This is a genomic window from Paenibacillus sp. PvP094, assembly GCF_040546835.1.
GTDB classification, from domain to species: Bacteria; Bacillota; Bacilli; order Paenibacillales; family Paenibacillaceae; genus Paenibacillus; species Paenibacillus illinoisensis.
Window position 1 is genome coordinate 6,232,691 of the sequence record NZ_JBEPOM010000001.1, and the last position, 230,686, is coordinate 6,463,376.

At 47.5% G+C, this 230,686-nt stretch carries 194 protein-coding genes and 1 pseudogene (2 of these 195 cut by a window edge); 29 read left to right on the plus strand and 166 right to left on the minus strand.

Annotated elements, in window-relative coordinates; translation table 11 throughout:
* The 52 genes from ABIC22_RS28120 to ABIC22_RS28375 form a co-directional block, all read right to left on the minus strand.
* Positions 1 to 831: the 5' portion of a 1-deoxy-D-xylulose-5-phosphate reductoisomerase gene (locus tag ABIC22_RS28120; protein ID WP_127536240.1), read on the minus strand. It extends 309 nt beyond the left edge of the window; only the first 831 of its 1,140 coding nucleotides appear in the window; the start codon lies at positions 829 to 831; its stop codon lies beyond the left edge, outside the window.
* A gap of 77 nt (positions 832 to 908) precedes the next feature.
* Positions 909 to 1,703 (minus strand): phosphatidate cytidylyltransferase, encoded by a 795-nt coding sequence (locus ABIC22_RS28125; RefSeq protein WP_095287798.1) that lies wholly within the window; start codon positions 1,701 to 1,703, stop codon positions 909 to 911.
* Positions 1,704 to 1,719: 16 nt separating this feature from the next.
* Positions 1,720 to 2,487 carry an undecaprenyl pyrophosphate synthase gene (locus ABIC22_RS28130; protein ID WP_095358604.1) on the minus strand — a complete coding sequence of 256 codons (768 nt, stop codon included), beginning with the start codon at positions 2,485 to 2,487 and terminating at the stop codon, positions 1,720 to 1,722.
* An 89-nt stretch (positions 2,488 to 2,576) separates the two neighbouring features.
* Positions 2,577 to 3,131, minus strand: coding sequence for a ribosome recycling factor (frr, locus tag ABIC22_RS28135; RefSeq protein ID WP_095287800.1), 555 nt, complete (start codon positions 3,129 to 3,131; stop codon positions 2,577 to 2,579).
* Positions 3,131 to 3,859, minus strand: a complete 729-nt coding sequence (pyrH, locus tag ABIC22_RS28140; protein ID WP_095287801.1) for a UMP kinase — start codon at positions 3,857 to 3,859, stop codon at positions 3,131 to 3,133. The genes frr and pyrH overlap by 1 nt, the downstream gene beginning before the upstream one ends.
* A 229-nt stretch (positions 3,860 to 4,088) precedes the next feature.
* Positions 4,089 to 4,739 carry a translation elongation factor Ts gene (gene tsf / locus ABIC22_RS28145; protein ID WP_095287802.1) on the minus strand — a complete coding sequence of 217 codons (651 nt, stop codon included), beginning with the start codon at positions 4,737 to 4,739 and terminating at the stop codon, positions 4,089 to 4,091.
* Positions 4,740 to 4,859: 120 nt separating this feature from the next.
* Entirely contained in the window at positions 4,860 to 5,558 is a 699-nt protein-coding gene (rpsB, locus tag ABIC22_RS28150; RefSeq protein ID WP_047842496.1) for a 30S ribosomal protein S2, read from the minus strand.
* Positions 5,559 to 5,830: 272 nt separating this feature from the next.
* A complete protein-coding gene (locus ABIC22_RS28155) occupies positions 5,831 to 6,466 on the minus strand; it encodes a peptidase (RefSeq protein WP_354485387.1) in 636 nt (211 codons plus the stop codon).
* A 3-nt stretch (positions 6,467 to 6,469) separates the two neighbouring features.
* The gene (locus tag ABIC22_RS28160) at positions 6,470 to 7,039 is read right to left on the minus strand and encodes a DUF6115 domain-containing protein (RefSeq protein ID WP_354485389.1); all 570 of its coding nucleotides are present in this window, start codon (positions 7,037 to 7,039) and stop codon (positions 6,470 to 6,472) included.
* A gap of 66 nt (positions 7,040 to 7,105) precedes the next feature.
* On the minus strand, positions 7,106 to 7,420 hold the full coding sequence (locus ABIC22_RS28165) for a hypothetical protein (protein WP_127536244.1): 315 nt from the start codon (positions 7,418 to 7,420) through the stop codon (positions 7,106 to 7,108).
* Positions 7,421 to 7,471: 51 nt separating this feature from the next.
* On the minus strand, positions 7,472 to 8,881 hold the full coding sequence (locus ABIC22_RS28170; RefSeq protein ID WP_354485391.1) for a flagellar assembly protein A: 1,410 nt from the start codon (positions 8,879 to 8,881) through the stop codon (positions 7,472 to 7,474).
* A 60-nt stretch (positions 8,882 to 8,941) separates the two neighbouring features.
* Positions 8,942 to 9,730: a FliA/WhiG family RNA polymerase sigma factor gene (locus ABIC22_RS28175; protein ID WP_095287807.1), complete on the minus strand. Its 789-nt coding sequence runs from the start codon at positions 9,728 to 9,730 to the stop codon at positions 8,942 to 8,944.
* Positions 9,731 to 9,745: 15 nt separating this feature from the next.
* Positions 9,746 to 10,189: a hypothetical protein gene (locus ABIC22_RS28180; protein ID WP_127536246.1), complete on the minus strand. Its 444-nt coding sequence runs from the start codon at positions 10,187 to 10,189 to the stop codon at positions 9,746 to 9,748.
* Between the two features lie 4 nt (positions 10,190 to 10,193).
* A complete protein-coding gene (locus ABIC22_RS28185) occupies positions 10,194 to 10,691 on the minus strand; it encodes a chemotaxis protein CheD (protein WP_095287809.1) in 498 nt (165 codons plus the stop codon).
* The gene (locus tag ABIC22_RS28190) at positions 10,684 to 11,304 is read right to left on the minus strand and encodes a chemotaxis protein CheC (RefSeq protein ID WP_095287977.1); all 621 of its coding nucleotides are present in this window, start codon (positions 11,302 to 11,304) and stop codon (positions 10,684 to 10,686) included. The genes ABIC22_RS28185 and ABIC22_RS28190 overlap by 8 nt, the downstream gene beginning before the upstream one ends.
* Before the next feature lie 9 nt (positions 11,305 to 11,313).
* On the minus strand, positions 11,314 to 11,772 hold the full coding sequence (locus tag ABIC22_RS28195) for a chemotaxis protein CheW (RefSeq protein WP_127536247.1): 459 nt from the start codon (positions 11,770 to 11,772) through the stop codon (positions 11,314 to 11,316).
* Between the two features lie 37 nt (positions 11,773 to 11,809).
* The gene (locus tag ABIC22_RS28200; protein WP_354485394.1) at positions 11,810 to 13,876 is read right to left on the minus strand and encodes a chemotaxis protein CheW; all 2,067 of its coding nucleotides are present in this window, start codon (positions 13,874 to 13,876) and stop codon (positions 11,810 to 11,812) included.
* A 33-nt stretch (positions 13,877 to 13,909) separates the two neighbouring features.
* On the minus strand, positions 13,910 to 15,322 hold the full coding sequence (locus ABIC22_RS28205) for a protein-glutamate methylesterase/protein-glutamine glutaminase (RefSeq protein WP_127536249.1): 1,413 nt from the start codon (positions 15,320 to 15,322) through the stop codon (positions 13,910 to 13,912).
* A gap of 33 nt (positions 15,323 to 15,355) precedes the next feature.
* On the minus strand, positions 15,356 to 16,243 hold the full coding sequence (locus ABIC22_RS28210; RefSeq protein WP_127536250.1) for a MinD/ParA family protein: 888 nt from the start codon (positions 16,241 to 16,243) through the stop codon (positions 15,356 to 15,358).
* On the minus strand, positions 16,240 to 17,595 hold the full coding sequence (gene flhF, locus ABIC22_RS28215) for a flagellar biosynthesis GTPase FlhF (RefSeq protein ID WP_354485397.1): 1,356 nt from the start codon (positions 17,593 to 17,595) through the stop codon (positions 16,240 to 16,242). The genes ABIC22_RS28210 and flhF overlap by 4 nt, the downstream gene beginning before the upstream one ends.
* Entirely contained in the window at positions 17,592 to 19,625 is a 2,034-nt protein-coding gene (flhA, locus tag ABIC22_RS28220) for a flagellar biosynthesis protein FlhA (protein WP_193721920.1), read from the minus strand. Before flhA ends, flhF begins: the two co-directional genes overlap by 4 nt.
* A 24-nt stretch (positions 19,626 to 19,649) precedes the next feature.
* Entirely contained in the window at positions 19,650 to 20,732 is a 1,083-nt protein-coding gene (gene flhB / locus ABIC22_RS28225; RefSeq protein ID WP_127536253.1) for a flagellar biosynthesis protein FlhB, read from the minus strand.
* 23 nt (positions 20,733 to 20,755) lie between these two features.
* Positions 20,756 to 21,544, minus strand: a complete 789-nt coding sequence (gene fliR, locus ABIC22_RS28230; protein ID WP_127536254.1) for a flagellar biosynthetic protein FliR — start codon at positions 21,542 to 21,544, stop codon at positions 20,756 to 20,758.
* A gap of 10 nt (positions 21,545 to 21,554) precedes the next feature.
* Positions 21,555 to 21,824 carry a flagellar biosynthesis protein FliQ gene (gene fliQ, locus ABIC22_RS28235; protein ID WP_095358617.1) on the minus strand — a complete coding sequence of 90 codons (270 nt, stop codon included), beginning with the start codon at positions 21,822 to 21,824 and terminating at the stop codon, positions 21,555 to 21,557.
* 25 nt (positions 21,825 to 21,849) lie between these two features.
* A complete protein-coding gene (gene fliP / locus ABIC22_RS28240) occupies positions 21,850 to 22,605 on the minus strand; it encodes a flagellar type III secretion system pore protein FliP (protein WP_095358618.1) in 756 nt (251 codons plus the stop codon).
* Positions 22,602 to 23,138: a flagellar biosynthetic protein FliO gene (locus ABIC22_RS28245; protein ID WP_246058098.1), complete on the minus strand. Its 537-nt coding sequence runs from the start codon at positions 23,136 to 23,138 to the stop codon at positions 22,602 to 22,604. The genes fliP and ABIC22_RS28245 overlap by 4 nt, the downstream gene beginning before the upstream one ends.
* A gap of 11 nt (positions 23,139 to 23,149) precedes the next feature.
* Complete coding sequence (locus tag ABIC22_RS28250; RefSeq protein ID WP_095287820.1) at positions 23,150 to 23,515, minus strand: response regulator; 366 nt, start codon at positions 23,513 to 23,515, stop codon at positions 23,150 to 23,152.
* Positions 23,516 to 23,543: 28 nt separating this feature from the next.
* Complete coding sequence (gene fliY / locus ABIC22_RS28255) at positions 23,544 to 24,797, minus strand: flagellar motor switch phosphatase FliY (protein ID WP_354485403.1); 1,254 nt, start codon at positions 24,795 to 24,797, stop codon at positions 23,544 to 23,546.
* On the minus strand, positions 24,787 to 25,785 hold the full coding sequence (gene fliM, locus ABIC22_RS28260; RefSeq protein ID WP_095287822.1) for a flagellar motor switch protein FliM: 999 nt from the start codon (positions 25,783 to 25,785) through the stop codon (positions 24,787 to 24,789). Before fliM ends, fliY begins: the two co-directional genes overlap by 11 nt.
* A gap of 39 nt (positions 25,786 to 25,824) precedes the next feature.
* A complete protein-coding gene (locus ABIC22_RS28265; RefSeq protein ID WP_127536257.1) occupies positions 25,825 to 26,286 on the minus strand; it encodes a flagellar basal body-associated FliL family protein in 462 nt (153 codons plus the stop codon).
* A complete protein-coding gene (locus tag ABIC22_RS28270; protein ID WP_024630220.1) occupies positions 26,286 to 26,507 on the minus strand; it encodes a flagellar FlbD family protein in 222 nt (73 codons plus the stop codon). The genes ABIC22_RS28265 and ABIC22_RS28270 overlap by 1 nt, the downstream gene beginning before the upstream one ends.
* 68 nt (positions 26,508 to 26,575) lie before the next feature.
* Positions 26,576 to 27,391, minus strand: coding sequence for a flagellar basal body rod protein FlgG (gene flgG, locus ABIC22_RS28275; protein ID WP_095358621.1), 816 nt, complete (start codon positions 27,389 to 27,391; stop codon positions 26,576 to 26,578).
* Positions 27,392 to 27,472: 81 nt separating this feature from the next.
* The gene (locus ABIC22_RS28280) at positions 27,473 to 27,856 is read right to left on the minus strand and encodes a TIGR02530 family flagellar biosynthesis protein (RefSeq protein WP_127536258.1); all 384 of its coding nucleotides are present in this window, start codon (positions 27,854 to 27,856) and stop codon (positions 27,473 to 27,475) included.
* Positions 27,853 to 28,395, minus strand: a complete 543-nt coding sequence (locus tag ABIC22_RS28285) for a flagellar hook capping FlgD N-terminal domain-containing protein (RefSeq protein ID WP_127536259.1) — start codon at positions 28,393 to 28,395, stop codon at positions 27,853 to 27,855. The genes ABIC22_RS28280 and ABIC22_RS28285 overlap by 4 nt, the downstream gene beginning before the upstream one ends.
* 20 nt (positions 28,396 to 28,415) lie before the next feature.
* A complete protein-coding gene (locus tag ABIC22_RS28290) occupies positions 28,416 to 29,786 on the minus strand; it encodes a flagellar hook-length control protein FliK (protein WP_354485407.1) in 1,371 nt (456 codons plus the stop codon).
* Between the two features lie 35 nt (positions 29,787 to 29,821).
* Entirely contained in the window at positions 29,822 to 30,760 is a 939-nt protein-coding gene (locus tag ABIC22_RS28295; RefSeq protein WP_127536261.1) for a MotE family protein, read from the minus strand.
* Positions 30,761 to 30,804: 44 nt separating this feature from the next.
* Positions 30,805 to 31,257, minus strand: a complete 453-nt coding sequence (gene fliJ / locus ABIC22_RS28300; RefSeq protein WP_127536262.1) for a flagellar export protein FliJ — start codon at positions 31,255 to 31,257, stop codon at positions 30,805 to 30,807.
* Between the two features lie 11 nt (positions 31,258 to 31,268).
* On the minus strand, positions 31,269 to 32,588 hold the full coding sequence (gene fliI, locus ABIC22_RS28305; RefSeq protein WP_095287830.1) for a flagellar protein export ATPase FliI: 1,320 nt from the start codon (positions 32,586 to 32,588) through the stop codon (positions 31,269 to 31,271).
* Positions 32,575 to 33,429 (minus strand): FliH/SctL family protein, encoded by an 855-nt coding sequence (locus tag ABIC22_RS28310; RefSeq protein ID WP_354485409.1) that lies wholly within the window; start codon positions 33,427 to 33,429, stop codon positions 32,575 to 32,577. The genes fliI and ABIC22_RS28310 overlap by 14 nt, the downstream gene beginning before the upstream one ends.
* On the minus strand, positions 33,422 to 34,438 hold the full coding sequence (gene fliG, locus ABIC22_RS28315; RefSeq protein ID WP_095287832.1) for a flagellar motor switch protein FliG: 1,017 nt from the start codon (positions 34,436 to 34,438) through the stop codon (positions 33,422 to 33,424). The genes ABIC22_RS28310 and fliG overlap by 8 nt, the downstream gene beginning before the upstream one ends.
* Before the next feature lie 11 nt (positions 34,439 to 34,449).
* Entirely contained in the window at positions 34,450 to 36,033 is a 1,584-nt protein-coding gene (gene fliF, locus ABIC22_RS28320) for a flagellar basal-body MS-ring/collar protein FliF (protein WP_127536265.1), read from the minus strand.
* Positions 36,034 to 36,180: 147 nt separating this feature from the next.
* Positions 36,181 to 36,492 (minus strand): flagellar hook-basal body complex protein FliE, encoded by a 312-nt coding sequence (gene fliE, locus ABIC22_RS28325; RefSeq protein ID WP_127536266.1) that lies wholly within the window; start codon positions 36,490 to 36,492, stop codon positions 36,181 to 36,183.
* Positions 36,493 to 36,549: 57 nt separating this feature from the next.
* Positions 36,550 to 36,999 carry a flagellar basal body rod protein FlgC gene (flgC, locus tag ABIC22_RS28330; RefSeq protein WP_127536267.1) on the minus strand — a complete coding sequence of 150 codons (450 nt, stop codon included), beginning with the start codon at positions 36,997 to 36,999 and terminating at the stop codon, positions 36,550 to 36,552.
* Between the two features lie 5 nt (positions 37,000 to 37,004).
* Positions 37,005 to 37,412 (minus strand): flagellar basal body rod protein FlgB, encoded by a 408-nt coding sequence (gene flgB, locus ABIC22_RS28335; protein ID WP_127536268.1) that lies wholly within the window; start codon positions 37,410 to 37,412, stop codon positions 37,005 to 37,007.
* Between the two features lie 986 nt (positions 37,413 to 38,398).
* Positions 38,399 to 39,799 carry an ATP-dependent protease ATPase subunit HslU gene (gene hslU, locus ABIC22_RS28340; protein WP_095287837.1) on the minus strand — a complete coding sequence of 467 codons (1,401 nt, stop codon included), beginning with the start codon at positions 39,797 to 39,799 and terminating at the stop codon, positions 38,399 to 38,401.
* A 129-nt stretch (positions 39,800 to 39,928) separates the two neighbouring features.
* Positions 39,929 to 40,471: an ATP-dependent protease subunit HslV gene (hslV, locus tag ABIC22_RS28345; RefSeq protein WP_095287838.1), complete on the minus strand. Its 543-nt coding sequence runs from the start codon at positions 40,469 to 40,471 to the stop codon at positions 39,929 to 39,931.
* Between the two features lie 27 nt (positions 40,472 to 40,498).
* Positions 40,499 to 41,842: an FADH(2)-oxidizing methylenetetrahydrofolate--tRNA-(uracil(54)-C(5))-methyltransferase TrmFO gene (gene trmFO / locus ABIC22_RS28350; protein WP_371859911.1), complete on the minus strand. Its 1,344-nt coding sequence runs from the start codon at positions 41,840 to 41,842 to the stop codon at positions 40,499 to 40,501.
* A gap of 15 nt (positions 41,843 to 41,857) precedes the next feature.
* The gene (gene topA / locus ABIC22_RS28355; RefSeq protein WP_154893594.1) at positions 41,858 to 43,957 is read right to left on the minus strand and encodes a type I DNA topoisomerase; all 2,100 of its coding nucleotides are present in this window, start codon (positions 43,955 to 43,957) and stop codon (positions 41,858 to 41,860) included.
* 111 nt (positions 43,958 to 44,068) lie between these two features.
* The gene (gene dprA / locus ABIC22_RS28360; RefSeq protein WP_354485414.1) at positions 44,069 to 45,199 is read right to left on the minus strand and encodes a DNA-processing protein DprA; all 1,131 of its coding nucleotides are present in this window, start codon (positions 45,197 to 45,199) and stop codon (positions 44,069 to 44,071) included.
* A 243-nt stretch (positions 45,200 to 45,442) separates the two neighbouring features.
* Positions 45,443 to 46,372 carry a succinate--CoA ligase subunit alpha gene (gene sucD / locus ABIC22_RS28365; RefSeq protein ID WP_095287842.1) on the minus strand — a complete coding sequence of 310 codons (930 nt, stop codon included), beginning with the start codon at positions 46,370 to 46,372 and terminating at the stop codon, positions 45,443 to 45,445.
* A gap of 183 nt (positions 46,373 to 46,555) precedes the next feature.
* Positions 46,556 to 47,716 carry an ADP-forming succinate--CoA ligase subunit beta gene (gene sucC, locus ABIC22_RS28370; protein ID WP_095287843.1) on the minus strand — a complete coding sequence of 387 codons (1,161 nt, stop codon included), beginning with the start codon at positions 47,714 to 47,716 and terminating at the stop codon, positions 46,556 to 46,558.
* 259 nt (positions 47,717 to 47,975) lie between these two features.
* Positions 47,976 to 48,431, minus strand: a complete 456-nt coding sequence (locus ABIC22_RS28375) for a MarR family winged helix-turn-helix transcriptional regulator (RefSeq protein WP_095287844.1) — start codon at positions 48,429 to 48,431, stop codon at positions 47,976 to 47,978.
* Between the two features lie 228 nt (positions 48,432 to 48,659).
* Here ABIC22_RS28375 and ABIC22_RS28380 point away from each other — a divergent pair, with 228 nt between their 5' ends.
* Positions 48,660 to 49,088 carry an organic hydroperoxide resistance protein gene (locus ABIC22_RS28380; RefSeq protein ID WP_095287845.1) on the plus strand — a complete coding sequence of 143 codons (429 nt, stop codon included), beginning with the start codon at positions 48,660 to 48,662 and terminating at the stop codon, positions 49,086 to 49,088.
* Between the two features lie 275 nt (positions 49,089 to 49,363).
* On the plus strand, positions 49,364 to 50,968 hold the full coding sequence (locus ABIC22_RS28385) for a YifB family Mg chelatase-like AAA ATPase (protein WP_354485417.1): 1,605 nt from the start codon (positions 49,364 to 49,366) through the stop codon (positions 50,966 to 50,968).
* 146 nt (positions 50,969 to 51,114) lie between these two features.
* On the opposite strand, the gene ABIC22_RS28390 is transcribed toward ABIC22_RS28385, so the two are convergent.
* From ABIC22_RS28390 to rplS, 8 genes are all read right to left on the minus strand, one after another.
* On the minus strand, positions 51,115 to 51,672 hold the full coding sequence (locus ABIC22_RS28390) for a nitroreductase family protein (RefSeq protein WP_127536272.1): 558 nt from the start codon (positions 51,670 to 51,672) through the stop codon (positions 51,115 to 51,117).
* 259 nt (positions 51,673 to 51,931) lie between these two features.
* The gene (locus ABIC22_RS28395) at positions 51,932 to 52,339 is read right to left on the minus strand and encodes a YraN family protein (protein ID WP_354485420.1); all 408 of its coding nucleotides are present in this window, start codon (positions 52,337 to 52,339) and stop codon (positions 51,932 to 51,934) included.
* Positions 52,333 to 52,641, minus strand: coding sequence for an EscU/YscU/HrcU family type III secretion system export apparatus switch protein (locus ABIC22_RS28400; RefSeq protein WP_127536274.1), 309 nt, complete (start codon positions 52,639 to 52,641; stop codon positions 52,333 to 52,335). Before ABIC22_RS28400 ends, ABIC22_RS28395 begins: the two co-directional genes overlap by 7 nt.
* On the minus strand, positions 52,638 to 54,692 hold the full coding sequence (locus tag ABIC22_RS28405) for a DNA ligase (protein WP_354485422.1): 2,055 nt from the start codon (positions 54,690 to 54,692) through the stop codon (positions 52,638 to 52,640). The genes ABIC22_RS28400 and ABIC22_RS28405 overlap by 4 nt, the downstream gene beginning before the upstream one ends.
* Before the next feature lie 30 nt (positions 54,693 to 54,722).
* Complete coding sequence (locus ABIC22_RS28410) at positions 54,723 to 55,421, minus strand: ribonuclease HII (RefSeq protein ID WP_483312569.1); 699 nt, start codon at positions 55,419 to 55,421, stop codon at positions 54,723 to 54,725.
* Positions 55,422 to 55,968: 547 nt separating this feature from the next.
* A complete protein-coding gene (ylqF, locus tag ABIC22_RS28415; protein ID WP_095287850.1) occupies positions 55,969 to 56,832 on the minus strand; it encodes a ribosome biogenesis GTPase YlqF in 864 nt (287 codons plus the stop codon).
* A 162-nt stretch (positions 56,833 to 56,994) separates the two neighbouring features.
* On the minus strand, positions 56,995 to 57,612 hold the full coding sequence (gene lepB / locus ABIC22_RS28420) for a signal peptidase I (protein WP_095358707.1): 618 nt from the start codon (positions 57,610 to 57,612) through the stop codon (positions 56,995 to 56,997).
* 299 nt (positions 57,613 to 57,911) lie between these two features.
* Positions 57,912 to 58,253 carry a 50S ribosomal protein L19 gene (rplS, locus tag ABIC22_RS28425; RefSeq protein WP_018883527.1) on the minus strand — a complete coding sequence of 114 codons (342 nt, stop codon included), beginning with the start codon at positions 58,251 to 58,253 and terminating at the stop codon, positions 57,912 to 57,914.
* A 307-nt stretch (positions 58,254 to 58,560) separates the two neighbouring features.
* Here rplS and ABIC22_RS28430 point away from each other — a divergent pair, with 307 nt between their 5' ends.
* Positions 58,561 to 59,526: a polysaccharide deacetylase family protein gene (locus ABIC22_RS28430; RefSeq protein ID WP_354485425.1), complete on the plus strand. Its 966-nt coding sequence runs from the start codon at positions 58,561 to 58,563 to the stop codon at positions 59,524 to 59,526.
* A gap of 3 nt (positions 59,527 to 59,529) precedes the next feature.
* On the opposite strand, the gene ABIC22_RS28435 is transcribed toward ABIC22_RS28430, so the two are convergent.
* The 21 genes from ABIC22_RS28435 to ABIC22_RS28535 form a co-directional block, all read right to left on the minus strand.
* Complete coding sequence (locus tag ABIC22_RS28435) at positions 59,530 to 60,777, minus strand: hypothetical protein (RefSeq protein ID WP_354485428.1); 1,248 nt, start codon at positions 60,775 to 60,777, stop codon at positions 59,530 to 59,532.
* Between the two features lie 160 nt (positions 60,778 to 60,937).
* On the minus strand, positions 60,938 to 61,303 hold the full coding sequence (locus ABIC22_RS28440; RefSeq protein ID WP_354485431.1) for a VOC family protein: 366 nt from the start codon (positions 61,301 to 61,303) through the stop codon (positions 60,938 to 60,940).
* Positions 61,304 to 61,529: 226 nt separating this feature from the next.
* Entirely contained in the window at positions 61,530 to 62,303 is a 774-nt protein-coding gene (gene trmD, locus ABIC22_RS28445) for a tRNA (guanosine(37)-N1)-methyltransferase TrmD (protein WP_354485433.1), read from the minus strand.
* A gap of 1 nt (position 62,304) precedes the next feature.
* The gene (gene rimM, locus ABIC22_RS28450; RefSeq protein ID WP_127536282.1) at positions 62,305 to 62,817 is read right to left on the minus strand and encodes a ribosome maturation factor RimM; all 513 of its coding nucleotides are present in this window, start codon (positions 62,815 to 62,817) and stop codon (positions 62,305 to 62,307) included.
* A gap of 248 nt (positions 62,818 to 63,065) precedes the next feature.
* Positions 63,066 to 63,296 (minus strand): KH domain-containing protein, encoded by a 231-nt coding sequence (locus ABIC22_RS28455; RefSeq protein ID WP_024630185.1) that lies wholly within the window; start codon positions 63,294 to 63,296, stop codon positions 63,066 to 63,068.
* A gap of 23 nt (positions 63,297 to 63,319) precedes the next feature.
* A complete protein-coding gene (rpsP, locus tag ABIC22_RS28460; RefSeq protein ID WP_024630184.1) occupies positions 63,320 to 63,592 on the minus strand; it encodes a 30S ribosomal protein S16 in 273 nt (90 codons plus the stop codon).
* A gap of 54 nt (positions 63,593 to 63,646) precedes the next feature.
* The gene (gene ffh / locus ABIC22_RS28465) at positions 63,647 to 65,023 is read right to left on the minus strand and encodes a signal recognition particle protein (protein WP_024630183.1); all 1,377 of its coding nucleotides are present in this window, start codon (positions 65,021 to 65,023) and stop codon (positions 63,647 to 63,649) included.
* A gap of 60 nt (positions 65,024 to 65,083) precedes the next feature.
* On the minus strand, positions 65,084 to 65,434 hold the full coding sequence (locus ABIC22_RS28470; protein WP_354485436.1) for a putative DNA-binding protein: 351 nt from the start codon (positions 65,432 to 65,434) through the stop codon (positions 65,084 to 65,086).
* 262 nt (positions 65,435 to 65,696) lie between these two features.
* A complete protein-coding gene (trhA, locus tag ABIC22_RS28475) occupies positions 65,697 to 66,344 on the minus strand; it encodes a PAQR family membrane homeostasis protein TrhA (protein ID WP_064639088.1) in 648 nt (215 codons plus the stop codon).
* 144 nt (positions 66,345 to 66,488) lie between these two features.
* Positions 66,489 to 67,502: a signal recognition particle-docking protein FtsY gene (ftsY, locus tag ABIC22_RS28480; protein WP_095287858.1), complete on the minus strand. Its 1,014-nt coding sequence runs from the start codon at positions 67,500 to 67,502 to the stop codon at positions 66,489 to 66,491.
* Positions 67,503 to 67,580: 78 nt separating this feature from the next.
* Positions 67,581 to 71,156 carry a chromosome segregation protein SMC gene (gene smc / locus ABIC22_RS28485; protein WP_354485439.1) on the minus strand — a complete coding sequence of 1,192 codons (3,576 nt, stop codon included), beginning with the start codon at positions 71,154 to 71,156 and terminating at the stop codon, positions 67,581 to 67,583.
* Between the two features lie 196 nt (positions 71,157 to 71,352).
* Entirely contained in the window at positions 71,353 to 72,051 is a 699-nt protein-coding gene (rnc, locus tag ABIC22_RS28490) for a ribonuclease III (RefSeq protein ID WP_095287860.1), read from the minus strand.
* A 13-nt stretch (positions 72,052 to 72,064) separates the two neighbouring features.
* Entirely contained in the window at positions 72,065 to 73,303 is a 1,239-nt protein-coding gene (gene fabF / locus ABIC22_RS28495) for a beta-ketoacyl-ACP synthase II (RefSeq protein WP_095287861.1), read from the minus strand.
* Between the two features lie 178 nt (positions 73,304 to 73,481).
* Positions 73,482 to 73,715, minus strand: a complete 234-nt coding sequence (gene acpP / locus ABIC22_RS28500) for an acyl carrier protein (protein WP_024630176.1) — start codon at positions 73,713 to 73,715, stop codon at positions 73,482 to 73,484.
* Between the two features lie 152 nt (positions 73,716 to 73,867).
* Positions 73,868 to 74,617 (minus strand): 3-oxoacyl-[acyl-carrier-protein] reductase, encoded by a 750-nt coding sequence (gene fabG, locus ABIC22_RS28505; protein WP_354485443.1) that lies wholly within the window; start codon positions 74,615 to 74,617, stop codon positions 73,868 to 73,870.
* 37 nt (positions 74,618 to 74,654) lie between these two features.
* The gene (fabD, locus tag ABIC22_RS28510) at positions 74,655 to 75,587 is read right to left on the minus strand and encodes an ACP S-malonyltransferase (RefSeq protein ID WP_354485444.1); all 933 of its coding nucleotides are present in this window, start codon (positions 75,585 to 75,587) and stop codon (positions 74,655 to 74,657) included.
* A 27-nt stretch (positions 75,588 to 75,614) separates the two neighbouring features.
* Positions 75,615 to 76,604, minus strand: a complete 990-nt coding sequence (locus ABIC22_RS28515; RefSeq protein WP_095358718.1) for a beta-ketoacyl-ACP synthase III — start codon at positions 76,602 to 76,604, stop codon at positions 75,615 to 75,617.
* An 8-nt stretch (positions 76,605 to 76,612) separates the two neighbouring features.
* The gene (gene plsX, locus ABIC22_RS28520; RefSeq protein WP_154893609.1) at positions 76,613 to 77,608 is read right to left on the minus strand and encodes a phosphate acyltransferase PlsX; all 996 of its coding nucleotides are present in this window, start codon (positions 77,606 to 77,608) and stop codon (positions 76,613 to 76,615) included.
* Complete coding sequence (gene fapR, locus ABIC22_RS28525; RefSeq protein ID WP_221192561.1) at positions 77,605 to 78,153, minus strand: transcription factor FapR; 549 nt, start codon at positions 78,151 to 78,153, stop codon at positions 77,605 to 77,607. Before fapR ends, plsX begins: the two co-directional genes overlap by 4 nt.
* Before the next feature lie 416 nt (positions 78,154 to 78,569).
* A complete protein-coding gene (rpmF, locus tag ABIC22_RS28530) occupies positions 78,570 to 78,743 on the minus strand; it encodes a 50S ribosomal protein L32 (protein WP_090923906.1) in 174 nt (57 codons plus the stop codon).
* 63 nt (positions 78,744 to 78,806) lie between these two features.
* The gene (locus tag ABIC22_RS28535) at positions 78,807 to 79,313 is read right to left on the minus strand and encodes a YceD family protein (RefSeq protein ID WP_127536290.1); all 507 of its coding nucleotides are present in this window, start codon (positions 79,311 to 79,313) and stop codon (positions 78,807 to 78,809) included.
* Between the two features lie 454 nt (positions 79,314 to 79,767).
* Between ABIC22_RS28535 and hmpA the strand changes: the two genes are divergently transcribed.
* Both hmpA and ABIC22_RS28545 read left to right on the plus strand, forming a co-directional pair.
* The gene (gene hmpA, locus ABIC22_RS28540) at positions 79,768 to 81,006 is read left to right on the plus strand and encodes an NO-inducible flavohemoprotein (protein WP_354485448.1); all 1,239 of its coding nucleotides are present in this window, start codon (positions 79,768 to 79,770) and stop codon (positions 81,004 to 81,006) included.
* A gap of 256 nt (positions 81,007 to 81,262) precedes the next feature.
* On the plus strand, positions 81,263 to 82,495 hold the full coding sequence (locus ABIC22_RS28545; protein WP_354486132.1) for a nucleotidyltransferase: 1,233 nt from the start codon (positions 81,263 to 81,265) through the stop codon (positions 82,493 to 82,495).
* A gap of 160 nt (positions 82,496 to 82,655) precedes the next feature.
* On the opposite strand, the gene ABIC22_RS28550 is transcribed toward ABIC22_RS28545, so the two are convergent.
* Positions 82,656 to 83,696 carry a SepM family pheromone-processing serine protease gene (locus tag ABIC22_RS28550; RefSeq protein WP_127536293.1) on the minus strand — a complete coding sequence of 347 codons (1,041 nt, stop codon included), beginning with the start codon at positions 83,694 to 83,696 and terminating at the stop codon, positions 82,656 to 82,658.
* A gap of 205 nt (positions 83,697 to 83,901) precedes the next feature.
* Here ABIC22_RS28550 and ABIC22_RS28555 point away from each other — a divergent pair, with 205 nt between their 5' ends.
* Positions 83,902 to 85,152 (plus strand): nucleoside recognition domain-containing protein, encoded by a 1,251-nt coding sequence (locus tag ABIC22_RS28555; RefSeq protein WP_354485450.1) that lies wholly within the window; start codon positions 83,902 to 83,904, stop codon positions 85,150 to 85,152.
* Here ABIC22_RS28555 and coaD read toward each other — a convergent pair.
* The 14 genes from coaD to ABIC22_RS28625 form a co-directional block, all read right to left on the minus strand.
* Positions 85,130 to 85,636 (minus strand): pantetheine-phosphate adenylyltransferase, encoded by a 507-nt coding sequence (gene coaD, locus ABIC22_RS28560; RefSeq protein WP_110822714.1) that lies wholly within the window; start codon positions 85,634 to 85,636, stop codon positions 85,130 to 85,132. The genes ABIC22_RS28555 and coaD overlap by 23 nt on opposite strands.
* Position 85,637: 1 nt before the next feature.
* Positions 85,638 to 86,246, minus strand: a complete 609-nt coding sequence (gene rsmD, locus ABIC22_RS28565) for a 16S rRNA (guanine(966)-N(2))-methyltransferase RsmD (protein ID WP_095287869.1) — start codon at positions 86,244 to 86,246, stop codon at positions 85,638 to 85,640.
* A gap of 415 nt (positions 86,247 to 86,661) precedes the next feature.
* On the minus strand, positions 86,662 to 86,970 hold the full coding sequence (locus ABIC22_RS28570) for a hypothetical protein (protein ID WP_127536296.1): 309 nt from the start codon (positions 86,968 to 86,970) through the stop codon (positions 86,662 to 86,664).
* A gap of 111 nt (positions 86,971 to 87,081) precedes the next feature.
* Complete coding sequence (locus ABIC22_RS28575; RefSeq protein WP_127536297.1) at positions 87,082 to 87,387, minus strand: hypothetical protein; 306 nt, start codon at positions 87,385 to 87,387, stop codon at positions 87,082 to 87,084.
* A gap of 156 nt (positions 87,388 to 87,543) precedes the next feature.
* Positions 87,544 to 90,591 (minus strand): beta-galactosidase, LacZ type, encoded by a 3,048-nt coding sequence (lacZ, locus tag ABIC22_RS28580; protein ID WP_354485453.1) that lies wholly within the window; start codon positions 90,589 to 90,591, stop codon positions 87,544 to 87,546.
* A gap of 163 nt (positions 90,592 to 90,754) precedes the next feature.
* Positions 90,755 to 91,585, minus strand: coding sequence for a carbohydrate ABC transporter permease (locus tag ABIC22_RS28585; protein WP_127536299.1), 831 nt, complete (start codon positions 91,583 to 91,585; stop codon positions 90,755 to 90,757).
* Positions 91,578 to 92,465: a carbohydrate ABC transporter permease gene (locus ABIC22_RS28590; protein WP_095287984.1), complete on the minus strand. Its 888-nt coding sequence runs from the start codon at positions 92,463 to 92,465 to the stop codon at positions 91,578 to 91,580. The genes ABIC22_RS28585 and ABIC22_RS28590 overlap by 8 nt, the downstream gene beginning before the upstream one ends.
* 146 nt (positions 92,466 to 92,611) lie before the next feature.
* On the minus strand, positions 92,612 to 93,895 hold the full coding sequence (locus ABIC22_RS28595; protein ID WP_483312607.1) for an ABC transporter substrate-binding protein: 1,284 nt from the start codon (positions 93,893 to 93,895) through the stop codon (positions 92,612 to 92,614).
* A 365-nt stretch (positions 93,896 to 94,260) separates the two neighbouring features.
* On the minus strand, positions 94,261 to 96,033 hold the full coding sequence (locus ABIC22_RS28600) for a sensor histidine kinase (protein ID WP_354485456.1): 1,773 nt from the start codon (positions 96,031 to 96,033) through the stop codon (positions 94,261 to 94,263).
* Between the two features lie 18 nt (positions 96,034 to 96,051).
* A complete protein-coding gene (locus ABIC22_RS28605; protein ID WP_354485459.1) occupies positions 96,052 to 97,581 on the minus strand; it encodes a response regulator transcription factor in 1,530 nt (509 codons plus the stop codon).
* A gap of 352 nt (positions 97,582 to 97,933) precedes the next feature.
* The gene (locus tag ABIC22_RS28610; RefSeq protein WP_354485461.1) at positions 97,934 to 98,824 is read right to left on the minus strand and encodes an SMP-30/gluconolactonase/LRE family protein; all 891 of its coding nucleotides are present in this window, start codon (positions 98,822 to 98,824) and stop codon (positions 97,934 to 97,936) included.
* 14 nt (positions 98,825 to 98,838) lie between these two features.
* The gene (locus tag ABIC22_RS28615; protein WP_127536304.1) at positions 98,839 to 99,501 is read right to left on the minus strand and encodes an SGNH/GDSL hydrolase family protein; all 663 of its coding nucleotides are present in this window, start codon (positions 99,499 to 99,501) and stop codon (positions 98,839 to 98,841) included.
* 48 nt (positions 99,502 to 99,549) lie between these two features.
* Positions 99,550 to 100,341, minus strand: a complete 792-nt coding sequence (locus tag ABIC22_RS28620) for an alpha/beta hydrolase (protein ID WP_174818658.1) — start codon at positions 100,339 to 100,341, stop codon at positions 99,550 to 99,552.
* A gap of 196 nt (positions 100,342 to 100,537) precedes the next feature.
* Positions 100,538 to 101,374 carry an AraC family transcriptional regulator gene (locus ABIC22_RS28625; RefSeq protein ID WP_127536305.1) on the minus strand — a complete coding sequence of 279 codons (837 nt, stop codon included), beginning with the start codon at positions 101,372 to 101,374 and terminating at the stop codon, positions 100,538 to 100,540.
* A gap of 149 nt (positions 101,375 to 101,523) precedes the next feature.
* Here ABIC22_RS28625 and ABIC22_RS28630 point away from each other — a divergent pair, with 149 nt between their 5' ends.
* From ABIC22_RS28630 to ABIC22_RS28640, 3 genes are all read left to right on the plus strand, one after another.
* A complete protein-coding gene (locus ABIC22_RS28630; protein WP_354485464.1) occupies positions 101,524 to 103,551 on the plus strand; it encodes a beta-galactosidase in 2,028 nt (675 codons plus the stop codon).
* A gap of 444 nt (positions 103,552 to 103,995) precedes the next feature.
* The gene (locus tag ABIC22_RS28635) at positions 103,996 to 104,967 is read left to right on the plus strand and encodes a helix-turn-helix transcriptional regulator (RefSeq protein ID WP_354485466.1); all 972 of its coding nucleotides are present in this window, start codon (positions 103,996 to 103,998) and stop codon (positions 104,965 to 104,967) included.
* 17 nt (positions 104,968 to 104,984) lie between these two features.
* Positions 104,985 to 105,665 (plus strand): AlkZ-related protein, encoded by a 681-nt coding sequence (locus ABIC22_RS28640; RefSeq protein WP_354485469.1) that lies wholly within the window; start codon positions 104,985 to 104,987, stop codon positions 105,663 to 105,665.
* 171 nt (positions 105,666 to 105,836) lie between these two features.
* Here the strand turns inward: ABIC22_RS28640 and ABIC22_RS28645 are convergent, their stop codons facing one another.
* Both ABIC22_RS28645 and ABIC22_RS28650 read right to left on the minus strand, forming a co-directional pair.
* On the minus strand, positions 105,837 to 107,351 hold the full coding sequence (locus ABIC22_RS28645; protein WP_354485472.1) for a UxaA family hydrolase: 1,515 nt from the start codon (positions 107,349 to 107,351) through the stop codon (positions 105,837 to 105,839).
* Positions 107,348 to 108,865, minus strand: a complete 1,518-nt coding sequence (locus tag ABIC22_RS28650; RefSeq protein ID WP_354485474.1) for a tagaturonate reductase — start codon at positions 108,863 to 108,865, stop codon at positions 107,348 to 107,350. The genes ABIC22_RS28645 and ABIC22_RS28650 overlap by 4 nt, the downstream gene beginning before the upstream one ends.
* Before the next feature lie 192 nt (positions 108,866 to 109,057).
* Here ABIC22_RS28650 and ABIC22_RS28655 point away from each other — a divergent pair, with 192 nt between their 5' ends.
* From ABIC22_RS28655 to ABIC22_RS28665, 3 genes are all read left to right on the plus strand, one after another.
* A complete protein-coding gene (locus ABIC22_RS28655; protein WP_154893625.1) occupies positions 109,058 to 109,927 on the plus strand; it encodes an AraC family transcriptional regulator in 870 nt (289 codons plus the stop codon).
* 107 nt (positions 109,928 to 110,034) lie between these two features.
* Entirely contained in the window at positions 110,035 to 112,008 is a 1,974-nt protein-coding gene (locus tag ABIC22_RS28660; protein ID WP_354485478.1) for a GTP-binding protein, read from the plus strand.
* A 17-nt stretch (positions 112,009 to 112,025) separates the two neighbouring features.
* Positions 112,026 to 112,703: a tetratricopeptide repeat protein gene (locus tag ABIC22_RS28665; RefSeq protein ID WP_154893627.1), complete on the plus strand. Its 678-nt coding sequence runs from the start codon at positions 112,026 to 112,028 to the stop codon at positions 112,701 to 112,703.
* A 136-nt stretch (positions 112,704 to 112,839) separates the two neighbouring features.
* On the opposite strand, the gene ABIC22_RS28670 is transcribed toward ABIC22_RS28665, so the two are convergent.
* The 13 genes from ABIC22_RS28670 to rpiA form a co-directional block, all read right to left on the minus strand.
* Positions 112,840 to 113,895, minus strand: coding sequence for a phosphotransferase (locus tag ABIC22_RS28670; RefSeq protein ID WP_354485480.1), 1,056 nt, complete (start codon positions 113,893 to 113,895; stop codon positions 112,840 to 112,842).
* Between the two features lie 144 nt (positions 113,896 to 114,039).
* Complete coding sequence (locus tag ABIC22_RS28675) at positions 114,040 to 114,666, minus strand: GDSL-type esterase/lipase family protein (protein ID WP_095358742.1); 627 nt, start codon at positions 114,664 to 114,666, stop codon at positions 114,040 to 114,042.
* 184 nt (positions 114,667 to 114,850) lie between these two features.
* Positions 114,851 to 118,018 carry an MMPL family transporter gene (locus tag ABIC22_RS28680; RefSeq protein ID WP_354485482.1) on the minus strand — a complete coding sequence of 1,056 codons (3,168 nt, stop codon included), beginning with the start codon at positions 118,016 to 118,018 and terminating at the stop codon, positions 114,851 to 114,853.
* Positions 118,015 to 118,473 (minus strand): MarR family winged helix-turn-helix transcriptional regulator, encoded by a 459-nt coding sequence (locus ABIC22_RS28685; protein ID WP_127536322.1) that lies wholly within the window; start codon positions 118,471 to 118,473, stop codon positions 118,015 to 118,017. Before ABIC22_RS28685 ends, ABIC22_RS28680 begins: the two co-directional genes overlap by 4 nt.
* Positions 118,474 to 118,703: 230 nt before the next feature.
* Positions 118,704 to 119,141, minus strand: coding sequence for a GNAT family N-acetyltransferase (locus ABIC22_RS28690; RefSeq protein WP_127536324.1), 438 nt, complete (start codon positions 119,139 to 119,141; stop codon positions 118,704 to 118,706).
* A gap of 65 nt (positions 119,142 to 119,206) precedes the next feature.
* Positions 119,207 to 120,193 carry an N-acetylglucosamine kinase gene (locus tag ABIC22_RS28695; protein ID WP_354485486.1) on the minus strand — a complete coding sequence of 329 codons (987 nt, stop codon included), beginning with the start codon at positions 120,191 to 120,193 and terminating at the stop codon, positions 119,207 to 119,209.
* A gap of 105 nt (positions 120,194 to 120,298) precedes the next feature.
* Positions 120,299 to 121,012 carry a class I SAM-dependent methyltransferase gene (locus ABIC22_RS28700; RefSeq protein ID WP_354485488.1) on the minus strand — a complete coding sequence of 238 codons (714 nt, stop codon included), beginning with the start codon at positions 121,010 to 121,012 and terminating at the stop codon, positions 120,299 to 120,301.
* 21 nt (positions 121,013 to 121,033) lie between these two features.
* The gene (locus ABIC22_RS28705) at positions 121,034 to 121,384 is read right to left on the minus strand and encodes a hypothetical protein (RefSeq protein ID WP_354485491.1); all 351 of its coding nucleotides are present in this window, start codon (positions 121,382 to 121,384) and stop codon (positions 121,034 to 121,036) included.
* Positions 121,385 to 121,438: 54 nt separating this feature from the next.
* Complete coding sequence (locus ABIC22_RS28710; RefSeq protein WP_354485494.1) at positions 121,439 to 122,392, minus strand: alpha/beta hydrolase; 954 nt, start codon at positions 122,390 to 122,392, stop codon at positions 121,439 to 121,441.
* Positions 122,393 to 122,523: 131 nt separating this feature from the next.
* Positions 122,524 to 124,230 carry a hybrid sensor histidine kinase/response regulator gene (locus ABIC22_RS28715; RefSeq protein WP_354485496.1) on the minus strand — a complete coding sequence of 569 codons (1,707 nt, stop codon included), beginning with the start codon at positions 124,228 to 124,230 and terminating at the stop codon, positions 122,524 to 122,526.
* A 14-nt stretch (positions 124,231 to 124,244) separates the two neighbouring features.
* The gene (locus ABIC22_RS28720; RefSeq protein WP_354485498.1) at positions 124,245 to 125,333 is read right to left on the minus strand and encodes a cobalamin B12-binding domain-containing protein; all 1,089 of its coding nucleotides are present in this window, start codon (positions 125,331 to 125,333) and stop codon (positions 124,245 to 124,247) included.
* Between the two features lie 240 nt (positions 125,334 to 125,573).
* Positions 125,574 to 126,035 (minus strand): MarR family winged helix-turn-helix transcriptional regulator, encoded by a 462-nt coding sequence (locus tag ABIC22_RS28725; RefSeq protein WP_127536334.1) that lies wholly within the window; start codon positions 126,033 to 126,035, stop codon positions 125,574 to 125,576.
* Between the two features lie 145 nt (positions 126,036 to 126,180).
* Complete coding sequence (gene rpiA, locus ABIC22_RS28730; RefSeq protein ID WP_095358753.1) at positions 126,181 to 126,852, minus strand: ribose-5-phosphate isomerase RpiA; 672 nt, start codon at positions 126,850 to 126,852, stop codon at positions 126,181 to 126,183.
* Positions 126,853 to 127,518: 666 nt separating this feature from the next.
* Here rpiA and ABIC22_RS28735 point away from each other — a divergent pair.
* Together ABIC22_RS28735 and ABIC22_RS28740 are read left to right on the plus strand one after the other, a co-directional pair.
* Positions 127,519 to 129,261: a methyl-accepting chemotaxis protein gene (locus ABIC22_RS28735; protein ID WP_354486137.1), complete on the plus strand. Its 1,743-nt coding sequence runs from the start codon at positions 127,519 to 127,521 to the stop codon at positions 129,259 to 129,261.
* 42 nt (positions 129,262 to 129,303) lie between these two features.
* Positions 129,304 to 133,017, plus strand: coding sequence for a non-ribosomal peptide synthetase family protein (locus ABIC22_RS28740; protein ID WP_354485500.1), 3,714 nt, complete (start codon positions 129,304 to 129,306; stop codon positions 133,015 to 133,017).
* A gap of 71 nt (positions 133,018 to 133,088) precedes the next feature.
* Here ABIC22_RS28740 and ABIC22_RS28745 read toward each other — a convergent pair whose 3' ends face one another.
* The 3 genes from ABIC22_RS28745 to fucU all read right to left on the minus strand — a co-directional run bounded on the left by ABIC22_RS28745 (position 133,089) and on the right by fucU (position 134,946).
* Positions 133,089 to 133,709 (minus strand): conjugal transfer protein TraX, encoded by a 621-nt coding sequence (locus ABIC22_RS28745; protein WP_261779898.1) that lies wholly within the window; start codon positions 133,707 to 133,709, stop codon positions 133,089 to 133,091.
* A 57-nt stretch (positions 133,710 to 133,766) separates the two neighbouring features.
* On the minus strand, positions 133,767 to 134,234 hold the full coding sequence (locus ABIC22_RS28750) for a GNAT family N-acetyltransferase (RefSeq protein WP_354485502.1): 468 nt from the start codon (positions 134,232 to 134,234) through the stop codon (positions 133,767 to 133,769).
* A 238-nt stretch (positions 134,235 to 134,472) separates the two neighbouring features.
* Complete coding sequence (fucU, locus tag ABIC22_RS28755; protein WP_354485504.1) at positions 134,473 to 134,946, minus strand: L-fucose mutarotase; 474 nt, start codon at positions 134,944 to 134,946, stop codon at positions 134,473 to 134,475.
* A 248-nt stretch (positions 134,947 to 135,194) separates the two neighbouring features.
* On the opposite strand from fucU, the gene ABIC22_RS28760 reads away from it, so the two are divergent.
* Together ABIC22_RS28760 and ABIC22_RS28765 are read left to right on the plus strand one after the other, a co-directional pair.
* Positions 135,195 to 135,617, plus strand: coding sequence for a MarR family winged helix-turn-helix transcriptional regulator (locus tag ABIC22_RS28760; RefSeq protein ID WP_127536340.1), 423 nt, complete (start codon positions 135,195 to 135,197; stop codon positions 135,615 to 135,617).
* Positions 135,618 to 135,650: 33 nt separating this feature from the next.
* Entirely contained in the window at positions 135,651 to 136,949 is a 1,299-nt protein-coding gene (locus ABIC22_RS28765) for an MFS transporter (RefSeq protein WP_127536341.1), read from the plus strand.
* A gap of 94 nt (positions 136,950 to 137,043) precedes the next feature.
* On the opposite strand, the gene bcbE is transcribed toward ABIC22_RS28765, so the two are convergent.
* The 4 genes from bcbE to yicI all read right to left on the minus strand — a co-directional run bounded on the left by bcbE (position 137,044) and on the right by yicI (position 144,958).
* Positions 137,044 to 138,342 carry a bacillibactin exporter BcbE gene (gene bcbE / locus ABIC22_RS28770; protein WP_354485507.1) on the minus strand — a complete coding sequence of 433 codons (1,299 nt, stop codon included), beginning with the start codon at positions 138,340 to 138,342 and terminating at the stop codon, positions 137,044 to 137,046.
* Between the two features lie 191 nt (positions 138,343 to 138,533).
* Positions 138,534 to 141,461, minus strand: a complete 2,928-nt coding sequence (locus ABIC22_RS28775) for a glycoside hydrolase family 3 C-terminal domain-containing protein (RefSeq protein ID WP_354485509.1) — start codon at positions 141,459 to 141,461, stop codon at positions 138,534 to 138,536.
* Positions 141,462 to 141,476: 15 nt separating this feature from the next.
* The gene (locus ABIC22_RS28780; protein ID WP_354485511.1) at positions 141,477 to 142,502 is read right to left on the minus strand and encodes a phosphotransferase family protein; all 1,026 of its coding nucleotides are present in this window, start codon (positions 142,500 to 142,502) and stop codon (positions 141,477 to 141,479) included.
* A 137-nt stretch (positions 142,503 to 142,639) separates the two neighbouring features.
* Entirely contained in the window at positions 142,640 to 144,958 is a 2,319-nt protein-coding gene (gene yicI / locus ABIC22_RS28785) for an alpha-xylosidase (RefSeq protein ID WP_354485513.1), read from the minus strand.
* A gap of 174 nt (positions 144,959 to 145,132) precedes the next feature.
* On the opposite strand from yicI, the gene ABIC22_RS28790 reads away from it, so the two are divergent.
* Positions 145,133 to 146,047 (plus strand): helix-turn-helix domain-containing protein, encoded by a 915-nt coding sequence (locus ABIC22_RS28790; RefSeq protein WP_127536348.1) that lies wholly within the window; start codon positions 145,133 to 145,135, stop codon positions 146,045 to 146,047.
* A gap of 79 nt (positions 146,048 to 146,126) precedes the next feature.
* Here ABIC22_RS28790 and ABIC22_RS28795 read toward each other — a convergent pair whose 3' ends face one another.
* The 20 genes from ABIC22_RS28795 to ABIC22_RS28890 form a co-directional block, all read right to left on the minus strand.
* A complete protein-coding gene (locus ABIC22_RS28795) occupies positions 146,127 to 147,044 on the minus strand; it encodes a hypothetical protein (protein WP_127536350.1) in 918 nt (305 codons plus the stop codon).
* A 435-nt stretch (positions 147,045 to 147,479) separates the two neighbouring features.
* The gene (locus ABIC22_RS28800) at positions 147,480 to 149,336 is read right to left on the minus strand and encodes an adenine deaminase (RefSeq protein WP_354485516.1); all 1,857 of its coding nucleotides are present in this window, start codon (positions 149,334 to 149,336) and stop codon (positions 147,480 to 147,482) included.
* A 278-nt stretch (positions 149,337 to 149,614) separates the two neighbouring features.
* A complete protein-coding gene (helD, locus tag ABIC22_RS28805) occupies positions 149,615 to 151,990 on the minus strand; it encodes an RNA polymerase recycling motor HelD (RefSeq protein ID WP_354485518.1) in 2,376 nt (791 codons plus the stop codon).
* Between the two features lie 290 nt (positions 151,991 to 152,280).
* Positions 152,281 to 152,742, minus strand: coding sequence for a pyridoxamine 5'-phosphate oxidase family protein (locus tag ABIC22_RS28810; RefSeq protein ID WP_354485520.1), 462 nt, complete (start codon positions 152,740 to 152,742; stop codon positions 152,281 to 152,283).
* Positions 152,743 to 152,874: 132 nt separating this feature from the next.
* The gene (locus tag ABIC22_RS28815) at positions 152,875 to 153,939 is read right to left on the minus strand and encodes an FUSC family protein (protein ID WP_127536356.1); all 1,065 of its coding nucleotides are present in this window, start codon (positions 153,937 to 153,939) and stop codon (positions 152,875 to 152,877) included.
* Positions 153,940 to 154,301: 362 nt separating this feature from the next.
* The gene (locus ABIC22_RS28820; RefSeq protein WP_354485522.1) at positions 154,302 to 155,015 is read right to left on the minus strand and encodes an HD domain-containing protein; all 714 of its coding nucleotides are present in this window, start codon (positions 155,013 to 155,015) and stop codon (positions 154,302 to 154,304) included.
* Positions 155,016 to 155,017: 2 nt separating this feature from the next.
* A complete protein-coding gene (locus ABIC22_RS28825) occupies positions 155,018 to 156,457 on the minus strand; it encodes an NAD-dependent malic enzyme (RefSeq protein WP_354485524.1) in 1,440 nt (479 codons plus the stop codon).
* Positions 156,458 to 156,633: 176 nt separating this feature from the next.
* A complete protein-coding gene (locus ABIC22_RS28830; RefSeq protein ID WP_354485526.1) occupies positions 156,634 to 158,706 on the minus strand; it encodes a beta-galactosidase in 2,073 nt (690 codons plus the stop codon).
* Between the two features lie 36 nt (positions 158,707 to 158,742).
* Entirely contained in the window at positions 158,743 to 159,855 is a 1,113-nt protein-coding gene (locus tag ABIC22_RS28835; protein WP_246058082.1) for a glycoside hydrolase family 53 protein, read from the minus strand.
* A 38-nt stretch (positions 159,856 to 159,893) separates the two neighbouring features.
* The gene (locus ABIC22_RS28840; protein ID WP_062321957.1) at positions 159,894 to 160,772 is read right to left on the minus strand and encodes a carbohydrate ABC transporter permease; all 879 of its coding nucleotides are present in this window, start codon (positions 160,770 to 160,772) and stop codon (positions 159,894 to 159,896) included.
* A gap of 29 nt (positions 160,773 to 160,801) precedes the next feature.
* Positions 160,802 to 161,692, minus strand: a complete 891-nt coding sequence (locus tag ABIC22_RS28845) for an ABC transporter permease (RefSeq protein ID WP_354485529.1) — start codon at positions 161,690 to 161,692, stop codon at positions 160,802 to 160,804.
* Positions 161,693 to 161,939: 247 nt separating this feature from the next.
* Entirely contained in the window at positions 161,940 to 163,622 is a 1,683-nt protein-coding gene (locus ABIC22_RS28850; protein ID WP_354485531.1) for an extracellular solute-binding protein, read from the minus strand.
* A 128-nt stretch (positions 163,623 to 163,750) separates the two neighbouring features.
* A complete protein-coding gene (locus tag ABIC22_RS28855; protein WP_354485533.1) occupies positions 163,751 to 165,373 on the minus strand; it encodes a response regulator in 1,623 nt (540 codons plus the stop codon).
* Positions 165,374 to 165,439: 66 nt separating this feature from the next.
* Positions 165,440 to 167,206, minus strand: a complete 1,767-nt coding sequence (locus ABIC22_RS28860; protein ID WP_354485535.1) for a sensor histidine kinase — start codon at positions 167,204 to 167,206, stop codon at positions 165,440 to 165,442.
* A 306-nt stretch (positions 167,207 to 167,512) separates the two neighbouring features.
* A complete protein-coding gene (locus ABIC22_RS28865; protein ID WP_354485537.1) occupies positions 167,513 to 168,211 on the minus strand; it encodes a hypothetical protein in 699 nt (232 codons plus the stop codon).
* A 131-nt stretch (positions 168,212 to 168,342) separates the two neighbouring features.
* Entirely contained in the window at positions 168,343 to 169,866 is a 1,524-nt protein-coding gene (locus ABIC22_RS28870; protein WP_354485538.1) for an ABC transporter substrate-binding protein, read from the minus strand.
* Between the two features lie 151 nt (positions 169,867 to 170,017).
* Complete coding sequence (locus ABIC22_RS28875) at positions 170,018 to 170,926, minus strand: carbohydrate ABC transporter permease (protein WP_127536375.1); 909 nt, start codon at positions 170,924 to 170,926, stop codon at positions 170,018 to 170,020.
* Between the two features lie 18 nt (positions 170,927 to 170,944).
* Complete coding sequence (locus ABIC22_RS28880; RefSeq protein ID WP_354485540.1) at positions 170,945 to 171,931, minus strand: ABC transporter permease; 987 nt, start codon at positions 171,929 to 171,931, stop codon at positions 170,945 to 170,947.
* 197 nt (positions 171,932 to 172,128) lie between these two features.
* Positions 172,129 to 173,742, minus strand: coding sequence for a response regulator transcription factor (locus ABIC22_RS28885; protein ID WP_127536376.1), 1,614 nt, complete (start codon positions 173,740 to 173,742; stop codon positions 172,129 to 172,131).
* 4 nt (positions 173,743 to 173,746) lie between these two features.
* Positions 173,747 to 175,543: a sensor histidine kinase gene (locus ABIC22_RS28890; protein WP_354485542.1), complete on the minus strand. Its 1,797-nt coding sequence runs from the start codon at positions 175,541 to 175,543 to the stop codon at positions 173,747 to 173,749.
* Between the two features lie 400 nt (positions 175,544 to 175,943).
* Between ABIC22_RS28890 and ABIC22_RS30160 the strand changes: the two genes are divergently transcribed.
* On the plus strand, positions 175,944 to 176,117 hold the full coding sequence (locus ABIC22_RS30160) for a hypothetical protein (RefSeq protein WP_483312570.1): 174 nt from the start codon (positions 175,944 to 175,946) through the stop codon (positions 176,115 to 176,117).
* A complete protein-coding gene (locus tag ABIC22_RS28895) occupies positions 176,098 to 177,384 on the plus strand; it encodes a hypothetical protein (protein ID WP_483312571.1) in 1,287 nt (428 codons plus the stop codon). The genes ABIC22_RS30160 and ABIC22_RS28895 overlap by 20 nt, the downstream gene beginning before the upstream one ends.
* 14 nt (positions 177,385 to 177,398) lie before the next feature.
* Here ABIC22_RS28895 and ABIC22_RS28900 read toward each other — a convergent pair whose 3' ends face one another.
* From ABIC22_RS28900 to ABIC22_RS28910, 3 genes are all read right to left on the minus strand, one after another.
* Positions 177,399 to 177,965, minus strand: coding sequence for a DUF4269 domain-containing protein (locus tag ABIC22_RS28900; RefSeq protein ID WP_164764161.1), 567 nt, complete (start codon positions 177,963 to 177,965; stop codon positions 177,399 to 177,401).
* 49 nt (positions 177,966 to 178,014) lie between these two features.
* Positions 178,015 to 178,221, minus strand: a complete 207-nt coding sequence (locus tag ABIC22_RS28905; protein WP_095287993.1) for a YwbE family protein — start codon at positions 178,219 to 178,221, stop codon at positions 178,015 to 178,017.
* A gap of 128 nt (positions 178,222 to 178,349) precedes the next feature.
* On the minus strand, positions 178,350 to 178,814 hold the full coding sequence (locus ABIC22_RS28910) for a hypothetical protein (protein WP_354485544.1): 465 nt from the start codon (positions 178,812 to 178,814) through the stop codon (positions 178,350 to 178,352).
* 159 nt (positions 178,815 to 178,973) lie between these two features.
* On the opposite strand from ABIC22_RS28910, the gene ABIC22_RS28915 reads away from it, so the two are divergent.
* A complete protein-coding gene (locus ABIC22_RS28915) occupies positions 178,974 to 179,609 on the plus strand; it encodes an efflux RND transporter periplasmic adaptor subunit (RefSeq protein ID WP_095287931.1) in 636 nt (211 codons plus the stop codon).
* A gap of 9 nt (positions 179,610 to 179,618) precedes the next feature.
* Positions 179,619 to 181,160 carry a DHA2 family efflux MFS transporter permease subunit gene (locus ABIC22_RS28920; RefSeq protein WP_127536384.1) on the plus strand — a complete coding sequence of 514 codons (1,542 nt, stop codon included), beginning with the start codon at positions 179,619 to 179,621 and terminating at the stop codon, positions 181,158 to 181,160.
* A gap of 77 nt (positions 181,161 to 181,237) precedes the next feature.
* On the opposite strand, the gene ABIC22_RS28925 is transcribed toward ABIC22_RS28920, so the two are convergent.
* The 3 genes from ABIC22_RS28925 to ABIC22_RS28935 all read right to left on the minus strand — a co-directional run bounded on the left by ABIC22_RS28925 (position 181,238) and on the right by ABIC22_RS28935 (position 185,150).
* Entirely contained in the window at positions 181,238 to 182,002 is a 765-nt protein-coding gene (locus tag ABIC22_RS28925; RefSeq protein ID WP_354485547.1) for a polysaccharide deacetylase family protein, read from the minus strand.
* A gap of 67 nt (positions 182,003 to 182,069) precedes the next feature.
* On the minus strand, positions 182,070 to 183,008 hold the full coding sequence (locus ABIC22_RS28930; RefSeq protein ID WP_354485549.1) for an aldo/keto reductase: 939 nt from the start codon (positions 183,006 to 183,008) through the stop codon (positions 182,070 to 182,072).
* A 117-nt stretch (positions 183,009 to 183,125) separates the two neighbouring features.
* Positions 183,126 to 185,150 (minus strand): Na+/H+ antiporter, encoded by a 2,025-nt coding sequence (locus ABIC22_RS28935; RefSeq protein ID WP_354485551.1) that lies wholly within the window; start codon positions 185,148 to 185,150, stop codon positions 183,126 to 183,128.
* A gap of 210 nt (positions 185,151 to 185,360) precedes the next feature.
* Here ABIC22_RS28935 and ABIC22_RS28940 point away from each other — a divergent pair, with 210 nt between their 5' ends.
* Positions 185,361 to 185,660 carry a hypothetical protein gene (locus tag ABIC22_RS28940; RefSeq protein WP_095287936.1) on the plus strand — a complete coding sequence of 100 codons (300 nt, stop codon included), beginning with the start codon at positions 185,361 to 185,363 and terminating at the stop codon, positions 185,658 to 185,660.
* Positions 185,661 to 185,747: 87 nt separating this feature from the next.
* On the opposite strand, the gene ABIC22_RS28945 is transcribed toward ABIC22_RS28940, so the two are convergent.
* Positions 185,748 to 186,230 carry a MarR family winged helix-turn-helix transcriptional regulator gene (locus ABIC22_RS28945; protein WP_095358788.1) on the minus strand — a complete coding sequence of 161 codons (483 nt, stop codon included), beginning with the start codon at positions 186,228 to 186,230 and terminating at the stop codon, positions 185,748 to 185,750.
* Between the two features lie 188 nt (positions 186,231 to 186,418).
* On the opposite strand from ABIC22_RS28945, the gene ABIC22_RS28950 reads away from it, so the two are divergent.
* Both ABIC22_RS28950 and ABIC22_RS28955 read left to right on the plus strand, forming a co-directional pair.
* Positions 186,419 to 186,943 (plus strand): NAD(P)H-dependent oxidoreductase, encoded by a 525-nt coding sequence (locus ABIC22_RS28950; protein WP_127536391.1) that lies wholly within the window; start codon positions 186,419 to 186,421, stop codon positions 186,941 to 186,943.
* Between the two features lie 243 nt (positions 186,944 to 187,186).
* A complete protein-coding gene (locus ABIC22_RS28955) occupies positions 187,187 to 188,326 on the plus strand; it encodes an FAD-dependent monooxygenase (RefSeq protein ID WP_354485554.1) in 1,140 nt (379 codons plus the stop codon).
* Between the two features lie 65 nt (positions 188,327 to 188,391).
* Here ABIC22_RS28955 and ABIC22_RS28960 read toward each other — a convergent pair whose 3' ends face one another.
* The 9 genes from ABIC22_RS28960 to ABIC22_RS29000 form a co-directional block, all read right to left on the minus strand.
* Positions 188,392 to 190,968, minus strand: coding sequence for a beta-mannosidase (locus tag ABIC22_RS28960; protein ID WP_354486139.1), 2,577 nt, complete (start codon positions 190,966 to 190,968; stop codon positions 188,392 to 188,394).
* Between the two features lie 85 nt (positions 190,969 to 191,053).
* On the minus strand, positions 191,054 to 192,640 hold the full coding sequence (locus tag ABIC22_RS28965) for a helix-turn-helix domain-containing protein (RefSeq protein ID WP_354485556.1): 1,587 nt from the start codon (positions 192,638 to 192,640) through the stop codon (positions 191,054 to 191,056).
* Positions 192,637 to 193,095, minus strand: coding sequence for a sensor histidine kinase (locus tag ABIC22_RS28970; protein WP_354485558.1), 459 nt, complete (start codon positions 193,093 to 193,095; stop codon positions 192,637 to 192,639). Before ABIC22_RS28970 ends, ABIC22_RS28965 begins: the two co-directional genes overlap by 4 nt.
* The gene (locus ABIC22_RS28975; RefSeq protein ID WP_354485560.1) at positions 193,034 to 194,389 is read right to left on the minus strand and encodes a sensor histidine kinase; all 1,356 of its coding nucleotides are present in this window, start codon (positions 194,387 to 194,389) and stop codon (positions 193,034 to 193,036) included. Before ABIC22_RS28975 ends, ABIC22_RS28970 begins: the two co-directional genes overlap by 62 nt.
* Before the next feature lie 29 nt (positions 194,390 to 194,418).
* A complete protein-coding gene (locus ABIC22_RS28980) occupies positions 194,419 to 195,294 on the minus strand; it encodes a carbohydrate ABC transporter permease (RefSeq protein ID WP_483312572.1) in 876 nt (291 codons plus the stop codon).
* Between the two features lie 18 nt (positions 195,295 to 195,312).
* Positions 195,313 to 196,191, minus strand: a complete 879-nt coding sequence (locus ABIC22_RS28985; RefSeq protein WP_095287994.1) for a carbohydrate ABC transporter permease — start codon at positions 196,189 to 196,191, stop codon at positions 195,313 to 195,315.
* A gap of 171 nt (positions 196,192 to 196,362) precedes the next feature.
* Positions 196,363 to 197,676, minus strand: a complete 1,314-nt coding sequence (locus ABIC22_RS28990) for an extracellular solute-binding protein (RefSeq protein ID WP_127536401.1) — start codon at positions 197,674 to 197,676, stop codon at positions 196,363 to 196,365.
* Positions 197,677 to 197,883: 207 nt separating this feature from the next.
* Positions 197,884 to 199,968, minus strand: a complete 2,085-nt coding sequence (locus ABIC22_RS28995) for an acyltransferase family protein (RefSeq protein ID WP_354485563.1) — start codon at positions 199,966 to 199,968, stop codon at positions 197,884 to 197,886.
* A gap of 591 nt (positions 199,969 to 200,559) precedes the next feature.
* Positions 200,560 to 203,196, minus strand: a complete 2,637-nt coding sequence (locus ABIC22_RS29000; RefSeq protein WP_354485565.1) for an adenosylcobalamin-dependent ribonucleoside-diphosphate reductase — start codon at positions 203,194 to 203,196, stop codon at positions 200,560 to 200,562.
* A 334-nt stretch (positions 203,197 to 203,530) separates the two neighbouring features.
* Between ABIC22_RS29000 and ABIC22_RS29005 the strand changes: the two genes are divergently transcribed.
* The 3 genes from ABIC22_RS29005 to ABIC22_RS29015 all read left to right on the plus strand — a co-directional run bounded on the left by ABIC22_RS29005 (position 203,531) and on the right by ABIC22_RS29015 (position 207,783).
* Complete coding sequence (locus ABIC22_RS29005; protein WP_354485567.1) at positions 203,531 to 205,291, plus strand: DEAD/DEAH box helicase; 1,761 nt, start codon at positions 203,531 to 203,533, stop codon at positions 205,289 to 205,291.
* A gap of 2 nt (positions 205,292 to 205,293) precedes the next feature.
* Positions 205,294 to 206,544 carry a YqhG family protein gene (locus tag ABIC22_RS29010; RefSeq protein WP_354485569.1) on the plus strand — a complete coding sequence of 417 codons (1,251 nt, stop codon included), beginning with the start codon at positions 205,294 to 205,296 and terminating at the stop codon, positions 206,542 to 206,544.
* Between the two features lie 180 nt (positions 206,545 to 206,724).
* A complete protein-coding gene (locus ABIC22_RS29015) occupies positions 206,725 to 207,783 on the plus strand; it encodes a hypothetical protein (protein ID WP_354485571.1) in 1,059 nt (352 codons plus the stop codon).
* Between the two features lie 100 nt (positions 207,784 to 207,883).
* On the opposite strand, the gene ABIC22_RS29020 is transcribed toward ABIC22_RS29015, so the two are convergent.
* On the minus strand, positions 207,884 to 208,108 hold the full coding sequence (locus ABIC22_RS29020) for a YqzE family protein (RefSeq protein ID WP_127536409.1): 225 nt from the start codon (positions 208,106 to 208,108) through the stop codon (positions 207,884 to 207,886).
* Positions 208,109 to 208,329: 221 nt separating this feature from the next.
* Here ABIC22_RS29020 and ABIC22_RS29025 point away from each other — a divergent pair, with 221 nt between their 5' ends.
* Positions 208,330 to 209,091 (plus strand): N-acetylmuramoyl-L-alanine amidase, encoded by a 762-nt coding sequence (locus ABIC22_RS29025; RefSeq protein WP_354485573.1) that lies wholly within the window; start codon positions 208,330 to 208,332, stop codon positions 209,089 to 209,091.
* Here ABIC22_RS29025 and ABIC22_RS29030 read toward each other — a convergent pair.
* The 4 genes from ABIC22_RS29030 to ABIC22_RS29045 all read right to left on the minus strand — a co-directional run bounded on the left by ABIC22_RS29030 (position 209,066) and on the right by ABIC22_RS29045 (position 213,706).
* On the minus strand, positions 209,066 to 209,953 hold the full coding sequence (locus ABIC22_RS29030; protein ID WP_354485575.1) for a divergent polysaccharide deacetylase family protein: 888 nt from the start codon (positions 209,951 to 209,953) through the stop codon (positions 209,066 to 209,068). The genes ABIC22_RS29025 and ABIC22_RS29030 overlap by 26 nt on opposite strands.
* A gap of 141 nt (positions 209,954 to 210,094) precedes the next feature.
* Positions 210,095 to 211,705, minus strand: coding sequence for an extracellular solute-binding protein (locus ABIC22_RS29035; RefSeq protein WP_354485577.1), 1,611 nt, complete (start codon positions 211,703 to 211,705; stop codon positions 210,095 to 210,097).
* Between the two features lie 129 nt (positions 211,706 to 211,834).
* Entirely contained in the window at positions 211,835 to 212,728 is an 894-nt protein-coding gene (locus tag ABIC22_RS29040; protein ID WP_371859912.1) for a carbohydrate ABC transporter permease, read from the minus strand.
* 21 nt (positions 212,729 to 212,749) lie between these two features.
* On the minus strand, positions 212,750 to 213,706 hold the full coding sequence (locus ABIC22_RS29045) for an ABC transporter permease (RefSeq protein ID WP_095358806.1): 957 nt from the start codon (positions 213,704 to 213,706) through the stop codon (positions 212,750 to 212,752).
* A gap of 223 nt (positions 213,707 to 213,929) precedes the next feature.
* Here ABIC22_RS29045 and ABIC22_RS29050 point away from each other — a divergent pair, with 223 nt between their 5' ends.
* Positions 213,930 to 215,687, plus strand: coding sequence for a cache domain-containing sensor histidine kinase (locus tag ABIC22_RS29050; protein WP_354485580.1), 1,758 nt, complete (start codon positions 213,930 to 213,932; stop codon positions 215,685 to 215,687).
* A gap of 78 nt (positions 215,688 to 215,765) precedes the next feature.
* Here ABIC22_RS29050 and ABIC22_RS29055 read toward each other — a convergent pair whose 3' ends face one another.
* From ABIC22_RS29055 to ABIC22_RS29085, 7 genes and pseudogenes are all read right to left on the minus strand, one after another.
* Entirely contained in the window at positions 215,766 to 219,545 is a 3,780-nt protein-coding gene (locus tag ABIC22_RS29055) for an S-layer homology domain-containing protein (protein ID WP_354485582.1), read from the minus strand.
* 257 nt (positions 219,546 to 219,802) lie between these two features.
* Positions 219,803 to 221,344, minus strand: coding sequence for a response regulator (locus ABIC22_RS29060; protein ID WP_354485584.1), 1,542 nt, complete (start codon positions 221,342 to 221,344; stop codon positions 219,803 to 219,805).
* A 96-nt stretch (positions 221,345 to 221,440) separates the two neighbouring features.
* Complete coding sequence (locus ABIC22_RS29065; RefSeq protein ID WP_354485586.1) at positions 221,441 to 223,771, minus strand: glycoside hydrolase family 95 protein; 2,331 nt, start codon at positions 223,769 to 223,771, stop codon at positions 221,441 to 221,443.
* A 111-nt stretch (positions 223,772 to 223,882) separates the two neighbouring features.
* On the minus strand, positions 223,883 to 225,937 hold the full coding sequence (locus tag ABIC22_RS29070; RefSeq protein ID WP_354485588.1) for an alpha-galactosidase: 2,055 nt from the start codon (positions 225,935 to 225,937) through the stop codon (positions 223,883 to 223,885).
* A gap of 147 nt (positions 225,938 to 226,084) precedes the next feature.
* On the minus strand, positions 226,085 to 228,469 hold the full coding sequence (locus ABIC22_RS29075) for a glycoside hydrolase family 95 protein (protein ID WP_354485590.1): 2,385 nt from the start codon (positions 228,467 to 228,469) through the stop codon (positions 226,085 to 226,087).
* Positions 228,466 to 230,250 (minus strand): alpha-1,3-galactosidase-related protein, encoded by a 1,785-nt coding sequence (locus ABIC22_RS29080; RefSeq protein WP_354485592.1) that lies wholly within the window; start codon positions 230,248 to 230,250, stop codon positions 228,466 to 228,468. Before ABIC22_RS29080 ends, ABIC22_RS29075 begins: the two co-directional genes overlap by 4 nt.
* Before the next feature lie 78 nt (positions 230,251 to 230,328).
* A pseudogene (locus ABIC22_RS29085) lies at positions 230,329 to 230,686 on the minus strand (extracellular solute-binding protein); it runs 1,290 nt beyond the window's last position.

Genomic DNA, 230,686 nt, shown 5'->3' on the forward strand with positions numbered 1-230,686 from the left:
CAGCCGATCCGGATAAGTTAACGCGTACTGAATCGGAACACGCATGTCCGGATTGCCAAGTTGAGCAATGATGCTCGTATCCTCAAATTCAACATAGGAATGTATGATACTCTCTGGGTGAAGCAGCACGTCAATCTGGTCATAGGTCAACCCGAACAGCCAATGAGCCTCTATCACTTCCAAGCCTTTATTCACCATCGTTGCGGAATCAATCGTGATTTTGGAGCCCATCGACCAATTGGGATGCTTCAGGGCATCTTCAACCGTAACATCCCGCAGCTGTTCACGTGAGAAATCGCGGAAAGAGCCCCCTGAGGCCGTAAGGGTAATTCCTGCGACCCGGTTACGGTTTTCTCCGTTCAAACATTGAAATATCGCAGAGTGCTCACTATCGATCGGCAGCAGAGAGACACCTTTTTCCACAGCTCGCGCTGTCACAATATGTCCTGCCGTCACCAGTGTTTCCTTATTGGCAAGACCTATTTGTTTGCCTGCTTCAATGGCAGCCAGTGTTGATTCGAGCCCTACGCTCCCCATAACAGCTGTCACCACAGTATCTGCGTCTGTCCCGGCTGCTACTTCCACCAAGCCCTCTTTTCCATAGAAGAGCTGCGTTCCCGCAGGTAAGTGCGGGGCGACCGTATCAGCCAATTCTTTGGTACCTACCGATACCTTTTTTGGCCGATAGCGATTGGCTTGTTTGATTAAAAGTTCAGTATTCCCTCCGGCAGCCAGGCCCTCCACCTGAAAAAGCTCAGGATGCATGTCAACGACATCCAATGTTTGAGTTCCAATCGAACCGGTGGATCCGAGAATTGCTATTTTCTTCATGCTGCACCTCATCTTTATTTATCCATTGCGTGCATAATTTCGAATCCATTTGTTATACACGTCTTATGTTCAAAACATTAGTAAGGCAGAAGCATTAGTATATGTACAAATGGAAACACAACAATCCAGCTGTCACACCGATCCAGAATACCTCCATGCCCCGGAAGAAGGTTGCCGGAATCCTTAATATTGTACACACGTTTGTAAGCGGATTGGATTAAGTCTCCCATTTGGCCGACTACAGCACATGCGAGCCCAATCAATATTGCTCTCTGCCAAGATAACAAGCCATCCGATAACATCGCAAACACAACAGATGTTACAACGGCAATCACAATACCGCCCAACGCGCCCTCCACCGTTTTGTTAGGACTTATTGATGGCCATAATTTGTTTTTCCCCATAAGCTTACCAACAAAGTAGGCACCAGCGTCACTGGCCCAGATCGAGCCTAATAATAGGAACGTCCAAAAGAGCCCGTGATGAAGATGTCTGGACTCAGCAATATAATAAAAACCGATGCCTATATACAGCACACCCAAAAAGAGCATGGCTATTGTATTCACAGGAATCCTGTTCTTGGTTATCACCGAGGCCGTCATTAAAACAAGCATAACCAGCCAACTGATCTGGAACAGCGTCAGCGGTCTGCCTTCCCACACCATTTCCCATGGAAAGACAAGCGCAAAAACACCTGCATATCCAATCAGGGCTACACCTGAAAAAGGTTGTACCCCCGTCATTTTCACAAATTCATAATAACCGATGAGAGCCATAAGCAGTACCAGGCCATGATACCAAGGTCCGCCCAGCATGCAAAAACCCAAAAACAACACACCTGCTACTATCCCTGTCGTTAATCGCTGTTTCAACGGCTTCATCCTCCATCTATTTCAAACCGCCGTAACGCCTTGTTCTGCGCTGATATTCGGCTACTGCTTCAAGCAAGTGCTGTTTGCCAAATTCGGGCCAGTATATATCCGTAAACCATAGCTCGCTATATGCAAGCTGCCAAAGCATAAAATTACTGAGCCTTAATTCTCCACTTGTCCGGATTAACAGATCCGGATCAGGCATATCCACAGTCAACATATGTTTGTCTATGAGCTCAGGTGTAATGTCTTCTGCCGAGAGTTCCCCCGACTGGACCTGCAGTGCAATCTGCTTCACACAGTCCGTCATTTCTCGACGACTTCCATAATTCATTGCAAAGTTCAATACAAGCCCCGTATTGTGTTCCGTGAGACGAATTGCTTCACGTAGGGCATTAACGGTATGTGAAGGTAACTTCTCTTCCTGCCCCATCATGCGTATGCGGACATTCTTTTCTATAAGTTCATCTAACTCAATCGCCAGAAATTCTTGTGGAAGTCTCATTAGAAAATCCACTTCTTCTTTTGGACGTGTCCAGTTTTCTGTCGAAAAAGCATACATCGTCAGATATTTGATGCCCAGTTCATCCGCCGCGATGGTTGCACGTTTCACTGCCTTCATGCCATTCTGATGCCCAGCTATGCGTGGCAGACCCAGACGTTTGGCCCATCGACCATTCCCGTCCATAATAATGGCAACGTGCTGCGGGATATTATCCTCGGATATAGTCAGCGTTTCCTGCTTTTCAGCCCCATTCCACCACGACCGAACCCGTTTGATCATTCCTGTTCCTCCAAAATCCCTGAAGTTTCTTCACCTGAAGACTAGAAAAAGAGACAAAACCCCACCGTATTGGAGGGGCTGCGCTTGTCTTACACTTCCATAATTTCTTTTTCTTTGGCAGCGAGTACCTTATCGACTTCAGCAATAAACTTGTCGGTCGATTTTTGGATATCGTCCTGATGTCTCCGGGACTCGTCCTCGGAAATCTCTGACTTCTCCATTTTTTTAATATCATCATTCGCATCACGACGAATGTTACGAATCGCAACTTTTCCTTCTTCGCCGAACTTTTTCGTCAGTTTTACGAGTTCTGTTCTGCGCTCCTCTGTAAGTGGAGGAATGGACAAACGAATCATATTACCATCGTTGGCCGGTGTTAATCCCAGATCCGACTTCATGATCGCACGTTCGATTTCACCCATAGAAGATTTGTCCCATGGCTGAATCATCAGCGTACGGGAATCTGGTGTGCTAATATTCGCGAGTTGATTAAGTGGTGTCATTGCTCCATAGTACTCTACCTGAACCCGGTCCAGAAGAGCCGGAGTTGCACGTCCTGCACGCAAAGTGGCAAGATCACGACGTAACGCTTGAATTGCTTTATCCATACGTTCTTCGGCATGTTTTTTAACCGCTTCTGGCATTAATCTACACTCCCTTTAACGATTGTTCCGATGCGTTCACCCAGAACTACACGTTTGATGTTACCTTGTTCTGTAATGGCAAATACAATCAACGGAATGTTGTTGTCCATGCAGAGCGAGGACGCCGTCGAATCCATTACACCAAGATTTTTGTTAAGTACATCGAGGTAAGTCAATTGCTCATATTTCTCAGCTGTACTATCCTTGAACGGATCGGCCGAGTATACGCCATCAACTTTGTTTTTAGCCATCAAGATGACTTCTGCTTCGATCTCCGCTGCGCGCAGTGCTGCTGTTGTATCCGTGGAGAAGAACGGGTTACCTGTACCTGCTGCAAAAATAACGACACGGCCTTTCTCCAGATGACGAATAGCTCTGCGACGGATATATGGCTCTGCAATTTGCTGCATGGCAATTGAAGTCTGTACACGTGTAGGCACTTCAATCTGTTCCAATGCATCTTGCAGTGCTAGCGAGTTCATTACTGTAGCTAACATTCCCATATAGTCGGCTGTTGCTCGATCGATGCCGTTTTCGCTGCCGGCGATTCCGCGCCAGATGTTTCCGCCACCACATACGATGGCAACCTGCACACCAAGTTCAACAACTTCTTTTACCTGCTGAGCAATCGACGAGATCGTCTCTGCATCAATACCATAGCCGTTTTGACCGGAAAGGGACTCCCCACTAACCTTTAAGACAACGCGTTTGAATACTGGCTGTTCCAATTGTTCACCCTCCACTTTAAACTTGAGCACCTTCGGTGTTCAATCAACAAAACTTCTCGCGCATGGCCTCCTGCTTAAAAAGAAAGGAACACGACTGTGTTCCACTCTTTTAGAAAAACGATTAACCGGTTAGGCACTGTTTTCCTGAGATATAAGGGAGCTCTGCTTCGAAGTTTTATCATTCTTATATCTTCGAAAACCAATTTCTGCTTGCCGGTATAAAACCGTCTTATTTGTTCACTTGGGACATAACTTCTTCTACGAAGTTATCTACTTTTTTCTCCAAACCTTCACCCAGTTCGTAACGAACGAAACGACGGATGGAGATGTTCTCACCGATTTGGCTGATTTTTTCATTCAGCAATTGGGAGATTGTTTTGTCTGGATCTTTAACGAAAGTTTGTTCCATCAGGCAGTACTCTTCGTAGTATTTACCGATACGGCCTTCAACCATTTTCTCAACGATTTTTTCTGGTTTGCCTTCGTTCAGCGCTTGAGCTTTCAAGATTTCTTTTTCTTTTTCCAGCTCTTCTGCAGGAACTTCTTCACGAGTTACGAATTTCGGACTAGCTGCAGCGATTTGCATAGCGATGTCTTTAACGAAATCTTTGAATTGGTCTGTTTTACCTACGAAGTCAGTTTCGCAGTTAACTTCTACCAGGACACCGATACGGCCACCAGCGTGGATATAAGATTCTACAGTACCTTCAGTAGCTGCACGTCCTGCTTTGTTTGCAGCTGCGGAAAGACCTTTTTCACGCAGAATTTCAGCCGCTTTTGTGATATCACCATTTGCTTCTTCCAGTGCTTTTTTGCAATCGAGCATACCAGCGCCCGTTTTTTCACGAAGTTCTTTTACTGCACTCGCGTTAACTGCCATTATTAATTCCCTCCAAAATAAGTATTGTACGTACACGTACACTCTAAAAAAAGGGCAGTGAGAGGTTATCCACCTACCAACCACCCTTTTCATTTAGTTCATTCGTTATGTTCGAATCTATTAAGCGGAAGTTTCTTCGCCTTGGTTAGCTTCGATCACGGCATCAGCCATTTTACCTGTCAACAGCTTAACAGCGCGGATTGCATCGTCGTTACCTGGGATAACATAATCGATTTCGTCCGGATCGCAGTTTGTATCAACGATACCTACAATTGGGATACCCAATTTGCGAGCTTCAGCAACAGCGATACGCTCTTTGCGTGGATCGATGATGAACAGGGCGCTTGGCAGGCCTTTCATATTTTTAATACCGCCGAGGAATTTCTCCAGACGATCTTTTTCTTTGCGAAGCAAGATAACTTCTTTTTTAGGCAATACAGCGAATGTGCCGTCTTCTTCCCAAGCTTCCAGTTGTTTCAAACGATCAATACGTTTTTGAATCGTTTGGAAGTTAGTCAGAGTGCCGCCCAACCAACGTTGGTTAATGTAGAATTGACCAGCGCGTTCAGCTTCTTCTTTAACAGAATCTTGAGCTTGTTTCTTAGTACCCACGAAAAGAATTGTACCATTCTCTCCTGCGATTCCTTTAACGAAGTTGTAAGCCTCTTCGACTTTTTTCACCGTTTTTTGCAAATCGATGATGTAAATTCCGTTTCTTTCAGTGAAGATATAACGATCCATTTTTGGGTTCCAACGACGAGTTTGGTGACCGAAGTGTACCCCAGCTTCGAGAAGCTGCTTCATGGAGATTACTGCCATCTTCACACACCTCCTAATATGGTTTTTATTGTGTCCTCCGCCGGCATCATTTTTCGCCAAGACTCTCCATCAGGAAAGCACCCTCAACAAAATTAGCACATGCGTGTGTTTTAACACCGTTATCTAATATAGCATAACTGCTTGGCTGATGCAACAGTCTTTGAAAGCAAAAATACCTAGTCGCACAACGTTTTTATGTTATGTGGAATCTCCGACTATAATTATTGCCCAATTAGACTATAAAATAAAAGAACCGTCTTGCCTGAGTGTACTCAGCTTGACGGTTCTTGAGTAATTTTGGCGATGATGGATTCGAAGCTTTCCCCTTTTTCAAGTGCGTACGTTCCCACCTGAATCTTGGTGTTGATTCGCTCTGCCTTTCCCGCCTTAATGAAGGCCTGGGCATCCTCTACTATGCCAGCTTTCTCGAGATTTCCAGCGACAATCGCCAAACTGTTACCAGAACGCACTCTAAATGTGACTGTTGCCTTTTGAGGCGTATTCGGTGACGATGGCTCTGCTGCTTTTGGCTCGCTCACATTATTCGGACTCTCATTGCCACTTGAAGCTGGCTGCTGAGGCTCCGTGGGAGCTGCCGGATCACTAGTATCCTCTGCTTTCTTCGGAGCAGCAGCCGTTTCCCCCTGCATTTCACTGCTCTCCTGCTTTTTCTTTTGTACCCATTCGGCTTCCGTATATAGTTCGTCCTCTGTACCGACAAGCTTCAAATCCATGCTTTTGGCAACCAACTCCAGCTCTTCCTTCGTCAGATTGGCTGCAGTTGCAGCCGGATCCGTTTCCAAACTGCTGTCAGATAGGGCGTTTTGTCCCACTGTGGCAAGCTGAAGCAGCACTGCTCCAATGATCATGCCCGTTCCAATTCCAATCCATAGGGAGCGCTTGTCCATCTCTTAGCCTTCCTCCCGTTCTGCCAGCTGAAGAATCAGCTGTACTTCTCCACGTTGTATGCCGGTCTGTTTTGCGATCGCATCCACTGATTTGCCTTCATCATACAAATGAAACACTTCTGAATACCGATCTTTGATTGACTCTCGCTCATTGACAGGCTCTTGGCCACTTTGTGTTGGCTCAGTTTCTGAAATCTGCTTTGTGGCGTCATCTCTCATACTGGCCACAAGAGCCTGAGCCTGCAGCGCATTGAATTCATCCTTTGAAATATCTGAAACATGATGGGTTTCGGACTCTTTGCTTTTTTCAAGTTCATTGAGACGCTTCTGCAATTCTTCAAGCTGCATTTGCATGCGTTGATCTGCAGCTGCCGCCTCTCCCTTCATTTCAGCAACACGCTGAATAAGGGCATCATTATCGCTTTCGATCTCAGCCATATAATGTTCAAGTGTGGATTCCATCTCTTGCACTAATTGTTGGCTAGGTTCTGGCGTCTTATTTTTCTTGGGCATGATGAATGCATATGCAATGGCACAGGCACCTAATATGACAATAATAACCCATGGTGACAAATTGGTTCCTCTCCTTTGGATATCGCCTTCAAAGCTCAAGTCTTCATTTTTGTAATACGGAAAGGGTTACAATGACAGATCCACATGTTTTCCTTTGTACGGATGCTCCGCAGGTTTGACTTGCTCTGACATCTGGATCGTCTCCTGCTCCCGGGAACCCCCTTCGTGCTCTCCATTACTAGATTGACCGTCTCGTACACCTGTATGTGTTGTTTCTTCCATCGCTTCACTGCGCTGTCTTGCCTCTTCTGCTTCCTTGGCCGTTTGCACTGCCAGTAAATTCTGGTCCGTGACCGGCCGCTGCTGATATTCGCTCTGATACCGACCGGCTTCACTTGTTCGTGGTACTGCAATCTGCAACTCTACTGCCTTAAAACTCATACGCTCACCTCACGGTTTCGAATGGTTTTCTACCTGTGCCTGATGCTGTACTTAAACGAATGGAGTCATCGTAATGTCCCCGTCATGATAATAAAATGAAATTCTACTCACAGGATCTTTAATAAATTTGGTGTATCTGCCGATAACTATCTTAGAGCCTCCGTAAATCATCTTGAGAATATCCACCCGGGCTCTGCTCGTATCTTCCAATACTTTTTCAATTTCGAATATACGTGACTTGGTTTCCTCATTAAGACGAAGTGCCGATTTTTGTGTAGCCGTAAGCTTAACTCGCATAGCCATTTTGTCAGGACTCAGTTGTCCAGCAGCAGCTAATTGGTCCAGCAGTACCAATGCTTTTTTCGTTTTGTCTAATGAATCCATCTGTTCCCTGAGCACTTTACGCAATTCACTCAGTTCGTTACGCAGTTTGGGTAGAACACCAACTTCAATCGAAGTTACTGTCGACATGCTGTTCCCCACAATTCGTGCTGAAACGTTCTCACCGGCTTGAATGGATCCACCAACAATAAGGCCTTTGGTGCCGGCACAGATCACGCTCCTGCCTGCACGGATATTGGAATGCATAATGCTTTGAGAGACGAGAACATCTTCACCTGCATCTACGTTACCTTCCTGAATAAAGGTGCATTTGACATTGTGACCCGCCTGAACAAGCCCTTTGTTATATCCGATAATACCACCAGTGATCTCAACAGAGCCCCCTGCTTCTAGCTCTGCGCCTTCGACACCGCCGACTACGCGAATGTCACCCGCAGCTTTTATTTTAAAACCAGTCAGTACATTGCCGCGTATGACCACCGTACCTACAAAATCAATATTACCGATATTGTAGTCTACATCGCCATTTATTTCGTATACCGGGAATACATTCAGTTTGTTCCCTTCCGTTTTGGTCACGAGTCCATCCAAAGCGGCATACATTGCAGATCCATCCGGATTAATAACAACATTTTTCCCCACTTTGAATCGTGCGTCTTTCCCTGGTCGAAAAGGAATTTGCTCACCAGTAACGGCCTGGCCTACTGAGCCATCCACTGGAGGAATGCGCTCGGCAATGATTTGACCTGATTTTACATTATTCAACCGAGTTACTTCTTTGTAATCCACCTTGCCATCTTCCGCTTCCAGAGGCCGCCGTTCACTCGCATCGTCCATGCCAACCAATACCTTGATGTACCCGTCTGTTCCAGGAACAGCCGCGATGCCTTCGGCGATCTTCAACTGCGTATTCATATAAGTTTCAGGTTGATTCACAAACACGAGCAGTGCCTCACGCAGCACACCATACTTAATGCCCTGACCCGCAATAAACTGTTCCAGGTCATCCAGCGTGCAGGTGAAACCTTCTTCCTGCTTGGAAAACTCAAGGTAGGCCGTACTTTTATCTTCCGATAAAACAACGCTAAGGCATTGTTCCAAAGCAATTCGCTGTGTCAATGCAGTTCTTCCTCCTTTTAGACTTTCCACTCCCCGAAATCCGTGTAATCAAGCTTTCTATTAATCTTTGCGCATTAACAGATCCTTCTGTTTTTCGAGCGTTCCACGGAGTCTCAAAATGGCTTTGGAATGCAGCTGAGATATACGCGATGGTGAAAGAGACATCACTTCAGCGATTTCACTAAGCGATAAGTCTTCATAATACAAGAGGGAAACTACCGTTCTCTCTTTAACTGTCAGCTTATCGAGTCCCTGAACCAAAGCATCCTTCAGATAAAACTCGTTCACTTTGTAATCTGGATTTTTGGCCTTTTCATCGACCATTAAAGAAAGACGAGTCTCTGACTCTTCTTCCCGAATCGGGTCTTCAAGAGAGCACAGTGACATTACCGCCACTTCCTGGAGCATATGTTGGAAGTCCTTAGTCGACACGTCAAGATACTGACTCATTTCTTCATCGCTTACTGACCGTAGATAGGTTTGCTCCAGCTGCTGATATGCATCTTCGATTCGTTTAGCCTTTTCTCGCACTGAACGGGGAACCCAGTCTCCTTGACGCAAACCATCCAGGATCGCTCCACGAACTCGCCATGAGGCGTACGTCTCAAATTGAAGGCCTCGTTCATAGTCGAATTTCTCAAGAGCATCGATTAGTCCCATGACGCCATTGCTCTCCAGATCATCTTTTGGGACATTTTTGGGTAATCCGACAGCCAAACGACCGGATACATAATTCACAATGTGAAGATATTTTTCAATTAAAGCTTTTTTGGCTTCAAGATCTCCGTGTTCTTTCCACTTTTCCCACAGATCAGCATGGTTCAAATGTGAAGCTTTACGCTCGTCCAATTGCTTTCACCCTCCTTATTTGTCTGTCAGGTGACGAACGGCCTGCGCCATTTCTTCCGGATCCTTGGTCCGGACCAGTTTAGGCGGATCCAAAGGGGCGAAACCCGTTGGAGCTTTCGTCTCGGATGGCGGAATCTCTTCCCCAGAGGAGGCGTTCTGTCCATTCTTGAGCAAGTCGTTTAGCTCTTGTCCATCGTCTTCGAGTTTAATGTCAACCTGCGAACCTCTCATTTCTGGACCAATTTGGGGATCATAATCGAAACCCTTACTTCCTGCGGACGGGGTCAGCAGCAACCCCAGCCCCCAGCGCAAACCAAAAGCAAGGGCGTACCAGGCTACGAATCCGATTAACCCGCGAATTAAACTGGTCATCAACAAATTGCTGCTGTATGCTACAAAAAAAGTCAGAATAAATCCGACTATGCCTGCTCCAAGATTAATGCGGTAGTTTCCTATCATAGTTTTATAATTCCTTTACACCCATTTGTACACTTCTAATATTTAAAATCCCTGTTTCACAGTCCATTTCAATGGTCCGGCCATAATTTCCACCAGTGTCTTCAGCAAGAAGAGGAATATTAAGCTTTTGCAACCATTCCCGGCAAGATTCCGCATTCCTCGGCCCAATACGCATGGTATCTCCAGCTCCTGAAAAAGCAAACATCTGAGCACCACCTGCCATTTTGGACACGATACGTGAACGAGATGCGCCGAGTTTTAACATCTTTTCTAATAACTCAGGCAACGCCGTATCGGCATATTTAGCTGTGTTCAATTTTCCTTCTCTTGCAATCTCTGAAGAAGGAAGCATCACATGCGCCATTCCAGCCAGCTTCAAATGCGGATCATACATCGTTAACCCCACACAAGAACCAAGCCCTGTCGTGCGGATTATGCCAGGAAGGTGAGCAATGTTCAAATCCGCCATACCGACTTTAACGACGCTTTTTTCTTCAATCATGATCCAGAGGCACCCCTAAAGATTCAAATATCTTGGCAAATGACAATGGATCGGGAATCAGGAAAAATTGACCTTCCACCTGATCTTCTCCTTCGAAGAACGATGTGTCAATCAAAAGTGCATCGTCTCCCATTTCGCCAAATTGCAGCAGCCCATAGCTGAGTATTGCCCCTGCCATGTCAATGGCAAGTCCGGGAACCGTTGGATACATCGACAGTTTGGTGAAATCTGCAAGTGATGAAAGATATGATCCAGCCAGAATATTACCGATTTCCGATAACGCAGACTGTTCCATATCCGTAAACATGAGGCCCTCTTTCAGATCAAAACCAGCAAGCCGGTTCAGCAGCATTTTGGCGGCTTCCGGGGTCATCATGAAGAACAGATTACCTGGCGCCTCGCCTTCAACACGTAAAAAGACAGTCACCACGATTCGTTCGTCCCCGCCCACTTTTTCAGCTACTTCTTCAAAAGGGAGCATCTGTACTGTCGGCACGCCCATGTCAATCGGTCTATTTAGAAGTTGAGACAACGCCGTTGCGGCGTTGCCTGCTCCAATGTTACCGACCTCTTTGAGCACATCCATTTGGAATCCCTCAAATCGGTTGAACATCTCCACGTGTTAGCCCTCGACACTTTCCAGCTGTACAACTTCGCTTTTATTCAATACTTCATGCAGATTAAGCATGATCAACAAACGCTCATTTTCCAATTTAGCCACTCCGCGCAGATATCTTGCTTTGACTCCACCCACCACTTCCGGCGGACTGTCAATTGCACTGCTCTTAATGTCAATTACGTCATTGGCTGCATCAACGATGAATCCAACCTGCATGTCACCTACAGCTACAATGACAATTCGAGTTTGATCCGTATATTCTGTTTCTGGTAGAGAGAAACGACCACGCAAGTCGATAACAGGGATAACAACCCCGCGAAGATTAATAACCCCTTTTACGAAGGAAAATGTCTTAGGGACACGAGTAATCGGCATCATGCGTTCAATCGTCTGAACTTTATCAACCTCAATACCGTATTCTTCAGATCCTAGTTTAAAGACGATGACTTTCAATTCTTCCATGAATAAAACCTCCCTAATAAGTGTAAGGCTTAGTTGCTTATTTGATAAATGCGTTAGGATCAACGATGAGAGCTACTTGTCCATCTCCCAGGATGGTTGCTCCGGAGATTCCTTCAATGGAAGGAAGATAGGTTCCCATTGATTTGAGAACAATCTCGCTCTGTCCGATAAACTCTTCCACGGAAACCGCTGCTAGACGATCTCCTTTGCGGATGACGACGATTTCTGTTTCCGACTCATCCTCATCATTGAAATCAGGTACGCCAAACACTTCGTTTAACGACAAGTACGGAATGAGGGATTCACGGAACGTAATCATTTTATTACCATGAATATTACGAACTTGTTCACGCTGCACAATGGCCGTCTCCACGATGGAGGACAACGGAATCGCATATTTCTCGGAACCAACTCGTACAAGCATTGCAGCGATAATTGACAACGTCAATGGCAGTTGAACCGAGAAATTAGTGCCTTTGCCTGGTGTGGAATGAATGGTTACATTACCGCCAAGCGAAGTGATTTTGGATTTTACAACGTCCAAACCTACTCCGCGACCAGAGATATCCGAGATTTTGTCAGCTGTACTGAAACCAGGAGCGAATAAAAGCTGATTAACTTCATCGTCGCTCATCTTCGCACCCTGTTCTTCCGTCACGACACCGCGTTTAATGGCTGTTTGTAAAAGCTTCTCACGATAAATTCCTTTGCCGTCATCTTCAATCTCAATGAAAACATGGTTGCCACTGTGGAAAGCTCGAAGGTTAACTGTGCCCATTTCCGGTTTTCCGGCAGCAACACGTTCTGCGATTGATTCGACACCGTGGTCCACAGCGTTACGCAGCAAATGCACCAATGGGTCACCGATCTCGTCAATGACAGTACGATCCAATTCCGTTTCAGCACCGGTAATGACCAGGTCAATCTTTTTATCCAAGGTTTTGGCTAGGTCACGAATCATTCGTGGGAACCGGTTAAATACGGTATCTACAGGTACCATGCGCAGCTTGAGAACGATATTTTGCAGGTCTGAGCTGACTCTGCTGAGATGAGCCACAGTATCGGATAGATCATTATTACCCGTTTCACTTGCCAATTGCTCCAGACGCGACCGATCAATCAGCAATTCGCTGAATAAATTCATCAGTACATCCAATCGCTCAATATCCACTCGGATCGTACGCGAAGGTGCGGCTGCCTGTTTAGTTGGTGCAGCAGGTTTGGCTGCTGGTTTTTCTTCTGTTTTGACCGCAGTTGCGATCTCTTGTGATACAGCTGTTGCTATGGCGACTGTTTCAGCTTCAACTGCTGCTGCAGCCTGATTGGTCATCTGCTGAAGAGTTTCTTGATCCAGCTGAATGACTTTGGCACTTTCTATCTCTGAAATGCTTAAAATGCTTTTTTCCAGTTCCTGCGCTTCTTTGGTTGTTATGTAATACAACGAGAAACTGCGCTCAAACTTCTCCTGCTCAATATCCTGAACCGTAGGGAAAGACTTCACAACTTCACCCGAACGCTCCAAGAGATCAAAGACCATGTAGGCACGTACACCTTTCAGCTGGCTATCCTCACTAACAAGCACATCAATGTAGAAAACTCGATGCCCTTCCGCGATAGACTGGTCCAGAACAGAATATTGGAATTCGTCCAGATCAACAGCCGATGAAATGGTTTCTACCGGCTTAGCCGTTGTTGTAGCAGCTGGAGTTTCACCACCTGTCCATTCACCACTTTCAATAGCTTGAAGGGAAGCGACAATTGCGGAAACATCGGCTTTACCTTCTCCACCACTGGTAATATCCTGAACCATGGATTCAAGCGCGTCCAAACTCTTAAACAGAGTATCAAAAATATAGTCCTGCATTTTCAATTTCTCATTACGCACAAGATCTAACACATTCTCCATTTTGTGTGTCAATGATGCCAAATCCTCAAAGCCCATTGTTGCGGCCATACCTTTCAAAGTATGAGCAGAGCGGAAAATGACTTGGACTATACCCAGATCCTCCGGATTGCCTTCGAGTTGAAGCATGTTGTCGTTAAGGGATTGCAGATGATCATTAGACTCATCAATAAACATGGATAAGTATTGGTTCATGTCCATTGTGAGGCACCTCCTCCATGAGTTACACTCCGTTTATTTCACTGCTTGAACAAGTTTTGGGGCGATCTCCTGCAAAGGCAGAAGATGACGTACGCATTGCAGCTCTACAGCAGAACGCGGCATTCCATACACCACACAGGTCTCTTCATTTTCCGCAAAGGTAGACGTTACACCCGCTTCATACAGCTTTTTCATCATTCTCGCTCCATCACTGCCCATACCGGTCAGCAAAACCAAATGCCGCTGAAGCGACGTAAAAGGCAACAAGGACTCAAACATCGTATCCACTGAAGGCCGATGGCCATTCACCGGATGTTGCTCCGTAAGCTTCAGAATATACTTTCCATCGGTTGCTTTACTTACGACGATGTGATATCCACCAGGAGCGATATAAGCAGAACCTTTCTTGAGAACCATACCTTCTTCAGCCTCAACGACATGCAGCGGACTGAAGGTATTCAGCCGTTGTGCCAGAGACCTTGTAAAGTTTGGCGGCATGTGCTGCACTATGATGACAGGTGCAGGCAAATCAGCAGGCAGTTCCTCAAGCAAAGTTTTAAGGGCCCTTGGACCTCCCGTAGAGCAGCCAATTGCGACAATTTTGTTGAATGCACTATCAGTCCCCGTTACTGCTTTTGGTAATGGTTGATTTGAGGATGCAGCCGTTTGCTCCATTGCCGACCGTATTGGCTCAACATTCCGCAACTCCTTCGGAGTATGAAGGGGCTTAATAGGTTTAGGCAACTTAGCGTCTCTTGTATCAGGAACACGATCTGGGCTCTTTGGAGCTTCCAGTTTTTTGTCTGGCCGCTCTTTTTTCTGATCCGCCAGCGGCATGTTTCGCTGCAGCACTTTGGACTGGGGTCGCTCACTTGGTTCACTGTTTGGCCTTGTAACTGGCTGAACAGGATCAATCCTTTTGTGAGCGGGTTCTCTGCGAACTTGTGCAGGAGCATCACGCTGTACTCGCTGAGATTGACGCAAGAGATGTTCCTGAATCTCTTTCGTCTGTTTCAAGGATTCCTCACGCTCTGCTTTTCGCTTGATTTCGTTCATGGCCGCCCGCATCCGCTCGACGAGGGCCTTGCCTACCTGAGCAATATCTTGATCATGTGAAATGGAAGGCTTGCGTATAAAATCAAAGGCTCCTGCCTCAAGCGCCATGATGGTTTCCTTCATACCTTGTTCATTGATACCTGATAGCATAATTACAGGCACCGATGACTTCTGCATGATCGACTTCAGTGCATCCAGCCCGTTCATCTCAGGCATTTCTACATCCATCGTAATTACATCAGGCTTTAAATCCACTGCTTTTTCAATTGCTTCCTTGCCGGTTGAAGCCGTTGCCGCAACTTTGAATTCCGGGTCAGCTTCAATTAAATCCGTGACAATTTTGCGCATAAAAGCGGAATCATCGACAACCAATACTTGATACACCGCCATGTTTTGTCCACCTCTGTTTCCTTTATTCAAGAATCATGTTGTCTTCCTAAGCCACTTTTTCATAAATCCCCTGATTCCTGTCAAGGTTCCGGCTTCGTTAACCCCAGGTTCAGCCAAATAGCGAAGGGCGAGTCGCTGTATGTCTCTGGAAGCCTTTGAATGGGGATAAGCCAAGCTGTAGGGCACTTGTCTCTTCACCGCTTTAACAACATTCGGATCTTCTGAAACATACCCAAGCAGGGGGATATCCGTTTGCAAAAACCGCTTGGCTACTCCTGCTATTTTGTCCGCCACCTGTTCCGACTCCTGTTCATTTTCAACACGGTTAACGATCATCCGAAAAGGTGTAGCATTTTCCTGACCATGCATCACTTTAACCAGTGCATATGCATCTGTTATGGACGTGGGTTCAGGTGTGGTTATAATCATACATTCGTCAGCTGCACCAATAAACTTCATATTCTCGCGGGAGAGCCCCGCTCCAGTATCAAATATGACATAGTCCATTTCCTGCGCAACCATTTCCACTTGCTCTGCAAAAAATTCCAAATCACGGTCCGACAACGAAAATAACTCTTTCATGCCAGATCCACCGGCAATGTAAGGTAGTCCATTCGCACCAAGCTGAATGATTTCCTGTATGGACTTCTGCCGATACAATAAATGATACAGATTATAGGGAGATGAAGTCCCCATAAGGACATCAATATTAGCCATACCGATATCTGCGTCAAATACGAGTACCTTCCTGCCCAACGTTTGCAGCGCAAGGGCAAAGTTCAACGTGAAATTGGATTTCCCTACCCCACCTTTGCCGCTAGCAATCGTTAAGATTTTCGAGGAGCGGCCACTGCGCTGGGTTTTGTCCAATCCGCTCGGTGCTGACACCAAACTTCGAAGAGAGGCTGCCTGGTCCTTCATTTTGCGAGTTCTCCCAGCAATTGTTTAGTCAATGAAGCCGGATCTGGTTTGAGCAAGTCATCCGGAACATTCTGTCCATTGGTCACATAGGCAAGTTTCAACGGGAAGTGATGCAGCAGATTAATCATTGGACCACAAGTGCCCGTTTCGTCCATCTTGGTGAAAATGATTTTATCCAACCCGTACTTGCTGAAATGTTCGGTAATTTCAAACATGTCCGCGCTTTTGGAAGTCATGCTCATGACGAGAAAGGTTTCACTGTTCTCTACTGGTGCAAGCAGGCTTTGCAACTCAGAAACGAGCAATTCGTTTCTATAATTTCTTCCTGCAGTATCCATGAAGATCAGGTCACAATCCTGCAAACGAGATATAGCTCGTTGTGTATCTCCTGGAGACTGTACAACCTCAAGTGGAACATTCAAAATGGAAGCGTACGTTCTAAGTTGTTCTACTGCTGATATACGGTACGTATCCGATGTAATGAATCCCACTTTCCGATGATGCTTAAACATCTGCTCAGCCGCCAGTTTGGCAATGGTTGTTGTTTTCCCCACACCTGTAGGTCCAGCCACATAAACAATACGAGTGCCAGGCAATATCCCCGCATCGATACGTTCCTCCAGAAACGTTAAAATCTGTTTCTGAACGGTTTGAACAATCTCATTTTCGTCCAGCTCTTTAGCATTCAACTGCGTCTGAACCGTTTCAAACCATGACTCAAAAACTTCCGTCCGCACCTCTTGATTACTCAGCCGCTCTTTAAGAAAAAGAAACGCTTCAGGTACAGGGTCAGCCAATTCATTCTGTCTAGATAATTGAGTCATCATCTTTTTGAGTTCTTTCAGTTCAGACATCAGTTCTTGTTGGCCCTGTTTGTTTGGTTCCTGCACGGAAGGAGACGATGAACCCGAAAAATCCGCCCCTTCCGGTCGCGGTTTATAATCCGTGCTTGACTCAAATTTACCGCGCCCTCTATCTGAATCAATGTTCATCGATTCAGCATGAGCAGCGGTTTCCTTACGTTTTTCATCGGCGTATTGCTCAACAACCTGAGCAGCAGATTCCGATTCACTCGCTTCGTTCACAAATGAACGGGCCGTCTGCCTGTACGCTTCAGGAACATACGAACGAGGCACTGACGCAACTTGATTCTGTATCTGCTTCTTGGCTTCTTTTTTATCTTCCTCTTCAACCGCAGCTACAACTTCAATTCTCTTTTTGCGAAACATTCCCATCATTCCGCCCACCTTAATTTCTTTGGTGGACAGAATGACAGCGTTACTCCCCAGGTCTTTCCGAATTTGAAGCATAGCTTCGGGCATGGTCTCAACAATATATTGTTTTACTCTCATAAGTTCACCACTCCGACACTTTGGATTTCAACATTCGGTTCCAACTCACTATAGGAAAGCACCGGTATGTCCTGCATGGTACGTTCAATGACTTGACGCAGGTACATACGAATGGTTGGAGAAGTTAATACGACAGGTTGTTGACCTGATTGGATTAATCGATTGACCTGCTCGGTCAATTTTTGATACACACTTTGTGTAGACGCAGGATCCAGTGCAAGGTAACTTCCTTGATCGGATTGTTGTACACTTTCAGCAATTTTCTTTTCCAATCCAGGCCCAACGGTAATCACTCTAAGTGTTTCCCCTTTTTGGGAGAACTGTTGGGTAATTTGACGGGAAAGCGATTGTCTTACGTACTCTGTCAGAACATCAGGGTCTTTGGTATACGTCCCATAGTCAGCCAGTGTCTCGAAAATTGTGACCATATCCCGGATGGAAATTTTCTCACGCAGAAGTTTTGCCAGCACTTTCTGTACATCCCCAATGCCCAAAATTGATGGAATCAGTTCATCGACAAGTGCAGCATAGTTCTCTCTGAGATTGTCCACAAGCGCCTTCGTCTCTTGTCGGCCGAGAAGTTCATGTGCGTGTTTCTTAATCAGTTCCGTCAGATGGGTAGCCACCACGGATGGCGGATCCACAACGGTGTAACCAGCAAGCTCAGCTCGGTCTTTGGTCACTTCGTCGATCCATAGAGCTGGAAGGCCAAAAGCCGGTTCCGTAGTTTCAATTCCTGTCACAGATTCTTCTTCGTACCCCGGGCTCATAGCCAGATAATGATTAAGCAGCAATTCACCGCCACCCACCACATTACCCTTGATCTTAATGACATACTCATTAGGTCTCAATTGAATATTGTCTCGAATCCGAATAACTGGGACAACAAGCCCTAATTCAAGCGCACATTGCCTACGTATCATAATAATCCGATCCAGTAGATCTCCGCCCTGCTGGTTATCGGCCAGAGGAATCAAACCGTAACCAAACTCGAACTCGATTGGATCAACCTGAAGCAAGTTAATTACACTTTCAGGACTTCTAACCTCTTCGATCTGTTGTTCCTCCTCCATCTGTTCTTCTGCCTCTTGTTTGGATTTCAGCGTATTTTGCATTCTCCATGCGGCAAAAGCCAGTATACCTGCCAAAGGTATGGTCGTAATGGCGTGAATTGGAGTGAAGAAACCAAGCATTGCTATTACAAAAGCTACAATATATATGAGCGTCGGGTATGTAAACAACTGCCCCGTAATATCATCTGCCAAGTTACCTTCGGATGACGCTCTAGTGACGATAAGACCCGCTGCTGTAGAAATCAGAAGTGCAGGAATCTGACTGACCAATCCATCCCCGATTGTTAATACAGAATAGGTGGACAACGCATCTGCAAACGAGAGACCATGTACGGTCATACCGATAATAAATCCACCAATGAGATTGATCAGCAAGATGATAATACTCGCGATCGCGTCTCCTTTTACGAATTTACTCGCACCGTCCATTGCACCGTAGAAGTCAGCCTCTCTCTCAATTTTGGAACGTCGCTCACGGGCCTGTTGTTCATTGATCAAGCCTGCATTTAAGTCCGCATCAATACTCATCTGTTTACCAGGCATCGCATCGAGTGTAAACCGTGCTGCAACTTCAGCTACACGTTCCGAACCCTTGGTGATAACGATAAACTGAACAACGACCAGTATGAGGAAGACGATGAAACCAATAGCAATTTGACCGCCTGCGATCCAGCTACCAAAGGTAGCTACGACAGACCCGGCGTCTCCTTCTCCAAGGATCAGCTTTGTTGTTGAAATATTTAATGCTAGGCGAAACAGTGTAGTAATCAACAATAATGCCGGAAAGATGGAGAATTGCAACGCTTCCTTGCTGTTCATCGCTACGAGCAATATCATTAATGCAAGTGAAATGTTGACAACAAGCAGCATGTCCAACAACCAGGTTGGGATCGGGAGAATCATCATCAACACAATGCCAATGATACCCGCAAGGACAGCAATATCTTTTGTTTTCAATGAATGTACGGCCTCCGATCCCTTTTATTTCGTTCTGCCCTTTAATTTATATACATAAGCCAGCACTTCGGCTACCGCTTGAAACAAATCAGCCGGTATGGCGTCGCCAATCTCGGCCCTCTGGAACAATGCCCGTGCCAGCGGCTTGTTTTCCATTGTAATGACACCGTGCTCTTTGGCAATCTCCCTGATGCGCAAGGCGACGTAATCCTGACCTTTGGCAATAATCTGAGGTGCTTCCATCTCAGACCCTTCATACTTCAGCGCTACGGCGAAGTGCGTCGGGTTTGTGATAATCACATCTGCATTTGGAACCTCCTGCATCATGCGCTGTACAGCCATGCGACGCTGACGTTCCCTGATTTTACCCTTGATCAGCGGGTCACCTTCCATTTTTTTGTACTCGTCCTTGATGTCCTGTTTGGACATCCGAATGTTTTTCTCGTAATCATATTTCTGATACATATAGTCGAACACTGCGAGTACCATTAAGGCCACAGCAATTTTGACACCCAGATTGAGGGTGATTGAAGCCGAAAAATGTAATATGGCATCCAAAGAAAAATGAGAAAGTGAAGCAATATCCGATTGATAACTTGTAATCGTACTGTAGACTAGATAACCGATAATCGACATTTTCAAAATGGATTTTGCAAACTCTACTAATGAACGGAGTGAGAAAATGTTTTTGAAACCTTTGATTGGATCAAGCTTCTCAAGCTTTGGCTTCAATCCTTCTCCCACAAGTAGAAAACCAACCTGCATATAATTGACGATCAAGGCAACCACCGCCGCACCTATCAGTACGGGTGCTAGCAGCAGCATAACTTCAATGCCATAGCGCATCATAAGCGCCATTACATTTTCGCCGGTAATCTCCAAGCTCAGCCGATTTATAAAGATATCTGTAAATAACCGAACAATGCGTTCTTTGTAAAAATCACTGAAAACCATCATGATTAAAAAGGTGAACAGGAGAATGGATGCTCCAGAGATCTCCATACTTTTAACAACCTGTCCCTTTTTGCGGGTATCCTGCCTTTTTTTCGGGGTGGCTTTCTCCGTCTTCTCCCCTGCGAATAACTGAAGGTCAAGTTGAAATTTCATTTAAATCCTGTCCTCCGTTTCCTTTAGCCCGGCCTCTGTCCAATCGTTCCAAGCAACTTTTCCATAGATCTAAACATCGCTTCGAACAATTGGCTAAATACAAAGGCGAAGCTCGGAACCATCAAAAGCAATATGGCGATTCCCACCAGGACCTTTAACGGCATACCGACAGCAAACACATTGAATTGAGGAGCAGTTTTAGCCAAGAAACCCAATCCCACATCCGTCAAAAACAAAGCCACTACAATGGGTGCCGACATTTGGAAGGCAAGCATAAAGGCCTCACCTAACGTACGAACGAGAAACTCAGCAATACTACCGTCAGCCAATCGTATGAAAAAGGCATTGGATAAAGGTATCCAGCGATAGCTGTACACAATGGCGTCCAGAAGGTAGTGGTGTCCATTCATCGTCAGGAAAAGCAGCATAGCAAAAGCATATTTGAAATTACCTGTCAGCGGTGCAGAAGCACCCGTCATCGGATCAAATACATTCGCCATACCAAAGCCAATCTGAAGATCAATGAATGTTCCCGCCGTCTGCACGGCTGTCATGATCAGATAGGCTACGAAACCTAGCAGCAATCCTATTAATATCTCCCGGATAATCAACAGAATGTAACTCAGATCGGTAGGCACTTCCTGATTCATGCCATAAACTACATAAACCGTTAATGTTACAAATGCCGAAAGACCAACCTTAATGGAATTCGGCACATTTCGAGCTGAGAATACTGGAGCAGTTACAAAAAATGATGCAATTCGACAAAACATAAGCAGAGCGACAGGAAAACTTTGCAACAATGTCTCCATGTGCGAAAGCCTACCCTATATATCTGTATAAATTATCGAGAATGTTATACGTGAAATCTACCAAAATATTCAAGATCCAAGGTCCGAATAAGAGCACTGCCAGAAGAACGGCAATAATTTTCGGTACAAAGGCTAATGTCTGCTCCTGAATTTGGGTCGTTGCTTGAAATACACTGATAATGAGACCCACAACTAGAGCAAGTATAAGCATGGGTGCGCTAGCCAGCAGCGACGTATATACTGCTTTCCCGGCCAGACCTATAACAAATTCTGAAGTCATGACCGTCCTCCTTCAACTTTCCTGCTCATGTGTTAAAGCTCAGCAACAGTGACTTCACTACAAGATACCAACCGTCCACAAGGACAAATAGCAATATCTTAAAAGGTAATGAGATCATGACCGGTGGTAGCATCATCATCCCCATAGCCATGAGTGTACTTGCAACCACAATGTCTATGACTAGAAACGGAATGAAAATCATGAATCCCATCTGGAATGCTGTCTTTAATTCACTGATTGCATACGCTGGCACCATGACAGTGATCGGTATATCTTGATATGTTTCTGGTTTTTCGGTCTGATTATATTTCATAAAAAGCAGTAAATCTTTCTCCCTTGTGTGGGAGAACATAAATTTCTTAATGGGATCTTGTGCCTTTTCAAGCGCTTCCGTTTGCGTAATGTCTCCTTTGAGATAAGGCTGAAGAGCTACCTGATTAATGGAAGACAGCGTCGGTGACATGATAAACAGTGTCAGGAAGAGCGCTAAACCGACAAGCACCTGATTGGGTGGCATTTGTTGTGTCCCCAAGGATGTCCGTATAAAACCGAGAACGATAACAATTCGGGTGAAGCTGGTCATTAATACCAGTATTGCAGGCGCTATACTTAACACCGTAATTAACAGTATTATGGACAGAGAACTCGTACTTGGTGTTCCTCCATCTCCGCTTCCGATTTGGATATCGATGTTCGGTATCGGTTCGGCAAAGGCAACCGTCACAGATGCCAGGCTGATAAGCCCCATCAAACAACATGCTAGCCAAATCTTTTTCTTCATGAATCCCTCGACCGATCTGTAGTATTGTCTTCTTCCAGGAGCTTGTCCATCTTTTCTTTTCGGTTAGGCATCTGCCGTAGCTTCGACTCGAATAGCTCGTGAAAAGAGGCTGTATCCTCAAGTTCCATTTCCCTTGGTGGTTCTTGCTTACGGAAGCGGGATGCCAACTTGTTGATTAATGGTGAAAGGCTTCCCTGTTGTGAAGAAGCTTCTCTCTCAAATGAATCAACAATTCTCTGTGCCTCTTCCAAATCTGAAATTTTGTCTAGCAATTGTATATTTTCGCCAACACCGACCAGATAAACATTGCCACCAATTTCTATGATCTGAAGTGACTTGTTCGGCCCCAGCCCCACACCACCCAAAATGCGGACTGTGCCACTTCGGAACCACTGCTGATTCCGTTTGTTCAAAAAGCGGAGCAGGTAGACGATAAGGACCAAGATGACGGCCAGGACGACAATCACCCATACAAGCTGAAAATAATAGTTGGTCCCAATGTCAGCTCCTCCAGGAGTATCACCCTGCGCCATCATCATGTGTCTTAAACTCCCAGCGTTTTGCTGATCGCTTCGATGACCCGGTCAGACTGGAATGGCTTAACGATGAAATCTTTGGCACCAGCCTGAATCGCATCAATTACCATCGCTTGTTGTCCCATAGCTGAACACATAATGACTTTAGCGTTCGCATCGATTTTTTTGATTTCTTTCAGTGCTGCAATACCATCCATCTCAGGCATGGTAATATCCATCGTGATCAGATCAGGACGAAGTTCCTTAAATTTCTCAATTGCTTGTGCTCCATCCTGAGCCTCGCCAACGACCTCATATCCGTTTTTGGACAAAATGTCCCGGATCATCATTCTCATAAACGCAGCGTCGTCCACGACTAAAATTCGGTTTGCCATCTTGATTCAAGTCCTCCCTAAATTGTGCTTATTGTAATTTCTGAATTCGGTCCCATTGGCTTACGATATCTATAACACGAACACCAAAGTTTTCATCGATAACGACGACTTCTCCCTTAGCGATCAGTTTGTTATTGACCAAAATATCGACAGGTTCGCCGGCCAGTTTATCCAGCTCGACAATTGAACCTTGTGAGAGTTCCAATATATCCTTAATTTGCTTCTGGGTCCTTCCTAATTCTACGGTGACTTTAAGGGGAATGTCCATCAATAAATTCAAATTATTTTCGTCCACCTGACCGTAAGCCCCATTTTGCAAATTGGCGAACTGGACGGGTTGTACATTCACATTCCTGTTTGGCATACCGCCGTAGTGTTGTGGTGCACCATACGGTTGCTGTGGTGGCATCCCGTAAGGCTGTTGTGGCGGCATTCCTTGCGGCATACCCATTGGTGCCTGTCCATAACCATTATAGTCTGGAGCAGGCTGTTGAGGCGCCTGTGGAGGCATTTGCTGTTGAACCGGTGGTTGCTCCGGCGCCACAGGTGGAGCTGCCGCCGCTGGTGTTGTCACAGGTGCATTAGCCGTTGATTCTTGTGCTCCGCCGATCAACATATCCACCATGTGTTTGGCGAAATCAACAGGCAAAAGCTGCATCAGATTGGAGTCAATCAGATCACCAATCAGGAGGCGAAACGATACTTGAATCAACGTTTCGTCATGCGGCAGACTGCTTACACCCTCGCCACTCTCCATATTGAGAATATCAATGCCTGGCGGAGAGATATTCACAAATCGGTTGAAAATCGTAGACATAGAGGTTGCTGATGAACCCATCATTTGGTTCATTGCTTCCTGTACTGCACTAATATGGATCTCATTCAGCTCTTCATCCGCAGGATTGCCTTCGCCTCCAAGCATCAGATCAGCAATTACTTGTGCATCGCGCTTTTTGATAACTAGTGAATTGATCCCTTCAAATCCATCTACATAATTGACATGTACTGCAACATGTGGCTTGGGAAACGCTTCTTCGAATTGCGAACGGCTGATAATGGATACCTTCGGTGTTGTAATATCTACTTTTAATCCTAATAGCGTGGACAGTGCTGTCGCTGCGCTACCAAACGTAATATTACCGATCTCCCCCAATGCATCTTGTTCCAGCTCAGTCAGAAAATCATCAACTGTTTTTTCAGCAGGTTCCGTGCTACCCATTGATTCGGATTGCCGGAGCAAAGCATCGATTTCTTCCTGGGACAAATAATCCTTACTCGTCAAATTCTTCAACTCCTTCGGTGACAATCTTATCTATTTGTACAGCCACACGGTCTTTTATCGTTCCCGGACTGCCCATATACTTCAACCTGTCGCCCACTTTGATGGATAATCCCTCATCAACCGGTTTGTTCAACGTAATGACATCGCCGACCGAAAGACCAAGGAATTCCGAGATCGAAATTCTGGATTCACCCAGTTCTGCAACAACTGGCAATTTGGCTTTGTTCACACGTTCTCTAAGGGCATCGTATTCTTCCGGCGCTCTTGTTTTCTTCTCTGAAACAAACCACTGATGTGTCGACAGCCTTGACATAATAGGTTCAAGAACGACATGCGGGATACACAAATTGATCATGCCCGTAGTGTCACCGATTTTGGTGCTCAGCGAGATCAAGGCAATCGTTTCGTTGGGTGATACGATCTGCATAAACTGTGGATTCGTCTCCAGTGCTTCCATTCTCGGCGATATGTCGAGCACTGTTTTCCAAGCTTCCTGCAAACTTTCGAACGCTCGGCTAAAGATCCGCTCCATAATTGTCGTTTCTATTTCAGTCATTGAAGCTATTTTAGTCGGCGCACTTCCCGTACCACCCAGCAATCGATCCAACATCGCATAACCAACATTGGGGTGGACCTCCAGCACCATTCGTCCTTGCAACGGTTCTGCTTCAAATATGTTTAATATCGTCATTTTAGGGATTGAACGAATAAATTCATCATAAGGCAACTGTTCGACCTGAACGACGTTAATTTGAACGAATGTCCGTAATTGGGCTGAAAAATAAGTGGTGAGAAAGCGTGCAAAGTTCTCGTGAATTCGAGTCAAACTTCGGATGTGATCTTTGGAAAAGCGAACCGCCCGTTTAAAATCATACGATCTAATTTTTTTCTGAGTTTCTTCCTTTTTTAATTCCTCGGCATCCATCTCACCTGAGGAAAGTGCTGCTAATAGGGCATCAATCTCATTTTGTGATAATACATCCACCATGTTCTCACCCCCTTACCGTTTTACAGCGTGCTCTGTTCATTACATTGATGCCATCAAAAAATAAGTAAAGTTCGTGCTGCTCAGCTTCGGTTCAGGCAATGCTTCATTGATCAGTTTCGTCAGTTTTTCATTAAACTGAGAACGTCCCTTGGCTGTTTTTAACTCTTCTGGCTGTGCATCCGCAAAAGTCTGAACAATAATTGGTTTTACGGTAATTTCTTTAATTTTCTCGAAATCTTCTTTTGCTGTAGCGTCAGCCATTTTAAAAGCCAGGTTGACTTGTACAATGTGATTGGTGTCTGCCAAATTGGTTTTGATGTCGGTAATCTCGGAAGTAACCTCGACAATTTCATCGGCAGTCATCTTTTTGACTTCAGCAGCCGAAGCTACGTCTGTTTCAGCTTTGTTACCCGTCTGTCCTTGCATAAATACAAACACAACCACCACAATGAGTGTTATGGCAAGCAAAATCGTTGCCAGCCAGGGCATCATCTTTTTCATCAGGATTCCTCCGTTTGCTGCACTTTGATAGTGGCTGCCTGAACCCCGATTTCACGGTTGTAATCTTTGATTTTGGAAATGACTTCATCTGCCTTTTCAAGGACAATCAGTCTCTTACCAGTTACCAGAGTAATATACGTATCCGGCGTTTCTTCTACAATCTCTACCATCAGCGCATTTAACCACATGGGAGAACCATTTAACCGCGTTACCGAAATCATGCTAAGCCCCCTCTCGATCAATGTGGAGGAGCGAGCTCCTCCACGCATTAAAACTTTCTAATCAGCTATTAACGTTTCAGGTTAACAACTTCCTGAAGCACTTCATCGGATGTTGTGATGATCCGTGAGTTCGCCTGGAAACCACGTTGAGCGACAATCATCTCTGTAAACTCACCCGTCAAATCCACATTGGACATTTCCAGTTGGCCTGCAATAACCGCGCCTGTTCCAAATTCGGTGCTGTTCGCTGTTACAATTTCGAATTCGCCATCAGCATTGGCATTTGCAGTAATGCGGTACAAGTTACCACCGATCTTTTCCAGACCTTCCGGGTTGGTTACTTTACCGATCCCCAGTTGTGCACCAGCTTCAGTTGTACCATCATCCATCGTTTGGTTGATGATTCCATCTTGACCAATGGTGAACGAAACTACGGTATCATCCAGAGTGATTGGCTCGCCACCACTATCCACAACGAACAAACCGTCTGAAGTTACAAGGTTACGGTTAGCATCCACATGGAAATCTCCTGCACGAGTCAAGAAAGGAACTTCTTGCTCTCCGCCAAGTGTTACCAGGAAGAAACCATCACCGTTAAGACGCAAGTCGGTTGGATTGTTCGTGGTCATTGGACTTCCCGCTAGATGCAGCGTATCAATCGAACCAACGGATACACCTAATCCGATTTGTTTTGCATTTACACCACCGTTTTCATCTCCTGGCGCTGTTACTCCCGCCGTTGTTTGGCTCATAATATCTTTGAACATAACCCGACTTCCTTTGAAGCCAACGGTGTTTACGTTTGCGATATTATTACCAATGACATCTAGTTTGGTTTGAAAACCCCGCATCCCGGAAACGCCAGAGTACATCGATTTCAACATGATTATAAATCCTCCCAGCCTTAATTTGGTTACCGCATCAGTCGGTCAGCGGTGTTCCGGCTCCCGAGAAGGGCCAGCCGGTTAAGATATGATTACTGCACTATCGATTTGTGTAAACACGTTATCCTTCATGCTTTCGCTATCCATAGCTGTGACTACAGTACGATTCTTGACATTGACGATAAAAGCCATATCCTGCATCAGGATCAGAGATTCTTTAGCACCTTTGGCCGCAGCCTTGTCCAGTGCCGTTCCAATCTGCTGCATCTGCTCACTTTTCAGCTCAATTCCACGCTGTTCCAATCTTTTGGCTGCATGGTTGCTTAGCTTAAGGAGATTATCCTCTAGCACTTGGGCAAAAGGTCTTTCTGGAGTGATTGCTGCTTCACTCTGTTTAGTGCGATTAAGCAAGTTCGGTGTTACTGGGCCTGTATATAGTTGTCCTACCGTTATTCGTTCACTCATAACGTGTTCCCACTATCTTGACCTGATGTTTTAGCTTCCTCGCTTTCGCTCACTGGTGTTGAACCATCAACAGTACTCTGATCTTGGGATGCTTCTTCCTCGATTGGAGCGGGATTCGAAACCTGGATAATTTCATTCAGCTCGATTTCGTCTTCGCCCACTTTAGCGTACTGTACACCATCCCGTACGATGATCGAATCAACAATTCCCTGACGAAGCGTTCCGCTGTCTTCTTTATTAGAAGAAAGCCAGCTGATTTCCCGTCCGATCATGCTTGAAACCGCACCAAGAGACTGATTCAGCGTTTTGAGCTGCGACGAAATGTTAACAAGCTGTTCAACCGAACTGAACTGTGCCATTTGAGCAATAAATTCCTTATCCTCCATAGGCTGCATCGGATCCTGGTTTTGAAGTTGGGTGATTAGTATTTTGAGAAACTGATCCTTCCCTAACTCCTTGGTAGCTGCACTAGTTGTTGCCGTGTTCGAAGCCGAGTAGTTCGGCCATGTATTATTGGTAGAAACAATTTCAGTAGCCAATATTTTCACCTCATTTCTAGTTAAGCTTTAGCAGTAAACGAGCCTCCCTGGAAGTCGTTTCCTTCCTCATTTTCACTGCGCCAATTCCTCAGTTCTTCCTGAAGGTTTGCCGTAGTTATTGCATCATCTGTTTGCTCTTCACGTTCCCGTGAACGGCGCTGATCCTGCGAGTTATTTCCTTGCTGGCGTCCGCCGTCATGATACATCTCAGAACCTAGGGAGCTGCTCTGAGTGACTTCGATTCTCTCCACTTGTATACCTTGGGATTGAAGCGAGGTACGAAGCTGTGTCATTTGCTGTTCAAGCATATCCTTCGCCATCGCATGTTCAGTCATGAAGCGTGCAACCAATTGTCCGTTCTGCAAGGTAATCTGTACATCCAGCTTACCCAGATGTTCTGGTCGAAGTGAGATCGTAGCTTCTGAAAAGCCTTTTTGCTGCACGATATCCAGCTTATTCACCACAAATTGCGTCATTTCCTTTGCAAACTGTGATGCCTGCATTACAGGTTCAGCTGGCTTAGCAACCGCTGTGCCCGAAGTACGCATGGATAACTCACCGGCTGTAATCACCTTCGAATGATCCATTTCTCCACCTTCACTTGCAGTCGACGAAGTGTTCACATCTGTTTCACCTGTCACTTTAAGCTCTTTGGTAGAAGACGAAATTGCAGTCAATTCTTTCTCCGTAGATGGAGTAGCTTTGGTTTGTACACCTTGATCTTTTAATGAATCCATGGAATCAACGATAGCTTTAAGTTCTGTCCATCCTTTATTGCTGCTCAGATCAACTCCAGCCTCCTGCAGCTGATTCTGGAGGGTTTGAAGCAACTGCTTAAACTCAGCTGTATTTTTGGCTATAGGACTATCTGGTTCAGTCATACTTGCAACCAACTGAGTAAGTACATCCTGCAGCACAAAGCGAACTGCAGCCGGGTGTTCAGTAAGATCCATCACCGCAGTAGCGTTAACGTTTGTTTGCACATTTACTGTTCCATCCGCTTTTTCGGTTTCAACGGAAGCACCGTTTAATTGGGCATACAGCTGTTGAATCATATTTTGCAATTCTGCCAGTAATGTCGGGTCATTTTCCAAAACTTCATCTAACGAATCCAAGTCACCAAACAACGAGTCCAGAACAGCTGTAAGAGACGTTTCTTCCCCTTCTTCACTAGTTGCAAGGGCTATAGCTAACGGATTTACAGTTAAACCCCCAGCAGTAGCCGAGTTGTTTTCTTCCGAAGTGGTACTATTCAATGACTGTGCCAGTGTTTGCAAAAAACCACCATCGGTCCCTGTAACCCCACCTTTAGATTGCGTTCCAGACGAAGTTTGTGCTGCTCCTGTTGTCTTTGAAGTGGATACTGAGGTCATTTGGTATACGATTGACATTTGTTTCACCTCCTTTCGGATTAAGAGCGTTCTACCTACTTATTTCCCATTAACCGGTTTAAGATTTTCGCTGTTTCAGCTGAATTCTCTGTAGACATATTCTCAAGTAATTGTGAGCGTGTAGCATCGTCTACCGAGTTTAAAATGGTCAATGTTTTATCTGGACTGAGTTTATACGTCTCTAGCAGCAATTTTGCTCCGCTTGAGGCTGACATCGAAGAGAACGTTTGGCTGAGCTGGGTTTTGTCCAGGTTTTTCGAATTGGTAGTTGATGTTGTTGTAGTTGCTGCCGTTTCTTTCTTCAATCTGGATTGCAGCGCATCCAGTGCCAGATCTCCAGATGGTTTTGCATCCTTCATCATCATCGTGACATCTGCCGCCGTTTTCGGATCCATTTTCTCCAACACTTTCGTACGGGCAGTCGACTGCATCGCACTCAAAAGAAGCACCATTTCTTCATTGGTCATGTTCTGTAAAATCGGTGCCGCTTTGCTTGGACTCATGTCTGCGTACATTTTGGCCAAATCCTTAATCTGCTTCTGATAATCAGATTCGGTCTCCGGAACTTCGGCAGCCGCCGTTTCCGCCGCTTTTTCTGCTTCATCCAATTTCGCTTGAAGATCGCTTGCTTTTTTTGCTTCTGCCGTAGTAGCCTCTTTTGCTGCCTGTAGCTCTGTTTCTTTAGCTGCTACTTGAGACTTCAACTTTTCGATTGTTGCTTCAGCACTCTCAACTTGCTTTTCGCTTTCGTCCAGCTTTTCTTTTTCAGGATCCAGAACAGGATCAGGGACCCAATTCTTGACTACCGGAATTTTGTTAGCTAGCTCAAGCATGTTATTGCGAATATCTACATTAAATAAGGTCAGCAGTACACCGAGCAACACTACGGTGAAGACAATCGGGATTGAAATCATCAGAAACTTTTCCCAACCGCCGCCTGACTCTTTCTCGATATCTGTGTCTTTAACAGCCATTATTTCATTCCTCCTTCACGAGACAACTTCGCTTGCGAAGCCCATCAGATTGCGCGTCCGGCCTTTGCAGCGAAGCGTACAGTAGCCATCTCGTCCAGATCGTTCTGTTCCCGGAGGAGCATCTCCTGCTGAAATTTGATCTTGGCTTTGTCTCTCGCTTCAAGCCACACTTTTTCATCAACCATCTTACCGTTCAAGAACGTCTGATTCCGCTGCACATTGACCTGAGCGTGTTTAACATCCGTATTTTTTTTGGAGATGCACTCATCCAGGTGATACACGTATCGCTGCATTTCTTGCAGACTGGATACAGAAGCTGTGCTCTCCGTTGCGGATTGAATGACACTAATCAGTTCGTTTTTATCATTCATAAGTTGTAGAAGGTGTTCTTCTTCTGTTTGAAGTTTGCCGATTGCTGTGGATAACATCCACTCCGCTTGTGTTTTTTCATTGCTTTTCAGGTCAACTACCTTCTGGAAATGATATCGAAATTTCATCGCTTAACCTTTCATCTCCTTGCAAATTCAAGAATCAAACGTTCCTGCACTTCACTCAGCGTTACTTTTTCGTCCACTTTTTGCTTGGTAAAGTTCCATATGCTTTCGATCTGATCCATCGCTTCATCAATAGCTGCATTCGACCCTCTTTGATAAGCCCCAATGTTGATCAAATCTTCGGATTCTTTATAGACGGCCATCAATCGCTTCATATTATTAACGGCTTCCAGCTGCTCTTCAGGCGCAATATCTTTCATGACACGACTAATGCTTGCGAGCACATCGATTGCCGGAAAATGCCCTTTGTTCGCGATGGACCGATTCAGCACAATGTGACCGTCCAGAATTCCTCTAACGGCATCCGCTATCGGTTCATTCATATCGTCACCATCGACGAGCACCGTGTAAAATGCTGTTATGGAGCCGGTCGGCCCCGTCCCTGCACGTTCCAGCAATTTAGGCAAACTCGCAAATACAGAAGGTGTGTAACCTCTCATCGCTGGAGGTTCACCTACAGCAAGTCCAACTTCCCTTTGAGCCATGGCATAACGAGTAACGGAATCCATCATCAACATGACATTCATGCCTCTGTCCCTGAAATATTCCGCTATCGTGGTGGCAATGACTGCCCCCTTAATTCGAATCAATGCAGGTTGGTCTGAAGTAGCAACGATGACCACCGAGCGTTCCAGCCCTTCCGGCCCCAGATCTCGCTCAATAAAATCACGAACCTCGCGTCCCCGTTCACCTACGAGTGCAATAACATTTACATCAGCTGCCGTATTGCGAGCAATCATGCCCATCAATGTACTCTTACCCACACCCGATCCGGCAAAAATACCAACCCGCTGACCTTTACCAACGGTCAACAGACCGTCAATCGCTCTAACGCCTACACCCATGGTTTCCAGTACACGCGGCCGTTCCATCGGATTCACAGGTTTATTCGATGTGGAGAACATCGGCATTCTTGAAGGCAGCAGCGATCCATCCAGAGGTTGACCAAGTCCATCAAGCACTTTGCCCAGCAGCTCTGAACCAACCTGAACTCCAAGCGGCTTCCCGGTACCTACGACATCACACCCCGGACCAATCGATTGCAATTCACCCAAAGGCATCAGTAGCACTTTGTTATCCCGGAAACCAACCACTTCTGCTTGAATCGGCTTCTCTGATTTACCCGGGTAGATGTAGCATACGTCACCGATGCTTGCGTCAGGACCTTCGGATTCAACCATCAGCCCGATAACCTGTGTGACCTTACCATTAACCCGAACAGGATCAAATTGGCGTAAGTGCTCCATGTAACGCTGTGAACTAAGAACCTTCATGTTGATTTTTTCGCCCCTCATCCTCAAGTGCTATGCGGATCAGTTCTTTTTTTATTTCAGAAAGTTGTGTATCAATACGGGCATCGACGCTGCCAAACGATGAGCGAATGACACACCCTTTGTCTTTCACCGTTGCATCAGGCAATATTTGAAGTTCGGCCTGTGAGTCGATCGATAAGGACAACTCCTCACGCGCAGCTTGTACAAACGCAAACTGCTCTGGTGCTACACACAAGGCAATCATTCCTTGTTCACGTTTCCGTGACAGATTCTGACGAATCAGTTCGAGAGTATGCTCTGGTTCAACAGTGAGCTGCTTATCAATAACCTTCTCTGCAATTCCGCATGCCAGCTCTACAAGGAAAGGCTCTGCTTCCTGGATAATTTGATCTTTTGCTACATAAGCCTCTTGCAGTACTTCCTGGGCTTCTTTCATCATCTGTTCGATCTGCACTTGGAGATCCAGTTCAGCTTGTACTTTGCCTTCATCAAAACCCTGCTGAAAACCTTGTGAGCGCATCGCTTCAATTAAATGTTCATCCTGCTGACGCTGTTCCTGCCACCAGGTATCGATCTGCTCACGGGCTTCTTTAAGCATGCGTTCCGCTTCCTCGGAAGCTTCGCGTACCTGCTTTTCTGCAAACTCCTTGGCATCCTCCAGCATCTCCGCAGTCAGACGTTTAGTTTCTTCGTCTACACGAGCCTGTAACGCCTCTGTCTCTGCACCTTCTACTTCACTATCTGTTCCTTCAGTTTCAGGACCACCATAATGATGATGATTTTCAAGACGTTTGCGGTCATCAACCGGCACATACTGGAAAGATTTAATCAAATTAGACAATGATATCATCTCCTCCGCCGCGAGCGATAATGATCTCACCAGCTTCTTCCAGTCTGCGGATCGTTCCTACGATACGAGTCTGGGCTTCTTCCACATCACGCAACCGAACAGGTCCCATGAATTCCATTTCTTCCTTGAATGTCTCGGACATCCGTTTGGACATGTTGCGGAACACTGCATCGCGAACTTCTTCGCTCGCCACTTTGAGTGCAAGCTGCAAGTCTGCGTTGTCGATATCGCGGATGATACGTTGAATTGAACGATCGTCCACGTTGACAATATCTTCGAATACAAACATGCGTTTTTTGATTTCTTCGGCAAGTTCCGGATCCTGAATTTCCAGAGAATCCAAAATGGTACGTTCCGTACCCCGGTCGACCCCATTCAAAATCTGTACGATCGACTCGATGCCGCCTGCGTTTGTATAATCCTGTGTAACCGTTGACGACAACTTTTGTTCCAATACACGTTCCACCTGAGAGATAACCTCAGGGGAGGTGCTGTCCATGACAGCGACTCTTCGTGCAACATCAGCCTGCTTCTCCTGAGGCAATGAGGATAGAATTGCTGCTGCCTGCTCGAATTGCAGGTAGGATAGTACCAAGGCAATCGTCTGTGGACTTTCGTTTTGAATAAAGTTTAATATTTGGTTTGGATCGGCTTTGCGTGCAAAGTCAAATGGTCTAACCTGCAGCGTAGCTGTCAAACGATTAATAACTTCAAGTGCTTTTTGCGATCCAAGTGCTTTCTCCAATATTTCTCTTGCGTAAGTAATACCGCCTTGAGAGATGTATTCCTGAGCCAGACAGATCTGGTGAAATTCCGCCATAATCATATCTTTTTCGGAAGCATCAACTTTGCGAACATTGGCAATCTCCAATGTTAATTGTTCAATCTCCTCATCACGCAGATGTTTGAAGATTTGTGCCGACACTTCCGGACCTAGTGTAATCAACAAAATTGCTGCTTTTTGTCTTCCAGTCAAACCTTGACTGCTTGCCTTTGCCAATGCGTTCACCTCTATTCGTCAGCCAGCCACGTACGCAGCAGATTGACGAATTCGTCTGGCTTTTTCTTCGCCAAACTCTCCAATTGTTTGCGCACTTGACTTTCGTTCGTTACACTGTCCAACGTAATGGACGGGAACTCTGTTGCTACTGGGAGAGGAATATCTTCTTCTTCCTCTTCGTTTTGTTTGCGTCGACGGCGTACGAGGAGGATAACGACTGCTGCGATTAACGCGGCCACCAATGCTCCTACGCCCCACATCATACCTGTTGATAGCTGGAATCCTGTTTCTGCAGCGGCTGCAGTCTGGAAACCTTGGGATATAACCGAAACTTTCTTGGTCAGATCAGCGTCTGTAATTACATCACCTGAATCTGCAAGTGAAGCTCGAACGATGTTCACCAAAATATTCTCAATTGCATCCTGGACAGGTTGTTGTAATTCTGTTTGTCCTTCAGGTGGTTCAACGGCTACGTTAATGGTTAAATCTTTTACAGTATAAGGACTAGAAATGATATCTTTGGCAATTCGATTGACTTCGTAGTTTACAGTGCTTGATGATTCCTCAGAAGTTGAATTCCCCGTTGCATCTGCTGAAGGATACCCAGGAACTTCTTCTTGACCGGTACCTGCGACACCGCCTGTTGGAGTACTCGCACCTGTATAACTCTTTTGAATCTCCTGGACACTGATCTCGATGCCCTTCATGTTCTCTTCATCAACAGGTGTAACCAGATTCTCTTTGCTTGTCACTTTATCGAAGTTAAGCTTGGAAGCAACGAGTACATTAACTTTGTCTTCGCCTACGATTTGAGACAGAAACTGTTTTACATTGTTGCGTACGTCATTTTCGAACTTCTTCTGCAAAGCCATGTTTTCCTGGACTTCGGAAGATAATCCACCACTGCCTCCACGGGCAGTTGGAATCAACTCGGCTTCATCCGTGTTGGTGATCGTAATATTTTCAATCGGCAGGTTGGGAATAGCGGTTTTCACCAAGTTAAAATATCCATCCACTGCTGCCTGATTCGGGTGGTATCCTGGTTTAAACTGCAATGCTACGGAAGCGGATGCTTTGTCTTGCTCTTCCAGGCCGGCAAAGATATTATCTTTCGGCATATTGACCAAGACTTTTGCATCTTGAATGCCTTGCATGCGCTGGAGTAACTGTTCGACTTCTCCGTTAATGGCATTGTTGTATTTAACATCGAATTCTTTGTCTGTCATCCCGATCGGCGATGAAGACTCCTCGAATGATTTATATCCCAATGAACCATTCTGAATAATTCCTTGTGATCCTATGTTGACTTTTGCAAGCGCAACATCCGTGCTTGGTACCGATATGGTTTTCCCGTCTGCGCTTAATTTGTAGGGGATATTGGATGAATCCAGGTAGTTAATGACTCCTGCTGAATCACTGGAATTCAAATCAGTAAATGCCACTTCATATTCTGTTTTGGACAGCTGCATAGTTAGTACAACCGCTGCCAGAATTAAAAATAAAAAGGTGGAAACCAGTAAAACTTTCTGTTTTTTGCTGAAGCTATTCCAATACTGGGTTACTTTATCCCTGTACTGGGCGATTCTCTCATTCACTCTGTCACCCCATCCGAAACTTTGCTTAGTCTGTCCCGAGCCATCAAAGTACTTCTATTACTAAAGTACGAGATCTGCCTCAGGAGCAGCATCGCAGCTGCTTGTTGTAATGATCAGCGCTGTTATCGAAGCGCAATCATGCTCTTTTTACATTTGCGTACGCATAATCTCTTGATACGCTTCGACTACTTTGTTTCGGACTTGCGACGTGAGTTGCAGACTCAACAGGGCCTGTTCTGAAGCGATCATTACCTGATCCACGTTCACATTCCCCAATAGAAATTGATTGGACATTTCATGTGCCTGAGTCTCCTGCGTTGCCACGGACCCTAATGCCTCTTGTAAGTATGTACCGAAGCTCTGAATGGTTTCGGCTGGTGTTGATGTTTTGCTAACGGAAGCATTTTGCATCTGCAACGGTTGAACTACCTGTGTGTTAAACATGTTGTTCTGAATCATCAATGTCTCCCCTTTATCCCATTATTCATGTTAAAACCTCATTGACATTACCGTAATCTATCTTCCGATCTCTAAAGCTTTTGTTATCATTGCTTTGGTTGAATTTAGCGCTGTTACGTTTGCCTCGTAGGACCGAGAAGCTGATATCATGTCAACCATCTCTTTCGCAATATCCACATTTGGCATATACACATACCCTTCAGCGTTGGCATCAGGATGAGAAGGATCATATACAGGTTTCAGAGGAGACTGATCTTCACGAATCTCTGATACTCTAACTCCCTCACCCGAGGACTTACCCCCCATCTGATTTTGCAGGATACTGCTAAACGAAGCTTTGTTTGGTTCGAGAACTACCATTTTTCTTTTGTAGGGAACGGCTTCACCATTCGATACACTGGCGCGAGTCGTCTCAGCATTAGCGATGTTTGAAGATATTACGTCCATCCTCAAACGTTGGGCTGTCAGGGCCGAGGAGCTAATGTTAAAACTGTTACTGATATTCACCTAAGTTATCTCCCTTCCACTCCAACACGCATCATTTTAATCTGTTCATTCACTTGTTGAATATAAGCGTTGTAACGCAACTGGTTCTCCGCCAGAAGACTCATTTCTTTGTCGATATCGACATTATTCTGGTTATTATTCATGGATGTCGAATGATCCATTGTTACTACAGGTGTAGGAACGGAAGAGGAAGGTCCTATGACAAAATGCCTTGAGTCCGTTACTTTTCCCTTAAGAACTGGCATATCTCCATCCGTTTGCTGCCTTAAAATCTCTTCAAAAGATACGTCAGAACGCTTGTAGTACGGGGTGTCCGCATTCGCAATGTTGTCTGCAATTGTTTGTTGTCTAGTGTTGGACGCATCGAGTGCACCTTGTAATCTTTTAAAGCTAATATCATTCAAAAGATTCACGATTTCCCTCCTCTCCTTAGAAATTATGGAAAAAGATTCAATCTTTTTCCCTTAAATTTGCTTATGTTTTTCGACAAAAACATTCGCCTTTTCACGTTTTTCTAGGACTTAAGTAGAATTAACTCTGATGTTGTCGTATAACATAAGTTTCTTCGAGATTGGCATTTATTACAATAAGAAAAAAGCCCTATCTTTTCTGAAAGAGAGGGCTTTTTGTGTATTTTCTGCAAATTATGAATTTTTTCGCAAATGTTGAGGCCCAAAACAAATTGGAGTTCACATCTACAAAACACACACTTAAACATTCTTAAAATTTATAGCAGGCACTTCCATCTTATTCCTGCCGTCACTTCATCAACTTCATCTACAATTGGGAAAATTTCTCTTAATTGTGTTAGCAATATTTGCCGTTGCAACAAGGTTTTTAATCATCATAACTTTAGAAGGAAACATTCAATACATTATATAATGGACAAGCTAGCCTTCTTGCTTTACTTGTTTACTCTGATATAACACAACACTTTCTTAACAATTAAAAATCCGGTTACACCTGGTAGTCAACGAAAATATTTTACTACATCAGCGTATTACTCCGATCGACTTTTTGCGCATTTGCGCAAGTTTTGTCGGCAATGTAATTAAACCGATAACCAGACTTGGATAAAACAGACAACCTTATATTGGAAGACGTTCCACCCACAAACATGATATTTTTCAGATTCTTACGCCACCGGATCCAGACACCTGCGGCACAAGTCCTATTTTTTACTACTCTAAATGTAACTTCAATCTTTTTATCGGCTTTTCTCTGGAAATCCATTAGTCAGGAACAAAAAAAGGCAGCATCCATCTGCCATAAAGATAAGCAATCACCAACCGATCAGGATTATTCCTTCAACAGTAGTTCGTCTTATTTCTATTAAACAGTGAATACCACCATTAAACTTCAATATTATATATTGCTTCTGTTTATTAAGAAAGTCTTATTACAGAATATATTGACTCAGGTCACGATCCTGTGCAATATCGTTCAGTTTCTCGCGTACATACTCTGGAGTAATGACCATTCGCTCCAGCGTGAGCTCAGGTGCCTCATAGGACAAATCCTCAAGGAGTTTCTCAAGAATAGTATGCAGACGCCTAGCGCCAATATTCTCCGTATTTTGGTTTACGGATTCAGCAAGCTTGGCAATCTCACGAATGGCCTCATCCGAGAATTCGATTTCAATATTTTCAGTCCGCAGCAAGTCGACATATTGTTTAGTCAACGCATTTTGAGGTTCTGTCAAGATAGATACGAACTCCTCCAGAGATAAGCTATTCAACTCAACCCGAATTGGAAAGCGTCCTTGAAGCTCTGGGATCAGATCCGAAGGTTTAGCCACATGGAATGCTCCAGCCGCCATAAACAGAATATAATCGGTTTTGACAGGTCCGTACTTGGTCATCACAGTAGAACCTTCCACGATAGGCAAAATGTCCCGCTGCACCCCTTCACGAGATACATCCGGGCCGCTGCCGCGTCCCTGGCTGGCCACCTTGTCGATTTCGTCAATAAAAATGATACCCGTCTGTTCAGCTCTGCGAATGGACTCTTGTGTAACGTCATCCATGTCGATCAGCTTGCTTGCTTCTTCCTGGATCAGCACTTTACGAGCTTCTTTGATCGCCAGCTTGCGTTTTTTGGTGCGTCGCGGCAGCAGGCTTCCAAACATCTCCTGCATATTCATGCCCATCTGGTCATTTCCCTGCCCTGCAAACATATCCATCATATTCGGAGCTGTATCCTCAACATCAATCTCGATAATGTCTTCTTCCAGCTTACCGGATAACAAGTCGAATTTGATCTTGCGACGTCGCTCTGCGACATTGGTGTCCGGCTCTGGTTCTTCCTGCTCAGGCGTATTGTTTCCGTTATTGCCAAATATCATTTCAAACGGGTTACGTTGATTTTTGGACTTGGATTGGGAAGGAGCCAGAATATGTACGATGCGTTCATTGGCAGCTTCTTCAGCCTTGTCTTTTACCTTTTCGGTCCGTTCCAGCTTAACCATCCGCATGGACGTTTCAATCAGGTCACGGATCATGGATTCAACATCACGACCAACATAACCCACTTCCGTAAATTTCGTTGCCTCTACCTTTACAAAAGGGGCTCCCACCAGTTTAGCGAGACGGCGGGCAATTTCCGTTTTACCAACACCTGTCGGTCCGATCATTAATATGTTTTTAGGTACAATATCATCCTGCGTATGCTCTGGCAAAAGGCTTCGGCGATATCGATTGCGCAAGGCAACAGCCACCGATTTTTTGGCCTGTTTCTGACCCACAATATACTTATCAAGCTCTGCAACGATTTGTCTTGGTGTTAACGCTTGTGTTTGCATTTCGCTTCCCTCCTACCAGTCTACTTAAAATCCTGCATAGAAATATGTTATCAAAATTAGGGATAACCCCGCAAATTGATAGGAATAGCCCTAACGGCCATGCTCTATGTTTCAGTTTGCGGGGTTATATTACAGTTCTTCTACAATGATATTATTGTTGGTATACACACATAACTCTGCTGCCACCTGCAATGACTCACGGGCAATGTCTTTGGCTTCCAGGTTTGTTGCATGACGTTTCAATGCACGTGCAGCAGACAGAGCGAAGTTCCCACCAGAACCGATCGCAATGACATCGTCATCCGGCTCAATGATTTCGCCTCCACCAGAGATGAGCAGCATCCCTGTCTTATCCATAACGATAAGAAGTGCTTCAAGCTTGCGCAAAATGCGATCCTGCCGCCAGTCCTTGGCAAGCTCCACCGCGGCACGCTGCAGATTGCCATGATGCTCTTCCAGCTTACCCTCAAACTTTTCGAATAGTGTAATGGCATCCGCTACTGAACCGGCAAAACCAGCTACAACCTGTCCGCGGTATAGACGTCTTACTTTTTTGGCCGTATTTTTCATCACAACGCTTTGCCCCATAGTCACCTGACCATCTCCGGCAATCGCTGCCTTGCCATTATGACGAACTGCACAGATCGTTGTAGCATGAAATGACATATCCATGATTCAGCCTCCTCCCACGAAACTAATTTATACGCGTCCCGGAACGGTTAGACCTTCTGCAGCTGCAAAACGGGCAATACCATCCAATGCGCGCTGTGCAAGAGCTTCATTTTTTTCTTTTTTGTTACGGATCTTCGTTTCCAGTTTCGGCAGCAAGCCAAAGTTTGCATTCATCGGTTGGAAGTGTTTGAAGTCAGCCGTAGTAATATACTGTGCCATACTGCCCAGCGTTGTCTCTACAGGCAACACTACAAGTTCCTGTCCAAGTGCCGCTTTGGCTGCATTCATACCCGCAATCAGACCAGAAGCAGCAGATTCAACATACCCTTCAACACCTGTCATTTGTCCTGCAAAGAACAGATTTGGACGTTCCTTGAATTGATACGTCGGACGCAGCAATTTTGGAGAATTAATGAACGTATTGCGGTGCATAACACCATAACGTACAAACTCCGCATTTTCCAGGCCAGGGATTAGCGAGAATACCCGTTTCTGCTCTCCCCATTTCAGATGTGTCTGGAATCCAACCAGGTTATACAGCGTTCCTGCTGCGTTATCCTGTCTGAGCTGTACTACTGCGTGTGGCAGCTCCCCTGTATGCGGGTTAATGAGACCAACAGGTTTCATCGGACCAAACAGAGCCGTTTGTTTTCCTCGCTTCATCATGACTTCAATCGGCATGCAGCCTTCGAAGTAAATTTCCTTTTCAAACTCTTTTAATTGGGCAACCTCTGCCGTAATCAGAGCATCATAGAAGATATCAAACTCTTCTTCTGTCATCGGACAGTTCAGGTAAGCTGCCTCCCCTTTATCATAACGGGAAGCAAGGTACACCTTGTTCATGTCAATAGAGTCTTTTTCAATAATCGGAGCAGCTGCGTCGTAGAAATAGAAGTATTCCTCGCCCATCAGTGCCTTGATTTGTTCGGATAATGCTGGCGAAGTCAGTGGACCGGTAGCAACAACAACGATACCATCCTCTGGCAAGGAGGTCAGTTCTTCGTTGACCACCTCGATGAGTGGATGCTGATGAAGAGTGGAAGTAATCTCTCCCGAGAATCCATCGCGGTCAACAGCAAGTGCTCCTCCCGCTGGAACTGCATTTCGATCGGCTGCACCCAGTACCAGGGAGTTCAGCATTCTCATTTCTTCTTTCAGCACACCAACTGCATTAGTCAAACCGTTGGCACGCAGCGAATTGCTGCAAACCAGTTCTGCAAATTTATCAGTATGATGAGCCGGTGTTTTTACAACCGGTCTCATCTCATATAGCTTCACACGTACACCGCGACTTGCAATTTGCCAAGCTGCTTCAGTTCCTGCCAGCCCGGCACCAATTACCGTTACTACTTGTTCATTCGTCAAAATCATTTACCCCCATATATGCTAATCCGCTGTTTCTTCTTCCGGTTCCTCTACCGGTTCCTGATGGTCACAGGATGTACATTGCAAACGCGTCCCCTGCTTGTTTCGTTTCTCAACCATGAGAGAACCACAACTTGGACAAGGTTTGGCCGACGGTTTATCCCACGATACGAAATCACACTCTGGATACTTGTCGCAGCCATAGAAGATACGTCCTTTTTTACTACGACGTTCAACCACATGTCCTTCCTTACATTTCGGACAAGTTACGCCAATATCCTTAATAATCGGTTTGGTGTTCCGGCAGTCCGGAAATCCGGAGCACGCAAGAAACTTGCCGAACCGACCCAGTTTATACACAAGCGGCTTGCCGCATTTTTCGCAGATTTCGTCCGAGACCTCATCTTCAATCTCAATCTCTTTCATTTCTTCTTCTGCGAATTCGAGTCTTTTCTCAAATGATTCGTAAAATTCAGCAAGAACTTTGACCCAGTCTTCCGAGCCTTCTTCCACATGGTCAAGATCACCTTCCATATTGGCAGTGAACTCTACATTCAGAATTTCAGGGAAGAACTCCTCCATCTGCTCGATGACCAGTTCTCCAAGCTCGGTCGGCATGAATTTTTTCTCTTCGATTGCCACATATCCACGCTTCTGAATGGTTTCCAGGGTTGGTGCATATGTACTTGGACGCCCTATGCCCAGCTCTTCCAGCGTACGTACAAGTCTTGCTTCCGTATATCGGGGCGGCGGTTGAGTGAAGTGCTGTTTCGGTTCAATCTCCTGCTTCTCTAACCGATCACCATTTTTTAGTGGAGGCAGCAAACGATCTTCTTCCGTAGTACCATCATCGTTTCCTTCCACATAGACCTTCATGAAGCCCTGAAAACGAACCTTGGAGCCTGCTGCACGGAAAATGGTATCTCCAGCTGCGATATCCACAGAGAGTGTATCGAGGACAGCAGAAGACATCTGGCTAGCCACGAAGCGCTCCCATACCAGTTTATAAAGTCTGAACTGATCACGGCTCATAAATGATTTAATGGAATCCGGATCACGCAAAATGGATGTTGGACGAATAGCTTCGTGAGCATCCTGCGCATTGGCAGCCTTCTTGGAATAGTTTCTTGGCGTCTCAGGTGCAAAAGCTTCACCGTACTTGCCAACAATATATTCTTTGGCTTCTTCCTGAGCTGATGCTGCAATCCGGGTGGAGTCTGTACGCATATACGTAATGAGACCCACTGTGCCTTCTTTTCCGAGGTCTACGCCCTCATAGAGCTGTTGAGCAACCGACATCGTTTTGGAAGCCCTGAAATTCAATTTCCGTGCAGCCTCCTGCTGCAAAGAACTTGTCGTAAACGGAGCGGATGGATTCCGGCTGCGTTCTTTCTCTTTCACTTCTTTGACGGTAAAATCCGCATTCTCAATTTGTTTCAAAATAGCTTGTACTTCGGCTTCGCTTCCCAGTTCAGTTTTTGCACCGTTCAATTGATGGAACTTCGCTTCAAATGGATTGCCGTCAGCAGTCAGCTTCGCCGTAATGCTCCAGTATTCTTCTGGAATAAAGTCATCGATTTCATTTTCGCGATCCAAAATGATTTTGACTGCCACCGACTGTACACGTCCAGCGGACAATCCTTTTTTGACTTTCTTCCATAATAAAGGACTGATTTTATATCCGACAAGCCGATCCAGAATTCGTCTGGCCTGCTGTGCATTAACCAAGTCCATGTTAATCTTGCGTGGTGTTTTGAACGCATCCTTGACTGCCTGCTTCGTAATTTCGTTGAAGACAACACGGCAATCCTCCGTGTCATCCAGTTCAAGTGCATGAGCCAAGTGCCATGCAATAGCCTCGCCTTCGCGATCCGGGTCAGCTGCGAGGTACACTTTTTTCACTTTCTTTCGTGCATCCTTCAGTTCTTTCAAAATCGAACCTTTGCCGCGGATCGTAATATATTTCGGATTAAAATCATTTTCCACCTCAACGCCGATCTGACTTTTCGGCAAATCGCGCACATGTCCCATCGAAGCCTTCACGATGAACTTGCTGCCTAAATATTTGCCGATTGTCTTCGCCTTTGAGGGCGACTCCACGATTACGAGTGAATCCGCCATAGGTTCATCCTCCTCTCAGTCATGAAACTGCTTGTTCCTTTTCATCCTTGTCAGCAATTAAATAACTTCCGTTAATAATCTATTTTCACATGCCGCGTGGTCACAGCATTGTCATACCCTTGCATATTTGGTTCCAGGTAATTGGCTAATCTGTTTTTTTATGATTAAAGATAACAGAACTGAATGCAAATGTCCAAAATCCCAACCGAGCTGTTCTACAAGTTGATCCAAAGATCTTTCGTCCTGCTCCAGTAGTGAGATGATCCTTCTCTCATCAGATGAGAGACTCACCTTAGGAAACATATCCGGATGATTACCTTCCCCCTTTTCTGGGGAACGTCCTCTATTGTAAGGAAGTTGTTCGGGATTTGGCAAGTCCATTCGGTACTCTTCAAGCAGATCATCCGCGCAAGTGACCAATTTTGCCCCCTGACGAATCAGATTATGTGACCCCCGACTCTTGGGTGATGTAATGGGGCCCGGAACAGCAAAGACATCTCTCCCTGCCTCCAGCGCAGCATCTGAAGTAATAAGAGAGCCGCTTCGAATATCCGCTTCTACAACCAGCGTTCCAAGTGTCAAACCGGCAATAATTCGATTACGCTCCGGAAATAGTCCTTGATGAGCACGTGTGCCTGGTGGATATTCCGACAGCAATAGACCCGTTTCAGCAATTTGCTCAGCTAGTTTTTTGTTCTCAGGTGGGTAGATCTTATCAATTCCTGTGCCAAAAACGGCAATGGTTTTACCTTTTGCACGAAGAGCGGCCTCATGACAAGTGCTATCAATACCACGGGCAAGACCACTTACTATGGTCAACCCTGCATGACAAAATTCTGTCGTCAGTTTCTCGCCTACTTTGCGACCATATACTGTTGGCATTCGAGTTCCTACCATGGCAATTGCCTTTGTATGTAACAAATTCATGTCCCCACGGCCGTACATAACCCAAGGTGCCTGAACGGTTTCCTTCATTAATATGGGGTAATCTTCATCCAGATAGGTAATAACCTGAATTCCTTGTTTATAAACCGCTTCACGCCTATGCTCAATCCAGTCTGCATCGAAAGTATTTACAAGCCTAGCGGCCTGATCTTTACGCAACCCGGCTTGAATCCAATCTCCTTCGTCATAATGAAGCAAATCCGGAAGGTTATGCCCCCCTGTCATTAATTTCGAGATCGTTTTCTTCCCAACACCATCCATTTCATGCAAACCAAACAGAATCAAGCTTTTCTCCATTCTATAAACCTCCCGAGCGGGAAGAACACTTCCCTCATATTGTGTAGGTTGTGACGACAGAATGCAAGCGTTTACTTTACAGAGAGCAATTCAGCTCTCTCATTTGGTAAGTAATTCAACGCAAAAAAGCAACCCTTCACCCAGTTTATGGGCAAAAGGTTGCTTACCTTTTCCGTATCACAATAGTCGGTTACCAGAGTAATAACATCTCCGCACCGTTTCTACTATTATAATGGAAAAGAATTAATGTGTCGTGCACAAATTTAAAATACCACGCTCTTCCAGTACGCTTACCAGAGTGGAGCCCATCTCGGCAGGCGTAGGCGCAACTTTGATACCGCAGGATTCAAGCTTCGCGATTTTTTCCTTGGCTGTACCTTTACCTCCTGAGATAATGGCACCAGCATGGCCCATCCGCTTGCCTGGAGGCGCAGTAACGCCACCGATAAATCCAACAACCGGTTTGGTCATATTGTCGCGTACCCACTCTGCTGCGTCTTCCTCTGCTGTACCACCGATCTCCCCGATCATGATGACAGCATGAGTCTGAGGATCTTCATTGAAACGTTTGAGGATATCAATGAATTCGGAACCTTTAACCGGGTCTCCCCCGATTCCTACCGCTGAAGACTGTCCAATTCCACGTGTAGTCAATTGATGAACAGCTTCATAGGTGAGCGTTCCACTACGGGAAACGACGCCAACATGTCCAGCCATATGGATATAGCCAGGCATGATCCCGATTTTACATTCACCCGGTGTAATAACACCAGGACAGTTCGGTCCGATCAATACAGTCTTTTTGCCTTCCATGAAACGGTCTACCTTCACCATATCAAGGACAGGGATACCTTCTGTAATACAGATTACAAGATCAAGCTCTGCGTCAACAGCTTCCATGATGGAATCCGCTGCGAAAGCTGGTGGAACATAGATAACGCTCGCTGTTGCACCTGTAGCTTCCTTCGCTTCTTGTACCGTATTGAATACCGGAAGACTAACGACTTTGCCATCTTCCAGCGTGATATCAACATTGGTCCCGCCTTTGCCTGGTGTAACACCGCCTACCATCTGGGTTCCGTAATCCAATGCGCCCTTCGTGTGGAACATTCCCGTTGAACCCGTAATGCCTTGCGTAATGACTTTTGTATTTTTATCGATCAAAATACTCACGTTGCTTCACATCCTTACGGTTATTTTTCAAGTTCCGGACAGCTCCGGCACTAAGAAAGCAATTTATATCATTCGATTCCATCGCTAGCGGGAACATGAATTAGACGGACTGAAGCATTCCGATCCAATTCATGAAGATTGCGAACCGCTCATTGGATTGATATAAATGGCCCAGGAATGAACTTATTTTACGAGGGCAACGATTTTTTGTGCACCGTCGGCCATGGAATCAGCAGGTACAATATTCAGGCCGGATTCACCCAAAATCTGTTTGCCAAGCTCCACATTCGTTCCTTCAAGACGAACAACCAGCGGTTTTGTGAGGCCAAGCTGCTTCGCTGCTTCAACCACACCGTTTGCAATGACATCACAGCGCATGATTCCGCCGAAAATGTTAACGAAGATGCCCGCAACTTTGGCGTCAGACAGAATGATTTTAAAAGCTTCTGTTACTTTCTCCGTTGTTGCACCGCCCCCAACATCAAGGAAGTTGGCCGGGTCTCCGCCGTAGTATTTGATGATATCCATCGTAGCCATCGCAAGTCCCGCACCGTTAACCATACAGCCGATGTTGCCATCAAGTGCTATGTAGCTGAGGTCGTATTTGGAAGCCTCGATTTCTTTTTCGTCTTCTTCATCCAAGTCGCGCAGTTCCAAAATATCCTTATGACGGAACAATGCGTTGGAATCAAAATTCAATTTCGCATCCAGCGCGATAACGTTTCCATCTCCAGTAACAACAAGAGGGTTGATCTCAGCAATGGAGCAATCTTTTTCCACAAATGCAGTGTACAATGCAAGCATGAATTTGACTGCTTTGTTCACCAATTCATTCGGAATATTAATGCTGTAGGCCAATTTACGTGCTTGGAACACTTGTAATCCAATAGCAGGGTCAATAACTTCTTTGAAAATTTTCTCAGGAGTAGCTTCGGCCACTTCTTCGATCTCCGTACCGCCTTCTTCGGATGCCATCATCACGACACGGCCCGTTGCACGGTCAACAACAACACCCACGTAGTACTCTTTGCGGATATCGCAGCCCTCTTCGATCAAAAGACGTTTTACTTCCTTGCCTTCCGGTCCGGTCTGATGTGTCACCAGTACTTTTCCCAAAATTTCGGAAGCATACGCTCTAACTTCGTCTGCGCTCTTCGCTACCTTTACGCCGCCGGCTTTTCCCCGGCCACCTGCGTGAATTTGCGCTTTGACTACAGTCACCGGACTGCCCAGTGCCTCTGCGGCCGCAACCGCTTCATCGACTGTATAAGCAACCTTCCCATTAGGAACGGCAACTCCATACTGTTTCAGTACTTCTTTTCCTTGATATTCATGGATATTCATTCTCGAATCCTCCTATCAACATGACTGCAACAAGGCGGGTTGGTTGACTACCAAAAGACAATTGTTGACTATTTTCACTTAAACCCAATTCATTGTAACACGTTTTTAAAACGCTTTCCTTAAAAAAGTAATGGTTAATAGACAGCTTTTTGATATGGATATCATCCCATATTGTGAATGCTTGGATATTAATGGAAAAAAACCTCAGACTAATATGTCTAAGGTTTCTCCTTTTCGTTATATCAAGATTATTTCCAGGTTATTTTCTAGCTTCTTTCATATTCGTCTCATGTACCTTCTGAAGAAGCCCTTTAAACTGACCAAGCAACGATTCAAATTCCGTACTGCTCAGGCAAGCATCCCCCTGAATAGAATCCGGAATGGACAGAGCCTTATTGCGAAGCTCCTTACCTGAATCAGTTAACGTAATAAGCACTTTGCGCTCATCCTGTGCTGAACGTTCACGATGAATGAGTCCGGCAGACTGCAGGCGTTTTAATAGCGGTGTCAACGTACCCGAATCCAAGTAGAGTGCCTCTCCGATTTCTTTAACCGTGCATTCCTCTCGCTCCCACAATACCATCATGACCAAATACTGCGAGTAGGTGACACCCAGTACCTCGAGATATGGCTGGTACATCTTCGTGATTTCACGTGAACAAGCATATATGGCAAAGCATAATTGGTTATCCAACTTCAAAGCATCCGTTTGCATAATATTAATCCCACCTGCCTATTTTACATTTAATTGCTTATAGAAAGCGCTGTGTTAAGCCTGCCTTTTGCATGCTTATCTACACATACTAAAAACTCTCTATATATATATTATCACAAATTAGAAAAAAAACAGAATAATTGAGCACAAGGGATTTTACTTTTCTATTTTATTGTGCTAAATTAAATTGTATAAAATATAATTGCAAGCACAAAGGAGCGAATTGACATGATGACTATTCAACAAAAAATGTATGAAACTACGGTAAAAGCAGTTGGCGGACGTAACGGTTATGTAGAATCCTCCAGTCCCGAACTTCGTTTAGATGTACGGACACCGAAAGAAATGGGCGGTGCAGGTGGAGAAGGTACCAACCCAGAGCAATTGTTTGCAGCAGGTTATGCGGCTTGTTTTGATAGTGCACTAAATATGGTTGCTCGCATGCAAAAAATCAAGCTAGAAGGTACTGAAGTCACAGCTACAGTTCATTTCGGAAAAGTGGAAGACGGTGGCTTCGGCATCGCGGCAACACTTGACGTTCTTGCAAAAGGCGTAGACAAGGCTACAGCTGAGAAGCTGGTAGAAGCAGCTCATCAAGCCTGCCCATACTCCCGTGCAACACGCGGCAATATTGATGTTGAACTAAACGTACTTTAATTAAATTTGTAAAACAGTTTCATTCCCTCTACTTTGAGATGGTTTGTATTATTAACGATATACCCTATCCAAACAATGATTTTCTGATGATATCCACGAGAGCGGATAGATAAAAATTCAGAATTCAGGGTTAGAATTGCAGCGATGATGAAGACAGGTTGACGCCCTGATTTCTTTTATATACAATGCTTATTAGAAGCTGAGGAAGCACCTTAATTCGCACACTGGCCCGCATTATGCGCAGCCAAGTACGAAGTGAGGTGTTTCTTTTTATTATGTATGGAAAATTATATAGTGCATGTTTATATGGAATTGACGGGGTATTAATCGAAGTTGAAACGGATTTGTCCAATGGATTGCCCCAGACTTCCATTATCGGCTTGCCGGACTCGGCGATTCGTGAAGCGGTTGAGCGTGTTCGTGCTGCTGTAAAAAATTGCGGTTATCAATATCCATTACAACGGATTACGATTAATCTTGCCCCTGCTGACCTGCGTAAAGAAGGCTCTTCATTCGATCTTGCCATTGCCGTAGCTTTGCTAATGACAAGTGGGCAGCTCGTGCTGCCGTCCCAGGAAAGAACACTTTTACTCGGCGAACTCGCATTGGATGGCTCGGTTCGATCCGTACCTGGTGTACTTGCCATGGTGGATCTGGCCAAGCGTCAAGGCTTCACTTCCGTTCTCCTCCCCGTTGAGAATCTGGCAGAAGCTTCGTTAATTAGCGGTATTAACGTATATGGTATCAGCCATTTAAGAGATATCGCGCCAGATAAGCCTGATTCCCAGACGAAAGATGGGGTCTTGTCCAAAGCGGGAACGGTCGTTTTGAATAACTTTGCACACCTTATTCATCCTGCTGTATATGAACAGGGTCTCTCCAACACCAACGCCAAGACACAGATTCCGGCTTCATTAAGCGATGACTACAGTGACGTTCTCGGCCAACATCATGTGAAGCGTGCACTGATGATTGCCGCAGCCGGGATGCATAATATACTGCTCGTGGGACCACCAGGGACTGGCAAAACGATGCTGATCAAACGTCTGCCCACGATTCTCCCTCCGTTATCAGAGGAAGAATCACTGGAAGTTACCAAAGTGCTAAGTGCTGCAGGGAAACTGAAAGAAACGTCCAACGGTTTGGTTACGGAACGCCCCTTCCGGTCACCACATCATACGATATCCACCTCCGGCCTCATCGGTGGGAGCGGTATTCCGAAGCCGGGTGAAGTCAGCCTTGCACACCGCGGTATTCTGTTCCTTGATGAGCTTCCTGAGTTTCATCGTCAAGTGCTTGAAGTTTTACGGCAGCCGCTGGAGGATCATACGGTCACCATAAGCCGGGCAAGAGCTGCTTTTACGTTTCCTGCACAGTTTATGCTTGCATGCTCCATGAATCCCTGCCCGTGCGGGTATTTGTCCGCTCAATCCGAGGATCAGCGCTGTATATGCAGCCCTTCCCGCGTTGCAGCTTATCGGGCCAAAATCTCGGGCCCTTTGCTGGATCGGATAGATCTGCAAGTCGAGGTTCCTCCACCTGGCGAATGGCGGAAGGCAGCACCTTCCCCTACTTCTGCCGAGATGCAAGCCAAAGTTGTCCATGCTCATCATATTCAGGCTAAGCGCTATGCCAACAGTTCTGTGCGTTGGAATAGTCAGTTATCCGGAAGACTGCTCCGCCGAACTGCACGTCTTCCCTCGGAAGCAGACCATCTGCTCCAGCACACACTGCAGGCCCTTAACTTAAGCATGCGTGCTCACGATCGCATTATCAAGATGGCACAAACGATTGCCGATCTGGATCATGACGGCGAAATTTTAACTACTCATGTGGCTGAGGCGATTCAGTATCGGCAGTTGGATTTGAATTTGTTTTAGACCCTCAACAGCCCCAGCTCATAATATATAAATTCACTTTAAAGACGACACTAAAAAAAACCGTTCAGGTTATCTCCTTCGTTTCATTGAAAAGGAGACCTTGAACGGTTTATTGGTTAATACACGGACAGGGCATTCTATTTTACTTAATCAAAAAGGGTAAGTTTGTCTTTGGCCGGTGTGCGTTCTTTCGCAGAAGGGATGACCTCCGGATAACCCATGTAGACCATACCGACAATTTTCTCACCAGCCTGAATCCCCAGTGGTTTGCGGAATTTCGGTGCATACAGGAAAGGCTTTGTTACCCAAAAGGTTCCAATATCTTCACTCCATGCGGCCAGCATAAAGTTCTGTACCAGTGCACTTACTGCAGCAAAGTCCTCATCCCATATATTTTGTCTTGGATCCTCTTCCAGAACCACAAGCATGATCGACGGTACCTGCAAAACATTGGCTGAAAATTTGTTATCTTCGCCCATCTCTGCCTCAATCGCATCTGCAAGCTTCTTCCGCCCGTCTCCGGTAAATAACAAAAATCTCCACGGCTCACGCAATTTATGGTTTGGTGCCCAGACAGCGGTATCCAACAGCTCGATAATTTGTTCTGTAGGCACAGCATCTTTCTTAAACTTTTTGACGGTACGCCGATTTTGAATGGCACTTCTTACATCATTGACTGTATCAATATTTGTAGATTTGGTCACTGAACTTACCTCCCTATTGAAAATTCTCCATCACAGTAAATTCCAACTGCGCTGCTAACGGACTTTTATAATAAATAAAATGCAATACGCTTGGTTGCATTCTTGATTATACAACGAACCGTTCTTCAGATTCAAAGAACGCCCATGGAATAAGTATTGGCTATGTTTCACACAAAAAAAGGTGTTTCTAAAATTTGAATTCACGAGAGAATCCATTCATTTTAGAAAACACCATGTTTAACTGATTCAGTTTATTAATTCAGAACGCATTTTCAATGTGCTCAACAGTTACAATCTGACCTGCCGGATCAAGCATCACAGCAACCACATCAAAACGAATTTGTAATTCTTTCCCTCTTGATTGTTGAAGGTATATGGCTGCCGTGGAACGAACCTGCTGCATCTTACGGAGATCTACCGATTCCTGCGGTGTACCATACTTTCCAGCTCCACTACGGCTTCGTACCTCAACAAAGACAAGCAAATCACCATGTGAAGCGATAATATCAATCTCACCACGGCGGCAACGCCAGTTTTGCTCAATAATATGATAATCTTGCTCACGCAGCCACCTGCAAGCCGCCTCTTCACCCAACTTGCCTTTTTGCTGACGCGTAAGTTTGGGAGTAAAGTTATGTCCAGGAGGTCCAGGTAGATGGCTCACCATGTATCCTCTCCCTCACGTCCGGATGCCAGCCGGTCTGCCTGATAAATATAGGTTAACACTTCAGCGACCAGCTGATACAGTTCGGCAGGAATTTGCTCGTCCAAGTCAAGCTTGGACAAAACTTCCACCAATGCAGCATCCTCCTGAACAGGAACACCGTTTTCCTTAGCTTTATCAAGGATAGCTTCCGCGACTTTGCCGCGGCCTTTGGCCACGACGACCGGCGCTTCACTTTCGCCGGGTACATATTTTAAGGCAACAGCCTTTTTGGAAAGAAGATCTGGCTGCGGCTCATCTTTCATACTCGCATATCCACCCCTTTGTAACGATCAGGGCTGAAGTCGGACGCATTTACTTTACGCTCAGCACCTGGTTCCTGGCCAACTGGCCAGGGCTCTGTCTTAAAGGTTAGTAATTGATAGCCCAGCTTATCCAGCGCCTCTTGAATCACTTCTCGCCCGCTATCCAGAAGCGGACCCATGCCCTCCCGATCGTTGAGAACCCGAAGGCTGACAATATTGTTGACGACATGCACATCTACCAGTGTTGGTCCGAGACTTTTCATATCCAGATCAAACCACAACCTGCAATTGGATGCATCCAGTTCACCGCGCTGACCACGCCGGGATTGGATCTGTACAGAAGCCGTTTCTTCTCCATTGGGTCCGGTAATCGGGATGAACCAGTGCATCTGGGCAAAGGTAGAGCCCCGGTCCGTTGTCAGCAACAACTGCTGACCCGTCAGATATTGCACAGCCTGCCCGGCGGCTTCCTTCAGGGCCGCCGGGGCACTGTCGCTGCTGGCAAGCTGCAGCAGCAAGCCCTTCAGCGAGTCCGCGGTGCCCGGACTCGCCGCTTCACCCACGCGCGCCTGCGCAGCCGCGCCGTGCACTGCCTGCTGCTCGTGCTCTGCACCGAGCAGCTTCAGCACGCGCCCCACCCACGGGTCACCCTCGTGGGTGACAGGCGCGTGCTGTGCGGCAGCGCCCGCAGGTGCTGCCGCATTCCCCCCAGCCGGCTGCGCATCAGCGCCGGCTGGTACAGGCTGCGGCACGCCTCCGGCAGCCGCAGCCGCCTGGCCGCCCGCAGGTGCAGGGGCGGCCTGTGCTGCCGCACCAGGCTGTGCCGGTGCGGCAGTGGACGCGCTGCGCAGCGCGTCCAGCAGGGCCAGCAGCTTCGGCGCCAGTTGCGCCGCCGTTGGTGCTGCTGCCCCGGTCTGCGCTGCAGCGGGCGAAGCACTCGCAGCTGCGGGCGTCTCCGCGCGGCCATCTGGTCGCCCAGCCGCGCTTCCTTCCTGCTGGCCGGCAATCCCTCGTCCAGCTGCTGCATCCGCTGCTGCCCCAGGTATACCCGGGCGGCCCGCTTCCGTGGCACGCTGGCTCTCTCCAGGGATTCCCGTCCCTGCCTGAATGCCTTGTCCTGATTTTCCGGCCGTTTCCGCTTGTCCGGCTCCAGATTTTATTGCAGTCTCAGCATTCCCCGAGCTCTGGTTGGTCTGTATAGAACCTCGTGGGTCTGCAGCGGCTTCCGCTGTGCCTTTGTTGGACAACGGAACATTACCGACTCCTGCCGGTGTTGTTGAAGAACCCTGTGGCAATGGTGCCGTTTGGCCCGAGGTTCCCGCCTGACGTCCTCCAGCCGGAGACATGCCCGAATCATCCGTTTGCTCCCCTCCGGCTGCTGTTATAGGCAAACTACCCGACGCTGGTAGCTTGGATGTACCTGCCTGTTCACCCGTCACCACGGTTTTGCCCGCGTTCTGAGCAAGAAACGTTTCCAGCTGCTCCGTTAACCCATTTAGCAGCTGATGAAGGGGTGGACCAAATACCGTCTGATGCAATCCTTTTACCGTTTCAGCCGTAATCGGCAGACCACGCTGAAAAGCAATACCCGTTGCCTGCACCCACTCTTCCACAGGTATCTGAGCTGGTTTGACAGTCATCATACTTTGAACCATGGCCACATTATCCTTCGTAAGTGGCAACCCACTGCGCTGCATGGCAAGCAGTAGTTCCCGATTTCCCTTGGTATCCGGCAAACCTACCTCTTGAAGCAGATTGTTCAACGATGCTTGCGGCAATTCAGACAACGTGCCAGCCAGCGGCTTCATAACGGTCACGCCATTCTCTCCAGGCGGCTGCACTTGAAGTAGTGTGGTTTCTCCTGGGCGAAGTGGTGTCTCGAGCTTGGCACGTACTTGTACGCCCTGAATTTGCAGAACTGCCTCTCCACCATCCTCTGAGACACTTACGACAGATCCACGTACAACCTGACCCTCCTTAAGCTCTAACGGCTTGGCATTCCCCGGCTTGCTGTCTCCCAGGAGACCACGAATCATGGAGCTAATATTCACAGTTCTCTCCCTCCTTCCTGTACGTCTTGGTTAAAATAAAGTATGCTGCTCGCCGAGCAGATTGCCCAGAAAGCTCCGCCTGTGCATCGGCGTGGCTCCAAGAGCCATGATCTGTTCGCGATGAAACTTTGTTGCATATCCCTTATGTATCGACAGACCATACTCTGGATATAACGTCTCCCATTCCTCCTTGCAGAGCCGATCGCGGGTTACCTTCGCAATGATGGATGCTGCTGCGATGGACTGGCTGTTGGCATCCCCTTTGATAATGGAGATCTGAGATACATTTACGTCCACTTTTTCGGCATCAACCAATAGATAGTCAGGTACACCGTTCAGGGCCTCCACGGCACGCTTCATTGCAAGTCTAGTGGCCTGTTTAATATTGAGACGATCAATCGTTTCTGCATCCGCAAAACCAACACCTACGGACAAAGCCTTTTCCATAATAACGTCATACAGCGCTTCACGCTTCTTCTCTGTTAGTTTTTTGGAATCATTAACACCTTCCAGTATCAGATCACGAGGCAATATGACAGCAGCTGCCACTACATCTCCGAATAGACATCCCCTGCCCACCTCATCAATTCCTGCAATTCGCTCAAAACCACTCTCCCAATACTCCCTCTCATGAATCAGCAGATCACGAGGTTCAATCTCTGCTTTTTTCTTCTTGGATTCAGAAGGTTCCATTGGTATCAGTTCATTCATTTCATTATGTTCAGTCATTGCTTTCATCTCCTCTACCCACGCAAGCTTTAACATGTTTCTCTCTATAAGTCATCAATGTCTCTTTTCCCTGAGTACGTTTGGGGAAGCCCTACATTTTTTTGACACCCTAATATGTTCAGTCCAAGTAAATCACTTAATCTCTTGATCACACCCTGAACGTGGTACTCTGTTATAGACGCAGATTCTAGCTCTTTGTTTTTCAGATTAGCAAAAATTACTTCGTCTTCATTAGCACCCTGATATGCACATATGATAATAAGAGTTGGTTTCTTCATTTATCGGTATCTGAAGATTTAAATTGAAGATATCCTGTGATCAACCAGGCCAATTGCTTGAACTCTCATCATAGCACGATTTTTACACCTCAGATATATACACGAGACAATCTCATCCTTTCCTATTTGTGGTCATCTTTCATCCCTGCTTTTACATTCGCTGCTCTATCATAAACTCCTTATTTTTTTCTAAAATGAAAAAGCGACCGCTCCCGGTAATCCGGTAACGGCCGCTTCTTTCGGCTCAATATTACATATGCAAATCCGTTTTAATATGGAGCTTCCATAGAGAAGCGTCCCATCTTGCCTGCCCGCAATTCACGCAGAAAAGCACGCGATGCTTTTTCCAGGTCCACACGTCCACCGCTAACAATACAGCCCCGTTTACGACCAACCTGTTCCATGATGGCTATAACGCTATCCGAATCATCTGCATCCTTGGAGAACTCCTGAAGCTCGTATCGTTCCTCCAGAGCATCCCAGTAGTAACGCATCAGGTAGCTAATTGCAAAGAAGGCGATATCCTCAGCATTGAGGATTTCCTCCTTGATGGCTCCTGTAACCGCAAGACGATAACCTACGTTCTGATCCTCGAATTTGGGCCACAAAATACCTGGCGTATCGAGCAGTTCCATCTCTTTGCCTACTTTAATCCATTGTTGACCCTTCGTTACACCAGGACGATCTCCCGTCGCTGCAATATTTCGTCCAGCAAGCCGGTTAATCAATGTGGATTTCCCTACGTTGGGAATACCTACAATGAGTGCACGAACGGCACGCGGGTTAATCCCCTTTGCCAGCTGACGGTCAATTTTCTCTTTGAGCAGCAACCGGGCCTGTGCCGGAATGTCTTTTACATTGGTACCTGTGGATGCATCCACAGGGAACGCAGTAATTCCTTCATTTTTGAAATGGGCAATCCATTCCTGTGTCACCTTGGCATCCGCAAGATCAGACTTGTTTAACAAAATCATGCGAGGCTTACCCTGTAAAATTTCATCAATCATCGGATTTCGGCTGGAGACAGGCAGACGGGCATCCAGCAGTTCGATGACCACGTCAATCAGCTTTAACTTATCCTGAATCTGGCGTCTGGCCCGGGTCATGTGACCTGGAAACCATTGTATCGTCACCTTGTCTTCACCTCATTATTTAATGATATATAAGCTAAAGCTACAATTCACTTGGTCCCTTCATTGGCAAAACACGTTTCCGGTCACGGGTATCCCCATTCTTATTTTGCCCTCTCTGGTATGGAGTAAACGATATATTTAGCTTATATATCCTGAACTTGATTAGTGGTTAATCCACTTGATATCACCGATCGGCCAGAAAATAACATCTGCACGTCCTACGATATCTTCTAGAGACACGTATCCAATCATTCGGCTATCCGTACTGTTCGGACGATTATCACCCATTACAAATACATGGCCTTCCGGTACCTTGCCATCCGGGAATTGCTCATTCGGGAAGTCCTTCACATTATAGGTTCCGCCATTCGCTTCGGCTGCGTCAATCGCTCCCTGAATGTATGTCTCATTCACTTTCTCCCCGTTTACCATAACCGTATCCCCACTCACCTGCACAGTATCACCCGCTACAGCAATGACACGTTTGATGAAATCACGTCCCTCAGAAGGAACATGGAATACGATAACCTCTCCGCGCTGTGGTTCCCGGATATCGTACAGGATTTCATTCACGATGACACGTTCACCTGTATGGAAATTCGGCTGCATGGAAGGTCCGTCCACGACAAACGGTTTGAATAATAACCATCGAATTAAAATAACGAGCACCAATGCGATCACAATCGCTTTGAGCCATTCGACAATCTCATTTTTGGCTTTTTTGGATCGACTGCCCTTCTCTTCGGCAGAATTGTCCTGGTGTTGAACTTCCTGTTCCATTATTGATCTTCCTCTCTTCACGGTACATGTTATAGCAGTTTACACATCCAGCTTTTCACATCATTCATTTCATTGAATTCATGCAAAATTCTCATATCAGTTATGTACTTCTACATGAGCATTTCATTTTAGTACAAATGATCCGCATATTACATATGCTCTAACTGATTACACAAGCCTCCCGGACTCTCACGCGTGTGCCGCCATACCATTTTACTCGGAAGTGTACCTCCGGTTCAACTTTTCCCGGACAAAAACGAAAAGGGCTTGTCTCCAAGCCCTCTCCGGTATCCGTTATATTAACGAATTTCTTTAATTCTCGCTGCTTTACCGCGTAGTTCACGAAGATAATAAAGCTTCGCACGACGCACTTTACCACGGCGAGCCACATCGATTTTATCGATTTTAGGGGAATGAAGCGGGAAAGTTCTTTCCACACCTACACCGTAAGAAATTTTACGAACTGTAAAAGTCTCACTGATTCCACCACCACGGCGCTTGATCACAACACCTTCGAACAATTGGATACGCTCACGAGTTCCCTCGATAACCTTAACGTGCACTTTCAAAGTGTCACCAGGACGAAAACTCGGAATATCTTTGCGAAGTTGTTCTTGAGTAATCGCTTGAACGATATTCATCTATGACTCCCTCCTTCCGTACAGGCGTTCATACTTCTTCCGGAGAACACCCTGTCTCCTTCATTATCCATAGAGGACCGCCGTATTCCACACAACAGAATTATTGTACCATGCCATATATTAAAACACAAGGAGAAATAAACATAATAACACAAACAACTCTTCCACCCGAAGTCAACCACATTACGGAAAAAATAATGTAACTTTCTGTCAAGAATGTTCGTCTATGATATAGCTTGGTAGAATAATGAATACCTGTCTCAATTGCACTAAGAAATGAAATTGTATAAGGAGAAACAACCGAACTATGAAACATTGGAAAAGATTTACCCTTGCGTCACTAGCCGCAGTCACTTGCATCATTACGCTATATGCCTATGCTGTTAGTCATCCGACAAATGCACTATCGCACAAAGCATGTACATCCTGGGACATGGTCAAGCGTAAAGCGTTCCTGATGTCACACACGGACTACTCTAGCAAGACCGGTCTGAATCTGGCTACCTTCCAAGTTGCGCCTGGTACAGCTACGGAAGTTCCTGTACTCATGTATCACTACATACAGCCCAAAGTGAATAATCACGAAACAGGAAACAAGTCCATTATTAATCTTGAGGATTTCGAAGACAATATGAAGTACTTGCATGATGAAGGGTACAATACGATTACATTGGAGCAGCTGGAAGACTATGTGAATGGTCTGATCTCACTACCCAAGAAGTCTATTGTCATCACTTTTGATGATGGATATCAGAACAATTATACACTTGCCTATCCCGTGCTCAAAAAATATAATTTCCATGCTTCTCTCTTTGTCATCGGCAGTAAGATTCAGGAGCAGCCAGCTGATTTTGATCCCGCCAAAAAAACGTTTATCTCCGAACCGGAGATGAAGGCTGCAGCAGATGTATTTGAGTTTAACAGCCACACCTATAACTTGCATCATAAGGGGTTTATGCGGTGCGGTGAGAGCGTACCTGTAGGACTTGATACAAGCCTGCTGAACGATGATATCAGGATGATGAAGGAAAAGGGAATCGACACGCCCTATTTGGCATATCCTTTCGGTTACACCAGCACGCAGATGATTTATCAGCTGCAGCAAAATGGGTATCGCATGGCCTTCTCGGTTCGCTCGGGTTTTGTTCGTCCGGGAGATAACCCGATGAAGCTCTCAAGACTAACGGTGACGACCGGAACGGATTTAGCCAAATTGCTTAACCCAGAGGCAGATCAGCCGGATATACTCCCTTTGGTCGACATTAGTCAATAGAAGTTAAATCAACACTTCTCCGCCAGGATATAGAGTCGAGCTGTATAGTCTTTTGGACTGCGGCTCGGCTTTTTTGGATGTCCATGGGCTCAGTTCAATCTTGGAGCTGGAATACAGGACAGCTTCAGTCGTGTCGTAGATGATGATCTGTTCCTTCCCGGTCTGACAGAGATCCGCATGTACGGCATATCCTTCTTTTCCGAATGCTGCAACCGTTTGCATCTGTCCATCGACCAAAGAAGGCAGTACCCCTCCGCCTCTGCGATAAGCCAATATATAATCCAGTCCAGTGTCATCCCAGTTCCGTACAGGTTCAATAATCGTTAGCCAGCCACGTGTAGTGCGATCTTCCTTCCAGAGTTCTTTTCCCTCGCAATCCAGCAAAAACATTCCGTCTTTACCATGCTCATCACCGCGGATGATACGATCAAGACCAGCGATCTGCAAACCGGGCAGCCCGTCGCAAAACTCCCCTAACGCGATGTGCTGCGATTCAATAGAATCGGCATAGCGCCATATCTCATGGCCGTAACGGTCCATCATTACCGTTACACTGCCGCCAATAACTATTTCAATCTGACCATCACCGTTCACATCCCCAAACCAGATACAATCGGCATGATCGTCCAGATCAGTGCAAGACCATAGTAAGGTTCCGTCATGATCAAGCATGTCATAGCCTGCCATAACCTCATCCTTCCCATCCCCATCGATATCGTATACCCATGGGAAATGTCCTACATTGCCTTCGTGCTTCCATAAAAGATTGAAATCATGATCAAGTGCCCATAAGGTTTTATACCGATCTTTGAGTAGGACATCCAGCTTCTGTTCGTCCCCGGTCAGATTCGCAAGAATAATGCAGTCATGTGCCTCGTCACCCGGTAAAGAATGTGTGCTTTTAATATCTCCGGTTTTGCCGTCCAAAATCAAAAACTGCTTACCCATGATACAAATAACTTCATTGTTCCCGTCTCCATCCCAATCCGCAATTTGAGCGGGGTAATCCGATCCTGGACCACCAGCATCCGGATCAGGCTTTCCCACTTGCCAGAGGAGCTCTCCATCCAGATCATATGCCGTCAGACAGGATACCTGATGCGGAACATAACGGTCATCGATTCCGCCGTCAGCTTGAACCAGCAGCATCTCTAATCGTCCATCTCCATTCAGATCCCCGAGAAGCATTTTGCATCGTTCCCCGGCTTTACTTATATCTATTCTGCCGATCTCGTAAGGCTGATGATACATAATCTTCCTCCTCCGTTTTATCGTTTTAGATTACTCACCCTAAATTTAGCATAAAGATCTCATCTGTTTTTGATAGCTCTTGTTCTGAATTCCTAAAAAATAAACATTCACATTGTATAATCATGCTGTATATGAACGCTGCCTCATCTTATTTAATCCATTACAAAAACTCCAGCCTATTGCCAAAAGGATCGTGAACATAGAAGCGTTTTACTCCTTCATCAGTCCTCGCATCGTCATCTATGATATGAACCTGTTTGCCGCTTAAATGTTCTTTAAGTAAGTCTAGGTTCTGAACGTGAAATGCTGGATGAGCTTTGGTAGCGGGCACAAAATCTTTTTGTACTCCAATATGAACCTGATGAGTTCCACATAGAAACCATACGCCACCACGTTTTTTTAAAGCTTCAGGTTTCGGAATTTCTGTCCATCCCATAAGGTTATGAAAAAATCTCCGTGCTTCCGCTTCGCATCCTTCTGGTGCCGCAAGTTGGACATGATCAAGACCATAAAAGTTATAATTCATTTCAGTAACCCCTCTCCGTTTCATTTAGTGAAACAACGTTTCATAATTACATTTTATAATAGTTCGCTTATTTAATCCATCTTTTTACATTTTCAATCATCACGAAATTTCCAGCATACCCTTCCACAACAACAAAAAAAAGACCAACCTCGTTACCTAAAGGGTGGCCTGTATATATTGTAATCATCGCTTCGCTACTTACCATGCAATCTTAAAATATTTGCAGCTACTCGGAAGTCCGTTCCATCTCAGAACGAAGTTTATCGAGCCATATCCGTTCTTTTTCCGTCAATTCAGCAGTATCCAGCATATCCGGTCTGCGCTCCAACGTACGAATTAGAGATTGTTCTCTGCGCCATGCATCAATATTCAGATGATGTCCAGATAACAGCACGTCCGGTACCTTCATGCCTCTGAATTCAGGCGGTCGTGTATAATGCGGATATTCGAGCAGCCCTGTGCTGAACGAATCCGTCACGGCACTCGTCTCGTTTCCGAGTACACCCGGGATCAGACGAGCAACACTGTCAATGGCAACCATTGCAGGCAGCTCACCTCCGGTTAATACATAATCCCCAATGGATAATTCATCGGTGACGAGAAATTCGCGAATACGCTCATCATAGCCTTCATAATGTCCACAGATAAAAATCAGATGATCTTCTTGTACCAGTTCTTCTGCTTTTTTCTGTGTAAACGTCTCACCTTGCGGACACATTAGAATGATGCGAGAAGTTTTTCTCGATGCTGCTGCTGACTCTTTGCTGCGTTTTTCAAGAACATCCTCCACAGCGGCAAAGATCGGATCAGGCTTTAATACCATCCCTCCGCCTCCACCATAAGGTGTATCATCAACCGTATTATGTTTATTCGTAGCATAGTTCCGGAAGTTTACTGCATTCAGTGACACGAGCCCCTTCGTCTGAGCTTTGCCAAGAATGCTTGTCCCGAATACACCTTCGAACATTTCTGGAAATAACGTTAGTACATCTACTCTCATGTTAAAGCAATCCTTCCATCAGATGAACCTTAACCAGTTTCTCATTGACATCGACATCAAGCACTACATCATCAATAACGGGTAACAAAATTTCCTTGCCTGCCGCCGTTTTAACAACCCATACGTCGTTGGCTCCAGGCGTCAGAATCTCGGAGATTGTTCCAAGGTTCTCACCTTCTTCTGTCACAACAGTACATCCAACGATTTGGTGGAAGTAATACTCATTCTCCTCCAGCTCAGCCAAGTTCTCTTTGGAGACTTTGGCTATGCCGCCTTTGAACTTTTCCACTTCATTAATATTTCCGTATTCCTTCAATCGAACGATATACATATTTTTATGCAATCGTGCCGATTCCACATGAACCAGTACAGGGTGGTTGTCGGGTGTAAACAAATAAAGCTCCGCATTTTTCGCAAAACGCACTTCCGGGAAATCGGTTAAAGGCATGATTTTCAACTCACCACGAATTCCGTGTGTATTGACGACTTTACCTACATTCATAAACTCTGCCATACGTTCCTCCTGCATTTCATTCAATATTGTTCATAGTCATGATTTTCTTACGATCGTTCCGGTTATAAATCGTCATTCGATCGCTGTTATCCTCTAAATTTAAATTTCATTATTCAAAGGTTAAAATTCAGTGATAAAGGCAGCGTGAGCGCTATTGATATTTGACGAGCTAGTCAATCATAGTATTTAAGTTTCAGCATGCACGAAAAGGGGCTAGGACATGCATCCTAACCCCCTTTCGTATATCTTTAAGATATGATATCGACGGTAACCCGTTTATCCATCTTAACTGCTGCTGATGTGACGACCGTACGAAGAGATTTTGCGATTCGCCCTTGTTTACCAATAACCTTCCCGACATCGTCAGGATGAACAGTTAACTCGTAAACGACAAGCCGGTCTTTCTCAACCGTCCGAACCGCCACATCTTCCGGATGATCGACCAAAGCCTTAGCAATTATGCTTACTAATTCTTCCATAGATGACCCTCCGAATCAGCACCTTATTTAGTCAATTTAGACTCGTGGAACTTCTTCATCACGCCCGCTTTGCTCAGCAAGTTGCGGACAGTGTCGGATGCTTGCGCACCGTTTTGAAGCCATTGCAATGCTTTATCTTCATCGATCTTAACAACAGCCGGTTGTTCAACCGGGTTGTAGTAACCGATCTCCTCGATAAAACGACCGTCACGTGGGGAACGGGAATCCGATACCACTACGCGGTAGAAAGGAGCTTTGTGAGCACCCATACGTTTCAGACGAATACGAACTGCCATTTGAAAATTCACCTCCTTCAATGAAATCTGTATATTCATTAATCATTGTTCAAATCAACGGAAAGGAAACTTCATTCCTTTGCCAAGACCCTTCAGCTGCTTCATTGCCTTGTTCTTGCCGCCTTTAGGTCCCATCATATCCGAGAACTGTTTCATCATGCGGCGCATTTCATCAAACTGCTTGATTAGGCGATTAACCTCGGCCAGAGATGTACCACTACCTGTAGCAATACGTTTCCGGCGACTATGATTGATCATGTCGGGGTTGCGTTTCTCCTCTGTAGTCATGGAGTACACAATCGCTTCAATCCGGCCCATTTGCTTGTCGTCCACTTTCAGGTCCTTGGCTTGCTTCATCTTGCCCATGCCGGGAATCATATCCATGATCTGATCGATAGGTCCCAGCTTCTTCACCTGATCCATTTGCTCCAGGAAATCCTCGAACGTAAATTCTGCATTACGCATTTTGCGTTCCATTTCCTTGGCTTTTTCGGTATCAATGTTGGATTGTGCTTTCTCAATCAGGGAAAGCATATCCCCCATGCCGAGAATCCGTGAAGCCATCCGTTCCGGATGGAAAGGCTCAAGAGCATCGAGCTTCTCGCCGAGTGACGCAAACTTGATCGGACAGCCAGTTACTGCTTTTACCGAAAGGGCAGCACCACCGCGCGTATCGCCGTCCAGTTTGGTCAAAACGACTCCGGTCAAGTCAAGCTGCTGGTTAAAGTGTTCCGCCACATTAACAGCATCCTGACCTGTCATACTATCGACCACAAGCAGGACTTCGTCCGGATTCACTACGCTGTGAATCTGGCGCAGTTCTTCCATCAGTTCCTCATCCACGTGCAAACGTCCCGCGGTATCGATGATGACATAGTCATTGCCGTTATCCTTAGCATGCTGCAGACCCTGACGTGCGATCTCCACCGGGCTTGTCTGATCTCCCAATGTAAACACCGGAGCCTTGATCTGTTCACCCAGTACTTGCAATTGCTTAATGGCTGCCGGACGATAAATATCACCCGCGACCAGCAATGGTCGGCTGTTTTGCTTTTGCAGCATTTTAGCCAGCTTACCGGATGTCGTCGTTTTACCAGCACCCTGCAAACCTACCATCATCAGCACCGTAGGCGGCTTGTTCGCTTTTGCCAGTTTCGACTGGCTTCCACCCATCAAGTCCGTCAGTTCCTTGTTAACGATGTCGATGATTACCATGCCTGGCGTGAAGCTTTCCATAACTTCCTTGCCGACAGCTTTCTCTTTCACCTTGGCGATGAATTCCTTGACCACTTTGAAGTTTACATCCGCTTCGAGCAATGCCAGACGTACCTCACGCATAGCTTCGGCAACATCTTCATCTGATACCTTGCCTTTGCCGCGCAGCTTGCTGAACACATTCTGCAATCGGGTCGTTAATCCTTCAAATGCCATGATCCCACCTCCTTAAGCTGTAATACTGTTTTTAGAACCGATACGTTCCGTCCCATTTCCTCATTCCCGGAGCTGGTGAACAATATCGTTTATTTGTTTGTTGTTATGAATGGAGACGCCTACGCGTTCCAGTACATTTTGCAATTCTTCAAGATTGCGGCTGCGTCGTTCGTGCTTCTCCAGCAAGCCAAGCTTGCTTTCGTAATTTTCCAGCACCTGCTCAGCACGCTTGATATGCTCATATACCGCCTGGCGGCTGATCTCGAACTCGGCTGCAATTTCACCAAGCGAGAAATCATCATGAAAGTAATATTTCAGAAATGTTTGCTGTTTCTCAGTAAGCAAACGTTCATAGAAAGCAAACAGCAAGTTAATCCGGTTTGTCTTCTCAAGCCGGTTTTCTTGACTCATATCAGGGCACTCCCTTCGTCAAGGAAAAACACTTTACACTCTTGCAACGTTCCTAATAATACCGAAAACAAATCAGGATGTCAAGCAAAAATACTTGTCACAATAAAAACGTTCATTTTGCACTCATTTTTCGTACCTATATGGTTAATCTTAGCCATTCCTATACAGCAGAATACGATCTGCTGCATCCTTAATATAGAACAAAAAAAACGAATGGGTCTCCACAGATGGAGCCGATTCGTTTTACACTATCTACCGTGTTCTAGCGAAGTGGTGTCAGGTACAGCAGTACCATGAAGAAATGAAGAATACTGCCTGCCAACACAAAGAGATGCCAAATCGCATGGTGATACGGAAATCCACGCCACACATAAAAAAGCGTACCCAGTGTATACATCAGACCTCCAGCAACCAGCAGCACGATTCCGCCTGTAGGAATAGCAGCCATAAGCGGTTGCCAGGCAATAACGATGAGCCAGCCCATCGCAATATAGAAAATCGTGGACATGAATAGAAACCTTTTCGTAAAAAACGCCTTAAAGATCACGCCGAATAATGCGATTCCCCAGATTACACCGAACAGGGTCCAACCAAGTGTGCCGCGAACAGCAATAAACAGAAGCGGAGTGTACGATCCCGCAATAAACAAATAAATGGAAGAATGGTCGAAAATCTCAAATAAATCTTTCATTTTCCCATCTTTCCATGCATGCACGAGTGTAGAGCTCGTATAGAGCAGCAACATGGTGATCCCGTAGATCGTGAAACTGACCACATGCCAAGCCGTGCCTTTCATACTCGAAAATACAATCAACAGCACCAGTGCAGCTACACTGAGCGCAGCGCCGATTCCATGAGTCACTGCATTAGCGACTTCTTCACGGCGGGAATAGGTATAGGTATTGGCCATATCAACCGTCCTTTCTAGCCCTTTAGCCTTGCCTTCTGTATTCCCATTATACACGTATTGCCAGTGACATTACACGTGACACTTATCACGTATATCACTGGCAATACGGTTAACGCTATTAAATCATCCTATTTATTAATGGTTCTAAGAACTGGCTTCCTCATCTTCTGCGTCCTGATCCGGTTGCTCTTGGATCAGTCCGGCAAACAACGCATGCACGAATTGCTCGGAGTCGAATGGCTGCAGATCGTCAATTTTCTCACCAAGACCTACCATCTTCACTGGCAGATCCAATTCCTGGCGAATGGCAACGACAATACCACCTTTCGCCGTACCATCGAGCTTCGTCAGTACGAGTCCAGTCACGCCGCTTTTCTCCCCAAACAGTTTGGCCTGATTCAATGCATTCTGTCCAGTTGTCGCGTCGAGAACCATCAATACTTCGTGTGGAGCTTCCGGGATTTCACGCTGAATAACACGATAGATCTTGTTAAGCTCCTCCATGAGATTGGATTTGTTCTGCAGACGACCTGCCGTATCGCAAAGCAAAACATCTGCTCCACGCTGTTTGGCTGCTTGCACAGCATCATACATAACCGCAGCCGGATCTGATCCGGCCTGCTGCTTGATGACTTCAACGCCGGCACGCTGTCCCCATACCTCTAGCTGCTCAATTGCACCGGCACGGAAGGTATCACCAGCAGCCATAATGACTTTTTTGCCCTGCTGTTTGAAACGATGTGCCAGCTTGCCGATCGTTGTTGTTTTACCTACGCCGTTGACACCGACAAACAGAATGACGGTAATGCCATCCGGATTCATCTTCAGTTCGTTATTTTGTTCACCGCGCAGGAGGTCTGTCAATTTCTCGGACAACACAGGCTGCAATTCAGCCGCGTCTTCAATTTTGCGTTTTTTGACCTCCACACGCAGGTCTTCAATCAGGTTCATGACGGTATTGACCCCAACATCCGCTCCAATCAGGATTTCTTCCAGTTCCTCATAGAATTCCTCATCGATCTTTTTGCGGCGAATAACGAGATCGGATACTTTCTCCACAAGCCCTTTACGAGTCTTCTCCAGTCCATCCTTGAACTGTTTTGTTACCGACTCCGTTTTGCTTGCAATGCTGTCTCTCAGCTTCTTAAAGAAACTCATAAAGCCCCTCCATCGTGTACGTAATCTTAGTGCTGTTTATTTAATTAACAAGTCCTGATGCATATCGAATTGAATTCTTTAAGCACTGGCTATTTCGGCTTCCTCATCTTCCAGTCTAACCGAAACGAGCTTCGATACTCCGCCCTCTTCCATGGTGACACCGTATAGTACATCAGCTTCTTCCATTGTGCCCTTCCGGTGAGTAACAACGATAAACTGTGTCTGTTCGGAGAATTCCCGCAAATACTGGGCGAAACGTACCACATTGGCCTCATCCAGCGCTGCTTCGACTTCATCCAGCACACAGAACGGTACTGGCTTCACGTGCAGGATGGCGAATAGCAGCGCCATTGCCGTTAATGCGCGTTCTCCGCCAGATAAGAGCTGCAGGTTTTGCAGTTTCTTGCCTGGTGGCTGGGCAACGATATCAATTCCGGTTTCCAGAAGCCGTTCCGGGTCCATAAGAACCAGATCCGCACGCCCACCGCCAAATAGCTTGGTAAATACCGTACCGAACTCACGGCGGATTGCATCAAACGTTGTTTTGAAACGTTTAGCCATCTCATCTTCCATCTCACGGATGACTTGGTACAACGTCGTTTTAGCTTCCACCAGATCATTTTTCTGCTCATTCAGGAACTCGTAACGTTCATTAACCCGCTGGAATTCCTCAATCGCCCCAAGATTGACTTCTCCCAGAGCTGAGATGCTGCGCTTAAGCTTCTGCACTTCAGCCTGAGTGCTTTCTACATCTTCCGGTACTGGGTATCGCTCTTTCGCAAGCTCATAACCAAGTTCATAGTCGTCCATCAGTTTACGCAGTATGTTTTCGAGTTCAACATCAAGCCTGTTTACGGAAATTTCCGTCTGACGCATCTGTTCCTCTACCGCTTTTAACTGTGTACGCTGTTCCTTCGTTTCACTCTCAGCAAGTTCAAGCTTCTTCGACAATTCGCTTCGTGCAGCACGTTTGAAATCCAGCTGCTCGGAAGCTTCCGTTTTTTTCAGCTTGAACTGGTTCAGATCTTCAATCTGTTTGACGCTCTCCACCTGCGTTTTCTTTAGGTCTGCTTCCATCGAAGCCAGCAGTGTCCGGTTTTGACGTAAATCTTTGACCAGCGACTCGACTTCCCGCTCCAATCGGCGCAGCTGCTCCTCATTTGAGAACCGTTCCTGGTCCAGCTTGCCCTCTCTGACTTTCAGTTCGGTCAACTGGCTCTGCAGCTCTTCCTTCGCCGACTCATTCGCTTTTCGGGCAAACTCTGCAGCATGAATGGCACGGTGAGTTGCCTTCTCTTCCTCTTCAAGCTGCTCCAGCTTCTGCACAGCTGCTTCGCGTGCCGTATCCATCTCTTTGATTTCTTCGGTGAATCCGCTTTTCTCCTGGCCGGCTACCGTAACCTGTTCCAACACGTGACGCAGCTCGTGCTCGACCTGTTTCATTTCCATCGATGCCTGCTGTTCGGCATTTCGTGTATCATCACCCGATTGACGCAGCTCATCCAGCTTGTCCTGGCATTGTTCCAACTGGGTTTTCACATCATCAACACTACGGTGCAGCTTCACAATCTGGTTTTCGGTATCCAAAATATCCTGGTCCAGTTGATCCAGCTGCCGTTTCCGGCTGAGCAGACTTACATTTTTCTTGTGCTGGCTTCCCCCTGTCATCGAACCGCCCGCATTGACGACATCCCCTTCAAGGGTCACGACGCGGAAACGGTACTGACAGCGTGCCGCAATTTTATTGGCGTATTCCAGCGTTTCGGCAATGATGACATTCCCGAGCAGGCTTCCAATGATATTCGCATAACGGGAATCGAAGTGTACAAGATCCGCACCAATTCCCACGAACCCATCCATGCCTTCAATCATGGAACGCTCACTGGAACCAACGGTGCGTGGACGAATGACGTCCAGCGGCAGGAATGTGGCCCTACCGAGCTGACGCTGCTTCAGGAATGCAATGGCCTGTCTGGAGACCGACTCGTTTTCCATAACGACATGCTGCAGTGCAGCACCCATTGCCGTTTCCACAGCCAATTCGATTTTTTCAGGAACTTTAACCAGTTCCGCCACGGCTCCATGTACACCACTAAGAGTACCTTTGCGAGAAGCTTTGAGGACTTCTTTGACCCCAAGCATAAATCCGTCAAAATCATCCTGCATCTCTTTCATCGTATCCCGGCGGGATACCTGTGCTTCGCGCTTCTGTTCCCATTTTCGAACCGTGCTGCGGCTGTCTTCCAGCAGCTTTTGCAAAGATTGCAGTCGTTCACTCTCAGTTATATATCCGCCGCGCAAATCACTGATCTCTTTACCCAAGCGGACTACTTTTTTCTCAATCTCGGCTTTTCGAGCTTCGAGCGTTTCCTTCTGCTCTTCCCACTTGCCGGATTCCTCGGATGCACGGTTCATACGACGTTCAAGCGACTCTTTCTGCTGATCGGCGTACCGGATCTCGTTGCGCGTCTGAGCCATCTGGTTCATCAGTTCCAGCAAATTACCCTTAAGGCTTTCTTCCTGCTGCTGACTGATTCCGCCCGTAACGCCAATGAGCTTCGCCTCTTCTTCAGACAGACGGTTTCGCACGTCACCCAGTTCCTGCTCCAGCTTGCCAAACTTCTCGCGTAATGCAAGCAGCTCAGCCTCACGTTCCCGATGTCGTTCTTCACTCGCAGCAAGTGTAACCGTGAGCTGCTCATGATTGGTTTGCAGATGACGAGAACGTTCTTTGAGCAATTCTCCAAGACCTTCACTTTTCTCTGTCGCTTCACTGAACTGCAGCAAGGCAGATTGCAGCTCTTCCGTCTCCGATTCCAGGATTCGCAGTGCATTCCGGTCGCTTTCCAGCTTGGCATCATGTGTGGAAACAATGGCGGCAAGACCAACTTCTTCTTCTTTTAGCGACTGTAACCGTTCATTCGCCTTGCTCCAGGACGCATGAATCTGTTCGATCTGGTAGACATACATGGAGATTTCCTTTGATTTGAGCTGTCCACGCAATTCCTTGTAGTGAATCGCTTTTTCCGACTGCTCTCTCAGCGGGCCTATCTGGTCCTCCAGCTCTGTAACCAAATCGTGAATACGCAGCAAGTTCTGCTCCGTCTCGTCCAGCTTGCGTGTGGCATCCCGCTTACGGGATTTATACTTCACAATACCGGATGCCTCTTCAAAGATACCCCTGCGATCTTCAGAACGAGTACTCAAAATTTCCTCGATACGACCCTGTCCGATAATGGAGTAAGCTTCCTTACCGATCCCGGTATCCATAAACAATTCCGTTATATCTTTCAGCCGACAGGACTGCTTGTTGATAAAATATTCACTGTCCCCGCTGCGATGTACACGACGTGTCACTGTCACTTCACCAAAATCAAGGGCAAGCGCGTGATCTTCATTATCCAGCGTTAACGACACTTCACCGTAATTGACGGCTTTTCTTGCATCGCTGCCAGCAAAAATGATGTCTTCCATTTTGCCGCCCCGCAGTGATTTGGCACTTTGTTCCCCAAGCACCCAGCGAATCCCGTCTGAAATATTACTCTTGCCACTTCCGTTCGGACCTACTACAGCCGTAATGCCGCGAACGAATTCCATCTCTGTTTTGTCGGCGAATGACTTGAATCCACCCAGTTCAATTCGTTTCAGAAACATAGGGTATCCCGTCACCTCCTCTTGCTTATTTCATGTGCTCCTTAAGCGCTGATCTTGGATTAGGAATGAATCTTTCTTCCCCATCCTCTCTTTACAAAAAAAAGAGCAAAAAGCAGTCCGGCCGATAATTTCCGCCGGGGCGGACCCGAGGGGCTGCTCTTTGCTCTTCGTTTGTCTATGCGCTACCCGGTAAAGCTCAGGCTTCCGGAAGCTTCAATCGATCAAGCGCTGCGGATGCAGCCTGCTGCTCGGCTTCCTTTTTGGAACGTCCTGTACCTCTGCCAAGCCGTTCTTGACCCATATGGACCTCCGAGACAAACTCACGTTCATGGGCAGGGCCCCGTTCTTCGACGATCCGATACTCAAGAGCTCCCATATTGTGATGCTGAGTGAGTTCCTGCAGTTCCGTCTTGTAATCGCTCATCTGAAGCTTGCCGCCCAGAACGATCAACGGAAAAACATGCTGGTCCAGAAACGTTCTGACTGGCTCCAGTCCCTGATCCAGATACAATGCACCGATGAAAGATTCAAACACATCAGCCAGCAAAGCCGGCCGTGTTCGTCCTCCCGTCAGTTCCTCACCTTTACCAAGAAGTACATACTGACCAAAACCAAGTGCTTCTGCAAATTTGACGAGGGAAGGCTCGCAGACAATAGATGCCCGCAGCTTCGTTAGTTCACCTTCCGGACGGTTAGGATACAAATGATACAAGTATTCCGATACAGTCAACTCAAGCACCGCATCGCCCAAGAACTCCAGACGTTCGTTATCCTGGTGCTGACTGAATCGGTGTTCGTTTACATAGGAAGCATGGGTAAACGCTTGTTTTAGAAGCTGCCTGTTGTCAAATTTGATTTGAAGTTTGTGTTGTAACTGCTTCAGATCTTCACTCAAACGAACTAGCCCCTTATGCTTCAAATTTTTTGAGGATAATGGTAGCATTGTGACCGCCGAATCCAAACGAGTTGGACATGACTACGTTCACGTTGGTTTCACGCGGAACATTCGGAACATAATCCAGATCACATTCCGGATCCTGATTTTCCAAATTGATCGTAGGTGCGAGTGTCTGATGAGTCAGAGACAATCCGCAGATTACGGCTTCCACGCCACCAGCTGCACCCAGCATGTGACCTGTCATGGATTTAGTGGAACTTACTGCAAGCTTGTACGCGTGATCACCAAACGCCTTTTTGATCGCCAGCGTTTCGGATCGGTCACCCACAGGAGTTGATGTACCGTGTGCATTGATGTAGTCCACTTCTTCCGGTTCAATTCCGGCATTGCGAAGAGCCATCTTCATGCAGCGTGCTGCTCCATCCGGATCCGGCTCAGTCATATGATGCGCATCGCCAGTCAGACCGTAACCGATCACTTCACCATAAATACGTGCACCACGTTTTTGAGCATGTTCCAAGGATTCCAGAATCAGAATACCTGCTCCTTCACCCATAACGAATCCGTCACGTCCTGTATCGAAAGGACGGCTTGCCTTAGCCGGCTCGTCATTGCGCGTAGACATCGCGCGCATTGCACAGAAACCAGCCAGACCCGTTGGTCTGATTGTCGCTTCCGCACCACCGCAGATCATCGCGTCTGCATCACCATTTGCAATCATCTTGAATGAGTCCCCGATGGAATGCGTTCCTGTAGCGCAGGCTGTTACTACGTTGGTGTTCGGACCTTTAGCTCCGAGAGAAATCGACATTTGGCCAGAAGCCATGTTAGAGATCATCATAGGGATAAAGAATGGACTAACCCGTTTTGGACCTTTTTGCAGCAATGCATTGTGCTGGTCCTCCCAAGTTCCCAGTCCGCCAATACCTGAACCGATAGATACGCCAAAGCGCTCGGCTTCGATGTTCTCATTAATTTTCAAACCACTGTCTTCAACAGCTTTGAAACCAGCTGCTACGGCAAATTGAACAAAACGGTCCATTTTGCGAGCATCTTTGCGATCCATATATTCATCCGGGTTGAAATCCTTAATTTCGGCAGCAATTTGTGTCGTGTACTCACTCACATCAAAGGCCTCAATCTGAGAGATTCCGGACTTGCCTGCCATTAAACTTCCCCAGAACGTTTCCAAATCTTTTCCGAGCGATGTCATTACGCCCATTCCGGTAATTACTACTCTTTGTTTCAAACCGACTCACCTCTATATCGACTGCTTGCGCAATTATTTTGTGGGAATATCCGCAAGCGGATGCTCACCCATCCCGATCCAAAAATCAAGCTGAATCAGCATCGCTGCGGAATGAGAAAAACCAATGAATGATGAGAAGTCCCGCCTGTTCGAAAACAGGTGCGGGACTGAATTGACTTTAGGTATGAGATTGTATGTAGTTTACAACTTCACCTACGGTCGTGATTTTTTCTGCATCTTCATCAGAGATTTCCAAATCGAATTCATCTTCCAATTCCATGACCAATTCTACTACATCCAAAGAATCAGCACCCAAATCTTCTTTGAAAGATGCTTCAAGTGTAACTTCAGCTTCGTCTGCGCCCAAGCGGTCGACGACGATGCGTTTTACACGCTCCAATACATCGGACATCCGGTTCACCTCCTCCTTGGTATTATACGAGAATCGCAGGCAAAATGCCATAGAAGACATATGCGGCTCCCGGCCGGGGAATCCGGCCTTTTTCCGGCATTTCGGATCGTCCAGCGCCTGTTCCCCGACTATTGATTTAAGTCCGGGAAGTTTTACATATACATGCCGCCATCGACGTGCAATGTCTGCCCTGTCATATACGATGAAGCTCCCGATGCCAGGAATGTAACAACTCCGGCAATTTCATCCGGCTGACCCAGTCGGGACAGCGGAATGCCACTCAGCATACCATCTACGAGTTCCTGTGACAATTCCTTGGTCATATCCGTCTCAATGAACCCAGGTGCTACACAGTTAACCGTGATGCCACGGGAAGCCAATTCACGAGCCGACGCCTTGGTCAGACCGATGACCCCCGCTTTGGCAGCAACATAGTTGGCTTGTCCGGCATTACCCAGAACACCAACCACAGAAGAGATATTGATAATTCTGCCTGAGCGTTGTTTCATCATTGGACGAGTCACGGCTTTTAGGCAGTTAAATACCCCTTTGAGATTGGTCTCAATAACCTGATCAAACTCTTCCTCTTTCATGCGCATGATCAGATTATCACGTGTAATTCCTGCATTGTTAATCAGAATGTCAACATTGCCCCATGCTTCAAGAGTAGCCTTGACCATTTGTTCAGCTTCATCCATTACTCCAACATTCGCCTGAATGGTAATCGCCTGAACTCCCTTGGCACGAATCTCTTCCGCCACTTCATCAGCAGCAGCCTGACTGCCTGCATAGTTTACGGCTACATTGGCACCAGCTTCAGCCAGAGCAAGTGCAATGCTGCGGCCAATCCCGCGAGATGCCCCTGTAACCAGTGCATTTTTACCTTCTAACGGTTTAGACAACCTAATTCCTCCTTTCCCCAAATAACCTGTCATTTAATCACTTTAATGCAGCTGCAGTCGCTTCAAGCGTTTCAAGACTGTTCACATTGTACAATTTTACGGATTTATCTGTTTTTTTAATCAATCCGGTCAATACACTTCCAGAACCAATCTCAATGAAGGTATCTACACCTTGCTCAATAAGCCATGTCACACTGTCTTCCCATAAAACCGGAGAATAGACCTGTTCCGTCAACAATTGTTGAACCTGTCCATTTTCCACAGGTCTTGCTGTCACGTTAGCGACTACAGGAACCTTGGCTGGCGAGAATGTTACGGTCTTCAGTTTCTCTGCCAGTTTCCCAGCAGCTTCCTTCATCAATGAGGAATGAAAAGGACCGCTAACTTCCAGTGGAATAGCACGCTTGCCGCCAGCTTCCTTCACCCGTTCCGCTACAGCAGCCACACCTTCCTTAACACCGGAAATAACAATTTGACCCGGACAGTTCATATTAGCCAGTTCAACCGCGTGACCCGTTTCGGATACGTCCCGGCAAAGCACCCCCAGCGCTTCCCGATCCGCACCCAGAACAGCAGCCATTGCTCCCTGCCCGCCTGGTACTGCTTGTTCCATATACTGACCACGTGCCCGTACAATGCTCACGGCGTCAGCAAATGACAGAACGCCCGCTGCAACGAGAGCACTGTATTCACCCAGACTGTGTCCAGCCGTATAGTCGGGCTCAATCCCTTTTTCTTTAAAAGCCTCAAGCAGTGCAATACTCGCAGTGAGCAGAGCCGGTTGCGTATTTGATGTCTGTTTCAACTCGGTCTCTGGTCCTTCAAACACGAGATTGCTCAGCGAGAAGCCCAGCACATCATCGGCTGTACGGAAAATTTCTGCTGCCGCAGGCACAGACTCATACGCGTCCTTGGCCATGCCTACAGCCTGTGATCCCTGTCCGGGAAATACAAATGCGATTTTGCTCATTAGATTTATCTCTCCCAGCTATCTAATTTACCAAACGAGTACAGAGGCACCCCAAGTCAGTCCGCCCCCGAATCCAACCATCAAGATGGTGTCGCCGGCTTTCATACGGCCTTCTTCAGCCGCCTCCACCAATGCAAGCGGAATGGATGCTGCCGAAGTATTGGCGTATTTGTCTACGTTGACAACCACTTTTTCTTCCGGAAGCTCAAGTCGCTGCATGGCGGATTGAATGATACGAATATTGGCCTGATGAGGAACAAACAGATCCACGTCCGTGCGCTCCAAGCCTGCTTTACGCAGAACTTCATCCGTCGCTGTACCCATTACACGCACGGCAAATTTGAACACTTCACGGCCATTCATGTAAATGTAGTGTTTTTTATTCTCAACCGTCTCTGCGGACGCAGGCAGACGGGAACCGCCACCCTCCAGTTGAAGCAGGCCGCCACCAGCACCTTCCGCTCCAAGATCAAACGATTTGAATCCACGACCTTCAGGAACTTCGCCAATAACCACTGCGCCCGCTCCGTCACCGAACAATACGCATGTGTTACGGTCTGTATAGTCCGTAATCCGGGATAGACAATCCGCGCCAATAACAAGCGCGTTGTTATACATGCCGCTTTGGATAAAGCTGGTTGCTGTTGCCAGGCCATACACAAATCCTGAACATGCAGCGGACAAATCAAACGCCGCAGCGCCTTTGGCACCGAGCTTATCCTGCAAAATGCAGGCCGTAGACGGAAATGCTGAGTCCGGCGTAATTGTGGCTACGATGATCAGATCCAGATCACTGCCTGTCATTCCAGCAGACTCAAGCGCCTTCATCGCTGCTTCGTATGCCAGGTCTGAAGTCGCCTGATCCGGAGCTGCGATATGACGTTCCTTGATTCCAGTGCGGCTAACGATCCACTCGTCATTGGTATCTACCATTTTCTCAAGGTCACTGTTGGTCAAAATTTTCTCCGGTACATATTTCCCTGTACCGATAACCCCTACCGGGCGCAAATTATTCATGTCGTCACTCACTTCCCGCTAATTTCCTTAGATATGCTTTCCACCAATTGGTTCTGCACTGCAATTCTAGCTTGGCGTACAGCGTTTTTGATCGCATTGCCATCCGCTGATCCATGGCTTTTCACTACCAGTCTGCTCAACCCGAGAAGCGGCGCACCGCCATGCTCGGTATAATCCAGTTTCCGTTTCAGCCCGCGCAGCTCAGGCATCAGCACCGCTGCAGCCAGTTTGCTTTTGAGCGAAGATGAGAACTGTTCCTTAAGCAATGCAAAGATGGCACCTGCTGTGCCTTCCAGTGATTTCAGCAATATGTTACCGGCAAATCCGTCACAGACAAGCACGTCACATGCACCTGTAAGTACATCGCGAGCTTCCACATTACCGACAAAACGAATCGGAAGCTGCTCCAGTAGCGGATATGCGTGCTTCGTTAGTTCATTCCCTTTGCCCGGCTCCGTTCCGACATTGAGCAATCCCACTCGGGGTGAGTCGACTCCTTGTACTTTCTGCCGATATAAGCTACCCATAAGTCCATATTGTGCCAAATGTTCGGGCTTGGCATCCATGTTGGCACCCAGGTCAAGCGCAAGCACCCCAACATCATCTATTGTTGGAATCATCGGTGCAAGTGCCGGTCGTTCAATACCTTCCATGCGGCCCACCACCAGCAGACCGGTTGTCATAAGCGCTCCGGTATTACCTGCAGAGATCATGGCATCTGCTTCGCCTTCCTTAAGCATGCGGCCCGCGACCACCATGGAAGCATCCTTTTTGCGACGAACGGCCCTAACAGGTTCGTCATCCGAACCGATCACTTCCGAAGCATGACGAACAGACAGGTTAGCTGGCTTCGCAGCGGACTGATTCAAAAGCGGTTCCAGCTTGGCTTCATCGCCAACAAGCACGATCTGTGTATCTGCCCATTCCGTGGCGGCAGCAATTGCACCTTCTACCGTTGCCTGGGGTGCATGATCGCCTCCCATGGCATCAATGACGATTTTCATTCCAGATGACCTCCCTCTAGGCTGTCGTCTCCACCCGAACGGTAGATGACAAAGTTGCCTTGAAACACCATTTCCTCACCTACATAGGTGAACACTTCAACTTTTGCTTTCCCCTTTTGACCCGAGATCGATCTCACATACGCTTTCGCAATACATTTCTCGGCCAGATGAACCGAACGAACAAATCGAATATCGGCCGAAGCCGTCAATGCAATCTCGTCATTAATGACAGCGACTGCCAGGGAGTTAGCCTGGGCAAATACATAGTGACCACGAGCAATTCCCGTCCTCGAAAATACATGCTCTTCCTTGATCTCAAACAAGGAGATCCCACTTTTGTCCAGCTGCAAATCTACAATATCACCGATAATCTCATGCAGAGGCAGCGAGCGTACCTGGTCATACGAACGCTCGGCCATCAGTTTCATTCGTTCACGAAGCTCGGGAATCCCCAGCTCCAGACGGTCGAGGCGAATCGTTTGAATACTCACCTTCAATTGGCGCGTAAGTTCCTGATCCGTCACAAACGGATTGTCTTCGATCATTTTGGTCAATTGCTGCTGCCTCTGTCTCTTCGGTACACGTTCGATGCCTGACACCCCCCGCTGTATCGTATAAGAAAGCGTCCCATGCAGGTCCGTTCTATCATTTCACTTCGTTCTCTATAATTGAGCCTCTGATCTTCAGAGGTTATTCAACACACGAATTTATGGTTCTTCTCTATGTAACCCCAAATCTTAGAACCTGGTACTAAAGCATAGTATATCTCATCCTGTGTCAAAAAGAAAGACTGGGCGGGCAAAAACCACTCTCTGCTAAACAGCCGCTCTCCTGCATTCTACGAATCTTTCTTCTTGAAACAATCAACCGAAGTCAGTCCAGCCCTTAACACGAACATGAATTTGAACATTCAAAAAAAGTAGTACCTCATCGAAATGAAGTACTACTTGATGTCTAACTATTATTGAGAGATGATCTCTCTTGCTTTGTACGTTCCGCACACTTTGCACACGTGGTGAGCAAGCTTCAATTCGCCGCATTGTTCACATTTCACCATGCCCGGTACAGCCAATTTAAAGTGAGTGCGACGTTTGTCGCGACGCGTCTTGGACGTTCTCCGTTGAGGTACTGCCATTATTCCCACCTCCTTATCAAAATCAACCTTTGCAGGTAGTTGTTACACTAGATTTTCATTTGCTCATTTAAAAAAATCCTTGAGCCCTGCAAGCCGCGGGTCGATAACTTCGTTATCGCAACCGCAGTCACCCTCGTTCAGCTCATGGCCACACTTTGGACATAGCCCTTTGCATGTATCGCTGCATAGCGGTATAAACGGTAGGTGCAGCAGAAAAGCTTCCTCGGCATATAGCTTCAGATCGATGTCCTCTCCATCCACATAGACAGTATCATCTTCTTCAGGCAAGTCCTCCGGCTGTTCTCCCTGCTTGAATTGCTCATGAAAATCAATATGAAGATGTTCACTAATCGGCTTGAGACAACGTGAGCACAACATGTCCACTCCTGCTGACACTTTGCCATGAACATCCACCACGCCCCCCGTTGCTTGTTCTGCAGATAAATCCGCAGTCAGCGGGGTAACGGCTGTGATATCTTGTCGGTTAGAAATCAGTTCCTTAATATCCCACTGTTCATTGAACTGCAGGGGTCGGTCACTGATAGCCACTTTGCGAAATGGCAATAACATTTCCCATCACTCCAAACGAAACCAATTTCATAATTCATGTTAAATGCTTGACGGCAGTTATACAGATCAAGTCTGATCGTTGTGCACTTCATATCTTGACTGTATGTATTCTGACGATTCATCGTTAAAAGTATTATGAAATTGACTTAACAAACAAAAATCATTATACCGATTTTCCAAGACGTTTGTCAACACTTTTAACTTTACACCCTTTTGGAAAAGAAAGATACCCGAACGATAAAAACACTCTTCAGCATTATAAACTTTCTCTCCGCCATACTACAAGCTAATCCTTTTACTTGCATGACGGACACATTTCTTTAATTATTCGTGTGATGTAGATCACACGTCCCCCTTTAGACCCTATCTATACTTGCTATATGCCACGCATAATAGATAAATGGCGCAAGGTTATCCATCTAATTTGTCAATCCATTTATGGGAGGAAAAATCCATGTTAAGCGAAAATACAATTCGAGTGATCAAATCCACCGTACCTGTACTTGAAGTTCACGGCGAAGCCATTACCAGCCATTTTTATAAAACAATGTTTGCACATCATCCTGAACTGCTGAACATTTTCAATCACGCTAACCAAAAACAGGGACGGCAGCAGGCCGCTCTTGCCAATATGGTATACGCTGCTGCCCTTCATATTGATAATCTCGCCGCAGTCCTGCCAGCCGTGCGCCAGGTCGCGCACAAACACCGCAGTCTTGGCATCGCCCCGGAACAATACGAAATCGTGGGCACGTATTTGCTGAAAGCGATCAAGGATGTGCTGGGGGATGCTGCGACCGAGGAGATTATTTCTGCGTGGGCAGAAGCCTACAATGTCATTGCGGGTGTTTTTATTGGATTAGAGAAGGATCTGTACACAGCGAGCGAGAACCAAAACGGTGGCTGGGAAGGTTTCCGATCCTTCCAGGTTGCTAAAAAGGTAAAGGAGAGCGACCTGATTACTTCCTTTTATCTGATGCCAACGGACGGCAACCTCATAGGCACATATCAACCTGGACAGTATATCAGCCTCCGGATGAAACCTAAGGGGAATGCATATGCCCAAATTAGACAGTACAGCCTTTCGGAAGCTCCAGGAAAACCGTATTATCGCATTTCCGTTAAACGTGAGAGTGCTGTGATGGAACGACCAGATGGTGTAATATCCACCTATTTGCATGACCATATCACTGAAGGAGACTTGGTCGAATTGTCTGCTCCTGCAGGCGATTTCACACTGAACCCGGAGGATTCACGCGATGTCGTATTATTGAGCGGTGGCGTTGGCCTCACTCCGATGATCAGCATGTTGAACACGCTGGTTGACAGGAATGTCCAGCGTTCAATCACTTTTGTCCATGCTGCCCTAAATGGCGAAGTTCATGCTTTCCGGGATCATGTAAATACATTGGCAGAACAGCATGAGAACGTACAGGCATTGTATTGTTATGCTCAGCCAACACCAGATGACCGCGAGCAATCGCGTTTTCACAGAGAGGGTTATATTGATGCAGCCTGGCTGTCACAGATGATCCGCGAGCCCCTGGAATCCGATTACTATTTGACCGGTTCTGTCCCCTTTATGCAGACGATGTATGCGGCACTGGGCGAGATTGGCGTTTCACCTGAGAATATTCATTATGAGTTCTTTGGTCCCAAAACAAACCTGATTCCTGCACCGGAAGCCATTTAATTTATCTCCAGAAGTAATAATAAAGGATCATCCATGACTCCCCTGAAAGCACGGGCCGTATTCATCTGAATGCGACACCGTGCTTTTTTGGCGTTTTCTTAACGCTTTTATTTGAATAACGATGCTCGTATCCCCTATTATTAAGCAAGACGTTTCTGCTCGGCGAAGCAGCAATGACATTAATCGACCAATGCGAACAAAATCCCAGTCAGGTATTGAAGATATATAACATTGTTATTGAAAGGAGTGCCCAATGATGAAAGCTGTAGGTGTGATTGTGGAATATAATCCGCTGCATAACGGACATGTCTATCACTTGAATGAGGCCAGACGTCTAAGCGGTGCAGATGCCCTTGTGGCCGTCATGAGCGGCCCTTTTCTCCAGCGGGGGGAACCCGCCATTGTGGGCAAAAGGGCTCGTACGGAGATGGCGCTGCACGCAGGCGCCGATCTGGTGATTGAGCTGCCGGTTGCCTATGCGGTACAACCGGCGGAATGGTTTGCCTTCGGTGCGGTCTCGCTGCTGCACCGCACCGGGGTCGTGGACTCGCTCTGCTTCGGCAGCGAGTCCGGCGACCTGGACAGCCTGCAGCGCATTGCGCGCGTGCTGGCTGTGGAGCCCGCAGGGCTGCGCGAGGACATCGCGCGACGCCTGCGGGAAGGCGCCAGCTACCCCGCCGCGTACGCAGGCGCGGCAGCAGCGCTGGCGCCCGGCGGCGTGAGCGAAGATGCCGCCGCCGCACTGCTCGGGCAGCCCAACAATTCGCTTGGGCTGCACTACCTGATCGCGCTGAAACGTCTCGGCAGCGCGATCCAGCCCTTGACGACGGCACGCACCGGTGCCGCGTATCATGAGGCGACGCCCGGACCGGGGGCGATCGCCAGTGCAACAGCCGTCCGCCGCCTGCTGATGGCGGACGGGCCCCAGGCCGCCGCGCCGTATGTGCCGGCGGCAACACTTGCCATTCTGCAGCGCGAATGGCAAGCGGGACGCGCTCCCGTGCACTGGGAGCGCTTCGCCCAGCCACTGCTGCACACCGCGGCGACCCGCCGTGCCTCCGAGCTGGCAAATATCGCCGAAGTCACGGAAGGATTGGAGCACAGGCTGCTCCGCACACTGGCTCAGCTTCCGGAACCATCGGTCGAATCGCTGCTGGATGCACTCAAAACCAGGCGGTATACGCGCACCAAGCTGCAGCGAATGTTGACCCATATTCTGTTGAATCATGCCAAGGCTGAATTTACCCCGGACATGCTAGCCGAAGGACCTGGTTATCTTCGTGTCCTTGGATTCAATTCACTGGGCCAAAGTCTCTTGAAACAGATGAAAACGGCTTCGTCCCTGCCTGTTGTGCTGAAACCCTCTGCCTTTACTCACAACCAGCTGGAGCTTGATGTGCAGGCACAAGCAGCGTATGCCCTCTCTTATGAGCAGACGGACACACGAGCCATGTATAGCGATTATTATGAGCCGCCAGTTCGATGCTAAACATTGTATTGTAAATAAATTGTTCATAAATGTTCTCATCAAAAAAATCCCCTATGTCGTGTCGTTTATTCAAACGATCGCATAGGGGATTTCCATTTGTCTGCTCTTACTTTTCCTTGATAACGCACTTGTTCCTAATCACATAATCCATTTCAAGCTTTTATGATTTGGCAGACAATGTTTTCAGATAAGCCAGGGCATCATCTACCGTATTCACAGGAACCAGCTTCATTTTAGTGCCAATCTGTTCGGCTTTGGCTTCGGCTTCCTGATAATTCTGTTTCGGAACGAAGAAAATCTCCGCCTCTTTTCGATCCGCAGCAACGATTTTATGCACCACACCACCAATGGGACCGACTACGCCTTCCTTGGTGATCGTGCCCGTGCCGGCTATTCGGTGACCTTGGGTAAGGTCCCCGGGAGTAAGCTGATTATAAATTTCCAGGGTAAACATCAATCCGGCCGAAGGACCCCCAACCTGAGTATCCGTAAACGTAATTTGTTTATTCGAATCTTCGGGTTTTACTTTCTGTACGGTTCCGATCATTACACCCAGCCCAGGCCGGGTAGCACCCGTTTTGCTGTCTTTTACTTCAATCAGCTTCACATCACGGCTAATCGTCTCGCCTCCGCGTTCCAATTGCATTTCTACCGTATCTCCCACTTTTTTATCCTTCAACAGGGCAGATAATACCGTGTTATCCGGTGTAGCTGTGCCATTCACACCCAGGATAATGTCACCAGGAGCAATATCTCCCTGTGGTTTCGGATCCTCCGACAAACCAAACACGAAGATATGTTCAGGAACAATGGAATACTTAACACCCGCCTGCTCATAAGCCGCTTCCATGGCGGAAGATTGGGAATCGCTCATGAACCATACCTGTTCGGCCGAGTACTCGGCTTCCGTTTTTCCTTGCAGGCGGTCTTCCTTTTTGTCAATTTGCATATTTCGGTTAAACAAGGACGTACCCAGCAAAAACACATTGGCATACGTTGCCGACACCGTCGTCATCATGAATACACCACGTTCTTCCTGGTCCCCATCCTTCACCGTAACCATCGGTTTTACTTCATCCGCGCTGCCAGGCATATAGATGATATATGGCGTTGGCATATACACTGCAACATAGACAACCAGAGCCACCACGATCACAAAGATCGAAGCTCTGAAGCCGCCAGATTTTCGAATCCGATTCATCGCATGAGCCCCCGTTCTTTGCGTTTCTTCCATAATTATAAGTCTAACATCCTCATTCTCACGCATACAATGGTACAGGCCGGATAGGCCGCAGTATTCTGTCGCTTGTCCGGTCAAGGCCGAACCGTCCTCTGGACGTCATTCGGCCGTCCAATCCGATTACTGCAGCCGAATGAATCCGCGCTATTTCATATGAGGTGAAACGATGACAATGCAGACCGAGGTTACAGGATCCAACCCGATCAGGTCGGTACTACTTAGTACCGGCGCTTTGTTACTGGTCGTCGCTGTAGTTGTATCTCCGAAAGATGCCTTCGATGCCTCCATTCAAGGGTTGGACATCTGGTGGAAAATTATCTTCCCGGCAATGCTTCCGTTTCTGATGCTGTCGCAAATGCTCACTGCATTTGGTTTTACAGACGCTCTCGGCGTCTTGCTGGGACCCCTGATGCAGCGTTGGTTTCGCCTACCCGGCGATGCTGGACTAGCCCTTGCCGTCGGCATGTGTGGAGGATTTCCTGCTGGGGCTGACACGGCGCAACGTTTGGTTCGGGATCAACAAATAACCGGCAAACAGGCCATTATTCTGGTCGCTGTAGCTCATTTCACCAATCCGATGATGATCATTTTGGTCATAGGTGCCGCTTTTCTTCACCAGCCTGCTGCCGGATACTTTCTGCTTATAATTCATTGGCTCAGTGGATGGATTGCTGCAATGATTGCCATTCGGCTCAATCGCCGTCGTCAAAAACAGACCACTACAGCCAGTCCCCCCAAACGGAGCCCGCAACATGGACTTTGGTTCCAAATGATGAACGCAGCCCGTGAAGCCCAGGCCCGAGATGGCCGCGGGTTCGGTAAACTGCTAGGTGACACCGTATCTCATGCGGTACAGACGCTAATGATGACTGGTGGTTACATCATCGGTTTTGCCGTGTTTATACGACTTCTGGGCCTGTACATCACACCCGGCAGTTCGGCTGCCCTCTGGCCTTCTGTATTGGAAGTGCATTTGGGCACATACCATTTAAGTCAAACTCCATGGGCTCCCATACTTACGATTTCCCTGATTGCTGCGGTTCTTGGTTGGGGCGGACTGTGCTCCCATTTACAAGTCTCAGCAGTGATGAAGTCAGCCGGATTGGCAGCCAAGAGCATGATCTATTTTGCTGCTGTACGTTTGCTTCATGCGTTGATTGCCTTTTCCTTAAGTGTCTTCCTATGGATACCCTTCAGCCGTTATAGTGCAGAGGTATGGGCTCCGTTCTGGCCTTCTGCAAGCGCGGATGAGACGACTCTGCTGCCGATGCAATCCCAGCTTGAAGGCAACACCGCTGCGGCAGAGATTTTATGGAGCAGCTTCCCGGCAGTCTGTATCGGACTTGCGATCATTCTTGCCATTATGATCAGCCTGTCGGGCTTGACCCACTGGTTTAACCGCCGTTTTTCTCGCTGATTTTCCGGCGAAGTGCAGTTTCCACTTCCGGGGACACCAGATCGGTTACATCTCCATGGTAATGAGCAATTTCCTTGACGATACTGGAGCTCAAATACGAATATTTCGGATTGGTCATCATAAAGATGGTTTCCGCATCCGGGTTCAGCTTGCTGTTGGTGGAAGCAAGCTGCAGCTCGTATTCAAAATCAGTCACGGATCGTATACCACGGACGATGACCTGAGCTTCCTTTTGCCGAACATAATTGGCTGTCAGATCACGGAAGCTATCCACTTCCACATTGGGCAGATGCCCTGTAACTTCTGTAATGAGCGCTTTACGCTCTTCCACCGTGAACAGTGGATTTTTGCTCATATTATTCAGTACAGCCACGATGACGCGGTCAAATTGCTTGGACGCCCTGGCGATAATGTCCAGATGGCCCATTGTTACGGGATCAAAACTCCCGGGATATACGGCAATCCGTTCCTGCCTGTGTATCATTTCAGTCATGAGGAGCCTCCTCTTCTGCTATGCTGTTTTCTCCATCATTCGATGCCTCAGGTGCATAATCATAGATGGACACAGCTGTCTCCCCATACACAGCCTTGCGCGTTTGTTCAAACGGGCCGAATTGCTCAGGGTAACTATATTTGGATTCATATTCAAGCACGATCGTCGCTTCCGGTTTAAGCAGTTCAAGTTCATGCATCGTAAGCATCAGCTCATCCCCGTTTTTCATCCGGTAAGGCGGATCGAGAAACACCAGATCAAATTGTGTCGTTCGCTTTGCAAGCGCCTTTAACGCACGACCTGCATCATTACGGTATATAGCTGCCTGATCCTCCAGCTTGGTTGCCTTCAGATTGGCGCGGATCACTTCAATACTTTTGGATTCCAAATCAACAAAAACAGCCTTGTCCATGCCGCGGCTCAGCGCCTCAATTCCGAGACCACCACTACCCGCAAACAAATCCAATGCTGTACCGCCCTCAAAATAAGGGCCAATCATGCTAAACAGCGCTTCCTTCACCTTGTCGGTGGTCGGACGTGTTCCATTGCCAGGAACAGCCTTCAGCGGTCTGCCTTTCGCACTCCCGGATACCACTCTCACTGATGAGTCACCTTTTCTCTCTATGTAAGTTTATTGATACAACTATCGTACCACACTCGGGTTCAGTTTGAAAAATAGTCTGTCTCCATTCATTTCAAAAAATTGTTGACCCGTTGTTGACGCATATGTATAAAAAGGAAACCTTTCGGCCATTCTATAATTATCGACATCACAAGTGTCGTAGACAACCGCGGAGAAGACTTACGTTTCCCCATAAGCTCTTCGTCCGGTTTCTCCTCTCCCATGAAAAATAGGCCCTCGAAAGAGGGCCTGTTTTTATTTGCTTTCAAATATGTATGGAAATCATTAATTAAGACGGTATGCAGTCCTCAATAAGATGTTACGGCTTATTCCACTTTAGCATCTGTTACGGGCTCCAACCAGCCGATTTCTTAGAGCCAAACTTCCATGTCATTCAGAAACCTCCATGATGCTCCGGCTGTTCATGGTTCTCCATCTCCCGGTATTTCCGATTGGAGCGCCGAAAGTTAACCATGGAGAACAGCAGAAGAACTACCGGTAAGAATAAATTCCAATACTGCTTAATAATCATCACAATACCGAAGAACGCTATCCCCAGCCAAACCAGAATTTCAATAGACTCAGCCCTGGTTAGCGTAAGCTTAAACGCTTTTTTGGAGATGAGACGAACGAGATAATACACGAGCACAGCATAGAACACACCCATACCCAGGATCGCAACTAGAGCAAATAACATTTCCATGAACATGCCCCTCTCACCTCCAAATTTGTTTACCTCAAGTTTCCTTATTTTACAACATAAGCAAAAGTGTGTCTTAACTTTGACTACCAAGAAATATTCTTTCTTTCCATGTTATTTCTCTTCCGTAATAACCGTTGCGTTGTAGATCACAACACGCTTTCCATTCAGATCAAATAGAACTTTATTGCCATATTCCGTATCCTGCACATCGATTTTCCCCTCATAGGTCTGGATCAATTCCCCGGAGTCACTGTACACTTTAACGATCCGCTCCAGACCTCCGGAATTGTTGGATCTCATCGTTTTCAGCGCCCGCTCACCCGAAGCCGTATTGAAATACCAGATGACACACCCCACAATGATACCGAGTACAGCCAGTACGGTAACCCAGACACCTGCTTTTGCCTTTCCGCTCATAATGAAGCCCCTCCCTTTGTTCCATGTCCCGTATAGTACGAAATAGCTTCGGTAGCGGTTTCATGGAATTACTCTTGTGCGACCATTTCTTCATAGCAAAACAGAGGTCATCCGATACACGGAGACCCCTGTTCTACATTTATTAGGATACGACTCTTACAGTGAACGAATGACAAATTCAAATTCCAGTTCGCCGTCCGAGGCAATGCGATATTCCGGATGAACCGGCGCACCCCAGCTATCATCACCGCCAACACCCATCTGTTTGCCTGCTACCGTAACCACCGTGTAATGTACTGGTGGCAGTTCGTATGCATGCTGTGCGTTCTCCAGTTCGAATGCCGTATAAGGCGATACGTTCAGCTCAACCGGAGCTGCAGAAGCTTCAATTTTGAAGCCGCGTCCTGCATCATCGGTCAGTTTTGCCCAGCGTACCCCTGTGCGGTTACCCGATTCCTGTGGTACCAGGTATGGCGCAACCGTATCCGCCACTTTACTGCCATGAATGCCCAAGCGTGCTCCAAATGCACGATCCGCATAGTTTTCTTCCGGACCCATGGCCAGCCATTCCACGTTGCCATATTCCGGTGACGTTTTGAAAGACAAGGCATGAATCGGAAGGTCAGGCAAGCCCGCTGTACCTTTGTAGGCGTTATGAACATGCACGCTTCCATCTGCACGCACAGTATAAGTCACTTTTACCTGCACATCTGCAGAAATGTTGAGCTTGTACGTGAATTCAATGCGATATTGATCCGGTTTCTGTTCTGCCTTCCACTCCACACATCTTGGCAGCAGACTAGCGGCATACCACGCACCAAGTTCGAAGCCCATGGCAGTTCCTTTATCATTATCCGTCGTCGCCCGCCAGAACAATGGCGCAGGAGGCTGAGCAATCGTCTCACGGCCTGACAGTTTGAGGGATACCAAAGTTCCGAAGGCTTTGGAGAACAGCACGTGAGTTTGACCTACACGGACACCAATGTTCACATCCCCTTCAACCACCTGAATATCATTTGTCAGATTCAGATCCTCTGCAGCTGTTACAGCTGAATCTTGTGTGAAGATAAATTGGCCAAACGCGACTTCGTCCCCTTTGTCCGCCCAGAGTGTAGCCGCTTTGAGAACAAACGCAGCATTAACCGCATATTCGCCACCAGCCAGAGTATCTGTATCCAGCGGAAGACTTACTGTTTTCTCGCTTTGTGCAGGTACATTGACCTCCAACGTTCCGTGCAGCACTTCATGTCCCTCACGTTCCAGGCTGTACACTAGTTCCAATGCTGATGTATCTGCAAACAGGTTTCCATTAATGATCTTGACCCCTTCACGATCCGGGAACAACTTAATATTTTGATACAGGAACTTCACTTCCTGCATTTTTGCTGTTACTTTGCGATCCGCATGCACGATGCCGTTCCCACAGAACGAGTAGTCCGAAGGACGATCGCCGAAATCTCCGCCGTATGCGAGGTATTCCTTGCCGTAACGGTCTTTCTTGTAAATGGATTGATCGATGTAATCCCAGATAAATCCACCCTGATACATCGGGTATTTGTCTTCCAATTCCGTATATTTGTGCATGCCACCGATGGAGTTACCCATGGCGTGCATGTACTCACAGCTGATGTAAGGCTTGGTCGGATTCGCATTCAGGAATTCCTCAATGTCTGCTGGCTTGGCATACATGCGACTCTCCATATCACTTGTCTCATCAAAACGACGATCATGGAAAACTCCCTCATAATGCACGAGACGCGTTGGGTCAGCTGATTTGAAGTATTGGGATACTTTATAGATAACTTCACCGCCATGTGACTCGTTACCACACGACCAGATCAGAATGGACGGGTGGTTTTTGTCACGCTCCACCATGGATACAGCCCGGTCCATGACAATGTCATGCCACTCTGGTTTATCTCCAGGAATGACCCAGGAAGGCTCAACGGCGCCAAGCTTTTGCCAGGAACCATGTGTCTCCAGGTTCATCTCATCAATAACATACAACCCGTATTCATCACACAATTCATACCACAAGCTTTGATTCGGATAATGTGATGTACGAACCGCATTCATATTGTTCTGTTTAATGGTACGCACATCCCAGAGCATGTCCTCTTTGGTAATGGCACGGCCACGGCGCGGATTGAACTCGTGACGGTTAACTCCTTTGAATACAATGCGTTTACCGTTGATATGCATCACTTTATCGATCATTTCAAATTTGCGGAAACCAACGGACTGAGGAACCACTTCAACCAGCTGACCTGCAGCATCATATACACGGATGTATAAACGATACAAATACGGTATTTCCGCACTCCACAGGTTTACCTTGCCGAACTCTTCTCGAAGACTAACCAGACCATTCGTAACATCCACGCCACCAAATGTTCTCAAAGCGTTCCCTTCAGCATCGCGCAGCTCAGCTTCAACTCGTGCTCCCGCAGCAGCTTTACCTTCCAGCTTCAGATCGAGGTTCAGCGTACCGTTGGTATAAGATTGGTCCAGGTCCGTTACCACACGAAGGTCCCGGATATGTGCTGCCGGTACCGTATAGAGATATACGTCTCTGAAAATGCCGGAGAAGCGCCAGAAATCCTGGTCTTCCAGCCAGCTGCCCGTGCTGCGTTGATATACTTCCACAGCCAGTTTGTTCTCTCCATCCTGAAGGAACGGCGTCAGATCGAAATCCGATGGGGTGAAGCTATCTTCACCGTATCCCACGAACTGTCCATTAAGCCACACATAGAATGCGGATTCCACTCCCTGAAAGGAAATAAATACCGGATTGTTCTGCCATCCTGATGGCAGGTGAAACGTCCGAATGTAGCTTCCAACTGCATTTTTGTCCTGTGGCAGTGCTGGCGGACGCAGTTCGTTCAATCCATCCCAAGGATATTGTGTATTCACATATTGAATTTGGCCATATCCTTGAAGCTGAATGTGACCAGGCACTTCGATGTCATCCCAGCCTTCACTCGAGTAATCCGATTGGTAGAACAGCTCCGGCCGACAATCCGGACGAATGGCATAATTGAATTTCCAGGTTCCGTTCAGGTCATAACGCATCTTCATGGTTCCTGAAGCCTGTGCTTCCTCCATGGTGCTGTAATAACGATGATCCGAGTAAGCGTTTAGACGGTTGACCTCAAAAACGCTTACATTTCCCAGCCAGTTGATATCTGCTTGTGTTGCTTTCATCGGCTCTCTCTCCCTCTAGTGCGAAATGTATAGTATGAATTATTCAAGATTCAAACCTGTATTTCCTCTTCCAATAACAAACAGAAAGACAGAGGTACACCATTGCTGGTGTCCTCTGCGTTTTTTTCTACATCAGTTTTTTCAGATGACATCCACTATTTCTTTATTTCACAGAACCAACCATACCAGCGACAAAGTGTTTCTGCATAATGAAGAACACTAATGCTGTAGGCAGTGTGGCGATGACGATCGCTGTCATGATCACCCCATAATCCGGCGAGTAGCTGGAGCCGAGATTGGAGATCAGCAATGGAATCGTTTGTTGATCTGGTGTCTGGAGCACAACGAGTGGCCACAGGTAGTTATTCCAGCTGCTCATGAATGTAATGATCGCAGCTGCCGCATATGTTGTTTTCATTGTAGGCATATAGATCTTCAGGAAGATACCCAATTCGCTAAGACCGTCAATCCGGCCTGCTTCGAGCATCTCTTTCGGGAACATTTTGGTGTTCTGACGGAAGAAGAAGATCAGGAACGCTGTTGTGATGGTTGGCAGAATCACTGCGGCCATCGTATTAATACCCATAAACGGTGCAATTCCCGAGATGGTTGCAAACATCCGATAGAGTGGTACCATCAAGGCTGCGAACGGAATCATCATGGAAAGCAGCAGGATGTTGAAGACGATGTCACGTGATTTTGTCCGGTACACTTCAAAGCCGTAACCAGCCATGGAACCAATCAACAGCGCAAGCACTGTGGAAATAACGGATACAATGGCCGAGTTGCCAAGTGCCTGTACCAGATTGGTCGTATCCAACAGCTTCGTAAAGTTATCCAGGAAAGCCGAGCCGGGTAACAATCTGCCTCTGGTGACATCTACCGAAGCATTCGTGGAGCTGACGAGCATCCAGAAAAATGGGAAGATCGATATGAAGGCCACAAGGGACAGGAATACATAGGTGAAAATGCGTTTCACTTTGTTCTTAGCCATTTTTATCACCTGCCACTTTAAACTGGATGATGGACAATACAATAATCATCAGCACGATGGAATACGAAACGGTTGCCGCATATCCGAAGTCCGGTGAATATTTGAACGAAAGGTTATAGATGTATTGCGAGATGGACATCGTAGCATTACCCGGTCCACCCTTGGTGATGTTCATGATCTCATCAAAGATTTGCAAGGTACCAATCGTTGATGTAATGGACGTGAACAGAATAATCGGTTTGAGCAATGGTACTGTAATTTTGAAAAATTGAGTAAATGCATTTGCACCATCAATCCGTGCTGCTTCATAGATCGATTGATCGATATTTTGCAGGGAAGACAGATAGAAAATCATGTTATATCCGGTCCAACGCCAAGTTACGGCGATTATGATCGTAATTTTAGCCCAGAACGGGTCGGTGATCCATTGAATCGGTTCAGCAATGACATGCAGATTCATCAGGAATTGATTGACCATTCCATCTGCAGAGAACAAATACTTGAATACAACAGAGTAGGCAACCAGTGAGGTTACACAAGGCAAAAAGATTGCAGTACGGAAAAAGCTGCGGAAGCGCAGTGTGCTGTCATTCAACAGAACGGAAATGAACAATCCGAGGATGATCATGACAGGGACTTGAATGATCAGGTACAAAAATGTATTCGATACGGCTGTACGGAATGTTGTATCAATAAACAACCTTTTATAGTTATCGAGCCCCGTAAATTCAAGATTGGCACCCACGCCAGACTTGAAAGATAAGAGCAGTGCCTGCAGCATCGGGTAGAAGTAGAATGCAACGATCCCAATGACAGCGAGCGAAATAAAAGCCCATCCAGTCAAATTATTTTTCTTTTGGAGACTGTCTCCTGTATTCATGGCTTTCACAGTATGGCTCCTCTCTCTCCATGCAACATGGATAGAACCCATGGAGCCTTCCACCATGTCCGGTCGGCTGTTTGCTTCGCCAGACGGTGGAACGGCTCCGATGCTTCCTTGGGTTCTATAAGTTACCGTGGATCATCTTAGTTTAATTGAGCTTCAGCTTGTTTTTGTGCATCAGCCAGAACGTCGTCGATCGCTTTGCCGTTCAGGAAGTTTTGCATTTCAACAACCAGAATGTCCTCGATTGCATATGTGTTAATACCGTAATTTACGCTAGGGATTTCTTCAGTCCATTTTGCGAAGTCTGCAAAGATTTTTTGTCCACCGAAGAACTCATCTGCTTTTTCAAATGCTTCACCTTCAGTAGCCGGTTTGTATGTTCCGATTGCGCCGATACCGTTCAGCAGGTCTTGATACAATTGTTTGTCAGAACCAAACGTGCTGCCCAGGAAGTCTGCAGCTTGATCTGCACCAGGAACATTGTTCATAACATACCAGGAGCTTCCTCCAAGGTTGGATGCATGTACAGAGTTTGGTTGACCAGCCATTTTAGGAAGCGGAGCTACCGCCCATTGACCGGATTGGGATGCTTCTTGACGAACGGATGGTGTAATCCAGTTACCTGTCGGGATCGTAGCTACGTCACCATTGTTGAATGCTGCTACGAACTGGCTCCAGTCGGAGTTCAGTTTAACCACATTGGCATCCATCATTGCTTTGTAGGTAACAAATGCTTCTTTCAGCGCTTCATTACCAGCCAGGTTAGGTGTTTTGCCATCCTCTTTGGAGTACCATGAACCAGCGGATTGAATCATCATACGAATCAGACCCAGGTCATTCGGATCAAGAGTGATCAGATCTTTACCTGTTTTTGCTTTAACATCTTTACCGATTTGGATGTAGTCATCCCACGTGATGTCTTGCAAATTTTCAGCTTTGTAACCAGCTTGCTCCAGCAGGTCTGTTCTGTAGTAGAGACCCGTTACACCGGAGTCAAATGGAACACCATATTGTTTGCCGTCATAAGCTGTCGGTCCCAATTTGTAATCGGCAAAGTCAGAAGCCGTGAAGTTGGAAGACAGATCCTTGAAGGCATCAGGGTAAGCATTCAGGAAGCTTTGTGCACGGTAGTCTTCAATTAGTACGATGTTTGGAAGACCGTTGCTTGTTCCCGAGTTCAAACCTGTGTTAAGTTTTTGGATAATATCATTTTGTGCGTATTCAACAACGTTGATTTTTACATCAGGATGATCTTTAGCGTAAGCTTCTTTTGCTGTATTCAATGCAGCAATGTTGAACGATGGGTCCCATGCCCAGATCGTAATCTCATTGGATGCTTTCTCACCCTCGCTAGCCGTGTTGCCTCCTCCTCCGGAAGAACATGCGGACAACAGCAGGACAGTAACGAGCATCAATACCCACATTTTTTTCAAATCATTCAACTCCCCTTCAACCTCTTTGTGTGTAATTTGTTTGCGTTTTCTGAAAGCGGTTGCTTTCGATGTATTCATCTTATCATTCCCAAATCGGCATTCGTTAGTAATAATTTTGTACGGATTTGTCATCTTATTGCCACAATGAAAACCTTTACAGAAACCGTTTGCATTAAATTTGTTTTTTGGTAATTCCTTTTGATTTCGGAGTAGATCGAGCCAAAAATTTTACCATTAAAGCAAAACACCGCTTTCATTTATCAAAATAAAAAAAGCCCTTCGTGTGGAGACCACTCCACAGAAAGACTTTTGATCCGTGTTCGTTTGTAAGCTCATATTGCATCCGTGCCATTTCTTCAGCTTGTAATCAGAGGAAGTGTCACCGTCACTCTTGTCCCCTCGCCTGGTGTACTCATAATGGTCACACCATACGGGGCTCCATACAGCAGTTCAATCCGGTCATGCACATTACGAATACCAATGCCGCTAAACAGCTGCCGATTATTTTTGGGATTAGGCAAAGATTCCCCCATTGAAAACCCTTCAATGCCATCTCCGTTATCCATGATTTCGCATATGAGTGTTTCTCCTGCCCGAGAGACGAGAACATGAATGGTGCCGGTCTCTTTGCGGTTAAAGGCGTGGAAGAAGGCATTTTCAATAAACGGTTGGATGACAAGTTTGGGTACATGGTAGTGATTACAGTCGGGAGCTACATAGAAGGCCGCTTTGATTCGTCCACCATAACGGACATGATTGATGAAGACATAGTTCTTCAGGTTCTCCACTTCCTGCTCTACCATGACCGTCTCGCTTACATCGCTGATCGTATTTTGCAGTAAGGCAATCAATGCGTTGATCGTCTCTGCTGCCCGATCCTTGTTCCCCTGCTGTACGAGTACCTTCACCGAAGCCAGAGTATTATACAGAAAATGAGGATTAATCTGGCTTTGCAATGCCGCAAGTTCTGCATTGCGCTGTTCCCGCTGGGTCAATACGAGCTGATCCACATAGTCATGAAGCTCGTCAAGCATGTAATTGTACGCATGACCAAGCTGCCTGCTCTCATAACTTCCACTAACCGGAATGTAGTTATCGAGATCGCTTTTCGTAATATTGGACATTTGCTTCACGAGCCTGCGCAGCGACTTTGTAATCTGGTTGGTGATTAGAAACACCAGCACAAGCGCCCCAGCCACAATGGCTGCACAAATCAAGGCAATGGTTTTGAGATCAAGCAATTGTCCCACAGCCTGATTCTTATCAACGACATTAATAATATAGAAACGGTAAAACGGCAGATATTCGGACAGGACTACGCTGTCCTGCTCCATTACCTTTGCGTTTATACCATTATTTTCGCTCTTCGTGGCCATTTGTCTGGCGTAAGATAGAAGATCCAGCTGCTTCGTACCAATCCATTCCTCCCGGTTGGAAGATACAATTTCCCCATTTTCATTGAGGATGACCACATCGTTGCCTCTACTCGTGAAACTGCTGTAAAACTGACGGAACACATTCTCTTTGATGGTTACATAGAGCGTTCCGTAAATCCGGCTCTGGGTCCGATCCGCCAATGCTTTGGTAGCTGAGATCATCTGCTGCGTGCCAACGTCGGTGTCCGTTCGGTAATCATCAAAAATCAACCGATTCGGTGTCTCCACAGCGTCGATCGTAATTGGCAGTTCTCTCAACTCCTCCAGCGACATCCTCAGGTGGGACCGGTCCGTAGAATAGGTACGCCCATTAATTCCGCTAATCGTAATGCCGACCTCGTAGGATTCCATAATGGACTGGATACGGTCCATCGATTCCCTCATATTATAATAGGACTTGGCCATTGTGAGAGAATCCCCCTCTCCCTCCGACAGATAGCCGCGGATTGCCCCGCTTTGGCTTACGTTGTTGGAGACGGCCGCAATCGCATCATTAAAGGATTCGAAGGTGGTCTTAATCTGACTAAGCACCTTGGAATTTGTGATGCTAAATGTCTCGGTAAACAGCTTCGTGGACATATGGACGGTAGTCCATAAAATAAGTACGGAAACGAGAACGATGCTTACCACCATGACGAGAAACAGCTTGGGAAACAATCCGAGACGTGATAATCCGTTCATCCATTTCTTCATGATCTTTTCCTTCTGACTTTATGCCCAGAATTTCCGACGATATCGGCTTGGTGACAGTCCGGTAAATTTTTTGAACACTTTGCAGAAATAGCTGTGATCCGAATAGCCTACCATGCTGCTGATTTCGGAAATGGTAACATCATCCGATCGCAAGAGTTCTTCTGCCTTCTCAATGCGAATTTTGTTCAGATATTCGTTGAATCCTTCTTTTTTATGTGACGAAAAATAACTGGATAGATACGATGGATTAAAATGAAAATGCTTCGCCACTTCAGCGAGACCGAGCGGCTGATCGAAATGCTCATGCATATATTCAAGCAGCATCTTCATATTGGGGTCACTGCGTTTACCTCCATCACCAGCCGTGCATTCCTGCACTTCCAGCATGAACTGATCAAGCACCTGCATGGCTTCATTCAGGCTTGAAGCTCCGTCCACGTTTTTGAAATAAGTATACTTGCTCTCTTCCAGAGCCGAAGATTGTACGTCCATATCCGCAAGGGTAATCGTTACGTTGAAAATCAGATTGCCCAAAAAGGATTTGATCTCGAACACATCCGCAATGTAGTCACGTCCCAGGGTAAGGGCATGCTCTTTCAGATACTCCCTGGCTGACTCGGTACGATTCCGCTTCACGTGCTGCAAAAACATATTAACATTAAACTGATAACCTGCCGTATGCAGTGGTGGAAGTTCGCTGAAGACAAGAATTGAACGGTCCTCATAATAAAAACGATATTCCATGAGTTTAATGAGTTGATTACGGTACACTTCACCCATCTGGTCAAAAGATGTAAAGCTGTCACTTAAGACCCAGCTGGGTCCTTTGATGCCTGCTCCATTTTCAATGGCCATCTCTTTGATCCGCCCGACCATCCACTCCTCTTTGGCAGGGTCTACATTCAGAAGGAATATAGGCATTTCACTCTCTACCGGTACCATGGCACATTCCACATCGGCCAAATAATTAAGCAGCTTGCTTTCGGTATTCTTCTGACTCAAGTGCGAATGCTTCCCGGAAACAAGAAGGCGAAAACAATGATGAGGGAACGTATCCCTGACCATAGCCATATCTTTTTCGTCTTCCAATGCAAAACCGGATAGCATCTTTTCCATGAACTGTCCCAGCTTCCACCCTTCATTTGAGGGCTCATACTGCAGTTCAGGAATTTTTCCGGCCGTTCGCTGAAGTACCTGCAGCAGCTCGTCGGTGTCCAGCTTTGGCTTCAAAATGTAATCTGCAGCTCCGTGCTGAAGCGTCGAACGCACATATTCGAATTCACTGAAGCTGCTGAGCACAATGACTTCAATCTGCGGCTGGCTCGCTTTAAGCGTTCTTACAAATGCTTCACCGTCCATGATTGGCATCACAATGTCGGTTATGACGATGTCAGGCTTCAGCAAACGTACCTGTTCCAGGCCTTCTTCACCATTGGATGCTTCTCCGACAATCTGGAATCCTTCCGATTCCCAATTCATATGATGCTTGATCCCCTGGCGTACCAGAAACTCATCGTCAACAATCAGCACCTTGCACAACCGGTTCATGATCGCGACCCCCTTGTCTAATCTTTCCTCTATGTCTCTACAGGTTATACCTTTTTTATATCGGATATAACGGCTCCCCCGTGTTAGCGGTTACAACAATTTTAAAGTTTTGGTTCTCTCTTTATATCCCATAATCGTTGTTAAATCAATGGAAATTGAAAGCTAGACGTATTCCTGAACAAAAATCCACTCATTCATTTTACACTATTATTCGACAAAAAAAGAAGCCATGGTTCACCTAAAGACAATCGGTGTTCCAGGGCTTCTTATCATATCTTACGATCTGCTTAAAGTTCAATGATTACTTGAACAAATCAAAACGCTTCATCGTACATTGAAATTCCTGCCGTGATTACTCGGCTTGATGCACTCTGCCATACGCATGGGTCTTCTGCCCTTTAACACCGGGCCTAATCACAAAGACAGAACCGGCATCGGGGGTCTCCACCAAACGTTCCTCACTGATGCCTATTCGCGCGGTTGTGATATAGAGATCCTCCAAGTCAGGTCCGCCGAAACAACAGGAGGTTACCTGGTCTGCAGGTACTTCAATCTGCTCCAGCAATTCTCCGTTGTGCGGGTTCCACCGTGTCACTCTTGCGCCGCCCCAATGAGCAACCCACAGCATGCCCTCGCTATCCACCGTCATCCCGTCAGGAAAACCAAAGTCCTCCGGTACCGAAATAACACTTGTCCGATTCGTGATTTCACCTGCTGCGAGATCAAAATCAAATCGGTCAATGGAACGTGTAGGGGTATCGATATAGTACATCACTTGCTCATCCGGGCTCCAGCCCAGTCCATTGGAGGTAGACACATCTCGAACCATGGTTCGAACCGGTTTACCTTCCTCGAGACAATACAGTGAGCCCGCTTTACTTTCATCATGCAGACTCATTGTACCCGCCCAGAACCGACCAAGGGAATCACATTTCCCATCATTGAATCGATTGGTGGTTTTGTCGCTCTCGGGATCCTCGATTGCCTTCAATTCTCCCGTGCTCAGATGGTAGGTATGGAACCCGTTTCGGAGTGCCACAACAACTTCATCGCCGCGATAGGGAACAACAGCACCCACATGTTCACCTACGTCGTAAGCCTGATCTTGCCCTGTTTGAGGATCATAGACATGTACCTTATAACTTTCGATATCCACCCATAACAAACGATTGTGTTCTGCATCCCAGCTTGGACCTTCCCCCAGCCGTGCCGGGGTATGTACTGCAATGTTGAGCTTGCTCAAGCAATCACATCCTTTTATGATTTGGCGCCGCCTGACCATTCAAAACCGATGGCATCCAAAAATGCTTTGGACAAAATCATGTGGCCTGTTGCATCTGGATGAACACGGTCATAAGTCAGGACTGACGTATAGAAATGATCCCAGAACGGTACAAAGGCTGCCTGTGTATCCACCAAAATAGCATCAAACTCATTCGCTACCCTACGCACAGCTTCGCCATAGATATCCATCGTCGCGCGCATAGGATCTTCGGGATTGGCCTCCAGGTAATAAGGGGTCATCAAGACAAGTCCTTTTAGATTGGGGCGAACAGAAGCCACAAGTTCTCTCAAAGTGGATTCATACTCTTCCAAAAACACATGCGAATCTGTCGAAAATGGACGGTCGAACTGACGCCATACATCGTTAATGCCAATCATGATCGTCAACCAATCGGGCTTCAGATCAATAACGTCACGGTCCCAGCGCTGCTTCAAATCGCGAATGGTATTCCCACTATTACCCACATTCTGAATACGCAGCATCAATTCCGGATAAATGGAACGCAAAAGTGCGTATACCTGTGCAACGTAACCATGTCCGAGTCCTGAACTGCCCTCACCTACAGGATGTTCACGACCACAGTCCGTGATGGAATCACCGATGAAGAGCAGCTTGTCATTCTTTTGCAATTTCATAGTCGTATCTCCTTCGCCCTATAGCGCATTAAAATGAGGGGTAAACGGTTACCATCCTTGATTTTTGAGCCAAGTCAGCAACAGATCCGACCACGCCCGAACGGCATGATCATCTTCAGCAAGGCCCAGACCATGCGATCCTTTTTCGAATACATGCAGATCATAAGGAATACCTTGGGCACCCAATGCAAGTGCGTAACGCAAACTGTTCTCGACCGGCACGGCCTCGTCGTCACTCGTATGCCAGATAAATGCTTCAGGTGCGTCAGCTTTAACCTGCTGCTCTGCGCTAAATGCTCTAATCTGTTCAGGCGAGGCATCCGGTCCCAGCAGATTTTCGCGCGAACCAGCATGTCCGTATGATTCCATCGTTATAACCGGATAACAGAGAATAACCCGATCCGGACGTGAGCTTTCACGCTCAATCGGATCTTCGTGATTCGGCTGTCCCTTATCATACAGGGTACCAAGTGTAGCTGTAAGATGGCCGCCTGCAGAGAAGCCGAGTACAGCAATTTTGGAAGGATGGATACCAAATTCCTGGGCATGGGCGCGTACATATCGGATGGCACGCTGACCGTCGGATAGCGGTGCAGGATGCTGATGCGGGGCTACCCGGTATTTCAGCACAAATGCACTAATACCAGCGCGGTTGAGCAATTCGGCAATTGGGGCTCCTTCGTGATCTGCGAGAAACCCGTAACCGCCGCCGGGACAGACAATGACAGCGCTCTCGGAACCAGGCTGAATAAAAGGTATGAGATGTGGCATTTCTTCTTCATGCCCTTTAGCCGCATGAGGTGCTGCGTGATCCCATAATGGAATGGTTGTTGTTGTCAACTTCTATCATCCTCTCTTAGTAGAACGGATACGATCATCCGCTTTCGTTTTCCAATTGAAGGAATCGATATCATCATACGGCAACTGCCCCCATGCATCAATACCTTCCTGGCATCACTTTTGTTCATAGGCACATCGCGGGCGGAAAAACACGGTTAGATACCGTAATCTAAGAGCCGTACTCCTCCCTACTTCGCTATAAATATAACGTTCGAAACTGCTCAGGTGTTACACCTTCAATTCGCCGGAATGTCGCTACAAAATGGCTCGCATCGCGAAACCCGACGCGCGCAGCCGTCTCCTTCACAGTCAATTTGCTGTTCCCTGTCATCCATTCCTTGGATTTGCGAATCCGCAGAAGAATAAAATAACTGTAGGCCGTCATGCCAAATGATTGTTTAAATAACGTATTCAAATGCCTTGGTGTAATTCCTGGCACGGCAGCCATCTGTTCAAGACCTATATCGGGATCCGCATAATGCTGGTCCATGAATGCAATGAGCGGTGCTAGCCGTTCCACGGCATGCGAGATGGATGACCTGCTGCCAGTCATGCCGTGTTTCTTGAGCAGGATCAAAAAGCGGTACATATCGGCGGAAGCTTCCAGCCCGGACAAGTCCTGGTCGCTGCTGATGGAACCCAGCACCTCCCTGCCGTAGTTCTCCAGCGGGCTTCCTGCATCCCATTGATGAAGTGCCGCCTCTCCAAGTCCAAGTGCCTCGGTAATCGCCGGACACTGGGATCCGCCAAACGTTATATAGAGCGTCTCCCACTCCCCTATTGAAGGTACATATTCATGCGGCTCATTCGGAGGCAGGAGAATTCCGGAGCCTTCACCGAGGACTACAGTTGAACCAGCAAAATGGAACTCCCCAGCACCTTTCACCGTCTGAAGCCAGTGATAACAAGGATAGCCTGCAGGTCGGAGAACGTTCTCCTGATTGCCGTTATAACCAATGCTTTCGATATACAGCGGGAGCGGCTCTTCGCGCGGCGTCATGAAATATCTTCGATGTGTTGGTGAGATTAACATGGTGTTCTCCTCTCGATGGTAAGCGTCCAGCCAATACACAGCTGCTTCTCTCATTTCCATATTCTTATATGAATCATTACTTTTCTTATATTTTAAAAGCTATTTGAATCATATAATATACAATTATTCTTATACAAGAGGTGAATATATTGATTAGCAGCAAATTACCCAAAATGTTCTATGGCGGTGACTACAACCCTGAACAATGGGATCACGAGACCCATCTTGAAGACCTGCGCATGTTTAAACTGGCAGGGATTGATATTGCCACAATTAACGTTTTCTCCTGGGCTCTGATTCAGCCTGATGAGGTAACCTATAGATTTGAAGAATTGGATCAATTAATTAACAGTCTCTATGAAAACGGTGTCTACGTTTGTCTTGCTACCAGCACGGCTGCTCATCCTGCGTGGATGGCCAAAAAATATCCGGATGTACTGCGTGTGGATGCAGACGGACGCAAACGCAAATTCGGCGGACGCCATAATTCCTGTCCAAACAGCCCAACCTATCGCAAATATTCCGAGAAAATTGCCGATAAACTGGCGGAACGCTACAAAGACCATCCTGCTGTCCTGGTATGGCACATCTCCAACGAATACGGCGGAGACTGCTATTGCGACAACTGCGAGAAAGCCTTCCGTGTGTATCTGAAAGAGCGTTACAAGACGCTGGATCAGCTCAATCAAGCATGGAACACCAACTTCTGGGGCCACACCTTTTATGACTGGGACGAAATCGTTCTGCCAAGCAATCTGAGTGAGCACTGGGGTAACAACAACTCGACATTCCAAGGCATTTCCCTTGATTACTCCCGCTTCAACTCCGACAGCATGCTTGATTGTTACCGTTTGGAATATGATGCGATCAAGAAGCATGTCCCTGATTCCGTCGTAACAACGAACCTGATGGGATTCTTCAAGCAGCTTGATTATTTCAAATGGGCCAAATATATGGATATCATCTCTTGGGACAGCTATCCGGGTCTTGCCACCCCATTCAGCTTCACTGCCATGGCACATGATCTGATGCGCGGGCTGAAAGATGGTCAGCCATTCATGCTTATGGAACAGACACCAAGCCAGCAAAACTGGCAGCCGTACAACTCGCTGAAGCGTCCTGGGGTAATGCGACTGTGGAGCTATCAGACGATCGCACATGGCGCGGACACCATTATGTTCTTCCAGCTTCGCCGCTCCATCGGTGCATGCGAGAAGTATCATGGTGCGGTCATCGAGCACGTCGGACACGAGAATACACGTGTATTCCGCGAAGTCGCCCAGCTTGGCAAGGAGCTGCAATTGCTCGGTGACAAAACACTGGATGCTACGGTGGAATCCAAAGTGGCGATTGTGTTTGACTGGGATAACTGGTGGGCCATCGAGAAATCCAGCGGTCCTACCGTTGCCCTGAATTATGTGGATCAAATTCACAAATATTACGCCGCCTTTTTCCGCCGCAATATCCAAGTGGATATTGTCAGCGTGGATACCGATCTTAGCAAGTATGATATTGTTCTTGCTCCGGTACTTTATATGGTCAAACCGGGATTTGCCGCCAAACTGGAGAAGTTTGTTGAAGCCGGCGGAACGTTCCTGACCACATTCTTCAGCGGCATTGTCAATGAGAGTGACCTCGTCACAACAGGTGGTTATCCAGGTGAACTTCGTAAGCTGCTTGGCATCTGGGTCGAAGAGATCGACGCTCTGCTCCCTGAGCAGAAGAACAGTATCGTGCTGAAAGACACGTATGGTGATCTTCAAGGCAAATATGAATGCGGCATGCTGTGTGACCTGCTGCACAGTGAAGGTGCTGAAGTTATCGCCGAGTATGGAGATGATTTCTATCAAGGCATGCCTGTCGTAACCCGCAACAGGTTCGGTCAGGGTGAAGCATGGTATGTGGCTTCCGATCCGGAAGAACGCTTCCTGGATGGCCTGCTGGGACAGCTTGCGGCAGCCAAAAACATCCACCCTTTGCTCGAAACACCAGATGGTGTGGAAGTAAGCGCACGTACAAAAGACGGCAAGCAGTACCTCTTCGTCATGAACCACAATGCGACCACTCAGTCGTATGAACTTGGAAATGATAAGGCACAGGACCTCTTAACGGATCGCGAACTTTCGGGTAGTGTGGAGATTGAGGGCCGCGGTGTTCAACTGCTTGAGATGAAGTGAGTCGAGATGCAGTGACCCTATCATGTTGAAAAAGACAAAAAACAGAACGATAGGTAATCATTCGATACAACGTGTTACGATTAATCTTAACAATCATGCTTTTTCTTAAAAATTACGTAAATCTCAATCGATTAAGCTAGATATAAGCTTCTTATCATCATCCTAACTGCTACTTACCGTATCCGTATAACCGGATACGGTTTTTTGCCAACATTTATGGAGTTTTGGTGAGAAGGAAATATTACTCCATAGGGCGAATTTGGACGAGACACATATTATAAGGGCCCATGCCGGAAAAGCGCTCCCTCTCCCACCATTACTCAGCATAAATTCAGGTGTACATATGATTGGTGACACCCAAGATGTCACTAATTGGCTGCTATAATGGCTTTAGCACTCCGGCAACCTTTCCGGCGGCCTAACTCTCGAAACGGAGTGGCTGACATGAACAAAATAAATCGGCTTCCTGCCATCGTCATGGCATTACAGCACGGACTGGAAACAGCACATTCACTGGCAGACAAGTTTGAAGTGTCCCGTCGTACCATTTTGCGAGATATCCAGTCCCTCTCCGAGATGAACGTGCCGATTATTGCAATTTCCGGCCCTGGTGGCGGCTTTCGGCTTATGGAGGGTTATGTGCTGCCGCCACTGCAGCTGGATCCGGTGGAAGCAGCAACGCTCATATTCGCTCTTGAGGGAATTAGCCATTATGCAGATACACCTTTTCAAGAGAAACGCTGGACGGTTATGGATAAAATCAAAGGCATTATTCCGGATGACGTCATGGCTCGGATCGACCCCATGCTCAAACAGCTGAATCACTGTATCCCGGAGCGCAACTATATTCTTCAGCATCTGGAACCGCTCCTTGCATGCATTCCTGAACACGGTTGGTTGCGTATCCTGTATCGTTCGGCTGCACGCCAGCGCTGGATCCAGATCCGTCCGATTCGCATTTATGCTTCTGCAGGATTCTGGTACTGTGATGCATATTCGGAGGAACATGGGGAACAGCGTGTGTTTCGAGTAGACCGGATTCTGGAAGCTGAGTCTATTGACTCCTCCAAAACCAAACAGTTAACGATAGATGCCGAGCGTGAATTGAGCCAGCCTCGCCCTTTGGCAAAACCTGCCGTTCGTATCAGAGCACGTTTAAGCTACTGCGCCATGGTTGAGGCAGAACAAGACAGGCACATTGGTGAGAAATTGACAGAGATTGCCCCGGATCTCTGGGAGCTTTCTTTCCTCTGTCCAGCAGACCAATGGGAGTGGGCTGTTCGTTTCTTTTATCGTCTGGGCCGTGAAGCCGAAGTCATTGAACCCGAGGAACTCCGCAGCGAGATCAGGCAGCATGCCGAGGACGTGTACCGACTGTATGTGAGCACTAACCCGAATTCCTGTACAACTACATAAAAGGAGATGCCTTAACCATGATTACCGAGCCGATTGTAACCTATGAGGAAGCTGCCCAGCGTATACAGACAGCGGGATTGCTTCCACTCGCACCGTTATTTCCTGACTTTCCTTCTCTGTCTTCGTTAACGCCATCGGAAAATTGGCATACCGAATCTCCTCTCGATCCCTGGCTGTGGCGTTCACGCCTGGCTGAAGAAGGCGCTGCTGCATACGGCAAATTTGTCAAAAAGAAAGCGATCCTCATCTCGCGTGAATGTTTCCCTTGGGTGCACCGGTTGCTATCTGACAGCAGAACCATCCAGGAGCAATATGATGCCGGCCTGCTCTCCCGTGACGCATTCAAGCTCTATGAGCGAATCGAAGATCAGGAAGGCATTGATGGACGGGCATTACGTTCACAGGCTGGTTTCGGCGCCAAGGAAGATAAGAAGGCATTTGACCAAGGGCTACTGGATCTTCAAGGCAGTACAGCCGTTGTCATTAGCGGAACCAAGGAAAAGGATGGTCTTGCAGAAGGCAAGGTGGCCTGGAACAGTTCTTCTTATGAGACGGCAGGTCACTGGATGAGCCGTCAGGGTATCGAACCTTTTAACGGCAGCATCACAGAAGCACGTGACCTTTTACTGGACAAGCTTGTTGAGCACACGACTGAAGCTGGACTGGTAAAAATCAAAAAGGCGTTTGGCATCGTTTAGACCGACATCTTGCACTTAAGATACACTCCGCCAATAGAAGCAGGCCATTTGAGATTTTGAGTTTACAGCTGTACACAACGAAAATCCCGGAGGCCACATCACCATTGGCTACCGGGATTTTTAATGAGTTTACAAAGATATGCTATGCCAAGAAATCAAGGAATGTATAACCTATAGGATTACACCATCTTTGAATATGGCAATTTCCCTGAACCCATGCTGCTCACTAAGTGTCTGAGCACGTCCTGAGGCAATGTCAATCAACTGGCTGAAGAGCTGAACTTTCACGTCATCCATCGTCCGGCCTTCGAGCAGTTGACCTGCGTTGAAGTCGATCCAGTGTTTTTTTCGATTCGCCAGATCCGATTGCGTTGCAATCTTGACCGTAGGTACCGGACCTCCGAATGGGGTTCCCCTTCCTGTGGTAAACAGTACAATGTGAGCACCTGCAGCTGACAATGCCGTGACCGACACCAAGTCATTACCAGGCGCCTCTACAATGTTCAAGCCGGTTTGGGTTACACGTTTTCCATAACGAAGCACATCAACGACGGAAGAACGACCTCCTTTTTGAGTACAACCCAATGATTTCTCTTCAAGTGTCGTTATGCCACCGGCTTTGTTACCAGGGGAAGGATTCTCATATATGTTCTGCCCATGGTTTACAAAGTATTGCTTGAATCCGTTAATCAAATCCACCAAATCACCGAAAACCTGTTCATTTGCAGCCCGATTCATCAAAATGGTCTCTGCCCCGAACATCTCTGGCACTTCGGTCAGAATGGCCGTCCCTCCTGCAGCAACCAGCATATCGGCAACCGAGCCCACTAGCGGATTGGCAGTGATGCCGGATAAACCATCTGAACCGCCACACTTCAATCCGATTTTGAGCTTGCTAAGTGGCAGCGGCTGGCGCTGTTCCAGCTCGGCAATCTCCACCAGCTCTTCCATCAGACGCAAACCCTCTTCAAGTTCATCATCTGCTTCCTGTGCCTTGAGAAAACGAACCTTCCCCTGATAATCAGGTGCAATGCATTCGCGGAACTGGTCGACCTGATTATTTTCACAGCCCAATCCAATAACCAATACACCGCCTGCATTTGGATGTTCGACGAGGGATGCCAGCAGCTGCTGGGTATACTTCAGATCATCGCCAAGCTGCGAGCAGCCGAATGGATGAGGGAAATGGTACACGCCGTCCACCCTGCTGCCGAACTGTGATTGCCCCATACGTGCCAGTGCCTCACACACCTTGTTGATGCATCCTACCGTATTAACGATCCATATTTCATTGCGTATGCCTGCCTCTCCATTAGGGCGCAAATAGCCATCAAATGTCCGTAAATGTTCCGGGGGCATATCGGCTTGAACGGATGCACCAGGCTGATACTCATAATCCAGCAAGCCATGCAGCCCTGTTTTCAGATTATGGCTATGAATCCAGTTCCCCTGTTCAATCCGTTCCTTGGCAATGCCGATGGAGAAACCATATTTCAGGACATCATCACCTGGTTCGATTCCATGTACAGCGATCTTATGCCCTTTGGGCACATCATCAAGCAGTGTAAATGAAACCCCGTCAGGGAGGTTGACCGTTTCTCCCTTTGTGTAATCACGAAGAGCTATGATCACATCATCCTGCGGCTGTATGGCAATCCAGTCATGCGTTGTACTTGTTGTATTCATTCCGTCTCACCTTCCAGTAAAACGATCTCATCAAGAAGCGCTTCGCGCAGTCCTCTTCGCTCATTCAGATTCTCTCCCCAAATGGTTGAGTCCGACAATACGGCAGCCAGCCTGTCGTTCAACTGCTGCCGGTCCCTTCGGAGTGAATCATAGTTCTCCCAGTGTGCAGTTAGGGCTGCAAGAACATCCGGGTCGTCCCTCAGCACAACGGATTCACCGTTGAAGCGATGTCCGTGGTATCCGTCTAACGTATTCACCGGGCGGTACAATAACAACAGTCCGGCAAACCCACGAACCAGGCGTGTCGGCCAGCTGTTCTGAGTTTGTTCATAAGATAATAAGGTAGGCAGAACACGCACCTTGAATTTGCCAATGGTATTTAACGCAATATCTTGAAGCTTATGATTGATATAGGGATTGAGGAATCGTTCGAATACCTCTTCAGCGTACTGGTCAAGTTGATGATCCGGCATATCCAGCGCAGGCACAATTTCCTGATGCACGGCTTCCCTGATCCATGGTCCAAATTCGGGATCCTCCATCGTTTCCCTCACATACTGCTTGCCTTGAAGAATGCCAAGAGAGGACATCAAGGTATGTGCGCCATTCAAAATACGAACTTTTCGCACCTGATAAGGCTTGAGATCTTTGACCCAGTGAACATTAAGTCCAGCCTGCTTCAGCGGCAATCTCTTGTCCAGTCCCTCATCAGCCTGGATGGCCCAGAAATGATAAGGCTCTGCCGTGTTAATCAGTTGATCCTCATAACCCCAGCGCCCTGCCAAAGTGTCGGCTTCTTCCTGAGATGGCGCACCCGTCACGATTCGGTCAACCAAATTGTTCAGGAACAGGTTATGGTCTTTAATCCAATTACGGAATGCATCCGAATAGCCGAAGTCCTCACTGTGACGCAATACGCAGCTGCGCAGTACATCACCATTCCCTTCGAGCAGTTCACATGGCAGATGAATCAATCCTCTCGAAGGATCACCATCAAACCGTATATAACGCTGATGGAGAAACACGGTCAGCTTGCCTGGAAATGAAGAAACAGGCTCTCCTTCCACGTAATCCGACTGAATATATTTTAATCCCGACTCCGTCGTATTGGAGATAACAAACTCCAGTGAAGGAAGCTCGGCCAGTTCCAAAAATGCCTGCCATTCTTCATAAGGATTCATGCACTGGGAAAAGATCGAAATCATCTCGGTGCGCTCCACGGCTTTACCTTGAGAAAGACCTCGGGTAATCATGGTGTACAGTCCATCCTGATCCCGGATCTGCTCCAGCTTCGCCTTGCCCCCTGGCCTTGGCTGGGTAACCACCACACTGCCATGGAATTTGCCTTGCCTAGCACTCTCATGAAGCATCCAGTCCACAAATCCCCGCAAAAAGTTACCTTCTCCAATCTGCAGTACCTTTACGGGACGATCCATGATTTCCTTGCACTTTCGCTGCCCGTCGTTTCCCAACAGATTCAGCTTGAGTCTTGGTCGTTTGGTGCTCGCTGACATGCACACTCACCTCATCATTTATTTGTGATCATCCGAATCCGATTCCATCTGTTATACCCATCAATTGAAAACGCTTTAAATTCATTGTATCATCAAAAAAAGGAAATTAAATTGCTTATATTGCGTTAAATATACTCTTTCATGACCAGGCGTGGTCTACCGTGTATTAATTAGCTTTAGAAAGGAGTCCTTATGGCACGCTCGCCCGTTCGCACAACCATCCAGTCAGATTCAGGCATTCCCTTTCGACTGGTCTATGCAGATACGAAAGCTCCCCAGAATGAGCTGCCGGATCATCTGCATGATTGGCATGAAATCATTTACGTATATCGCGGTCAAGGGACCATTTTTATCGATACGGGTCTTGAAGACATGCAGACAGGGGATTTATTCATCATTCCTGGCAGTACAGTACACCGGGCTTTGCCGGACGAGATTAATCCTGTAACCTCTTCAGCTCTGTTCTTCAGTCCCGGATTACTGACTGCAGCTGCAGGAGGCAGTGCTTCAGTCCTGCTCTCCCTGTTCGAGCGATGCCGCAGACGCAGGGTTTATAAAAGACACCTGACCCCGGAGGAACAAGCCAAAGTGACTGCGTTTATTGATGAAATCCATGCCGAATTCCAGATGGAGAATCAGCTAAGCGCCCATGCAGCCCTGCTTCGGCTTCAACTGCTGCTCATATTTCTTGAACGTCTCGAGGACGCCGGCCCTGCCCGCTCTGTTCATTCCAGTTCCGGTCCGAGCTGGCTGTCAGCCACCCTGTCCAATATTGACGATAAACTTCGCAGCGGCCTTTCCTTGTCAGACCTTGCTCTGCAGGCAGCAGTATCCCCTGCCCATTTCAGCCGGGCGTTCAAAAAATATACCGGCATGACGCTAACCGATTATGCCCTAGCCCGCCGGGTGATCATGGCGAAGGAACATCTGCTTCGGAACGATGACACCATGGCATCTGTAGCGGATGCCTGCGGCTTTGAGAGCCTGCCCCATTTTTATCGGCAATTCAAAAAAATTACGGGCACCACGCCTGCGGCTTATCGCAGAACGATGAATGGTTGATTTGCAAAAGTGTAACATATTCTTCCATACGGCCCTTGTGGTATGATAAAACGGAATAACAATGTCAGAAACGATACGTTTCTTCGGTCAGAGGAGCTTTAGATCCCATGCATAACGAATTCAATCGCCGAAATATCGGTATCTTTGCTCACGTAGATGCAGGCAAAACAACCACAACAGAACATATTTTATATCATGGCGGCATTGTTCGCAGCCCCGGCCGGGTAGATGACGGTACGGCAGCTACGGACTCCCTGGACATTGAGAGAGAACGCGGAATTTCCGTACAGGCAGCCATGACCTCCCTTACATGGAACAATACCGTGATCGACCTCGTCGATACCCCGGGACATATCGATTTTAGCTCTGAAGTTGAACGTTCCCTGCGTGTAATGGACGGTGCCATTCTCATTTTGTCAGCTGTGGAAGGGATTCAGTCCCAGAGTGAGACCATCTGGCACGCCTTGAGATCCCTTCGCATCCCCACCATTATTTATATCAATAAAATGGACCGGATTGGCGCCTCTGCAGCAGCCATTATGGAACAGGTTCACTCCACTTTCTCTCCATTTGCATGCCCGGTACAATCCTGCGTAATGGATGAGGATTCATTCATCGGTGTTCATTCCTTATGGCATGATCAGGCGAATCAGCAACCGATTCCTGGACTCCTCGAGATGACTGCAGAACTGGATGAAGAGATCATGGAATCTTACATTAATGAAGTCCCTCTGCCATCAGAGCAGATCGATTCAACATTCCGCAAGCTGGTGCATCAAGGCGAGATATTTCCGGTTTGTTTTGGTGCGTCGGGGAAAGGGATTGGGGTATCCGAACTGCTTGATGCGGTTACCCGGTTCCTGCCACCTCCTGCAATCACAGAGGATCCTGCAGTATCGGGGGTCGTATTCAAAATTGAACGGAACAAAACGATGGGACGAACAGCTTACGTTCGCATGTACGGAGGCAGCATTCACAACCGGGACACGATCTATAACACGACCAGGGAACTGGAAGAAAAAGTGACTCAAATCCGCCAGATGGATGGTCGCAAATGGTCAGATACCGGAGCAGTACACAGCGGACAGATCGCCGCTCTTTACGGTCTAAGCGAGACGCATGTAGGTGACATTATAGGAAATCCAGACGCCGTTCCTCCCATGCCCCGAATGGCAGTGCCTTTGCTGACAGTACAGGTACACGGCCAGGATCCGGCCCGTTACCCCGACCTTGTTGCTGCATTGCAGGAGTTAACCGATGAGGACCCACTGCTTGACCTGCAATGGCTTACAGAAGATCGGGAATTGCACCTCAAAGTCATGGGAACCATTCAGCTTGAGATTCTATCGAGCTTGTTAAGCAGTCGTTTTGGACTGGGAGTTGTTTTCGACCCGCCTTCTGTCATTTACAAAGAAACGCTAAACGCTCCAGGTGAAGGGTTCATCGCCTATACGATGCCTAAACCCTGCTGGGCCATTCTTCGCTTCCAAATGGAGCCGCTGCCACGCGGAAGCGGTCTGATCTATGAATCCACCATTCGAACAGACCAACTGCTGCTGCGGTATCAAAATGAAGTACAGCGACGTGTACCAGAGGCCCTGTCTCAAGGCATGTACGGCTGGGAAGTCACCGATCTGAAAGTAACACTTGTCGAAGGAGAGCATCATGTCTGGCATACGCATCCGCTGGACTTTGTCGTTGCTACGCCGATGGGAATCATGGATGGCCTGGCTCGTACAGGTACTAAGCTGCTGGAGCCGCTTCTGCAATTTCGCTTGACGGTACCGGAAGAATACGGAGGCAAGGCTCTAAGCGATCTTGTGCATATGCGAGCAACGTTTGAAGCTCCTGTTATTGGCGGCGGGAGATGTATTGTGGAAGGGCAGATTCCGCTAGCCTCTTCCATGGATTATCCGGTGAAGCTCCGCTCTGAGACCGGGGGACGGGGTGTACTTGTCACCTCTTTTGCCGGATATCAGGATTGCCCTCCGGATGTGAAGCCGTTGCGCAAGCGCAGAGGCGTAAATCCGCTGGAACAATCCAAATATATTTTAAGTGTTCGTAATGCGATAACATCATAAACGGAGTTGAACTTGTTGTGCTGATTAAATTTTTGATATTCGGCCTTCTATGGCGGATTGTTGGCAATCCGTTTTTGGCTGTTCTGATTCTTCTCATTATTCTGTATTTCCTGGATCGTCGCTATGTCGGGGTGTTCCCCAGTTTTATGAAACCGATCAAACGCATGCGTACGATCTCACGGCTGCGTCAGCAGATTGCGATGAGTCCCAATGAAGTCTCTTCCAAGCTTGACCTGGCCAGACTTCTGATCGAACGCAAACGTTATAACGAAGCTTATGAATTGCTTCTTGAGCTTGAACGTCCCTATGAGCAATCTGCCGAATACTGGGAGGCATTGGGAACGACAGAACTTCACCTTGGTCACATGGAATCAGGTGAGCGGCATATCCTGCAGGCTCTCGACATCAATCCAAGAGTTAAGTATGGTCAGCCTTATCTAACCTTAGCCAATGCCTTTAAGGAGTCAGATCGAGACAAGGCATTGACATATGTACAACAATTTCAGGATATCCACTCATCCTCGAGTGAAGCTTATTATTTGCTGGGTTCCGTCTACCGTTCGCTGGAACGGACTGCAGATGCCAAGCAAGCCTATGAGCAATCCCTGAACGTCTACCGCTCTCTGCCAAAATACAAGAAGCGCCAGGAACGCCGCTGGGCTGTCCGCAGTTGGTTCCGCAAGCGCGGATTGTAGGCAACCCTATATGTCGACAAGTGTTCGGCATACGCTAAGGTAGAGTCGAATGCCCTTAATAAAAAGAACGCCGATTCTGTTTCAAAACAGAATCGGCGTTCTTTTGTTTCTAATGTAAACAAAGGCAGCTGCCTGTTCACGTTAATAATTTGCGTAACCGCTCCTCATTACGATTCATCCAGAGGATCCGCTCTTGCAGCTTAATGATCTGGTTAACTGCAACATCGGGTTCATCCGTTCCTTCGAACATGCGACTGATAAAATGCATAACCACATCGAGACTGCGCAGCAGAATAAGCTGCGGAATAGCCAGCAGTTCATCCGGCTCCAGAATCACCTGTTTCCGAAATCCCCGGATCAGTCCTTCGAGCGCCTCCCACATCCATTCATCACTCTTGTCCATAGTTAGCAGGTCCGACATGGGAACAGCCAGCTCCATGACGCGCAGATCCCATGTGGCAAACTCAAAATCCAGAATGGAACAGATTCGGCCATCGTCGTCCGACAAGACGTTTGATGCGTTCACATCTCCGTGAACCAGTTGATGAGGCAGACGTTCCATCCCGTTTAGAGACTCGAACAAAGCTGGAAGCACAAGCAGCAGATCCTGCATTTCTTCTGCGCACGCCTGGAGCTCGCTAGGTGGTGACGTACATAGCTGTATCAATTTCTCTGGCGGACAGAGTGGATATGCCTGTTGAATTTGATAATAAGGTGGGTATACAGGTTCAAGTGATATTTCCAGTCTTGACAGAGCACCAGACAGCAAACCCGCCGCATGTCCCAGTTCAACAAGCTGATTTGGCCTATTCCACACCGGATTCTTGCCCGTATTATACGTAAAGAGGGCTGCGATTTTGTACTGTTCATTCCTCGGATCGTAAATGGAATGGAACGTGTGCCCATCCCCCTTTATAGCTTTGACTGGAGCTGGTACCATAAGTCCGAAGTCCGATTCTCTCAGTGCCGATAACACATGGTGCTCAAACGCAATTTTCACAAGATCCGTATGTGTTTCGTACACCCTGAGAACATAACGCTCGCCATCCAGTTTAAGCATATACGTTGTGTTGTTCATTCCGCCGTATCTGCGTTCCGCTTCCCAGCAGGATTGAGGTAGAAATACGGATATCACTTCCTGTATCAGCTGTCGTTCCAGATCCTCATGAGGACGTAAATGAATGTTGTGCACCGATTAATACTCCTTCATCTGTAATATCTATATGGATCGACAAGATAAAATCCTTTATTCTCCCCATCTTAACGTATGCCCATATGCGGGTCCAGTCTGAATCAGGTATGCCCACAGCCATATCGTAATGTCCTAATGAGTTCTTTAGTTAAAAGGTCTATACCCCATACGATTCAGTTGGTCCGCAATAACACGATACCCTCTTGCATTGGGATGAACACGATCCCAGAATAACAATTCCCGTTCATGCCCTTCAAAACGGTCGTACACCTGAGCACAGGCGTAGTTCCCCGACCCTGCACCATTCAGAAAGGAATTATACTGACGAACCCAATACGCAGCTTCTGCGGCTTGAGGATACGGGTTGTACAATCCGATCGTCCGGACCAAATAGGCACTGTTTCCTTTTAACTGACGAATATGTCTCATGATCTGTGAAACGTTACTGCGGGTATCTCCAAGCACCTGTGTCATTTTACTTGCGCTTGGCATAGCTCCGCTCGCCTTGAAGGTGCGAATGAGATCATTCCCGCCAATGGATATTGTAATAATGTCCGCTTCGCGCAGAGACTGTCTTACCCTCGTGTTGGAGGATACCATTTGCATCAGTTCACCTGAGGTTAATCCGTTGACCCCCATATTATCCATCGAGACAAATGTGCGAACATTCATTTCTGCCATTCTGCGGTACAAAGGAACAAAGCCGGTGCCCAGCAGCGCGCCTGTGCCTACCGTTAACGAGTCTCCAATGGCCGCATATCGATATACCATCACCGTCGCCCCTCTCTGCTAACTTATGACTGACTGCTATATCTATATGAAAGAACCGAAGACAAGGCGCGGGATGGTGTCCGTAGGCGCATACCTTTATTTTTTACGACATGCACATATTTCCTCAAAATGAAAAGCCCCTACGAAAATTTTCATATTTCGTAGGGGCTTTATATGATTTTAACTACATGCTCATCGTACGGTCCGAATCCGCTGAATCATTCTGATCCTTATTAGGGAAAGGCCACCAGTTGGCCCGGCCGAACATCTTCACCATGACAGGCACGAAGAACGGCAGGAACAGCAATGAATACAGAACCAAACCACTAAGAACAACGGTAGCAATCTGCATCATGGAGAGAACTCCGGATGGATACATGGCAGCAAAGGTTCCGCTCAGAATAACGGCTGCTGACAGAATCACCGTACCCATGTTTTTCATGGCATACAGCATTGCATCCTGAACGCTCATGCCTTTATTTTCATTGAATCTATCCATCAGGAAGATACTGTAATCCACACCAAGCGCAATCAGCATTACGAATCCGAAGAATGGCGTAACCCAGCTGATGCCCGCAAAACCAAGGATATTCACGAATATCGCCTCGGTTAGAGCCATGGATGTGAAATAGGCCAGCAGCAGGGAAACGATCAAATATATCGGCATGATCACGGATCTCAGAAGCAGGACAAGAACGATAAATGTGCCTGCAAGCATGAGCATAACCGTGCGTGTGTAGTCGTTGTTGGAGATCTCCTGTAAATCAGCAAACGTGCTGGTTACCCCGCCAACAGCAATGTCTGCTTTTTCCAGCGCACTACCCTGTACCGCACGGTGAACCGCAGCTTCGATATCCGGTACGCGATCAATCGCTTCAATACCGTACGGATTTTCAGCGAAAATAACATCTATCGTCATGGTCTTCCGATCCTGGGACAGATACGTATCGAATACCTGTGCAAAGTCTTTGTTGCTCAACGCTTCTTCAGGTACATACCAGCCGGCCAGATCGGAATCCGGTGAATTCTGCAGCTGTGTCAAATAATCCTGTGCGGAATCAAGACCACCGGACACCTGCGCAATTCCATCCACACTCTGATTCAAACCATCTGTTAATTGGGTCAGCTGACCACTGAGGTCCGAGAAGCCTTGGCTAATTTTCTCCTGACCACCCTGAAGCTGGCTGAGTCCATCCTGGATGGAAGGAATCTCACTGATCACTTTACCTTGACCATCTGCTGCCTGCTTCAGCCCGGCTTCAAGCTGTCCTATTCCCGTTACAATCTGACCCAGCCCACTAGCCAGAGCCTGTTGTCCAGATGCAGCGGAAGTGAAGCCTTCGTTAGCCTGGTTGATCCCTGCAGCAGCTTGACTCAGATTGCTTTGAATCTGTCCTAGTGCCTGGGCAAGCTGGGCTGTACCTGTTCCCGTTTCCCCAAGTGTACCTTTGACCCGCAGATAGTCTGCGTCCTGCAGCAGTTCAGGGTATCTTTCTTCAAGCGCTGCAAATGATTCATTCAGACTGGTCAGCGCCGTAGATATGCCTGTCAGCTGCTGCTGAATTTCCCCGGTACCCTCGCCAAGCGCAGCTACGCCTGCACCAGCCTGACGGTAAGCGTCAAGCAGCTGATTACTCGCCTGAGCTAGCTGGTCAGCACTTGTTTTCGCCTGCTGCAGTCCTGCTTGCAAATCACCAGCACCGGCCGAGCCGTCACGAATTCCTTGCTCAATCTGCTGAAGACCTTCGGACAACTGGCTAATTCCCGATTGCAGCTGGGACGTACCTTTGCTCAGTTCTCCGGCACCATTTGCAGCTTCTTTGATCTGAGGTTCGTTCTTACTTAATTGACTGCTGGCTTCGCTAAGACCATCACGAATTTTATCCAGACCCGTCTTGCCTTCACCGAGTCCGTCCGATAAAGTCCCCACTTGCTGAGTGACTTCGAAATCCTTGACCTCGTCACCAGTCGGACGTGTCATGCTGCGTACCCCGGAGATTCCCGGCACCTTCTCCACTTCGCGACTGATTTTCTCGGCTACGGCCATATATTTGGCATTGTCCATCGGTTCATGATTTTGGATCACAATCTGACCCGGCAGGGATTCACCCGGACCAAAGCTTTCCGAGATAATGTTGAACGCTTTTACCGAATCATACTTCTCACCGATCTCATCCAAGCTGTTAAACGATAATTTCCCATCGTACGTGGCCAGAAGCGGCACGCAGACAGCTGCAACAATAAGCAGCGCAGCCCATGGACGTTTTAGCGAGAAGTGACCCGCTGCTCCATAGATCTTGCTCTCCGCATGTTCGAGTGAACCTTTGGAAGGCCAGAACAGCTTCTTGCCCAGCACCGCCATGAAGAACGGAACAATGGTAACCAGAGCGAGCATCATTACGGCAATGCCGACTGCGACTGCCACTGCGGAACGGTACAGCATAAACTGTGCAAAACCGATGGCGACAAAACCAACCAGCACGGCAAGAGCAGAGAAGAATACCGTTTTGCCTGCTGTCCGATAGGTTGCAATAATCGCTTCCCACGTCGTTTCATGATGGGCCAATTCTTCCTTGAATCGGCTGATGAGCAGGATACAGTAATCGGTACCAATCCCGAACATGACGGCAACCATGAAAATCTGCGTAAAGGTCGAGATCGGGAAATCCACCCCATCGACCAGGAATGCAACAATCTGCTGCGATACAATATAGCTGATACCCACGGTAAGCAGAGGGACAAATGGAGCTACAAACGAACGGAATACAAGGAACAATATGAGCAAAATAAATACAACCGTAATATACTCCGATTTCTTGAGTCCCTCCTGGGAACTCTCTACCGTATCTTCATCGATTAATCCTTTACCGGTTATGTAGTTTTCCACATTGACCGAGTCCAGCGTTTCATTAAGATCCTCACGCATTTCCTTGACAGTACGATCTCCCTGATCGATAGACAGGGACGTCAGGATCGTCTTTCCATCAGCAGAGATCATTTTGTCTGACAGTTCTGGCTGGGAGAAAGGCTCCAAGATGGACAAAATGCCGAGTTCTTCTTTCTTCGACTCCAGCTGCTTTACAGCCTTCTCAGCCTCTTGTTTGCCTACCGTACCCAAACCATCTGGGTTATAAAAAACAAGTGCCAGCTGACTGCCCTGCTGTTCGCCTTTTTGTGCAGCAGCTTCATCGAGGATGGCAGCTGCCTGGGTGGAGGAGTACCCTTCCGGGACCGAAAACTGTCCTTTTTCCCGAATTAGTTCACTCATGTTGGGGGCTGTGAACATCAATACGGCGGCTACAACAACCCATAACCCCATCAACCACCATCTTGCTTTCAGAATCGTTCTCATTCGCTCTCCTGTCCTCCCTCATTCGTTAGCAAGGTCGCCAACTTCTCAAAGGATTCAATAAAATTCTGTACTTCTTCCGGCTTAAAATGAACCAGGTACGGCTCAAGAAGCTGCTGTATTTCCCGTTCTGTCTCGCGGTATACCTGACGGCCAGTATCTGTCAATGTCAGATATACCACTCTGCGATCCCGCTCATCTCCGGCCCGATGGACCAGATCCCGATCAACCAGCTTGTTAACCAGTGCCGTGATGCTGCTTTTTCCGACGCAGAGGAGCTCTGACAGATCAGATGGTGTGCAGGATGGTTTCTCTTCAATCAAACGGAGAGCACAGAACTGGTCTGTTGTCATGGTCTGCCCCACCTTTTCACGGATTCGCGTATCAAACTGTTTGGATACCAGGAACGATGCATCCAGATAACGGTTCACCAAACTTTTGGCATCCGGTGTATTCATGTTTATTCTCCTTTCTGTCCTTTCTGTCCATATAGTTCACTTATCGAACTATTCTTCAATGAAACTATTCTATATTGAAACTATAATGCAAAGCAATACTTTATTCCTGTTATTTTGTGTTTTCACGACAAAAAAACAGGGCGTAAGGCTTAGCTCCCGGCCAAGTCTCACGCCCTGTTTCCTTGTTTTGTTACATTACGAAGGTCACCATGATTATGGTAATCCATCATCTATTCTTCGATTGCATCCTCGTCTTTTTCAAGTACACAACGGAATCGTTCGACACCTGGATATAACTCACCCAGGCTGTATACGACAAAGCCAGTATTACGATAAAATTCCACAGCTTCCTGGTCCGTTTCCGCGATGAGCTTGTCCGGATTATACTTCTCCAGCAGCTGTGCAATCATGCCACGGCCATAGTTTTTGAAACGGTTCTCCGGTAATACCGCAATATGTTGGATGGTAATCTCGCTGTTCCCCGTTTTCTCATACCCAACCAAGCCAACTAACTGTCCCTCATCCTCATATCCATCCAGCAGAAGCTCGTCCTTATTCACATATTGTTGCAGCGCTTGACCGACTTGCTCCGGGTCCGGAAAAACCGAGTAGGACAGCAATTCCTGCACTTCCGGCTCCTGTATGCGTGATTTTAGATTAATCAACACTCTTATATTCCTCCTATGACTTGCTTAATTCCGTTATCGTATTGTAGTCGTTAGCCTGTCAAAGTTCAAGTCTCATACCCTTGTAACTGACTCTGAAGCGCATTGAGAGTATCCTGATTCACCTTAATACCAGCCAATTGATAAGCATCCAAGATTGCGCCGCCAACGGCAGGCAGCTTGCTGGTTATGTAAACGAACTCTCTACTTGTAGATGGATGGTTTTGACCTAACCCTTTCTGAACGGCAGCCTTCATATAAGATGAGGTCAAGCAGCTTCCAGTCAGTGTGTAAGTGACCTGTTTAGATTGAAAACAGCTTGCCAGCATAAGAATACCTACAACAGCTGTATCTGCTGCCGAGTCACATACCCTCATCGCAAGTGGAATTTGCTGAATTGCTGCTTCCGTCACCAAGGGTGCCATTTGACTGAATTTGCGGTTCATCGCCTGTTTATCATCAGTAAACCCTGCGGCTCCAAGCGCTGCGAGCTCCGGCACTGAACGCACATTCCAATATGCAAGAATCTGTTCAATAAAGGAATGATCCTCTGCCTCATATCGGCCTGCCAGAATTGAATGCACGGTATCGTATGACAGAAAACGCGCTGCCGTCGGTGCATAGTGCCCAAATTGGTCGTTTCGGAGCCAGATTTCCTGCTCCGTCCTGGCAAGGATCAAAGACCCTGTGCCTCCAATTGCCACAATTCCAGGCCTACCGTTAAAAGCAGCTGTATGAGCAATATGTGTATCGTTCACCGCACTTCTCCTCCCAAGGATGCCCGTTTTGGCAAGAACACCCTCGGCCCAGGCGAATTCTTCTTCCCGGTCCAGACCTGCCATACCGGATTGAATGGCAGCCACCTGTTCTCCCTTAATGCCAGCCTGCTCCAGCGCTTCTGTAATGCCTCCGAGCACATGCTGCTCAGCATTGAAATCGTGATAACGATTACAACCTCCCTTTTCCACATAGGACAACAGTTGTCCATCTCCATCGGCTACGGCCACTCTTGTATGGCTTCCGCCACCATCAATGCCTACCACATATGTATTCATCGTATCCCCCATACTCTGATAATAGACTGTATTAACGACGTTTCCTTATGTCATAGAAAACAGAACTGCCGGGCTGCATAACCTCATACTTCCCGGCAGGTTCTGCTATTGCTTCTGTACGGCAAAACGAAGCAATTCGCAGCGGAACTGTGTCGGTTCATCGTACTTTTCTTCTTCAATGGTCTGAGTTACGTGTTCCTGAAGCAGGATATTCCATCCTGCATATGACTCTTCAAGCAATTCGGTGGCCTTGGCTGTTGACAGATTTAGTTCGATCAAAGGCTCAATTCGCCGTCCAGTGCTAATCTCCTGCTCCTCTACACTTGTACTCATCGTGATGCAATGAATCCCACCTGTGCGTGTCCCTGCCTGAAGACGACTTAGTGCTTCCAGAAAAGCATTTTCATCGGATACGTGCTCCAGGCAGGAACAAGCTGCAATAAAATCAAAAGTATTCGGCCGGATATCATAATGCTCCACGTCTGCTTTCACGGCTTTTACCATATGATCAACCTGATATTTCTTCGCATATTTCCGAAGTCCTTCAACTGCTTCGTCCAGCAGATCCACACCAATAACCTCGCTGTTCGTTTGCTGCAGACGCTGTGCAATTGGAATGGTGTGTCGCCCTACTCCGCATCCCAGATCAAGCACTTGCAGTTCCGATTTGTGTGCAAGCAAACGTTCCAGCATCTCCATTACCATTGGCATCGGTCTAGCCATCCACGTTCCGGCTTCAAATAGCTCATTATTCTGATAAAAGTTCGAATGGTAGCCTGCCTCCGCTTTGCGCGCTGCTTCGAATTGTTCATTTCCCATGAATGGCACCCCCGTAATAAACTAGAATTGGATTGTCAGCGTTCCTGAGATCGAAATTAGAATGATGGCCCAAATGATTAACACGAGCAGGGCACCTGTGACAAGCATCTTCCCGGTGTCCCTTTTGTAAGGATCGTCATTAAATAACATTACCCCGCCAATGGCAATCGCTATCGGTGGAAGAAGAATCGCAATTAGAATTAGCAGACCTATGGAGTAACGATCCAATAAACCCTCCTCGTATTCTTCCATTTGTGTAGTCTCCGCAGGAACGGTCTTCATTTCAACCAGATTGCCACATGCTTTGCATTTGAACTCGTCTTCTCCCATTTCCTGTTGACAGTAAGAACAAACTCTTCGTAAACGCGGCATGCTGCACCTCCTTGTTATAAGCACCTACTTTTAACTACCCACGATATTAAAAATTTAATTCGCGCTCTGCATCGTTACCTTGTTCAGGAAGGCATCAAGGACTTCCAAGTAACGCACACGATCCACTTGAAAAGCTGTACCGTGCCCTGCACGGGGAATGGTCAGCAGTTCTTTCTCCGTAGGACAAGCTTCATAAAGCCGATACACCATCTCCGTCGGGACAAAGGTATCTGCCTCTCCATGAATAAATAGAACGGGAACCTGCACCTTGGCGAGCTGTTTGAGGGCCGATGCTTCCTCGAAGGAATACCCTGCCTTCCATCTGGAGATCAGACTCGTCACAGGGATAAATGGAAAGGGCGGTAATTTGTACAATTGTTTAAGCTGAAACGTAAGCTCATCCTTCACCGATGTATAGGAGCAGTCTGACACGATGGCTTTTACCTGATCCGGCAGAGACTCCCCGCCTGTCATAAGAACCGTTGCACCGCCCATGGAGATGCCATGCAGCACAATGTCTGTCTGGTTTCCCACCTTGTTGATCACCCAATGGACCCAATCGACGTAATCCTTCCGATCCAGCCAGCCGAATCCGATGACGTCTCCTTCACTGTGACCATGAGCGCGATCATCAGGCATGAGTACGTTACAGCCTCTTTTCTCTGCATAGTACCTTGCAAATCCGGCCATTTCTCTGCCTCTCCCGGAATACCCGTGCGCCAGAATTACCGTCTGACTCGACTCCCCAGTTGAAGCCAACCATATTCCCTGCAATTTCAACCCATCGTGAGACGTGATGCTTACTATTTCGCCATCCTGCGTGTCCAACCACTCCAGGTCTGATGCACTGCTGATCAATTCATTATCCGGTTCAGGCATTAGATTCGGATTGTCGATTAGAAATGGTTTTGGCGCTCGGCGAATAGCCGTTTTGAAAAAGTATAGTCCTCCGATCCAAGTCGAAATAAGAATGACCAGAATAAGTGCGGTAATCCCGTATATTAACATGAATGTTTTTCTCTCCCTCTCCAGATCTTCTACCCCTAACACAGTTAAGGATACATGTTCTTATGTACACTCGTTTTCGGACGAAAAAACAGGCTTGCTGCCCTAACCTATTTCGTTAAGACAGCAAACCCTTAAATGATGACTTTCTCCAAAGCTTCACAGGCCTCCTGATATGCTGGCATCAATTCACCCAGAAATGGCTCAGCCTTCCTCACTTGACCTGTTTTGGCAAGCTGTTCAATTCTGGCAAAAAGCGTTGAACAATATTCTATTCCGAGACTCAAGCTGCCGGACTTCAGATCATGGGCACATTCAGCAGCAGCAATATGATCTCCGGAGACAACGTACCTGCGAAGCACCTCAATTTTTCCAGGAGTTTCGTTACGATACATGCCCAGCAGCATCTCAAGTATCGTCTCTTCGCCATCACTGTTCAGTTCGCCGATCTCATTTACGATGCTCATATTCAGCACTTCCCGGAATTCCGGGGGATGCTGCCATTTTTGAATTACATTTTTTAAGGATTCCAATGTAAATGGCTTGCCAATGAAATCATTCATTCCAGCTTCAAGGCATTTCTCCTTCTCTCCATCCATGACGTTGCCTGTCATCGCAATTATTGGAATGGCATGACGCATTTCGTCCTGCTCCATGGCTCTTATTTTGCGTGTTGCCTCAAGTCCATCCATAACCGGCATCATGTTATCCATCAGTATGATTCCATACCTCTTGCTAAGAAAGGCCGCAACAGCCTCTTCTCCGTTGGAAACCGAATCGACCTCGGTGATCCCAAGTTTCTTAAGTTGCATCAAAACAACCTGACGGTTAATCAGATTATCATCAGCCAACAGGATTGGCCGAGAATAGGGTTCCTGTAGTAAGGCGTCCGAATCATGTAATGTATCTTGTCCCGTCGGGACTGTGGTTTTTACATGTTCTGTCTTGCGTCCCATTGGAATTTCAAACCAGAATGTAGAGCCCTGGCCCTCTTGACTAATGACTCCTATCTGCCCCCCCATTAACCCCACAAGAGACTGGCATATGGATAACCCCAGGCCTGTTCCTTCATATTCCTTGGAACGGCCTTTTTCCGTTTGAACGTAGGGTTGGAACAAGGTTTTCTGATCTTCTTCCGCGATTCCGATTCCCGTATCCTTTACCTCAAATCGGATCCATTGAGAGTTCTCATCTTCCCGAACCAGGTCAGCTTGAATACGTATTGACCCTTCTTTTGTAAATTTGTTGGCATTTTGAATCAGGTTCATCAGAACCTGTGTAATTCGTGTGGAGTCTCCCTCAAGAACCCCGGAAATTCGGGAATCACATTCCACGGCCAGTTTGTTCCCATTTTGGATCACCTTGGGCTCCAGCAAACGAACGATGTAGTTAAACGTAGGCTCCAGTTCGACATCTCCCATTTCTAGACGCATCTGACCTGCTTCCAGTTTGGAAAAGTCCAGAAGGTCCTGAATCAGCTTCAGCAGAAGTCTCGCTGCTTCTTGAATCACTTGAACCGAATGCTGCTGTTCTTCGGACAGGGAAGAATGCTGCAGAAGTTCAGCCATGCCTAATATTCCATTTAAGGGTGTACGGAAATCATGGCTGATTACGGCTATAAATGAACTCTTGGATTCCCCTGCGGATACTGCTTCTTTCCGAGCGGCATCCAGACTTGCGTTATTTTTAGCAAGCAGACGCTGAAGCGTCACCAGTTCATTGTTCATTTCGGAGAATTCACCAAGAATTCGCTCTTCCTGTTCCTTACTGCGAATAATCTGATCAGATAAATGCTCAATCGTTTTACGCAGCTTTTCGATCTCTCCAGCTTCATTAGACATTGCGTCATTCCTCTCTATTCGCGAATCATACCAACGTTGCAGTTGGCAGATTGCTGAGCCAGCAGACTTTCTGCGACGGCAACAGCCTCATCAGCTCCGGGAGCATAACCATCTGCCCCAACGGTCCTCCATAACTCCGGATCAATGTTGAATGGATAACCTCCTACCATGATTTTCACATGCGAGGTAGCCGGGTGATTACGAATCATTTGGATAAGTTCTTTGGCAAGATGAAGATGAAATGTCATCGTTACCGAAATAGCCACCACATCTCCCTGATGGCGCTCGATCGCCTCAAGCAGGCTGCCATTCGGAACATTTGCCCCCAGATAATACGTATCCCAACCTTCCATCTCAAACACGTCAGCAAGCATACGCAAACCGATCTCATGCTGCTCACTGCCTACACAGGCTGCAACCAGCTTTTTCTGCTGTGGCTCATGGATTAACCAGCGGGGATATAGCCGCGAGATAATAGCCTGTGTGGCTGCCGTACAAAAGTGCTCCTGAGCGACACTGATCTGGCTAAGCTGCCACAATCGGCCTATTTCATATTGAGTGGGTTGAAAAATATAACGATAAATATCACGAATGCTTGCTCCGCTTTCCAGCTCGGCTTCAATAATGCCAAAAGCTTCTTGGCGTCTGCTATCCAGAAGGGCCTGCAAATAAGATTTGGCAGCATGGCCATATGGAAAAGATTCGTTAACGAATCCTTGTGCTACGTCATGATGCTGGGTTTGATAGATTCCCATTTCCAGATAATCTAGAACAAGTGACTTGGATGCATCATCAAACTCTTCTTCCAACGTCTCTTTAATTAGATTTAAATTAATGGCCAGATCATCCGCCGAAACGTGATAACCTGCCAGTAGCGTTTTGAGCCAAGATATATAATGAGTAAACAGGTTAGGACTCTTAACCAGAACGCTCTCAGCCAGATAATTCAAGCTATATTGCGAATCCTGTTGAGTCCGCATTCTGCCATTTTCACCAAAACGTTCAAGCAACTCAGGTTGCAGCGTATACTGCTTCTCCGTTATTTTATCAGCCAGCCCACCTGCTGCTTTCAGCAAGCGTTCCCCAGCTTCCTGATGGGTCATTACGTTATCCCTCCTCTTGCTGTGAATCGTATCAACCATCATGAAATATCCACGATAAGAGTCGATTCGATTTCAATCAGCTATTGATCGGGAAATGCTTTTATTATTATACATGAACTCCAGGGAGAAACATTTCATTTGGAGCTGCATATTAGAACAATTTTCCTATATTATGAGCATTCCTGCAAGTCATCTAGCCAGTTCATGCCCCTTTTTTTCACACAAAAAAACCGGCCTGCGTTATGAACGCAAGTCGGTTTTTCCTTCAGCAGCTAGTCCTAGCTTCTTCAATAGGCGAATGGCATCCGCTTTTTCCGATGGCTCTAAACCTTCCATCGCATCGATGATAACCTGATGATGTCCAGGGAATATTTGGGTGAATAGATTTCTTCCCTTTTCCGTCAATTCCGCGTAAATAACTCGGCGGTCTTCCTTGGATGCACGTCTAAACAGCAAATCCTTGTTTTGCAGCTTATCCACTACATAGGTTATATTCCCGCTGGACATTAGCACTTTCTCTCCGATTTTTTGCAAGGCTTGCGGGCCCTTATGATATAACAAATCCAGTACCCCGAATTCTGTCGTATTCAGTCCATGACTCTGGATGTCACGATTGGACCTTGATGTAACAGAATTGTATGCTCGGGCGAGAACCACGAATAATTGCAATGATAGTTCCCGATTGTCCTCCGTATTCGGCATTTCCATAATCCTCCGTCAATGGTTTGCAAATTCAGGCTGCGCTTCGATGCCAAGCAGCGTTTTCATCCCTCACACAGCACTTCTCAAAACAAGGCATTACAATCAATAAGCCAAGCACATGTATCCTAGGGTCATTTGATCGATCTTAGGAACGATGGCGCTCATCAATACTACCGTCATCTTTGGCCAGAATCACCGTATCGGCCATGTCAACGAACAAACCGTTATCGACTACGCCTGGCAGCATGTTGAGTTGTACGTTGAGCTCAGCCACGTTGACGATGGATTCCATCCGGCAATCCGCAATCAGGTTTCCGTTGTCCGTAAGGTAGCGCTCATCTTCATTCATACGCCATTCTGGTCGGCAGCCCAGCTTCTCCAGCGCCTGGAAGGTCCATTCCGATGCAAAAGGAACCACTTCTACCGGCAGTGGAAACTGACCCAACTGTTGAACCGCCTTGCTCCCATCAGCAACTATGATGAGTTTATCACTGTTAGCCGCCACGATTTTTTCACGTAAAAGAGCTCCGCCGCCGCCCTTGATCAGATTGAAATCAGGATCGACCTCATCTGCACCATCAATCGTAATATCCAGCCTTCCAATCTGGTCGAATGGGATGATCGGAATTCCCCACTCGCGAGCCAGCTTGTCCGAAGCTTCCGAAGTCGCCACAGCCTGGATTTGCAGCCCCTCGCGTACACGCTCTCCCAGTCTGCATATCGCAAAATATGCCGTCGAGCCTGTTCCGAGTCCAACCTTCATGCCGTCTTGAATGTATTCTGCCGCCCGCTCTGCTGCAATTTTTTTCAGATTCATCTAAAATAAACCCCCGCCTGCTTATGATTTGAAAAATGCACACTGTCTTTATTATAGATAAAACCGCTTCCGATGTATATCCATGCCGAATGCCATGCAGCAGGAAATTTGATCTAACGACAAATCCCGGATTTCTCCATTTCCTGCTATGTAAGTTTATGGTTAGTTAAAATGGTATAAGAAATCCGGCATACTACGTTTCCCTTAATTGACAAAAGGCCGTTCCTGCTCATTACAATAATTTTCAAGTCTGGAGTCATTCTCAAGTTTTAAAGGTGTTTTTTGTATCATCCTGTTATAAAATAAAGACGGAGACTAGAAAATGGAAATCCCTCCAAATAAACAGTTCTAAATACCTATGTAATAAGTGGTATGTCCGCAAATATGTAAATTATTAAAAAAGTTTTAACAAAACTATTCAATTTAACAACATTTCATACGACATATTAAGTATAGATGTGTTTTAATAATTAGACACCTATGGATTATGAGGTACAAAAGTCTCTGCATTAAGACTGCGAACCCAAGACCATGGTCGCATACATAAGCTCTGGAGGGGGATCAACAAATGACTTGATTGGCTGCATTCATGCAAGCAAATAAAAGGTTTGTTAATTACAAGAAGATCAGGAGTGGAATTTAGTGAAATCATTTAGTTGGAAAAGCATGTCCTTTTTCTCGAAAAACTTATTACTTTCATTCACCAACATCATTATTATCGGGGTTGCACTTATTGCGAGCAGCTATTACTTCCAAAAGACGGTTCTCGTAGACCAGCTGCATGGACAAGTAGAACAAATCACTAAAAAGTGGGCAGAGGGAATCAACCCAGCCGACGTAGAGGCAGCTATTGCTGAAGGCAGCTATGATGGAAAAGTGCAAACCCAGTTACGTGCTTATTTCGATGAAATGCAAGAATACTACCCGAATATCGCCCAAGCCTATATCTTTGGTGTAGAGCTAGGCGGAGATACGAAAAGAGAAACTTCTCTCGTAGCCATGCCGACCAATCTGAGAGAAGCATTCCAGAGCGATAATGTTAATATTGGCGACATGTATGAACAACCTGTTGTTGTGGCGAATGCACTCAAAGAAATGCTTAATACGGACCGTCCAACCTTCACGACTTTCTATTCAGATGATTTTGGCACATGGACAACCATTGCTTATCCGATCAAGGACAGCAACGGCAAAATCTTCTCTTACTTTGCAGTCGATGCAGATGCAACAGCAGTACCTGCCGGACTGAAATCACTGCTTAAAAACGGTATCATCATTCTGGTTGCTTTCCTTCTGTTGTTCCTGATTATCCAATACCTAGTAGTTAAAAATACGCTATCCCCAATTCGTCACCTGATCAAAGGTATCGATGACGTTAGCCGGGGTAATTTGAATGTCAACATTCCGACAGGAAAAGACGACCTCGGACTTGTAAACGAGAAGTTCAACACGATGGTTCGCAAAATCAATGACACAATCGTTAAAGTGCAAATCACCTCTCAAGAGGTTAACCAATCAGCCAAAGAGCTGTATGAGGTATCTGAGAAAAACAGCGAGAACGCCGATTCCATCAACAGCAATGTAACGCAAATCACTTCCAACATCCGTGGACAGGAACAGGCAAGTCTCGATAGTGCCCGTGCCATGGCCGAAATGGCGACTGTCATTCAAACGATTGCCAGCAGTTCCGCTAATGTAGCAGATGAAGCTTATGAAATGGAACGCCGTTCCCAACAGGGTAACACGGTTGTACGCCAAGTGTCTCAGCAAATGACACTGATTACGGAATCCGTGAAGAATACGGCTTCAGCAATCCAGGTTCTGGAGAGTCGTTCGCAGGAAATCGGAGATATCCTGAACATCATCTCCGGCATTTCCAGCCAAACCAACCTGCTTGCGTTGAATGCATCCATTGAGGCAGCTCGTGTTGGTGAAGAGGGCCGAGGATTTGCCGTTGTTGCTGGTGAAGTTCGTAAGCTTGCGGAACAATCCGAACAATCCACAAGCCAGATCGCCGTATTGATTGACGAGATTCAAACCGAGATCAAACAAGCTGTCCGCGCAATGGAAAAAGGTACGGCAGAAGTCGATACCGGACTTGACGTTGCAGATCAGACAGGAAAGTTGTTTGAAGATATTCTGGAAGCTGCGAAGAAAGTATCGAATCAGATTCAGGAAGTTTCCAGTGCTACAGAAGAAATTTCTGCAAGTACAGAGGAAATGACTGCTACCGCAGATGATCTGTCTGCCAGCGTTAGCAAAACAGCAGAAAGCAGTGAGCGTATTGCCGCTTCTGTCGATGACCAGAAGGCTTCCCTGTCCACCCTTGTTGATTCTTCCACCCGTTTGAACAGCATGTCTGAGGAATTACAGGAATTGATCTCTCACTTTAATGTAAGCAAGTCCTAAAAAACGATAAAACGAACGTTATAATTAAGGAGGAAAATAGACGTGATCGATCATCACTCTTCATCTTCCCAGACCGTGGAATCTGAGTTGCCAGTTCTCCAGATTCCACTGGATTTTGGGCGCCGTCAACAATCATTTTCGTATGAATCAGCTCATATACAGCTGCAGCCAACACAGAGCCGTGAACTCACTCAGAAGTATGGCTCAACGTCGATTTATAACGCGCTCCTGTCGGCATATGCTGCCTTGTTGTTCCGGTTATCAGGAGAACAGGAATTAGGCATTGGCACGCTTGATCCGGATCGTTCTGCATCAGTTCTGCTGCTGCAGGTACATGGTAAGATGAGCTTCCGTGAGCTATTTCGTCAAATTACCCTTTTGCAAGAAAAAGAAGATTCGATGCAGCCGGGTGCTTACCCGGAAACCTTGTTTATGTTTAATAGTGTTCAGCTTCCTCAGGCTCCGCAGGTGCTCAATTGGAGTATCCGTGAGGAGCAGAATGTATACACTCTCGACTTGTTCTTTGATGCATCCCTTCTGAAAGAAGCAACCGTGCTGAGATACGCTGAGTACTATCAAACCCTGCTTCTCTCCATGCTTCGGGATGAAGACGTGGCCATTGGCTCCGTCGATATTTTGTCCGCCTCTGACCGGACGTTGTACCGCGAGATGAATGATACCTGTGTGACTGAACCTGAGCATCAGACCATTCATGGCTGGTTTGAAGCTACGGCTGCCGAGTATCCCGATTCGCCCGCAATCACGTCCCCATTTGGCCGGTATAGCTACAGAGAATTGAACGAACGTGCCAATCAAGTCGCACGCGTACTGTTATCCAACGGCCTGCAAAAGGGTGAGTTCGTCAGCATCTTCATGGAACGCAGTCTGGAAACGATCATTTCCCTGCTCGGTATTCTGAAGGCAGGCGGTGTTTACGTTCCGATTGACCCTGAACATCCACAGGAGCGCAATAGTTATATCGTGGAAGATACGGCTTCTTCTTTTGTTTTAACCAAGGAGTCCTCTCTAGCGGAAGCTTCACGGTTATTCTCGGGTATTCCTACCGTACGTCAAATTCTGGCTGTGGATGGACGCCTGGCCGGGTTTGCAGCAAGTAATCCTAATCTGGATATTCAGGCAGACGATCTCGCTTACATCATCTACACCTCCGGATCCACAGGCAAACCCAAAGGCGCACTCGTTGCCCATCGCGGGGTTGTCAACCTCGGAAGTGTCGTGCAGCGCGATTGTGACATTCAAGCCGGGGACGTTTTGACTCAGTTTGCTACATACAGCTTCGATGCTTCCGTCTGGGATACGATCGGTGCACTGTTCTATGGAGCGGAATTGTATCTGTTATCTGCCGAGGAACGTGTATCTGTAGAGGAGTTCGCCACGGCAATCGAGCGCACAGGCACAACGATTATTACGATCCTGCCTACGATCTTCTTCAACCAGCTTGCATCCTATCTGTCAGACGAAGGGTTCCATAAGTTGGCCAAGGTTAAAATTATTACCGTTGCAGGCGAAGCCCTATACGGAGAACAGGTTCGCGCCTTCCAGCGCAAATTTGGTAACCAGATCGATATCGTCAATGTGTACGGGCCTACCGAATGTACTGTGGCGACAACGACACACCGGATCAGTGAACAGGTACCGGATCATGTGGCTAACATTCCGATTGGTAAACCGATTCATAACTACAAAGTGTATATCGTCAATGAAGAGCAGCAGCTCTGCCCTGTAGGCGTGCCTGGTGAAGTATATATTGCTACCCCTGCACTGGCGAAAGGATACTTGAATCAGCCAGAACGTACAGAGCAAGCCTTTATTGATAATCCTTTTGCAATCGATGAAAAAATCTACAAATCCGGTGATATTGCCAAGCTGCTTGATACCGGTTTGCTGGAATATGTCGGACGTAGTGATTCACAGCTGAAGATCCGCGGTCATCGGATTGAAATTGGTGAGATTGAGGATCATTTTGCTCGCCTTGAAGGGATTCAGGATGCTGTGGTCATTCCTAAGAAAGAATCGGACGGTCAGAACATGCTTGTGGGATATTTCACTTCCAAGGATGGCACCACTCTCTCCGTAGATCATATCAAAGCCCAACTAGCAGACAAGCTTCCATCCTATTTTGTACCGAAGTGGATCTGTCAGCTTGATGAAATGCCTATCGCACCTACCGGCAAAATTCACCGGAAAGCGATGGTATCTCTACCAAACGAGGAAAGACATGAAAATCGGCCGGATCGGGTCATGCCTGAGACAGAGACCGAGGCGATTATATTCAATGCGTGGAAAGAAATTCTCGGACACAGCGACTTTGGAATCGAAGACAGCTTCTTTACGATCGGTGGCGACTCCTTACGAGTAATCCATGTCCTGGTTATTCTGAAGCCGCACTATCCGCAGCTGAAGATTGCCGACTTCTTTGCAGAGAAAACCATTCGTTCCCTGGCACTTCGGGTACAGTCACTTGCGCAGATTACTGAGCAAACTGCCCCATCCGGTGAGCACACTGGCGTAATGACCCAACTGGCAGAGCATCCGGTCGAATTGGCATCCCAACTGGGCTACCCTGAGATTCTTAAGCCGGAGCATGTTCTGCTAACAGGCGCTACGGGTTACCTTGGTTCACATGTGCTGCAGCAGCTCCTTCTTCATTCGGATGTGACAATCCATACGCTTGTTCGTCGCCCGTCTGATGGTAATACAGCCATGCAGCGTTTAAGCAAGGTTATGGAGGGATATTTCGGCCCTGAGATTAGTGCACTTCTCGCTTCACGTGTGGAGATTATCGAGGGAGATCTGGAGAAGCCTAACCTCGGTTTAACCGCTGAGCAAACCAGTAAGGTACAAGCCCGGATTGATCGTGTCATTCACTGTGCGGCAGATGTAAGACACTTTGGAGATGCTGAACAGTTTGCCAAAACCAATGTAGAGGGTACGGTAGCCCTGCTGAATCTGGTTCGCAGCAAACCCGGCGCTTCCTTCCATCATGTCTCGACCATGGGCATACCGGAAGATCTGGCGCTCAGTGGACAATGGGAATCATCCCTTCAGTATGACCGTTTTCCGGCAGATCTGCATGTAGAGAACCTGTACTCTGACAGCAAACTTGAAGCGGAGAAAGTACTGATGATTGCAGCAGAGGAAGGTGTACCGGTAAGCATCTACCGTGCGGGTAACCTGACATGTCATTCGGAAACGGGACGCTTCCAGTCCAACATCGACAGCAATGCCTTCTACCGGATGATCAAAGCGATGCTCCTTCTCGGCAAAGCTCCTGCTGCCGAATGGTTGGTTGATTTCACACCGATTGATTATGCAAGCCAGGCTATCGTGCATTTGGCTCTGCGTGATGACACGGCTGGACGGGTATTCCACATTTGTAATCCCGAGTCGATCCGTTACGATCGTTTGATTGCTTCCATCAATCGTGCGGGATATGAAGTCGAAACGCTGCCTTTTGATGAATATACCAGCTGGTTATTCGATTCATCCATCAGCAAGGATCCAGAGGCCCTGCAGCTCGCCATTGCCCAATTGGAAGGTGACGGTGCGAAGGATTCAGCCTACGTATATGCTTGCCCGGTAACAACAGCGTATGTAGAGCCAGCCGGAATTCACTGTGCAAAAGCAGATGATTCATTCATCTCCAGCATGCTGCAATATGCCGTTAACATTGGGTATTTCCCTGCTGCTAATCAGCCGCAGCTTGACTCTTCCACATCTCATATTGTGGAGTAGGACCATTCATTCATAAAAAACAAACAAGCCACCTGGCCGTCACTTCTGACAGCCCGGTGGCTTGTTTGTTTTTATGTCCAGCGTATTATAGCAATAATGGCAAGATGAGCCGGGTAAAAATAACGCCATATCCACCTTGGTCCTTTCAAACGAAAACCTGCCCCGTAATACTGCGCAATGGCTATACCCAACGTAGCCACTACGCTGTACATTTGGACTGAACTGCTATAGAGCTGGATATAAAGAGCCGTTAACAAAACATGCCCCAGCACCAGTACGGGTCCCTGGAAGTACCGGAATAACAGTACTAGCAGCAGTCCATACATGCCATAATCCATGGCCGTTATCTCCATTATTATGCCTGCCCCAACAACAATCGGGATACCCAGTAATCGGTTCGGCAGTTTGTCCAGTACCAGCAAAACCAGCAGGGACGACCACAGGGTCCATACGACGTTTAATGACAAGTGATTAAATGCCGCCATGAAAGGGACTTGGGAGAGCACAGCGATCCAAAAAAGACGCCAGATGTATTTTTGTACATTACGTGTATGCTTATACCCGATATAGACAGCAAATGCATATATGGGAAAAGCAATCCGCCCAATGATCCTCAATTCCTCAACCTGCGGATAAAAGACAGCCCCTATATGATCGATCAGCATCGTGATCATGGCGATCCACTGCATCATTTTGCGTTCATCCCTCCCCTATCTATCTCTACTTCGAGTATACCTATTCCAAGTTAATCACACATTACGTTCATAATACAGGAAGTGATCGTCTTTCGCATACCCCTCTGATTCATATAACGCCTGTGCCTGTGTATTGTTAATCGCTGTGGATAAGGTTATTCGAATCGCCCCTGTCTCGCTGGCGAAGTTTTGTGCAGCCTGTATCAACTTGCGAGCTATACCTTGCTTGCGGTGATCCTTATGTACAAATAAATCGTTTAGCACCCATATGGACCCCATGGACACTGAACTAAAGCTTGGATATAACTGAACAAACCCGGCAATATTCCCTGGCCCAGGTTCCGTTTTGGAATCCGATTCTGCCATCCATATCACAGATTCATCCTTACTCAAACGCTCCTGAATGTACTTAATGGCCCTCTCCGTATCAGAAACCTGGTTGTAAAACATTCTGTACTGGTTAAATAATTCACCTATCTGCTGGGCATCATCAAACCCTGCCCGTCTAACCTGGTACACCATTTGTTTCTTCCTCCTTTAACCACGGAATCATTTTTCATATACTCTATTTATTTTAAGGCAATCACAACCATCTACCATTCATCAAGTGCATCAAAGTTTGCAATATATTTCGCTCCTTGGACCAAAATAAGTTCACTCGTACAGATTCCCTTGTCTCTTAACAATCCGATATAACGCAAAAAAGGCGAACAGGAGCGTAAGTGGCTCCGTCGCCATGGACTAATTACTCTATAGGAAATCACTTTACTTCCATACGTTGATTTTGCGGATCAGGATTTACATCAGGGAAAATGACCCCTTTTTTCAAGATGAGATTGGCATACTGGGCACGTTCACCGGTAGCAACGATGGCATAGGCACGAGAAGCCCTCTCATAGAACGAAAATCGTTCTTCTTGGTCGAAGGCATCCGTGATGCCTTCATGCTCCAAGATCAGCCTGCGGTAATCCTCCCATATGATCGGAACAACCTGATCCCCCTCTACAACCTGCATGACGGCTGCAGGCCGTTCTGCATACGTATCAAGTGGATACAACCTCAAAATGGCCTCCAGTAACTCTACGGTTCCCAGCGCATCACAACGGATGAGATGCCTAGCATGGCTGGCTGCAGGGAAATTGCCATCAGCAAGCACCAATTCGTCCCCATGCCCCATCTCGGACATAATCTTAAGCAGTTCTGGAGAAATTATTGCAGGAATGTTTTTCAGCATACTCAGCTCTCCTTGTTAGCTCCACATCGAATGGAGCAGAATAACCTTCGGTATTCCAAGATGACATCCTTAACTTTCCACCTATGCAGTTCACTTCCATTCTATCAGGATTTTCTAACTTCGCACAATCCAATTTGAAAGTGGTTTCTTCCAATTTGCTTTGACAAAATTGGTTGCATCACATATAGTTGTTATAACAAGTAATTCGTTTGAAGATGATTTATAGGAAAGTGAGGAACGACGTTCGTATGGACTATTCGCTAGAGCAATCTGTCGGATTTATGCTGGGCTTCACATATCGCAAAGCCGCTGCTTTACTTGCAACCCGTTTTAAACCTTACGATATAACAACCGAGCAATTCTCTGTTCTGTTCAATATCGATAAGGGAGAAGGCGTGAACCAAAAGGAAGTTGCGAGTCGCGTTCTGAAGGATCAACCCACCACCGCACGCATTATTGATCTACTCGAGAAAAAGGGATGGGTTGAACGTCGGACCAGTGAACAGGATCGCAGAGCTTATCTCCTCTATCTGACTGCGGAAGGAAAAGCGTTGATCGATATTCTGGTTCCCATTGAAAGAGAAATGAATAAAGAACTTGCTGAAGGTATACCCGAAGACCAGATGGAAGCATTTAAACATACTCTTTCCCTCATCAATCACAACTTGTAATGAACTGAACATCTCAAGGGGGAATGAATTCATATGAAAGACCGTTCTACACAGGTTAAACTTTGGACCACCGATTTTATTTTGCTCATGCTCTGTAACTTCCTGCTTTTCCTACAGCTGCATATGATTGTTTCTCCTCTTCCTTCCTACGTACAGGAACGATTCCACGCGAATGCTTTTGAAGTCAGCTTATTCACCTGTCTGTTTGCGCTTAGTGCAATTGCAGCTCGCCTATACTCAGCCAAAGCACTCGAAAAAGGCCTTCGCAATGCCATGATCTACATCGGTCTGTCTGTAGCCCTTCTTGCTACCCTCGGGTATTATTTTGCTGCCGGCATAGCTGTTCTTCTGCTGCTGCGCATGATTTTCGGTGTTGGTTTCGGAATGAGCAGTACAGCCTTCCCAACCATGGCCTCTGACATCATTCCAGTTAAACGTATGGGAGAAGGTATGGGCTATTTCGGGTTATCTACCAGTCTTGCCATGTCCATGGGTCCCATTATCGGGGTTACGCTGCTGCAGGGTTCAGGATTCGTAACACTTATGCTGTGTACAGCAGCCGTAATCGTCGTCATCTATCCACTCAGTTATTCGTTAACACGTAAGAAAGCTGCACGTTCACATGCTGGTTCACCTCAAACTTCAGCTGGGCCCGCAGCGAACGTTTCCGGAACGAAGGAGAAAATTCCTTTTAATCGAAAATTAATCTTGCCCAGTGTGCTGAATTGTTTGTTATCGATCACCTATGGTGGACTTGTCGGATTCATTGTGTTATATGGCAAAGAGGCCAATCTGGCCAACCCTGCTTTATTTTTCTTGTTTAACGCGTTAGCTGTACTGCTAGTCAGACCATTTGCAGGCAGATTGTATGACAGCAAGGGACCCAAAGCGCTGCTTATTCCTGGAGCGATTTTTGTGGCGATCGGACTGACTATCCTTTCTTTTGCAACGTCCATGCCGATTTTATTTGTCGCAGCATTTATATACGGCATTGGGTATGGTTCCATGCAATCGTCACTGCAGACCTGGATGATTCAGATTGTAGCTCCAACCCAGCGCGGGATGGCGAATGGCATGTTCTTGAATACACTTGATTTGGGGATTGCTACGGGTGCTCTGCTGCTTGGTGCTATCGCCTCCATGACAAGCTACACGGACATGTACCGGTATTCTGTCATCTTCATGATTGTGTTCTTGCTGATCTATCTTATCCAAGGTAAACGAAGTGGAACTTTCGCAGTCACCGTCCATCCGTTACTTGCCCATACACATATATCGGGCACGGATTCAGACTCCAAAGAGTCCAGTTCCACCACATCCGCTGAAAAATAAAAATTTCGTCATAAATAAAAAACGCGTTTGCCGGTTGAGAATGATGTTCTCGCCAGCAAGCGCGTTTTTGTGTCTACGCATTAACGCAGTTCATTTAAAATGGACTTTTCTTTCGCCTAACGGGTATCCGTCTAGGTAAATGATTCGTCTCCGCATGCTGCTCCAACTTGTTAGGGGCTTCCCCCGAGCTGGGCTGTTTTCCTTTTTCAGGCTTAACCGCAAATAATGTGAGCAGACCACCTACCGCTCCAGTAGCTGCGATTACAATAAAAAGAATAAAATGCGAAGTACCAAGGAGAAGGGATACGACCGGTGGCCCCAAAGAAACGCCAATAAAACGCATACTGCTGAACAAGGCTGTAATCGTACCGCGCTGCGCTTTGTCAACGCCTTCAGTAATGAGTGCATCAAGACATGGAAGCGTGGCACCAATCCCTACACTACCCAGAGTGAACAATCCCACCACCATATAGATGTTATCCCAGAGCCCCATAATGATCAAAGATCCGGTCAGAATCACAAGTCCCGTAAAACCCACCCACTTCATGCGAACCTTGCTCTTTCCAATCCATTTACCTGCGAGGAAAGATGACAAGCACAGAGCCGCCAGCGGAATCGCAAGCACCAGACCTTTAAGAACACCTTTCAGCTGGTATTCAGACTCCAGCGTCTCCGACAAATAAAAAAGCACGCCAAAAATAACAAACATGCAAATTCCACCGATGGCAAAAAGTGAATATAACCAGCGGCCTTTTTCTTTTAGCACTGTACGAACGGATGAGACAAACTCGGAGAAGGTCGGTGGCTTCTCTTTTTTCTTCGGCGTTTTTACCAGAAAAATAACGAGTACCAGGGAAAGCAAACAGAGCACCGGTATGGCCATAAATGGCAGGTACCACAGCCAAACAGCCAGCGCAGCACCCAAGATGGGACTTATGACTTTACCGAACGTATTGGATGTTTCGATGATACCCAAACTTTTGCTGACCTGCTTTTCGTCGTCAAACATGTCACCAACAAGGGGTATAACGATGGGAAAAGCTCCAGCGGCACCTATCCCTTGCAGAAGCCTTCCGCCAAGGATGGCCCAATACGCTATGCTTCCGTTCAGCATTAATGCAGCTCCGCCTGCTACCGCACCCCCTGCTGCAGCAATGATAAGGCTGGGGATGATGACTGCTTTACGTCCAAACCGATCAGACAGATACCCTGCAATCGGAATAAGCAGTATGGCAACCACTGCGTATACCGTGATAAGCATGCTGACCTTGAAGGACGAAACTTTCAGTTCACGCTCAATTTGCGGAAGGATCGGAATCAGCATGGAGTTACCCAACGTCATAATTACCGGGATGGAAGCAAGTGCGACGAGGTCCCACTTTTTATCTTTCATGCCTTAACCACCTTTACGAGATCGGAAAACAACAATGTTAGTGTGGTTAGTTCGCCAATTGATTATACGGGATATGTAAAAAAGTTCAGTTACAGCATGATAAAAAAACCGTTCCGGTTTGTACAATCCGGAACGGTCTATGTGTATCATTCATCCTATTGGAACAGATCTTTTTCACTCCGCAGCAATGATTAACATTTTAATCTGAACTGCTGAATGGCAGCGCCACCTTGGAACACAATGGTTAAACGCTCAAGTTCCTGCTCAGATTGAAGTGGACATTGGACCGTTGTCCACTGCATGTCAGAGCGATCTTGGCCCGGTGTGGATACAGAACCATTCATGGGCACGGGACATGTTCCAAGAAGCGGCCCATCTGGCCCTCCAGAACGTATCTGCAGCTCGCCACCTTTTCCAAAAGCAGCTACCCGTGCTTCAAATGTATGCGCTCCTTGTGTTCCGTTATTCAGGAAAGTAATCCAAGACAGCTGATCTTCCTTATACAGTGGTTCTCCAGGAACAACCGCCCGAACTGCTGATCGTCCTTCCAAGCACTCGTCCAGGAGCACACCTGCATACTCATCAAAATTCTCTGCAAATGTTGGCAAGTCCAATTGGCGGGCTGGTATAACCTCCCCTTCAATCTTCATATCGGCTGTCTGGCGAATATCTTCCGAGGAGCGTCCAGCCATGATGGACCAGGTCGCTGTCTCCACGCAATATCGGTCACGTGTGACATCCCAGAAGGCAAGCTTTTGAACAGGAATTTCAAAAGATACGGTCTGCACTTCGCCAGGTGTAAGATGGATACGCTTAAAGCCAATTAATTGCTTCAACGGCCGCTTCACTCGGTATGTCTGCGGACGCCCATAGATCTGCACTACTTCATCACTTGCAACTTCTCCCGCATTTCGAACCTGCACTTCAACCTTCAATACATCAGCTCCGGATACTCCCTTAATCCGCTGAGCGTCAATTGCATTGTATTCGAATGGAGAATAAGTCAAACCATGTCCAAATGGATATAGGACGGAACCTTCATGGTACATATATGTCGTACCGTTATTAATAATATCGTAGTCCATGATATCGGGAAGCTGTGACTCATCCTCATACCAGGTCATATTCAGTCTGCCTGCCGGAGCATATGTGCCAAGCAGCATATCCGCAACCGCATGACCAAGTTCTTGTCCTGCATGGGTCAAATATACAATGGCTGGAGCTATGTCCTTCAGTTCCTGAAGTGCAAATGGATAACTTCCCACAATTACGACTACGGTATTCGGATTTGCCTTGCAAACCTCCTTGACCAGACGGACTTGCTCAGACGGTAGCGTAAGACCAGGCCGATCAATTTCTTCCTTGCCGTTAATATAGGGACTGTTGCCGACAACGACTACAGATAGATCACTGACTTTTGCAGAAGCTGCTGCTCGCTTGATACCATCAATCTCGACATGCTTCACCAGTCGTACTGGCTCCTTCGCTCCAATCACCGAATTACTCGCTTCCGATGCTTCCGTGCCAACTTCTGATGAATCTGCAACGGGTGCCAATACATGCTTGTCCTGATATTCAGCAAGTCCTAAAGGAAGACCATTCCACGTCCGCAATAAGCTGCTGTTATCGATCTCGGGATCAAATTGTACAACTTCCTTAACAAACCATCCCCCGATCTCTGGTGCAATCGCCTGATATTTGCCTTGTTCGGTTAACGTAATATAGCGATTATTGTTCACGCTTCGCAGCGTGTGACTTCCCCATCCCCAATCCTGATGAACGAACACAGCCTTCTCCGCACTGCCTTCCGGAACGGCTACAACGGTTCCTTCATCTCCGATGGATAATACCTGCCCTTCCTGTGTCTGGAGGCTGATACGATCATTCCCGTCTTCATAGTGGACCTCTGCATCAGTCAATCTGTTCCGTAAACCATCTAATACGGTAATTCGATATGGCAGCGTACCGCTATACCAATCGGTGAATACTGCATCCGCGAGAGGTCCAATGACGCTTACCTTGCGAAGTGCATCCGACTTTAATGGGAGCAACCCGTCATTTTTCAACAATACAATAGACTCTACCGCAGCTCGATAACTTAATTTGGCATGTTCCGGCGCACACAGGACAGACTCCGGTATAGATGCGTATGGATTAAGACCCGAGCGGTCCAGTTGTCCAAGGCGCATGCGAACACCAAAAATGTTGCGAATAGCCCGGTCCAGATCCTCTTCCTTCAGCAAATTTCGATCAAGGGCCTCTTGCAATGCAGCTACCACCAGATCCACTTCATCGGTCAGACAATCCACACCTGCCTTCAAGGCACCTGCCGCAGATTCGGCATGCGTCGCATGGTATCCATGATAGTTTACGGTTTGAGAGAGGTCTCCCCCGTCACAGACGATAAAACCGGGCATAGCCCATTCGCCCTTAACCACATCGTTCACATAAGGACTTTCTATTGCAGGCGTGCCGTTGATCGAATTATAGGCTGTCATCATGGACAAGGCACCGCCTTCAACAAACGGTGTCTCGAATGCTTTAAGATAGTACTCGCGCAAGTTTCGCGGATCTATGCTGGATGAACAATTCAGCCGGTCCTTCTCGTTATTGTTGGCGAAAAAGTGTTTCAACGTAGCTACCATTTTCAAATAAAATGAATGATTTCCCTGCATGCCTTGCACGAGAGCTGCTGACATCTCCCCAGTGAGTACAGGGTCTTCACCGTACCCTTCTTCCGTTCTTCCCCAACGCGGGTCACGCTCCAGATCCACAGTTGGTGCCCACAGGGTCAAGCCGTGGCGTTCAGGTTCGCGATGGTGGTAGGCTCTGGCCTCATCCCCAATGACTGAACCAATTTCACGCATGAGTGTCGTATTCCATGTGCTTGAGAGTCCGAGAGGCTGCGGAAAAACGGTTGCTTCCCCTTTCCAAGCCACCCCATGGGCCGCTTCTCCTCCAACGTTGTATGCAGGAATCCCCAGCCGCGGGACAGCTGCTTCGCGTGTAGGAATCAGACTGATCTTCTCTTCTATCGTCAAACGTTTAATCAGGTCATCGAGTCTCTGTTCGAGTGGCAAAGCTGCATCCCACATGGGGTATTGTTCATATTCCTTCATACTTACGCCTCCTAGTTATTGGTATGGTTCAATCATCATCTTCCATTGTTCCATGAGGTCCAACGTACGTTGACAAAACTTCTGTCCGTCATGCGGCTGATCAACCTGATATTCATGAACGTAAGCATTAAAATAAGAGGACAATATTCTATAGGCCAGCCGGCGTGCCAGTCCCTGATCAGACATATCCAGAGCTTGAACGTAACCCTCGTGAAATGCTGGCGGTGCTGTGGACAGAATGGCTTCAAACTCCCTGTCGGCAAACATGGACCGATCTCCATCAATGATGGCGGCAATGTTCAAAGCGTCCTTATCATCCTTATCCTCATGAATCAACACGTTTGCTTCCCACAGATCGTTATGGACAAGTACGGGAACGGTCACCTCATCAAATAATTCGCTGTGATCCCGGAACATGCTTGTAATCTGTTCGCCAACACCCGGCATATATCCAACCTGCTCGGCTTTCCACGCTGTTTCTTCAGCAAAAGCCACTAGTACCTCGGACCAGCGATCCGATCCTTCGATGGTGCCGTCTCCTTGTGGCCAGCCGAAGGATTCACCCTGTATCCGATGCATGGCGGCAGTATATTTACCCAGCTCGCGGTAGAGCTTATCCTTTTCGGGTAACGAGATCGACGGGTGATTCAGCTGCTTGCTAGGAATAAACTCCATAAACATGTAGGTTCTCGGAATGATCGAGCCGCTATTATCACACACAATGACATGGGGAGCCGGAATGCCTGCCTTCTGATAATAATCATAAACAACCGGTTCTGCTGTCATCATCGTACGTTCAAAGGAAAACAACGGATCACTGGCCTTCTCCGCTTGCGGATCTATTCTTTCTGGGGCCAAACGCAAAATCACATCCGAATAAGCAGCATGCTCCAGCAGTACCCGGTAAGTTGTATTGAAAAGTCCGCCCTGCAAGAGGGAGTACTCTTTCACTTTGGTAGCGGTTCCAAAATTCTTCTCTACCAATTGATATAATATCCCGGTTGGAATAGTCCGGTGTAAGCCAGTAGAAATGGTACTCAATTTCTTCATTCTCCTATCTATTACTGTCTATCCTCAATCATACTATGACTTGCTGGCTGCAGCTACTTCTGTCCATCTCCCTTGTAGACAAACAGAACGGCACCTTGCGGTACCGTCCTCTAAGTCATGCGTGCAGATTACAATTGAATCGTGAGCGAGCCTACGCCTGCTGCTGCAGTTACTACGATGCCTTGTTCACCAGCTGTCTGGGATCCACCTTCAACACTGGATACACTTTCGATGCCGCGAAGCACCACATTCCATGGCTTGCCTGCACCTTCAGCACGTACCTCCAGAACAGATCCATTACGGGTTACGTTCACAACCAGTTCCTGCTCAGCCTGTTGGTTCACAACAACCGCTTGCGCCGTGTTGCCATCAGCGAGCTCGAACAAGTGCAGGGAAACGTCACCAGCATAATCATAATCCGGTTTGCTATTGGTCGCACCCACTGCAATCAAACTGTTTGGCTTGATCATCATTGGCAATGTGCGGAAGTTGTGATTCTCACGTACAAAACGGCCGCCTTGCACTTTATCGCCAGTCAGGAAGTTTGTCCACGTTCCTTCTGGCAAGTAGTAAGTTACATCGCCTTCCTTATTAAAGATCGGCGCAACAAGTATGGAATCACCAAACATATATTGCGTATCCAAGCTGTAAGTGGCAGGATCTTCTGGGAACTCCAGAACCATGGCACGCATCATCGGAATGCCTTTTACAGTTGATTCTTGAGCAGAATTGTAAAGGTATGGCATCAGACTGTTTTTAAGTTTGGTGAAGTCACGAACAACGTCCACGGATTCCTCGTCAAACAGCCAAGGCACACGATACGAAGTACTTCCGTGTAGACGGCTGTGGGAAGACAACAGACCGAATTGTACCCAGCGTTTGTATACGTCAGGTGTCGCTGTATTTTCGAATCCGCTGATATCATGACTCCAGAAGCCGAAACCGGAAAGTCCGAGTGACAGACCGCCGCGAAGCGATTCAGCCATGGATTCATAAGTAGAAGAGCAGTCTCCGCCCCAGTGAACCGGGAACTGTTGACCACCTGCTGTTGCCGAGCGGGCAAACAGGGCAGCTTCGTTCTTGCCAATTTTCTCTTCAAGCAATTCAAATACAGCTTTGTTATAGAGATGTGTATAGTAGTTATGCATTTTAACCGGATCAGAGCCATCAAAGTATACAACATCCGTCGGAATTCTTTCGCCGAAGTCTGTCTTGAATGAATCTACACCTTGATCGAGCAGTACTTCCAGCTTGCTCTTGTACCACTTCACAGCATCCGGATTCGTGAAATCAACCAGAGCCATACCCGCTTGCCACATATCCCACTGCCACACGCTGCCATCCGCTGTTTTTACCAGATAACCGTTCTCCATACCTTCATCAAACAAGTAGGATTTTTCTGCAATATATGGGTTGATCCAAGCACATATTTTAAGGCCTTTGTCTTTCAAACGGCGAATCATGCCTTCCGGATCCGGGAACATCGCTTCATCCCATACAAAATCAGACCATTGGTATTCCTTCATCCAGAAGCAGTCAAAGTGGAATACGGAAAGTGGAAGATCACGTTCAGCCATGCCGTCTACGAAATGGTTTACGGTTGCTTCATCATAATCGGTTGTAAATGATGTTGTCAGCCACAGACCAAACGTCCATGCCGGTGGAAGGGCTGGTTTACCTGTTAATTTCGTATAGTTATCAAGTACATCCTTCGGATTGTCACCGCCGATAATAAAGTATTCCAACGTCTCGCCTTCTACGCTGAACTGCACTTTAGATACATTTTCAGATGCAATTTCATAGGATACGCGTTCAGGATGGTTTACGAATACACCATATCCTTTGTTGGACAAATAGAAAGGAATGTTCTTGTAGGACTGCTCGCTGCTTGTACCGCCGTCCTCATTCCATGTGTCAACCACTTGACCATTCTTAACAAATGGTGTGAAGCGCTCGCCCAGACCGTAAACGTATTCACCAACGCCAAGATCAAGCTGCTCGCGGAAGTATGCTTCTTTACTCGGACCTGTAATATAACCAGCCGCTCTCTGACCGCTGCCCGTAATCCGTTTTCCTTCATACAGGAAGCTGACGTCCCAGCCTTTGGTTTTGTCGATTTGAACTTCAAGATTGCCGCTTTTCAAAACAGCTCCTTGTTCATCTTGCGTGATGTCAACATTCACATCTTGATAGTTGAGTTCAAATTCAGGACTCTTTTTCACTCTTCCTTTATGGTGATTCAAGGTTACACGAATAACGTTTGGCATAGGTGAGCTGTACGTTGCTTTCAGCAATGTACCGTTCAACGTATCGCCTTTGGTACGAATATATTTAGTTGCCGCATATACGGTCAACGAATCCCCTTTTTGCACAATATCACGAATGTCAGTCGGGTTTTGAATGTGGTATCCTTCACGAGTCATCCAGAATCCATCAGTAAATTTCATGTTTTCTTTCCCCCTTCGGTTATACTATAATAATATTGATATTAAACATGGTTTTCTTCCGATATTTTGACCAAATATATCACGATTTTGATATTTCCTGTCCGATTATTGAACAAGATCACCAATCTGTGGAAACGATTACATTAATAATGATACCATAAAGGAGGACCTTCTATGGAACGCGAACGATTACGGGAGGACCGAATCCACGGTAATGCAATGTATCCCGTCAGTGTTTATCCGGATATTGAACAGCTTAATGGAGACAGCATTCTGGATTGCCACTGGCACGACGAGATGGAATTTACGATGGTTACTCAAGGCAGTGCCGTGTTTCAGATTGACATGAATACCGTAGAGGTGAAAGCGGGCGAGGCGATTTTTGTTAACCGCGGCGAAATTCATGCTGGCTATTTGAAAAGCGACCTTCCCTGCGTTTTTTCCTCCATCGTGTTCAGTCCGGAGCTGCTGGGCAGCCGCACCTTCGATGCCGTACAGGAGAAGTTTATCAGACCGCTCGTTCATAAGACACTTATCCCTCCATTTCATATGAAGCCGGAGGATGACTGGGGCCGTGAGATCCTGCTCCATCTGCAGCGTATTTTTGCCGATCATGCGAACGGTTCTGAAACCTGTGAGATGACAACCAAAGCCTACCTGTATCTCATTTTCGCTCGTATGTTTGAACACATGCGCCCTGCACCTGTGAAAGGTACCGTCCCGACAGGCAGCCATGACAAAGTGGAGCGACTCAAATCCGTCCTTGGCTACATTCACAAGCGCTATCCTGAGCCGCTGAAGCTGAAAGAGCTGGCCGATGAGGCCAATATGAGTGAAGGACACTTTTGTCGCTTTTTCAAGCAGATGGTACAGAAAAGTCCTGTCGACTATATTAACTACTACCGTGTGCAGCAAGCCTGTTACCAGCTCGAGAACACGGATCACAAAATCGTGGATATAGCCATGGATGTTGGCTTTGAACATCTGAGCTATTTCATCACCACATTCAAAAAACACAAAAATACCACCCCCTCGCAGTATCGGAAAATGTTTTATGAAAAGGTGGCTATGGAGCCTGCGCTTATATGAAGCAAAAAAGGTGCCTACAGCGATTATGCTGCAAGCACCTTTTATTATTCAATTTATTCTATAGCTCGTACCGCTTATATTATTTTAACGTTTTCCAGGAAGTGTATTCATGAATAGAGAATCCCTTAAATGAGGAGTGCTCTGCCGCCAACTTCTCCACCTGCTTCAGTTGAGATTCCATGTACGCTGAACCTTCTTCATAAAATGTAATGAAGTCGCCTTCCTTGCTCTGCTTCGTCTCTACGGCAATCGAGATCGTTTTGCCCAGCTGGGAAGCCTCTGCAAGCTCGTTCTTGGCCACGTCATAGATTGCTGCAGCCGTATCGCGGTATGCCATAATCGTGATCGCATCAAATTGGCGGATCATCCAGCTGCTCACAGCCATCGTTGAACCCGGAATCTTGTAATTATCCAGCCAGAAAGGCAAATCTGCTGCTACAGGCATATTCATCAGGGCAGCGCGGTCAACGATGTATTGAACATTCCCTTGCCACTGGGTAATGACGCTGGCCTGATTGGTTTTCCACTCCGGATGCACATGCGGTTCAATATCAAGATGAATCCCCGCAAATTTCTCGTTAGGTTCTACCTGATTCTGATAGGCTTCAATCCAGTCGAGGAAACTTGCAATCTGATCTCTGCTTTCGGTTAGCCCCCAAGCCGCTCTTCCATCCATCACATCGACAGCGATATTGTAAGCTCTGGCCTTACGAATGAAATCTGTATAATAAGGTATCTTCACATCGCGATTGATCTGCAGATAGACCGTGTTGATATCGTGATCCACGGCAAATTTCAGCACCTCTTGCGGATTCTTCTCAATCTGAGTGGTATCCCATACCCAGGTCGCTCTAATCGGCCCTTCCACGTTGCCATGGATCGATTCATAACTTTCTACAGAACCCTGTGCAATGGTCTTGGATGAGAACGTGACACCCGCAATCAGAACCAGACAGCTGATAATTTTAATAAAATGAAACCCCCGCTTGCTTTGCATATTTGTACACTCCCCTTGTAATTTACCGCTCCATCGTCGTAATACGGAAGAATGTTTGTCGTTTTACCCTTCATTTTATGAGTTAGATAAACCATTCGTTTATGCATTTGCTTTCATATGCAATATCATCTTCTAGACTTACGACGAAAGGATCATATAAGATTATTTCGGGAATTCACACTTCTGTATTCATAGTTCTTAAGTCTCATTTATTAAAAAGATTTTAATTTACACAGAAAATTTCCACAACTTCTGTCGTTATTGCCATATAGGAATGACCAACAGAAGACCTAGGAAGCGTTTTCTCTAAAAGAACAAAAAAAGCCGCCATAAAGGCGACTTCCGTCTTACACAGAAACTTCATCCATCTGTATGTTATCATTTCTGTTTATCACATTCTTACAAACCAGCTAGCATAAGAAACATGCTCTCAGGTTATGTTCCAGCAGGGGTAATGGGGCTACTTTCCGTTGTCTCGTCAAATAGTGTCACCAGCTCAATTCCCTCTGCCGAGATCCGTACTAACCCCTTATCCGACAAACGCAGCTCAGGAATAACGACCAGAGCAAGCAGGGAAAGTGTCATAAAGGCGTTATTCAGAGTACAGCCTGCCGATTGCAGTGCTTCGCTGATTGCAGCAGATTGTGCAGCGACTTCTTCAAAAGGCTCGGTGGACATTAATCCTGCGATCCGAAGTGGAAACTCGGTTACACCTTCATCCGTAATCACGGCAACCCCGCCTTGCATGCGAATTACCCGATTACCTGCCTCCGCCATCAAGGTATCATCGTTACCGATAATGAGAAGATTGTGACTGTCATGAGCTACTGTCATTGCAATGGCTGCAGGGCGTGTGAATCCAATGCCGCCGACAAGTGCAACTGCCTTGTTTCCGGTTTGCTTATGCCGTTCCAGTACTGCAATTTTGCAGATATCTCCCGTTGTGGACACAGCTACCTTACCGTTTTGCACAGGTACAGGAACATGTCTCTCTTTCGTATCCACATGGTTTTCGGTCACATGAATGATTTTGGCCCCGATGGCTCCCTCGGCAATCGGCGCTTGCAGTTCCATATCTTTCGGCTGAATATTAGCCTCCAGCTTCACCGTATTCAACGCTTCTTGCGGATAAGTGAAGCTATCCCAGACGGCCGTCATCTTCCCATTCTCTGCGACAACATGCCCGGCAGCAATCGTCAGGCCAACACGCACATCTGCCAGTCGGCCATCCAGTAAGATAATATCAGCTATATTGCCAGGGATAACGGCCCCAATATCACGAGCCACACCGAAACGCTCCGCTGTGTTTATCGTTGCCATTTGGAAGGCAGTCACGGGTTTGACCCCCTGCGAGATGGCCAGTCGGACGACGAAGTCCATGTGTCCTTCTTTGAGCAGCGATTCGGAACTCCGATCATCGGTCACCAGCATCATTCGGCGAGTATCCAGTCCGAGTTCGGTACAGGCTTTGATGGTTTCGGCCACATCATGCCAGGCTGATCCCTGACGCATTTTGGCATACATGCCAAGTCTCAGACGCTCCACGACATCTTCCTTCGTCACACATTCATGGTCTCCAGTCACACCGCTTGCCGCATAAACAGGTAAACGCCAGTCATCCGCTGCCCAGGTAAAGTGACCGTCCGCCACCTTGCCGGCCCGCAGCGTAGCCTGGATTTCTCCTATCATCGTTTCATCCCCGTATACGACACCCGGGAAGTTCATGACCTCACCAAGCCCAATCATGTCAGGGCCCCAGGAGAGAGCCTCAGCCACTTCCTCAGGCCCGATATAAGCTCCTGTCGTCTCCAAACCAGGATGTGTTGAAGGCACACAGGAAGCCACCTGCATATAGGCTGCGAGCGGCGTCGTTCTCGCTTCATCCAGCATAAGCCGCAGACCCTTGAGTCCGAGTACGTTGGAAATCTCATGCGGGTCAAAAAAACCACCGGTTGTACCGGAAGGCAGTACGGCTCTCGCAAACTCCGTCACCTTCATCTGCGTGCTCTCAATGTGGCAATGTCCGTCCAGTAATCCTGGAGCAATGTATTTCCCTTTTGCTTCAATAATGCGTGTATGCTCTCCGATGGTATGACTCACATCCTTGCCAACATAGGCAATCCGAGCTCCCTGTACCGCAACGGACATATCCGGCAAAATTTCACCCGAGATGACATTAACCAGCGTCCCTCCCCGAATCACTAATGTTGCCTTCATATCTCCTCGCGCTGTTGCTACCAGATCAGGCACACAATCTGCCATTAATGGCCGTTCAAAAGATGGTTTGTTCATGCCATTGCCTCCTTCATTCATTAACGATCCCAAAAAAATATATTGTTACGATTATATGAGTCCGCACGGCATGTGTAAAGAAAATTCCCACCAATTGTGCATGAGTACAAATTCAAGCTCCATAATTATCCACTGAACTAAACCCATTCATTCTTATGTCAGGAATCGTTATCCAGCCTTGCTCTTCCATTCGTTTATCATATTCAAAACCTTCCCCTACATAGAAAGACTCCCGTTCGAGGGAACGGAAGTCTTCTCATATAGATGGATCACCTTGTTTAATCTCTTTGAACCGCAGATACATGGTTAATGGCATATAGCTGCTGCGGCTGTGAGGTTATGAACGGACTTGGTTTACCAAGGCTGTACACATGGAGCAGGTGCATCGCTCGGGTACACGCGGTATAAAACAGTTTGCGCTCGTGCTCCTGCGCATATTGTTCTGCTGAACCGTCATAGATCAGCACCGCATCAAACTCCACCCCTTTTGCAAGGTATGCCGGTATGACATGCACACCCCGTTCGAAGGCAAGTGTTGTCTTCTTGATCAATTTCGGTGCAGCAGGCAGTACACGGCTTAACGCCTCGTGAACTTCCTTGCTCTCTTCCGCCGTCTTACAGATTACCGCAACCGATTCATACTCTTCCTGAATGAGTTGGCTAAGATCCGCTGCAATCTTCTTCATATGCTCCTCCCTATTGGATGACACAATGACTGCCGGCTTCTCGCCGCTGCGATTGAACGGAATGATCTCTTCCCCACCGGGGACCATCCCCCTTGTAAACTCCACAATCTCCTGTGTTGAACGGTAGCTCCGCGTGAGTTCGATCACTTCGGTATTCTCTGGTCCATACAGGTTTGTGAGTGGTCCAGTCCCACGAAGTACTGAAGAATGGGCATAGATCGCCTGATTAAAATCACCTAAGGCTGTTATTTTCGCCCGTGGAAACAGTCTTTTCATGAAAGCCAGCTGAAACGCAGAATAATCCTGGGCCTCGTCAATAATCACATGTCTTATATTCGAGTTGATATGGAATCCAAGCAGCAGCTCCCGCAAATACAGATAAGGTGTAATATCCTCATATGCCAGTTCCTGTACTTTCATTCGGCGAAGGGTCATGCTGCAGATTTCATCCCAGTGAGCAGGCAGTGCCTCGCCTTCCAGCAGTCGAATCATCTGTGCCTGGTCCTGGAACAGGTGCGCATACAACTGGCGAATATCCACGAATCGCAGCGATTTGATCCACTTCCGCAATGGCTTGAGCCGATCACTAACCACCATGCGGGCCAGGATCTCCCGTTCCTGTGCAAAATCATCGAATGTATCCACTTTCCCCTTTTGTTTGCGTTTCAGCCGCTGATAAGCACGCTGCAGATCTTCCGGTTCCATCAGATCCAGCTGCTGATCAACCCAAGGTGCTTCTAATTCGCTTTTGCCAAAGGCCGACAATTCCTTCAGCATCCAGTCCCGCAGCATTTCCAGACGATTCACCAGCTTCACGGATGACCCGAAGCTGTAGAATTTCTCAGCCATCGCCTCCGCTGTGACAACCGCCTGTCCCTGGAACCGCACCGGTTTGAATTTCATGCCTTCCGACATCAGGCTGTCCTTGAATCGAGTAATCACTTTCAGGAAGGCTTCGGAAGACTTGAAGCGGATGCCTGACATGCGCGCCGTGTATCCTGGATCCTCCATATTGGAGAGGACGTATTCAAGCTGAATGAATGGATCCTCCAGCTGATATTCGCGGCCAAGCCTGCGTTCCAGGTACTCCTGAAACGTCGTTTGCAGCATGTTTTCTTCCCCAAGCTCAGGCAGTACCGTGGATACGTAACTATTGAACATCGGGTTCGGCGAAAAGAGCACCATCTGATCGGCCTGCAAATGCTCGCGATACTTGTATAGCAGATAGGCTACGCGCTGCAGTGCAGCTGACGTTTTGCCGCTGCCGGCTGCTCCCTGCACAATCAGCATACGTGTACGGTCATTGCGGATAATTCGGTTTTGTTCCTTTTGAATGGTCGCCACAATGCTTTTCATTTGTGCATCCGATGTCCGGCTCAGCACCGCCTGAAGAAGTTCATCCCCAATCGTAACCCCGGTATCGAACATAAAACGGATACGTCCATCCCGAATGACAAACTGTCGTTTCATTTCGATATCGCCGCTGATTTCCCCGCTCGGTGTATGGTAAGTAATTGGTCCGGGGGCACCATCGTAATACAGATTGGATATAGGCGCTCGCCAGTCGTAGACCAGGAAGGACTCTTCCTTCTCATCCAGCAGTGAGGCAATACCCAGATAAATCCGCTCTGCTTGCGGATAACCGTCTTCCTTAAAATCGATACGTCCAAAATAGGGCGAGTGATGCAGTCGTTTCATTTTGTCCAACGCCGCAGCCGTATTCAGATGACTACGCTCCCGATCAGACAGGACCTGCGATTGCTGCCGCATGCTGGTCGATGTTTCCCCAACATCATCCGCCTCACTGAAGTTCATGGTGACTTCATCCCAGAAGTCCTTTCTCATCTCCACAACTTCATCCCGGAAGGACCCAACCTCCTTTTCAAGGTCGGTTATTTTCCGCTCGATCTGATCGGTTACGATGTCTACTCGCTGCTGCTCCTCGCTCCATTGCTGGTCAGTACTCATATGTTAATACGCCCCTCTTTCCCCGGATTGTGTCCTCAAAAGCCCATTTGACAAGCCCGAAAAGGCTATGGTATAATTAATTAGAAAGTAAACATTTTAATTTTATGTTAATTAGTTCTAATTTTCTGAAAACCATTTTTTATTGTACCAGTGACAGCGTCCCGATGCAAGCGGAGGCGTTTTTTGTTGTTTCTACCCTTAAATACTAACCTTATATACTAAGGGCATCGTTCCAATAGACCTCTTTATTATTACCCTCGAAATGGATGATTATAGATATGGTTCGTCTTCTAATGACGCAATTCTGCAATCGTCTCTTTCCATCTTAATATGGATGTTGCTTCGTCTTTTAGTTGAAACGTGATGCCTGTCGTGATGTCAGCATATGGAGCATAATCCACGCGCACACCTGCCACGTGAGCCTCATACCGATCTCTAGGATGAATGGCTTCCTTCAATGGAGGAAGTGCTCTGATCTCCAAGCGCACATACAGCAACTTATGCTCATGTACGGCAATCAAGGTAGCCTTGCCTGTTCTGTTCATGTTCATACTTGTTTGTGTCCCTGGCCATAATGCGAGTCTAAGTGTATCCGGGTTCATAGCAATAATCTCACCCACACTAATCATGGCCTGATGCGGCCATCCATCCTCTGACACGGTAAGCAGCTGCATGGCCTCATGCTGTTTCTCCTCCAATTGATCACCACTCAGCCATTCAACAAATTCTGGATTAAGATGTTTATCGTTCATATTATTCTCCCTCAGTTCACTAAGATGACTTTCATCCATGGGTTATGTATACAAAACAACCCGGACACAGTTGTCCGGGCTACACGTTGTATTTCTATTGTATCTGATGGGGAAGCCTGAGTGCAATTGCTGTTAAGGCCACTTCAGCCAGTTCAGGATTTTATCCTGTGACTCGTTTTCTTCCGTGGAGCTATGCACATGTTCGGCAAGCCTGTTGAGTCGTTCCAGCTGATAGCCGTAATCGTATATTGCTGCAGCAACGATAGATAGTCTCAGCATGCCTTCCTGATCCATATCAAACTGGGATATGGCTTGTTCCATGAACCGATCATTATCCAATATGAACTGCGCTGCCTCTTCCCCGTTCGGCTTCAACTTATCTTCAAATTTGAGCAAGGCATGCTCGTGGAATTTAATGACCAATTCGAGATGTGTATCAAAAAACTGATCCATTTCCGGCGTCCGCTGTGCCTGGAAATAATGCCGCTCCACGGAATCCAGCACGTCATACCCTTTTTGCAGGCTCAGCAGCATTTGTTTATATACAACCATCTGCCGGGTCTCGCTGAATTTGGAACGCTTCATTTTCTTCTGTTCTTCCTCAAACAAATTGTACTTATCCGAGAGCGATTTGATGGAACCACCCAGACTGCCCTTCTCATCCCTGAAAACGACTTCCTTGATCTCATCCGAGATGGACGTGCGTAACAGCAGAGACATGCTGTTGAACACATTCTGGATCTGCTTCACAAACTGCACCTTGGGCTTAGGCGGAAATACCGTGATATTAATGAGAAACGCAGATACAATACCAACAAGCGTCAGCAGGAACCGGTTCAATGCAAAATGCCAGTCACCTGAAGCTTCCATAATGGAAACGACGGTAACCAGAGTCAGCCCTACGGTCTCACCCATATTCAATTTAAGACAAATCATAATAACAAGCACAATGATCAATCCCACTGCGATTGGCTCATTGGACAATACCATACCGCCCAAGAGGGCAACAATGGCTCCAAGCGTAGTTGTCTGCAATTGATCCAGGAAATACTTCCAGGAACGATAGATTGATGGCTGCATCGCGAAGATGGCAGCTATGGCAGCCGGTACCGGTGACTGCGGATTCAAGAACATGCTCAGGTACAGAGCAAGCGTTACCGCAATTCCTGTCTTAAGCACGCGTGCTCCAAACGACACGGTAACCCCTCCTTACCTGTACTCTCATTTTGAACTAAACCATTAATAATCATTATTACCCCGTATTTCTTTTTTTGTTGAATTATTTTGATCCAATACTCCACTTTTTCATCCATTAACGATAACAGCAGCTCCTTTTAATGTCCCGTAGCCATGTAACTTCAACATAATTTTTATCAGAACGACTTATTTTACCACGGACGCTATGTGGTTACCATGTGATTCCTCATAATGTTTATTTCACAAGATTAGATAACCTGTTTTCTTGCAAAAAAAGCAAACCTTTGGAATGTGGTATTTACCACCACCAAAGGTTTGCTAGTATATTGGTTTGGTTATCGTTCCACCAAGTACAAGGGTGCTTAACGATCTGTCCCTTCCCATTCCCGCTTGAACTGCTCCACGAACTCCACCATAAACGCATGGCGCTGCTCGGCCAGTTCCTTGCCATAGGATGTATTCATGAGATCCTTCAGTTTAAACAGCTTCTCGTAAAAGTGATTAATTGTCGTGCTCCGTCCATTTCGATATTCCTCCCGGGTCATCTGCTCCCGCGGCGGAAGGGCTGGATCATACATTTCACGGCCTCGCGCTCCTGCAAAAGCAAAAGTGCGCGCGATACCTATGGCCCCCATCGCATCCAGTCGGTCTGCATCCTGCACGACTTGAGCTTCCAGCGAAGAGACAGCCGGACGCTGCCCTCCTGCGAAGGAGATCGTGCTGATGATGTTAACAACAGTTTCCAGGGTGTCCGGTTCAAGCTGCTGATCATCCAGCCATCGATTCAGCTTCTCCATCCCGGCTTCCAGGCTTTCGTTCAGTTTCTCATCCGGCACATCATGCAGCAGTGCAGCCAGCTCACAGACAAAAGGGTCTGCTCCCATTCGATGGGCAAGCTCAACAGCAAGCGCCGTAACTCGTTCAATATGCGGCCAATCATGACCGTCCGTATGCTTCCCGGCATCCCCCTGGACAAAGGCTCGGGCGGCTCCAAGGATGGCCTCTCCGGCAGATGTACCATCTACATGCTCAGGATGTCCGGATATATTCATTGTCAGACTGGAATTGTCGTCCACGATTACTCTTCCCCGCCTTCTCGGACCTGTTCACGCGGCACACGCCGGGCAACACCAGTTCTCACTGCCGCTTCAACTACACGCTTACGGATCGACTTGACCACCTTATCATTGAATACGCTTGGAATAATATAATAACGCGTACGTTCCTCATCCGAGATGGCAGAAGCAATGGCCTTCGCGGCTGCGAGTTTCATTTCTTCATTAATCTCCGTCGCACGGCAGTCCAGAACTGCTCTGAACATCCCCGGGAAACAAAGCACGTTATTAATCTGATTCGGATAATCTGAACGGCCTGTAGCCATGACGGCCACGATATCCTCCGCTACAGCTGGCATAATCTCCGGTACCGGGTTTGCCATCGCAAATACGATAGGGTCCTCAGCCATGGATTGCACATCTTCACGGGTTAACAGATTGCCACGGGATAATCCGATAAACACGTCTGCTCCTCGAATAACATCCTGCAATGAACCCGACTCCAGCTCCGGATTGGTTCGCGAAGCATAATCACTCCATACCTCATTTTCATAGGTTTGTGTCCGTACAATCGCTCCCTCACGGTCAACACCGATTAACCGGCTTGCTCCAGCGGACAGGAGAATATTGCTGCAAGCCACCCCTGCGGCGCCAATACCACAGACGACGATTTTCACATCGTTGATGGATTTGCCGACAAGTTTGAGCGCATTAATCAGACCGGCATATAACACAACTGCGGTACCATGCTGGTCATCATGAAACACGGGAATGTCCAGTTCCTCATTCAGTCTTCGTTCAATTTCAAAGCATCGCGGAGATGAGATATCCTCCAGATTAATACCGCCAAAAGCAGGTGAAATCGCTTTCACCGTGCGAATGATCTCCTCGGTATCCTGTGTATCCAGGCAGATCGGGAATGCATCCACACCTGCAAACTGCTTAAACAGCATAGCCTTTCCTTCCATGACCGGCATCGCTGCACGAGGTCCAATGTTCCCTAGTCCGAGCACGGCACTGCCATCGGATACAACGGCAACCGTGTTCCGCTTGATGGTCAGCGAAAATGCCTTGCCCGGTTCATCGGCAATCGCCGAACATACACGAGCAACATCCGGTGTATAAACACGTGACAAGTCTTCCCGGTTATGAATCGGCGTTTTGGGAGTGACTTCGATTTTGCCGCCAAGGTGCAGCAGAAACGTGCGGTCAGACACGTTAATAATGGACACACCTTTGAGCTGGCGTACCGCTTCTATGATTTTGCTGTTATCCTGCGCATCCGTTACCGCAACTGTCAAGTCGCGCACACTCACATCCTGATTGGTCGAAATCACGTCGATGGCAATGATGTCTCCCCCAGCTTCCGAGATGGCCGAGGCCACTTCGCCAAACTTGATATCTTTCGTTGTCATTTCCAGCCGAATAATAATGCTGTTGCCGTCCAGATTTCTCTGATTCATTCCAATTCCTCCCAGACTGAAAGTCTTGAGTTGCACGTTACCTGTTTCTCTTCGCTGTACATGCACTCTTTTCCTTTATCTTGTCCAGAAAAAGTGACAACTGCTACATGACTTTATACAAAAAAAGACCGCCCTTACGTCTGATCTGACGTGTAGGACAGCCTTTCTCAGTTATCTTATTTTCGTGCAGCCGGTCTTCTCAAGACACGAATGTCATACGGCTGCAGATCCAAATGGGCATGAACTTCATCGCCACGAAGCAGATCCGTATAAGATTGCTTGTCCAGCTCCAGCTGCTTGGTTTCCGGCGTATAGTTCTGTACAAAAACATAGTCGGATGTACCATCAGTTCGCAGATGCGCAGTGACTCCTGCTGGAAGTTTGGTATCGAGTGCACGTTCAATTCCCAGATCTGCAATGAGCTTGCCATAGAAATCATCATAGAACGGTGCAGTGAAACGCGTTGCGATATAATACGCTTTACCGGACCCCAATCGGTTAACGGTCAATGCAGGTCGTCCGGCATAAAAGTCTGAACGATAGGTTGCCAGCGTCTCCGCCCCTTCCAGATGGATGAGATCACATAATTCAATTGCATCGTATTCAGCCTGCAGACCGAGCTCGTTTCCGCTCACAGGAATCGCCCCATTCTGATCCCGGTCATGCAACCCGTCGATCTCTTCGGACCAGATCCCAAGCGTTTTGCGAAGCCGACCGGGGAAACCTCCCAGGAAGCATAGGTCATTCTCATTGACGATCCCTGACCAATAGGTTCCGACGAATGTACCTCCATTTTCCACAAATCGCTCAATCCGTTCACCTACACCTTCCCGAACAAGGTAGAGCATCGGTGCGATCAGCAATTTGTACTTCGAGAGATCGGCTTCCATATCGATCACGTCCACAGGTACTCCTTTTTTCCAAAATGCATCATAATGCCACTCTACCGTCTGCTCATACTTCACCCCAATATTACGCGGTCCCTGGGAATCCTTCACTGCCCAGCGGTTCTCCCAATCGAAAATGATGGCCACTTCTGCCGGTACGGACGTGCCTACAACCGCTTCCATTCCTTCGAGAGCCGTGCCTACGTCCGTCACATCCTTGAACACACGTGTGTGTTCATGTCCAACATGATCCACGACAGCACCATGCAGTTTCTCGCTGGAGCCTCTGCTCTTTCTCCATTGGAAGTACTGCACACTATCCGAACCATGCGCTACGGCTTGAAGAGAAGACAGCAGATGCATGCCTGGACGTTTCAGCTTGCTGGTCTCCTGCCAGTTCGTAGAACTTGGCGTACTCTCCATCAGCAGGAAGGGCTGCCCGCCTTTGATCGAACGAACGATGTCATGCATCATTGCTATTCTGGAGGCCTGTTTATCTTCCTCGTCCGCATCATGCCATGTCGGGTAGCTGTCCCAAGACAGGAAGTCCAGAATATCGGCAAACTTCCAGTAGTTCAATCCTTCATAAAATTCCATCAGATTGGTTGTTACAGGCAGATCCGGATTACTTGCTTTGAGCGGCTTGGTTTCATGCACGATGAAGTCTGCTGTCTGATCCGTAACGAATCTCCGCCAGTCCAGATTCATTGCATGCACCTGTGTCTCACCATGCGGCGAAGGCGATTCCACCTGACTCCAGTCTGTAACCGTATGGCTCCAGAACGTAGTCCACCAGGAATGATTCAATTCATCCAGCGTGCCATATTTATTTTTCACCCAGCCGCGAAAAGCCTCCTGACAATAATCACAATGGCAATCGCCGCCAAATTCATTGGAAATATGCCAGCCGATCACCGCAGGATGCTGCGAATAACGTTCGGCGAGTTTGGTATTGATAGCCGTTACCTTTTCCCGGTATACAGGAGATGTATAGCAATGGTTATGACGGAAACCGTGCAGGTTGCGAACCCGATTGGCTCCTACACGTAATACTTCCGGGTATTTGGCGGACATCCAGGCAGGTCTTGCACCGCTCGGCGTCGCGAGAAAGGCGTAGATTCCATTCGCTGCAAACGTATCCAACACACAATCCAGCCATTCAAAGGTGTATACACCTTCCTCTGGTTCAAGGGATACCCATGAGAAGATGCCAATGGACATCACGTTGCACTTGGCAAGCTTCATCAGGCGGATATCTTCTTCCAGCACCTCAGGATATTTGAGCCATTGCTCCGGGTTATAATCTGCACCATGCAGCATGTGCGGCACCTTCGTACTTACAGGTGGATATTTATAAGTCATATTTCGAGTCTCCTTATCCTTATGTTGAATAGCTCTCTATCTGATCAATGCCGAGCCCTTCGGCGTATCCTTTTCCGATTTCTCCGAAGTTACATCAGCCTTCAAAGCTGTAAACGATTCCAATTTGCGGCCTTTAAAATCAAACATCGTCAAATTGCCCCAGTTGTTCGGATGTCCAACAGACCATTCCGGCTTACTCGGGATCCATGCAGGCTCCCAATAGTAAAAACCTTGACCCAATCCTCCCGGAACCTCACGAATAATCTGTAGTAAGTCCTGCAGGTAGCGCGCTTGCCCTTCCACACTTGCCGGATAACCTGGCAGCAGCAGATCTTCCTGATTCAGTATCCACTCGTGATCTTCGGGTTGTTCCAGTGTCCAGGGATAAGCGGTCTCAACCACGTTAATGGGCTTGCCGTATCTGGCGGCCAGGTCATGCAAATTGTCACGCAGCGCGTCCAACGTTCCATGCCACCAGGGATAGTACGAGAGTCCAATCGTATCGAACTCCACGCCAAGTGCTTCGAAACGGTCGTAAAACTTCCGACTTTCCACGTTATCCCCGCCACGATCAATATGGATCATGATGTTGATATTGGAATCAACGGATTTAACAGCAGCAATACCGTACTTCACCAGGCCTGCAAAACGTTCCCACTGTTCGTCGGTGTCATGCTCTTCACCGCTCACCCGTCCTTCATCCCACAGCATGCCTGGGGTAATTTCATTCCCGACCTGTACCATGTCAGGCAGCGCGTCATGTTCTTTTAACGTGCGAAGCACATCTGCTGTATAGGTGCACACCGCCCGCTGAAGCTCCTCATAAGACAGATTCTCCCACGCTTTGGGCTTCCACTGGTTGGCCGGGTCGGCCCAGCGATCCGAGTAATGGAAGTCCAGCAGAAATTGCAGCCCTTGTTCTTTGATCCGTTTGGCAATCGTTACGGTTCGCTCCAGATTGCAGAATCCTCCGACTGGATCGTTCCAGATCCGCAGCCGAATCGCATTGGCACCGTTCAGCTTCAGGATGGACAGCAGGTCCTGTTCCTTGCCATCCGTGTCGCTGTAGCTCCCTCCATGCTGTTCAATTTCATCCATAAAAGACACATCCATCCCAAGAATGAATGGCTTATTCTCCAAGTTGCTCACTTGTTCAACCTCCATTGGATTAGATTTAGCAACCAGGCTCAGCCTTTAACTGAACCCAGTGTCATGCCTTTAACAAAGAAACGCTGCAGGAACGGGTACACAATCAGAATTGGGGCGCTTCCGATAAAGATTTGTGCAGCTCTTACCGTGGTTTGAGAAATGGTCTCCATCTCTTTCGGGTTCATGGCCATCGTACTCATATCACGTTTGATAATGACGGTCTGCATGAAAGTAGCCAGCGGATAATCCTTAGCATTGTTCATATAGAGCAATCCGTCAAACCATGAGTTCCAGTGGAACACCATACTGAACAGTGCAATGGTTGCGATCGATGGCATGGAAATCGGCAGGAAAATACTGAACAACGTTCTGAAGTGATTCGCTCCATCCATCAGCGCCGCTTCCTCAAGCTCTTTCGGAATACCCCGGAAGAAGTTTAGCATCAGAATAACGAGGAATGTATTAACAGCTCCCGGCAGCACCAGCACCCAGAAGGAATCCATTAGGCCGATTTTCTGAATGACCATATAGAAGGGAACCAGTCCCCCATTGAAAATCATACTAAAAACGAAAATCCATGAATAGACGGTTCTTCCTTTAAATTCATTATTTTCTTTCGACAACGGGTACGCCGCCAAAAAGGTAATCAGCAACGTAATTCCCGTACCAATAACGGTCCGCAGCAAGGAAATCCAGAGAGAGTTTAGGAAAATCGGATTATTCATCGTTTTTTTGTATGCTTCAAGTGAAAATCCTACCGGCCAGAGGCTGACGAGGTTGGCGTCTGCGGCAGCCTTGTTACTGAAGGATACAGCCAGGACATGAATCATCGGTACAATACACATAATGGCAACCAAAATGAGAAAACAAATATTAATGACGTTGAACACGCGATAAGGCGTTGATTTATGATACATCGTGGTCCCTTCTTTCTCCGTTCATTCGATTAGAATATACGATATCCAGCGTATTTTTTGGCTAGGCTGTATGATACAAGGATCAAGATCATGCTGATGACCGATTTAAACAATCCAATTGCGGTCGCGAAGCCCATCTCTCCATTTTCCAGCGCCGAGCGATATACGAATGTATCAATAATGTCGCCCGTTTGATATACGAGCGGGTTGTACAGGTTGAAAATCTGATCGAACCCGGCGTTAAGCACGTTGCCCAGTGCCAGTGTTCCAACCACCATCAGCATCGGTAAAAGAGACGGGATGGTAATATGCAGCGTCTGCTTCCAGCGACCCGCTCCGTCAATCTCTGCTGCTTCATACAGCGCCGGGTTAATGCCGGCAAGGGCAGCCAGGAAGACAATCATGTTATAGCCGAATTCCTTCCACACATCCGTTAGAATGATCGTTGGTCGGAACCAGCTGTTATCGCCAAGGAAGAAATATGGCCCAAGTCCGAATGTCCCGAGTACCCGGTTCACCAGTCCTCCGGTGGATAACAGATCAATCAGAATTCCGCCCAGGATGACCCAAGACAAGAAGTGAGGCAGATACACCAAGGTTTGAATCGTTCGCTGGATCGCCATCTTGCGAACCTCATTGAGCAGAATCGCGAACACAAACGGGACAAACAAGTTAAAAATGAGTTTTAGCACAGCAATGATCAATGTATTCCAAATGACTTGCAGGCTGTCCTCACGTTCAAATAAATATCTAAAATTATCAAGCCCGACCCACTCCGAGCCGCTGATGCCGAGCCATGGTTTGTAGTTCTGAAATGCCATAACAATTCCGCCCATAGGCACATAACTGAATATAATCAGAAAGATGATGGCTGGCAGCAGCATTACGTGAAATGGCCAAGTTCGTTTCAAAGTTCTCATGATTGCTCCCCCTGTAATTCTTCCTACTCAAGGCTTCCTGAGTGGCTTATACTGCGATTATATCAACCGTTTGCATAGGTCAAACAGCACATAAAAGCAATATAAATGGCACAAAAGCAACCACTTTGGACTAGCTGCATTTACAGCCATTCCTCCCTCTTGGGCTAGCACCCCTATCAAGCAAATCAAGCTCTCCTAACGACAAAAAAGCGCGCAGACCTGGCTGGTCTGCACGCTCCTTGTATTCTTATTTTTTCACACTGTCATACCACTCGTTGACCTCTTGTGTGATTTGGTCACCGCCACCCGATTTCCACGTTTGTACAAATGTATCGAACGCATCTACAGGATTTTTGCCATAAATAATTTCGTTGAATGCTTGATTCTCGATTTTGTTCAAATAGTCGAGCTTGGATTTCATCGTCGCTGTTGTAGGACCTGTAAACATGTTTTTGTACGAGATCTCTTCCTGACTGAGCAATACTTTTGCAGCAGCAGGGGTTTCTGGCCCATAGTTGACCGCCACGTCCTTCTCAAGCTTCGTCTCAGGCTCTTTGCCATCAGCCAGGTTCAGCAGTGCTTTCATCTGGGCATCCGGAATACGGGCACCATCACGCACAAGCAGATAACGGACAACGTTCACATATCCGCCCTCAATTTGATCAATCGGCAATTGTTTGCCGTCTGCATCCAATTGATAGTCATACTTTTCAAACAGACCGTTATCATACGGGCTTCCTGGTGCAGGATCCGCATAGTTGTCGAACAGGTAGTTCTCATAAGTAAAGAACGCTTCAGGATGCTCCATGTCTTTCTTGATCAGGATAACACCATTAACAAACTGTGTACCGTGACGCATGGCTTTACCTTCAGGTCCTACTGGAATTTCGATCGGCTTCCAAACGGCACTTGGCACATTTTTCACCGTATCCAGCAGCGGCCATCCGCTCATCCAGTAAGGGCCTGGAATAATGCCGGCCGTACCCGCCACGGCAGGCTCTGCCGTTTTGTTCTCATCCCACAAAGCTGCTTCCTGCGGAATGTAACCTTTTTTGAGCCACTCGCTCAATTTGGTCAAACCTTGCTTCATGCCAGGGTTGATGGAGCCATACTCCAGCTTGCCATCTGCACCCAGATTCCATTGGAATGGCAGCGTACCGTATGCACCGAAGATCCAGGATGGATCACCCATCCAGGTGTTCATGGATGTTTTGAAACCGATACTCAGTGGAGTGACCTTGTCTGGAGCCAATCCATCCGGGTTATTATTTTTGAACGCTTCCATTACGGCTTCCAGTTCGTCAATCGTTTTTGGCGCTTTCATGTTCAGCTTGTCCAGCCAGTCCTGACGGATCCAGAGCAGGTAGTCATTGTTGTAGGCATAGTCGAGTACTGGTATACCCATTCTTTTGCCATCACGGGTGTACTGGTTCCATACGTTCGGATCCTGCTCCATTGCTTTCTTCCAATTATCCGATGCGTATTTATCGAAAAGTGGACCGACTTCCTGATACATGCCGGAATCAATCAAATCCTGAGCCAGCAGGTTATCTCCTACCGTTACCACGTCAGGCATCTCTTGACCGGAAGACATGGCCAGACGAAGTTTTGTCGCGAATGCGTTGTTCGTATCTGTCACAGACCACAAGGATTTGATTTCAATTCCAAATTTGTCTTTGGCCCATTTGGTTGCCACGTTATTTTCCATCGATTCGCCATTTTTGAATTTCAGCTCAGGGTCAATTCCCCATGCTGTTGTAATCGTTACTGCCGGATCATATTTTTCTTTGTATTCGTTTTCAACGGCTGGCGTGCTGGAACCCGCACTCTCACCGCCACTGCCTCCACCGCATGCAGCAAGAATGACAGCCAAACACGTTGTCGTAGCCAGGAGCGGCAGCCATCTCTTTTTTGTAGATTTCGCTCTCATTGTTGTTCCCCCTCAATCAATCGTTTTGGTTACCCTTTCATTATAGGCCTGCCAGGCCTTTCAGCCTATGTCACGAAAACAAGATTTCTGCACCTTTGACAACCTATATATTGGAATGGAGGATGAAATTATGCCTGGTCACGGAATTCATTCGGCGTCATGCCGTAATGCTTTTTGAACATTTTGCTGAAATATTGCGGATTTTGATATCCAAGTTCACTCGTAATTTCGTAAATCTTCTTGTTGCTGTACTTCAGCAGATACAGCGCACGTTCCATGCGCATGCGAATCATGTAGTCCCCAAGTCCTTCTCCCGTTTCGGCTTTGTAAATCTTCGACAGATACACGGGATGCAGGTATACCTTGTCGGCAATCATCTTCACGGACAGATCCTGTCCGGTATCTCTGGTAACCATCTCCTGAACCTGCTTGATGACATGCCTGCGGCTCTGGGTTCCCGCCTGATCGGATAACTCTTCCTGAAGCTTCGCAAGCATTTCCGTAGCCCAGCGTCGCAACCGTTCGGGAGATTGGATCAACTGATGTGCCAGCAGCAGGTCAAAACCTGCATGATCGATCTCGTGCACCAGGTGACCCTGCTTGTGGGCGATATACATGAACGCATTGGTCACAGACAAATACATCTCATACACGTGTTCTCTGGACAAACACACCCGATCTGCCGCGTCAAATACAGCATTAAGCTTGCTTGCTGCGGCTTCCCACTGCTTCGTTTCGAGTAACTGGGGCAAAACGGGAGGTTTATAGAGTTCTTCCAGCGCGTGCGCTGCATCGTTTTCCATCCGCAGGGATCTATCCTTGTCCATGAAAATAATCTTGTTCTCTTCCGGTCCGGAAAGGACCAGCGATCCCAGACTTCTGCGGTAAGCTGCAGTCATTTCTTTAAACGGAAACGGCGGTGTAACCACCATGGACAGATCTCCCTGCAGGTAACGAATGACATGCTCCCGGAAAGTATTCACCGGTCCGGTCAATGTCTCCTCGCTCCTGGATGCTTCCTCCACCGGTCCCTGATGCTGTAAAAACATGACCAGACATTCATGCGGCCCTCGTCCAAACCAGACTCTGAATTGGTCTCCGAGAACTTCCTCTGCGATGTTGCCTACCGCAAAGTCCATCAGGTCGAGTGATTGCTGATCCATGGAAGAAAATCGGCCTGTAAGACGAATAAGGAGCATAACCACCGGTTCTTCGGGTTCAAGTCCAATCTCATATTGCTGCAGCTGTTCGCGAAGGGCACGCGTTGTAATTTCACGGCCAAGCAGCAGATCATGCATCAGATTCTCACGCAAAATTTTATAATCCGATTTCCGGCTGTACAGGAGCCTATGATATTTATCAAACTCATCCCACTCCCCGCGGAGAGACGTAATCGCAGCAGAGACCGAAGCCATAAATTCTTCATCATTCACGGGTTTCAGAATATAATCGGATGCCTGCAGCTGAATTGCCTTTTTGGCATAATCAAAATCACTATGCCCTGTCAGCAGAATACAGCGGATATGAGACCATCTGCTGCTCACCTCTTCAATCAGGTCCAATCCGCTCATACCGGGCATACGAATATCGGTAACGACGATATCGACCGCATTTTCCTCCATGATCTCCAGCGCTTCCTTGCCGGACGCTGCACGAAGCACCGTCGTTACTCCGAGCTCTCCCCACGGAATGGTCATTTCCAGACTCTCCGTTACATACGTTTCGTCATCCACCAGCAGTATATCAATCAACGTTCGTCACTCCCTGTCTGCTACATTTGCAATATATATTTACTCTCAAAAAGCAATCAATGGTCGTCAATCACTCTGCATCGGCACTTCTTCCTCGTCTGTTTCATCTTCTGCTGGCCATGACAAGGCTACACAGAGACCCCCCAGTGGGGATTCGGTTATGTGAATGCCTGCCTGTTCTCCATACCGCAGCTGCAATCGTTGATTCACATTCCACAGACCACAACCCATATCCTGATCCATCGTGCCCGTGAGCTTGTCCAGCAGCTTATCCCGCTCCTCACTGGTCATGCCCTGTCCGTCATCTTCGACCTTTAGAATCATGACACCATTCTGTTTTTCTCCGGATACCCTGATCTCTCCAGCATCTGCATCGGCTTCAATGCCGTGAATGACCGCATTTTCAACCAAAGGCTGCACGATAAGAGGTGGAACCTCCTGTCTCATCATGCTGTCTGGCAGATCAATGCGGTAACGAATCCGATCCATGCGCATCTGCTGGATTTCGAGGTAACAGTTCACAAATTCGATTTCCTCGTTCAGCGGCACAACGTCACGTTCCTGTCTGGTTGTATAGCGATAGTATCTGGATAGATTGTGTGACATGGCTACCACGGCATCCACACGTTTCAATTTCGCCATACTCGTGATAAAAGAGAAGCAGTTATAGAAGAAGTGCGGGTTAATCTGGGATTGCAATTGCTTCAATCGGGCTTCACGTACGTGAATCTGTTCCAGATACACATGCTCAAACAGCTGTTGAATCTGTTCCACCATGGAGTTGAATCGCTCGGACAAAAAGCTGAATTCATTCCGGCCCTTGGGCTTAATTCGTACCGAATAATCTTCCTGCTTCAATCGCTGGAATCCGCGAATAAGCTGCTTCACAGGTACCTGTACCTGAACGTACAACAGATAAGCGGCCAGGAAACTCATGCCGAGCAAACATATCATTGAAGAATAAAAAAGCACATTCGATTGATGAATGGGTTTCAATATATCGGATAACGGCATATAATCCACCAGATACCAGCCTGTCGTGCTGGATTTGACCGTATTCACCATGTAAGGTTCGTTGTCGATCACTACAGTACGATTGTCCACATCCTGAAGGGTATGAATCGCCAGCTGGTCCATCAGCCGATTGGTCAGCTCACGATCCGAGGTTCGGTTATAGATGACACCGGATTCCTCTCGATAATAGAAGGGATCATGTCTTCCATCATCCTTGAACTTGTCCAGCATATCCCGAATGTTATCGCTGTCAAATTCCAGCTTGATAATGGTCTCTGCATTCACCGCGGGGTCCTTAATCCCATAGGGAGAAGCGGTAATCCAGCTGAACATGAATTTCTCATCTTTCCCGTCCACAATCTTGCGGACATCCCAACCCGAAACCATACTTTCCCTGAGTGCCTGCTTGTCATAAAAACGGGCATCCCGTTCGGAGACAACCCTGCCCATGGAAGGGGAATATAAATATAATTTCGTTGTCCAGTTCGACGAACTTTCCTGAATACTCAGCTTGTTCTGGATCCGCTTGACCAGATTGATTGCATCGAGGTCAAAATACCGACTATCGGTATAAATCCGGCGGAAGCTCGCAATATCCGGATCATGGATGAGAAGATTAGGCCAGGACGATAACAGTTCAATGTGCGTATTCACCTGATTTTGAAAAAACTCAAGCTGGTTGCTATTGGAACGATTCAATTCATCCCTGAGTACGGCCGTCGTTTTGTGATTTGAGTACCAGTAAAGCAATACAACGGGGATCAGCATAATCAGGATCAAGATCACCATTTTGGAAAACAGATTGGTCCGGTATGACATTATTCATCTCACCTTGTCTAAATTTGTCGTGACATTAATTGTAATGATGTAAGCGGTAAAAACAATCACTTTTTTTATCCACGCAGTTCTCCGCCCTTGCCCATTCACCAGACTCAATCAAACCGGCTCATTTATAGCGTAAGCGTTACCATATTGAGGATAAAGGTCACAAAACCAATATTTCTGCACTAAATGCAACTTCCACAACACAAAAAAGCCAGCCTATTGGCCAGCTCTTCGCGGATAACATCGCTATTGCATGCTTCTTGAAATTGGTTTCTATATGTATGTGTTCCTTGCTGAAACTTATGGTATGGCATAATCGAATACAATGTTCTGACCTTCTACCTCTACATCCAGCACAATATCCCTAAGCTTTCCCCTTACTTGAAGCGGTGACTGTGCAGAACCTGAAAATGCAAGTTTGCCGGTGAACGTGCCATGAGGCATGATTTCGAGATGAACCGGCTGGAGTTCAACGGACTTCAGAGCTTCGTATAAAGGATCATCCTGCTGTCTGTAACTTCTCGCCAAGTCGGGCAAAAGCACAGCTGCGACGGGCTGCCTGCTATAATTTTTAAGTGTGAGATCACAGCTTACTCTTGTATTTCCATCCAGAGCCACTTCGTACATGCAGGAGCTATCATTCTGAAGATATGATACACCATGGATACCAGTGGAACCCCATTTGGCGACATACATCACCTTATCTGTGATGTAGGAATAACTTAAAATAATGACCACGACGATCAGCCAGAGCTGTCTTGCCAGCCGAGGATACGAAGACTTTACTTCCTTGCGGGTTAGATAAAAACTGCATCCTAATAAACCTAGTCCTATAAATAGCGTAATATGTACACCGCTCATGTACGCCGTGGTATAGGGGGATAACCCTATTTTGGATAACATCCGATCTCCCACCGAGTAACCCAGGTGGTGATTAAACGTAAAAATGATCGCAAAAAGCAGCAAAATCGCAGAGAACGCTAATTTCGTCCTCGACACAGGAACACCCCCTATTTAGCCACCTGATTATATCATAATTTTCCTAATTATGGTGTACAATCCATATCAAAAAAAATAAATCAAGGCGTCTTCGACTATTGCCGAAAACACCTTGATCAGAGGAAGTATCGTTACTTGGCCAGGAATGCGTCAAGCTGTTCCTGTTTGGCTGCAATGATTTTATCGATACCTGCGGCCTTCAGCTTCTCCAGATACTTGGGAATCATTTCGTTTGGATCCACTGCTCCGGATGTCATGCCTGGTTTGAACTGTTTGTTCACGTTATTAACCGCTGCTATTTCGTTTTTGACGGACTGGCTGTTGAAGGTAAAACCCAGTGCAGGCGACTTGACTCCCTTGGCATTAAACTCCTTGAACTTCTCCCACTTCTGAGGATCTTCATTATCCCAGAGGAAGTTCAGGAACTGGTTACCAAGCTGCCATTGGGCACCAGGATTATATGTGCGGCTGTTCGCATCCACGCCTTCAGGCAGCGTGATAATATTGTCCTGACCATCCTTTTTTACATAATGCTTGCCTTCGATTCCGAAATTCAACAGATTATTGATTTCCTTGTCCGAGTGGAGCAAGTTGATGACCTGCATCGCTTTTTCCGGCTGCTCGGAAGAACGTGAGATGGCCAGCATGGCACCAGAAGCATCACCGGTTGTGATCGTCGGCTCTGTCATTTCAATCTGAGTCAACGGGTATCCGACGTACCCTTCTTCTTCCTTGTCCTTCCCCGGTTTCATGCCGTCCGTCCACATAAACGCCTTGCCTGCCTTCGCCTGATCTTTCGGGAAGACGTTGGAAGTTGCCGCATCGCTATTGATGTATCCCGCTTGATACCATTTGCGTGCCAGTGCTGCGGCCTCCTTGAATTCAGGTGTTTCCACTTCGTTCAGCACGGTTGTAGTGCCAGCTGTCTTGGAGATGACTCCAGGTACGGATGCATCACCAAGATAATCCCAATCCAGATTCTCCAGCAGTCCGTTACCATTGGTGTTCGACATATAGAATGGAGTAACGGCTGGTTCGTTTTCCTTGATTGTTTTCAGCAGAGGCTCCAGATCGGTCCACGTTTTTACCGTGGTCAGGTCGAGTTTGTATTTATCCGCGAGATCCTGACGCACCAGAACACCACGTGTAGCTGCCAATTCCTTGTTTGTCGGAACGCCGTAGTTCACACCATCAACCTGGGAACCTTCTAGGAAAGCAGGGTCCAGATTTTTTTTGATATCCTGCCCATATTGATCAAGTAGGTCATTTAGGGGCAGGAACGCACCTTTGGCCACGTTGACGGTATAGTTCTGCCATGCCGCCGTGAAAATAATATCCGATTTTTCTCCGGAAGAAATCATCAGATTGAGCTTGTTATCCCACTGTCCCCAGTCGATTGCGTTAATCTTGAGCGTAGCTCCGATCTTGGGCTCCATTTTTTTATTAATCTCGGCTTCCACCAGTGCCACGTCTTTCTGTGGTGTCCCCGGGTAGTACAACGTTACCTCATATGGTTTGGCTGCATTTTCCCCTGAACCTCCGTTTTCTGCCCCTTGCGTTGTTCCGCCTTGGTCTGATGAACATCCGGCAAGCACCAGGCTGAATGCCATCACGGCTGCCGTAAGTCGCGTCCATACCTTCATTGATTTGATCAACTGAACCCCTCCCAATAATGTTGAACTTTTGCGCACACGATTTCCCCAATTCGCATGTAACCCGGATCTAACTCAGATCCTTCACTGCATTGTATATATGCCCTTTCATTCTATCTTGGGATCATCCACTACCCCGCTGACCGGGACGGAGTTATCCCTTCACAGCACCCACCGTCAGACCTTTAATGAAGTACCTTTGGAAGAACGGATAGGCCAGCACAATCGGACCGATGCCCACGACAGCCATCGCCATTTGCAGCGTTTTGTTAGGCAGATTCAACAATCCGCCCTGTGATGAAATCTGTGAAGAAACATTGGAGTTGGATGTTAAATATTGAATATCGAGCAGTGTTCGGTACATGAGGTACTGAAGGCTGATCGTCCGGTTATCAGAGATAAAAATCATACTGAGGTACCAGTCATTCCAGTAGTTCAGTGTGCTGAACAGTGCCACGGTGGCCATAACCGGTAAGGAGAGCGGCAGTACGATACGCGTAAACGTTCGGAGCTCACCTGCTCCATCAATCCGTGCCGATTCAAGAATGGATACCGGAATGGAATTGGCGAAGAATGTCCGCATCACCAGAACGAAGAACGGTGATAACAATAACGGCAATATCAAGGCCAGAATGGAATTTTTCAGATCCAGGACATTGACGTATACGAGATACCAGGGAACGAGCCCCCCGTTGAACAACATTGTGAAGAAAATAAAGAAGGCAAACCATCCGCGGTAAGGCAAATCCCTTCTGGAAAGCGGGTAGGCATATAGTGCAGTCAACGCCACGCTGGTAATGGTACCTACCACTGTCACGATGATGGAAATGCCGTAGGAATGGATAATCTGATCCATATCCTTGAACAGAAACTCATAAGCCGTCAGGCTAAACTTCTCGGGGATCAGCTTGTATCCGTTCGCAATGACGGTTGTCTCGTCCGAGAAGGAAATGGCGAAGACAAGCAAAATCGGAACGATGCAGGCTATGGCATAGAAGATGAACATCGCGTGTATAACGGACGCGGAACGCCGCGATACAGCAAGTGGGTCACGTGATTTCACAGCAGACTTGCCTCCTCTCTAAAATAATGCATTATCTTTATCCATTCTTCGGACGATCGTATTGGATACAAGCACAAGTACAAATCCGACAACAGCCTGATACAGTCCAGCCGCAGAAGACATCCCAATGTCGCCGCCAATGAGGAATGTGCGATAGACATAGGTATCCAGTACGTTCGTTACAGGGAACAATGCCCCCGATTCCAATGGAACCTGATAGAACAGACTAAAGTCCGCATAGAAGATTCGGCCGATCTGCAGCAAGGTCATGATGACAATGAGCGGAACGAGAAACGGAACCGTGATAAACCGGATCTGATGCCACTTGCTTGCTCCGTCCAGCACGGCGGCTTCGTAGTACTCCTCATCAATGCCTACGACTGCTGCGAGATAAATGACGGCATAGTATCCGATGTTTTTCCAGGTATTCACAATTGGCAAAATGTACGGCCAATACTTCGGCTCCGAGTACCAGTCAATGGGCTGCCCGCCAAAGAGCTGCAGGATCGTCGAGTTCATAAAACCTGAATCCTTGCCGAGAAACGCCAGAACCAGATAGCTAACCACGATCATGGATAAAAAGTAAGGCAGGAGCATCAAGGATTGATACAGTTTCGACATCGCTTTGTTCTTTACTTCATTGAGCAGGATCGCAAGCCCTACCCCCACAAACAGATTGAGCGCAATAAATACCGTGTTATACGCAAGTGTGTTGCGGGTGATCTCCCAAGCATCACTCGTTGAGAACAGGTACTTGAAGTTATCCCAACCGCTCCAGGGACTGCCCCAAATTCCGTCGGCGTAATTCACATTTTTGAAGGCAATGAGGACGCCGAACATCGGCATATAGTTGTTCACCAGCAGAAACAGAATCCCTGGCAAAAACATGAGATACAAGACCTTGAACTTACCAAGATTGTACAAAACAGACTTTCGCTTGCGGACTGATCTATCCGGTATATCCGCTACCCGTATACCCTTACCCGCCTGGGGTTGTGTCTTCATAACCTCTTCTCCCTCACTCCTCTTGATTTCCTTCCTCAGGATGAAGCACCGCTGTGTATCCTGTGGTTCAAGTATAACCGCGGGGAGCTCTGGCCCAATATCGGCTGTGGTGACCTTTTCACTTATCAAATGATGACATTTGCATGATACCAGATAAAATAAAAACAAAATAAAAGACGCAGCATGCTGCGTCAACGCTAGACCGTTCTGGACTGTTTACGAAACTCCTGCGGCGTAATGCCCGTGCACTTTTTAAACATTTTCGTGAAATGGGAGTAGTTATAATAGCCCACTTTGCCGGCAATATCCGTGACCTTTACGGTGGATTCAGATAACAAGGTTTTGGCTTTGTCTACCCGCCGCTGCAATATAAATTCAGAGAGAGACATTCCCTTCTCCTTCCGAAACAGCCGGGACAGATATGCTGGATTGAAGCCGGCAAACGACGCCAGTTCCTCACGCATCAGATCTTCGCCAATATGATTCTCGATATAAATGCATAGTTGGTCCACAATCGTCATCGGACTGTGATCATCCGGATACAGGATCGGAATGGCACGGTCAATCAGATCCATGGACCAAAGTTTTAATTGCGGCAAGGAGCGTGTAACCATACTTTCTTCAGGCTCACGCTCACCAGGGTACAGACTACGTACGGATACATTTTTCTGATGAAGCAGGGGATAAACCACATGCAGCATGGCATGATAGAACAGGCGCAGAATCTCTGGAGATAACTGTTCCTGCGCAGCCAGCAGCTCGAATATTTCTTCCACGCGTTCCCGAAGATCATCCACTTTGCCGGTTTCAAACAAAATCGACAACTCCGAAAACCAGGGGATTGGCAGAAATCGGTCCTCCGGTTTCTTTCCCTGCTCATCATAAACGAATACTCCCTCAAGCTCTCTGATATTGCGTCGCTCCATATCCATCAGTTCATTCAGCAAACCCTGCAATTCGGTTACGGCCACGGGTGCACCTACGTAACAGGACAAGCGGCAGTAGAAATACGTCCCACATTCCCGAATATACAGCTGACAATTCTGTGCCACCTGGCTAGCAACAGGTACAACTCCATCCTGTTCATACGCAAGTACGATATTCAGACCGCTATGGTCCTGAAATACTTCTCCTGGCCGATCCCCAAGGATCATCTCCCTCGCTGCATTCCGAAGAGCATATTCCAGCACCTCCTCATCACGCAGATCGAATTCCCTTACCCACTCCTCTACCGATATGACAATCGGCAGAATACGGGCATGCGGGTCGATCTCCGCACCATAGACCTCGGCCAGCTCCTTCAGCCGTGGCTTGGTTAGAGTGACGCGCTGGGAGATGGCATCTTTCCAGAATCGCTCCGTCAACAGTGGTTTATGGGTTTGCCAGCGCTTGTATACCGACTCATATATTTCATTGGTACGCGAACGCTGCTCTCCGGCCTTGAGTTTATCCACGGCCTGCGTAACCACCTTAAGAAGTTGATCAGCCTGGGCAGGTTTTAGCACATAATCGAAGCTGTTTAACTTGAGCGCTGTCTGAGCATAGTCAAACAGGGCATGACCTGTCAGAAATATCGTCAGGATGCCCGGAGCATGCTTCAATACCCAGCTCTGCAGATCCAGACCCGTCTCTCCCGGCATTTCAATATCAGAGATCATGATCGAGATGGACTGGCTCTGAAGCACCATTCGTGCCTCTTCGGCATCACCCGCACTAAATACCCGATCAATGCCGGCCAAACGCCAATCAATCCCTTCTACCATGGCCTGAAGAGCATAAACCTCATCGTCAACGATTAATAGATTTCGCATCAGTTCAAGCTCCCCCTTCTTCCTCTTCCGTTTGGGCGGGCAGATACAGGATCACTGCCGCTCCACCAGCATTCAGGTTTTGGAATTCTAATTTGGCTGATTCATCGTATTTCACTAGCAAACGGTGAGCAACGTTCCAGATCCCGATGTGCTGTCCACTTGGGTCTTCCGCATACTTCCCTCGCTGGAGACGCGCAAGCATGTCTTGTTCGAAGCCGACACCGTTATCCTCTACTGTAACCCTTAGTGTAGTGTTGTGCTGTATAGCTTCAACCTCAGATTGTGGACTGGATAACGTTTTCGTTAAGTTGGCTGAGATGCGTATGACAAATGGTTCCGTACGCCGCCTAAATCCATGAATAATTGCATTTTCCACAAAAGGCTGGAGGGTTAAAGGCGGCAGTACAAAATGACCAAGACCTTCATCCACGTCAAGAGAAAAATCCAATTTGTTCGGGAACCTGAGCTTTTGAATCTCCAGATAGTGACGAATGTGCTCGAGTTCTTCATCCAGCCGGATAACGCGTTTGCCTGCCCGGAGACTAAACCGGAAATAATCGGCCAGATGTCCGGCCATCTGCTGGACCAGTTCATGTTTTTGCAGTGAAGCCAGGCTATGAATAATATTCAGGGAATTCAGGTAAAAGTGAGGGTTAATCTGCATCTGAAGCTGCTTGAATTCGGCCTCTCTGGTACGCAGCTGTTCTTCATAGACGTCGATTTTCAGATGCTGAATCTGGCTGGTCATCTGATTGAAGCTGTGAGTGACGAACTCTAATTCCGATGAAGTCGGCGGATCAAGCCTCACGTCGAGTTCTCCACGACTGACTCGTCTCATCCCTTTGATTAAAGTATTCATAGGTCGAAACAGCAACTGACGCAGGAAAATTAGGGCCGTGATCAAAATGACCGCTGCACCAATAGGCAGCAGGCGAATAATCTGCTGAAAGAACGGCAGGTTGCGCAGCATATCCTCTTCCGGCAACAAGACAATATAGTTCATGTCGGACATCGCCGAAGGCAAGCCGAGCATCAGGTACTGCCGTTCATCCCCCTTGGATGTAACCTCTGATATGACCTGGTAAGGATTCTCCAAACCGGAGAGATGTGCTGCAGCCAGCTTAATTTGCTCCGAGCTGAGGGCTGAACCGGACAGCGCTCCCCCATTGCTATCCACGATAACGGCACCTCCCCGTTCACCGGATTCAGTGAATTGTTCGGGGTGGTTCAGTGCATTCATATCCACAAGCGCACCAGCGTAGAACTGCTGATTAATTCGGACCGTTTTGACCAGTGCATTCCATCCACCACCGCGAACAATGCTCCATTCTGGCCGCTGAATCTCATCATTCAATTGCGTCATCTGTACAGGCATGCTCTCCCGGACGAGTGACATTTTGATGTCATAACTGCCCGAAGTCGCCAGCAGCAGATCATCATTTACCGCATCATACAGAAAGAAAGAATCAATCAGATTGTAAAATCCGATATCGGTCATGAATTTGTTCATGATCCGCTGTTTCGCAATGATATAGTCCCCGCTGCCGTATTTCAGGAAAAAAAGCGAAATGATATCCGGGTCCCGCTCGCCCAGACTGTATAGGTACCGATTGGTCTCCTGCAGCACTCGCTCATTCTGCTCCACACTCTTCGCCAGATGATTCATGTTGGTTAGGGATACTTTGTCCCTGACGACTCGAATTGCATAGACATTGTTGTAATACAACAGCAGAAACAGCGGCAGCATGATCAGCGTTAAGCCAACCATGAATTTGAAGCGCAGTGAACGGATAAAGTTCATGGATTCCCGCCCTCTTATTCTATGTTTTATATGACCAATCACTCTGTAAACGTTATCAAAAACAAACAACCTACTATTCTGTTTCTAATCCGACCTGCCGTTAAATTTCCATATTTCTTCCTTAACGGCGGCATGTTCATTGTAATCATGCTTATTACGTGCTGTATATATGATAAAGTGACCTTTCTCTGTCAGCTCTGGTGACCTGATCACGTCGTTCATTCGATATGTACCGTCTAATCAATTCTCCATTTGCAAAAAAATTCCTGCTGGTTGTCATACTCACACGTTCTACACAAAAAATAAAGCCTTCTAGCCCTCCTCTTCTCCATGAACGCCCGGTCCTGACATGCATACGATATATCACGCCTTAGGACTAAGGTGGAAGGAGGTATGCGGTGTGAATATTCAATTGGTACCGTTACATTATGTATATCTGGCTTTTATCGTGCTCATTGTGGCTGTCATGATACGGCGCCGGGATACGATGATTATCTGTGTTGCCGGGATTATGACGATTGGATTACTGGCAACAGAGACGTTAAGGCGGTGCGGTGTCAGGAATCTTCAATAGTTTTGTATATGCTGCCAAAGAGCTGCTCAGCACGATCTTTATCATCTCGATCATTGTCGCCATGAGCCGGGTACTGATTCGCACAGGTATTAATGAAGTAATGGTTGCTCCACTAACCCGGTTTATTCGTTCTCCGCAGGTGGCCTATTGGGGAATTGGACTTATCATGATGACGGTCTCCCTGTTTTTTTGGCCTTCGCCAGCGGTAGCACTGGTCGGGGCAGTTTTGCTTCCCGTCGCCGTTCGTGTAGGACTTCCCCCCATTGGTGCTGCTATCGCAATGAATCTGTTCGGACATGGTATCGCCCTCTCGGGAGACTATATCATTCAAGGAGCTCCCAAACTGACGGCAGATGCAGCTGGCCTTCCGGTTACTTCCGTCATGACGGCAAGCATACCGCTGGTCCTCGTGATGGGCGCGGTATCCACACTGACGGCCTTTTGGATGTTACGAAATGAGATGAAAAGTGGCGCCCGCACTCAGATGCGTTCTCCTGTCCCAGGTGAACCTCTAATTGGGGCTTCTTCTCCTTCCGAATCCTTGCCGGGGGCCGGGGACGTACCCGTACAACAACGTCAAGCGATACCGATACGATTACAAAAGGCATTCGCCATACTTATTCCATTGTTATTCGCAGTGGATGTGATTCTGATGTTTGTTCTTAAGCTTCAGGGCGGGGACGCTACAGCCTTAATCGGAGGTACCGCCGTACTTATCCTCATCACGGTCACTCTCGCAGCACATCGGCATGAAGGCCCTGAAGAGACAACGAATTATTTAATTGAAGGCTTTCAGTTCGGCTTCAAAGTATTCGGTCCCGTTATCCCTATTGCAGCTTTCTTTTATCTAGGGGACGCAGCCATCACTGAATTGTTTAGTAACCCTCTACCCGATGGATCACATGGTATAGTCAATGATCTTGGTGTTGCTCTTGCGGGGCTGGTTCCCTTGAATGATACGGTAGGTGCGATCACAATGACCTTGATTGGAGCCGTTACAGGAATGGATGGTTCGGGGTTTTCAGGGATATCCCTGGTGGGGTCTATCGCTTCGATGTTTGCCGGCACAGCAGATTCAGCCCCCGTATTAACAGCACTCGGTCAGGTTGCTGCCATCTGGGTTGGCGGTGGTACCTTAATCCCTTGGGCTTTAATTCCAGCTGCTGCCATCTGCGGAGTCAGTCCATTTGAACTGGCGCGTCGCAACCTGAAGCCTGTACTGCTTGGTTTAGTGGTTACGACGATCGTCGCCATCTTCTTACTATAATTAGTGCAAGCTTTTTACGTATTTTGAAAAGAAGTTCGCTGCCTGGCCCAGAGCCATAGCTCGTGCCTGCTCCAATGGGCTAGATGCAGCAGCTCCACATAAGGGTCACCCTGTAACCCCAGCACTGAGGCAAAGGCTGGCTCTGTCTTCAATCCACCCCATTTCAGTCGGCGGATCTCGTCGTGACCTTCTGCACCCCAGAGCTGCAGCAGCTCCCATTCGACTAACATGTGAAGGTAGGCATTTTGTTTATTGACCGGCAACGATTGGGCGTAAATCTCCAATGGCCAATCCTCAATCTGAAAAGAACAAGTCATGTAGGCACTAGGGATATCCATACCTAGCCCCGTTCCGCGTTGACACGAAAAATGCTCCATTCCGCTAAAATGCTGAGTCACTACCATCTCGAACGTGTTCAGATCGCGAACTTCACACAATATATCAAGATCACTGCCAGGAATGTCTATATCAATGGGTACGGTTCCTGCCGGATAAGGGGTATATGCCTCCAAAATGGAGAACAAACCACTCTGAAGAAGCACCCGGTAAGCATCCCGCTGCCGTTCGTTCCCGGATGCCAAATGTGCCAAAACCTCAGCAGTTGTCTTCATGGATTCTGAGGCAGACGATTCATTCCGCCGCTCCTGTAATCACCTGTTTTACACGACCAACTTGCCCACTTGTCAGACGAACCTTGATGCCATGGGGATGCGTGGGTGATTTGGTCAGCAAATCCTTGACGATCCCCCTTGTCAGTTTGCCTGTAGGCTGATCTTGCTTCAGTACGATATCTACTTCCAGACCAGGTTTAATGTTCACTCGTTGTTGTCCGTTCATCATGCAATCCTCTCCTTCCTCTTGCAACGTCAATCCATTCAGCTATGTTAGATCAAAGCTTCATCTATTGTAAATCTTTTGGATTTAAAACAAAAGCCATGCCCGCTGCGTGGAAACGTGCTGCACCCTTATTTCGGTTCTGAATCCGGAGGAGATGATTTGCTCTTCATGTCCCGCAGAGCGGACCGGTAGACCTCATCGGCACTCTTTTCAATTTCATTAGAGGTGGACTCGACTGGTTCCTCTTGGGGTTCAGGTGGTTTGCGAAAATGAAGCAGAGCTTGACGGTACTCACTATCATTTCCTTTTGTTTGAGTTTCCTGCTGCTTGGCTTGGTGGCTCACTTCAATCTTGTTTTCCCGCAATTCCGTTTCCGTCTCTCTTGGTCCAGCCGGTTCCGTATAATCCACCGGGTCTGAAGAATCCAGCAATTGTTCATCTGTCTGCTCGTCCCCCTGCAGAAGGACAGGCTCTCGTTCTGTCTCAGCCGTTTGGGCAGCCCTGGCTTCTGCAGCTCTGCGGGTCGATCTTGAGTTAAAGATCATGAGAAAAATAACCCCTAGTAAAACAATTACGGCCAATATAATCAACATCTGAGCATCCTCCTTGTCATCGCCTGTGGCAACTTATCAATATATTGGTTCCCCAATCTGCGAATTATATTTCATGTTGTTTCGTATAGAGCAGCAAAGTACCGGGAATGCTCCAAACAGGATTGTCAGCAGAAGAACATATTAGGAGGAATGATCCACATGAACTCTCGTGCCATATTGATCAATATCATTGTCATTCTGGTGATTTTGGGGGCAGGTGCCGCAGGCATATACTACTACAACCAATCCACCAGCTACGTCAAGACGGATAATGCGTTAGTCACGGGTCAGCCCATATCCATTGCTTCCACCGTTAGCGGCGAACTCCAAACGTGGAAAGGCAAAGTAGGTACCTCGTACAATCAAGGGGATACGATCGGGACCGTCTCTGCAGGCGGTAAATCAACTCCTATTACCATGCCTGTTGCCGGCACCGTTGTCCAGGCGACCGCAGTGGAGAACTCATTGGTTTCTGCCGGTAATCCACTGGCTAGAGCCTATGATTTTAATAACTTGTATGTGACAGCGAATGTGGAAGAAACCGTCATCGACAAAATCAAAAGTGGACAAATCGTTGACGTATACATCGATGCATTTCCAGATACCACACTAACAGGCAAAGTAGATCAGATTGGGCTTGCTACGGCTTCCTCTTTTTCCCTACTGCCGTCGTCCAATACCAATGCCAATTACACCAAAGTTACGCAGGTTATACCGATTACCATTACGATTGAGGGTTACAAAGGTCTGGGTGTTGTCCCAGGCATGAGCGCCACTGTGCGCGTTCATATATAAGGTCTGCCGATGGATAATCAATTGCCGCTCGGAAGAACCATTGCCGTCCTGCTGCTCGGCGCCTTTATCGCCATTCTGAATCAGACTCTGCTTAATGTGGCGATCCCCCATCTGATGAATGATTTCAACGTCTCGGCTACAACAGTGCAATGGCTATCCACTGCCTATTTGCTCGTGAATGGGGTTCTCATCCCCATAACAGCCTATCTGATTGAGTCATTCGGGACCCGTAAACTGTTCACCACAGCGATGCTGCTGTTCACCGTTGGCTCTGCCATCTGCGCAATCAGTCCGGGATTTACAGTCATGCTGATTGGGCGTATTGTACAGGCCAGTGGTGCCGGCATTATCATGCCGCTGGTCATGAACGTATTTTTAACCGTATTTCCACCCGAAAAACGGGGAACAGCGATGGGAACCATGGGGATCGCCATGATGTTTGCTCCAGCTATTGGTCCTACCCTGTCAGGCTGGATCGTGGAGCATTACACTTGGCGCATTCTGTTCTACATGGTTATCCCGCTGGCTTTGCTTGATATCCTGTTTGCTTTTCTCTGGCTGCGAAATGTGTCCAAGCTCAGTTCTCCCAAATTCGATGCGTACGGTGCTCTCTTTTCAACGATCGGATTCGGATTTCTGCTGTATGGATTCAGCTCTGCCGGCGACAAGGGATGGAGCAGTGCAATTGTACTGTTGACCTTGATCATCGGTATTCTGTTCATTACGTTCTTTGTTCTCAGGGAAACGGCAATGAAGCATCCACTGCTGGAGTTTCGTGTGTTTAAATACGATATTTTTACCATCTCCACATTGGTCAGTGCTACCATCAACATGGCCCTTTTCGGGGGGATGCTTCTGTTACCCATCTATCTCCAAAATATAAGAGGATTTTCCCCTCTGCAATCGGGTCTCTTGCTGCTGCCAGGTGCACTTCTGATGGGGGTTATGTCACCCATATCAGGAGCGCTATTCGATCGGATCGGCTCCCGCCCACTAGCCATTGTAGGCTTGCTGATCACGGCATTCTCTACCTTTGAGTTCAGCAAATTGACCGGGGAAACGCCTTATGGTCACATTATGATGCTGTATACTCTTCGGAGCTTTGGCATGTCCATGCTGATGATGTCCGTGCAGACCGAGGGCCTAAACCAGTTACCCCCTCATCTGACCAGTCATGGTACTGCCATGTCCAACACGATAAGGCAGGTAGCTGGCTCGATTGGAACAGCCCTGCTGATTACCGTTATGGCTACACGGTCAGGCATTCATTTGGCTGACTACAGCAATACGGTCACGACAACCAATGTGCCCCTGACTGAACAAGTCGGGCTCCTAGGTTCTCAGATGGCTGCCGTAGCAGGCGTGCCAGCTGAACAGGGTTCTTCACTGGCGTTACAGCAGCTATACGGTATCGCAGTTCAGACCTCGACGATTGAAGGCATTAACGATGCCTTTATTGTTGCCACCTGGATTTCCATTATTGGTTTGCTCCTGTCACTGTTTCTGCGGCGGGCAAGAGCCCGCCCTCGTGCGGTGAAGACAGAACAATAATCTTATTCCGGAAACATAACAAAAGCCGCCGGTCTCTCCTAAGAGAAACCGGCGGCTTTTGTTATTATATTTATGAGCTATTTAAAGGAAACGCCATCCTTCCCTGCTTCTTTTGCCTTCACTGCAAGCAGTTCCGATACGGTGACGAAACGGTATCCCTCTTGCTGAAGCTTGGGAAGAATTGTTTTGAGCGCAGCAACGGTCTGATTCCTTCCATCCACCTTGTCATGAAACAGAACAATATCCCCATTGCGTGCGTTTTTCAGCACCTTGTTCGTAATGACTGCTACCCCAGGTGAAGCCCAGTCCCGTGTGTCCTGATGCCAGGACCATAACACAATGGTATACCCTTTTTGTTTTGCAACATCAATGACCATGTCATTGTAAAATCCTCCGGGTGGTCGGAACAGCAGCGGACGTGGGACACCAGCATCCATAATGGATTGCTCGGCAGCCACCATATCCTGCGTAAACTTGTCCTTAGTGGTGGATTTAACCGCATAAGTGTGTGCATAAGTATGATTGGCCACTTCATGTCCTTCATGCTGCTCCTGCATGACCAGCTCAGGATACTTTTCCGCCCATTTACCCAGTACGAAAAAAGTGCCCTTAGCTTGGTACTGCTTAAGCAAAGCCAGAATCTGCGGGGTCTGTACCGGGTCAGGACCATCATCGAAGGTCAACGCAATGAGCTTGTCATGGGTAGGGACCTCCCAGACAATCTCTCCTCGTTCCTCGTAATATTGACGATTCTTCTGTACCGGCTTCGCATAGGCAGAACTGGTACCTAGCATGAGAATCAGGGTGATCAATCCGATCGTTCGGGCTGCCTTCAGGTTCATGTTTAAGTCCTCTCTTTATCGTCAAACGTAAACTCCCTGTTAGCATTTCCCGAAATGCCGGAACTATTTAACGGAAAATCTGGTCAATCACTGCGATCTCCTCGGCAGACAACGTTACATCCAAGGTTTTCAGATTGTTGATGACCTGCTCCGGTTTCTTCGCCCCTGGAATGAGTGCATCAATCGAAGGCTGAGTCAGGTACCAGGCCAGCACGAGATGTGCAACCTCGGCATTTTTGGATTCAGCAATGCTGCGAAGCTGTTCCACTTTGTCCAGATTGCGAATAAAGTTTTCGCCCGTAAACAGCGGATTTTTGGCCCGGCCATCCTGGAATGTCGTATCCCGATTATATTTACCACCCAGCAATCCGGCTGCCAGCGGAAAGTATGGAACGAAAGAAATTTCATGCTCTGCTGTGTACGGAAGCAGTTCTTTCTCAGCCTCTCGTTTGAACAGATTGTATTCGGATTGCAGCACATCCACATAACCATCCCGATTCGCTTCACGCAGCTGTTCGATGGAGAAGTTGGATACACCGATCGCGCGGATTTTGCCATCGTCTTTCAGTTGTTTTAATGCACCTACTGCTTCATCCTTCGGTGTCTGCTCGTCCGGAAAATGGATGTAAAACAAGTCGATGTAATCCGTCTGAAGACGTTTCAAGGCTTCATCTACAGATGCTTTCAGAAAAGCAGGAGAGTTATCTATCACCACGCTGCCATCCACGAATTTGTGGGCTGCCTTGGTGGCGATAATCGTTTGTTGACGCTGCCCCGTTTCCTTGAGCACCTCTCCAATTAAACGCTCTGAATGTTCAGGCCCATAGATGAAAGCCGTATCCACAAAGTTAATCCCTTGTTTCAGCGCTGTGCGAACCACTTCCTTGCCTGTTTCATCGTTCAGCATATCCGGGTAGATATTATGTCCCCCTACTGCGTTTGCACCCAATCCAATCGGGTTAACGAGCAAATCGGTTTTCCCCAAGCGAGTCTGTTGCTGTGCCATAATTCATCCATCTCCTTTTCCTGAGCGTTGGCTAAATGGTTATCGTAAGTAGTTCTTCCTGCGATGAACCCATTATATCAGAGTCATATTCACATTTAAAATATCGGATTTATCGGATTAGCTATTTTTCAGTACGGTCGCTTCAACATCATTGATAAATCGGCGAAGCTTCGCAGCCACATCTCGATTGATCTCACCATTCTCATACAACTGTTGTACCGTGTTACGCTGCTCTTGAATGGCTACCATTTGCAGTTCAAGCTTCTCCTGATTGAACGGATCTTCGGTCTTCCCCTTATTCCAGCTTCTCAGTCTGGCGATCACCCGCTCATACTTGGCAATCACGGACAGCGCCACAGGCCGATTACCGTCGTTCATATGAGCCCGAATGGCTTTGATAGCCGCTTCCGAAGTACGAAGCTTAACCTGTCGAAACTGATCTGCATTCTCTAACATGAACGGCTGCTCGGGCTTCTCCGAGCGATTCGTAAACAGATGACCGAGCACACGTCCGATCTCACTAATGGAGAACATCATCTGCGTGTTGGTGCGGTTAGCCAGCATCATTTCCTTACGGTCCAGCCAGCTGTTACATTTAAACGCCGCTTCGGATGCAATGACGTTCTCATCCATCATATTTTCAATTTCCTTGCGCTCCGCACGCGTGCCAATCAGGTTAATGGCCGTTTCCTGCTTCATGATGTCCTTGCGTTTGCCCGCCGTCATCTGTCCTGCAGCCTGCCTGATGTATTTCGATAAATCAGAGACTACAGCAAGTGCTGCGGCTTTGTTCTCGTCGGTCATCTCGGACTTGACTGCCCGAATGGCCGCATTAAGCATGATGTCCTGTGCCTTTCGCTCTGTCGTTTGCTGAGAGCCATCAGCAGCCTTTTCATCATTCTTGGCGAGTACTGGAAGAAACACGCTTGCAGCGATTAACGTAAACAGAATAACTCCGGCAGCCAGGAATATGATCAAATCCCGTTCCGGGAAAGGGGACCCGTCCTGAAGCACATACGGGATGGAGAATGCACCCGCAAGGGTTACCGCGCCTCTCACACCCGACAGGGAAATAATGGTCATCTCTTTTAACCTTGGTTTTCCAATCGGGGACTTCTTGCGGAACCACTCGTTCCCCCGCCAGAACAGATAGATCCAGACAAAACGAAGCAATAACAACAATACGGATATTAATCCAACATACCCCAGAACTTGAAAATTGTTAAAGGTTACATTCTTAAAGATTGTATTCAGCACATCCGGAATCTGGACACCCAGAATGACAAACACCAAGCCATTTAAAATAAATAGAATTACGGACCATGTGCTTGCAGAGACAACCTGCATCTTCAACTGAACCGATTCAGTCCGGTCACGTTCAATGGCATGGATAATACCTCCCGCTACAACGGCCAAAATACCTGAAACGCCAATTTCTTCACTCACCAGATAAATAACGAATGGCGTAAGAATCTGCAGCAGCATATGCACGGTGACGTCTTCCATACCCAAACGCCGGATCCATACACCGAGCCGAATGAGCAGAAAGGATAATAGCGCACCTACCAGCAGTCCACCAATGGCAATGATGAGAAAGCTGAATGAAGCCTCCGCCAACGAGAAAACGCCTGTAACCGTTGCTGCGATGGCAAATTTAAACGCGACCAGGCCCGATGCATCATTCATCAAAGCTTCGCCTTCGAGAAGTCTATGTATGCTTTTGGGCAGATGTACACGCCCTGCCATGGCGCCAACGGCAACCGCATCGGTCGGGGACAGGATGGCTGCAAGGGCGAAAGCGGCAGGCAGCGGAATAGTGGGAATCAGCCAGTGAATGGCATAACCAGCCACAACTACGGTAACAAAGACCAAACCGAGTGCCAGCAGCAGAATGGGAGCCCTTAAATTCCACAGTTCATGCCTTGGTGTTCGTTTGCCATCGTTGTATAACAATGGCGCGATAAAGAGCACAAAAAACAGTTCCGGATTCAGTGGCAGATGTACCCCTGCAGGAAGAAGCGCAATGGCTACGCCGAGGACAATCTGAATGAGCGGAACCGGGATGAAAGGTACAAACCGGTTCAGGATGTTCGATAAACCGATGAGTACCAGCAATACAAGTACCGCAATAAACAATTCCATGATGGTAATCCCTTTCCCTAAATGAAGTAATAAACCCAATCGGAGTAGTCTTATTTTAACATATATCCGTTTTTGTTATAAAAATGTTGTCATATTCATTACCCCGATAGCGAAGACAAGTAGCTCAGAGTAACAATTCAGTTTGGATTTGTTTATAAGATGTTACAATATGCTCAGGACAATACCCGTTTGGAAAGGAACATGGTAACTATGGCATTTGGAATTAATCGGCAGGAGTTGTCAGAATGGAAAGACCGTGTATCACGCGGAGAACTTGCTTATCTTACTCATTTTTGGATAGACCCGCGTTTCCCGGGCATTACAAGCGTAACCAAAGTAGGCTGCTCGAATCTGGAACGCCTTGAACAATGGTGTCTGGAACACGGCCTTGATCCACGCTATATCCATCGACGTCAGCCTTTTCCCCATTTTGACCTGCTTGGACAGAAACAAAAAGAAATCCTGATGGAGATTGGCCTAATGGACCACATTCAGCGATTCCACCTGTAATAATCAGCTTATAACATGAAAAACGTCAGCCTTCAACATTCGTCCCAACCCGGGGTCGAACCTTGAAGACTGACGCTTCAATGACATTTAACGATGTGTTTGTTCCAAAACCTTCATTTTTTCGAGCAGCTTCAGTTCAATTTTCTTAAGCATGCCTATCATCTGCTGCTGTTCTTCTTCCGTAAGCGCTTGTAACAGTTCCCATGTCATACGTCCACGGTTTGCAGTCAGGGATTTGGCCAGCTGCTCTCCATCTTCCGTCAGGGATAACCACACAATTCTTCGATCCTCTTCACTGCGTACCCGCTGAATCAACCCTTCACTCTCCAGCTGATTCAAAACAATGGTGGTAGCGCCAGATGATAAGCTGAGCTGCCTCGCCACATCGACAGCCATACAGCGCTGTTCCCTTAAAAGCATGCCCAATATATGACTCTTAGTCGGATTCAGTTTGCAGTTTGTTTCTGTTTTCTGCTGCTGGTCCAATACCTTATTTTTATATCTGAAGAAGGCCTCCAACAATTGATCAATGTTTGCCAATTGAGAGTTTTGCTCCGTATCCAGGCTCATAAACGTTCCTCCTGCCTTTCATCATAACCTTCCTAACATTGTAACATATTTGTACTTTTTTGTTTGTGAAAAATACGCTTGCTCCATGGATCCATTGTTGTTTGTAAAGTTCATGCTTATTTTTGCGATACATGTGACAAGCTACCTCATAGCATGATAAATGATGCATTTTGAGGAGGTAATGGAGCTTGAATATTTATATTGTTTTCGATAGCGAGGGTGGTCATACACAGGCGCTGGCCGAGGCGATTGCAGCCGGGGCAGCCAGTGTACACGGGGCCACCGTTCATCTGCACTCCACCGAAGAAGCAGATGTATACAAACTGGTGGAAATGGACGCCATTATATGGGGATGTCCAGGTCATTTTGGTTCAATCAGCTCCGGTCTGAAAAAATGGATCGACAAGCTGGGTTACCTATGGGCTCAGGGAAAACTCGTGGATAAAGTAGGTGCTGTATTCTGTACGATTGCCACAGAACATGGAGGGCTCGAATCAGCATTACTTCATCTGCTGACCCCGATGCTGCATCAGGGAATGATTATAACCGGGCTGCCAGGAAACTTTGCTGACAACGCTTTATATGGTTCTTATTATGGCGTTGGAGTTACCTGCCCAGTGGATAGTGATGTTCTGTTAAGCGATCAAGGAATTGCTCTTGGCAAAGCGCTTGGAGAACGTGTCGCCCGAATCACCAATCGTCTGATCACCTAGACCGTGTTCCATTCGGGGGATGTATCTTACCTTTTTGTTCTCAAGCCTGCCCTCCCTTCAAGAAGCGGGAAAACAGCGCAGGCTTGAGTCCACCTTCTAAGCAAAGTCACAACTGCCTATTGCAAAATTGAAGCGTGTTTGTTTATAATAACTAGTATCTTAAAGTTACTTTTAGTTACTTAATAATTTTTATAAATTTGTTATCAGAAAGTAATATAATAACATAGCAAGGGAATTTTATATATGAATGACAATAATCCGTTACAAGTAGACGTCTGTATTGTTGGAGCCGGACCAGGCGGTGCCCTCCTGTCTTACTTGTTGAACCGCCAAGGAATATCAACAGCACTAATTGAGCGTCAACCTCATCTGCACAAGTCATTTCGCGGTGAACTGCTTAACCAGGACGGTGAAGCTGTGCTTAGCAAGCATGGACTCTATTCGGGCGTAGCACAGCTTGGAGCCATGCCTTTGGAGCAGATTCAATACTGGGAGAACGGACAGATTATCCACACGGTTTACCCTGGTGAGGGAGAATCGCATGTGGGCATCCACGTACCACAGGATCACCTGCTGGATTATATTGTTTCACAATCACAGGCCCTGCCGCACAATCACGAGACGGTACTATTTAATACGCTGATGACCGGACTGCTTAGAGATAAGACAGGAAAAACAGTAGGCATCAATGTTCGGCAAAATGGTGTTCCCGCTTCTATAGAAGCAGCCATTATTGTCGGAGCGGACGGGAGATATTCTGCTGTACGAAAATACGCTGGCCTCACCCCGGATATACGCAAGCATGGTTATGATCTGTTATGGGCCCGAATTCCCGCGCCTGTAGGCTGGGAACCAGCCGTTCGTATGGCGAGCATGAACGGTCAGCAGCTGGCGCTGTTCTCCCAATACGGCGGGTATGTACAGATTGGCTGGAATATTCCACAGGGTTCCTTCTCCAGGCTGCGTGAGCAGCCCTTTGCCCCTTTTGTGGAGAAACTCGTTGAAGCTTTCCCGTGTCTCGCGGAATCGGTTGCTGCACATATTCAGACCTGGAGCGATTTTGTACTGTTATCCGTAGAGAGCAGTTATAGCGAGTCATGGACTCAGGACAATGTGGTTCTGCTCGGTGATGCGGCACATACCATGACGCCTACAGGAGCCTTTGGGCTCAATGCAGCGCTAGAAGATGCCGATGTACTTGCCGAAATTATCATTCAGATGGCCTCTGATCAATTTCAATCGATGGACCTATTGAAGCAGCTTCAGGTGATTCGCAGCAGCAAAGTGAAACAACAGCTTGCTCGTCAGGTGGAGATGGAATCCTCTTTTCAACAGCGTTACGAATCCATGCGCTACCAACCGCTCGAAATCGATAACATTTAATTCATATCAAACATGCCGATGGCTTCTGTTCAGAGGCCATCGGCATGTTTTGCTTCATTTTGCAATTATATTTCGCGACCGTTCATTGCACTTACCCGAAGCTCATTCAGGGGCAGCGACCTCATCTCTGGATGGCGCAAATACACCGTTCGGCTCTCCCCTGGAAGCAAGTCGAAATAGTTGTCACTGAATCGCACACGTCCCAGCGGAAGCTCCAGTTTAACCAATCTTGCGATGGCACCGCTGGCTGTAACGGTAACAGACTGCTCCTCCTCATTGACATGTACACTCAGCTGGGACAACGGCAGCGCGATAACCTTCGGATCACGCAGGAAATATCGGTTAAGCGGGGCAGCAAATCCTTCCGATACGAGTTCAATCATGACTTCTTCGGCACGTCTGCCCTGCAGAACTGCTGCTTCACTTAATACTCCAACCTTTGAAGAAGATTGGGGTTCAACCTCCACCTGCAGTGTATCCGAATATACTTTCTCACCATTCAGCTGATATACATTAATCCGGAGATGTCCATGTAACCCCTCAAGTTTATCGTTCACGACCCACAATGCAAGCGGATCGCCTGGCTCATGCTCCAGTGACAGTAGGATCGGATGGAAGAAGGTCTTCCCATAATAAAAGGATGCCTTGGGCAGCAGCTCATAATCAATCATGGACCAGCTCGTTCCCGGCCAGCTATCGTTCAGCTGCCACACAAGCGCGCCACTATTCCGGTGATTGATCCTCCGGAAATGTTCGATTCCGTACCGTAAGCCTTCTGCTTGAGTCAGCATCGAATAATTCATGTATTCTTCAATCGTTTGTGGAATGCCCGTGTAGCCTTCCATCAGAAGAATGCCCTTTTGGTGATTGGTATCCTTGTTGCGATAGGCCATCTCCGGACTTCCCCAGTAGAACTGCCCTTCAGGCATATTTTTCTCCAGCGTATAACGGTTGGCCGAAGCATGCATGCCGAATTCACTGCTGAACAAGGCATAATCCTTTTTAAAATTTTTAAATGTTACGCCCTCAATGCTGTAGTCGAGCAGCGGCGGTTCACCGTGTTTTCTTGGATAAACGGAACCATGCCAAACCTGCCAGTTGTGACGGTCGCCAACATCCGGATCATTGGCATCATTGCCATCCTTGTCTCCAAACGGTGAAGAGGGCCAATATGGACGGGACGGATCCAGACGTTCCAGAGCCTCAGGAATCAGCTCATGATAGATCAGCTCCCCATAGAACGGACTGGTGATGTCTCCGCTGGCAGACTTCATATCGTAAAGCCAGTCAATCTCGTTATTGCCGCACCAGAGGGCAAGTGATGCCCGGTTCCGCAGCCTGATCACATTATTTTCAACTTCGCATCTGACATTCTCCATAAAATCTTGATTGAAGTCAGGAAATAATGCATTGGCAAAGGCAAAATCCTGCCACACCAGCACCCCTAGCCGATCGCACTCATCATAAAAGACATCCTTCTCATAGATGCCGCCTGCCCACACCCGCAGCATATTCATGTTTCCTTCGACAGCCAGCTCAATGAGCTCCCGATATCTCGAGTCGGGAATAGCACCAATTAGATGATCAGCGGGTATCCAGTTTGCCCCCTTGGCATACATTTTGATTCCGTTCAGTATAAAAGCAAATGCGTCTTCTCCCTGTTCATTGTGGAGGGCAAGTTCAATGGTTCGTATCCCATAGGGCTCGCGATAACAGTCTACTTCAATTCCATCGGCGTATAGGACTACCTCCAGTGTATACAAATACGGTTCACCCAGATCATGCGTCCACCACAATCGCGGTGAAGGCACAGCCAGTGTTGTATCCGCCTGTCCGCCTTGGACAGTCAGCGCAGCAGCTTGAATCACTTCCTCACCGCCCGCATCCAACAAGCGGACATCACATGTCGTGACCACAGCTTGCTTCAGCTGCTGTCTGCTTCGGAAGGACATCACCGATTTCACTTTTGCCGTAACGTCGATAACCGCCTGTTCTTGGCTGACGGACTTGGTCTGGGCAAACACACTATCCAGCTTCGCTATCTTGTGTCTCTCCAACCGGACTGCACCCCAGATGCCGACAGTAACCATGCGCGGTCCCCAGTCCCAGCCGAAATTCATCGCTGCCTTGCGCAGCCAAGGCCGTTCCTTCGTATAGGATGACCAATCGAATGTCTCTTTGTCCCGGTTGTGCAGAGACAGCGGATCGAATCGAACTGCAATGGCGTTCCACCCATGGCGGACCAGCGACGTTACATTGAAGGTATGGGACATGAGCATATTGGCTGTTTTCCCCACCTCATGTCCGTTCACATAGACCGTTGCGAACGTATCCAAACCTTCGAAGACAAGCTCGAAATGTTCCTGACCCTCTTCCGCCTTCACCAGGTTAAAGTTGGTACGATACCACCATTCCTTTTGCTCGATCCAACGGCTCTTGGCATCGTTATGCCCGTAGTATGGCGGATCAATTATGCTCCGCGCCACCAAGGCCGAATGAACATCCCCTGGCACTTCCGCCCCGATCCAGAAACGGTCATCCAGTGCAGCAGCTGCAATGTCCATCGTCCGTTTTTCCCCGACTTCAAAATGCTGGATCTTCCATTGACCTGACAAATCCTGACTTGAATCACTCTTCCTCATCATCATATGCCTCGCTCCCCAGATCCCTGAATCATTCCACATTATCGAAAACGTTTGCAGAAACAACTACAACCATTCGTGTCTGCTAACTTCCTGAAGGCTTGAATGCATACGCCTCTTCGCGAAATTCACTCGGGGTCTTGCCTGTATGTTTTTTGAACAGTCTGCTAAAGTATTTTACGTCTTCATACCCACTCATGGCAGCCACTTCACTGACTTTTGCAGGAGAGACTGCCAGCATCTCCATGGCCCGCCGAATACGCATATTCGTTACAAAATCCCCAAACGTTGTACCTGTCTCTTTCTTGAACAGTTCGCTGAGATGTCCCGGGTGCAAATGGATTTGGCCAGCCACCTGCTGTAGACTGATTTCTTGAGCCAACCCGGATTCCATGTAGGCAATGGCCTTTTGCACATGCGAAGCCTGCCCTTGACCCATTTGGCTATAATATGTATGCATCAGACCATATAAATGGTGAAACAGCATATCCTGAAGGTCCGCAGCATCTGCATCAGGATTCGGCACCCATGGATCATATCGTGCAGGCTCTTCTCTTCCTATTGCACGCATCGTGCGAACCAGCCAGCGTTGTCCTGCAATGACCGCGGAATGCAAACAGGCATTGAACGATTCCGGTGTTACCTCCGGGTCCAACACGAGTTCTTTCACAAGCTCCCGCGTCCATGTGGTGAGCATGACAGGGTCATTATCGAGCAAAAGGGTCCCCAGCACGGTTTCCTCTTCATGCGTAAGTAATGTTTTACCACCCTTGCGGTTTTTTACATGCTCGATGCTCCAAATTTTATCGTCAAGCAGACTCATATATTGATACGCTGCGGATGCTGTTAAATAGCTTTCGTGAAGATGTATCTCGCCACTAACAGGATGCCCTACAGCTGCACGGAGCGTACATTTCAGGAGCTGCTCCATATGATTAACTACCGTTCCCAGCGTGTTCAGCAATTCCTGCTGCCTGCTCGTTATCTGCATTACACCAATAATCTGTTCCTTATGAATATGTGTCGCTGCACCAGGCAGCATATCCTCCAGCATATTTTGCACGGCAAATCTCAGAAGTGCAGCAGAAGAGCGACTCCATCCTTGCGCACGAATAACGAATACAACCTGCTGATAGACCTGACTGCCGTCCAATGACACACCAGCAGACTCCGCCGCGCCTGGCTTCAAAAATGCTGGACACGAACCTGTAATCACATCACCTTCAATAACCCACCGTTCAAACAACCGCTGTTTATTCTCCTGTAAAAGTCGCCCTTCCTTGGACTTTTCTGTCCAGCGGTCCATAACTCTTTGCTTGGCCTGAAGAACCGTTTTGATGATCTCTTCCGGTTTGCTCGTTTTTAACAGATAATCCGTCACACCCTGCCGAATCGCCTGCTGTGCATAAGAGAAGTCATCGTAGCCTGACAAAATAATGACCTCCATCTCAGGCAGCAATTGCAGTCCTTCATTTGCAAGTTCAAGCCCTGTCTTGCCAGTCATGCGGATGTCAGTCATCAGAATGTGCGGCCGCTCCTCAGCCAACCGGGACAACGCTTCTTCTGCCGAGGCTGCTGGTGTAAGGAGATCAATCCCCAGCTCGCCCCAGGCAATAACGCTGGCAAGTCCGGTGCGAATGATCACTTCATCATCGACAATCAGTAGTCTCATGGCGATTCCTCCAGAAAGGGTATGGAAAATGAAATACGGGTCCCTCCACCGACACGGCTGTCCATTTCAAGTTGAGAAGCCGCACCATAATGGAGCAGCAATCTCTCATTAACGTTGTGGATCCCGTAGCCACCAGCAGTGGGATTCACTTCCGGCAGTCTTTCCTTCAGCTGTTCCAGCCTCTCCTGGTCCATGCCGACACCATCATCCAGTACCAATACGTTCATTCGTGCTTCGTCCTGATCTTGACGAATCATGATGGTGATCGTTCCCGGACCATTCTTGGGCTGAATACCATGTATCATGGCATTCTCAACGAGCGGCTGCAGCAGAAGCTTCAGCATCATCCGCTGCTCCAGTGCAGGATCCACAATATAGTGCACCGAAAATTTATCAGGGAAGCGGATGGACTGCACCCGTACATAATGCTGGATATGGGCAACCTCCTGGTCCAACAGGACAGAAATCCTTGCCGTTATTCAGGCTGATGCGCAGGAAATCACTTAAACCTTCGACCATATCCGCAATCCGGCTCTCTTTTGACATCAGGGCAATCCAGTGAATGGACGATAGGGTATTATACAGAAAGTGCGGATTGATCTGTGCCTGAAGTGCCCTGAGATCAGCTTCTTTCTTGCGAGCTTCACCTTGTATAACCTCTTCCTTCAGGCTCTCGATATGTGCACCGAGCAGATTGTAGCTCTCTCCCAGTCTGCCGATCTCATCATCACTCTCAGATCGAAACAAGGGCAGCGGCCGATCCGGGTCAATACGGGACAGGTGCCTGGTGAGCACACGGAGCGGCCTTGTCACGCGGCGGACGGTAAACCAGACCAGCCCTGCACAGATTACAGCAGAAGCCACCACGGCTACAGCCGTGAGAATCAGTATATAACCGTTCTCCGACTTGTATTGGTCGTAAGGAACTGTTCCAGTCAACGTCCATCCAGTCAGCTGTTCCGGGTAATAGAGCAGCGTCCGTTTGTTTTCTCCGCTGCCATACGTAGTCGTCCCGCTCTCACTATGCCGAATCAGCGTCTGCAATTCTGGTTCGACCTGCTCCAGAGTCTGCCCAAGCCGGGATTTATCCATAGAGGACAGGATCTCTCCTGATTGTCCGACCAGCTCCAGACGCCCTTCACCTCTGCCTAGTCCGAGCGCAGCCCAGTCTTTGGAAATGGCCTTTTCATCCAGGCTGATCGCGAGCCATCCGATGGGTCGATAATCATGAATGCTGCGGATGGGACGCACCAACGTGATCACATTTTGTATGCCTGCATAGTTGCGAACCGGATAGACGCCGGTCCACATTTTTACCGCATCGCCAGCAGGAGCTGGCGGATCGGAAGTACCCGGTTCATACCAGGTAGCCGTTGTCAGAACAGCATCAAACCGATCCGGATATATCGCTATATTCGCAATATATTTTTTAGACGCCGCCAGATTGGTCATCCTGCCGACAATATCCACGCGGTCCAGTTCATGATCTTCATTTCGGCTCAGATACTGCTGAATATCGCGCTCTCCAATCAGGAAAATCGAAATATTCTCGGCGTCCTGCAGCATGTAACGAAGATTGGCTTCCACCTGTTTCAGCGTGTCCATACCGGACAGCTTCGTTTTCTGCTCGGTAATGCGGGAAGAGATCAGAAATGCGAACAGACCCAGCGCCAGCAGCGGCACGATCATGGAGGCAGTTACGACAACCGAGAGCTTCCTCTGCAGCGATGATGTGAGCCAGCTTCCCAATTCTTTTCCTCCTCTGGATGCACCTTCGTTTAACCCTTAACCGCTCCAGCCGTCATGCCTTTCATCACCTGTTCCTGAAAAACAAGATATAGAATTATGGTCGGAATAACCGACAATGTCATGGCGGCCAGCGTTAATCCATAATCCGTCTGGTATCCGTCCGCGAAATTCGCAATCGCCAGCGGTAACGTTTTCAATCCTGTCTTGTTAATGAATACAAGTGCGAACGAAAAGTCGTTCCAAGCATGCAAAAAACTCAGAATCGTAACGGTAGACAAGGCAGGCACTGACATCGGCAGCATGATCCGGGTGAACAGTCCCCACAGACCTGTTCCATCAATAAACGCCGCCTCTTCAATATCACGTGGTACACTCGTCAGATATGCCGTCAGTACAAAGATGGCCGTTGGCAATGCAAAGGCCGTATACGGCAGGATTAATGCCCAATACGTATTCAATAGGGACATCTGCTTCATCAGAATGAACAAAGGAACCAATGTGCTATGAATGGGAATCAGCATGCCTACAACGAAAAAGGTCATGACCAGCCCTTTCCAGCGGAACTGGAATCGTGACAGTATGAATGAGGCTAGAGCTGCAATAAACAAAGTCAAAATCAATGATCCCAATGATACCACCAGTGAGTTGCCAAATGCCGTACCCAATCTGGAGCTTTCCCACGCATTGCTGAAATTGGCTACATTCCATTGGGCCGGCAAACCAAATGGCCTGCTGTAGAAATCTTCATTCGTTTTGAACGCACTGATCACAAGCCAGTAAAACGGATACAATGTTAAAATACCATACACCGTCAGCAGCGTCCAAACAATTCCGCTGCGCAGCCGGCGAACCGGATGGCCTGAAGCTCTTCCAGGTGATGGCATCGTTACAGGTGTCGTACTCATTACAGTTCCCCCTCTCTTCTAATTCTCTTTTCTTTTGCGACTGGTCACCCACTGGCTTGTTCCGATAAGCAGCAAGGAGATCAATACGATGGTTGTCGAGATTGCACTACCGAAACCGTAACGATAGGTTGTAAAGGTTGAATTATACATATACGTAGCGAGCAGCTCGGTTGCATGAGCCGGACCACCTTTGGTCATGATGTACACCAGATCAAACGATTTCAGACTGCCCGAAATACACAGAATGATCGCAACCTGCACGGTACCCCAGATCATGGGCAGTGAGATCGATACCAGCTTACGGATGCCCGAAGCGCCGTCAATTTTGGCAGCATCATGTATTTCACCAGGAATGTTTTGCAGTGCAGAGATGAAAATAATAAGGTACAAACCAACGAAGCTCCACAGCAGTGGCGGTACGAGAGAGAAGATGGCAATTTTATCGTCAGAAAGCCATTGCAGCTTCCAGCTCTCCAGGCCGAGCGCATCCAGCAGGAAGTTCAGGATCCCGATCTGCGGATGATAGATATACTGCCAGATCATGCCGATAACGACGGTAGACAAGACCATGGGCAGGAAGACAGCAGAGCGCAGGAAGCGCTGCAGCGGATTGCTTTTGTGTAAAATGACCGCGAGCATCAGCGCTAACGGAATCTGACCGAACACGGAGGCCAGTACAAAAATGACGTTATTTTTCAGTGCCCGCCAGAATACCGGGTCATGCCAGATCTCCACATAGTTATTCAGGCCAATATATTTGGACTCCCCGATGCCGGACCAGTTGAAGAAGCCGTAATAGGCTGACCATACAACCGGAACAAATACAAACAATGCATATATGATGACTGCCGGAGCAAGCCCCAGCATAATAAAGCGACGACTGCGCAGTGCATTCATTCCTTCACTTCCCTTCATTAATGCCTTACATATCCCTTTCACACATTGAAAGCCTGCAAATGAAACGGAAAACCCCTCCCCTGCCGGGAAGGGGCTATACTGCTCAGTTAATCCCATGAAGTACGAATCACCGAGCGTTTTCAATCTACAACCTATTCCTCATCGATTCTGTTAATTGCCAGCGGCATTAGCCTGTGCAGCCTGAATTTTGGCAGCGATATCTTCCGCTTTGCCGCCCATCAGCAGTTCCTGCAATCCATTATTAATAACTTCAACCGTTGCAGACCCCAGCTTGGAATCGTAAACCGGATTAATCTTCACTTCCTGCATCAAGTCGTACAATTCGATGAACAATGGATGTGCCTTGGATTTATCCAGCTCAATGTTGTAGCTAACGAGTGTACTGCTGTCCAGCGTAGCCTTTTGGCCGTCAGGCCCTGCCAGGGCATAGAACAGCTCCATGGCTGCCTCTTTTTGGGCACCGCTCAGCTTTTTGCTTACACCCAGACCGGTACCTACCACACCTGATGTCGTTCTTGGCTCTCCTTCACCACCATCTACCGGGGGAAGAATAGTAATATGAGTGTTGTCCAATACCTCCGCAGGTGCGTTGTTCACCAGGTTCGCCAGGGCCCATCCACCATTCATGACCATGGCTGCTTTCCCCTGAAAATACAGCTGCATCATCTGGGTTTCGTCAATGCTGTTGAACCCATCCTGAAATGCTTTGCTGTTACCAAGCTCTTGCATTTTGTTTAACGCCTCAATAAACTGCGGATCCGTAAAACTGGCACCATCCTGGGCTGCTGCTTTCAGAAACCAATCTGTACCCGTAATCCGGTCTGCCAATGTACTGAAGATCGTCGATTGTGCAACCCAGTTTGCCTTGTTCCCCAGCGCCATTGGAATAACCTTGTTCTCATTAAACGTTGCAATGGCCTGTTCCAATTCAGCCCACGTTTCAGGAACTTTGACGTTATACTGTTTAAACAGTGCTTCGTTGTAATAAATGAAGGAACTTGGCGCCAGATTCATCGGCACGGAGTAGATGTTTCCGTCAACCGTATATCCATCCAGTGCATTCGGGATAAAGTTGTCCTTCCACTCCGGCTTCGCATCCAGCTCTGAGTTAATGGGCTGAAGCAGATCGCCTTTTACAAACTCTTTCGTCATGGCATCCGGCCACATAACAAACAAATCCGGCATTTCGTTTGCAGCTGCTACAGTACGGAGCCTTGTTTTAAGGCCGTCTGTCGGCAATCCCTCATCCACCACTTCAATATCCGGATGTGCTGCCCGGAAATCTTCAATAATTTTTCGCATGGCTACTGCCTTTGCATCCTGTCCGGTCCAGTTATGCCACAGCGTAACCGTGACTTTATCGCTGTTGCCCGTTCCCTCCGAACCATCACCGCCACTGCAGGCAGCGAGTACCATCGAAAACAAGGCAATTGCCACAAAACCCGAAAGCCATCTTTTTAACATCTCTATACTCCCCCTTGGCTGTTTGAATACCCTCATTGTAAATGGTAACGCTATCATAACGTAAGGTGACGATCCACGGATGGTGGGGTGAAAAATATCGGATGCCCTACCCAATAGCGTGTTACTTGTAATTAGAACAAAAAGAGCTCTCGATGGAGAGCTCTTTAAGCAAACAAACTATTTCGTATGAAAAAGAATAAGTTCAATTTATTTCATGCTGCTTTTGATAAGTGCCGCAAAAGCTTCCGAGCCTTCCTTCGTCAAATGTACGCCATCTTTTTCAAAGTACTCGTCGTGCCCTTCGCTTGCACTGTTCCAATCAATGAGGGAAACATTACTGTAAGATGAGGCTGCTTCGTTCAGTGCTCTGTTAACCGTTCGTTCCCAAGGACGAGGGACCCGGACAGTAACCAGATATACATGATTCTCATCCTTGAGGTAATCCAGCACGGAATCCAGACTTTTGGAATTGAATGAACCGTTGGTTCCCAGCTCAAGGACAACCTGATTGCCAAGTTGGTCGTTTCGTTTAAGCCCATCCAGGACATCGGCTGCCTCCCACATCTGACGACCAACATGACCATCCACGTGTACCCCGGACATATGTTGTTCCAAATAAGGCTTGGCATCCAGAATGACCGAATCCCCTATCACGGTATAGTGGATCTTGCCGTCTTCAGCAGGGGGAGCTTTGTCTCCACCCTCTTGCGAAGCATCTCCTGGCTGATCCGGGTTCCCCGCAGAATCAGTCCCGTTATCATCGGCATGATCCTTATTTCCAGCAGCATCTCCAGCAGTCTGGTTCGGCTCATCAGCAGCCGTTCCATCTCCAATATCGGATGCCGGTTCCTCCGTTTTGGAAGGCGTATCTGGCTTCGACGTCTGCTCTGCTGGCTTGTCTTGCTGATTTCCGCCATCATCCGCAGGCTTGTCATTCTTCTGCGGTGCCGGCTTCTGGCCGGCATCTGCGGTATCAACAGGAGCCGGAAGAACATCCTGTCCGATCTCTTCATGCACAGCATGTTCTCCATTCAATGTGGTAGACATCGATACAGAATGTGAGTCGGAGTTCGCTGCAGAGGAAATCATCATCTGTGACACGGTGAAGCACATAAACAGAGCTGACATCACCACTCCGCCCCGCTTCAACCAGATCTGATGCGTACTAATACCGTTTCGCCCTCTACCCCATAGCCGGGACCAGGTATCACGGAATCCGTTATAGCGGATTGGATTTTCGATAAACTTCAATGATAGGGAAGCCAGCACTAACGTTGCTGCAACCTGCAGAACCATTCGAACCGGATGTAAACCTCCCGTATCGACCACAGGACTTGTCAGGATGATTACAGGATAATGCCAGAGATAGAGCCCATAGGAACGCTCCCCAATCCATCTCAGCGGTTTTGCACCAATCAGGCGTCCCAGCATCGAAGAGGGATGGGCCAACACAGCGACCAGCAGCGTAGTAGCTATGGCTTGAAGTACCATACCCCCTTGGTAGAGCGATGGTTCATATTCACTGCTGTTCAGCATCATGTAGACCAGCAGGGCCAGTGCTGCCAAGCCCGATACATCGAGCACGGCTCGATTAAGGTTCGCAAGGGAGGAGGACAGTTTGCGGCTTGGCCACACAACAGCCAGGGCAGCCCCGGCCAGCAAGGCAAAAGCACGCGTGTCCGTACCGTAGTATACACGGCTCGGGTCCAGATTCGGATTGTATAGAATAGCCATTGCTCCAGCAGATAACTCAGCGGCAACGACAATAAAAACAACGAGCCATCCCTTCCTTTTGAACAGCTTAATTGAAAGGATAAGGAGCAGTGGCCACACCAGGTAAAACTGCTCTTCCACGGCAAGCGACCAGAAATGTCCGAACGGTGATGGAGGACCGAAACTCTCGAAATAGGATACATGGTGGAAGATATACCACCAATTGCTTATGTATAATACACCCGATATAACGTCCCCACGCAGGGCAGCAAGCCGGGAAGGATCTGTGAAGAGAAGCCAAATCATGACCACTGCAGTCATGGTAAGCATGCCAGGCACGAGACGCTTGATTCGTCTCACCCAAAAATCACCGAGTGATATGCGTCCATGTTCCTGCCATTGGGACACAAGAATATCTGTAATCAGATAACCTGATAAAACAAAGAAAATGCCTACACCGAGCAAACCGCCGGGAATAAAACTCAGATTAAGATGATATCCAATCACAGCAAGAACGGCAATGGCCCGCAGACCATCCAATCCGTTCATATGCCGCCTGTTGTTCAACGTTTGTGACATTCGCGCCCCTCCTTGTTGCTTCGGGCCCACATCGTGGATGTCTGGGGCAGCTGCAAATCAGCTTGGCTTCGCATCGTGATTCTGGTTGTCATTAACATACGTATTGCACCTTTCGTCATTCATTTCCAATATATCGATCAACACTCACGTTTAGCATTATACGCTCAAGCGCAGTGAGATAAATTACAGCAGTAGTTACAAAGTGGTGAAACGATGTAACCTTTCCTGCCAGCTAATATAGCTGTAAAATCATACTCCAAAATTGTCGTTTAATACAGTCTTTTTCTTGGGCTGGGTAATATTACCTCACTACCATATCAATACAAAAAGACCGCCCACTTCCTCAGCAGCCACCATCCATTATAAACCTATCCCCAGCCGGATTGAAAGTTTTGCCCATAAATGCTTCTAGATGCCTAGGACTCTGGAGGTGAATAGGACGAATCCTCTTTTATTCCGGGAATCTTCTAGTTGTAATCATCCTTTGAAGCCTGCTGATTCTACGTCAGGTCATACAAAAAGGGCGACCAAAGTGCTGGTCACCCTTAACTGTATTCTACTCATCACATTAACCTGGATGATGTCTATCCTCTAATTACATTTGCTGTATCCACATTGGCTGCAAGTCTTGCAGCCTTCAATATTGATCAATGAAGCTGAACCACAGGAAGGACACAAATCTCTCGATGCTGTATAGGTTGCTAACGGTTCGTCCACAATCGCCGATTCAGAAATTCGATTCACACTCTGGTCTGCCTCTTCATTAGTAGAGGATGCACTCTCTTGAGGGGTGCTCTGTACATGGCTTTCGAGCGCCTTCGCTACTGCGTCTGCGATGGACTCTACCCGGTTTACACCAAAGCCAATCGCTCCCGAACCACCGATGCCTTTCAGATGTTTGATAAGAAGTTCGACTTTATGTCCGTGATCACCATATCGCAGGAACAGGGAGCACACTCTTCCCAGCGCTTCTGCCATGGCGAATACATCGGAACCGGCTTTACCCACGTTCAGGAAGATCTCCGCCGGAATGCCACCCAGGTCGTTGATCGTAATGTAAGCCATGCCAAACGGAGTATTTATTTTATACGTTGCTCCCCGCAGTACCTGCGGACGACTCTTGTACTGTTTATCCAGTACTTTGGCAGCAGGCGAGACCGCTACACTTGTTTTGCCCTCGTTCTCTGTCTCCGAAGGTGCGGACGTGAAGGCTGTCGTTTCGTTTGCAGCACTTGTTTCTTGTACCTTATCTGTCACACTTGTTTGTTCACTGACTTCGCTCTTCGCCTCTTCCTTCTTCGTCGTGGAGAGGACCTGTACATCGCGGCTGCCGTCCCGATAGATCGTAACTCCCTTACAACCTAGATCAAAAGCAAGCTCATACAACTGTGCCGTATCTTCAACCGTAAAATCAGCCGGACAGTTGGCCGTCTTCGAGATGGAGCTATCCACCCAATGTTGAATCGCTGCCTGTACCCGAATATGATTTTCTGCTGACAGATCCATCGCCGTTACATAATAGTCAGGAAGTTCCTCGCCGGGGTGTTCATCCAGCCACTCCTGGGCAATAGGGACAAACTGCTCATCGTAACCGAGCCGGCTTTGACGGAAATATTTAAACGCAAAGTAGGGTTCGATCCCTGTCGACGTACCCACCATCGTTCCCGTACTTCCTGTTGGAGCCTGCGTGATAAGCGTTACATTACGAATGCCTTGCTTGCGGATGGCCTCTCCCACTTCCGGATAAGCCCCGACCAGATTTTTCATAAATCCACTCTGTAAGTATGGCTCCACTTCAAAGGCAGGGAATGCTCCCTTCTCAGCCGCAATCTCTGCTGACGCGAGATATGCTTCTTTTGCGATAAAGCCATACAGTTTATCCAGAAATTCAAGCGATTCCGGGCTGCCGTACCGGATGCGCAGCTTAATCATCAGCTCTGCGAGACCCATCGTGCCAAGTCCAACCCGGCGCTCCCGCTGTTGATTCTTTTGGTTTTCCTCAAAATGATAAGGTGTCGCATCAATTACATTGTCCAAGAATCTGGCCGAAATGCGTGTTGTCTCCGCCAGCTCCTGCCATGCCACATCATGACTGGTTTCATCGTAAAATTTGGATAAGTTGATAGCCGATAGATTGCAGACGCCCCATCCTGGCAGGCCTTGTTCGCCGCATGGATTGGTACATATAATCGGATTAAAATACCAGCTGTTGGACATCTGATTGTAGTACTCCATAAAGACAACACCCGGCTCTGCTGATTTCCAGGCCGATTCGATAATCGTACGCCATATATCCCGGGCCTTTACTGTGCGGTAATGGATAACCTGGTGCCCGGCTTCCTTCCATTGCTGCAGATCCCCGTTCCACTCGTTGTCATAATCGGGATCGCTCGTATCCGGAAAAACAAGTTCCCAGTCCCCGTCCTGTTTGACGGCTTCCATAAATGCGTTGCTCACGCATACGGACAGATTGGCATTGGTGACCTGCCCCATCGTTTGTTTGACGGTAATAAAATCCATCACATCCGGATGCCAGTCGTTCATCATCAGCATAAGTGCTCCCCTGCGGCTTCCTCCCTGTTCAATCAGTCCAGTGGTATAACTGAACAGGCCTCCCCAGGATACCGAACCGCTGGAAGATCCATTGACCCCTTTAACAACGGCACGACGCGGACGGAGTGACGACAGGTTGATGCCAACCCCGCCACCGCGAGCCATAATCTCCGTCATTTCAGTCAACGTTTTCATGATGCCACCCCGACTGTCCTGCGGAGAAGGAATGACATAACAGTTAAAGAGGGTCAGCTCATCGCTAGCACCCGCACCAGCAGCAATTCGGCCTCCCGGAACCAGCTTCCAATCGTCCAGGACAGCCCGGAACTTGGATTGCCACTTTTGCTGTTTTTCCGGAGTGGATTCTACAGATGCCATCGCTCTCGCGAGCCGGTCCCACATCTCCTCCGGTGTTTTTTCTATATTAAGTGTCAGCTTCTCCACTTCCGTCTGGATCGTTTCTCCACTGCGAGTCTTCACTTTCACCATCTGACCCTGCCGTTCCACGATTTCCCCCACTTCCTTTGTCGGAAACTTCGGGTCATCTTTCGTCAGAACGAGTACAACATCTCCTACCTTGGCATGGTTTGGATCAGCATCCTTCCAGGCATAACGGTCCAAAAATATTTTTTCACTTAGTCCTTCCAACTTGTGCGACAATTTGTTCGAATTCATTATGTTTAACAGCCTCCCCAAAAATCCCATTACATTTCTATTATGTGTTTAAATTATGCCAAAACACCACATATAGTGATTTATATTCAGTATAGTACACCATATATTGATTTTCCATGTGACTTAAGTCACAGCTGCTCTTTCTATTCACCCTGTACTTGGACTAGCTCACTCTTACGCCATCAGACTCTCTCATTCAAAATTTGTGAATTTTTTTAGACATTAAGGTTCGAATTCGCACCTTATTTGGAGGTAGGTTATGAACTGCCTCTCATTCGTCCATACTATGAGCTACGAATAAAACGTCATCATGTATGGCAGGGGAGGAATCACCATGAACCGGAAACATCCGCTTCACATGAATCAACCTGCAGCAGAACTGCCCGTTCCGCTCGAATTCGATCGCAGCTGGCTGACCCAATTGGAGTCACGGCTCGATAAAGGCGGTCCTTGGGGAGATTACAGACTCTTTCAGCTTGGTATTCAAGCCGAAGAGACCAATCTGATTCCCAATTTTGATGAAATACAGTGTCTGAAGCATTTGCAGGGACTGACGCCGCTTCCGCACCAGATGGACACTGCACGCAAAGTATTATTTGAAATGTCAGGCCGTGCCATTCTTGCCGATGAGGTCGGTCTGGGAAAAACCATAGAAGCCGGTTTGATTTTGAAAGAATATATTGTCCGCGGTCTCGTATCCAAGGTCCTCATTCTCGTGCCTGCATCCCTTGTACTTCAATGGGTACGAGAGCTGAATTCAAAGTTTGGCATTCCCGCAATTGCACAGAAAAAAGCCTATTCCTGGCAAAATGAAGTGGTAGTAGCTTCGATGGATACGGCTAAGCGAGATCCGCATAAGGACATCTTGCTGAGTACGGATTACGACATGATCATTATTGACGAAGCCCACAAACTCAAAAATAAAAAAACGACCAACTATCAATTCATGCTGAAACTGCGGAAAAAATATTGTCTGCTTTTGACTGCAACACCTGTACAAAATGACATGAGCGAGCTGTTCAATCTCATAAACTTGCTGAAGCCGGGCCAGCTGGGTCGTCAAGGTGACTTTAGTGCCAACTTTGTGGTGGATAAACGAATCCCCAAAAACCAGGAGCAGCTTAAGGACGAATTGTCCAAAGTCATGATCCGGAACCGCCGCGGTGAAGGACCCGTACAGTTCACCAAGCGGAATGTTTCCAATGTGAATTTGCAGCTATCTCCTGAAGAACAGGCACTCTATGATGGGGTAACTTCCTTTGTTAAAGATCAATATCAGGAGGCTGGTGGAAACCTGAGCAGCATGCTCTCCCTTGTTACGCTGCAGCGGGAAGTGTGCAGCAGCCGGGATGCAGTATTTGTTACGCTGGTCAATCTGTCCAAGAAGCTCCCGCTTGACTCCCCGCTCCGGGACAAAATTTGGGATCTGGTTGCCCATATCAAGGCCATTAAGGAAAATACGAAGGCTGAGAAAACGATGGAACTGATTCGAAACATGAATGAGAAAGTCATCATTTTCACCGAATACCGGGCCACGCAGGAGTATCTGCTGAATTATTTTCGCAACAACGGACTTACGGCTGTTCCATATCGTGGCGGCATGAACCGGGGGAAAAAGGACTGGATGATGGACCTGTTCCGAGGTCGTGTTCAGGCCATGATCGCAACCGAAGCTGGTGGCGAAGGCATTAACCTTCAATTTTGCCACCACATGATTAATTTCGACTTGCCCTGGAACCCGATGCGTGTAGAGCAGCGAATTGGCAGGGTACATCGGCTGGGACAGCAAAATGACGTCAATATCTACAATCTGTCGACGACAGGCACAATTGAAGAACATATTTTGAATCTGCTGCATGAAAAGATCAACATGTTCGAGATGGTCATCGGCGGACTGGATGTTATTCTGGAACGCCTGGAGAAAAAGGAATCCATTGAAAAGAGTCTCTATAAGATCATGCTCGAATCCCAGAACGAAGATGACATTCGACGGAAAATGGATTCGCTTGGACAATCACTGAATTCCATTCAGCGTGAAGTGGCCGATGAAGTGCCATCCGTCTCCCTTCTGGATCTGGGCAAAGGAGGACACTGACCATGACCATGTCACCCCAAGAAGTTCAAGCCTATGTGACAACCTATCTCGAAGCCATGGAATGCCAGATCATGGAGCGTTCTCCTGCACATATAACCGTTAAACTATCACCGGAAGCGGACAAGGCATTAACCAACCGTCCGTACTATTGGGGATTTGTTGAACGCACTGGAGCTCCGGCGGAGACGATGTCCTTTACGTTCGTATTTGATCCGGCAGCGCATCAGCAAGCCATCGATGCAGCAGAAGCCAGAGCTGCTCAGGCATCTCCCTCGCTCTCTGCAAGTCAGAGCGGACCTGTCGGCCCAGGCAGCGCCGGGTCCGGGTCCGGACCAGATGCACCTAAAGAAACCATTCTTGGCCGCTATTTCGGCATTACTCCAGCTCTGCCGCAGCTCGGGCCCGGCCGCATCCTGCGTGAAGACGTCGTCTATGGCAGTCGCAGACTGCAGCAGATCTTTGAGGCAGCCCGTGAAGGCGGCGCATTCGTGAACCTGTTTGAGCAGGCACCCAAGCGTCAGCTGCGCGCTGCCGTACCAGCTGTATATGAACCATGGCTTGGTGTATGTTTCAAAGTGGAATTTGCCTGTGATTTGAAACGGGAGGAGCTCCATTTTCTTGGCATCTCCCTTCGCACAGGTGAAATTATCGAACAATTCGGTTCCAAGCTGAACCGGCGAGACCTCAGCCCCAGGCTGGCTGAGAACATGCATGTCCAGACAGCCAAGGTATCGCTGTCGGATGCTGGAGCAGCACTCGAGAAACACCTTACCAGACGTCTGCTGGAACTGGATTATGGTTGGGCTGAACAAGCCAAGGCACGACTGGACCTGGAACTTGCTGTGGTTGATGCGTATTACGAAGCCGTTCTTAGGGAGGATACGCCTGAGGTTGAATTAGACGACAATTCCTCAGGATCTGGTCGTGATTCTGCTTCCACCGGGCAAGAGCTCGGGACTAATTCTATGAGAATTCAGACTATTGCAGGGGATCACTCCCTTGTCCCTCCTGTGAATCGAATATCCGCAGGCATGGCTGGATTGGAGACACACTCGGATGCCGAACTTGCTGCTGAACAGGCTGTCCCTTTGGATGAGGAAACGGATACCGAGCAGGAGAAGGCACGCCAGGCGGTTCTGGACCGTGAAGCGATGAAACTGCAATACGAAACCCGCCGGACAGAAATGATCTGGCAGTATGAGCCCAAAGTCAAGGTCACGGCCATAAGCACCGGCATGTTTCATTTAAGATAGACGCAGACACTACTTTTCCAGCAAATGACGGCAAAAGTAGTGTTTATTCATGAGCAGCCACCCGACAGGTTGCAGCAACCTTTGCATGGCTTGTCCACTAGAATGAACCTAGAAGTGATCGTGCAGCGAATAATCGTCCCTGTTCGTCATAATGTACTCCAGAAAAAGAAGGTGTTAATTATGAACCAAATCTTCCATAGGCCATGGCTTGTCATCCGCCGGGCAGCAGGCGTGGGTGTCATGTGCCTTTTGGGTTTAACTACGTTGTCCACAACATTGCAGGCAGAAGATGTCTTAGGTTTGCAAGCAGCCACCACAGAACTTTCCTACCAGTTAACGACGGCAAAAAGCGATGCTTCCCATGCATCTGACAAGTTTGCTCCTGCTGTTGTTCAACAGTTTGCTCTTCAACAAGTCAAGGCCTTGGGCTCCTTACAAAAGATGGACCAAGGCTGGAACCAGGCGCAGCTAGACTTTACGCCTCTTGGTCCCGGAACGCACAGCTGGCTTGTAAACGCTCATATCGATGGAACATCTGTTGGATATATGATCATTACAGCTAACCGTACAGGGAACCTGCAGCTAAGCGAGTACGGACAGGGAGAACACAATCCGTATGACCTCTCTCTGCTGCTGCAGTCTCTTCAACGACATCATCTGAATCTGGAGGAATTGTCACATGCAGAAGACATCCAGTTACGTTATGCCTCCCCTCTTCTTGCCTATTGGAAAGTAGAACAATCCGGTGCTGGAACCATCTATATTGATGCAACCAACGGTGACACTTTACCGAATGGTGCTGTAAAGGCCATTGAGCGTGAATCTCGGGTTGAACATACTCGACCGCCTTCTCCTACGCTATCCGTGTCTGTACAACTCCAATCCAGAACAGATGAGGTGCCCAAGATTCCAGCCTTTTCAGCGGATCCGATCTACGTGCAACCGGATTTTGATCCTGCCGATAATCTCTTGTGGATTACTTCGGAAGCCGTCCCTGTAACAAGTTTGCAGCCGTTGATACAGCAGTGGAAAAACCATCAGGCCGTTGTCTTTTCGGCAGATGAGCGCAATGTATTATATGGAGGCCCTCTTCCTGTTACCGGATATCAGATCTGGAGAATGGATGATGGTTCGGAGCAAATGGAATATGTAGCGATTGGGGGACATTCTTCCGTAAAACGTTTCGTTCCGATTGACACGTTAATGAACGACGGTCATTTTTATACTTTCAAGCCGTGAAGCCGTGAGTTTTGTATAGTCTCAAGCGAACACAAATAAGACGCCTTCCTCTGATTTCAAAATCAGGAACGCGTCTTTTTATATTGTGGCTAAAAGCCGTTTATCCCTTTCCAGAGGAGCTTCGTTTATGCATTTTCCCACGTGGATCTAGTGCTTTTTCCTTTTTTCCTACCCACAATGATACGGCAAAGGGGAGCATGCCAAACCATTTCATCGCCCAGGGCTCTTTTACCTTGGAACGCCCTTTCCGCTCTTCCTTCGGTGTATCCATAAAATGAACAACCCGCTGCGTAATATACTTCACCAGCTCATCACTTTTGGCCATCCATCTCTGCCTCCTTCTTTAGCTGAGCCATTGTGCAAACTGCTCAATTGTAATTCGCAAGCTTACGATACATCTATTGTGTGCAGAACGGTCCATGCATAAACATTTTTTTTGCGGCTGAGAGTATGAAATAGCCAATAATGCACAGTCTAATGCCAAAGGTATCCATCCTTATACGATATTGCATGAGATGCCTATGAGAAAAAGGAGCGTGCATACACATGGTTAAGCTGCTATCTGCATTAGTGGCATGGCTGATCGGGTTCAATACTGTATTAATGTTACCTGCGCAAGCAACCTCCGCGGTTATTGCGTCATCCTACCCCAACCAAAAATCAGTAAGTCCTTCCCTGCTGCCTGTAACCGATGGTGACAGTTATCGTTCCACGCACCATGCTTTTGCAGCTCCTGTCATCCTGCTGGATGTGGGACACGGGGGTATTGATGGGGGTACGTCAGAAAATGGGGTGCTTGAAAAAGACATCAATCTGGCGATCAGTCAAAAGGTGTACCTCCTGCTTCGCAGCAAAGGATATGCTGTCATCATCAACCGGCTGGGGGATTATGCCCTTAGTGACGAAAACCGCTGGCTGAACAGCAGATCCCGTCATCGCAGGGATCTGGCACAGCGCAAGAGTCTCAGTGAAGAAGTAAGCACGGATATTGTGGTCAGCATTCATGGAAACTGGAGTCCCAAATCGTCTACAAGGGGACCGGTTGTACTTTACCAGAATGAAGGCAGGAGCTACCTTCTGGCAGCCTCCATCCAGACCGAGCTTAATGATTTGTTTGGCACTCGGCGCGAGGTTGTGTGGGGCAAGCCTTTCTACCTGCTGAATCAGATCAAACATCCGGCCGTTATCGTGGAAACCGGATTTTTGAGCAATGCAGAAGACCGGGCTATGTTGAATGATCCGGCAGAGCAGAAACGCATTGCCCAGTCCATTGCCGATGGCATTATTTATTATTTGTCGGTAGTGTAGGGGCAGCATGCCAGTGCCATACTTCACGGACCAGATCACCGATGCCAACAAACTCGATCTCACCCTTCAGCCGGGTGACGGATTCGCGAACAACGCTGGATGTATTTAGTCCCGTCTGACCCACATGTCCAATGACAACGCACATATTCTTCTCGAGGGCTCGCTTGGCTGCCAATTCCATCTGGTGACGAATATGCGGCTTTGAATTCTGGTCGTCCAGAAATATATCGTTGCCAACCGGAGGCATGTTTTTGGAAACGGCGAGTTCACCCACAACCGAACGGAAATTGGTACGACTGTCTACAAAAAACAGTCCTCGTTCCCGGCAAACATCAAGCACAATAGACATGATTCGTTTGTCTGAAGTAACTTTAGAGCCCATATGATTGTTCATACCGATGGCGTAGGGAACATCATCAATCGCTTTCTCCACTCGTTCGCGGACCTCAGCGTCCGTTAGATTGGATGTGATCGCACCAGGACCGAGCCATTCAGGTCTTCCTGATTTGGGTTCCATGGGCATGTGTACGATGACATCCATCCCTTTTTCATGTGCAGCGATAGCGTCTTTTTTGGTGGTGGACAAAAACGGCATGACGGCAAGCGTCAGCTTGACGGGCATGTCCAAAATCTCCGTCGTGCCTTTCATATTGTTGCCCGCATCATCAATGATGATCGCCATTCGTTTGGGCTGTGATTGGGATGGAGTCATTACCGCTGCCTGCGCAGGTTCTGTGACCAGTGATTCTGCACTACAGGTAAACGAGTTCACTCCATAAGTAATAAACAGCATACTCACCATCAACCATGCAGTTCGAATCGTCCATGTACTGGACTGTACTTTTCGTTTGGCCTTTTTCATCCATCGTTCCCTCCCTTGTTCGTTCCCCTCATTATTTGAACAATGAAGAAGGAATATGTTAGACAAAAAAAGCCTGTTCCTTGCATAAGAAAAAGCCCTCCTTTCGGAGAGCCTTCCACAATATCGTCCATTCCGTACAGCTTACTTGGTTCCCCATACCTCCATGCGCTGAGCGTATTTCTGGTTGATAATATCCTCGACTTTCTCATCCCCTGCCTTTTTCATATCCTCGAGCATTTTGTCAAATATGGCATTGGCCTCTGCTTCAGTCGGGGCAATAATGGCTCTGGTAATGCTCTGGTCCATAATATCCTTGACCTTTTGTGCTGTCAGGGCTTCTGGTGTTCCCCCATCCGGATTGAGGTTATCATATTCAGCAGTATCCCATACCGAATCGCCCAGGCTCTTGATGGCCAGTTCATCTACTTCGCTGCGCTGATATTTGACGGCCATGTCGTACGGCTGGCCGTTCGGATCCAACCCATTTTTGATAAACCATAGCCATTTACGAACCCCGCTGGTTTTCACCGTTTCATCCCAGTTATCCTTGAAGCTCTGCAGGAATGCGGGATCGGGTTGACGTTTGCCATCCACCATGGTGTATTGTTCGCCTTCCTTGCCCCATAGGAGCAAGTGCTGTCCTTCATCACTCGCCAAATAGTTGAACAGCTTCATCGTTTCTTCCGGATGTTTATTATTTTTGGTTATGGCAATGGCATCCCAGCCGAGCGAGCTTCTCGGTCCAAAGGTCGTTTGGGCCGGGTCTACACCAGGAGCTAAGACTTTATATGCGAATAATTGATTTTTCTCTCCGCCATCCTTCTTCAATGCGGCATTGCCGTTGCCTGGATCCCAGTACGCGCCTGGTGTGGAGAATACCGCACCTGTTGTGAGCTTCTGAATCCATGTTTGTGTTTTGCTAATGGCGAATTCCTTCTCAATCAGTCCTTCTCGATATAGACGGTTCATATATAACAGCATTTCACGATACTTCGGATCTTTGACATCATATTGCAATCTGCCATTATTATCATAATAGGTTTTTAAACCCCACATGCCCTTGAAGGTACCCAGACTCGCCCCCATATTCTCTCCATTCATCGTCATGGGAACTGACTCTTTACCATCAATCGTGCTGTATTTCTGTTTAAACTGTTTAAGCAGTGCTTCAAACTCGTCTGTCGTGAGCGGCTCGGATCCATCCGCTTTCTCAGGAGCAAGCTCCTCCAGCAGGCTTTGCCTCATCAGCATACCGAAGACTGGATCACTGTCGAGTCCGTACCAGTTTGCCAGATAATAGTTTTTGCCGTCCGTATAACGTGTCTTGGTCAAGGTCTCCCCGTACATTTCCTTTAAATCTGCTCCATATTTCTCGATTAACTCATCCAGCGGAATGAAGGCTCCGCTAGAAATATATTTGTCCAGTGAAGCATCTCCCCGGCTCATGACCACAACATCCGGGTAATCCCCACTCGCCAGCATCAAGCTCAGCTTCTCCGTCGGGTTTCCCGTCGGCTGCTGTATGGAGATCTCTATTCCGGTTTTTTCGGTGATTTGCTGGGCAACCGCATCAGTGAATGGCTCACCTTTGGTATTGCCATCAAACCAGGTCAGCGTGATTGGGCCTTGTTCAGCCCCTTTTTCATCTGTACTTGCGCTACCTGTCCCTTCGCTAGAAGAACAGCCCGCAAGCAAACCCACGACTAATGCAGCAGTAATACCCATAACCATCCATGTTTTTGTCTTTTTCATTGACACCCTAATTCCTCCCAATGAATGAAGTGACTTGCGTGTATTATGGAGCAAACCAATGAAGCTGTACCACCCCCCTTTCAGGAGTGCCCGCCGAGAGTTCTTCTCTGGCAGCCAGACCAGCAATGATTAACTCTTTACTGCTCCGAGCGTCATGCCTTTGACAAAATACTTCTGCAAAAACGGATAGACGAGAATGATTGGCAACGTAGCAACCATGGTCGCAGCCATTCGTATGGTGTCACTCGAAACAGCATTTCGCTTGGCTGAGTTGGCCAGCATCTGCGTTTGTGAGATCATCCCACCGGTCTGAAACTGACTCAGGATTTTGACAAGTACGGCTTGTAGGGTTTTCAAATCTGAGCTGTACGTGAATGCATAAGAGTCAAACCAGGAGTTCCAGTGTCCAATGGCCTGAAATAATCCCACTGTCGCGAGTACAGGCGTGGTCAGCGGCATAACAATTCGGAAAAAAATCGTAAGATCATTAGCTCCGTCGACTTTGGCCGATTCCTCAATCTCATGAGGAAGCTGCTCCATGAATGTTCGTACAATAATCATGTAAAACACATTCATCAGACTGGGCAGAATGAAGACGGAGAACGTATCAATCATATTCAGCGCTTTGAGTACCATGTAATAGGGAATCAATCCGCCGCCAAAATACATCGTGAATATGAAGTACAAATTCCAACCCTTGCGCCCCACCAAATTACGCCGGCTCAGCGGATACGCCAGCATCGTGATAACCAGCACCGAGAGCGGTGCACCGATCAGCGTTCGTTTGACTGTGACCCACAGCCCATTCAAAATCTCACTGTCTTTTAAAATCTGGCTGTAGCTGTCCAAGGTAGGCACGCGTGGCCACAAATAGACGCCGCCCCGAACCGTATCTTCCGCGCTATTCAAGGAGAGGACAAGTATATTCCAAAAAGGCAGAAATGTAACCAGTAAAACCAGGACCAGAATGAGATATACAAAGAACTTAAATATCCGATCACCGAATTTGTTCATTAACATCATGAGCACTCCTTTCCTTCTTGGTTAGAACAACGCCTGATCATTCACCTTTCTTGAGATCCGGTTCACAATAACAACGAGTATGAAAGCAACGACAGATTTGAACATTCCAACGGCAGCTCCGTATGAAAACATGCTGTTCTGCAAGCCGTATTTGTAGGCATAAATATCGATGACTTCCGAATACTCAAGTACAGTGTTGTTTTGCAGGAGATACTGCTGTTCAAAACCCGCATTCAGAATTCCGCCGACCGCAAGAATAGCCAGTATGACAATGGTTGGACGCAAAGCCGGCAGAGTAATATGCCACATTTGCTTAAATCTGCTCGCCCCATCTACCCTAGCAGCTTCATAAAGTTCAGGGTTAATGGAGGAAATGGCCGCAAGATACATAATGGCACTGAAGCCCATCTCTTTCCACATGTTGGACAAGGCGATAATCCACCAAAACAAAGGTCCATTTTGCAGGAAAGCGATCGGATCATCCACAATACCCAGCAGCACCAGAATATTATTGAGCATACCGTCTGAAGCCAGGAGCGTAATGACAATATTGGCCGCAATAACCCACGAGATGAAGTGGGGCAAATATGATACCGTCTGTACAAAACGCTTGAAAAATCCCTGTCTGGCTTCATTCAGGACAAGCGCAAGGATGATTGGCGCAGGAAACCCGAACAGCAGTGTGAGCAAGCTCGTTGCGAGTGTATTGCGCATAACCCGATAGAAATCCCCTGTTGTGAAGAAATATTCAAACCACCGGAAGCCTACAAACTCCGCATGAAAAAACTGCCTAAAAAAAGACTCCCCTCCCGGCTGATAATTCGTAAATGCCATATACAGTCCGAACATGGGACCATAGGAAAACAGCAAGGTTGCAACGAAGGCAGGCAGCATAAGCACGAATAACCATTTTTGTTCTTTTAGTCTGCTGATCAGATTATTGCTCCTGACTGTTTTGATAGCGCTTACCTTATGCATCAGATGCCCTCCCCTTTCTTTATACCATCATGATTGGCCTGATTCAGATTCAGCTGATTACCTTTTTATCTTAATTTTGATAGCGCTTGCTTTCCATACTTCAATTCTCCGATAAATGCCGCTTTTTAAAGATGTTTTCGGTGAAAACCGTTATTGGATTTCCATATTTGGTCTGCTATGATGAACTCTATGTAAACACTTTCAATTGAGAGAGGGCTGCTCCATGCGTCCATTTTACCGAAAATACATTTACATGCCTTTTGTTGATTTAAGCTTCAGATCCAAACTCTTTCTTGTTTTTGTGCTGGTCACCATTATCCCGATGATGCTGTTGGTTTATTTCTCGTTCGAACTTACCAAATCCAAGCTGACGGAACAGCTGTACATCAACATGATGAATTCAACCGCCCAGATTGCCAAAAACCTGGAAAACAAACTCGATAGCTATGAACATATTTCGGCTTCCATTTATCTGGATAATCGACTTGCGAATTACCTGACAACAGAGTATCAGGATGATCCTTCCTATCTGGATGTTTATAATTACATTGGCAATCGCATCGATACCATTATGGCTGCCTACCCTGATTTTGATAGCGCATTCATTTATTCGAACAATCCGTCTCTGCCCAAAGATAACTACTATATCAAGCCTATTACACCCGAGGTTCAGGAGACTGAGCTAGTCCAAAAGCTGCAGCAGTCGTATGGGAATATCATTCACCTCTCCTCCCCGCAAACGGCGGATGGACCTGCCATGTTTACTCTTGCGAGGCTGCTGAATAATAATAGCAATCAATATCCTTATGGGATGCTGGTATTTCAAATTTCTGAGTCGGTTATCTATTCGTTAATGGAGAAGGAAGCCGGAGGCAAAGATATTTTTATCATGAATGACCAAGGCGTTATTCTATCTTCGGCGGACAAAAAATTAATCAATACCCGGCTGCCGGAACTGCTTGATACACATTTTGATGACTCTCTTTCCGGCAGATTCGACACAACCTATCAGGGCGTCAAGGCACTCGCCGTCTATAACACGCTCAAAAATGGCTGGAAGACCGTCTCCATTTTCCCATATGAAAGTATTATCAAAGATGCCAAATCACTGTCGCAGCTGATTATTAAAGTGTCCCTTGCCTTTATTGGTGTAGCCCTGCTGCTCATTTATATTACGGCCTCACTGTTCAGCAAACGCATCCGGACCTTAATCCGTATGATTCGCCGGATTGAACGTGGAGACTTCACTCCAACACATGAGGAACAATTGGGCAGTGATGAGATTGGACAGCTTCACTTCGCATTCCAGCAGATGACGATCCGGTTGAGTAGTCTCATCACCGAGGTATATCAAAAAGAACTGCAGAGCAAAGAAGCCGAGCTCGATCTTTTGCAGGCCCAGATTAACCCTCATTTTCTGTATAACACCCTGGGCTCGATCTCTTCTCTCGCGATTAAACATCAGGATCCGCAAATTCAGGACATGGTATTAAATCTCGCCAAGTTTTATCGGATATCCCTGAACAAAGGAAAAAGTGTTCTGACCATTAATGAGGAGCTCAAACTAACCCAAAGCTATAACGCCATTCAGCTGATCCGATTCAAGGGGCAGTTAAATTTCATTTATACTATCGATCAGGCGATTTTACCCTACTCCACGGTTAAGCTTGCTCTCCAGCCATTTGTTGAAAATGCGATTATTCATGCCGTTTGGAATCAGGAAAGGCCGCTCAATATTCATATCAAGGGGGGCTTCGAAAATGACACGATCATCCTCTCCGTCATAGATGACGGGATGGGCATGTCGCGTGAAACCCTTCTATCTCTACTTGAAGACAAACCAGGACGGGGATATGGTATTTCCAACGTGGACCGGCGGATTAAGCTGAAGTTCGGAGAGAATTATGGTGTCTACGTATACAGCAGATTGGGTGCGGGGACGACTGTGCAAATCATCCTTCCACAAAATGCCCTTTTATAACAATCATGAATGCCATCGTACTATTCTCTACAAAAATACGGAAATAGGGCTGCGGATTACTCTGCAGCCCTTGACGTTTTATTTCAAAATCAAATTGTAGATGACCTGTGCCGCTTCCGCCCGCGATGCGATCCCTTTGGGCTCAAACTTGGCATGTCTGTTTCCTTGAATCAGGCCCCGATTGGCTGCTTCAGTTACTGAACCAGCTGCCCATGGTGACACCAGATTCATATCGCCGAATATGGTATCGTTGGAATCAACAGGCTCCTGAGCCTTCCCCAAGGAATAGCCCTTCATTACCATGACTGCCATTTCCTCACGAGTAATCGGCAGATCAGGTTCGAAGGCATCCCGACTTTTGCCGCTTACAATCCCTGCCTTGTACGCGATGGAGATGGGCGCAGCATACCAGCGATCCGCCGCTACATCGCGAAACTCCATTTCCCCGGCTGTGGTCAGTCCCAGGGAATGTACGAGCATTGAAGCGAACTCGGCCCTTGTGACCTCACGGCCTGGTTCAAACAGGCCTGCATGTGTACCTTGAACAATCAGCTTGGCCGTCAACTCATGAATAACAGGGCTCGCCCAGTGGGAAGCAGGAACATCTGTGAAGGAGCGCTCCAGCTCCAATACAGCGTATGTGCCGAATGGACTGATTTCCCCTGTCAACATATTCGCTGCATATTCACCTCGGACAAATTCAAGCTTACCTTTATTTCCAATCTCATACATACCACCCTTAGACGTATCGAAACCTTCCACCGCATGCAGACTCAACACGACGGGCTTATCAAGCTTGGAGAGTGTTTCGTTTAACCCCGATTTGCTCTGAATGGTTATACTGAATTCGTAGATTTCACTCTTCAATGAAACCTTGGCTTGCGTCATGTCCTGTGCTGCGGCAATGATCTCATTACCTTTACTGCCAAGTGGAACCATCTTGAGAGAGACGATGCTGCCTTCCTGATGCTGTTCTGGCAGCTTATTCATAAGCTGCTGAAGCACTTCTGCAGGAATGTGAAGGCTTAGCTTGCCCAATTTCAACACCAGTGCGTGGTTTCCAAGCTGCTTGACAACAGCTGAGGATAACTGCACTTCCTGCGTGTCAGCCTTGATTTCCACTACGGCTTGACCTGACTCGTTGTTCGTTTCCAGCATATCTGCTGTGATGGACAGGGTTGTAGTCACACTTTCTTGACTACCATTGCTCTCATTTATGCTGCTGCCATGAGTATTGCCAGTGCTTCCTGAGTTTCCTGGCACTCCAGGGTTCCCAGGGTTCCCTGGATTCCCCGGATTGCTCGGATTATCCTTCATTTCCGTCAATTTCACCAGTCTTGATTCAGCTGCTTCCAGCGTAACCGACCATGAACCCGATACGGACGAAACTTCGCCTGTCCAGAGGTCTTTTAGCGAATACGTTTGGGCTGCATTCAATCCGGCACGCTCCAAGTCGATCGTCCGCTCAGCGGAACTGTTCGCACTGTAGTTAAATAAGGCAAGGTAATAATCATCCCCATCCTTCAACACAAACGTATCCGCAGCATTCGCGTTGGTGTTGCCTTCAAGAGGCCTAAAAACTTTCCCTTTCCTCGCAACATTTAGAACATCCGTATTGTTGTACAGTGCGGTCATGTACTCCTGAGCCTTGGGATCATTCACATCATCGGAAGCCATCATGACCGTTCCCGCAATGACACCCGAGTTCACCCGGCTGCGGGCTTCCGTCAGACTTGAGGCTTTGGCCAGCACCAAATGGTCAGGGTCGGTATAGGAATATATGGTTCCATTTTGCCAGAAGCCGTAGGTCAGCGAGTTTAACATGTATTCTGTCTCGTTAATGCTGCCGTACGAATCGCATGAGATGCGTCTGCTGTGCGCATATTGGCTTGGAAAGATCGGAGCAATGGAGGCACTGATGAACATTTTTCCGTCCAATCGCTTTTCCACATAACGCATACCTTGATTGTAAGCCTGAATGCCGGTGGTTACTTTCTCATCATAATGCTCCCCTTCCAGAGAACCGTGAGTCAGAAAATCCAGTTTGATATAGGTGAAACCGAGATTTTTGAACTTATCCAGAAAATAATCCATCCTCATCTTGGCTCCTGGATGTGTCACATCCAGGGGATAGGCCCCGTCCAGGGTAGGCAGCGGTTTGCCGGTAGAGTCCTTAAGCACGATATCACCATACGTATATTGGTTGTTGGTACCTTCCACCGACTGGCTCATATTGTTTCCCCAATACACGAATGGTGCCCAATAGATACCCGCATGCTGACCGTTGCCCTTTATAACGGATACAGCCTGTGCAAGTTCTTTATCGCTCAGGTTATCCCAGTAGGAATCCATGTTGATAAATACATTGCCATCATTGTTAAAGTTCTCTAAGTTGTTCTTAAAATAGTTGGAGACATCCACAACGTTCTGATAAGACAGTGTGCTGCCATACGCTCCCCAGCTATTCCATCCAAAGGGAACACCTTGCGGAAGTTCCGGATTTAATTCCAGTGGTGGCGTGATGACTGCATTGGCCTTACCGTATTCTTCAAGACCTGTCCGGTAATCACTGAACCCTCCTACCATAATCAACGGCGAGGACAGCTCCGTTCCCGTCAGACTGCCATGCGGCTGGGTGTCTCTGGTCACATCAGTGGCAGCTCCGCCATATACGGAAAGCTCATGAATTCGGTTGGCAGATCCTTGCCAATCAATACCTGTTTTCCAGGTATCATGTGTTACCGAACCAATCACCAATCCGTTACGTGTTGCGTTATTGAAGATGGCCGTCATTTCATAACTTGTATCTGTCCGATTCATGGTTTGAGATTTATACCTAATCCAGGCATCATTGTCAAAAGGCACGGTGAGTACACGATTGTCCGAGCTATTACCAATGTCCACCCCACCAGTATTGGTCACCGTAATTGGGGACATGTAATTCGTATGGATCTCCGTTTCCCCAATAGCATTTAAACCGGTCAGAAAATACGCCTTATCTTCATAGAAACGATACACCTGTTTCAACGTCGGTTTACCAGCAGATGTGTGGACAAATGAAAGCTCGATGCCTTTGCCAAATCCGTCTTCCAGTTCTATCGGTGTGCCAGTAGTGGTATGGTTCTCATAATCTTTGCTCTGCACGAGAGACTCATCACCGAGTTTCATGCTGCTGTATACGCCCCGAAGCTTCTGACCGTCAGCCCAGCTGTAACCAACCAATCCTGACTGGGTATTATAAGTTACTTCATAATGTTCGTTTGCCACGAGAAAACCGTACGTATAATCCGTTACCGATATTGCTCCATATTGATGTGTATCACCTGGTGTACCCAGGTCTTCTTCTCCACCGGGATTCCCGGGCTCTGTCTCACTATCATCCAATCCGGCAATGACAATTTTGTCGATATCAGGTGAATACCAATGGTTGTCATCGATCAGGATCGAGTTACTCCCTGCGTTCAAGGGCAGCGTAACATCATATGTGCCTACGGTATCCCAATCCGCAGTCTTCGGTGGTTCTTCGAATTGTTTTGCCCCGCCGTTGGCACTTATGTTGAACGGCCGGGGATCACCCGAAATGTAATAAACGACAACTTTATAATTTCCCGACTCGTTTACGATTACGTTATTGAATTGCAGCGAACTGCCTTGGTACATACCTCCGACCTTCTTGCCCCCCGATGCAGACGGGCTATCCGATACACTCGCATTTCCACTCAGCGTATTCCCATCCGCTTCGGCTTCATAGCTGTTAGGATCACTGGCACTGACCATGGCCGCTGTTGGACCGATACCTGTAACAAGACAGAAGATCAAAAGGAATACAAAGGATTTTTTTAGGACTCGTTCTAACATAACATCCCTCCAACTTCGATGATTAGGCTAACGTTAGATTTACATGGATGATGGAGCAGTGAATCACATTCTTTTGTAATCGCTTTCAATTTATAATTTAGTTTCTCAGCCTCCTTTGTTCTTTCAGTGTTTTAAGTGCTGCATGTTGGTTACATGCCTAATTGTAAAAAGAGCGACAGGAATGATCCATATCGCAATGTTACGATTCGTATTTGAATTTCTCTCTTTTACACAACAATCGGGCGATTTATAAACGTTCAGATCGTTTTCCTGTACTCATTCGGTGTTACTCCTTCATTCTTAAGAAAAAGGGAAATGAAGTAGGACGTGCTCTCGTAGCCTACTCTCTGAGCAATATCATGAATCTTGAGCGAGCCATCCGCCAGCATTTCCCTGGCTTTGCCGAGCCGGATACGCGTCAAATAATCATGGATGGTGATTCCGGTCTTTTCCTTGAAGATGGACCGCAAATAGTTAGGTGACAGATAAACCTGTTCAGACAGGCTGTTAATCGTAACCGGATGATTGTAATTTTGATCAATGAGGGTGCGTACCTTATGAATCAGTTTTTCATTTTTGTCCATAAATCGCTCTCCCAGCAGATTGACGGCATGACCTGCCGCATCCAGAATCAGCCCCTCGATCTCATGCAATGTCGATGCATTATAAATGGAGTGATATAGCTCTGCTCGTTGAACCCCCTTCGAAAAGGGCTCCTGCACCTGTTCAAGCAGCTCGTCAACGAGATCAATGGACCAGTCACATATCATCTTTTTCTTGATTCGCATGGCAGCCAGAGCCTCAACATATTGATGCAGCTTCTGTGCTGCCCACTCAAAATCCAGTTGATGTATCGCTTCAAACCATTCTTTCTTCTCAAACGGAGGCATATGTTCGCTGTACAATTGATTCGTTACGGCTTCTGCATGGATCATCGTTCCGGTTCCTTCGTAGAAACGCTCGTTCAGGATCACACGCATTTGCTCATATAAACCGTGGAGATTGGACAATTCAGCAGCTTCGGCCCCAACTGCTGCAGTCACTGTAAAATCGAGTGCACTTCGCATTGCCACTGCCAAGTCCTCCCAGGCGTAATACCCTGGCTGTTGGTCTGCTTCCATAAATAGTCCTGTCTCGCCTTCCTTGTAATCAACAAAGGTAGCCTTCAGATTCTTCGCCTGAAAATAGTAATTCAGATAAGCCACCAGCCTGGTGGTGCATTCTTCCAAACTCTGCTGCTCTTCTTCGGCTTCAATGGGATCGATGCTGAACAAGGCCAAGGCATACCGTGATGTCACGGGCAGACGGGTCAACCTGCTATAATCGGATGCCAGCTCCACAGCACGAGTCGCATCTTTTTCATAGGAAAGCTCCTTTAGAATCGTGGCTTTAGCAGCCTCTGTGGAACGTTTCTTGATTGCAACTTCTTCACAGCGCTGTTTCACTTTCGAAATAACGCTTTCAATTTCATTCAAATCAAGTGGTTTAAGCAAATATCCGACAGCTCCGACATGAAGCGCTGATTTCACATAATGGAATTCATCATGTCCCGTCAGGAACATCACTTGAATGGTATCATACAACTCATGTATTTTTCGAGCCAGGTCAATCCCGTTCATAATGGGCATCTGCACATCGGTAAGTACAATATCAGGCTGTAGGGCCTCGATTTTCTCCAAAGCCTCTCTGCCGTTGCTCGCTGTCCCAATAATGTAGATCCCCATCTCTTCCCAGCGAATATAATCTCTCATCATCCCAAGCCCGAGCTCTTCGTCGTCTACAAGAAAAATACTGTACATTGAAGTCCCCTCCATTTAAGCTGTCTCTGTCTCTATTATATGTTTTCTCTCCCATTCGACCAGATCGGTTATGATACAGTTGCTTATTGGCATGATTCATTGATCGATCAAGTCCAGCTCACGATTCAATGTGTAACTTTTTCCCGCTTCGGCCTGAAAAGTCGTTCTCCGCTCTCCTCTGCATACGGTGTACGTTCCAGACATAAACGTACGGATCGTGGCTGATGTCAGCTCCCCATCCTCCCAGACTGCATCTACTTCGGCATTGCCTTTGGCTCTTAGCCCGGTTACCTTCCCTTTATTCCAAGCCTGCGGCAGTGCTGGCAAGAGATGAATTTCGCCTGCGTAACTTTGCAGCAGCATTTCCGCAATGACCGCTGTTCCTCCGAAATTCCCGTCAATGACGAAAATATTGGTTTCCGCACCGGCAATGCCTGACTTGGAATACGTAAACAGATTATCGAAGCACAGTCCACTTATTAGGTGCGAGACATGTTTGTAGGCCATTTCTCCATCATGCAGCCTCGCGAAACCAAGTCCAAACAGGGCAGCCGTAAATTCCACATCCTCCAGTTCCTCTTGCAGCATCCGGTTTTGCATCGTCACTCTTGCTGCCGCACTAAGCTCAGGTGTCCGCTCAGGCGTGATCTGATGTCCTGGATACAGGGCGAATAGATGTGACAGATGCCGATGCTCCGGCTGTGCTTCCTCATAGTCCTCCAGCCATTCCTGCAGCTGTCCTTTCTTCCCAATCTGCAGCGGTGGCAGCATATCAACAGCTTCTCTCAGTTGTTCACCGAGCTCCGCGTCCCTATCCAGTAGTTCAACCGACTTCAGGCAAAATTCGAACAGCTCACGCACCAGAATCTGGTCTAATGTCGTTCCCATCGAGAGCTGGTGCACAGCACCGCCAGCTGTACCCGGATAGAAATGATTCTCCGGAGAATTGGATGGCCCCGTCACCAGCCAACCATATTCGGGATGAATGTCCATATAGTCCAGATAGAATAGTGCGGCCTCTTTGAGCACAGGATACGCTGTACTTTCCAGAAAAGCACGGTCCTGGCTATATTCATAGTGCACCATTAAATGAGTGGCGAGCCACAGTCCTCCGGTAACATTCAGCCCCCACGACGTATCCCAGCCGGGAAGTGTGAATCCCCAGACGTTAGAGAAGACATGCGCAACCCAGCCTTCACTGCCATATAAGTTACGTGCCGTTGACTTTCCGGCTGCTGCCAGGTCCTCAACATACCTCATGAGCGGAAGATGGCTGTCTCCCAGGTTCGTAATCTCTGCCGGATAATAGTTCATCTGGGTATTGATATCCAGGTGATAATCACAGCTCCAGCCCATACGGCATGCTTCTCCGTCATTCCATATTCCCTGAAGATGAAGAGGAAGCGGAGAATTGGCACGCGAACCGGCAATGGTCAGATATCGGCCATATTGCATAAATAGCGCAAACAGCTGGGGATCATCATCTCCTCCTCCAGCCAGCAGCCGGATGCGCTGATCTGTCGTCAGATTACTTTTGCTTGCTGTCCCAAGCTGAATGTCGACCTTGTTATACTGCTCTGCGTAATCCTTCATGTGATCCGTTCGCAGAAGGGAATATCCTTTGCCTAGTGCCCTATCGAGTGTTACGCGGCTCTCCTGTTTCCACTCCGGTCCCGTTTTGCGATAATCGGTACTGACAGTAAAGTATATGGAGACCTCATCCGCTCCATGGACGGTCAAACTATCGTCTCTCCCGGTAACCGTACCGCCAGCGACAATAACCTTCACGTACCCTTGGGCCGATACACCACAGCTGCCGTTGCTGTGAACATTCTCAGTAGCCTGGCCCTCAAACTTCAATGTACAGTCATCCATTATTGTGCTGTGAAACGATCCCGTGTCTCCCTCCAGGCTCAGCGAAAAGGATACACCCCCAGAGCGATCACTCCAAACTCTGGAAACAATCAGGTCGTCAGCATGTGATGCAAAAACCTCACGATACACGGTTGTATCCTTGTTCCTCCAGGCAGCCTTGGCCAGCGCATGGTTTAAGTCCAGCTCACGCCGGAAGCTTTCCTCTAGCGTTCTGTCAGGGCCCTGCTCGGCAAATTGCATGACAACCTTGCACAACCCCAGGTTGGTGCCAAAATTCTGCTTGTCGGGCTGCAAATATTGCTTCGCAAGACGATCTCCCTCATCATAATTGCCGGAATAGAACTGACGCCGCATCTCCTCCAGCGCCCTCTTCCCTCCTGCAAAAGCCAATTCTGGATCTGCTTGACCGGACCAGTAAGTCACCTCACTCATGCTCCACACTTCACGATGCGGTGCAGCCATGACAACAGCTCCCAATCTTCCGTTCCCTAGGGGTAATCCTTGATTCCAATTCAATGCAGGGGTGGAGTACCACAATGTAAAATCGTCCATTTCACGTCCTCCTGTTCAAATGGATTATCTGAATCTATAATGACGAAAACAAAATAAAGCGCGCTGTCTGTGTCCAACATAAGCGCGCCTCTTATAGGTTGATGCAGATTGTCAGCTTCTTTTCACCGTTAATCTGAACATTTTGGACTCTGCTGGTTCCAGCGTTACGCTCATATGGCCAATGGCTTCCCCTTGTGCCCCTTCCCATAAATCCTGATAACTGTACACTTCACTTGCATCCAGTCCGGCTCTCTCCAGGGAAACCGTTCTATGTGCGGCATTCGCAGCATCAAAATTAAAAACGGCCAAATAAAAACTCTTTTCTTCAGTTGATTCCAGTACAAATACGTCTGAAGCCTGCTTCCCGCAATCTCCTTCCAGCGGACGGAACGTTCGGCCGAACCGGGCGATGTTCATGATTTCCTTGTTCGCAAGCCAGTCTTTTGCCCGCTCCGCAGCCTCTGCCTGACGGAAATCATCTCCGAGCAGCAATACCGTACCTGCAATCACAGAGGCGGTAAGACGGCTTCTTCCTTCATGCCAGCCAGTTGCTTCCTGGTTGAAGCTCTTATACAGCACGGAATGGTCTGGATCATTGTAGCGGTACAGCGTATTGTTCATCCACCAGCCATGGGTCAATGAGTTTAACAGGTATTCCGTATCCTGAAGCGTACCGAAGACATCGCAGGAAATGCGGCGACTGTGAGCGAAGGCATACGGAAAGATCGGCGCAATGGACAGGTTGATGAAGAACGGGCGGCCAGTGGCCTCCGATGAGAGCTTTTGCTGTAAATAAAACATGCCGTAGCGATAAGCTGCAATCCCTGTTGTGATCTCGGGGTCGTAATGCTGCCCTTCAAGGGCACCATGTGCAAGGAAGTCCAGCTTAATATACTCGAATCCTTCCGAGATGAATTTGTTCGCAAACCAGTCCATTCTCAGCAGATTGCCGGGATGCGTCGGGTCTATAGCCAAACCGCCATCCACATCCGGCAAAACCTCGCCTTCCATGTCTCTCAGCAGAATATCCCCGTAGGTATACTGGCCATCTGTCCCTTCCACGACTTGGCTGAACTGTTCGGGGCTCCCCCAGAATGTAAATGGTGTCCAATAGGTACCCGCCCTGTGTCCATTTTGCCGTACCCGATCCAGCGCGTCTTTCATCTGTTCAGGTGTAAAGTTGTCCCAGAAGGCATCAAAGTTAACGTATAAGGTCTCTTCGTTCTGGAAACCCAGAGGCTGCACTTCCTTCTTCAAAAAATCACTAGTCGACGTATACAAGTCATAATCGAGTGTACTCATCGCTGCAGACCAGCTGTTCCAGCCGACCGGAACGCCGCCCTTCCATGGCAGTGGGGCCTCCACCCAGGTGTTGGCACGGCCGTAAGCTTCGAGTCCATCTCTATAATCTTCGTAAAATCCGATGAATGCGAGTGGTGATTCAATGATTTTTCCTGTCACATATCCATGCGGCTGGGAATCGCGGGTCAGCTCACTGACAGCTCCGCCATAGAGATCCAGCTCTTCAATGCGGCTGCTCTTCTCGCTTTTAAACCGGATACCCGTTTTCCATACCTTATGCGTGAGTGAACCCAGAATCACTCCCCGGCGGCTATCCGGCTCGAACACGACTGCAGCTTCGTAACTTTCGACATCCACTGGAGGTTTGACAACCGTGTACCGAACCCATTTGTCGTTATCATAAGGAATCCGCAGGATTCTGAGCTCTTCCTGTTGATTTCCTGCGTTAAGCGATACTTGTTTGGATTGAACGACCGCGAAGCGATTCACCTTGATCTCTTTATTACTTCCGATTGTGCTCTGTACTAACACAAATGGTACAGACTCGTATACATAGAAATGCTGTTCTAATTGGGGAAGCTTGGACGACTGGTGCAGGATTACCAAATGCACTCCTTTGCCGAAGCCTTCGCGGACAATGGCTTCCTTGCTTTTCAGCTCATGTCTCTCGTAGTGTTCCGTGCTGTATTCCCGACCTTGCCAGCGAAAAGCGCTGCGGAAATGGTTAACAAGACAAGAGCGGTTGTCATTGCAGGAAGCCTCACCATTTTCAAGATGAATCTCCAGATTTACATGGCCGTTGCTCAATTGGATCCGTGTGTCATTCTGCTGCACTTCAACGGCTGTATCGTTCGTTAGCATCATATGCCTCCTCGATGTTGCATGGTTGGTTGGCAGGAGCAGTCGTTCCCTCTCCCAAGTCTGCCCTCATTATAAAGACAGGACAGACCGTAATCCATGCACCGATCTTCCGATCCATATCGCGATTTAACACACTTCCTGGCAAAATGTTTACTGGTCACCCTCCACTGCAATACTGTACGTTTGGCCAGCTGATGTCGGAAATTTCAGTGTCGAGGCATTGATGCGGATCGCGTCCAACCGAGTGCCATTCGAAGTTACGATGAGCGGGACATCACTACGAAGTACACAATCCGTACCCAGCATGGAGGTGATCTGCGCTTCGGCGAGCTGTCCCCTATCCCACCAGATGCTAACTTCAAAACCACCTCGGGCACGCAGCCCAGATACGCAGCCCTTCTGCCACGAATCCGGTAGGGCCGGAAGCAATTCAAGATACGAAAGGTGAGACTGCACAAGCATCTCGGCAATGCCGGCGGATGCAGCGAAATTGCCGTCAATCTGAAATGGCGGATGCGCGCCAAGCAGATTGGCGTACACTCCGCCGTGGTTGTACTGCTCCGTGTCCCCGTCCTGAACCAAGCGAAGCATGTTGGAGAGCAGTCGCAAGGAACGGTTACCATCCCGGAACCGACTCCAGAGTGCAACACGCCAGCCCAGGCTCCAGCCTGTACTTTCGTCTCCGCGACGCTCCAGTGAAGTTCTTGCCGCGGCAAACCATTCCGGCGTTTCCTCCTCGGACAACTGCCGTCCAGGATATACGCCTACAAGGTGCGAAGTATGCCGGTGGTAGGTATCCTCATCTTCGAAATCCTCCGACCATTCCTGAAGTTGACCATACTTACCGACTTGTAGGGGCTGCAGGCGTTCTCGTGCATGCTCCAGCTCCTTCCTGAATTCCATGTCTGTTCCAAGTCGTTTCGCGGCTTCCATGCAATTTGTGAACAACTCCCAGATCAGGGAAATATCCATCGTTGAACCCGAGCTGACTGCAGCTACACCTTCCGCTGTGCGAAATTTATGCTCTGGAGAAGTGGATGGGGCTGTAGTCCAATTTCCGCTTCCATCGTCGATAAGCCAATCAAGTGCAAAGAGTGCCGCCTCCTTCATGATCGGATAGGCAGTTGTTCTCAGATACGCTTCGTCTCTGTTAAAGGCGTAATGCTCCCATAAGTGCTGAGTCAGCCATACGCCACCCATTGGCCAATATGCCCAGCTTGGATCTCCACCTCCGTAATTTCCAACCGGGGCTGTATGCGCCCATAGATCCGAGTTATGATGAGCCGTCCAGCCACGGGTACCATAGTTAACCTTTGCAGTCTCAGTACCTTTCTCTGCCAGATTACCGATCAGATCCAGCAGAGGCATATGGCACTCCGCCAAATTACAGACCTCAGCCGGCCAATAGTTCATCTCCGTGTTAATGTTCAAGGTATAATTGCTGCTCCATGGCGGGCGGGTGAGTGCATTCCATATTCCCTGAAGATTGGCGGCCTGTGTACCAGGGCGAGAACTTGAGATCAGCAAGTAGCGTCCGTATTGAAAGAGTAGCTCCACAAGTCCCGGATCTTCTGCCGCATAGGTCGTAATCCGCTGGCTTGTCGACATCCCTTCCGGGGCGAGCGGCTTACCGAGGTGCAGTTTCACTCTGTCAAACAGGGAGCGATAATCCGAGAAATGGGCGTCACGCAGACTTATATATGGCTGGACTGTCGCCATGTTCAGTCGTGAATTATTCATCCCTGTGACCTCTCTTCCCTCCCCTTCAGGCATGTTGTCATAGCCATTAAAACTTGTAGCTGCACTGAAATAGAAGGTGGCAGCGGTTGCCCCCAACAGATGAATTCCTTGACTATCCACAATCACCTGTCCATCCTCTGCTATCACGGCCAGCTGTCCTTCGAAAACCATGCCCTTCCCGGCTTCCGGTTCACCGTATCTAATGGGATTATCGCTTGCAACATAGCTGGGATCCACATGTTCCGGAGCGGTACCTGATAATACTAAGCGATCTTCCTTTACTTGAAGTGTGTGCCGAAGCGGGCTGTCCAGAGCGGCATGCACATGGAGTTTCCCCTGTACACTTGCGGTCAGACGTAGCACAATCACCTGATGGGGATTCGAAGCAAACATCTCACGCTTGTAGGTGACGTTCCCAACCTGGTATTCAACGCTGTGCAGTGCCCGTTCTATATCCAGCGTCCGTTTGTAGGAATGATGAATCCCCCCATGCTCAAAACGAAGAAGCAAATCTCCGAAGGGCAAGTAGGATTGCGTATAGGGTCCCTGCATCTCTCTCGTCAGCATATCTGCCTCTTGATAGCGTCTCTCCTGTATCAGCTTGCGAACCTTCGGCAAAACCTCCTTCGCGCCCGGATTATTACCGTCCGTAGGATAGCCCGACCATAGAGTGTCCTCGTTCAGACTGATTTTCTCCTGCTCTACTCCTCCAAAAATCATGCCACCGAGACAACCATTACCAATGGGTAGCCCCTCGGTCCATACACTGGCGGGTTTGTCATATTGAAGTTTCATAGGTTCTCTCCCTCATTCCGTTTTGGTATTGCTACTGACTGTATTGCCTGAATATCAGCTTCAGTGCAAGCGGTGACATGGACGAAGTCTTCAATGCAGGACCGCAGATCCACTCCGCCAGCACGAACGATGTTATTCGATGTGAAGACTAGTCCTGAGGTACTCTTGGCACACAAGAGCATAACGTTGCTGGACGTCTCGAATTGATTGTTCTGAATAATCACCTGCTTGTGAACGGGTAAACCCTCATCCATCTCTTCGTTTTCCGGTGCAATGGAGATAACCGGGTATTCCTCGCTCCCGCATTCAATGAAATGATTTCCTGTAATGGTCACATCTTCTACCCTCCCCGACTCATACCATGACTTGGCATCCGCCGCTACTAAAATAGCACTCATATGCATCCGTTCGAACACATTGTTAGCAATCCATACTTTACGCCGGGTGGTTACCAGAATGCCCCGAGTCGGGACCCTGGCAAAATAGTTATTCACAATCTCTACCTCAGGTGTCCAAGTGATGTTCTCAATCACATCCTGGCTGCCTATATCTTCCGGAAGACCATGGGCCAGGGTCAAAATGAACTCACGCGCACTCAGACGTTGAACCCCTACCACTTGGTTCGCTGCATAGGTGGTAAGAGAGCCAGCACGAACAAACTCAACCTCGTCCTCGGGGTAAAACGCAGGAAGACCATACGTCTGGGGATGCATGAAACGGACTTTTACGGAATTCTTCCCCATTCGCTCGATGATACGAAGATAAGTCCCATGCACATTAATGGAATCATCGTGTGAACCTATCAAACGGCTGTCCTCCACCACGACCTTGCCTCCACAGCTGGACAGATGAAGAAAATCGGCGAAGCCGGCAACCGTTCTTCGGGTTTCGGCACGAGGAGTCATATTCATTCGGCGAAAAGTAAGATTACGACTGAATTGGCCCACAACACCAAGTCCATGCATGAAATGCAGACCAACATTTGCAAAGGTGACGTCTGAGCATTCGGTGATAAATACACCCACCTGGTCACGAAGCCCATCCCGGTTTTGCAGGACATGACCAAGGCCAACATCAGGGGAGAAATCAAAATGAAAACGAAGCAGCCTCGGCTCGATCTCCTCAACATTTTTCGCCTGCTCCAGCCAGTTGTCCATTCTCCATGTTGTATTGCGCAAGGGATCATAGGTCTGCATTGGCCCGTTCATAAAGCTCCAACCCTCTCCGACCCAGGCCAGTTGTCCGTTAAGGATCTCATACCGTGAATCCGGATGAACCCTGGCATCAAAATAGCTGCTTCCCCTGTCTACAATCGTCATCTCGGTCACCGTTGGCTGGTCATAGTCAATACGCAGATTGCATATTTCCACACTGGTGCAACCGTCCAGAACCAGCATCGTCTGCTTCCCGTGGAAAATAAACAATGAGTCGTTGCCTTCCAGTTTCAGTCCATCCAGACCTTTCAACCGCAAGCCAATCGTCTTGGTGATATCCGGGTTCTCTTCCTCACTGGCCGTATTTGAGATGTAATAAGGAGCCTGAATGGCCTCATGCGGATAAAAATGATACCTCCCTTGAGCACAATCCAGCACCACTGGTCCGGAGATTTGAGAAACCGCCTGAATGGCACGAGTCATGGCAGGCTGAGTATCCTGCTCCGAATCCGGCTGAGCCCCATAATCCGTTAATCGTATGATCACAGGCGCAGCCTCTGCAGCTTGTTTCGACCGATGAATGGTTATCCACCCCTTCTTGTTGGTCATTGAACGAAGACTATTCACATCATCCTTATGCTGTGGATGCAACAAACATCAGGTGCCTGGTCCAACTCAGGCACCTGATGTTCGAATCTTCACCTGCTATTTGGATGCCTCATAGGCCTTTTGCAAAATTTCAAGATAGCGGTCCAGCTTCAGGTTTTCCAGACCTTTGACATACGCATCCCAATCCTTGTTCAGGTCCTTGTTGCCCGTGATGAATTGAAGCTGGTTCTGCTCAATGTAGTTTCGGATATTGGTTTGCAGCAAGCTTGCTTCATCAATTTCGGAAGGATCAATCCATACGGACCAGATCGGGAACAGCTCTTCTGGCTCATGTCCTTCGTACAGCAGCGTAGCATCATACAGTCTGCGCTCATAACCGTCGGAAGCATAGATATCCGTGCCTTGAACAAAGGTATCCCGATACTCCTTAGGCATATAGAAATGAGCCATTCCG

Coding starts and splice junctions, on each gene's coding strand:
- ABIC22_RS28130 (WP_095358604.1), bottom strand. CDS start 2,487: ATGATCAAACGGGTTCGGTCGTGGTGGAATGGGGCTGAAAAGCAGGAA.
- frr (WP_095287800.1), bottom strand. CDS start 3,131: ATGCCAGAAGCGGTTAAAAAACATGCCGAAGAACGTATGGATAAAGCA.
- tsf (WP_095287802.1), bottom strand. CDS start 4,739: ATGGCAGTTAACGCGAGTGCAGTAAAAGAACTTCGTGAAAAAACGGGC.
- rpsB (WP_047842496.1), bottom strand. CDS start 5,558: ATGGCAGTAATCTCCATGAAGCAGCTTCTCGAAGCTGGGGTACACTTC.
- ABIC22_RS28155 (WP_354485387.1), bottom strand. CDS start 6,466: ATGGACAAGCGCTCCCTATGGATTGGAATTGGAACGGGCATGATCATT.
- ABIC22_RS28165 (WP_127536244.1), bottom strand. CDS start 7,420: ATGAGTTTTAAGGCAGTAGAGTTGCAGATTGCAGTACCACGAACAAGT.
- ABIC22_RS28180 (WP_127536246.1), bottom strand. CDS start 10,189: ATGATAGGAAACTACCGCATTAATCTTGGAGCAGGCATAGTCGGATTT.
- ABIC22_RS28185 (WP_095287809.1), bottom strand. CDS start 10,691: ATGATTGAAGAAAAAAGCGTCGTTAAAGTCGGTATGGCGGATTTGAAC.
- ABIC22_RS28190 (WP_095287977.1), bottom strand. CDS start 11,304: ATGTTCAACCGATTTGAGGGATTCCAAATGGATGTGCTCAAAGAGGTC.
- ABIC22_RS28195 (WP_127536247.1), bottom strand. CDS start 11,772: ATGGAAGAATTGAAAGTCATCGTCTTTAAACTAGGATCTGAAGAATAC.
- ABIC22_RS28200 (WP_354485394.1), bottom strand. CDS start 13,876: ATGGACATGAACCAATACTTATCCATGTTTATTGATGAGTCTAATGAT.
- ABIC22_RS28205 (WP_127536249.1), bottom strand. CDS start 15,322: ATGGCGGTGTATCAAGTATTGGTTGTCGATGATTCCGCTTTTATGCGC.
- ABIC22_RS28210 (WP_127536250.1), bottom strand. CDS start 16,243: ATGAAGGACCAGGCAGCCTCTCTTCGAAGTTTGGTGTCAGCACCGAGC.
- flhF (WP_354485397.1), bottom strand. CDS start 17,595: ATGAGAGTAAAACAATATATTGTTGAGACCATGCCCGAAGCTATGCTT.
- flhB (WP_127536253.1), bottom strand. CDS start 20,732: ATGAAATTTCAACTTGACCTTCAGTTATTCGCAGGGGAGAAGACGGAG.
- fliR (WP_127536254.1), bottom strand. CDS start 21,544: ATGGAGACATTGTTGCAAAGTTTTCCTGTCGCTCTGCTTATGTTTTGT.
- fliQ (WP_095358617.1), bottom strand. CDS start 21,824: ATGACTTCAGAATTTGTTATAGGTCTGGCCGGGAAAGCAGTATATACG.
- fliP (WP_095358618.1), bottom strand. CDS start 22,605: ATGAAGAAAAAGATTTGGCTAGCATGTTGTTTGATGGGGCTTATCAGC.
- ABIC22_RS28245 (WP_246058098.1), bottom strand. CDS start 23,138: ATGGCGCAGGGTGATACTCCTGGAGGAGCTGACATTGGGACCAACTAT.
- ABIC22_RS28250 (WP_095287820.1), bottom strand. CDS start 23,515: ATGGCAAACCGAATTTTAGTCGTGGACGACGCTGCGTTTATGAGAATG.
- fliM (WP_095287822.1), bottom strand. CDS start 25,785: ATGGTGGATGTATTATCACAAAATGAGATTGATGCCCTATTAGCAGCA.
- ABIC22_RS28265 (WP_127536257.1), bottom strand. CDS start 26,286: ATGAAAAAGATGATGCCCTGGCTGGCAACGATTTTGCTTGCCATAACA.
- ABIC22_RS28270 (WP_024630220.1), bottom strand. CDS start 26,507: ATGATTTCGGTAACGCGGTTAAATGGTTCTCCCATGTGGTTAAATGCG.
- flgG (WP_095358621.1), bottom strand. CDS start 27,391: ATGTTGAAATCGATGTACTCTGGCGTTTCCGGGATGCGGGGTTTTCAA.
- ABIC22_RS28280 (WP_127536258.1), bottom strand. CDS start 27,856: ATGAGTGAACGAATAACGGTAGGACAACTATATACAGGCCCAGTAACA.
- ABIC22_RS28290 (WP_354485407.1), bottom strand. CDS start 29,786: ATGTCAATCGTATACCAAATGACCTCAGTATCCACTTCAAAGACAACA.
- ABIC22_RS28295 (WP_127536261.1), bottom strand. CDS start 30,760: ATGGCTGTTAAAGACACAGATATCGAGAAAGAGTCAGGCGGCGGTTGG.
- fliJ (WP_127536262.1), bottom strand. CDS start 31,257: ATGAAATTTCGATATCATTTCCAGAAGGTAGTTGACCTGAAAAGCAAT.
- fliI (WP_095287830.1), bottom strand. CDS start 32,588: ATGAAGGTTCTTAGTTCACAGCGTTACATGGAGCACTTACGCCAATTT.
- fliE (WP_127536266.1), bottom strand. CDS start 36,492: ATGATTCAGAACAACATGTTTAACACACAGGTAGTTCAACCGTTGCAG.
- hslU (WP_095287837.1), bottom strand. CDS start 39,799: ATGCAAACACAAGCGTTAACACCAAGACAAATCGTTGCAGAGCTTGAT.
- hslV (WP_095287838.1), bottom strand. CDS start 40,471: ATGGATATGTCATTTCATGCTACAACGATCTGTGCAGTTCGTCATAAT.
- trmFO (WP_371859911.1), bottom strand. CDS start 41,842: ATGATTTTGACGAATGAACAAGTAGTAACGGTAATTGGTGCCGGGCTG.
- topA (WP_154893594.1), bottom strand. CDS start 43,957: ATGGCGGATTCACTCGTAATCGTGGAGTCGCCCTCAAAGGCGAAGACA.
- dprA (WP_354485414.1), bottom strand. CDS start 45,199: ATGGAGAAAAGCTTGATTCTGTTTGGTTTGCATGAAATGGATGGTGTT.
- sucC (WP_095287843.1), bottom strand. CDS start 47,716: ATGAATATCCATGAATATCAAGGAAAAGAAGTACTGAAACAGTATGGA.
- ABIC22_RS28375 (WP_095287844.1), bottom strand. CDS start 48,431: ATGCAAACGGATGCTTTGAAGTTGGATAACCAATTATGCTTTGCCATA.
- ABIC22_RS28380 (WP_095287845.1), top strand. CDS start 48,660: ATGATGACTATTCAACAAAAAATGTATGAAACTACGGTAAAAGCAGTT.
- ABIC22_RS28385 (WP_354485417.1), top strand. CDS start 49,364: ATGTATGGAAAATTATATAGTGCATGTTTATATGGAATTGACGGGGTA.
- ABIC22_RS28395 (WP_354485420.1), bottom strand. CDS start 52,339: ATGGTGAGCCATCTACCTGGACCTCCTGGACATAACTTTACTCCCAAA.
- ABIC22_RS28400 (WP_127536274.1), bottom strand. CDS start 52,641: ATGAAAGATGAGCCGCAGCCAGATCTTCTTTCCAAAAAGGCTGTTGCC.
- ABIC22_RS28410 (WP_483312569.1), bottom strand. CDS start 55,421: ATGACTGAACATAATGAAATGAATGAACTGATACCAATGGAACCTTCT.
- lepB (WP_095358707.1), bottom strand. CDS start 57,612: ATGGAACAGGAAGTTCAACACCAGGACAATTCTGCCGAAGAGAAGGGC.
- rplS (WP_018883527.1), bottom strand. CDS start 58,253: ATGAATATCGTTCAAGCGATTACTCAAGAACAACTTCGCAAAGATATT.
- ABIC22_RS28430 (WP_354485425.1), top strand. CDS start 58,561: ATGAAACATTGGAAAAGATTTACCCTTGCGTCACTAGCCGCAGTCACT.
- ABIC22_RS28435 (WP_354485428.1), bottom strand. CDS start 60,777: ATGTATCATCAGCCTTACGAGATCGGCAGAATAGATATAAGTAAAGCC.
- ABIC22_RS28440 (WP_354485431.1), bottom strand. CDS start 61,303: ATGAATTATAACTTTTATGGTCTTGATCATGTCCAACTTGCGGCACCA.
- trmD (WP_354485433.1), bottom strand. CDS start 62,303: ATGAGAGTAGATGTACTAACGTTATTTCCAGAAATGTTCGAAGGTGTA.
- rimM (WP_127536282.1), bottom strand. CDS start 62,817: ATGGCAGAGTTTATGAATGTAGGTAAAGTCGTCAATACACACGGAATT.
- ABIC22_RS28455 (WP_024630185.1), bottom strand. CDS start 63,296: ATGGAAGAATTAGTAAGCATAATTGCTAAGGCTTTGGTCGATCATCCG.
- rpsP (WP_024630184.1), bottom strand. CDS start 63,592: ATGGCAGTTCGTATTCGTCTGAAACGTATGGGTGCTCACAAAGCTCCT.
- ffh (WP_024630183.1), bottom strand. CDS start 65,023: ATGGCATTTGAAGGATTAACGACCCGATTGCAGAATGTGTTCAGCAAG.
- ABIC22_RS28470 (WP_354485436.1), bottom strand. CDS start 65,434: ATGAGTCAAGAAAACCGGCTTGAGAAGACAAACCGGATTAACTTGCTG.
- trhA (WP_064639088.1), bottom strand. CDS start 66,344: ATGGCCAATACCTATACCTATTCCCGCCGTGAAGAAGTCGCTAATGCA.
- ftsY (WP_095287858.1), bottom strand. CDS start 67,502: ATGAGTTTCTTTAAGAAGCTGAGAGACAGCATTGCAAGCAAAACGGAG.
- smc (WP_354485439.1), bottom strand. CDS start 71,156: ATGTTTCTGAAACGAATTGAACTGGGTGGATTCAAGTCATTCGCCGAC.
- acpP (WP_024630176.1), bottom strand. CDS start 73,715: ATGTCCGATGTATTGGAGCGTGTAAAACGCATCGTCGTCGACCGCTTG.
- fabD (WP_354485444.1), bottom strand. CDS start 75,587: ATGAGCAAAATCGCATTTGTATTTCCCGGACAGGGATCACAGGCTGTA.
- ABIC22_RS28515 (WP_095358718.1), bottom strand. CDS start 76,604: ATGAATAATTTGCGCCCGGTAGGGGTTATCGGTACAGGGAAATATGTA.
- plsX (WP_154893609.1), bottom strand. CDS start 77,608: ATGAAAATCGTCATTGATGCCATGGGAGGCGATCATGCACCCCAGGCA.
- fapR (WP_221192561.1), bottom strand. CDS start 78,153: ATGATCGAAGACAATCCGTTTGTGACGGATCAGGAACTTACGCGCCAA.
- rpmF (WP_090923906.1), bottom strand. CDS start 78,743: ATGGCAGTACCTCAACGGAGAACGTCCAAGACGCGTCGCGACAAACGT.
- ABIC22_RS28535 (WP_127536290.1), bottom strand. CDS start 79,313: ATGTTATTGCCATTTCGCAAAGTGGCTATCAGTGACCGACCCCTGCAG.
- hmpA (WP_354485448.1), top strand. CDS start 79,768: ATGTTAAGCGAAAATACAATTCGAGTGATCAAATCCACCGTACCTGTA.
- ABIC22_RS28545 (WP_354486132.1), top strand. CDS start 81,263: ATGAAAGCTGTAGGTGTGATTGTGGAATATAATCCGCTGCATAACGGA.
- ABIC22_RS28550 (WP_127536293.1), bottom strand. CDS start 83,696: ATGAATCGGATTCGAAAATCTGGCGGCTTCAGAGCTTCGATCTTTGTG.
- ABIC22_RS28555 (WP_354485450.1), top strand. CDS start 83,902: ATGACAATGCAGACCGAGGTTACAGGATCCAACCCGATCAGGTCGGTA.
- coaD (WP_110822714.1), bottom strand. CDS start 85,636: ATGATACACAGGCAGGAACGGATTGCCGTATATCCCGGGAGTTTTGAT.
- ABIC22_RS28570 (WP_127536296.1), bottom strand. CDS start 86,970: ATGGAAATGTTATTTGCTCTAGTTGCGATCCTGGGTATGGGTGTGTTC.
- ABIC22_RS28575 (WP_127536297.1), bottom strand. CDS start 87,387: ATGAGCGGAAAGGCAAAAGCAGGTGTCTGGGTTACCGTACTGGCTGTA.
- lacZ (WP_354485453.1), bottom strand. CDS start 90,591: ATGAAAGCAACACAAGCAGATATCAACTGGCTGGGAAATGTAAGCGTT.
- ABIC22_RS28585 (WP_127536299.1), bottom strand. CDS start 91,585: ATGGCTAAGAACAAAGTGAAACGCATTTTCACCTATGTATTCCTGTCC.
- ABIC22_RS28590 (WP_095287984.1), bottom strand. CDS start 92,465: ATGAATACAGGAGACAGTCTCCAAAAGAAAAATAATTTGACTGGATGG.
- ABIC22_RS28595 (WP_483312607.1), bottom strand. CDS start 93,895: ATGTGGGTATTGATGCTCGTTACTGTCCTGCTGTTGTCCGCATGTTCT.
- ABIC22_RS28600 (WP_354485456.1), bottom strand. CDS start 96,033: ATGAAGAAATGGATGAACGGATTATCACGTCTCGGATTGTTTCCCAAG.
- ABIC22_RS28605 (WP_354485459.1), bottom strand. CDS start 97,581: ATGAACCGGTTGTGCAAGGTGCTGATTGTTGACGATGAGTTTCTGGTA.
- ABIC22_RS28615 (WP_127536304.1), bottom strand. CDS start 99,501: ATGAAATTGCAAAAGAATGACAAGCTGCTCTTCATCGGTGATTCCATC.
- ABIC22_RS28625 (WP_127536305.1), bottom strand. CDS start 101,374: ATGTTAATCTCACCAACACATCGAAGATATTTCATGACGCCGCGCGAA.
- ABIC22_RS28635 (WP_354485466.1), top strand. CDS start 103,996: ATGAACAAAATAAATCGGCTTCCTGCCATCGTCATGGCATTACAGCAC.
- ABIC22_RS28640 (WP_354485469.1), top strand. CDS start 104,985: ATGATTACCGAGCCGATTGTAACCTATGAGGAAGCTGCCCAGCGTATA.
- ABIC22_RS28645 (WP_354485472.1), bottom strand. CDS start 107,351: ATGAATACAACAAGTACAACGCATGACTGGATTGCCATACAGCCGCAG.
- ABIC22_RS28650 (WP_354485474.1), bottom strand. CDS start 108,865: ATGTCAGCGAGCACCAAACGACCAAGACTCAAGCTGAATCTGTTGGGA.
- ABIC22_RS28655 (WP_154893625.1), top strand. CDS start 109,058: ATGGCACGCTCGCCCGTTCGCACAACCATCCAGTCAGATTCAGGCATT.
- ABIC22_RS28660 (WP_354485478.1), top strand. CDS start 110,035: ATGCATAACGAATTCAATCGCCGAAATATCGGTATCTTTGCTCACGTA.
- ABIC22_RS28675 (WP_095358742.1), bottom strand. CDS start 114,666: ATGGTATATCGATATGCGGCCATTGGAGACTCGTTAACGGTAGGCACA.
- ABIC22_RS28680 (WP_354485482.1), bottom strand. CDS start 118,018: ATGAGAACGATTCTGAAAGCAAGATGGTGGTTGATGGGGTTATGGGTT.
- ABIC22_RS28685 (WP_127536322.1), bottom strand. CDS start 118,473: ATGAATACACCGGATGCCAAAAGTTTGGTGAACCGTTATCTGGATGCA.
- ABIC22_RS28695 (WP_354485486.1), bottom strand. CDS start 120,193: ATGAATACATATGTGGTAGGCATTGATGGTGGCGGAAGCCATACAAGA.
- ABIC22_RS28700 (WP_354485488.1), bottom strand. CDS start 121,012: ATGGGAAATGAACAATTCGAAGCAGCGCGCAAAGCGGAGGCAGGCTAC.
- ABIC22_RS28705 (WP_354485491.1), bottom strand. CDS start 121,384: ATGCCGCGTTTACGAAGAGTTTGTTCTTACTGTCAACAGGAAATGGGA.
- ABIC22_RS28710 (WP_354485494.1), bottom strand. CDS start 122,392: ATGTTAATATACGGGATTACCGCACTTATTCTGGTCATTCTTATTTCG.
- ABIC22_RS28715 (WP_354485496.1), bottom strand. CDS start 124,230: ATGTCTAATGAAGCTGGAGAGATCGAAAAGCTGCGTAAAACGATTGAG.
- ABIC22_RS28720 (WP_354485498.1), bottom strand. CDS start 125,333: ATGACCCATCAGGAAGCTGGGGAACGCTTGCTGAAAGCAGCAGGTGGG.
- ABIC22_RS28725 (WP_127536334.1), bottom strand. CDS start 126,035: ATGCCGAATACGGAGGACAATCGGGAACTATCATTGCAATTATTCGTG.
- rpiA (WP_095358753.1), bottom strand. CDS start 126,852: ATGAATCTGAAAAAAATTGCAGCAGAGCGGGCGGCAGAATACATTCAA.
- ABIC22_RS28735 (WP_354486137.1), top strand. CDS start 127,519: ATGTCCTTTTTCTCGAAAAACTTATTACTTTCATTCACCAACATCATT.
- ABIC22_RS28745 (WP_261779898.1), bottom strand. CDS start 133,709: ATGATGCAGTGGATCGCCATGATCACGATGCTGATCGATCATATAGGG.
- ABIC22_RS28750 (WP_354485502.1), bottom strand. CDS start 134,234: ATGGTGTACCAGGTTAGACGGGCAGGGTTTGATGATGCCCAGCAGATA.
- fucU (WP_354485504.1), bottom strand. CDS start 134,946: ATGCTGAAAAACATTCCTGCAATAATTTCTCCAGAACTGCTTAAGATT.
- ABIC22_RS28760 (WP_127536340.1), top strand. CDS start 135,195: ATGGACTATTCGCTAGAGCAATCTGTCGGATTTATGCTGGGCTTCACA.
- ABIC22_RS28765 (WP_127536341.1), top strand. CDS start 135,651: ATGAAAGACCGTTCTACACAGGTTAAACTTTGGACCACCGATTTTATT.
- bcbE (WP_354485507.1), bottom strand. CDS start 138,342: ATGAAAGATAAAAAGTGGGACCTCGTCGCACTTGCTTCCATCCCGGTA.
- ABIC22_RS28775 (WP_354485509.1), bottom strand. CDS start 141,461: ATGAAGGAATATGAACAATACCCCATGTGGGATGCAGCTTTGCCACTC.
- yicI (WP_354485513.1), bottom strand. CDS start 144,958: ATGAAATTTACTGATGGATTCTGGATGACTCGTGAAGGATACCACATT.
- ABIC22_RS28790 (WP_127536348.1), top strand. CDS start 145,133: ATGGAACGCGAACGATTACGGGAGGACCGAATCCACGGTAATGCAATG.
- ABIC22_RS28795 (WP_127536350.1), bottom strand. CDS start 147,044: ATGCAAAGCAAGCGGGGGTTTCATTTTATTAAAATTATCAGCTGTCTG.
- ABIC22_RS28800 (WP_354485516.1), bottom strand. CDS start 149,336: ATGAACAAACCATCTTTTGAACGGCCATTAATGGCAGATTGTGTGCCT.
- helD (WP_354485518.1), bottom strand. CDS start 151,990: ATGAGTACTGACCAGCAATGGAGCGAGGAGCAGCAGCGAGTAGACATC.
- ABIC22_RS28810 (WP_354485520.1), bottom strand. CDS start 152,742: ATGAACGATAAACATCTTAATCCAGAATTTGTTGAATGGCTGAGTGGT.
- ABIC22_RS28825 (WP_354485524.1), bottom strand. CDS start 156,457: ATGAATCAGAGAAATCTGGACGGCAACAGCATTATTATTCGGCTGGAA.
- ABIC22_RS28830 (WP_354485526.1), bottom strand. CDS start 158,706: ATGACTTATAAATATCCACCTGTAAGTACGAAGGTGCCGCACATGCTG.
- ABIC22_RS28840 (WP_062321957.1), bottom strand. CDS start 160,772: ATGTATCATAAATCAACGCCTTATCGCGTGTTCAACGTCATTAATATT.
- ABIC22_RS28845 (WP_354485529.1), bottom strand. CDS start 161,692: ATGAGAACTTTGAAACGAACTTGGCCATTTCACGTAATGCTGCTGCCA.
- ABIC22_RS28850 (WP_354485531.1), bottom strand. CDS start 163,622: ATGAGAGCGAAATCTACAAAAAAGAGATGGCTGCCGCTCCTGGCTACG.
- ABIC22_RS28860 (WP_354485535.1), bottom strand. CDS start 167,206: ATGTCATACCGGACCAATCTGTTTTCCAAAATGGTGATCTTGATCCTG.
- ABIC22_RS28880 (WP_354485540.1), bottom strand. CDS start 171,931: ATGAAGACACAACCCCAGGCGGGTAAGGGTATACGGGTAGCGGATATA.
- ABIC22_RS28885 (WP_127536376.1), bottom strand. CDS start 173,742: ATGCGAAATCTATTAATCGTTGACGATGAGGTTTATGCTCTTCAGGCC.
- ABIC22_RS28890 (WP_354485542.1), bottom strand. CDS start 175,543: ATGAACTTTATCCGTTCACTGCGCTTCAAATTCATGGTTGGCTTAACG.
- ABIC22_RS28905 (WP_095287993.1), bottom strand. CDS start 178,221: ATGAACGGACAACAACGAGTGAACATTAAACCTGGTCTGGAAGTAGAT.
- ABIC22_RS28910 (WP_354485544.1), bottom strand. CDS start 178,814: ATGTTGATTATATTGGCCGTAATTGTTTTACTAGGGGTTATTTTTCTC.
- ABIC22_RS28915 (WP_095287931.1), top strand. CDS start 178,974: ATGAACTCTCGTGCCATATTGATCAATATCATTGTCATTCTGGTGATT.
- ABIC22_RS28920 (WP_127536384.1), top strand. CDS start 179,619: ATGGATAATCAATTGCCGCTCGGAAGAACCATTGCCGTCCTGCTGCTC.
- ABIC22_RS28925 (WP_354485547.1), bottom strand. CDS start 182,002: ATGAACCTGAAGGCAGCCCGAACGATCGGATTGATCACCCTGATTCTC.
- ABIC22_RS28930 (WP_354485549.1), bottom strand. CDS start 183,008: ATGGCACAGCAACAGACTCGCTTGGGGAAAACCGATTTGCTCGTTAAC.
- ABIC22_RS28935 (WP_354485551.1), bottom strand. CDS start 185,150: ATGGAATTGTTTATTGCGGTACTTGTATTGCTGGTACTCATCGGTTTA.
- ABIC22_RS28940 (WP_095287936.1), top strand. CDS start 185,361: ATGGCATTTGGAATTAATCGGCAGGAGTTGTCAGAATGGAAAGACCGT.
- ABIC22_RS28945 (WP_095358788.1), bottom strand. CDS start 186,230: ATGAGCCTGGATACGGAGCAAAACTCTCAATTGGCAAACATTGATCAA.
- ABIC22_RS28955 (WP_354485554.1), top strand. CDS start 187,187: ATGAATGACAATAATCCGTTACAAGTAGACGTCTGTATTGTTGGAGCC.
- ABIC22_RS28960 (WP_354486139.1), bottom strand. CDS start 190,968: ATGAGGAAGAGTGATTCAAGTCAGGATTTGTCAGGTCAATGGAAGATC.
- ABIC22_RS28965 (WP_354485556.1), bottom strand. CDS start 192,640: ATGAGACTACTGATTGTCGATGATGAAGTGATCATTCGCACCGGACTT.
- ABIC22_RS28980 (WP_483312572.1), bottom strand. CDS start 195,294: ATGAGTACGACACCTGTAACGATGCCATCACCTGGAAGAGCTTCAGGC.
- ABIC22_RS28985 (WP_095287994.1), bottom strand. CDS start 196,191: ATGAATGCACTGCGCAGTCGTCGCTTTATTATGCTGGGGCTTGCTCCG.
- ABIC22_RS28990 (WP_127536401.1), bottom strand. CDS start 197,676: ATGTTAAAAAGATGGCTTTCGGGTTTTGTGGCAATTGCCTTGTTTTCG.
- ABIC22_RS28995 (WP_354485563.1), bottom strand. CDS start 199,968: ATGTCACAAACGTTGAACAACAGGCGGCATATGAACGGATTGGATGGT.
- ABIC22_RS29000 (WP_354485565.1), bottom strand. CDS start 203,196: ATGAATTCGAACAAATTGTCGCACAAGTTGGAAGGACTAAGTGAAAAA.
- ABIC22_RS29005 (WP_354485567.1), top strand. CDS start 203,531: ATGAACCGGAAACATCCGCTTCACATGAATCAACCTGCAGCAGAACTG.
- ABIC22_RS29010 (WP_354485569.1), top strand. CDS start 205,294: ATGACCATGTCACCCCAAGAAGTTCAAGCCTATGTGACAACCTATCTC.
- ABIC22_RS29015 (WP_354485571.1), top strand. CDS start 206,725: ATGAACCAAATCTTCCATAGGCCATGGCTTGTCATCCGCCGGGCAGCA.
- ABIC22_RS29020 (WP_127536409.1), bottom strand. CDS start 208,108: ATGGCCAAAAGTGATGAGCTGGTGAAGTATATTACGCAGCGGGTTGTT.
- ABIC22_RS29025 (WP_354485573.1), top strand. CDS start 208,330: ATGGTTAAGCTGCTATCTGCATTAGTGGCATGGCTGATCGGGTTCAAT.
- ABIC22_RS29030 (WP_354485575.1), bottom strand. CDS start 209,953: ATGAAAAAGGCCAAACGAAAAGTACAGTCCAGTACATGGACGATTCGA.
- ABIC22_RS29035 (WP_354485577.1), bottom strand. CDS start 211,705: ATGAAAAAGACAAAAACATGGATGGTTATGGGTATTACTGCTGCATTA.
- ABIC22_RS29040 (WP_371859912.1), bottom strand. CDS start 212,728: ATGATGTTAATGAACAAATTCGGTGATCGGATATTTAAGTTCTTTGTA.
- ABIC22_RS29045 (WP_095358806.1), bottom strand. CDS start 213,706: ATGCATAAGGTAAGCGCTATCAAAACAGTCAGGAGCAATAATCTGATC.
- ABIC22_RS29050 (WP_354485580.1), top strand. CDS start 213,930: ATGCGTCCATTTTACCGAAAATACATTTACATGCCTTTTGTTGATTTA.
- ABIC22_RS29055 (WP_354485582.1), bottom strand. CDS start 219,545: ATGTTAGAACGAGTCCTAAAAAAATCCTTTGTATTCCTTTTGATCTTC.
- ABIC22_RS29060 (WP_354485584.1), bottom strand. CDS start 221,344: ATGTACAGTATTTTTCTTGTAGACGACGAAGAGCTCGGGCTTGGGATG.
- ABIC22_RS29065 (WP_354485586.1), bottom strand. CDS start 223,771: ATGGACGATTTTACATTGTGGTACTCCACCCCTGCATTGAATTGGAAT.
- ABIC22_RS29070 (WP_354485588.1), bottom strand. CDS start 225,937: ATGATGCTAACGAACGATACAGCCGTTGAAGTGCAGCAGAATGACACA.
- ABIC22_RS29075 (WP_354485590.1), bottom strand. CDS start 228,469: ATGAAACTTCAATATGACAAACCCGCCAGTGTATGGACCGAGGGGCTA.